Below are 227949 nucleotides of genomic sequence, written 5' to 3' on the forward strand. Positions count from 1 at the left end.
TATCACGCGATCAAGGCCATCTACTATTTCGAGATGGCGCGGACCGTGCGCACGATCATGCAGTCTATCGTTTCGCCGGTCATTTCCACCGTGCTCTACTTCGTCGTCTTCGGCGCGGCCATCGGCTCGCGCATTTCCGAGGTTGATGGCATCTCCTACGGGGCGTTTATCGTGCCGGGGCTGATCATGCTGTCGCTGATGACCCAGAGCCTGTCGAACGCCTCCTTCGGGATCTACTTTCCGCAGTTCACCGGCACGATCTTCGAGATCCTCTCCGCGCCCGTGTCGTTTCTGGAAATCACCATCGCCTTTGTCGGGGCCGCGGCGACGAAAGCGGTCTTGGTCGGTGTCATCATTTTCATCACCGCCTCGTTCTTCGTGCCGTTGGAGGTTCAGCATCCGGTCTGGATGGTGACCTTCTTCCTGCTCACGGCGATCACCTTTGCGCTGCTCGGTTTCATCATCGGGATCTGGGCAGACAATTTCGAGAAGCTGCAATTCGTGCCGCTTCTCGTGGTGACGCCGCTGGCCTTCCTCGGTGGCAGCTTCTACTCCATCAACATGCTGCCGCCCTTTTGGCAGAATGTGACGCTGCTCAATCCGGTCGTCTATCTGATCTCCGGTTTCCGCTGGAGCTTCTACGGTCAGGCGGATGTGAGCCTTGGGCTGTCACTGACGATGACACTGGTGTTCCTAACAGCCTGTCTTGCGATCATCTGGTGGATCTTCAAGACCGGCTACAAGCTGAAAGCGTAAGTCGATGCGCATCACACACCTGGCGCGGGGCGGAGCAGCCTTGCTTGTGGCTGCCTCGCTGGCAGCCTGTCAGACGGCACCATCCACCTCGACCACCCCAAGTGCCGTTGCTTCCCAGCCGGTCCCGACTGTTGCCGCGGTTCCCTATGCGCCGGCGGCAACGGCCGTGGCACGCGGTTATTCCGAGCTGGTGATCGATATGGCGAGCGGGGCCGAGCTGTCCTCGATCAATGCGGATGAGCCGCGCTACCCGGCGTCGCTGACGAAGATGATGACGCTCTATCTGCTGTTCGAGGAAGTCTCTTCGGGGCGCTATTCCCTCTCCACGCCTTTGACTGTCTCTGCCAAGGCGGCGCGTCTGCCACCTGCGAAGCTGGGCCTCAAGGTCGGGTCGACGATTACGGTGGAGCAGGCCGCGCGGGCGCTTGCGGTGAAGTCAGCCAATGACGTGGCCATCGTGATTGCGGAGAATATCTCGGGAAGCGAGAGCGCCTTTGCGGCAAAAATGACCTCGAAGGCCCGGGCGCTGGGGCTTTCGCGTACGCGTTTTGTCAATGCCAGCGGCTTGCCGGATCCCGCGCAAGTCACGACCGCGCGGGACATGGCCAGCCTTGGACGGGCCTTGAAAACCCGGTTCCCCCAATATGGGTCCTACTTTCGTGCGACATCCTTCAGTTTTAATGGCCGCTCCTATCGCGCGACCAACAATCTGCTGGGCAAGGTCGCCGGTGTGGATGGTCTGAAGACCGGCTACATCAGCATGGCGGGCTATAACCTTGTCGCGACGGCGCGGCGTGGTGGTGCCCAGCGATTGGTGGTTGTCATGGGTGGCAAGAGCGAGGGCGCCCGCGACCGTCAGGTCACGAAGCTTTTGGAGCAGAGCTTTTGATCAGAGCCGGTGGCGTGCTGTTCCACTCGTCATCCTCGACGATGGTGAGCGCGTCGGATCTGGTCAAGGAGACGCGGTTGCGTCCTGCATGTTTGCTTTCATAGAGACCATCGTCGGCCAGCTTCAGAAGCTGTTTGTGGTCCATGCCGTCGCCCTTGCCGTGATAGATGCCGGCGGAGAGCGTCAGGCGAACGTCTTCAGGCGCAAAGTGCAAGGGCGTATCAGCAATCGTCGCGCGGATGCGTTCGGCGATCTCAAGGGCTTCGGAGTGTGAAATTTCCGGCATGAGGGCCGCAAATTCCTCGCCTCCGACGCGGGCCAGACAGTCTTCCTCGCGCAGATGCCACTGCATGATGTCGGTGCAGATCTGGAGGGCCTCATCGCCGGCGCCATGACCAAAACGGTCGTTGACGGATTTGAAGTGGTCCAGATCGAATTGCACCACGGCGAAGTTGCCCCGCTCGGGCCGTTGCAGCAACTCCTTCAGCCTCAAGGTGAACTCGCGGCGATTGAAGGTGCCGGTCAGGGGATCTCTATGGGCGGCGTCCTGCTGCTCTGCGGACTTGCGCTCGAAAGCCAGGGACAGGGAGAATGCGCCGATGGTGGTCACGAACACCAGGGCGATCATGAGGTGCACGGACAGCAGAAACTCATCCGTCAGACCGAAAAGCAGGTTGCTTTCTGTACCGATGCCTTGCGCGACGCGCAGCGCAAAGGACGCCGCCATGAGCATGAAGCTGAACGCGAGGCCGTATCTGGATGACAGGCCGTCGGTGCGGCGCGACCAATACTCCGCGGCGGTAGCTGTCGCCAAAAAGGCGAGCATCAGATTGGTGACCGTATAGGTCAGCGCATAATTCTGGCTGATGTGCGCGGGCAGGCTGGTGGCCAGCATGATCCCCATCGGAATCAGAAGACGCAGATAGCAGACCTTTCGGTCATTAAACTGCATTGCGCCCTGATTGTAGCGCGCGAAGGCCGCGATCATCAGGCCATTTGGAACAATGAACGCCAGCATTTCCGGCAGGCCGGTGTCAAAAATGTAGAAAAATAGGGCCGCTGCGAGAAACAGATTCCCAGAGACCCAAGTGCGCCAGAAACGCTCGCGCTTCATGTCGTGGAAGGCCGTCAAAAACGAAACCGAAAATACGGTCAATATCAGACAATTGGCGGCAAGGAGTGAGAACTTGTCCATAACGGAACGCTCTTTCTCGGTAATATTTCTTGGTAAATTCAACAATGCGATTTGCGGGAGACTAGGTAGCGCGGCTTTCCGGCTACTTACTCGTTTCCCTAAAATTTTAGTGATTTTCTAAAATACCGCGTGGGGAGTTGCGGGGCAGTTGCAAAAGCTATTTTGAATCAGAGCAGTGTTGGAAATTATAACAATGCACAGGCGCTTTCTTTTTTTGTGGAGTTCGTTTTTTGCGAGGGTTAGGCGGCTTTGAAGAGGGTCCTGAGCGGGCTGTCTCAGCCCAGCCTGCCTTGAACGCAAAAAGGGCCGGAATTGTTTCCGGCCCTTAAGGTTTCTGCGATCTGATGACCGCTTAGTTCTTTGTCTTGTCGACCAGTGCGCCGGACTTGATCCCCCGCGACCTGCCTTCGGCAGGCGCAAGGTTCTGATGTCTTGGCCAAGTCCGGTGCCCGGGTCTTAGTTTTTGGTTTTATCAACCAGTGCGCCGGACTTGATCCAGGGCATCATGCCGCGGAGCTTTTCGCCGACTTCCTCAATCTGGTGCGCGTCGTTCAGGCGGCGGGTTGCCTTGAACTTGGCAGCGCCAGCGCGGTACTCCTGCATCCAATCGGACGTGAACTTGCCGTTCTGGATGTCGGTGAGAACGCGCTTCATCTCGGCCTTGGTCTCGGACGTCACGATGCGCGGACCAGTGACATACTCGCCCCACTCAGCGGTGTTGGAGATGGAGTAGTTCATGTTGGCGATGCCGCCTTCGTAGATCAGGTCGACGATCAGCTTCACTTCGTGCAGGCACTCGAAGTAGGCCATTTCCGGCGCGTAGCCGGCTTCGACCAGGGTTTCGAAACCAGCGCGGATCAGCTCGACGAGACCGCCACACAGAACAGCCTGTTCGCCGAAGAGGTCGGTTTCGCACTCTTCCTTGAAGGTGGTTTCGATGATGCCCGAACGGCCGCCGCCAACGCCACAAGCGTAGGACAGGCCAAGATCATGGGCGTTGCCGGATGCGTCCTGATGAACAGCGATCAGGCACGGCACGCCGCCACCTTTCTCGAATTCACCGCGTACGGTGTGGCCCGGGCCCTTCGGTGCAACCATGAGAACGTCGATGGTGTCTTTCGGCTCGATCAGGCCGAAATGAACATTGAGGCCATGGGCAAAGGCGATTGCCGCGCCGTCGCGAATGTTGGCTTCGATGTGGTCCTTGTAGATGTCGGCCTGCAGTTCGTCAGGGGTTGCCATCATCATCAGGTCGGCCCACGCAGCGCCTTCAGCCACGGTCATGACCTTGAAGCCATCGGCCTCAGCCTTCAGAGCAGTGGTGGAGCCTTCGCGCAGGGCGATGGCGATGTCCTTCTGGCCGCTGTCCTTGAGGTTCATGGCATGGGCACGGCCCTGTGAACCATAACCGATGACGAGGACTTTCTTGGACTTGATCAGGTTCAGATCGGCATCGCGATCGTAATAAACACGCATGGGTATTCCTTTCTCCCGTTGTGCCCGGGGCCTGCTTTTGTAAGGCCGGTGCCCGGAAATGTGCTGAACTTGTTTTGGCTAGCCGGCGTCAGGCGCCGAACAGCGAATAGAACCGTTGAACCGCGTCCCTGGCCTGTCCTTCCAGGTCGCGTTCTGCTGCGCTGGCGGTTTCGCCCAGCAGCAGGCGGATATGGACGTCGCGCACGGCCAGGCCGTAGAGAACCTGATAGGCCTCCTCCGCGTCGTCAAACTTGAGATAGTTGCGGTGCCGGCCGGCCTCCAGCAGGGCGCGTGCCTTGGCGCTGATCATATGCTTGCCGCGCACCAGCAGCAGCCGGCCAAGCCGGTTGTCGTCGCGGTTGGACTGGCCGATGGACAGGCGATTGAGCGCCACGGAAGTTTCGCCGAAGAGAACCGCAAGAAGCTCTGTCGCAAAGGCGATCAGATGGGTGCGGAAGGTTTCCGCGTCCGCGGTCGCACCGCTCTCGGGCGGGAAGTGCACCTTGCTTGCCTGATAGGCCACGACCGCAGCCAGAAGTCCGTCGCGGTCACCGAACCACTTGTAGAGGCTTTCCTTGGAGCAGTTGGCGGTGCGTGCCAGACCGGCTGTCGTCAGGGCTTTTTCGCCGCCCTCCACCAACAATCCGAGGGCGCACTCCAGCACCGCTTCCTGGCGCGGGGTGAAGAAGATATCTTCGAATTCCGTGTCTATTGCAGGGGCGAGGGGCATGACTTCTGTCTCGGGGTTCTTCGGCGCGTTTCCAATGGTGGCAGGCTGTCCGGACGGGTCCGCGTCTGCCGTTTGTTTTGTCTTTGTACCGTACGGTACGGTTCGTATTCATAGTTCCCTTCGGTGTTTGCCGTCAAGCGGGATTTTGGGCGTCACCGGCAGTTTCTTTTCAAACCGGCTTTGAAAAATGGGGAGAGAGAAACTAAATATGATTTTCATATTCATGTATAGGATACCAAATGGCGCTCCCAAACCGCAGAAAGACCCGCGTTCTTACCGTTAAATCAGCGTCTTATATCACGCCGCATATGGTCCGTGTGACGCTGACGGGTGACGATCTGTCTGACTTTCCCGATCATATGGAAGGCGCGCATTGCAAGTTGGCGTTTCCGCGCGAAGGCGAGGATCTGGCCAGTTTCACCGCTTTTCACCAAGCCATTTTGCCGAAAAAGAAGGTGCATCCGGTCAGAACCTACACGGTTCGCTCGTTCCGCCGTGAGGGGCTTGAGCTGGACATCGACTTCGTTGCGCATGGCGACAGCGGCCCTGCGACCCTTTGGGCCCAGGCTGCGAAGCCCGGCGATTTTCTTGCCTTCATGGGACCTGGTCCGGTGAAAGTGACGGATTTCTATGCCGACTGGTATCTGGTCGCGGCAGACATGTCCGCGCTTCCTGTGGCGGCAGCCACCCTGGAGGCAATGCCGCGCTCGGCAAAAGGCGTGGCCGTGTTTGAAGTGCATTCCCTGGACGATCGTCAGGACATCGATCTGCCCGAAGGGATCGATGTTCACTGGCTGGTGCAGGACGATCCGCACGCATCCTCCACGGCTCAGCTCGACTTCGTTCAGGATCTGGACTGGCCGGGGGGGCGCATTCAGACCTGCATTGCCGGTGAAAGCGGCCTTATTCGTCAACTGCGTCAACTGGTGCAGGTTGATCGCGGCGTAGACCGGAAGGATGCCTATATTTCGGGTTACTGGAAGGTCGGTCTGGTTGAGGACGAACATCAGGAAGCAAAGCGCGCCGGCGCTGCCGGGTAGGGCGGCCTATCAGATGGGTCATTGTAAATATTACTGATGGTTCTGGATGCAGAGGTATAAGCTTTTCTTCGCAGAGTTTAGGAGAGTTTGATCTTCTGCTTTGCGGGGGAAGGAACTGCCTTTGCATTTGATCTGAGAGTTTATCAAAAAATTAGAGCATTTTTCCGAATACTGCCTCTCAAGTCTATTTAGAGGTTAAAAGATGCTCAGAGGCGCCCTGGTCTTTGCTTTGCTCATCCTGTTTGGCGGGTCGATGTTTCGGCTCGCCCAGTCAGGCTTGAATGACACGGTCGATACGGTCATCGAGCAGAACGCAGAACGCAAGGCGCGCAACTGGGCAATGCATCTTGCCACGACGATGCCGGACCTCGAGGGGTTGATCGAAGGTGGCACTCCGACACAAGAGCAGAGAGATGCCATCGACACGGCTGTTCAAGTTGGCGATGTCTTCCGCTTCAAGCTGTTTGACGGCAATGCCAACCTTGTGCTGATTTCCGATGAGCTGGGGGCACCGCTCGAGCCCGGGGCAATGGCGGATCACAATGGTCACGCTCAGATGGTCATCGATAAGGGCTCGGCCGTCATCGATCTGAACGATGGGCGCGCCAAGGCCAATCGGCCGGACCTCTATGTCGAGGCCTATGTGCCCGTGGAAGCCGCTGGCGGTTCCGTCCTTGGGGTCGTCGAGGTCTATGTTGACCAGACCATGGTCGCATCGCTGTTCCGGCGCAATTTCCTGCAGCTGGCGACCACCCTTGGCGCCCTGGTGCTGCTGACGTTCGGTGTGCCTTTCATTGCCTATATTGCCAAAATGCGGCAACAAGTGAAGACCGGCGAGAAGGTGCGCATCCTTTCATCGGTCGACCAGATCACTGGCTTGCACAACCGGGCCACCTTCTTTCAAAAGGTCGAGGACTACCGGAAGTCGGGACGTCTGGACCTTCGCAAGACCGCGGTGATGTTCGTCGACGTGGACAAGTTCAAGACCATCAACGACACCTTCGGCCACAAGGTCGGCGATGCCTTCCTGCGTCACGCCGGCAACGCGATTTCCGGCCAGCTGTCACGGGGCGACCTGGCTGCCCGTTTTGGCGGAGACGAGTTTGTCATTCTTGCCGCCAATCGCTCGCCTGAGCAGCTCGAGCAGATGATCGAAAACCTGCGCGAGGCGGTCAGCGAGCCGGTTTGGGTCGACGGGATGGCGGTCACGGGGCATCTCAGCCTGGGTGTTCATATGGATACGGATCACGAGCTGGACCTGCACGATCGCATGAACAAGGCAGACGTCGCGCTCTACCAGGCCAAGCTGATGGGCCGGAACACCTGTGTCACCTTTACGCCGGATCTGGAAGACAAGGTGGCCCGCCGCAGGCACGTTGAAGAAAGTGTCGTCCTTGGACTGGCGACAGACCGGTTTGAAGTTCATTTCCAGCCTCTGATTGACCCGACGAGCGATCAGGTCGCAGGCTTCGAGGCACTGCTGCGCCTCAAGGATGCAGACGGTTCTTCCATTTCTCCATCGGAGTTCATTCCGATCGCCGAGGAAAACGGCGAGATCATGCGCATCGGCGCCTGGGTGCTCGAGCAATCCATGAGAGCTGCGTCCAACTGGCCGGAACACCTCTTTGTGTCCGTGAACCTGTCTACCCGGCAGTTTGAAGATGGCAAGCTTGTTGCGCAGATCACTCACCTCCTGAAGCAGACGGGGCTGGCTCCGACCCGGCTGGAGCTTGAGGTGACCGAAAGCCTTTTGATCGAACAGGCCGGCAATGTCTCAGGTCAGCTTGATGCGCTGCGTGATCTGGGCGTTCAACTGTCCATGGATGACTTTGGTACGGGCTACTCGAGCCTGGGCTATCTCTGGAAGTACAATTTCAACAAGCTGAAGATCGACCGGTCCTTCGTCATGTCTCTGGGCGAAAGCGACGAGCGCACCCAGCATATTCTCGACACCATCATCATGCTCGGCCACAAGCTGAACATGCAGGTGACTGCGGAGGGGATCGAGACAAAGGAGCAGGCCACCTACCTTCGGTCCCTGTCGTGCGATCATTTTCAGGGCTTCTACTATGGCAAGCCCATGCCGGAGTCCGAGTTGGCGCCTTACCTCATGGACAACACGGTGCTGCCGTTGCTGGAAGGCCAAATGCAGGACAAAAGCCTGGAGAGCGCAAGGCGCCTCAAATACGGCAGTTGAATTGCGCCGGTCAGCATGTGGATCTTCTGCCTCGCGGCAGGAATGTAGTAAGGACCTAATACCCGCTGGCTGACGGCTTTTGATAGCTTCCCGGAGTTGACTGTTGCTCTGGGAGGATAACATGAGCTCCAAGAAAATTCTGATGATCACCGGTGATTTCACTGAGGACTATGAAACCATGGTTCCGTTCCAGACGCTGCTGGCCGTTGGCCACAGTGTCGATGCGGTGTGCCCTGGCAAGAAAGCTGGCGAAACCGTCGCCACCTCGATCCATGACTTCGAGGGTGATCAGACCTATACGGAAAAGCGTGGCCATAATTTCGCGCTGAACGCCACTTTCGCCGACATCAATGTTGCCGATTACGATGCGCTGGTGATCCCGGGTGGCCGTGCGCCGGAATACCTGCGTCTCGACAAGGACGTGATTGCTGCGGTTGAACATTTCTTCGAGACCGGCAAGCCGGTTGCCGCGATCTGCCACGGCGCCCAGCTTCTGGCTGCTGCCCGCGTGATCGAAGGGCGGACCGTTTCTGCCTATCCGGCCTGCCGTCCTGAAGTGGAACTGGCCGGTGGCACCTATGCGGAGATCGCCATCGATGGCGCCGTGACGGATGGAAACCTTGTCACGGCTCCGGCCTGGCCGGCCCATCCGGCATGGTTGTCGCAGTTTATGGCCGTCATGGCCGGAGAAGCTGCCGGGACGCTGGCTGCCTGAGCCGGCTCTGACCAGTCTGACTGCGACTTTCCCAAGACCACGTGTCCGGTTCCCCCGATCCGGACACGTCTAGCCCTGCTTTGAACGCAGTCCCGATTTTGCGCAAGAAGCAGGGCTTTCGGTCCGTATGTCATCGCGGTAGGCTGTTTCCTCTTTACCTGAACAGGCCGTGAGACTTCGCCATGTGCAAACTCTTCATCCAGGCAGATGCCGATCTATGGGCGAGCAGCACCCGTTCGCTGAGGATCGACGGCATGGTGACCAGCGTTCGACTGGAAACCTTCTTCTGGACGACCCTTGAGGAAATCGCCACACGCGATGGCATGACCGTGATCCAGCTGATCACGAAGCTCCATCACGAGAGCATTGATGCCGGGCATGATCTGGGCAACTTCACGTCGTTCCTGCGCGTATGCTGCGGCCGCTATCTGGCCCTGCAGCTCACCGGCGATGTGCCGACCGACAAACGGTTGCCGATCGCCGGTCTCGACGCGGATGATATTCTGGACGCCGAACGGGGCCGGGTGCACTGAGGGAAAGACGCTCTAGCGGCTTGCGGTCGCCAGGGCCGCACCGAAGCCGACAAAGAGCCCTCCGGTGATGCGGCGGGTCATGGACAGCCGCTTCTCGGAGGTGAGAAAGCGCCGGACGTTTTCGCCTGCATAGGCGATGGCCGCGTGATTGGCCCAGCACAGCACCGCATACGTCACCGACAGAATGATGGTCTGATCCAGGTGGAACCCGCTCTTCGACATGAACTGCGGGAAGAGCGCGGTGATGACCAGAATGGCCTTCGGGTTGGTGATCGAAACCAGAAACGCCTGGCCGAAGAGCATGCGATAGCTCTTTCGGCCTTCCAGATCATTTTCCAGGGTGTTGAATGAGCTTTTGTCGCGCCAGACTTTCACGCCGATGTAGATCAGGTAGGCGGCGCCGATCAGCTTGAGCACCGTGAAGGCCACGGCGGAGGTCGCCATCAGGGCGCCGAACCCAAATGCGACCGCAAAGCCAATACAAACGAGGCCGAGCGCATTGCCGGAAGCGGAGGCCAGCGTCGCATTGCGGCCGAAGCGCAGGGTGTTGTGAATGGCCAGCATCACGCCCGGGCCGGGGCTGATGGCCGGCACGAGGGAGACGGCAATGAACAGGAGCCAGCTTTCAATCGACATGCTCAGATCTCACCCATGGCCGTTCTGAAACGCCTGACGCTTTCGGCAAATCCGTAGATCAGGGCGTCGGCCGTGAAGCCGTGGCCGATGGACATTTCGCGGATGAAGGGTGCGCGAGCAATGAGGGCAGGGATGTTCTCGACCGTCAGATCGTGCCCGGCATTGACGCCCAGGTCCAGGCCGTGGGCAGCCTGCGCGGTCTCGACCACCTTGGTGAGTTCGATCTCCGCCTTTGCCGGGTCGTCGTAGCAGGCACCATATGGTCCGGTGTAAATCTCGATCCGCTCGGCCCCGAGGCTTGCAGCGTGTTTCGGGGCGGACGGATCCGGGTCACAAAACAACGACACGGTGACTGCCCAGTCCTTGGCCGAAGCAATGGCATCTGCCAACCGGGAGGTGTCACGGTCGAACTGCCAGCCGTGGTCCGAGGTTGTCTGATCGGGATCGTCAGGCACGAACAACACCTGGTCCGGCCGGGCTTCCTTCACCAGTTTCAGGAAATCGTCCGAGGGATAACCCTCGAGGCAAAGTTCCTTGTTGGGGAAGCGGTCCTCGATCATCTCCGAGAGCTCGAACACATCCGTCTTGCGAATGTGGCGCTCGTCCGGACGGGGGTGGACCGTGATGCCCTTCGCGCCGGCTTCCATGGCGATGGCGGCGAGGCCTGTCACGCTCGGCCAGGGCAGGTCCCGGCGATTGCGGAGCATGGCGATAGCGTTGACATTTACCGATAGGCGCGAAGGTGTCATCGTTTCAACTCAGGGCTGTTAAAGCTTGAAGTCAGGCGCCTCCCAAACAGGATGAAGCGCTTGAGGGCAGGTTGGAGAAACCTGTGCCTTTGTTCCAAAATTGGCGCAAAACCCCTTGGAGTCAAACGGGAAATTGTCCCTAGGGACAAAGAAGGAGAGGCAGACCGAGAGCCTTTTGCCAGCGATACCTGTCAGCGCCAATCGGTGGACTGCGGGAAATCAGGCTTGCGAAGGAAACGGGAAACGAGTTATCAGTAATGTAATAACATTACAAAATGAGGTTTCCAATGACTGACGACCGCCTGCCCGTCACCGTCCTTTCCGGCTTTCTCGGTGCCGGTAAAACGACCCTCTTGAACCGGGTGCTGAACAACAGGGACGGCCTGCGCGTTGCGGTGATCGTCAACGACATGTCCGAGGTCAACATCGACGCGGACCTCGTACGTGCCGGCGGCGCGGAGCTCAGCCATCCAGATGAGACCCTCGTTGAAATGTCGAACGGTTGCATTTGCTGCACCCTGCGCGATGACCTGTTGAACGAAGTGCGGCGCCTGTCCAGCGAGGGCAAGTTTGATTACCTGCTGATTGAATCGACCGGGATCTCCGAACCTTTGCCGGTGGCGACCACATTCGAGTTTCGCGACGAGGAGGGCCAGAGCCTGTCGGACGTGGCGCGCCTCGACACGATGGTTACGGTTGTTGATGCGGTGAACCTTCTCAATGATTTCTCCAGCCATGACTTCCTCAGTGACCGCGGTGAGACCCTGGGAGAAGAGGATGAGCGCACGCTCGTTCATCTCCTGACCGATCAGATCGAGTTTTCCGATGTCGTGGTGCTGAACAAGGTCAGCGCTGCCAGGTCCGAGCAGGTCGATGCTGCGCGCAAGATCATCCGGAGCCTCAATGCGGACGCCCGGATCATCGAGACGGATTACAGCGAGGTCGCGCCATCCGACATTTTGAACACCGGGCTCTTTGATTTCGAAAAGGCACATGAACATCCCCAGTGGGCCAAGGAGCTTTACGGCTTTGCGGATCATGTTCCGGAAACGGAGGAATATGGTGTCCAGTCTTTCGTCTACCGCGCCCGCCGTCCTTTTGATCCTGCGAAGATCCATGCGCTTTTGAATGCGCCGCTGCCCGGTGTCATTCGCGCCAAGGGGCATTTCTGGATCGGCTCGCGGCCGAACTGGGTGCTCGAGTTTTCCCTTGCCGGCGCCCTGTCGAGCGTCAGTCCGCTTGGGAGCTGGTGGGCGTCGATCCCGCAGGAGCGTTGGCCGGACGACGAGAGGGCCCGGAGCTACGCCAGGTCGCTCTGGGTCGAGCCCTTCGGCGATCGGCGTCAGGAGATCGTCTTCATTGGCGCAGGGATCGACTGGCCGCAGTTGACGCAATGGCTGGACGCTTGTGTCCTTGGAGAAGAGGCGGGCAATGACCTCAGGGCCTTTGCAGGTCTTGCCGATCCGTTCCCCGCCTACCAGCGGTCCGAGGCGGCGGCATGAGCGGCGCGCGCGAACTGGCTCTTGACGTTCCTCAGGAGCGCGCAGCTGCAGCGTCATGGAAGCCATTTGTTGCGTGCGATGTGCTCCACAGCCGTCAACAGGAGGTCCTGCATCAGATTGCGGAACCCGGTGTTGCGGCAGCCATCTGGCAACGACCCGTCGATCCGGGTTTTCAAAGCTGGATCGACACTCTGGCCCAGGACGAGCTGCCCACGCTTCGGACGGTTGTTCCGGCGCATCTGGCCAAGGCTGCCCTGCTTCATGCCTGTGAAATGGTCGGGCTCGAACCGTCGCCGGAGAGGGAATTCTTGATCGAGGATGCAGGAAACCTTGCGCTTGCCGTCGGAAAGACCCTGAATGTTCGTTATGTGCGGATCCGCCTGGACGTCACCAGCGGGACGATGTGCCCCAAGTTCCACGTCGATCAGGTGCGGGCGCGGCTGCTGTGCAGTTATCGCGGCGCGGGCACGGAGTATGTCGCTGAAGCTGATGCCGCCGATCCCGCCCGTCACAAGCGGATGGCGACGGGCGAGGTGGGGCTGTTCAGGGGCGCGCTCTGGTCCGATGAGGAGACCTGCGGGCTCTTGCACCGGTCACCGCATCAGGACGCGGGCGATGCCGCGCGCCTGCTTCTGGTCGTCGAGCCTGCGGAATAAGAAGAGAGCCTATGGAATGAAAAAAAGCCCCGGCATCTGCCGGGGCTTTTGACTTTGGTCTCGATGAATGCCGGATCAAACGCGGTTCAGCAGCCGGGCCCGGATGGTGTTGGGCAGGGCGCGGATTTCTTCGAGGATCGCTTCAGGATCTTCCACATGGCTGTCAACGTCTGTCACCACGTAGCCGATATCCTTGAAGGATTGCAGGTACTGGGAGCAGATGTTGAAGTCGTGCCGGGTGAAGAGATCGGTCAGGGTGCGCATGGCGCCCGGGGCGTTGTGGTGCACCTGGATGAAGCGGGTCGCGTCCGTGCCCTTGGGCAGCTGAACTTCGGCGAAGTTGACGGCGCCAACGGTCGAGCCGACATCGGAATATTCCACCAGACGCTTGGAGACTTCCTCACCGATGCGGGCCTGGGCCTCTTCGGTGGAGCCGCCCACGTGAGGGGTCAGGATGACGTTGTCGAGGCCGCGCAGCGGGCTGACGAACTCGTCGTTGTTGGACTTGGGCTCGACCGGGAAAACGTCGATGGCAGCGCCCGCCAGGTGCTTGGCTTTCAAAGCTGCCGCCAATGCGTCGATGTCGACGACCTTGCCGCGGGCGTTGTTGATGAGGAAGGCGCCCTTCTTCATCTTGGCGATTTCGGTGGCCGTGATCATGTTGCGGGTCTCGGCCGTGTCCGGCACGTGCAGGGACACCACGTCCGATTGCGCCAGCAGTTCGTCCAGGCTCTCGGTCGGTGTGACGTTGCCGTGCTGCAGCTTGTCGGTCATGTCGGAGAAGATGACCCGCATGCCCATGGCTTCGCCCAGGTTGGCGAGCTGGGTGCCGATGTTGCCGTAGCCGACGATGCCCAGGGTCTTGCCGCGCACCTCGTGGGAGCCGGTGGCGGTCTTCATCCATTTGCCCTCATGGGCGGCGCTGGACTTGGGGAAGATGCCGCGCATCAGCATGACGATTTCGGCAATCGTCAGTTCTGCGACAGAGCGTGTGTTGGAAAACGGTGCGTTGAAGACCGGAATGCCGCGCCTGACGGTCGCTTCCAGGTCCACCTGGTTGGTGCCGACGGAAAAACAGCCGACGGCGACCAGGGTGTTGGCCGCCTGCAGGATCTCCTCGGTCACCTGGGTGCGCGAGCGAATGCCGAGAATATGAACGCCCTTGATCTTCTCGATCAGGGCGTCCCGGTCGAGCGCGGTGCTCAGAACCTCGAAATTGGTGTAGCCGTTTTTTTCCAGGATCGCGGTGGCGGTGGGCGAAATGCCCTCCAGCAGCAGCCAGCGAATCTGGTTCTTCGGTCGGGAGAGACCGTGGATCATGGCCCTGTGCCTTTTGTCATGTCTAAACGGAGAGCAAAGACGACGTGGGAGCGTCTTTGACGCGCGTGTCGTATACGCGCTGATCCGTGTCGCGTCCAGCGGCAGGTGGCAATTGCGGCAAGACGTCCAGACCAGATGACCGTTTTGGTGATTGAGAGAGGTGAGAAAAGGGAAGGGGGGAGTGTTTTGGAAGCGCTCTCACTCAAGCGGGCGTTCGAACGTGTAAGATCGAAAGTCGCTTTCGGCCCATTCCAGTCATTCGTTTGTACCGCAGCGAACGGCTGAATTCCGCATCTCGGCCATTAAATGTGGTGCAGAAAATAACCGCTTCGGGCTGGGCGCTGATATTCTCGATGCGTCTGCAAATGACACAAAGTATCGCGTTTGAAATCGCCGCTGACTCTGACTTTGCTCATCACAGCCTCCTTCCTCAAAATTAGGAAAGAATGCGTCTACAATTCTAGGGGCTATTCATACCGTAGGTTTCGCGGAGTAATGCTGTCCCTCCTATTTAGCGAAGGAGGTTTCTACAACTCCGAGACAATTCAGGCCATATTGCCATTGCCTGAGATTCTTACCCGCATGTGAGTGTAAGAAAAAATCAGTTGGAGATGACTTCTCCTTGTCTGCTTCCATGAATTCCTTGGTAACAAAAGGCGAGGTCATCGCACGCAGCAATGCGCTGTAATTGGGTTGAAACGCAATCTCGGAACCTACCTTTACTGGGTGTGCGCTTGTGTCCAACATCAAGTGATCGCTGCTCGCCCCCAGAAGTCTAATGCCTTTCGGCGGAGTAAGACCTTCGGGATCGATGTCCTGGCGGCCGATGGCCAGAATTGATTGGCCAATTGTGCCGAGATCCACGTTTTCCAGGGCGTACCCAAAGGCTGTCTGTTCGATTTTCCCCCAAGGTTGTGACGGCTTTACCTTGGACTCAATGACTTCCGCGACCAGTGAGACAGCATCGGTGTGCAAGCCTGCAATTGGTAACCTTTCAAGAGGATCCAACCCAAGCAAAATTGCCTCGCCCAGCCTCAAGTCATTGATGCGAACAGTGTCCGCCCCCGATAATGCCCACTGGAGATTGCTGGAGTTGCCGCCCGACACGATGCTGGTGACCAGACCGCAAGCGTTCTCAAGCACGTCTGCCAGGCGAGATAGCTCGCCCATATTCCTGCTGTCCGGGGACACGCCGCTGAGGCAGGCTAGATTGGTGCCGATGCCTCTAATGTCGATGTTCGGAAGACACAGGGCCTTGCGCGCAACCTCTTCGAGGTTTTCCGGCATGATACCCTCGCGAAGGTCCCCCAGCTCTATCATAAGGACGACACCATGCCGCCGTCCTGCTTGACCTGCGGCATTCGATAGCGCGGTGACGACATCGAGTTCGGTGTTGAAGCTTATGTCTGCGTGCCTGACGACACGGTCGACCTGACTTGGCATTGGCGAGCGCATGAGCGTCATGGGCGCCGTTATGCCGTCGGCGCGCATTGTCTCGATATTCTCAATCCGGGAATCGCCCAGCGTTTTGACGCCTGCTCGGAGCAGCGTCTTGGCGAACCGGGGATCTCCCATACAGGCTTTGGTAACGCCGGTGACCGAGATGCCCTGAGGTCGCAATCGCGACACTAGGGTCGAGGCATTGAAGTGGATCTTGTCAAGATCCACTACCAACCGTGGTGCTGTCACTGGGCAGCCGCAATTTGCTTTCTTTCAAGTTCTGGGAACGATGACAAGACCATGTCCAGCAGATGTTCGGTTGGACGGGTCAGGGCATCCGTCACCGGAATGCCGAGTTTAGCTTGATATGCGGTGATCGCGTTGCTCACGTCCATGTCAGACATGTCTTCATGATTGATCGTAAGACCTATGACCCTTGTGTCGGCAAAAGCCTCTATGAGGTCGATCTCGGATCGGGGGGAGGGCATCTTCATTTTTTCGAAGTCGCATCGATGCGCTCTGCGCGGCGCATGCTGCAAAATGACACCGTCCGGGACGCTGCCCCGCAGGATGAACGCCGAGGTGCAAAACGCAGGGTGGCTTAAGGCTCCTTGCCCTTCGATAATGATCACGTCTGGGTTTTCGCCCTCACAGGCTTCAATGATGGTGGCTTCCAGCTCGCCGCAGCAAAATTGCGAAGGCACTGCGTCGAGTGCGACACCGTAGCGTGAACCCTGGATTTTTCCGGTCTGGCCAGTGGTGACCATCACTGCCTTGATGCCATGCTCGACAAGTGCACGGGTCAGGACGCTCGCTGTGGTGCGCTTGCCAATGGCACAATCAGTGCCGAGCACTGCAATGCGAGGGCAAGTGAGGTCATTGATGCGACCGCTGAACAGGCGTAGGTCGTTTTTGGCCCGCGGCTTACGAATGTCGAGGATCTCTACGTTTGCCGCTTTGCAGGCTGCGGCAAATTCCGGATCGTCATTGAGAAATTCATGCAGCCCGTTGACGATATTCATGCCCCGGCTGATTGCGTCGAGGACGATCGCACGATCAAACTTCGACAGCACGCCTGTTGCCGGGGCCATTCCATAAATGAAATAGTCGGGCATGCGCTCGCTGTGGTCCAGGGCATCGTCCAGATCGCTAAATATCGGGATTGCATTAGGTTTTTCGTCAAGCACAGCGCCAGCATCGAGACCGGCTTTCTTGCTGTCGATGACTGAAAGGATTTGGTATTTTTCGGAGTGCCGCACCAGGCCGTTGGCCGTCTTTCCATCAAGCAAGCCGAAGTTCGCTTCGCAATAGACAATTGCAGTCGCGGCAGCGTCTTCCTTTAGCACAGGAAGCACATTGTTCGGCATTGCTGCAGTCGTCTTGACGACGGGGAGGTGAATGATTTCGCTGGCAACTTCTGGTCCAGTAAATGGAATAGTAGACATTGTAGCTCCTTGGGCGGACAGTTAGAGCGCGCCTCGTGGTCGTTGAACCACGTGACACCCCCTGACATATTGTTTTGACGCTTATTCAAACTGAGAATTCGGCTTCCACTTTCCTGAATGCGCTCTGCTCGAGAAGGCTTTCGATAGTGCAAGATTGCACAAGCCAACCTTCAGCCTTGGCGCCTGCTGCAGGCGTTGCGAAGGTGCGTGCGATATGGATAGGGCTGCTGCTTTGTCTCCCCTTGGCACCGTGTCGAAGCAGCTTTGAGTGCCGCTTCAAAATTGCCTTGGGAGAGTTCTGTAGAGTGTTTGCGTCGAAGTGGACGCCATCTTGAGCCCGAAAAGTTCTCTTCACGGGCATTGTCTTCGTTATTTTCTGGGAAGCGTGGTCGCCGCCCTGTTGGTTGCCTTGTCGACTAATTCAAATCGTTGAGGATCTCAGCGCAGGCTTTTGCGACGCCTGATCCCGACTTTTCGTTACCGGGTAAAATTGCCCAGCCACCCTCTTCGATAAAGTTGACTTGCTTATAAGTGGATTCTTTCTTGAGGCTTTCCAGATTGCTGGCAGCATCATTTGCTGACTGGAACTTGTCTGCGCAGATCGGCGCCAATACCGCAATGACTGCGTTCTTTGCACCATCAGCAGTCTGTTGTGCAGCCGTGCCGCCTAATACCCAACCACCCCAGCTGAAACCAACAGTTATTGCGAGGCCAGCGCCTAAAGCCGCTCCTTGCAGAAGACGGGTTAGAGACTCCCCTTGAAGTGAGGATGGAAATTGCATGAATTATCCTTTCGCTCGACTGTCGCCGAAACGGGAAAACCGGCGCCAAGATTAGCAGTCGGCTGAATCGTTCTAATTTGAAGAATATTTGGATTTATTTTGATTTTCGAAAAATACAATATCCGATAAATTCGACTATGTCTATTTATTTATTTTGGTTATATTTATTAGTGAGGGAGCTTTTTTTAAATAAATTATCTACACAATCTTTATAAATATTATCATATGTCTATTTTTTTTGATAAAATACTTGTTTTTATTCGTTTTAAAAAAATATAAATAAAATTATATTTGGCTGGAAGTTGGCTGGCATGCTTGATCTCGTCACGAGCGGTTAGCGTTCGGAAGATATCAACTGCCCGACCAAGCCAGGGCAAATTATGCATCCCGCATCCGGGCCCGCGCTCATCTATCAACCTGACTTGACCCGCGATGCAATCCAGGTTGCCGTATTTTCTGCCTCAGACCCGTTGTGGTCATTCTTATTGACTGCAGCGAAAGCCCATTCTCCGCTCATTCAGGGCATTCAATCAGTTTGCGACGAACGGCAGGATTGCAGATCAGACCGAGAAGCGATGAGCTTCCTAACCAAGCGCGCATAACTGCCTAGCAGCCCCTACAGGGTGCAAGGCAGCGCAGAACAAGTCACAAAAAGCCCCTCGCACCGACTTCTCTCGGCCCGGACTGCCGAAAGGGGCAAACCCCACCGTCGTCATGCTGGCCGAGTGCAGCGCGAGCCGGGGTCGGTGAGCCCCCGGGGTGTCCTGGGACGTACGGCTTGGGGGATGTTGGCCTCAGGATCCTGCTTGAAGAAGGCTTCGGCTCTCCGATCCCGGATCTTCGCTTTGCTGCGTCCGGGATGACGAGGAGGTGAGGCGGGTGCAAAAAGCCCGCCGCAGTTTCCGGCGACAGGCCCCAGCGTCAGGCACTAAGGGAAACGCTGTCCTTGCCGCCCCGGACCTGATCCGGGGCCTGACTCATGAGGGGGGAAGGTCCCGGTTCGAGCCCGGGACAGCGGCGTTGTTGCGAGCGATCGCCGATGAAAACCCCTCAGCACCACGCTTGCTGGCGACCCGCCCATTCAGGGCTTTAGAACAGCTTGCGGCGAACGGCAGGTTTGCAGATCAGACCGAGACGCGATGAGCTTCCGAACCAAGCGCGCATAACTGCCGAGCGGCTTCTCGGGGTGCAAAGCAGCGCAGATCAAGTCACAAAAGCCCCTCGCGCCGACGTCTCTTGGCTCGGACGGCCGAAAAGGGGTAAACCGCATCATCGTCATCCCGGCCAAGTTCAGCGCGAGCCGGGATCGGTGAGCCCCGGGGTGTCCAAGGACGCGCGTCTCGGGGATGTTGGCCTCAGGATCTTGCTTCACGAAGGCTTCTGCCCTCCGATCCCGGATCTTCGCTTTGCTGCGTCCGGGATGACGAGGAGGTGAGGCGGGTGCAAAAAGCCCGCCGCAGTTTCCGGCGACAGGCCCCAGCGTCAGGCACTAAGGGAAACGCTGTCTTTGCCGCCCCGGACTTGATCCGGGGCCTGACTCATGAGGGGGGAAGGTCCCGGGTCGAGCCCGGGACGGCGGCGTGGTTGTGAGCGTCCGGCGGTTAAACCCCTTAGGACCGCGCTTGCTGGCGACCCGCCCATTCAGGGCTTTCGATCAGCTTGCGATGATCGGCAGGTTTGCAGATCAGACCGAGAAGCGATGAGCTTTCTAACCAAGCGCGCAGAACTGCCGAGCGGCCCCTACGGTGTGCAAGGCAGCGCAGATCAAGTCACACAAAGCCCCTCGCACCGACGTCTCTTGGCTCAGACCGTCGAAAAGGGGCAAACCCCACCGTCGTCATCCCGGCCAAGCGCAGCGCGAGCCGGGACCGGTGAGCCCCCGGCGTGTCCTAGGACGCACGGCTTAGAGGATGTTGACCTCAGCACACCGCTTCACGAGGGCTTCGGCTCTCCGATCCCGGATCTTTGCTTTGCTGCGTCCGGGATGACGAGGAGGTGAGACGGGTGCAAAAAGCCTGCCGCAATGTCCAGCGACAGGGCCCCGCGTCAGGTTCATGCAAAGGCAAACGCTGTCTTTGCCGCCCCGGACCTGATCCGGGGCCTGACTCATGAGGGGGGGGGGCGGTCCCGGGTCGAGCCCGGGACGGCGACGTTGTTGTGAGCGTCCGGCGATGAAAACCCCTCAGCACCGCGCTTGCTGGCGGCCCGCCCATTCAGGGCTTTCGATCAGCGCGTGACGATCGGCAGGTTTGCAGATCAGACCGAGACGCGTTGAGCTTTCTAACCAAGCGCGCAGAACTGCCGAGCGGCTTCTCGGGGTGTAACGCAGCGCAGATCAAGCCACAAGAAGCCCCTCGCACCGACGTCTCTTGGCTCAGACCGCCGAAAAGGAGCAAACCCCACCGTCGTCATCCCGGCCAAGTGCAGCGCGAGCCGGGACCGGTGAGCCCCCGGGGTGTCCAAGGACGCACGGCTTGGGGGATGTTGGCCTCGGCATTCCGCTTCACGAAGGCTTCGGCTCTCCGATCCCGGATCTTCGCTTTGCTGCGTCCGGGATGACGAGGAGGTGAGGCGGGTGCAAAAGCCTGCCGCAATGTCCAGCGACAGGCCCCCGCGTCAGGCTATTGCAAAGGGGGAGGGTGTCTTTGCCGCCCCGGACCTGATCCGGGGCCTGACACATAAGGGGGGAAGGTCCCGGGTCGAGCCCGGGACGGCGGCGACCTGCTCTGCGGCCCAAGTCGGTTCGTGGCTGATCTTCGCACCGGATTGGAGGACCTGGGTGTCCCAGCTTCGAACATACACCTCGAAACCTTCGGACCAACCGGATGAGGTGACCTTCCGTTCGACCAGTGCTCTGCGGTGTACGCCCGAAAAGAGCCAAACCGGGCGCGCGCATTTGGCACATCGTGAAGCGTCGACTTTATCAGCGCAGGACGCTTCCCCCGACCCGATCAGAGCAAAAAATGACCCTGACACCCGATTCATGGGGTGCCAGGCTCATGCTCTCATCATTTACCAGGTAAATAGGCGTCTACTTGATGTAGAGCATTTCCTGGAAGGTCGGAAGCGGCCAGAGGTCGTCGGCAACCATGCTTTCGAGTTCGTCAACGGTAGCGCGAACAGCAAGCATCTGACGCAACACCTCGTCTTTGATGAACAGGGTATGTGCAGCCACATCACCCTGACTGTGTTCGGCTGCCTTTAACGCTTCCAGGTCAGCAATGCCGGACTGCAGATCTGCGATCAGCGCCGTGATTTTCTTGAGCGTTTCGGAATCAGCCTCAATGCCCACAGCCTTGAGGTTGGCCAGGCTCAGGGCCAATTCCCCCTGATAGCGGATGGCTGCAGGGAACACGACCGTTTTGGCGATCTCAACGACGAGATTGGATTCAACGTTGACCGATGCGATGTATTGCTCGGCATACACCTCATAACGTGAGTGCAGCTCGCGCTCCGACAAGATGCCGTATTTGCCGAACAGTTCAGTGTATTTGGGCTCCAGCAGAACCGGCAGTGCGTCGGCGGTCGTTTTGAGGTTCGGCAGGCCGCGGCTTTCAGCCTCTGCGTGCCACTCGTCAGAGTAACCGTCACCGTTGAACACAACAGTTGAGCATTCCGCCCAAACCGTCTTGATGTAACCCTCTACAGCGGTGCCGAGTTTCTCCGGTGAGCTGGTATCCGCCCCTTCCAGATAGGTAGCCGCCTCGGCGAGCGCCTCTGTCATGATCGCGTTCATGGCAACCATTGGGCCGGCGATCGACTGGTATGAGCCGACTGCCCGGAACTCAAAACGGTTGCCGGTGAAGGCCATCGGGCTTGTCCGGTTACGGTCGCCTGAGTGCTTTGGAATGGTTGGAATAACGTCCACACCCAGGTTGAGCGTGGCTTTCTTGGCAGAAACAGAGCCACCGCTGACAATTGCCTCAAACACGTCATTCAGCTCGTCGCCCAGGAAGATGGACAAGATGGCGGGCGGTGCTTCATTGGCACCCAAACGGTGATCGTTGGAGGCCGATGCCACCACGGCGCGAAGCAGTTTGGCGTGCTTGTAAACCGCGCTGATCATGGCGGTGCAGAACACGAGGAACTGCGCATTTTCCGCAGGTGTGTCGCCTGGATCAAACAGGTTGCCGGCCTTGGAGGAGCCCATCGAGAAGTTGACGTGCTTGCCCGAGCCATTGACGCCTGCGAACGGCTTTTCGTGCATCAGGCAGGCCAGGCCGTACTTGTTCGCCACTTTCTTCAAGATCGTCATGATCATCTGCTGATGGTCAGTGGCAATGTTGGCGTATTCATACACCGGCGCAATCTCAAACTGCCCAGGAGCCACTTCGTTGTGGCGGGTCTTGGTCGGAATGCCCAGTTTGAAGCACTCGCGCTCGACTTCAAACATGAAGGACTGAACGCGTTCCGGGATGGCTCCGAAATAGTGGTCATCAAACTCCTGTCCCTTGGGCGGGGGCGCGCCGAACAGGGTGCGACCGCAAGCCAAAAGATCAGGGCGTGCGTAGAAGAAGTTGTTATCGACCAGGAAATACTCCTGCTCGGCACCTGCTGTCGCCGATACGAACGGTCCGTCGGTCCCGAAGAACTTCAGAACACGCTGGGTCTGTTCGTTGAGCGCCTGCATGGACCGCAGAACCGGGGTCTTTTTGTCCAGCGCTTCACCCGTCCACGACACGAAAGCCGTTGGAATGCACAAGGTGGTGCCGTTCGGGTTCTCGATGATGTAGGCCGGGCTGGTGACATCCCAGATCGTGTAGCCGCGAGCTTCGAATGTTTGGCGAATACCACCGTTGGGGAAGGATGAACCGTCTGGCTCACCCTGGATCAATGCCGTCCCGGAGAAAGTGGCTATCGTTCCGCCGTCACCGTCCGGATCAAAGAATGAGTCATGCTTTTCAGCTGTCAGACCGGTCAGGGGATAAAAGACATGCGCGTAGTGCGTAGCACCCTTGGAAAGGGCCCAGGTCTTCATTGCTTCGGCAACCGCGTCGGCGGTCGAGATATCCAAAGGCTCGCCTGAAGTGATTGTGTTCTTCAGCGATTTAAAGATGGCTTTGGGCAGACGCTGCGCCATTTCATTGAGGGAAAATACATTCTCGCCCCAGACACTGCTGGTTGGGCTGCCTGCATAGTCAATGGTTGACTCATAGCCAGGCGCGGTGGCGATGGAATGAATGGCGTTCAATCGTGCTGCGTTTCCGCTCATATGAATATCCTTTTTAACACTTTAGGGCCGGACGAACCAAAGCGCGCCTCGAGCTCTTGAAGCTATGCGTGGCAAAATGGATGCCACATTCACTATGCGGGAGAAGCTTCGGGAAAATTCACGATATGTGGCCGTTTTGTGGACGCTTCGACCCGTAGCGGGACGCTCTATTCGTCGCGGTCGGCTGATCAATTGCGCCATCTAAGGTCATCTGGCGCATTCCTAGGCAATTGGCAGCCGCTATTTGAGCCTGCTGCCGGGTTGAGCGGCCCTTTTGGGGAATGACCAATGAGCGGCTCAGCAAACTCGTCTATTGGAACGATGGTCGCCTTGTCCGCATCTCCGCCATTAGTTCTGAGTGTCGCGAGCGCTTGCTGGCGACCCGCCCGAGCCACGGCCTGGCGATCAGTTCAGGACGGAGACGGCACGCAGGCGTTGCCTGGCGAAATCGATGAAGGTCCGAACCTTTGCGGGCGCGCGTCTGCCTTCGAGATGGACCAGATGGATCGGTAGCGGTTCCGGTTCATGCTCTTCCAGAATAGGTTGGAGCGTTCCGTCCTGAAGATCCGTGCCGATCTGGTAGGACAGGACCCTTGTCAGCCCCCAGCCTTGCCGGGCAACGGAAATGGCAGCCGCGACACTGCTGACCCGCAGGCGGGGCGTGAGCCGTACGGTCTCTGACTGGTCCTTGCCGAAGCGCCAATCGACAAAGGGGCTGACGGGCGCGGCTGCTACAATTTGGTGCTGGACCAGATCAGCAGGGGTCTTTGGCAGGCCGTTGCGTTTGAAATAGTCCGGTGTTGCGCAGACCATCCGGCGAACCTGTCCGACCCGGACCGCCACCAGTCCCGATGAGGGCAAAGGCCCGATCCGGACGGCAATGTCGAAGCCTTCCTCGACCATGTTGACGACCCTGTCGACCATGACGACATCGGCCGAGACATCCGAGTAGGTGTCGAGAAAATCCGTCAGCACGGGCGCGACATAGATCCGTCCGAACTCATTCGGGCAGGTCAGCCGGAGCACGCCAACTGGGTTTGATGCAGCGCCCGCGGCCGCATCGTCGGCGGCCTGGAGCTGGGCAAGGATGTGGCGGGCGTCCTCCAGGTAGGTCTTGCCGACATCGGTCAGGCGCACACGCCTCGTGGTGCGGGTAAACAACCTTGCGCCCAGACGGTCTTCCAGCGCGTTGATCCCCCGTGTGGCTGACGGTGCGCTCAGGCCCACCCGACGGGCACCTGCCGAAAAGCTCTCGGCCTCGGCGACAGCGATAAAGACCTCAAGGCTTTGCAGTCGGTCCATCGGGCAGCTCATTATTATCATCTGGCGAAACAGTATATTTTGAAATGGCTATATTAATTCGATTTTTGAAACAAGTTACTTCTGAGGCAGAGGCAAGTCAGCAGCGTTCGGAGATGTATCCCTCTTCGCGCTCTGACGCCTTAGCAAAGAAGGATCCAGTCAATGACCACTGCCATAAAGCTTTACCGCAATCCAAAGTCCGGCCACTGCCACCGGGTCGAGCTGATGCTCGCCTTCCTGGGCTTGCCCTATGAGACCATCGATCTGGATATGGCAAATGGGGCGCACAAGGCTCCGGAGTTTCTGAAAATCAGTCCTTTCGGCAAGGTGCCCGCGATCGACGATGGCGGCTACACGCTGGCCGATAGCAACGCGATCCTGACCTACCTTGTGAAGACCTACGCCGCGGGCTCGACCTGGTTGCCGGACGAGGCGAAAGCTGCAGCCGAGGTGCAGCGCTGGCTGACGATCGCAGCGGACAACATCTATTCCGGACCTGCTTCTGCCCGGTTGGTGAAGCTCTTCGGGGTGCCCCGTGATCATGCCGCTGCCGTGAAGAGCGCGCATGACCTCTTTCAGGTGATGGAACCGCATCTCGAAGGGCGCCGCTGGTTGGCCACCGAGGAAATCACCATCGCGGATGTCGCCGGCTACAGCTACATCGCACATGCGCCCGAAGGCGGCGTTGATCTTGCCCCGTATCCGGCCATTCGCGCCTGGCTGGCACGTGTCGAGGCACAGCCGAATTTCGTTGCCATGGCGGCGTCTCCAATCCCGGAACTGGCTTGAAGGGAAACAGGCGCCGGGGCCTCTCTGCCCCGGCAGCATTCTCAAGGACAACCGCAATGACGAAGCTGGCAGAGCGAAATCCCTTTCACGCAGGTGAGCGTGCCGCCCAGCGGCGCGCGGGCGTGGGAGATGTGGCGCAATGGGCGGGCGGTTTTGTGCGCGATTATCTGCCCGAGCAACACCGGGACTTCCATGCGTCCTTGCCGTTTCTCGTTGTCGCAAGCGGTGACACTGCAGGGCGTACCTGGGTCAGTGTGGTCGAAGGGGAAGATGGCTTTGTTCGCTCCCCCGACCCGCGTAGGCTGATATTGAAAACCGGTATGGATCCAACTGATCCGCTGGCGGGCCGGTTTGAAGAAGGCGGCGACATCGGCTTGGTCGGCATCGAATTGGCCAGCCGCCGCCGTAACCGCTTCAGCGGACACTTGCATCCGGTGAAAGACGGCTATGGCATCGACATCCGCCAAACCTTCGGCAACTGCCCCCAGTATATCCATGAGCGCAATTGGACGCGGGTTCGCGGCGCAGCGCATCAGGAGCCTGTGCACTCAAACCAGCTGAGCGACCGGCAGATCGCTCGTATTCGCGCGGCGGACACGCTGTTTATCGGCTCTGGACATCACGCTGCGCAGGGGTGTGAGCAGGGAGGCGCGCAGGGGGATGCCGCCAACGGCTATGATGCCTCCCACCGGGGTGGGCCAGCCGGATTTGTCCAGGTGGTGAGCCCGGTGCAGGTTCAAATCCCCGACTACCCGGGCAACAACTTCTTCAACACGATCGGAAACCTTGTGTCCGATCCGCGCGTCGGGCTGCTCTTCATCGACTTCGAAACCGGTGGGCTCCTGCATCTGTCGGGCCGCGCGAGCGTCGACTGGTCGCCAGATGGGTCAGTAAACCCGGACGCCAGGCGGATGATCACCGTCGAGATTGAGGCGGTGGTCGACAGGCCGGGGGCATTGAGCTTGCGGTGGGAGAGGCTTGACGATCTGTCGCGAAAGCTGCGTCTGGTGCGCAAGACGGCCGAGACATCGGGCATCACGTCCTTCTATCTCGGGGCCGCGAATGGGCGTCCGCTCGATCCGTTTCTGGCCGGGCAGCATCTTCCCGTCACCGTGCAGATCCCCGGTCAGACCGGGATGTCGGGACGCAGCTATTCGCTGTCCGGTGCAGCCTCGGACGGCTCGCATTACCGGCTCAGCATCAAACGCGAAGAGCACGGACTGGTCTCTCGTTTCCTGCATGATCATCTTCACGAAGGGGATGTGATCGAGGCACGGGCACCGTCGGGTGCTTTCACCCTACCGGCAGGGGATGGGCCTGTGGTTCTGGTCAGTGCTGGTGTCGGTCTCACACCGATGCTGTCCATGCTTCATGAATTGGCGGCGGGGTGCAGAACCGGCTGGTACGTGCATGTAGCCCGAAACGGGCGGGAGCACGCGTTCCAAGATGAGGTCGACGCCCTTGTGGCCGGCAACCAGAACATTCGGCAGAAGATTTTCTACAGTCAGCCGGGCGGAGGCGATGTTGCAGGCCGCGACTATGACGTCAAAGGGCGAGTGAAGGCTGCGCAGCTGATCGCGTTGAACCAGGGCGCAAATGCCGATTACCTGCTCTGCGGCCCAAGTCGGTTCATGGCTGATCTTCGAGGCGGATTGGAGGAGCTGGGTGTCCCGGCTTCGAACATACACTTCGAAACCTTCGGACCGACCGGATGAGGTGGCCTTCGGTTCGACCAATGTGTTGCGGCGCCACAGCCTGCTTTGAGCCCGAATCTGATTTTTCCGCAGGACTGCGTTAGTGTCCTCCGGTTGCCAGATCGGGGTAAGTGATGAGCAAAGACTACGACATCAGACAGGCACAGGCGGCGGATGAAGCGGCCGTTCGAGCCTGTGCCGAGGACGCCTATGAACAATATGTGGAGGCGATCGGGAAAAAACCGGCGCCCATGGTCGCGGACTTCGCGTCCCTGATCACGGCGGGATGTGTGCATGTCGCGGTTGAAGGCCCGGCCGATGTCATCGGATTTATTATCTTCTTTCGTGAGGGTGACCACGTCTTGCTTGAAAATGTGGCTGTTCGCTCGGACGCGACCGGACGCGGCATTGGAAAGAGCTTGATTGCACTGTGCGAGCGGACGGCAAAGTCATCAGGGGCAGGATCGGTCAAGCTTTACACCAACGAGAAAATGTCCGCGAATTTGACGATCTATCCGCGTCTCGGATACCGGGAGACAGACCGAAAAACCGAAGACGGATTTCATCGTGTCTACTTCGAAAAGCGCATCTGACGAACGGCTGCAAATCCGGCAGAACTGCGGAGCAGCTTCTCCAGAGTGTAAAGCAGGGCACATCAAGCCACCAAAAGCCCGCCGCAATGTCCAGCGACGGGCCCGCGTCAGGCCGATGCAATGGAAGAGGGTGTTTTTGCCGCCCCGGACTTGATCCGGGGCCTGACTCATGAGGGGGGAAGGTCCCGGGTCGAGCCCGGGACGGCGACGTTGTTGTGAGCGTCCGGCCTTAAAGCCCTTCAGGACCGCGTTGAACGGCAGCGACGCCGGTGCGGGAAACCTCGACAAGGCCGAGGGGTTTCATGATCGAGATGAACTGTTCGATCTTGGACGTGCGACCGGTGATCTCGAAGACGAAATGCTCGGTCGTTGCGTCGATCACGGTTGCCCGGAATGCGTCGCCCAGGCGCAAGGCTTCCAGGCGCTTTTCACCGGTGCCTGCCACCTTGACCAGTGCAAGCTCGCGTTCCAGCGGCTTGTCCTGACTGGCAAGCTGCGCTTCCACGGTCAGGTCTGTCACCCGGTGAACGGGAACGAGGCGATCCAGCTGGTGCCGGATCTGCTCGATCACCATGGGTGTGCCGGTGGTGACGATGGTGATGCGCGACAGATGCTTTTCGTGCTCGGTTTCCGACACGGTCAGGCTGTCGATGTTGTAGCCCCGGCCGGAGAACAGGCCGATGACGCGTGCGAGCACGCCCGGTTCGTTGTCGACCAGCACCGAGAGGGTGTGGGTTTCGTTCTTGTCGCTGACCTCGGCCATGAAATAGGCAGAAAGCGCGCTCGGATTGTTTTGTGCGTTCATGTTCGGACCGTCCTTAAACCAGGGCCTTGCCTTCGGAGCTGATGGCATTGGCCACCGCTTCGTCGTTGGCTTCATCGGGCAACAGCATTTCGTTGTGGGCCTTGCCGGAGGGGATCATCGGAAAGCAGTTGGCAAGGTTGGCCACGCGGCAGTCGAACAGGACCGGCTTGTCGATGGAGATCATTTCCTCGATCGCGCCGTCCAGATCACCGGGCTTTTCGACCCGGAAGCCGACACCGCCATAGGCCTCGGCCAGCTTGACGAAATCAGGCAGGCTGTCGGTGTAGGAATGGGACAGACGGTTGCCGTGCAGCAGCTGCTGCCACTGACGGACCATGCCCATGTACTGGTTGTTCAGGATGAAGACCTTGACCGGCAGGCCGAACTGAACGGCCGTCGACATTTCCTGAATGTTCATCAGGATCGAGGCATCCCCGGCAATGTCGACGCACAAGGCGTCGCGGTGCGCGACCTGCGCGCCGATCGCGGCAGGAAGGCCATAGCCCATGGTGCCGAGACCGCCGGAGGTCAGCCAGCGGTTCGGCTCTTCGAAGCCGTAGAACTGCGCCGCCCACATCTGGTGCTGGCCGACTTCGGTGGAGATGTAGGTCTCGCGGTCCTTGGTCAGCTCATACAGCCGCTGGATGGCGTACTGCGGCATGATGATGTCTTCGTTCGGCCGGTAGGCCAGCGAATTGCGGGCACGCCAGACATCGATCTGCTTCCACCAGTCCTTCATGGCTGCCGGATCCGCCTTCAGGGAGGACGAGCGCCAGATGCGTACCAGATCCTCCAGAACATGGCCGACGTCGCCAATGATCGGCAGGTCGACCTTGACGGTCTTGTTGATCGAGGAGGGGTCGATGTCGATGTGGATTTTCGTGGCGTTCGGCGCAAAAGCGTCGATGCGGCCGGTGATGCGGTCGTCGAACCGCGCGCCGACACAGACCATGACATCGCAATCATGCATGACCATGTTGGCTTCATAGGTGCCGTGCATGCCCAGCATGCCGAGCCAGTTGTCGCCGGACGCGGGATAGGCGCCCAGACCCATCAGGGTCGAGGTGATCGGGAAGCCGGTGAGCTGAACCAATTCGCGCAGCAACTGGCAGGCCTGCGGGCCCGAGTTGATCACGCCGCCGCCGGTGTAGAGCACGGGCTTCTTGGCCTTGGACATGAGGTCTGCCGCGATGCGGATTGCCTGGGCATCGCCCTTGACCTGCGGCCGGTAGCTCTTGTGGCTTGCGGACGGGTTGCTCGTCGGGCCCTGATAGGTGCCGGTGGCGAACTGAACGTCCTTGGGAATATCAACGACGACCGGTCCCGGACGGCCCGAGGTCGCGACATAAAAGGCCTCATGGAGGACACGGGCCAGATCGTCGACGTCGCGGACCAGCCAGTTATGCTTGGTGCAGGGGCGCGTGATGCCGACGGTGTCGCATTCCTGAAAGGCGTCATTGCCAATCAGGTGGGTCGGAACCTGGCCGGTCAGACAGACAAGCGGGATGCTGTCGAGCATGGCGTCGGTCAGCGCGGTGACCATGTTGGTCGCGCCGGGCCCGGATGTCACCAGGGCAACGCCCGGCTTTCCGGTCGAGCGGGCATAGCCTTCGGCGGCGTGGCCTGCGCCCTGTTCATGACGCACAAGAATGTGCTCGAGGCCTTCCTGCTGAATGATCTCGTCGTAGATGGGAAGCACTGCGCCACCCGGGTAGCCGAAAACCGTGTCGACGCCCTGGTCCTTCAACGCCTGGATCACCATTTCGGCGCCGGTCATCTCCCGTGTCATTCTTGCTTTCCTCGCATTGGCCCTGAGCTTCAGGGGCTTGGCTCGTCTGTGTTCTTTCTTGGCTCGCATCGAGCAGGGATGGTGGGTTTGCGCCTTTCCAAGGGACCGGTCAACAGAGAGTGAGGTTCGGGACGGGGAGACACAAAAAAAGGCCCCGAGGGACCTTAGATGCGCGCCAACCTGTTCCGAACGGATTACTCCGTTCCGGCGGCGCGCCTTCCTACCACTAGAATGAGAGACGTCATCAGACTGTCTGCCCTCTATCCTTCGAAGATCCGCGACCTGCGCCGATCCTCAGCCCGTTTCGATACATTTTGGAACCTTTAAGCCACTCACAACAGGATTTCGAGCGGGCTTGAAGCTTCCAACAACACAAACGGGACAAGCCCCGTTCGTGATGCGGTGCACCCTAGTCAGCCGCTGCAGCAGGGTCAAGGGCAAAATTTCATTTGTTTCGTTGAGTGCGCCGTTGCTTTCTGAATCTTGCTTTCCGCCAGATCAACGGGCTTCACTCGCTCGCACCCTCGACGTTGGTCTGAGGATCGATGGAAACGGTGAAATTGGGCTCGGCGTAAGTCGCGCCCTCTGTCTTGTTATAGGCGTCGATGATCTGATCGACAGCCCCTGCATAGGGGGCCTTGCGCGCAGGCGTCGACAAGGTGGCCGGGACATAGATCGGCCTTCGCAGGCCTGAGACAAATATTTCACATTTCTGCTTGCGTAGAATATCGCGCATCGATATACACCGCCCATCGACGCGCTGCGGCGCGAACGATCGATCCGTCGATGGCGGATGTGGGTGTATAGCTCAGTTGGTAGAGCAGCTGACTCTTAATCAGCCGGTCCTGGGTTCGAATCCCCGTGCACCCACCATTTCTCTCTTCTCCCAGTTTCTTTGTCGTGTCGTCTTTGAATGCGTTGATGCGCTCAATGTCATAAGTCTGCGAATTTGCGCTAGCATTTGAGTGAGAATACAACCTGAAGAAGAAATAGGTTGCGTAGATTTGATATTCCCTTTTTAATTGTATCTAAGGTTGTGGTGTTGGTAGCCGCTGGGCGCGGCATGCTGTTGCAGCTGTTCTGTCTTGATCAATGAAACGCGACATGTGCCGCACCGGATGGGTCAGCCGGCCAAATCCAAGAATTAATTCACACGCATAATTTCCTAGCGTCTTTGGCTGGAAAGAAATGCAACCTTAAGATGAATTGGAGGGTGAGTTCGTGCCAGATTCCGAAGATGTGAATGACGGGCCCGCCTTGCCCTCTGCGGGGATCTGGATGAGCTGGATCGAGGATGGTCTGGTTTTGCGCAGGCGAGCCCTGAGGTTGACGCGTGGCAATCGCGAGGAAGCGGAAGATCTTCTGTCTTCGACCCTGGTCAAGGCGGTCAGCCACGTGGAGCGACACGATACGGAAGTGCGCGAGCCGCGGGCGTTTTTGCTGTTCGCCATGAAAAACGAATATATCAGCCGTCTGCGCCGTCAGAATTCGGAGCGGCAGGTGCGTGATTTCCAGGCGGATGTCTATCAGGATCACACGCATGGGCTGGCAGACCGGCAGCCGGACCAGGAAAACCAGCTGCGCCATCAGGACGCTCTCCGCAAGGTGCTGAAGGCGGTCGACGGCTTGACGCCCGACTTTCGGGATATTTTCAGGATGCGGTTTTGCGAAGAGTGCAGCTACCGCGAAATCGCCCGTCACCTGTCCATTTCAGAACCGCTTGCGCGCAAGAGGGTTCAGCACTTGCGCGGGCATTTGCGCAGCGTTCTGGATGAGGAAATCGATCCAGAAGACAGGATTTCAGGAAAAGACGTTTCACAAGTGTCCAGCTGATGCGTCTTAACAAACAGGGAATTGCAAGGTGCGGTGCGATTGGCCGATGAACGGTTGATTGGCTTGCGACCCGGGGAAGCTGCGAACCCGAGCCTGATGGGAAACAAACATGGTCGACAGTGTGAATGCCCAAGTAACCGACGCGGTAACGCAAACCAATGTGAAGGTGGTCGCCGAGGCTCCGGCGCAAGCCATCGCGAGCCTCTACCAGGTGGCGAGCCACGCGGCGGGCCTGTCGGTTCAGAATGCGGTTCACAGCCAGCAGGCGATGAACCAGATCACGACGGCGGTGGTGTCCAAGGCGTGTCAGCTGATCATGGATATTGGCGAGCCTTCGATAAAGTAACGATTGGTATCGGCGACTGTAGGGAGTTTGGTTATGTGGCTGGATGGCTGGTTCGGAAAACATGGTCCCGACGACGCAAACGCGCCGCAGGAGGACAACCTGACATTGACCCGTGACAAGGATGGTACACTGCGGCCGGACAACTCGGGGCCCGGAAAAGGCAACAGGGGGGAGGACATGATGTTGGGCAGCAATCCGAACTCAAAACCCGGCGCGCCTCCAAAGCCGCCTTCTTCGAAATCACCTACGCCGGACGTTTCGGCCTTGAACAGTCAGGTCGTCCAGGCTGTTCAGTTCGCGAATACGGAAAACAGCAACTACGCGAGCGAGCTCGTGGCGACGCCGCCGGATATCATGGTCAGCACGACCACTGGCCTCGCCGTTCAGGACGCAAAAAACTACATGAATGCGATCATGCAGATTGCGGTTGCTGCCCAGGCGGTTGCGATCAAGAAGGCAGCCGAGGGACCTGAGCCGGTCGCGGCCTTGAAGGAAATTCCGTTGCTTGCGGAAATCCAGAACATGGTGACGCAGGCTGTTGGGGTCTATGGCTCCGTCAGCACGGCAGCTGGAACATCAGCGAAAACCGTCATCGGGGATTTGAAATCGGGTTAGACCGCAGCGCGAGGCGGCTGGAAGCGGGAAAGGGTATGTCATGGGCGATCTGCTGCATGTTGAAAACAACGGCCTGACAGGGGGGGCAGTCTGGGCCTCAGGTCAGGGCGACCAGGAGGGCGGGGGTGCTGGATCCGGAGGAAGCGACGCTGGCGGCGGTGGTTCAAGTGATGGCTCTGGAGATGGATCAGGTGATGGCTCTGGCAGGGGCAATGATCCCAAGAGCCTGCTCGAGGCGTTCAACACGCTGCGGGATGACGAGCAGGAGGAGATCCTGTCGGCCCTGTCGCAAGTTCTCGGACGCCGCAAAGCTCCTGGTGAAACCTCTCCGGACGGTGCGAAAGACGTTGGTGCGACGAGTGCCCGAGGCAAGCCGGGTGCCGACGATGAGGGGACCTGACGCATGTGCGCAAGATGCGGCCGGGGCGGGACAGGTCGTGGCGAACGGTCGAGCCGCTGCAGGGATGAGATTTTGAAGGAGACCGCCGAAATGGAAAATGAACTCGATCTGATCTGCAAGGACCTCGATACAGTGTTGCAGACCACTCTGGTCACCTGGAGCGAGGCGCTGAATGAGGCGCGCGAGACGGGTGGCGACCCGCAGGCTCTCTATTGCCTGTATCCCAAACTCGTTTCTCATGTGTCCTGGGCGCGGGGGACACTTCAGGGTGCCGAGGCGTCGCTTGCCCAGATTGATCAGCGCCGGAACATCGATCAATCGCATGTCAGGTCGGCAGCAATGCATGCGCTGGCCTCAGGTTGCTGTCCATGCTGTGGCGGCGCGGGCGCAGCTGCTGCCTGCAGCTGTGCAACTGCCGGCCATCCGGACGGCGGCCAAAAGGAAAATCACACGGAAACTCACATCGTCAGGGAAACGACAATCGAGGAGACAAGCGATGGTCGAAGCGAAGAAACCGGGCGGTCCCGGCGCAGGTCCTAGAAAGACACCAGCCAAACCGGCTGAGGTTCTTGAAGCGCTTCTGGAGGGCTACCTCAAGACAGCCAGCCTTCAGACGGACTACCAAGGCCTCTATCAATCTCTTCCCGGTGTTCTGGATCTGGCCGGCGACATCCTGAAGAAAAAGGAAGAAAGCGAACAGGCTTTCGATCAGGGGATCCAGGTGGTGGAGAAGGTGCTGACCGATGCCAGCGAGAAGGCAGACCAGCTCTCCAAGGCCATGTCAGACCAGCATGATGCGTTGAAAGCCATTTTGGCAGACAGGTCGCTTCTGAGCGATATTCTGAAGTCGGGGAAGGAGGCGACCGCGGCGTCATCGCGAAAAGCGGCCCGCGGGGCAGATCCCAGAGCCGGGGTCCTCGGATTGGCCGACGCCCAACTTGCCGGTCAGCTCAATTCGGTCATGAGCAACATCCAGTCGATGATCTCGCGCGAAGTGCAAAGGCAGTCCGAGGTCTTGCGCAGTCAGATGGCCTCAGGCGCTCAGCCCACGGAAAAAACTGGCGGTCGCGGTTGAGGTCACAAGGCCTCAAAACCATACCCATGGATCCATGCCAGGAGCCGGTCATTGAAAAATGGCCGGCTATCTTTTTGATAACACGATAATAATTCGTTCCTGCGGCTGTCACACCTTGCTGGCTTTGGCGTCCTAGAGGGTGTCCGTAGCCGGCGTCGGTGCTGGCCCAGCATAAGGAGTGTGGACAATGGTTGAATTGGTAAATCCGATGATCACGGATGCGGTGACGCAATCCAACGTGAAGGTTGTGGGCGAGTCTCCGGCAATGGCGTTGAGCACGCTTTATCAGTCGATGGCGCATTCGACTGGCGTGTTGTTTGAAAATGCGGTGTCGGCTCAGCAGCAGCAGAACATTCTGGCGCAGGCTGCGGTGAACCAGGGCGTGATGCAGATCTACAGCCTCGACACGACCGCGGCGGCTGGGGCCAGCGAAAAGGTGGCTCAGACTGGTGTGTCCGACAATTTGAGTTCCATGCTGGCCGTTCTTCAGGCCTTCAGCAATCCGCAGCGATAAGCGGCTTTCCTCCATCCTTCAGGTTCCGTTCCAGACTCTGGAACGGAACCTTTTTTGCGTTTTGACTGAGTATTAACAACTTCAGGTAGAGTATCTGTGCTGATACAGTCATGAGGCGCGGCGCAGATCGCGATAAACGGGCTGTTTGGCAGGCAGGCAATCCGATCGTAGCTCGCCGGTGATGAGCACCGGCAAACCTGAAGGATGAATCATGCCTGCTCCCAATCCGGCCACCGATGTGGTCAATGCCGACGTGCTAGCGCTTGGCTTGTCGCCAGCCGTGTCCATGGCTGCTGTCTACCAGTCGATGTACCACTCCCTCGGGATCCTTTACGAAAACGCCGTCGCGAACCAGAAAATCCAAAGCATTGCGGCTGATGCCGTGCTGGTGGAGGGGCTTGTGCAAGGGCTCGCGAACACGGCGATTGATGTCGTGGAAGATGTAGCGGCTGCTGCCGATCCAGTCGCTGAACTCGCAGCTCTGCTGAAGGCCTTGAACAAGGGCCATTGAGCCCACGGATTTTGGGTGTTGAGAGCGCCGGGGCGGGTATCCGAGAAAATGCGGACTTCTCTTTCCCGGCGCAGTGGCGTTATAAGCGGCGCGAAGACCCGCTTTCCACATCAGAACAGCCAGTATGTCAAAGATCCTGATTGCCGCCCTTTACAAGTTTGCGCCGCTCGACGACCACGAGGTCCAGCGGGATCCACTCAAGAGGTTTTGCGAGGACCGCGATGTGCGCGGCAGCATCCTGCTTGCGAGCGAGGGCATCAACGGCACGATCTGCGGGCCGGAAGCTGGCGTTCGTGAAGTTCTCGCCCATTTGCGCAGTGACCCGCGCCTTGCTGAGCTGGAGCACAAGGAGGCCTGGTCGGATCGGCATGTGTTCAAGCGCATGAAGGTGCGGCTGAAGCAGGAAATCGTTCGTCTGGCTGTTGACGGCATCGACCCGAATGAAATCGTCGGCACCTATGTGAAGCCGGAGAACTGGAACGAACTGATCTCCGATCCGGATGTGGTCGTCATCGACACGCGCAATGACTATGAGTTTGCGTTCGGAACATTCGAAAACGCGCTCAACCCTGAAACCCAGTCATTCCGCGAGTTTCCCGACTGGGTGCGCGAAGCGGTCGCGCTGGAAAGCAAGCCCAAGGTCGCAATGTTCTGCACTGGCGGCATTCGCTGTGAAAAGGCAACTTCCCTGCTGAAACGGGAGGGCTTCGATGAGGTGTTCCACCTCGAAGGCGGCATTCTGAACTACCTGGAAACTGTGCCCGAAGAGCAGAGCATGTGGAAGGGCGAGTGCTTCGTCTTTGACGACCGGGTATCCGTCGATCACCAGCTGCAGCCCAAGTGGGGTGAGTGGATCCCCGAAGAAGCGCGCCACATCATCAACGAAGACACGGACTACGATAAGTAGGCCTACGACAAACAGGCGTCTTCGCCGCCGCGCGAACTTCAGTCTTTAACAAATCGTTAATTTTCCCTAAGGTCAGGGCGGAGGCTAGGTCCTCCATCTGACAGGGGGTTGTTACGATGTTTCGAACTGTCGTTTCCAAATATGGAGTTGCGGTGCTTGTTGCGGTGAGTGCCGCAGCTGTTTCCAGCGGCGCAAGTGCCGGTGGCAAGGCGTTGCAATGTTACGAGCAGGCCGTTGTGCCGGCGGCCTATCAGACTGTTCAGGAACGGGTTCTGGTCCGGCGTTCAACGACGCGGGTTGTCGAACATCCTGCCGTCTATGCCTATCAGAGCCGCCGGGTCGTCGTGCAGCCGGAGCGCGTCAGCTATCGCACCGTCGCGCCGATCTATGAACACCGCAGCCGCAGGGTCCAGGTTCAGCCTGCCAGCGTTGGCTGGGAATATCAGATGCGCAAGGGGCGCAAGATCCTGTGCAAGGTCAAACGCCCTGCCATCTATCAGACGGTCAGCGAGCGCGTGCTGGTGAAGCAGGGCGGGCGTGTGGCTGTCACCCAACCTGCCATTTACGGCACGGTGAAGGAAAAGGTCCTGGTGCGTCCCGCCAGCAGGCAAAAAGTCCACGAACCTGCCATCTACAAGACGGTCTCCCGGCAGGTCAAAGTGCGTGACCAGCAAGTCGTCTGGCAGCCGGTTTCACGAAAAGCCTACTGCAAGCGCTAGACAGGGATTCGTCGTTTCTGGGGTCTAGAGGGCGGTTTTGAACCTTGAGCTCAAAACGCCCTTGGAGCTGTGGCCTTCAACAAGCAGGAGCGAGCCGGACAGGCTTTCGGGGCCTTCGCCGCCGGGTTGCAGACTGGTCACGACCAGCTGGTCGAGGTCCGGGCCGCAGAAACATGGCATGGTCGGCTTTGGGACGGGCAGGGCGATCGCATGGGTCAAGCTGCCGTCCGGTGCGAAGCAGTTGAGCAGACCTGCGGAAACGCCCGCACTCCAGTAGTTGCCGTCAGCGTCCACCGTGGCGCCGTCCGGGCGGCCGGTCTCATTGGTCTGCTGGGCGAAAAGCATCTTGGCGCCGAGCGTGCCTGTCGTCGGATCGAAATTATAGGCTTCGATCCAACCGGGGCTTGAGTCCGAGTGATACATCCACAACCCGTCCGGGGACCACGCCAGGCCGTTTGAGACCTGCAGCTCGTTGCGGATCATGTCGACCTCGCCGCTGGCGCTGACGCGGTACAATCCGGCGATCGGCTCGCGTGGGCTGGAGGTGTCCATCGTGCCGACCCAATAGGCGCCATCGGGACCGATTTTACCGTCATTCAGGCGGGTCTGCGGCAGGTCGGTCTCGATCTCCGCAAGGGGCTCGCTGGTGCCCGTCTTGGGGTCGAAGAGAACCACCTTGTCCCAGACGCTGACAATGAGACGTCCGTCATCTGTCAGGCCGAAGGAGCCGACTTCATTGTCAAACCGGTAAGTGGTGATTTCACGGCTTTCCCAGTCCATGGACTGGATGCTGCAGCCCTGAATGTCGGTCCAGAAGAGCCGGCCGTTGATCTCGTCCCAGGTCGGGCATTCGGCAAGCTTGTAGGTCGGCTCGATGAGACGGGAAATCTGGAAGGACACCTTTTTCTCCGGTGACTATTTGCAAGAGGCGGCGACTATAGCTTGCAACATGCCTAGCGTCGACACGCTTGTGGGCCGCAATGCTAAGTCGTCTCGGTCTTCATGGGAAAGGCGGTCTTACGAACGATCGGCCGGATTGCGAAGGAGGATTTCATCCTGAGGACGCCCGGCAGGCGCGCCAGGTGTTCCCGGTGGATCCGCTCAAAATCGGTTGGATCGGCGGCTGTGACGCGCAGGATATAGTCGGCATCCCCGGCCATGAGGAAACACTCCATGATTTCGCTGGAGCGGCCGACTGCCCGCTCGAAATTTTCCAGAACCTCGTTGGATTGCCCGACGAGTGAGATCTCGACGAAGATGTCCATCTTGCGGCCGAGTTTGCGCTGATCAAGCAGCGCGACGTATTTGTCGATGATGCCGGCCTCCTCCAGCGCGCGCATGCGGCGCAGACAGGCTGAAGGCGACAGGCCAACCTGATCGGCGAGATCGGCGTTCGCAATCCGACCGTCCTCCTGCAGGACGGTGAGGATCTTCTGATCGATGCGGTCCAGTTTCAAATTCCAACTCCGTCGCATAAAATTCGAGTACTTATTATTTTAGCGCAATTATCTTGCAAGAAAGTGTTCTTGTGAGCCTAACATGCAATCTCATGTCGTCGTTTTTGCACTATGATTTTCTCATAACAACCGCTTAAACCAGCGAGGGGAAGTCATGCGTATTGGTGTGCCGAAAGAAATCAAGAATCATGAGTATCGGGTTGGTCTGACCCCTGACAGCGTGCGTGAGATGATCGCGCATGGCCATGACGTCTGGGTCGAGACCCAGGCCGGGAGCGGGATCGGTGCGGATGACGCCGCCTATGAGGCGGTCGGCGCAACGATTTTGGCGACTGCGCGCGAGGTCTTCGACGTGGCCCAGATGATCGTCAAGGTGAAAGAGCCGCAGGCAGTGGAACGCGCCATGCTGCGTCCTGACCACATTCTCTTCACCTACCTGCATCTGGCGCCTGATGGAGACCAGACTGCCGACTTGGTGAAGTCCGGCGCGACCTGCATCGCTTACGAAACGGTTCTCGGTGCCCGGGGCGGTCTGCCGCTGCTCGCACCCATGTCGCAGGTTGCCGGCCGGCTCTCCGTGATTGCAGGCGCCAAGGCGCTGGAAAAGGAAGCCGGTGGATCTGGCGTTCTGATCGGCGGCGTTCCTGGCGTTGCTGCAGGCAAAGTGGTCGTGATCGGCGGCGGCGTCGTGGGGGCCCATGCGATCACGATGGCGCTGGGCCTTGGAGCGGATGTGACGGTTCTGGACCGCACCGTGGATGTGCTGGACGATCTGTCCAAGACGTTCGGTTCGTCGCTTCGCACTGTCTATTCCACCAAGGCGGCTCTCGAGCAGTATGTGCTGGAAGCGGATGTCGTCGTTGGCGCGGTTCTGGTGGCAGGCGCAGCAGCGCCGAAGCTGGTGACTGCCGAAATGGTCAAGCGGATGAAGCCGGGATCGGTTCTGGTGGATGTGGCGATCGACCAGGGTGGTTGCTTTGAAACCTCGAAGGCGACGACCCATTCGGATCCGACCTACATTGTTGATGAGGTCGTCCACTATTGCGTCGCCAACATGCCGGGCGCCGTGCCACGGACGTCGACCTATGCACTCAACAACGCAACCTTGCCCTTCGCGCTCGCGCTTGCAGACAAGGGCGCGGAAAAAGCGCTTCTTGAAGATCCTCTCTTCCTGCCAGGGCTGAATGTCCACAAGGGGCAGATCACGTGCGAAGCCGTCGCCGTTGCACTTGGCTATGACTATGTCGAGCCGGCGACCGCGCTGAAGGCAACCAACGCAGCTGCTGCCTAGGCTGCAATCGCGTTTCAAACGAAAAGGGCGAGGCCGGAAACCGGTCTCGCCCTTTTTTGCATTTCGTTTTGAAGCTCTGCGTCAGGGGCATCTAACCTTGTAAGGCGTGCCATCCTGATCCCGGGCAATGCAGTTCCTCGGGGTGGTGACAATGCCTACAAGGCCACCGCCGACGGCACCAAGAGCGGCGCCAGCGAGGGCTGCGCCTGCTGTCGAGCCTGCGACTCCGCCGATCACTGCACCGGTTGCGGCGCCAAGGCCTCCGCCGATGAGCATACGGTCGCGCTGGCTTTCCGTGTTTGTGACACAGCCTGCCAAAGACATGGCAAGCACAGCCGCAATCAAGGTGATCTTCATCCAAGGTCTCCCGTAGATGGGGTTCGAATCAACTGAGTCTACAGCGGATTAGCGCGCTTGTCGGGCTGTAGATTTTACGGGCAGACGACGCGATAGGGGCGACCATACTGGTCGTAGGCCACGCAGTCTTTGGGAGCCGTTGCCGATCCGATGATGGCGCCACCGGCCGCGCCGATTGCCGCGCCTGCCAATGCGGGGCCGACACCGTTGCCAGCGGCTGCGCCGACAATCGCGCCGGTCGCCGCGCCAAGACCGCCGCCGACAAGGGCGCGGTCACGCTGGCTTTCGGACTGACAGCCGGCCAGAACAAGGGCAGACGCCCCGATAAAGAAAAGCTTTTTCAAAACAATACTCCCTCATAAAGCGAGGCTGGAGCCTAATGGGCTCCAGCCTGCGACTTGGCTTATGGGCAAGCTACGCGGTAGGGATTGCCGTTGCGGTCATAGGCAACGCAGTTTTTCGGGGTTGTGGCAGAGCCAACAATCGCACCGCCGGCACCGCCAATGGCAGCACCAACCAGGGCTCCGCCGACACCATTGCCGGTTGCTGCGCCGATAGCTGCACCGGTGGCAGCTCCGAGACCACCGCCCACGAGGGCGCGGTCGCGCTGGCTGTCGGACTGGCATGCTGCGAGCAGCAGGGCCGAGGCGGCGACCACAATCAATTTCTTCATTTCCAAGTCTCCCAAGTGAACATCACTCATATGCAAACGTCTGTTCCGCATCCCTGTCCATGAGATAAATCATCCGGGCCGGGTCATTTTGCATTCGTTCCCAAGCGTAAAGCCCTTGGCAAAGAACGGCAATAAACCATGTGCGATTCCAACACAGATGACAGCATATGGTTGCGAATAACGAACGAATTAAGGCGCAAGACAGATGTCCCGCGCCTGATTTCGTCAAATTGAACAAGGAGACAGCCCTGTCGGTGCCGCCGATTCAGCTCGTCAAGGTCGCCAGGAGGCCACGCGTCGAGCTGTCTTTTGCCTCGGCGCTGGCCTCACCTTTGACCATCGGCAGGAGCGCGGTGGCCAGTTCCTTGCCGAGTTCCACGCCCCACTGGTCGAAAGAATTGATGCCCCAGATGGTGCCCTCGACAAAGACCCTGTGCTCGTAAAGAGCAATCAAACGGCCGAGCGCAAAAGGTGTGAGCTGGTCATGGACGATGGTGACTGAGGGACGGTTTCCCGGAAAGACCTTGTGCGGAGCGAGGCGATCCACCTCGGCATCAGACAGGCCGGACGCCTTCAGGAGCGCCTTGGCTTCCTCGAGCGTTCGTCCCAGCATCAATGCTTCGGATTGGGCGAGGCAATTGGCAACCAGCATCTCGTGGTGATGAGCAAGATCGTCCTCGTGGCCCTTGGCCGCGACAATGAACTCACAGGGGATGACGGTCGTGCCCTGGTGCAGCAACTGGTAAAATGCGTGCTGACCATTGGTGCCTGGCTCGCCCCATACCAGCGGACCCGTTTCCTGATCGACAGGCGCGCCGGAAAGCTTCACGCGTTTGCCGTTGGATTCCATGTCGAGCTGCTGAAGGTACGCGGGCAAACGCGCCAGACGCTGGTCATAGGGCAGGACGGCACGGGCTGAATGGCCGAGGACATCCCGGTTCCAGACGCCGACCAGTCCCATGAGCACCGGAAGATTCTCGCGCAGAGGTGCGTCGGCGAAATGCTGGTCCATCGAATGAGCGCCATCGAGGAACTCGTTGAAGGCATCTGGGCCGATTGCGATCATCAGCGGAAGGCCAATGGCGGACCAGACAGAGTAGCGTCCTCCGACCCAGTCCCAGAAGCCGAAGACACGATCTTCCTGGATCCCGAAGGCCGCAACCTTGTCGAGCGCAGTCGAGACCGCGGCGAAATGATCGCCCACGGCGTCCTCGCCCAGGGTTTCCGCGATCCACCGGCGCGCCGTTTGGGCGTTGGTCATGGTCTCGATCGTGGTGAAGGTCTTGGACGCGACAATGATCAGCGTCGTGGCGGGATCAAGCTCGGCGAGCGTGTCGGCAATGTGTGCGCCGTCGACGTTGGAGACATAGTGGAGCGCGGGGCCATCATGATAGGGCGAGAGCGCAAGCGTGGTCATGACGGGCCCGAGATCGGAGCCGCCGATGCCGATGTTGACCACATCCGTGAAGGCCTGACCATTTGCAGCTGCGATGTCGCCGGAGCGGATGCCATCGCAGAAATCGGCCATGGCGTTCAGAACGGCGAAAACGTCCGGCATGACATCTTGGCCGTCGACCATGACAGGCTCGCCCGACCGGTTGCGCAGGGCTGTGTGCAGCACGGCCCGGTCTTCGGTCTCGTTGATTTTCTCGCCGGCGAACATGGCGTCACGGCGCTGAGGCACATTGCTCGCCTCCGCCAGTTCGATCAGCAGATCAAGTGCGGTGTCGTCCAGCAATGTCTTGGAGAAGTCGATCAGGAGATCGTCTTGCTTGACCGAGAATTTGGCGAAGCGCTCAGGATCCTGAGCAAACAGGGTGCGCAAGGAACGATCTTCAAATGTAGCGGCATGAGCTGCCAGCTTTTCAAAGAGAGAGGACTGAGCCATGGAGCACTCCTGCGTTAAAACGATTTAATGGAGGATTTGGAGCAAATCGACCGTCATGGCAAGGGCATAGCACAGGTTGATCGGTTGGCTGTAGCTGCTGTTCCGATAAATGAAGCGACTCTCGCTATTCGAGCCGCTCATGGCCCCTCTGGTTTGGAGCAGGCGAGGCTTCCAGGTGGTCTCGGGAGCGCGATGGTCAAGGTGGAAAGGGCGCGACGTGCGCACGCCCTTTCGCCTGTTTGCAGTCAGTTGATCGGAGCCAGAAGCTCGGGAGCCGTCACAAGCTGACGAACGCCATGGGAATGATCTTCCTCGAAGACGTTGCCCACAGCGGCCCAGACATTCAGGGAGTTGATATCGAGTTTGGCGCACTGGGGCCGCACGCTCCAGGTCACCTGAAAGGGAGAGCAGGCTTGCTCGGTGTAGCTTGGTCCGGTTGTCGATCCGGCAAAGACGACTGGCTCGCCGGTGCCTGTCGGCAGGGCTTTGGCCTGGTGAAGACTGTTGGACATGTTGCCCTGATAGGAAAAGTCCATGAAATTCAGGGCGTCCGGGTCATTGACGACAAGGAAGACCTGGGTCTCGACACGCAGCTGCGGATTGGCACATGTGTCGCTCAAACAGGAGCCAAGCCCCTTGCCGGGCTCGACGTCACAGGAGCTGTGGACCCAGTGGACTTCGATCGTGTCGCCTGGCTTGACCCCATGATAGGCACCGCCGCCGTGCTCAGGCTCGGCGAGCTCTGCAGCTGTCAGACTGGCGCTTTCATTGCACTTGTAACCGCCATGCTCGCCCGAACCGGCGGAGATCGAGAAGTCCGGGCCTTTGTGTTCTGCGTTGGTGTGGGTGTGGATGTTGCAAAGGTTCAGCTTGGTTGCACTGGGAGCCATGGCGAAAAGACGGGTGTTGCTGCCGAAGGTTTGGGAGATGTCGCGTGGTGTCTGTGGCCCATATCCCGAGCACAGTTCTTGAGCCATGGCGCTCCCGCAAAACAATGGACTGGCAAGCGACAGGCTGACGGCAAAATTTAAAAGTGTATGCATGAGTTCAACTCCCGATCTTGGGCAGCAGCGCTGAAGCCTCAAGGCATTTTCTTTGATGGTTCAACGCCGCGATTACAAAGTGATAGCGTGAGATTAAGACAACTAAAATGATGCACTTGGCAGGATAAGCACTTTTGCCGCGAGAGGTTGATTGATCCTTAAAAGAAAGGCCGATATTACCAGCTTATGCTTACCTTTCTCGCTGCCGTTTTCTTTCTCCTTATAACGCCCGGACCTGGCGTGCTTTCAATCGCAGGTGTGGGCTCGGGCTTTGGCCGTCCGGCCGGGCTGCGGTATCTGATCGGATTGTTCCTGGGGACCAACATGGTTGCCCTGGCTGTGGTCTCCGGATTGGCTGCGGTCGTCTTTTCCATCCCGATTGTGCGTGACGCCTTGATGTGGGCGTCGGGGGCTTATCTTCTGTATCTGGCGTTAAAGATCGCGTTTTCGGGAACACGTATCGCCTTTATTCATTCCGAGCGGCCACCGGGCATTCTGGGCGGATTGGCGCTACAGGCCATCAATCCGAAGGCCTACGCCGTCAACACGGCGCTTTTCACGGGATTTGGCTTCTGGCCGGAAAGCCTGATGACCGAGACGGTGCTCAAGTTCTTGATGATCAATGCGATCTGGATTCCTGTTCACCTTGCCTGGCTTGCGGCCGGGATCTATCTGCACCGCCTGGATCTCAACGAACGCACACACTTTGCAATCAACGTCGGGATGGCTCTTTCGATGCTGATGGTCGTCGTTCTTGCCGTTCTCGCAGAGCTTTAGGCCGCCGCTGGCGATGGATCAGGCGAAAACTTTCAATAAAACGTCATAAAAGCCGCAAAACCACGCCAAGTTTAAACGACTGGAAACCGTGCTCTGGTAAAAACGCCCGAGTTAAGGAGAGCAGTCGATCATGAGCCATGGCTTGGAGCATATGCAGGATAAACCTGATGCCAAGGTTGACGTCCTGGCGATTGACTTTGACAATCTCACCTGTGTCAAAGCGGTCCTGTCCAATGTCAGCCAATGGGGCTGTAGCCTGACCTCTGAAGACGCAAACGACCTGCGAAAGAATATTGGTATCCGGGTCGAGGATAAACCCAAGCTTATTCGCGGCACCGTGACAGCGGTCAAGGGCCATGTCGCTTCAGTTGTTTTTCCAAAACAGGAAAGCGTGGTTCAGGACAAGCGCCGTGAACGACGCAATCAGGTGTCCATTCCGGTCACGATCTCGGATCGCGGTGGCGTCACCGAGATTTCCGGCCTGATCGTTGATGCCGGGCCGAATGGGTGCCGGGTCAGCGCCAAGGGGCTGACCACTCTCCCTGAGGATGTGGTCCTCAACCTGAAGAACTTCGAAAAGCCGGTTCTGGGCGAATTTGCATGGCGCAATGCGAGTTTTGCCGGTCTGCGATTGCTCTGGGATGCCCCGGACTCCATCGGCTAGACCCTGCCGCACTGATCAGATGAAAAGAAAAAGCCCGATCGTTTGACCGGGCTCTTGTCGTTTCGTGCGCTCACCAAGTGCCTTTCTTAGGCACTCAGGGCAGCTGCAGCGCGGGCGCGTTCCTCGATGCCGGCCCAGTCTTCAGCTGCAATGGCCTTGGCATCTGCGATCCAGGACCCGCCAACGCAAAGAACATTTGGCAGGGATAGGTAACCTGGTGCCTTTTCGAGGCTGACGCCGCCGGTGGGGCAGAATTTGGCTGCGGTCAGCGGGGAGGACAGGGACTTCAGGTAAGACGCGCCGCCTGCCTGTTCAGCCGGGAAGAACTTGAGACGTTCATAGCCGCGCTCCAAAAGCGCCATGACCTCGGAGGACGTCGCTGCGCCGGGCAGCAACGGAACATCGCTCTGTTCGGCAATGTCGAGAAGTTTCGTGGTTGCGCCCGGCGAGACGATGAACTGGCTGCCGGCAGCAACGGCCGCTTCGTATTGTGCCTGATCGAGAACCGTGCCGGCGCCTGGAATAGCGCCTTCCACATTGTCCGCGACCAGCTTGATGGCTTCCAGTGCGCGCGGTGTGCGCAGGGTGATCTCGATGGAGGGAAGGCCGCCGCGCACAAGTGCTTCTGCCATTGGAACGGCTTTTGCCGGGTCTTCGATCACAAGGACCGGGATCACCGGAGCTGCAGTCATGACACGTTCGATCAGGGCAATATTTTGCGGCATTTTCGTTCCTCGGTTCCGGTGTTTACCGGTTTCTATCTTTATAGCGGCCATTCGCCAATGCGTCCGGCCCCATCGAACCGGATGATGGCAAGTGGGTCGCGGTGTTTAGGCGTCAAAGACATGGGCCCCGGTGTCGGCGCTTCCCACATTGGCGCGGAACGCTGCGAAGAGATCGCGGCCAACGCCAACATGATGAGCCGACATGTCCTGGGTTGCGGGTGTACGGGCCGCGAGCTCTGCGTCTTCGACCAGCACCGTAAGCTCGCCAGTGACCGCATCAACGCGGATCATGTCTCCGTCGCGAATGAGGGCCACCGGGCCGCCATCGGCCGCTTCCGGGGTCAAGTGAATGGCGGCTGGGATCTTGCCCGAAGCCCCCGACATGCGGCCATCGGTGATCAGGGCCACCTTGTGGCCGCGGTCCTGTAGAATGCCAAGGGCCGGTGTCAGCTTGTGCAGCTCGGGCATGCCGCAGGCCTTGGGGCCCATGAAGCGCACGACGGCTGCCAGATCGCCGGTGAATTCCTTGTTGGAGAATGCGGCGAGGAAGTCCTCCTGGGAATGGAAGACGCGGGCTGGCGCCTCGATGACATGGCGCTCCTTGGCGACCGCGGAGATCTTGATGACGGCTTTGCCGAGATTGCCTGACAGCACCTTGAGTCCGCCGTTGGGTGAAAACGCTTTCGCGAAAGGTGCGACGACGTTTTCATCTCCCGAGATTTCGGGAACAGGGGTGCGGACGACATTGCCGGTGCTGTCCAGGCCTGCCTCGACGGTGTAGCCGGACAGGTCCGTGCCGTTCACGGTCTTCACATCCTGATGCAGATAGCCTTCGCTGAGCAGTTCACGGATCAGGAAGCCAAGTCCGCCGGCGGCCTGGAAGTGGTTCACATCTGCTTTGCCGTTCGGGTAGACGCGTGCCAGAAGCGGAACGACGTCCGAAAGCTCGGAAATATCGTCCCAGGTCAACTTTATGCCAGCGGCATAGGCCATGGCGACAAGGTGCATCGTATGGTTGGTGGAGCCGCCGGTGGCATGAAGGCCAATCACGCCATTGACGACCGCTTTCTCGTCAATGACCTCGCCGACCGGCGTAAATTCATTGCCGAGTGCCGTGATCGCGAGCGCGCGTTTGGCCGCTTCGCGGGTCAGTGCTTCGCGCAGCGGCGTGCCCGGGTTGACGAAAGACGCTCCGGGCATGTGCAGGCCCATGATTTCCATCAGCATCTGATTGGAGTTGGCCGTGCCGTAAAAGGTGCAAGTGCCTGGGCCGTGATACGACTTCGATTCAGATTCGAGCAGTTCGGCGCGGCCGATCTTGCCCTCAGCGTAGAGCTGGCGTGTCTTGGCTTTCTCATCGTTCGAGATGCCCGTGGTCATTGGCCCGGCCGGGATGAAGATTGCCGGCAGATGCCCAAACGACAGGGCGGCAATCAGAAGGCCGGGAACGATCTTGTCGCAGATGCCCATGAAGACGGCTGCATCGAACATCTGGTGCGACAGGCCGACCGCGGCCGACATGGCGATGATGTCGCGCGAGAAGAGCGACAGTTCCATGCCGTCCTGGCCCTGGGTGACGCCGTCGCACATGGCCGGCACCCCGCCAGCGACCTGAGCCACCGCGCCGACCTCGTGGGCGGCCTGGCGGATCAAGTCCGGATAACGTTCATAGGGCTGATGAGCCGACAGCATGTCGTTATAGGCGGTGATGATGCCAAGGTTCGGGGCAACATCTCCAGAGAGCGCTGCCTTGTCGCCGGGCGCGCAAGCTGCAAAGCCGTGGGCCAGGTTGCCGCAGGCGAGGCGCGAGCGCTGCGGCCCCTTGTCTGCCGCCGCGCGAATGCGCTCGAGGTAGATAGAGCGGCTGTCATGACTGCGCCTGGCGATACGTTCGGTCACTTCGCCGATACGTGCTTGGATCGTCATGTCTTCACATCCTTCTTGTCCGCTTTGGGGTGTCGATGATCCTCAGGTGACGAGTTGGTCGACGGCGGAGTTGAACCAAAGAAGGGAGCGGGCTCGGTTCTTTGGCATTTCTTTTCAATCGATTGAAATTCGCATCGCAGTATGACCTTGAAATGTCACAACAATACAAATCTCGACGGACGTCCCATCTTGGGGAAATGCCCGGCCTGACGCATGGCCGGCCGGGCAGCCTGTCAAAGTCCGTCTTCGGCCCATGTGCGGCCGTCACGCTCCACAAGCGCGATGGAGGCCGAGGGTCCCCAGGTGCCGGCGGTGTAGCCGCGTGGCGTTTCCTTGGAGTTGGCCCATGCGGCGAGGATCGGATCGACCCATGCCCATGCGGCGTCCACTTCATCGCGGCGCATGAAGAGCGTCTGGTTGCCACGGATGACATCCATGATCAGGCGTTCGTAAGCGTCCGGATTGCGGACCTTGAAGGCCTCGGCGAAGCTCATGTCGAGCGGGACTTCGCGCAGACGCATGCCGCCGGGACCAGGGTCCTTGATCATCACTTTCATCTGCACGCCTTCGTCAGGCTGCAGGCGGATGATCAGTCTGTTGGCCGAAATGGTGCCGGCTTCCTCGTCGAAGATTGAGTGCGGGATCGGACGGAACTGTACCACGATTTCCGAGACGCGCTGGGCCAGCCTCTTGCCCGTCCGCAAATAGAACGGGACACCGGCCCACCGCCAATTGGCAATCTCGGCTTTCAGCGCGACAAACGTCTCTGTGGTGCTGTCGTCCCGGCCCAGTTCTTCGAGGTAGCCGGGCACAGCGCCGCCGGCGGAGGCGCCGGCCTTATACTGTCCGCGCACGGTCAATTTGTCCGCCGTGGCTTCCGTGATCGGGGCGAGGGCTTTCAGGACCTTGAGCTTTTCATCTCGAACGCTGTCGGCGTTCATCGATTCAGGCGGTTCCATGGCCACAAGGCAAAGCAGCTGAAGGATGTGGTTTTGAACCATGTCTCTCAAGGCGCCAGCCGTATCGTAGTAGCCGGCGCGGCCGCCGGTTCCGAGAGCTTCGGCGACAGTGATCTGCACATGATCGATATGGGCTGCGTTCCAAAGCGGCTCGAAGAGCGCATTGGCGAAGCGCAACGCCATAAGGTTCTGCACCGTTTCCTTGCCCAGGTAGTGGTCGATACGGAAGATCTGGTGCTCATCGAAGACGCCGCCGACGTTGTCGTTCAGCGTCTTGGCAGATGCGCCGTCCTTGCCGATCGGCTTTTCAATCACGACTCGCGTCTTGTCGGTCACAAGGCCAGCGTCACCAATGCTCTTGCAGATGGTGCCGAAGAGATCCGGTCCAACAGCAAGGTAGAAGGCACGGATGACATCCGGGCGTTCGTCCAGGATGGTCCTGAGATCATCCCAGCCTTCTCCGGATCCAATGTCGATGGTGACATAGTGCAGGCGGGCGAGGAAGACTTCGAGGGCGTCCGCGTCGACGTCGCCGACGTGTTCGCTGAGTGCTTCGCGCGCCCAGGCCTTGTAGTCATCATCGGAGTACTTGCGGCGGGAAGAGGCGATGATCCGGGCGTTCTCGGGCAGCTGACCATCGCAGCAACGATGGTAAAGCGCGGGGATCAGCTTGCGGTGGGCAAGGTCTCCCGATGCTCCGAAGACAACCAAGTCGAACTCATCGACTTCTATGACGCGTACTGCCATGCGTGCGGTCCTTGATTTGAATTCTTTCCGGGTTTTTAAATCGGTTTAATCAGCCTGTCAGCAAGCAGATCATGTTTTTTGCAACTTGATCCTGATTTTTTTCGGGATCCGAAGAAAATATAACATGATTGCGTTGGGCGGACACTCCTGCATGCGAAACTTTCCGTCAAGCGGTCTTGCTACGGGCGTGGGGCTGTTGCCACGTATCGTTCTGTCTGTTTGCTCTTGCTTGACGCTTGAGCCGGGTCCTCGCGTGGTGCCGCTCCAGCCGGTCCTCTCAGCACTCCGCCGGTCAAGATCGACGCACGGGGCGAGAAATTGAAGAACATCGGCAGGCTGGCTGCGCCGATCGCGCCTGCGTCCTGACCGAAACTGCCAAACAACAATTCCGGTGTTGATCGGGCTTCTGGAGCCGCTTCGGCCAGTGCTGCTTGAAGGTCGCTCGCCAATCGTTCGCAGAATGCGCCGTTGAGATCTCCATCTATTATGACGAGCGGAACATCCAGTAGAGCCAGAGCCGTGCTGATCGCAGGGGTCAAGGCTGCGACGCAGTCATCCAGCCATTCTGCAGCCAGCGGATCGTCTCGATCGAATGCGGCCTGCAGGTCGAGGCGGCCATTGCTCGGGAAGGTGTCCGGCGCCAGGTGTCGATCAAGTGCAACAAGTGAGGCGCGCGTCAGGAGAAGGTCCCAGGCCTTCTTGGGTTTGGGCGCGGTCGACAACGTGCTTGGGGGAACCGGGATCATCGCCACATCGCCGGCGTTTCCGGCGGCGCCTCGTATGACGTCGCCGCCGATACAGAGCCCGCCACCAATCGCCGGTCCGATGAAAAGATAGAGGAAATCGTCGCGCTGGCGGCCGTGCCCGTAAAAGACTTCCGCCACCGTTGCTGCTGTGCCGTCGTTTTCGCGAAACACCGGAAGGCCCGTGGCATCTTCCATCGCTGCGGCCATATCAAAATCGTCCCAAAGCTTGAAGTTTGCTTCGGGAAGGCCAAGCTCATGGAGCCAGGCGCCAAGATTGAAAGGCTGGGCGAGACCGACACCTGTCACCCTGCGTCGTTCCTGCTCGCTGAGCAGGCTCATCAGGTTTTCAAGATCCTTGCGGATGAGCTCCAGTGCAGCTTCGGGAGCTGGCAAAATAATATCGTGGGTGCTGCGGCCGATGAGCTTGCCCTCAAAATCGACGAGAACCGTTTCAAGGTTGGTGCGGTCGATGCGAACGCCGAATCCAAACGCTCCTCTGGGCGCCAGGCGCAGGAGGGTGGCAGGTTGGCCGCGGCCGCCGCCATGATGCTTGCCGATTTCTTCAATCAGGCCATCTTGTGCCAGGGATTGAATGATCGCGCCGACGGCTGCGTTAGTCAGCTTGGCTGCTCTGGCAAGATCCGCCTTGGAGGCTTTTTGAACACGTCGGAGAATTTGCAGGACAATGCGCTCGTTATAACGGCGGAGCTGCACCGAATTGGAGCCTCGGGCCTTAGGTCGGGTGAGGGCCAAAGAAACAGAACTCCTGCAAAATGATCGTTTTCCGCGCTTCCGGCACGAGCGGGCCGAAAGACGCGGAAAACAAGGTGCCATTGTCGATGGGGGGGACACGGCAAAGTCTTATTAATTATTGTTGATTTAATTATTCTCGAAAAGACTAGTTCTGTCAATTTGAAAGTTATGACGCAGTGCGCATATTGAATTATGCATTGCGGCAAGTAATTGTAATCTATAATATTTTACTTTGGTTGTTTTTATAATTTTTGCTCTAATTGCGCGAAAAATGCGAAGATGGCTGAGCTTTTATTGTCTCCACAATTCGAATTTAAGCTTGAAACAATCCCGTTTCGCCGACTTTTGTGCATGGTACGGGCTCTTGTCCGGACAGGCTTTGCTTTGGTGCCAATCACCGCTTTAGAATGCCGGTCATGTGAAAACAGCGTTGCGCACGCGCACAATCATCGGAGTTGACCATGTCCGAAGGGCAAGCACGGCACGGGGCGGAGTTTCTCGCCAAGGCAATCGCGGCAGGGGCAGGCGAAGTGCCTTGTGATCTCGTCATCAAGAATGCGCGGGTGTTCTCCGTTCTGGATGGATCAATGCTCGAGACGGATATCGGGATCGTCGGCGATCGTATTGTCGGGACACAGGGCGCCTATGAAGGCGACGGGGAGATCGACGCCGAGGGCCGGGTCGTGGTTCCGGGCTTTATCGACACGCACCTTCATGTGGAATCGTCTCTGGTGACGCCCTTCGAGTTCGATCGGTGTGTTCTGCCCCACGGTGTGACGACCGCCATCTGCGACCCTCATGAAATTGCCAACGTGTTGGGCACTGAAGGGATCCGGTATTTTCTCGAAAGTTCGCTCGAGACGCTGATGGATCTTCGTGTGAACCTGTCCTCCTGTGTGCCGGCGACAGCCTTTGAGACCGCGGGAGCCTGTCTCGAGATTGAGGACCTGTTGCCCCTGCGCGATCATCCGAAGGTCATTGGCCTGGCTGAGTTCATGAATTTCCCTGGTGTTCTGGCGCGGGATCCGAAAGTACTCGCCAAGCTTGAGGCCTTTCAGGGTGGGCACATTGATGGTCACGCGCCACTGCTCGGCGGAATGGCGCTCAATGGCTATCTCGCCGCCGGCATTCGCACCGATCATGAAGCGACGACGGCAGAGGAAGCGCTCGAGAAACTCTCGAAAGGCATGACGATCCTGATCCGGGAAGGCTCTGTCTCGAAGGATCTGGATGCATTGGCATCCATCCTTCAGCCGGATGTGTCCGCCTTCGTTGCGCTCTGTACGGATGATCGCAATCCTCTGGACATCGCCGAAGAAGGCCATCTCGACAGTATGATCCGGCGGTTGATCGCCAAGGGCATTCGCCCGCTCGACGCCTATCGCGCCGCGAGCTGGTCCGCCGCGACGGCGTTCGGCCTCAAGGACAGAGGCATGATCGCCCCGGGTTGGCGCGCCGATCTCGTGCTTCTGGATGATTTTGAAGATTGCCGTGTCGGTTCGGTCGTCAGCGGAGGCCGCCCGGTGGAGGCCGTCCAGTTCGACAAGCGGAAAATTGTCGCCCCTGTCGGTCTCGACAGCGTCAAGGCGACGCCTGTTACGGCAGAAGCGTTCTCTGTGGAGGCTAAGGCCGGCGAAGCTGACGTGATTGGTGTCGTTCCGGGCCGCATTATCACCGAACATCTGAAAATGACTTTGCCCGCAGCAGATGGTCTGGCGCAGATCGACCTGGCGCAAGACGCGTTGAAAGTGGCCGTTGTCGAGCGCCACAAGCAGACCGGCAACATAGGATGCGGCTTCGTTTCGGGCTTCGGGTTAAAAGAAGGCGCCATCGCCTCCTCCGTTGGCCACGACAGCCACAACATCTGCGTTGTCGGAGCGAGCGAAGCTGCCATGGCCAAAGCCGTCAATCGGGTGATCGAATTGAAGGGCGGATTTGTCGTTGCTGACGACGAAGGCATCAAGGCGGAAATGGCGTTGCCGTTGGCCGGGCTCATGAGCCTTGAGCCCTTCGAGACGGTCAAGACCCAGTTGGAAACGCTCCGCGTGGCCGCAAAAGACCTGGGGTGCGTTCTTCCAGAGCCTTTCCTTCAGGTCGCCTTCCTGCCGCTTCCAGTCATTCCGCATCTCAAAATCACGGATTTCGGGTTGTTTGACGTCAATGCCTTCAAGTTGATCGACAGGGCCTCATGATCCTGAGCTTTGCCGTTTCGGGATATCGATCCCTTCGCAATCTGGTGCTGCCGCTTGACCGGGTCACGGTGGTCACGGGTGCGAACGGCAGTGGTAAGTCGAGCCTCTACCGCTCGATCCGGTTGCTCGCGGATGTCGCCCAAGGACGAGCGATTTCTTCTCTAGCGCGCGAGGGTGGCCTGACGTCCACGCTGTGGGCGGGGCCGGAGATCATTTCACGAACCATGAAAAGCGGAGAGGTTCCGGTTCAGGGGACCCGAAGGACGTCGGTAGTCAGCCTCAAGCTGGGCTTTTCTGACGAGGACTATGGCTATGCCATTGATCTTGGTCTGCCTGTTGGTGACGGCACGTCCTTTTTCAATTCCGATCCTGAAATCAAGGCGGAAGCGCTCTGGGCGGGCGAGGCGCTGACACGGCACAACGAGATTGCCAGCCGCAACGGACCGAGCGTCCGGGTCTTGAACGGCCAGGGGTATCGCGTTCCGGTCATGCGGAATCTGGTGAGCTTTGACAGCATGATGACCCATGCGGCCGACCCGCGGGATGCGCTCGAGCTTCTGGTGATGCGCGAACGTATGCGGAGCTGGCGGTTTTACGATCATTTGCGCACTGATCTCGACGCCCCGGGCCGTGTGCCGCGCATCGGAACGCGCACGATCGCTCTTTCCGGCGATGGTGCCGATCTGGCGGCCGCCTTGCGTACCATCCAGGAAATCGGCAATCCGCGGCTTCTCGATGAGGCGGTTGAAGATGCCTTTCCAGGATCGCGGATCGAGATACGCGTCACGGATGGCCTGTTTGAGGTGCTGATGTATCAGCATGGGCTGCTTCGACCTTTGCGAACCTCCGAGTTGTCCGATGGCACCATGCGGTATCTGCTCTTGATTGCCGTGTTGCTGACGCCCCGTCCGCCGCCGCTTCTGGTGCTGAACGAGCCGGAGACCAGCCTGCACCCGCGTTTGCTCGAACCGCTCGGCCGTCTTGTGGCGACTGCGGCGGAGAAGACGCAGGTCATTTTGGTGACCCATGCCCATCAGCTGGCGGACCAGCTTGCGATCTGTGACGGGTGCCTGCGCTATGAACTGCGCAAGGAACTGGGCGAAACGGTCATAGATGATGTCGATTCGCCGCGATGGAACTGGCCAAAGCGCTAGACGATCCCCAAATAAGCATTAGAGACGGCCAACTTGCCGAAAATCCGAAGTGATGCCTTTGAATCCAAAAAAACTTGGGGGGGTGTCGTTACGTCGCGAGTTGACGTTTACGGAACCATATGTGCAATTCATGAGGCAGAAGGCCACGAAATGGCCTCGCCTGACAAAAGGCAGTTCCGCGAGGAGGCGGCAACACGGTCATTCCATAGGAAAGACCTTGTGCTGAAGGGGAGCTCTGGTCGTCAGGTGTAAATAAAACGAGCGAGTTGGAGATCGCCATGACGACTGCGGAGGAATGGTGCGAGGCGTTCACGCCGCGCCCGGTGCACGAATATCTCGAAGACACGATCAACAACCTGGGGGACAGTCCGGCAGCCGACTTTTTCGGCAAGGTCTGGACCTATCGTGAGTATGGCGAGATGGTCGAAAAAACGGCTGCTGGCCTGCAGTCGATGGGTGTTAAGCCCGGCGTTCATGTTGGTTTGTGCCTGCCGAACACGCCTTATTATACGGTGTTCTACTTCGCGATCCTGAAGATCGGCGGCACCGTCGTGAACTTCAATCCGCTGTATGTGGAGCGTGAATTGGCGTTTCAGGCGCGTGATGCCGACGTGCGCATCATGGTCACCATGGATCTCTGCCAGATTTACGACAAGGTCGAGGCGATCCGTCAGGAAAACGTTCTGGACAAGATCATCGTTTGCCCGATGACCGCGATCCTGCCGCAACCCAAGAAGCTGCTCTTCAGCCTGTTCAAGCGCAAGGAAGTCGCCTCAATTCCCGATGATGCGGCTCATATCCGCCTTGAGGACCTTCAAGCGGTTCCCGGCAAGGCAACGCCGGTGAAGATCAATCCGGAAACGGATATTGCCGTGCTGCAATACACCGGCGGTACGACCGGTGTTCCCAAGGGAGCGATGCTGACCCATCGCAATCTGGCGGCCAACATCGAACAGATGCGCTGCGTTTTTGAAAAGGCGGAGAAGGGCAAGGAGAAGATGCTCTGTGTCCTGCCGTTCTTTCACGTCTTCGCGATGACAGTGGCGCAGAACCTGGCGGTGGTGCTGGGCGCTGAAATGGTGCTTCAGCCCCGTTTCGAACTCAAATCCCTGCTTGATGCGGCCAAGCGCAAGAACGTGACCTTGTTCCCGGGCGTACCGACGCTGTTTACCGCCATCAACAACTCGCCTTTGACGAAAAAATACGATCTGACGTCGATCAAACTCTGTCTTTCTGGCGGTGCTCCGCTCCCGGTCGAAGTCAAAAGCAACTTTGAGAAACTGACCGGCTGTATTCTGGTTGAGGGATATGGCCTGACTGAATCTTCGCCTGTGGCTGCGGTCAACCCGCTCGACCGCACAAGCGTTGCCGGATCCATCGGCCGTCTCGTTCCTGGCACAGAGGCAAGATTCTGCGATCTGGAAGATCCCAGCAAGGATGCCGTGCCGGGTGAAAAGGGCGAGCTTTGCCTCAAGGGGCCCCAGGTCATGCTAGGCTATTGGAAGCGTCCGGACGAGACCGAGCAGACCATCGAGAACGATTTTCTCCACACGGGGGATGTCGGTTATCAGGATGAGGATGGTTTCATCTATCTTGTCGACCGGATCAAGGATCTCATCATTTGCTCGGGATACAATGTTTATCCTCGGGTGATCGAGGAGGCGGTGTACCAGCATGAAGCGGTCGACGAGTGCATCGTTATCGCGATTCCCGATCCCTATCGCGGCCAGTCCCCCAAGGCCTTCGTCAAGTTGAAGGATGGAGCCGAGGTGAGTGCTCAGGACTTGAAGGAGTTCCTGAAGGATCACCTCTCGACCATCGAACTGCCGCGTGAGGTCGAGTTCCGCAGCGAGCTGCCCAAAACAATGGTCGGCAAACTGTCGAAGAAGGAACTCGTTGAGGAGGAAATGGCGAAACGGTCCGAACTGGCCGCAACCGCCTGACCGGCTTTGCGAAAAGCTGCTGCTTGCCTGTTGACGTCGTTCGGGGTACCGACAAGGTGTCCCGAACCGACCTTCGAAGGCGAGCGAATACATGCTGGAAGACCTGCCACGCTATCTGACGACCCGTGAATTGGCTGATCTGATCCGGGTCAAGGAGCGGAAGGTCTATGATCTGGCGGCGACCGGCGATGTTCCACACAGCCGCGCTACCGGGAAACTCCTGTTCCCTCGTGATGCCGTTTTGGCCTGGATCGACCGGGCAGGTGATACGGCGGAAGATGAGGCCGAGCGCCCGCAAGTCGTACTCGGAAGCCATGATCCGCTCCTGGAATGGGCCTTGCGCGAGTCAGGTTCTGGTCTTGCCAGTCTTTTCGACGGCAGTCTGGATGGGATTGAGCGCTTTGCCGGGAAGGAAGGCATTGCTGCCGGAATGCATGTTCCCGACAGCGAAGGCGACAACTGGAATATCGAACAGGTCGAGCGCCATTTCTCCTTCAAACCTGTTGTGCTGATTGAGTGGGCCAAGCGCCGCCGCGGGCTCATCCTGCCGGCAGGCAACCCTCTTAAGATCCGAAGCCTGACGGATATGGTCGGACGGCGATTGACGCGGCGCCAGGAAGCCGCCGGCAGTCATGTCCTGCTGCAACGGAAACTGAGCGAGATGGGCATCGATCCGAGTTCTGTTGTCCAGGACGGGCCATTGGTTCGCGACGAGCGCGAGGCGGCTCTTGCTGTCTTCTCTGGTGAGGCGGATGCAGCCTTCGGGCTGGAAACGGCGGCACGGCAGAGCCGGCTCGAGTTTCTGCCTGTCTGCGAGGAAAGGTTCGACCTTCTGGTCGGCCGCCGGGACTATTTTGAGGCTCCGTTCCAGAAACTCCTTGCCTTTGCACGTTCCAGCAGCCTTGCCGCCAAGGCCGATCAACTTGGCGGCTATGATGTCACCAAGCTTGGAACCGTTCGCTTCAATGGCTACTAGAGCCTAAATCCCAGACCAGCTCTTGTCAGTTGTTGTAGCCGCGCCCTTCGGCGGCGCGAGCCAGCTGACGTCCGCGCACAGCTTCGCGCCTGACCGTGTACATGGAGGCGGCGATGATGATGCCGGCACCAATCAGCGTTTCGACGCTGGGCCACTGGCTGAAGACCAGCGCACCAATGATGGTGGCATAGAGCAGGCGGGTATAATCCAGAGACGCGATGGCGGTTGCTTCACCGGCACGGAAGGCCTTGATGTTTGACATCTGCGCGGCCCAGGAGACCACGCCGATCATGATGAGCAGGCCCCATTCCTCCAGGCTTGGCGCTTTCCAGGTGTAGATCGCCGGACCCGCCATGATCAGGCCGACGAAGACCGCCTGATAGGTGAGGATGGTCGTCGGACTGTCGGTTTTCGTCAGGATGCGCAGGATGACCATGACCAGTCCCGCGCAGGCCGCCCCGATGATTGCCAGCAGCGCAAACGGGTCGATGAAGCCGTCCCCTTCAGGACGCAGCATCAACAATACGCCCAGAAAACCGACGATGGTGGCGCCCCAGCGGTGGATGCCGACGGTTTCGCCCAGGAAAAAGATGGCGAAGATGGTGAGAAAGAAGGTCTTTGAAAAGCTGAGTGCTGTGACATCGGCGAGAGGCAATTCAATGATGGCGGTGAAGCCGCAGAGCATGGCCGTTGTCGCGAAGATGATACGGGCGATCTGCAGATCAGGGCGCTTGGTGGCCAGCGACGTTGGCAGGCCGCGAATGATCCGAGGCGCGACGATGAGCACCATCACGGCCTGACGCACTGCCAGAATCTGGAACACGCTCAGATCACTGCCCGCCAGCTTGATCAGCGTCGACATGATGGTGAAAAGAAAGGCCGCCTGCAGGATCCAGAGAGCGCCGATGGTGTTGGTGGGCAAGGCGGCGAGCCGCTGACCAAGGCGCGCCGTCCAAGAAACGCCAGCGCGCTCGTCGGCGCCCGTTGGGGAGTTTGGGCCAGCCGAATTGCCATTCTCTGGATCTGGCTTGGAATCTGATGAAGACGGATCAGCGTCCCCGGCTTCAGAGCTAGGGGCCTTGTTCATGGTGCTTCCTTGGCGGTTTCATGCGCATGACCAGCAGCGGGCGCTGTGGCGTTCCGAACGACGGGCGGCAGAAGATGAGACCGACAATACCCCTTTTGCCGAAATTGGAAAGGGCAGCTACTGTCCGCTGCAGGGAGAAGACAGACTGTTTACCTGCTGACAGCTTGCCGGTTCGGGCTTGCACGGTATAGCCAGACAGGAAGAGATTTCGACCAAATCGGGAGAGCGATCATGAGGAAGATCCAGACGCAGGGGGTGCACCACATCACGCTCGTTGGTGCGGACCGGCAGACATCCATCGATTTCTGGGAGGGCATGCTGGGAATGCCTTTCGTTTTTGAACAGCCCAATCTGGACAACGCCGAGGAGAGCCATCTCTACTTTGATCCGGGTGACGGCCGGTTGATCACCATCTTTACCGATGAAACCCGCAAGGCTGATCCGTCGCCTGTTCCCCAGTCGAATGGCTGTGTGCATCATCTGGCGCTGAATGTCTCGCAAGCGAGCTTTCTACAAATCGCCGAGCGTCTTGACGAGAGAGGCGTTCGTCATAGCGGCCCGAAAGACCGTGGTTTCATGGATTCCATCTACTTTCGCGATCCGCTCGGCTTCCTGATCGAGCTTGCCTCCTATCGTTTCGAACCGCCGGAAGGGGTCTCCCACGGGGAGGTGATGCTGGAGGCGCACAAACTCCGCGTAGCGCGCGGGGATTACAACATTCAGGAAGTGCATCTGGCCGATGCGATCGAGGCGTTGGTCCGGGAGGGCCGGCGGAGCCTTTCGGACGACCGGGAACCTAAAAATCCATACGGCTAAGCTTCGCGAGAGCGCTTTCTTGTTTCAAATTCTTGCATTCACGGCAAAGGTGATGTTCCCTAAAGGAAGTCGGATGGTTGAAATTCCGCATCTTTTTGCGGTCCCATTGCCGATGTGGCGGCAACATGCGCTTCCCTCGTCCTGCATGGACTTGCGTTTCAGACCAGTGAGCACATCATTGCTGTCCCAATTATAAAAATCGGGAGGTTAGGCATGTGTGAGATTTTTGCAGGACAGGATCCCGCTGATTATGAACCGGAGACGAGGCGCCTTCGGCTGAATGGGCAGAGCACGAGCATTCGTCTTGAGCGCTCTTTCTGGCAGATCGTCGACGAAATTGCCGCGAGTGAAGGCGTCACGACGCCGGCGTTTGTGTCCAGGCTGCACTCCGAGGTTCTGCAGCTGCGCGGCGAGGCCCGCAATTTTACATCCCTGCTGCGCTGCGCCTGTCTGATCCGCACCCGTCGGACACTCGGGCACGTCGAAACGATCGCGGCGGAATGACGATATTGAAGAAAATTTGAGTGTAGTACTTTAATACTACCAGCAAGTTTAAGAAACGGCGCACTCTTTCCTCATGGTCGCAAAGACGGCCAAATAGGAGGAAGCGTTGGCAAAAGCTATTCATGCGATGTTTCGCGTGCTGGATGAGGCACGGTCTGTTTCCTTTTACAAGGAAGCATTCGATCTAGATGTCGCAGATCGACTTGATTTCGACAGTTTTACACTCGTTTACATGAGAAATGATTCCGCTGACTTTGAAGTGGAATTGACCATCAACAAGGATCGTACCGAGCCGTATGACCTGGGGGATGGCTATGGTCACATGGCCTTTTGTGTCGATGACCTGGACGGCGAACATGCCCGTTTCGAGGCTGCCGGATTTTCACCGAGAAAAATTGTCGAGTTTGAGCGGGATGGCGTCCTGCTGGCCCGGTTTTTCTTTGTTCAGGACCCTGACGGTTATCAGATCGAGGTTCTGCAGAGGCACGGACGCTACACCTGACGCGATTGCCGACGGGAGGAGAGGACATGACAAAGACGATGGAACGACGCGGCATGACGCGTCGGGAATTGCTGACGCGTAGCGCGGCCGTCACAGCGGCTCTCATGATCGGCCCCAACCTGGTCGCCGGTGTCTCGGGCGCCTGGGCGATGGAGGTGAGCCACGTGTCGCCGCAGACGATGGCCACATTGATCCAGATGGCGCGCGACATCTATCCACATGACCATGTTGCCGACGACTACTACGCCGTGGCGGTCAAGAGCTACGACAATGCCGATCAGGCGGCGATGATCGAGGAGGGCATTGCCTCGCTCAACAGCGCTGCGCAGGGGCTTGGGCATGGCAGTTACCTTGATACCGGCTGGGAGCGCGACCGGGTCGATATTCTTCGAGCGATGGAGGCAAGTCCCTTCTTCCAGACCATCCGGGGCGGGCTCGTGACCAGTCTCTACAACCAGAAGGCCGTTTGGCCGCTTTTTGGCTACGAGGGTGAGAGCTACTCCAAGGGTGGCTACATCGACCGCGGCTTTGACGACATCAACTGGATTTAGGGGCGCGGATCATGGCAGCACCATTTGACCTGAATGATGACACGGTAGTGGTTGTCATCGGTACTGGCGCCGGTGGCGGCGTATTGTCCAACGAACTGGCCCAGAAGGGCGTGAGCGTGGTGGCTCTGGAGGCCGGCGGGAGGTACCTGCCGGACGACTATATCAACGACGAGTGGGAAAGCTTTGGCCAGCTGGCGTGGCTGGACAAACGGACAACGTCCGGCGACTGGCGGGTCGCCAAAGACTTTTCCGGTTTGCCGGCCTGGATCGTCAAGGCTGTCGGCGGCACAACAACCCACTGGGCGGGTGCATCGCTCCGTTTCCAGGCGCATGAATTCAAGACGAAGACGACCTATGGCGATGTCCAGGGTGCAAATCTGCTCGACTGGCCCATTGACTTGGCCGAGATGGAGCCCTGGTACGAGAAGGCCGAAACAAAGCTGGGCGTGACGCGTACCGGTGACCGGGCAGGCCTGCCTGGCAACAACAACTACAAGGTCTTCGAAGCCGGAGCGAAAGCTCTGGGATACGAGCAGGTCCATACCGGCCGTATGGCAATCAACAGCGGCGACTACGACGACCGTTTGGCCTGTCAGCAGACCGGGTTCTGTTTTCAGGGTTGCAAATGGGGGGCAAAATGGTCGGCCGCCTATACCGATATTCCACGCGGCGAGGCGACCGGAAATCTGGAAGTGCGCGAACATGCTCATGTCCTGAAGATCGAACATGATGCCTCGGGCAAGGTCACAGGCGTTCTTTATGCCGACAAGGACGGCAACCAACACCTGCAGAAGGCCCGGGTCGTCTGCGTGGCGGGCAATTCGATTGAAAGCCCACGGCTGCTCTTGAACTCCGCGTCCGCCATGTTCCCGGACGGACTTGCAAACTCATCCGGTCAGGTGGGACGCAACTACATGCGGCACATGACCGGTTCGGTCTACGCAGTGTTCGACAAGCCCGTGCGTATGTGGCGCGGCACCACCATGGCCGGGATCGTCCAGGATGAAGCCAAATACGATCCGTCGCGCGGATTTGTCGGGGGCTACGAGTTGGAAACCCTGGCGCTGGGCTTGCCGTTCATGGCGGCTTTCCTGGACCCGGGCGGATGGGGACGCGAGTTCACGACGGCACTGGATTCCTATGAAAACATGGCCGGTCTCTGGATCGTCGGCGAGGACATGCCGCAGGAGACAAACCGGATCACACTGAACCATGACGCCAAGGATCAGTATGGTCTTCCGGCTCCAAACGTCCATTTCGACGACCATCCCAACGACATTGCCATGCGCAAACATGCCTATGAGCGGGGCATGGCCCTTTATGACGCGGTCGGAGCGACGCGGACCTTCCCGACGCCGCCTTATCCGTCGACGCATAATCTGGGAACCAACCGGATGTCGGAAAAGGCGCGTGATGGTGTGGTCAATCGGTGGGGGCAGACCCATGATGTCGCGAACCTCTTCGTTTCCGACGGAAGTCAGTTCACGACGGGGGCGGCTGAGAACCCGACCTTGACCATCGTGGCATTGGCGATCCGGCAGGCGGACCGGATCGCATCGGAATTGAGCAAAGGCAATCTCTAGCAGCCGGCTGCATTGCGTTTGTTTCAATAGGGGCGGCCTCTCGTGAGGCCGCCCCGAACGCACGTCTGAAGACGTAACTGGGAGGAAGTAATGAAGAAGATTTTATTGGCTACAGTGAGCGTGCTCATGGGTTCGGGGGTGGCTTTGGCCCAGGCCCCGGTGCCTGACAATCTGGAAAAGCTGTCCAACTTTCAGTCCACGGGTGTCACCGAGTTCACCTACATCGAGCAAAAGGGCGAGTATGCCGACGGCATCAAGAAGACCCTCGAGCGGATATCCCTGCCGGACGGGTTCAAGATCGGACTTTATGCGATTGTTCCTGACGCCCGGCACATGGCCGTTGGTCCGCAAGGCATTGTCACCTTCGTCGGCACCCGCAAGGACAAGGTCTGGTCGGTCACCGACCGCAACAAGGACCGGGTGGCGGATGAAGTGAAGGACTTCGCGCCTTCACTCAAGTTCGCGATCCCAAATGGACCGTGTTTCTCCAAGGATGGCTTTCTCTATATCGCCGAGCAGAACCGGGTTCTGGTCTATCCGGCCGCCGAGTTTTTCTATGAAAGCCCGGATGTGGCCGCCTTCAACGTGGTCAAGCAGGGGGATCTGATCCCGCAGTCGGAGGAGAGCTACAACCACACGGCCCGCGTCTGCAAAATCGGGCCGGATGGCAAGATCTATATTTCGCTCGGACAGCCCTTCAACGTCTCGCCGCCCGAAAAGCTGGACCTCTACAAAGAAACCGGCATCGGCGGGATGATCCGGCTGAACACCGATGGCACCAACCGTGAAGTCTATACCTACGGTATCCGCAACTCGGTCGGACATGACTTCCATCCTGAAACCGGAGAACTCTGGTTCACCGACAATCAGGTGGATGGCATGGGAGATGACATCCCTCCTGGCGAAATCAACCGCCAGACCGCCATGGGCCAGCACTTTGGCTTCCCGTGGTATGGCGGCGGTGACACCCGCACCAACGAATACAAGAACGAAGAAGTGCCGGTGGATGTGGTCATGCCTGCTGCCGAGCAGGTCGCTCACGCCGCCGATCTTGGTATGAGCTTCTACAGTGGCAAGATGTTCCCCGCGAAATACAAGAACGCCATCTTCTCAGCCCAGCACGGATCCTGGAACCGGACGACACCGGTCGGGGCCCGCGTGATGGTCACCTTCGTTGATGACGAAGGCAATGCCACCACGGAAAGCTTCGCCGAGGGATGGATCGACGAAAACGATGAGTATCTCGGCCGCCCGGTGGATGTCGTGCAGTTGCGTGACGGGTCCATTCTGGTGTCCGATGACCTTGCCGGAGCGATCTACCGCATTTGGTATGAGGGCAACTGATGCTGTTTCGACGTGCATGTGTTCTGGGCGGGGTTTTCCTCGCCCAGGCGTTCGCGAGCCACGCGCTGGCTGATGAGGCGATTGTCGGTGATCCGGCAGCCGGGCGAAAGGCAGCGGGCATGTGCCGGACCTGCCATGGCGTGGACGGCTATGCCCGCATTCCGATCGCGCCTCATATTGGCGGCGAGCCTGCGCCCTACCTCGTTCATCAGCTGACGGCTTTTCGGGATGGAACGCGTACTCATGAAATGATGAGTGTCGTGGCCAAATCCCTGACGGATCAACAAATTGCGGATTTGGCAGCATGGTACGCCAGTCAGATAGCGCTTGCGTCGCTGCCACAAGGTGTTTCCGAAGACGCAGCGCCGGAAGCCTGCGTTGCGTGTCACGGTGCGGCGGGGCTGTCGGAGCTCGAAGATGCTCCAAATCTCGCCGGCGAGACGGTGATGTATATCGATACGCAGCTGAAGGCCTTCAGAACCGGAAAGCGTAGCCATGAGATCATGTCGGCAATCGCGGCCGACCTCAGCAATGAGGACATTCGCAGCCTGGCAGAATGGTATGCGGACATCGACCTGACGATCGAGCCCGCAAAGTAGTGAGCTTTCAACACACGGGGCGTCGATCATTCAGGGGCATTTGGCGTTTCACAGCTCCCGTCGAGGAGCTTCTCTTAAAGCCTCGCAAGGCACCAGGTGACTGCGATCACCGAATTCCCAATGAAAAGCTGCTTCATTCGACCGGGCTGACGCACCGCTTGCGATGCCATGCGGGCTGTCTTCCTGCGTGCCGCCCCGGTGCTCGACGATTGTTATCTGTAATTCCATCCAGATGTCTGGTGGGAACTGATTTTCCTCACATTTTCACATAAAAATTTTACATAGACAAAATAATTTTATCTATGTAGATAAAATCTCATGAGTGAGTCAGCGGAATTTATCGAGCAAACAGTTGCCAAGCTTGTCGCGCTTTACGATCAGCCTTTTGGCGGAACGGGGAAGAAGGGCGGGCGATATCGCATTCCGGCAAAGCTTGTGCGTGATATCGCGGGTAGACGTCGGCTGTATGAGGACGACGTGAAAGAGCTGACCCGCGCGATGCTCGAGAAGGGATATGTGCTGATCGACATGGATAGCTTCTTCGTTGTCACGAGCGCGAACACCTTCGTGAACTATCGTCGAGCCAATGAGGATTGCCTTGAATGAGAGAGGGCAAAGTCGGGCGATCAAGAAGAGAGCCGGACGTCATCGGCTGGCGTGAAATCGTTGCTCTGCCAGAGCTTGGGGTCACGGGCATGCGAGCAAAGATCGACACAGGCGCAAGAACCTCTGCGATTCATGCGGACCAGCAGGAGGTCTTTGAGCGCGAGACACGAAGATGGGTTCGTTTTCGCGTGCCTGGTTCGAGATATCACCGGGACATGCGGATCGAAGCCCCCATCTTCGACGAGCGCTTGATCAAGAATACCAGCGGCATTCCCGAGCAGCGCCTTGTGATCGAGACACTTCTGGTTCTCGGCAGGCACCGCTGGCATGTCGAAGTCTCGCTGGCGAACAGGGAAAACATGGGGCTCGACATGATCCTAGGGCGGACTGCAATCCGCAATCGGCGGGTGCTCGTCAACCCGGGTAAATCATTCCTTGCAGGCAAACCTGTTGAGCTAAAGCAGCCATCTGATCGACTGCGTAGCGCTGTGTTGGTGCCAGTAGAATAAGTCGCGACACCCGACGGAAGACTTTCTGAAGGAGAAAGCCTGTGAAAATTGCAATGATGGCACGTAACCCTGACCTATATTCGCACCGTCGCTTGAAAGAAGCAGCCGAAGAGCGTGGTCATGAGCTGGACATCATCAACACGCTGCGGTGTTACATGAACATTGCATCGCGCCGTCCAGAGATCTTTTACAATGGTGAGAAGTTGATCGGTTATGATGCCGTGATTCCGCGTATTGGTGCCTCTGTCACTTTCTACGGTCTGGCAGTGCTTCGCCAGTTCGAGATGATGGGCGTCTATCCCCTCAACGAGTCCGTCGCCATTGGCCGTTCGCGCGACAAGCTGCGCTCCATGCAGCTGCTTGCTCGCGACGGAATTGGCCTGCCTGTGACGACCTTTGCCCATGACCCGAAGATGACCGAAGAGGTTCTGAAAACGGCTGGTGGCGCACCTGTGGTGATCAAGCTGCTGGAAGGTACCCAGGGGATCGGTGTGGTTCTTGCCGATACTGAGCGTTCTGCAAAGTCCGTGATCGAGGCTTTCCGCGGTGCCAACGTGAATATCCTGGTTCAGGAGTTCATCAAGGAGTCCGGCGGTACCGACATTCGTGCACTGGTCGTCGGCGGCAAGGTGATCGCGGCCATGAAGCGTACTGGCGCGGAAGGTGAATTCCGTTCCAACCTGCACCGGGGCGGCAGCGCCCAGGCGATTAAGATTTCACCGGAAGAGCGGTCAACTGCGGTTCGTGCTGCGAAATCCATGGGGCTCAATGTCTGCGGCGTAGACATGTTGCGCGCGAACCACGGGCCGGTGGTCATGGAAGTGAACTCTTCTCCGGGCCTGGAAGGCGTGGAAAAGGCCACTGGTATTGATGTCGCGGGCAAGATCATCGAGTTTATCATGAAGCATGCCGAGGCCGGGAAAACCAAAACCCGCGGCAAAGGATGACAAAGGCCCGCGAGCCGTTTGAGATCGGCACACATCGAATTGCGCCTGTTACCCGGGTGACGATCGATCTTCCGGTAAGTGTGCTTTCAGATCATACGCCGGTGACCATGTCTGTGCATGTGGTGCACGGCCGGCGGCCTGGTCCCGTTGTCTTCGTCAGCGCTGCGGTGCACGGCGACGAGGTGATTGGAGTCGAGATCGCGCGCAGGATCCTGCGCGCACCCAATCTTGACAACCTTAAAGGCACACTGCTGGTGATCCCGATTGTGAATTCATTTGGATTCTTGAACCATTCCAGGTACTTGCCAGATCGGCGCGATCTCAATCGCAGCTTTCCAGGAAGCGTTCGGGGTTCACTTGCAGGTCGCCTCGCGAACCTGTTCATGACTGAAATCGTCAGCAGGTGTGATTGCGGCATCGATCTTCACTCAGCTGCCATTCACCGGACCAATCTACCACAGATACGTGTCTCACCATCACGGCCGGACACGATGCTGCTCGCCGAGGCTTTTGGCGCGCCGGTGATCCTGACTTCCAAACTGCGTGAGGGATCCTTGCGTCAGGCGTCTCAGGAGAAGGGGGTCGACATTCTGCTTTACGAAGCTGGAGAGGGCCTGCGCTTCGATGAAATGGCCATCCGTGCAGGTGTTTCGGGAATACTGCGCGTTTTGCGCAAGCTGGAAATGGTGTCTGGAAAAGGTATTGCCCGGCCAAAGGTTCCTTCGATCCAGACCTCGGCCAGTTCCTGGGTGAGAGCACCTGCAGGCGGTCTCTTGCGTACATTCAAATCCATCGGCGAGGTTGTTTATGCTGGTGATCTGCTTGGGATTGTCTCCGATCCTTTCGGCGAAGTCGAAAAGGAAATCGAGGCGCCTGAGGATGGCTTGATCATTGGCCGGACCAATTTGCCCGTCCTTAATGAAGGGGACGGCCTGTTTCATATTGCCGAAGTCCGGCGCAAGGATGATCCGGAGCGCACGCTCGATAGCCTGAACTCGCAGCTGGAAGCGGACCCGCTATTCGACGAGGATGAGATTATCTGACTGTGCACTGCGGGAAAACGCATCGAGCCTCTGGCTTGAAGCCTTTGCAACGACTATGTTTTGACTAGTCAAAACTTGGCCGGTGCATGTTTCGAACCTTAGAGGCGCCGGCGCTTTTCAGTCAGAACAGCAGGATGCCATCTTCATGGACCAGATGATCCCGGCCAAATTCGGTATTGGCGCGCCCGTGCGCCGGAAGGAAGATGCCAAGCTGATTACCGGCCATGGTATCTATACGGATGACTATGCGCCGGCTGGTGCGCTTCACGCCCACGTTCTGCGGTCCGCCATGGCCCATGCGAAAATCTCGCTGAGCGGCCTGGAAGAGGCACGCGCGGTTCCTGGTGTCGCGATGGTGCTGACGGCAGAGGATGTATCGGACCTGAAACCGATGCCGACCAAGGCGGTGATGAAACAGGTCGACGGTACGTCTCACGCCTGTCCGCCACAGCCTGTCTTGTGTTCCGACACGGTTCGATATGTTGGCGATGCGATCGCCTTCATTGTCGCTGACAGCGTGAACACCGCGAAGTCTGCGTCCGAATTGATCGAGGTGGACTACGAGCCGCTTGATGTTGCCGTCGGAATTGAGACCTCACTTCAGGGCGATGCGCCGCTGGTCTGGCCTGAATACGGGTCAAACAAGGCGTTTGTTCTTGGCCATGGCGATGAAGACAAATGTGCCGCGGCATTCGAGGCTGCCGACCGTGTGGTCTCCATCAAGCTGATCAACAACCGTCTGGTCGCCAATTACATGGAGCCACGCGGATGTGTTGCCGAATTTGATCCAGAGCAGGAGCGTTTCACTCTGACGGCTGGAACCCAGGGCGGTCATGGCATGCGCAGTGTGATCTGCAACGACATCCTCGGCATTGACGAGGACAAGCTGCGGATCGTTACCCCTGAAGTGGGCGGCGGCTTTGGCACCAAGATGTTTACCTACCGGGAATATCCGCTCTGTCTGACGGCTGCGCAGCGTCTTGGCAAACCCGTCAAGTGGACGGGCGAGCGGATGGATCATTTCGTCACCGACGCCCACGGTCGTGACAACGTCACATATGCCGAACTGGCGCTTGACAAGGACGCGAAGATTGTTGGCCTGAAAATCGACGTTCTGGCCTCCATGGGGGCTTACCTCCACCAGTACGCGCCCTTCATTCCCTTCGTCGGCACCTCCATGTCGACCGGCCTTTACGACGTGCCTGCGCTTTGGGTGACGGCGACCGGCGTCTATGAGAACACCGTGCCGACGGATGCCTACCGTGGAGCAGGGCGGCCTGAAGCGGCCTATCTGATCGAGCGGCTGATCGAGAAGGCCGGGGCGGAGACAGGACTGGGGTCAGCGGAAATACGCCGCCGGAATTTTGTTGCCGCCGAGAACCTGCCCTACACCACACAGACGGGCCGGCTCTATGACACGGGTGATTTTGCCGGCCACATGGACAAGGCCATGGAGGTGGCGGACTGGTCCAGGTTCGAGGCGCGGCAAAAAGCGAGTGCAGACAACGGCAAATTCCGCGGCATCGGCATGTGTTCCTACATCGAGGCCTGCGCTTTCCCCGGTGGTGAGGAAGCGACTGTGGAACTCAACGGCAATGGAACCGTGACGCTTTTGATCGGAACCCAGACCAACGGCCAGGGACACGCCACGTCCTATGGTCAGATCATTGCGGAACAGCTCGGACTGGATCTTGAAAAGATCGAGGTCATCCAGGGCGATACGGACCGCGTGCGCAAGGGCGGCGGGACCGGTGGTTCGCGGTCCATTCCGCTTGGCCTTCCTTCCGTGAATGAAGCGTCCAAGACGCTGGTGAAGAAGATCAAGGACCAGGCGGCAGAACAACTCGAGGTGGGGCCCGAGGATCTGGAGCTGGTCGGCGGCGATGTCCGGGTTGTGGGAACGGACCGCCAGGTCACCCTGGCCGAGGTTGCAGCCAATGCGCCCCAGAAACTGTTTGGCCAGGAAGAGGTCAAGCAGGTTGAGGCGACCTATCCCAATGGAACGCACATTGCTGAGGTTGAGATCGACCCGGAGACGGGCAACGTTTCGGTTGAGAACTATGTGATTGTCGATGACTTCGGCGTCACGGTGAATCCGATCCTCCTGGAAGGCCAGGTTCAGGGCGGAACGGCACAGGCGATCAGTCAGGCCTTGTGCGAGCGCACGGTCTACGACGAGGAAGGTCAGCTGCTGACAGCGTCACTGCTGGACTATCAACTGATCCGGGCCGGAGACCTGCCAGACTTCAACTTCCAGACCCGTAACATTCCGTCGACCACCAACGCGATGGGCATCAAGGGGGCCGGGGAGGCTGGCACCATCGGTGGATGCGCGTCCATCATGAATGCAGTCCAGAAGGCGCTGCGCGATGGGGCAGGTGTGGACCACATCGATATGCCGGCAACCCCGTCACGCGTGTGGGAAGCGATCCAGGCGCAGAAGTCCTAGGATTTTGCCTTGCGATATTTTCGAGGCGAGAGGGGCCTAACTTTCGCCTCGATATACGTAATTCTCCATAGTCTGGATACGAAGTCTTAGTAAACTGAGTATACCGTCGCGTGTAGTGAGGTGCCGGCGATCAAGGGAGGGAGGCCGCTCACTTCTCTCGTTTCGACAGGGCGCTCTCCTTATGTTTTTAGTACTTTCTTGCATTGCGGTTGCGCATGAAGCTCGGTTTACGTTGCTTGCCGCGCTTGTTTGTATTTTGGGTGCATTTCTCACCGTAAATCTTTATTCGCGGCTCCGGTCGAGCCGGGGAAGCAAACGCTACCTATGGCTGTTTCTCGTCGCGCTAGTTGGCGGAGCAACGATCTGGACGACACATTTCTCTGCGATGCTGGGCTATATCGTTCCGCTCGGCAGAACCTTTGAGCCGACTCTCACCCTCATCTCGCTTGGCTGCGCAATCTTGACCAGCGGCTTGGCCTTTCTGCTGGCCTCCCAAGGCAGGTCGATCGGTTTTCCGTTGATAGGAGGGGCCGTGTTTGGGATGGGCATCGCGGTGATGCACTACCTTGGGATGGAAGCCTATCTGGTCACGGGCATCCTCAAGTGGGACGTGTCCTTTGTCGCCTGGTCGGTGGTGCTTGGGGGAGGGTTGGGGGCCGCGGCCCTCGTTCTCGCGCATACGGGCAAGGGTGTATCTGGCATTGTCCAGGCTGCTTCGGTCATGATCCTGGCGATCGTGCTGATGCATTTCATCGGTATGACGGCCATCACCGTGGTGCCGCTTTCCGGGGTCTCGATCCCGGCGCAGGCGTTGTCGGATGACGTCATGCTGGCTGCGGTCGTTGGTGTGACCTTGGTGATCATCGCCACGGTTGGCAGTGCGTTCGTGATCGACACGCGGAATATGGCCGAGGCAACCGCGACCTATCAGCATCTGGCGATGCATGATCCTCTGACCCAATTGCCGAACCGCACCTATCTCCGGCATCAGCTGGAAGAGGAACTCTTGAACGTCCGGGACAGCAGCATGCTCGCGGTCCTGGCGATCGATCTTGATCGCTTCAAGGATGTGAACGACCTGCATGGGCATGGTGCTGGAGACGCTCTTCTGGCCGATCTCGGCCGGCGGCTGAAGCTGCTGCTTGGCGACGGGGAGTTTGTCGCACGGATCGGGGGCGATGAATTTGTCGCCTATAAGTCTGGCGTTGCCGATGAAGCGGAAATTCTGCCCTTTGCAAACAGGTTGCGCAGTGAGATTGCGCGCCCGTTTGATTGGCAAAATCAGGTGGTAAAGATCGGTGGGAGTGTTGGCATTTCCCGGGCGCCCCGCGATGGTTTGGCGGCCGATGAATTGCTGACGAGGGCCGATTTGGCTGCCTATAGCGCGAAGACTGATGGCGGCGACAGACTGGCGTTCTATTGCGAGGGAATGGAAGAACGAAGCCGTTCGCGTGCCTCGATCGCGCTTGACCTCAAGTCGGCCATCCAGAACGGCGAGCTTGAGCTTTATTACCAACCACAGAATGACACGCGAACCCGTAGCCTGAAGGGCTTCGAGGCGCTGGTGCGTTGGAAACATCCCGAGCGCGGATTGGTGTCGCCGACCGAATTTATTCCGATTGCCGAAGAGACAGGCCTTATTCTCGACATTGGAGCCTGGGTTCTGGAAGAGGCCTGCACCGCGGCGGCTGCCTGGCCGGAGCAATACTCTGTGGCTGTGAATGTCTCGGCGCTTCAGATCGCTCAATCGACGCTATCCCAGCAGGTTGCGGCTGTCCTGGCACGGACCAGTCTGGCGCCAGCCCGGCTCGAGATTGAACTGACGGAGAGCGGATTGATCGCCGATCAGGCTCATGCGCTCAAGGTCGTTCTCGATCTCAAGAAGCTCGGCGTCAGTGTCGCGATGGATGATTTCGGCACCGGTTATTCGTCGCTGTCGACCTTGCAGAATTTCCCGTTCGACAAGATCAAGATCGATCGCGGGTTCATAATGAGCTTGACTGCGAACAAACAGTCCGCCGCAATCGTCAAATCGACAATACTGCTCGGAACCAGCTTGAAGATCCCGGTCCTGGCGGAAGGTGTCGAAACAGAGGATCAATTGTCCTTCCTGCTCCAGGAAGGCTGCCAATCCGTGCAGGGCTATCTTTTTGGAAAGCCGCTGCGTCTCGATGAATGTATCGCGCTTATGGATTCCGAGCGCGGCGAAAAAGAATCCGTCCTGCCGAGCGTGGATCTGGTCGCCACACCGACATAGATTTGGCAGGCGCTATTCTGCTGCCATTTCAACCGGCTCGCCGCCGTTCTTTTCGAATTCCCAGATATGGCCTTCAAATGCGCGCAGGCGTTTGTAGACCGATATCAATTCGACGATGGTGGTCCAGGCGTTGACGAGATACTGGAACGAGCTTTCCACGCGGCCAAACGCGCGAACAATCTGCTGCATTACGCCAAGCGTGATGGCGCCGCTGATGATCGTGGGGCCGAGTGCGATATAGGGGACGAGAACCGTCGCCTGCAGGTAAGACCAGCGCGCAACATCGAAATAGAGATAGTGGAAGTAGAGGCGAAAGTAGTTCTTCCGCACATTGCCGAACAGTTCGGCGACCGAGGGTGGATCCGCACGTTCCTCATTGTCCTCGCCATAGACGAGTTCCTTGCGATAGGCCGCTTCGACCTTCTGGTTCTGGAATTCAAGGCCGGGCAGTTTGAAACCGACTGCCGCCAGCAGCACGGTGCCCGAAGCCGCTGACAGAATGGCGACATAGACCAGCGAGTGCGAAACAGCTCCGATCCAGGGCAACTCGGTGACATTTTCTGACAAGGTCCAGAGCAATGGCAAAAACGCGATCAGGGTCATGATCGAACGCATGAAGGAAACGCCAAGCCCTTCCATGATGCGCGCAAAGCGCATGGTGTCTTCCTGAACGCGTTGGGATGCGCCTTCTATGTGCCGCACCACCTGCCAGTGGCTCATGTAGTAGTTGTTCATCGCCGTGCGCCAACGGAAAATGAAGTGCTTGATGAAGAAATCCAGGATCACCGCAATGACGATGTAGATCCCTGCGATGCGGAAGAAAGTCATCATTTCCGCCATATATTCGGGAAATGTGATGCTGCCCGGTTCGCTGAGGGATTTCTGGACAATATCGTAGAAGCTGCCGAACCATTCATTGATCTGAACGTCGAGCTGCACCTTGTACCAGGTCACTCCGAGGATCAGCACAGAGCCGATGTATGCCCACAAGAACCACTTTGGATTCTGGAAGAAGGAACGAAACATGCGGGCTCATCCTTTCGATTCGTCATTCGCACTTGCAAAGCCTGCGTAAATATAGGCGCAAGGACCATGGCCCCAAGTCGGCAAAACTTCACTTTTTCGCGGAAAGCTGTGTAGAACCGGGAAGATTTCAAAGTTCGGTGATGATCGCGGCGCACATTGCACCGCGCGCAGGGCTTGGCTATCCTGATTGTGATCTGGTGTGCAGACAACTGCTTGCCGATTTCCCTCCGGATTTTCTCTGGTGGTTTGCTGCGGCAGTCTGCCCAGAATTCAGGTTCCATCCTCGCTGACAGTTGATTGCCAGCTCGGCCATCAGATTTGAAAGACAGAGTGGCTCTACGGGCCCGACGCCCCGCTCTGACTCATTGATCTCGCGTCGGACCCTTTTGGATGTGACTTATGGCGCTCTCCAGCGCAGCCTCGAAGTCTTCGGACGCTCCTGCATCGGCGGGCCTTACACGTGTTGCCCCCCTCCTTGGAATTTCCCTGAAGTTGGCATCCACCCTGGTCTTTTCGATCATGGTGGTGGCGCTCAAGGTCGCCTCTGAGACCATCCCGATCGGCGAGATTGTATTTGCACGCAATTTCTTCGGAATGTGGCCTGTTCTGATCATGGTCGCGTTCAGAGGCGAGCTCGTGATCGCCTTTCGAACGAGCCGCCCGCTCAGTCACATGGGGCGCTCTGCCGTTGGCATTGCGGCCATGATCTTTGCCTTCACGTCGTTTTCCCTGTTGCCGCTGCCCGATGCCACGGCGATCGGCTTTGCGACGCCGCTCATCGTGGTTGTTCTCGCCTGGGCGGTGTTGGGCGAACAGGTCCGCGTCTACCGCTGGTCTGCTGTCGGGGTCGGCTTGCTTGGCATCTTGATCATTCTGTCTCCGCACCTTGGTGAAGGCGAGTTTGGCGACAGTCAGACAATCGGCGCCATGTGCGGGGCCATGGCTGCGCTGTTTGCGGCCATGGCAATGATTTTCGTTCGCAAGCTTTGCGAGAGCGAGCGCACGTCAACGATCGTAACCTGGTTCTCGGGGTCGGCGACTGTGTTGTCGTTCGTAACGATCCCGCTCGGCTGGCTCATTCCATCTCAGGCCTGGGTGATGCCTGACCTTGAGACCTTCGGGTTGTTGCTGCTCGTCGGTCTGTCGGGAGGTGTTGGACAGATCCTGCTGACCCAGAGCTACCGCTTTGCGGACGCCTCGACCATCGCGCCCTTCGACTATGCAAACATGATCTGGGCCGTTGCTTTGGGCTATTTCCTTTTTGCGGAAATCCCCGTGCCGGAGGTGCTGGCAGGAGCTGCAATCGTGATCGCCGCAGGCGTGTTTGTCATCTACCGCGAACACAGGCTCGGACTGGACCGGACCAAGAACCGGCGCGCCTCTACGCCTTCGAGGTCTTAGGGCGGATGCTGTGCTGAGGGTTTTAAACGGCCAGCTTGTCAAAATCGCTCTTGCGCAGGAGCATGACAAGGTCCTGCGCAGGGGAGAGCTGGAAAGGCCTGCGGCACGCTTCAATCGCAAAGGGCAAGATGCCCTCTATCTGAGTCCTGACGAACTCAGCGCAAGAGTGGCCATCGGTCAATATGTGACGCCGGAGACGTCAGAGCGCGTGCTGCTGACCTTCGATCTTTCCGATTGCCGGTTGTGTGACCTCCGTCATCCAGATGCAGCGGAACTATATGAACTGGCGCGTCAGCCTTGGATTGCGCCACTTGAGGCCGGTGCGACGCCTCCTTCATGGAGTGCTGCCGACGAGATCAGGAAGGCTGGTTTTGACGGGCTTATCGACCCGTCGCGCCGCAGGCCGGGGCTTTGGCACGTTACACTGTTCCGATGGAACGAAGGTGATGGGCCAAAGGTTCGTTCCATCGGTAGTCCGAAGCCAATCCGACTCACGTGCGACTTCAGCTGACCTCAAAACGCCTTGAAGGTGATGACTGTCTTGGTGTCATGGATGCCGGCTACCGGATGGACCTTTTCGTTGACGAAGTGGCCGATGTCGGCGCCATCTTCGACGTAGAATTTGACGAGAAGATCGTAGTCGCCGCTCGTGGAATAGATTTCCGAAGCGATCTCTGCATCCGCGATGGCATTGGCCACCTTGTAGGTTTCGCCGAGTTTGCATTTGATCATTACGAAGAAGGGCGTCATGGCGAGCTCCAGAATGTGTCTGTTGCCCTCGGCATGACCGATTTGGCCGTGGCAGTCAATTCCGGCTGCATACCTGGTGCTCGGTGCGAGGGCTTGCATTCGATCTGACGACTTGCTAGCTGTCTCAACATCTCATGGGGGTGCCCGGCGTTACGGATCGGGCTGAGAGGCAAACGGCCAACTCCTTGAACCTGATCCGGCTCATACCGGCGGAGGGATTTGAGATGAGTATGCTCAAGGCTTCGGCCCTATCAATTTCGTCTGGTGTCATGACCTATCCCCTTAACGTTTTACGGGGAGGGGTTCTTTGATCGCTATGACCTCCTCCCTTACGAGTGACCGTATCGCCGAAGCCCTCGGGGCTTTACGACGTGCGACACCGCGCATCCACTGCATCACAAATGCAGTCGCGCAATCCTTCACGGCAAATGTCCTGCTGGCCTTAGGCGCAGTACCATCGATGACGATTGCTCCGGAGGAAGTCGCCGGCTTCGCCTCAAGCGCGGATGCCCTGCTGATCAATCTGGGAACGCTAGACGAGACCAGGCGGCTTGCTATCCCCATTGCTCTTCGTGCCGCGCAGGAAGCGAAGCGCCCGATCGTTCTCGACCCGGTTTTTGTCAACCGCTCTGAAATTCGCTGCACTTTCGCCCGGGATCTCCTGCAGGAACGGCCCACGCTCTTGCGGGCCAACAGGGATGAAATGGCGGCGTTGTTTCCCTCTCGTGAACCGTTCGATGCGCTTGCAGAGTCTGGTGCCATCCTTGCGATGACTGGTGCGGAAGACGTGGTGGGGGAACGTGGCCGTACACTCCGGCTTGGCAACGGACATCCGCTTCTTGCCCGGGTGACGGCGACCGGATGTGCGGGCGGCGCGGTGATGGCTGCGTTTCTTGCGGTCGAGACAGATCCGGTCATCGCCGCCGCCATGGGCGTTTCGGTTTTCAATATTGCCGGCGAAATCGCAGCCGAACAGGCAGCTGGCCCCGGCTCCCTGGTGCCAGCGCTTCTGGATGCGCTTTACCTGCTCGACGGGCAAGAGATCTCCAAACGACTGAATATCATCGAACAAAGAGAAGGGAGGCATGCATGACTGCGATTGCCGTCACGATCGCGGGTTCGGATTCTGGTGGTGGTGCCGGGATTCAGGCCGATCTGAAGAGCTTTTCCGCAAATGGTGTTTATGGCGCGAGTGTCCTGACAGCCCTTACTGCCCAAAATACCCTCGGCGTGACCGGCATCCAGGATGTTCCGCCCGACTTTATTCGCGCGCAGATGGATGCAGTATTTTCCGATCTTGCCGTCAACGCCACCAAGATCGGTATGTTGTCGCGACCGGAAGTGATCCAGACAGTCGTTGATGGCCTCGCCGCGCATCAAACCGGACCTGTCGTCGTCGACCCGGTGATGGTGGCGGCCTCAGGCGATCCTCTGCTCGCCGATGAAGCGGTTGAGGTGTTGATAGAGCGTCTGGTTCCAGTCGCTGATCTCATCACGCCGAACCTTCACGAGGCTGCGCGGATGCTTGGATCCGATATGGCCGAGACCGAAGCAGACATGGCGAGCCAGGCCGAACGTCTTCTGGCGGCGGGCGCGAAGGCCGTGCTTGTCAAAGGAGGGCATGGCACGGGTTCCGAGAGCGCTGACCTTCTGATGAGTGAAGACGTCACGCACTGGTTCCGCGCACCGCGAATAGAGACGTCGAATACCCACGGTACGGGCTGCACGCTTTCGTCGGCCATTGCGGCCGGCTTTGCAAAAGGTCTCGGGCTCGTCGACGCGGTCTCTCAAGCGAAGGCCTACGTCAGCGCGGCGATCTCGTCCGCCGACCAGTTGAACATCGGCGCAGGCCACGGCCCCGTCCATCACTTCCATGCATTCTGGAGATCGTAACATGAGCGGCAAGTCTCACACCTCACACCTTTCGCGCAGAACGGCGCTTGGGCTGGCCGTCGGGGCCGCTGGTGGTGCATTGGCGTCCCCTGCGCTGGCAGATGAGGGGGGCGCAACCATCGAATGGAAGATGGTGACGTCCTGGCCGAAGAACCTTCCAGGTCCGGGCGTGACTGCCCAGCGGATTTGCGACCGGATCGGTTTGATGTCCGGCGGCCGCATGCGTGTGCGTCTCTATGCTGCGGGCGAGCTGGTGCCAGCGCTCGGGGTTTTCGATGCGGTGTCGTCGGCGACTGCACACATGGGCCACACGGCCTCTTTCTTTTGGCAGGGAAAAGCACCCGCTGCCGTCTTCTTTACGGCAATCCCCTTTGGTCTCCTGCCTCAGGAACACATCACCTGGATCGAACAGGGCGGCGGCCAGGCGCTTTGGGATGAGCTCTATGCGCCGTTCAACATCAAGCCCGTTATGGCCGGAAACACCGGGGTGCAGATGGGCGGCTGGTACAAGCGCGAAATCAATGGCCTTGCGGATCTGAAGGGTTTGAAGATCCGTATGCCCGGCCTTGGCGGTGAAGTCATGCGCAGGCTCGGTGCGACACCGGTTAACCTGGCGCCGGGCGAACTTTATCAGGCCCTGCAGACCGGGGTGTTGGACGCAACAGAATTCCTCGGCCCCTGGAGCGACCGGGCCATGGGGTTCCAGAAAGTGACCAAGTCCTATTATGCGCCGGGTTTCCATGAACCCAACGGCACCGGCGAGGCACTCTTCAACAAGACGGCGCTGGAGGGCTTGCCGGAAGATCTCAGGGCCATCGTGCTTGAAGCCTGCCGGGCCGAGAACGGCAGAGCACTTGCCGAAAGCGAGTGGGAGAATGCCGCGAGCCTTCAGGCTCTACAGGAAAACGATGGCGTCGAGATCAAGTTTTACCCGGATGAGGTTCTCGATGCCCTGCGGTCGACCTCGGTCGAGGTGCTGGAAGAGTTTGCTGCGAAGGATCCGTTGAGTGGCAGGATCTATGCCAGCTTCCTAGCGGCCAAAGCTCGGCTGTCGCCCTGGAGTGAGGTTGCCGTGCGCCGGTTTCTCACAGCGCGCGATGGTGAGGCCTGATCCTCCATGTCTTGCCGCCGGAAAACCTCCGGCGGCTTGTCAGCAATTTTCTGGCTGACTTTGCCTCTCCCAGCTGCCGCAATCCAAGGGCTGACGCGGCTTTTAGGGCAAAGGATCCCGTGTCATTTCCGAGCCCCGAGTGTGTCCAGCGCGAGAAACTCTCTGCAATATTGTGGCCTTTCTGCAACTTTTCCGTGGAAAGTGAGCTCGGTAAATTACAAAGAAAATTTGCCTATTAATTATGCAATTGTTATGAGTTGCGTCAACCTAATGGTAAATACCGACGGTTTTAAGCGTAAGTAGAAATAGATATCGCCATAAGTATCGGTAGGCTCCTTCATCGATCCTTCATATTGCATCGCAGCGTAAAAAGGTGTGTCGTTACGTAAACGTCATATGCCTGTTGATCTGAGCCCTGAACCCCCGCAAGACTTGAGACATGTTTGGAAATCCTCCGTGGGAGGGGGAGTTTGGGAGCAACAAAAATGTCGTGGGCAACGAACAAAATAACTCTCTTTACGTCGACAGCTATCGCGGCGTCTCTGGTCGCCGGCTCTGCTTTTGCAGGTGGCTTCGCTCTGCGTGAGCAGAGCTCGTACTATCAGGGCACATCCTTTGCCGGTAACGGCACAACCGGTCCTTCGATCTCATCCGTTTTCTGGAACCCGGCGACAATTACCGGCGCCAAGGACGGTCTCACCTTCGAGGCGCATAACAGCTTTATTGTGCCGCAGGCGGATATCGATGGAACGAATACGGTTCTTGGCACGCCTGTCGGTGTCGCCACGGGAGATATCGGCTCAGATGCATGGATCGGGGCGACCTACACGGCCTACAAGCTCAGTGACACAACGTTCATTGGCCTTGGTATCAACGCTCCATACGGGCTTTCGACGAAGCCGAAAGACGGCGATTGGTCCGGCGCTGGCTATAACCGGTCCTCGAAGGTTTTCTCAATCAACGCGAACCCGATCGTCGGCTTTAAGTTGAATGAAATGGTTTCGGTCGCCGTCGGTGCGCAGGTTCAGTACATCGATGTGCGTCTCACCAATTCGGCTGCTGCTCCTAACTTGTCTCCGGGGACAACCGCACTTCAGGGCACCAGCATGGGTGTCGGGTTTACAGCTGGTGTGACGGTGAAGCCGCTGGCTGGAACGGAAATCGGCTTGGGCTTCCGGTCTTCTGTTGCTCATGACCTTGGTGGAACGGTTTCCTTGCCAGTCGCAAGCGGCGGTCTTCCTGCAGGCACATATGGCATCAAGACCAAGCTGATCACGCCCGAGATGGTTACCCTGTCAGCGAAGCAGCGGATCACCGACAATTTCCGTCTCTTGGGAACGTTCGAATGGACGAACTGGAGCCGTCTCGAAGCGCCTAAGGTGCTTTTGTCAGATCTCGGCGATGCCCAGCTGACGACGCTGCCGTTCAACTATGACGATGGGTATTTCCTCTCGATCGGCGGTGAATACGATTTCAACGACAAGATCACGCTCCGCGCCGGTGCTGCCTACGAGTGGTCGCCGATTTCAACAGAGATCCGTTCGGCACGGCTGCCGGACAACGATCGCATCTGGGTCAGTGCGGGTGGATCCTACAACTACAACGACCATCTTTCCCTGGATATCGGTTACACGCATATCTTCGGCACAGACACGGACATCGAAATCGTTCCGGGTCATCAGGACTACTCGGCCACCAAGGGTAGCCTGGTCGGTTCGGTCGATTCCTCTGTAGACATTTTTTCTGCTTCGTTGCGCTACACGTTCTAAGCTGAGCGAGACACTGAAAGCTAAAAAGCCCGGCGCGCTTGGCGCGCCGGGCTTTTTGTCGTCGGTATGCGTGTCTTCAGAAGGCGCCGGGATAGAGACCGCCGTCAAGGAGGACGTTCTGTCCGGTGATGTAGCCGGCGTGAATGGAGCAGAGGAAAGCGCAGGTCTGGCCGAACTCCTCGGGATTGCCAAAGCGTTTGGCGGGGATCTCGGCTGCTTGTGCCGCTCGGACTTCGTCCATGGTCTTGCCGCTCTGCTCGACCGCACGTTCAAAGCCGCCGCGTAGACGGTCGGTATCCATCTTGCCGGGCAGGATGTTGTTGATGGTGACGCCCTTGCCGGCGACCTGACGGCTGACGCCGGCGAGGAACGCTGTCAGGCCGGCGCGAGCGCCAGAAGAAAGGTCGAGACCTTCAATCGGCATGCGCACCGACATGGAGGTGATGTTGACGATCCGTCCGAAGCCCTGGTCGCACATGTTGTCGATGACTGCCTGCACCAGTTCGATTGGTGTGACCATGTTCTGAATGACGCCTGAAACCATCGCGCCGCGATCGAGCGTGCTGTAATCCTTGCGCGGCGGGCCTCCGTTGTTGTTGACCAGAATGTCCGGGTTTGGACACGCTGCCAGGAGTTCTTTTTGCCCTTCTGCGGTGGAGACATCCGCCGCCACGGCGGTTACGGTCACGTCGAATTTTGCGCGGATTTCCTCAGCTGTCGCATTCAGCGCGGCTTCGCTGCGTCCGTTGAGAACGACATCGCAGCCGGCTTCCGCGAGCGCCATGGCGCAGCCCTTGCCGAGCCCCCGGCTTGATGCGCAGATGATGGCCTTCCGGCCTGATATGCCAAGATCCATTGGATCAGCCTCCCTGAAAATGGAAAGAAAGCACCTGTTTGGTGCTTCGTTCGCCCTTCTCATACGTCTGGCGCAGCAGGACATGCAAGTGCATCGACCTGGGTATAGGCCCCGTGAACGAGCTGGATATCAGGTTTTATTATCGCTCTTCCCTAAGGGAAATTTGGTGGATTGGCGCACTGTCATAATTGTGCAACCTGAATCGCGTCTAAAGCGCCCCAATTAAATGATTGGAGTGAAGCCAATGGCGCAGCCATCGGAGTCGCGGCACTACCGGGCCCTGTTCATATCAGACATTCATCTTGGCACACGAGGGTGCCAGGCGGACATGTTGCTTGACTTCTTGAAGTCCAATGATGCCGAGACTGTTTATCTCGTCGGCGATATTGTGGATGGATGGCGCCTGAGGCGGGCTTGGTACTGGCCCCAGGCACATAATGACGTGGTGCAGAAGATCCTCCGCAAAGGCCGGAAGGGCGCGCGCGTCATCTATATCCCGGGCAATCACGATGAATTCCTGAGAGGCTTTCTCGGGACGCATTTTGGCGGTGTTGAAGTCACTGACAGCATTGTTCACGAAAGCGCGGACGGCCGCCGGTATCTTGTGATCCACGGCGATCAGTTTGACGTCGTCATCCGCCACGCCAAGTGGCTCGCCTTCTTTGGCGACAAGGCCTACACGACCGCCCTTGGTCTCAATACCTGGGTTAATGTCCTGCGCCGCCGGCTCGGCCTGACGTATTGGTCCCTGTCTGCCTGGGCCAAGCTGAAGGTGAAAAACGCCGTCAGCTTCATCGGCCGTTTCGAAGAGACATTGTCCGACGAAGCGCGGCGCCAGGGTGTTGACGGCGTGATCTGTGGCCACATCCACCATGCTGCTGATCAGGAAATGAACGGTATTCACTACATCAATACTGGCGACTGGGTGGAAAGCTGTACTGCGGTTGCTGAACATCACGATGGTACATTCGAGGTGATCCGATGGGTCAAGCCGACAACGGCAGGAGAGGTGGTGCCGGTGAAGGAACAGTCGGTCGCCGCATGAGTTCTATCTTGATCGTCACGGATGCATGGCATCCTCAAATCAACGGCGTCGTGCGTTCACTCGAACGCACTGCGGGTGAGCTCGAAAAAATCGGCGTGCGTGTGGAATTTCTCACGCCTGCTGATTTCCGCACGCTGCCGTGTCCGACCTATCCTGAAATTCGGCTGTCGCTCGCTCACAAGGGCATGGTGCGCCGCCGGATTGATGCCCATGGCTGTGACCACCTTCACATCGCCACGGAAGGTCCACTCGGCCTGATGGCAGCGTCCATCGCGCGCAAGCGGAATGAACCGTTTACGACCAGCTATCACACGCGTTTCCCGGAGTATGTCTCCGCTCGCCTGCCGGTCCCGCTGTCCTGGTCCTATGGCTGGCTGCGCCGCTTCCACAATTCCGGTCAGGGCTGCATGGTGGCCACCCGGTCACTGGAGGATGATCTTCACGCCAGGGGGTTCACAAACCTCCAGCGCTGGTCACGTGGTGTCGATGAGAACCTTTTTCATCCAGTTGAAGGGTCTGTTTTGCCGGCCGATCTTCCCCGCCCCATTTTCATGAATGTTGGCCGGGTTGCTGTTGAGAAGAACATCGAGGCCTTCCTCGAGCTGGACCTGCCTGGCAGCAAGGTTGTCGTTGGTGACGGCCCGCAGCTCGAAAGTCTCAAGCGCAAGTACCCTGATGCACATTTCACTGGGTCAAAGGTCGGCGAAGACCTTGCCGCGCATTACGCGTCCGCTGATGTGTTCGTTTTTCCATCCCTGACCGACACATTCGGCAATGTGCTGCTGGAAGCTCTGGCTTGCGGAGTGCCGGTCGCGGCATTCCCTGTGATGGGGCCGCTCGACGTGATCGGAGAAACAGGTGCCGGCGTCTTGTCAGAAAATCTGGAGGAAGCGGCGCTGGCAGCGCTTGATATTCCCGCAGATCATTGCCGACAGGTTGCGCTGAATTACACCTGGGCCGCGAGCGCGCGGCAGTTTCTTGAAAACGCAGAAGCTGCCCATTCCGTGAAACCGCCTGCGAAAGCCGCCTGAAAGCCGCACGATTGAAAATCGGCTTTCGGCACTTAACCTGATGCAATGTTCGGTCTAAGGTCAGGCTTGGGCTCGGCGGCACGTGCCGCCGGGTTTCCCCTTCCTGACTGAAATCTGACATTGATGAAAGGTCGCAATGGCCATGATGGTTACACGCGAGGACATCGACGCTGCTCGGGGCCGGCTGCAGCAGTATGCTGTCGAGACGCCGTTGCTGCGCTCTCCTGCACTTGATGAGGCCGTTGGCGGCACTGTCCTGATCAAACCCGAGTGCCTGCAGCGCACGGGGTCGTTCAAGTTTCGTGGCGCATTCAACCGCCTCAGCCTGATTGCGCCTGAAGACCGGGCAAGGGGTGTGGTGGCGTGTTCATCGGGAAACCATGCCCAGGGGGTGGCTGAGGCTGCCCGGATCCTCGGCATGAGTGCCACGATCGTCATGCCTGCTGATGCGCCTGAAATCAAACTGCAGCGCACGCGCGCCTTCGGTGCAGAGGTCGTGACCTTCGACAGGGGCAAGGAAGACCGCGACGCAATTGCCGCCGAGATCTGTGCGCGGACCGGCGCGACCTTTGTTCATCCCTACAATGACCCGGGTGTAATCGCGGGCCAGGCGACCGTGGGGCTGGAAATTGCGAAGCAGGCAAAAGCGATGGGCCAGGTGCCCGAGGCTGCCCTGGCTTGCACCGGCGGTGGGGGCCTGGCTAGTGGTATCGCCCTTGCGCTGCACTACGATTTGCCGGATTGCGATTTTTACACCGCAGAGCCCGCCGGCTTTGATGACTACGCCCGCTCCCTGGCTTCGGGGAATATCGAGACAAATAGTCAGCTCAGTGGATCTGTTTGCGACGCGATCCTGACACCGTCGCCCGGCGAGGTTACCTTTCCGATCCTCAAGGAGTTGGCGCGTGACGGCCTTGTCGTCAGCGACGACGAGGCCTTGCAGGCCGTCGCATTTGCCTTTCGCGAGCTCAAGATTGTGGTCGAGCCTGGCGGCGCAGTCGCGTTGGCGGCAGTCTTGTCGGGGAAACTCGATGTCAAAGACCGGACTGTCGCAGTGGTGCTGACCGGCGGGAATATCGATCCTGCAATGCTGCAGAGCGCGCTCGCGCTTTAGTGCAGGTTCACTGCCCCCTCAAAAAAAGAAAAGGCGCCAGAGTTGGCGCCTTTTTTGAACGTATCTTTGATGTGACTTAGTTGAAGAGAGCCTGGCGCTCGGCTTCACTCAGCTGGGTGAGGGGGTCGTTTGCCTCATTGAGCTCTGTCTCGGCTTCGGTCTGCTCCCAGGCGTCATCCGCTACAGCTTCCGTCATCTCGGCATCAAAGAGCTGGTCGACTGCCGCCTCGTCGAGTTCCTCGCCTGCGTCTTCTGCGACCGGCGGGATGTCCTCAGCTTCGGCGATGGCTTCAGCAACATCGGCTTCGCCGCTGTCTTCCGTCTCAGGCTGATCGAACATCGCGTCGATGGCATCGGAGTCCATGGGCTCGCCCGCGTCTTCACCGGCAGCTGCCATGATCGCATCGACATCGGCTTCACTGGCTTCTGCGCTTTCGGCTGCCACGTCTTCCGCGTCGGTTTCGATCTTGTCAAAGCTCATCGTATCAGCGGTTTCCGCTGTCTCATCGCCTTCCGAAGCGCTGTCGTTGCCGGAAAACATGTCGTCGACGTTGTTCTGTGAGACGCCTTTACCCTCTTCCTGAGGGCCATTGAGCAAATGAGAATCTGGGCGGGAATCGACAGGACCCGCATTCGGGTCGCCTTCCATTTCCTCGATGCCCCAGATGTTGATCATCAGGTTGATACGGCTTTCCAGATAGCGCAGAACCTGAACCACTTTCGTCGTTCTCTGGCCTGTCAGATCCTGGAAGGAGCAAGCCATGAAAATCTCGGTGGCTTTCGCGTCGATCTCATCGCAGGTTTCGTCGCTGGCGCCGGCTTCGCGCAGTTTCCAGGCCTCTTCCTGAATCTGCTCGGCAGCCTCAAGGATGGTCTGGGTCGCGCCTTCGGTCTGGCTGACGATCAGGTCGAGTTCATGCGATGCATCGACGAAGCGGTTGGAGTCCGCGCCTTCCGTCTTGATGTTCGCGATCTCGTTCTTGGTCCGCTCGATCGCATCATGCATTTCGCCGATATCAAGGCGGATCTGATCGAAGTTCGGAACCTTCTTCTGACGCGTCATCGTCGTTTCGAGACGCTGGATCGCCGTCAGGATTTCCTTGGTCTCGGGGGTTTTCTTCCGCCTCAGAAACTCGGCAAGAAACCTCCGTCCGCGATCGGATTCCAGAAGGGTCTGTTCTAGCGTCTCATATTCGGCTTCCCCGATCGGGGCTGGCTCGTCAAGTTCTTCTGCTGTTTGCATATGTTGACTATCTCGGCTTGCCATTTGATCACGAATTGCCGTAACTCAGACGACTTTCCAAAAAAGCCTAGGGGGCAAATCGTTAACATCCCTTTAGGTCAGCTAAGTCCGGATCAGAAAAATGTCTTTACCCGCAGCGAGCCTTTCGGCACGCGTCGGCGGCCTATTTGCCAGCCATTTCCTTGGGTTTGGCTTGTTTCTGCCGTTTTTCCCGCTTGTGCTGGAGGATCGCGGACTGACAGTGGCTGAAATCGGCTACATCCTTAGTGCAGGAACAATTGTGCGTATCGCCGCCAATCCTGTCATGACAGGCCTGTCAGATCACAGTGGGCGGCGGCGCTTGTCGATCTTTGCCTACTCTATGGCGGGTGCGGCGTTCCTCGGATTTTTCATAGCCAGCAGCGGCATGGTCACCGCCCTGATCGCGGTGATGGGGCTCATGATCTTCTGGTCGCCGATCGTTCCGCTCAGTGACGCCTATGCCCTCGATGTCGTGCGTAATCATGGCGCGGACTATGGGCGCATGCGGCTATGGGGATCGGTTGGCTTCGTGGTGGCCAATGTCTTTGGCGGATGGCTTGCGGGCATGGGCAACTCGCAGCTTATCGTTATGGGCACCGTTCTCGGCGTGATCTCCACCGGCTTCGTTGCGATCTCACTGCCGCGTCAGGGACGAGATGAGGACACTGATGAACCTCAGCAAAACCAGCGCCCGAAGCTTTTTTGGTCGCCCTGGTTCCTGGGCATCCTAGGTGTGATCGGATTGCTCCAAGGCAGTCACGCCGCCTTTTATGGCTTTGGGACGCTGTTCTGGCTTCAGGCCGGCATCTCGGAGTTTGCCATCGGCCTGTTGTGGTCCATCGGCGTGCTTGCCGAAATCGCGCTCTTCTTTGTTGCCGGGCGTCTCGGCTTGAGTTTCGGGCCCTTGACCTTCTTGCTGGTCGGGGCTGCGGGCGGAATTCTCAGGTGGCTGTTGTTCCCGCTGGCGGACAGTTTCGTCACCATGGCGACGCTTCAGCTGATGCATGGACTGAGTTTCGGCGCGGCGCACCTTGGCTCAGTTGCCTTTCTGTCGCGGCTGGTTCCGCCGAAATGGGGGGCAACCGGTCAGGGAGTCCTGGCCGCGTCAAACGGTATCCTGACGGCGCTTGGCCTGGCGATCTGTGGTCCGCTTTTTGAGCAGAACCCGGCATACCCGTTTTGGGCGATGGCGGGCGTCTCGATGGTTGCGACGCTCGGTCTTGCCCTGCTGCACCCGTTTATGTCGAGAAAGCTGGCCGCAGGCGAGGCTTCGCCCGCGGTCTGACTTGTCCTTAAAGTTCAGCCCCAAAGCTCTGCATTTGGCGGATGCATGGTGCTGCCCTCGAAGTGCAGGCCCGGTTTCCGGTCCTTGGCCAGAAGAAGCGGGCCGTCGAGATCGACAAAGTCGGCTGTTTGGGCCACAAGCGTGGCCGGGGCCATTGCGAGCGACGTGCCGACCATGCAGCCGATCATGACCTTGAAGCCGAGTGCTCTTGCCTTCTCTTCCATCAGCAGCGCTTCGGTGACACCGCCGGCCTTGTCGAGTTTGATGTTCACGGCGTCATAGCGGTTGCGGAGGCCTTCGAGATCCTTGCTCGTGTGAAGGCTTTCATCAGCGCAGATTGTGACCGGTCGCTCGATTTCGGCCAGCATGTCATCCTTGCCCGCTGGCAGCGGCTGCTCGATCAGAGCAACGCCTGCAGCCTGACAGGCTGCCATGTTTACCTCGAAACAGCTTTCGTCCCAGGCTTCGTTGGCATCGACTATGAGGGTCGAGTCGGGAGAGTTGGTGCGCACGGCAGCGATCCGCTCATCGTCACCAATGCCCTTGAGCTTGACCTTCAAAAGTGGTCGATGTGCTGCCTTTGCGGCTGCCTCGGCCATTTTCTCCGGTGTCTCCACGCTCAAGGTGTATGCGGTGGTCACTGGCTTCAGTGGCGGCAGACCGGCAATTTCGGCTGCCGATTTTCCAGAACTTTTGGCCTCGAGGTCCCACAGGGCGCAGTCGACGGCATTGCGCGCAGCGCCTGCTGGCATGGCGGACTGGAGCGCCATACGGCCGATGCCGGCTTCCAGCTGAGCCTTTACGGCGAGGATTTGCTCGCTGACGCTTTCAAGGCTTTCGCCGTAACGCGCATAGGGAACGCACTCGCCATGTGCGGTTATCCCGCCGTCGCGCAGGGTGACCACCAGCACCTCGGCATGGGTGCGGCGGCCACGTGAGATGGCAAAGCCGCCTCCTGCCATTTCAAAGCTTTCTGTTCGAATGTCGAGTGACCGGGTCATGGCGCACCAAATTCGGACGCCACGCGGTCGACAACATTCTCCATGCCAAAGCGGACCGGGTCGGTTGCAGGCAGACCGTTGTGGTCTTCAGAAACCTTGGCGAGATAGGCTTTGGCTTCTTCTTCGCCGAGGGCAGATGTGTTGACCGCGATGCCGATGCAGCGGATGTCCGGGTTGGTCAGCTGCCCGCACTGGATCGTCAGGTCGATGACCTGCTGGACAGTTGGGAGGGGTGTTGGCACGCCGCGCATCGTCGTGCGGGTGGGTTCATGACAGACGATGAAGCCATCTGGCTGAGAACCGTGCAGCAAGCCAAGTGTGACGCCTGCAAAGGAGGGATGGAAGAGCGAGCCCTGGCCTTCAATGATCTGCCACTGGTCTTCGCCGGTTGCAGGAGAGATCCATTCAGCGGCACCAGAAATGAAGTCGGCAATTACGGCATCGAGTGCAACACCGCGGCCTGAGATCAAGACACCTGTCTGACCTGTTGCGCAGAAACTGCTCTTATAGCCGCGATCGTTCATGGCCTTGTCCATGGCAAGGGCAGTGTATTTCTTGCCCACGGAGCAGTCGGTGCCAACGGCGAGAATGCGCTTGCCGGAACGCTTGGTTCCCTTGCCGGTCGCGAAGGTCTCGGTGTTCTGACGGACATCGAAAAGGTTGCAGCCGTTTCGATCGGCCGCTTCCTTGATCTCGGGAATGCTGCCAAGACGCACGTGCAGGCCGCTTGCCACGTCTAGGCCGGCGTCGAGTGCTTCGACGATTGAGGCCACCCAATGATCGGGCAGGCGGCCGCCAGCGTTTACGGCACCGACGACCATCGTCTTGGTGCCCTTCTCCTTGGCTTCGGCGATCGAAATGTCCGGAAGTCCCGTATCGGCAGCGCAGCCCGGCAGGCGCAGCTGTCCGGTGCACCAGTCCTTGCGCCAGTCGACCACACCAGTCGCTGTCTTGGCCGCGAGTGCGTCGGGCACATCACCGAGGAACATGAGGTAGGGATGTTCGATTTTCATGAATTGGGCTCCAGGTGAGATCCGGCCGGGGAGGCGGCTGGACGATGAACTCCTTCGCAAGGTATACGAGGGAGTGGAAGCGAGCGGCAAGGGGTTGGATCGTCCGGAATGGCATTCTTGGAGAAAAATACTCCTCCTGGCGGTAAAGTCGTTACGGATGAAGGGGTTCAAAGGATTGAGCTGAGCGGCGACTGGGCAATCAACACCCTATCGGCGGCTGAAGCGATTCTGACGAGCCTGCAGTTTTCTAAGGAAAAGCTCACCTGTATCGATGCTGGCGGTATCGATAATATCGACACCTCCGGCGCGTGGCTTGTGCATCGGCTTCGTGGATCTCTTGAGTTCGGCGGCCGCCGAGTGGAGATTTCGGGTCTGGATGAGAAGCGCAAATCGCTTTTCAATGAGCTGGACCAACATCACCCGCCGCGCTGGACGCCGGAAAAGCGGAAGTTTTCGATCTTCGGTTTTTTGGAGAACACCGGCCGCCAGATGGAAGGCATCTGGCTGGATGCGCTCGCCATGCTGCACATCCTGGGTTCGCTCGGGATGGTCATCGCGACGGTGGTCTTCCAGCCGAAGCGGCTTCGCGGCATTTCGGTTGCGGTGCAGTTCGACAAGTCCTGTATCGGTGCCGTTCCGATCGTCGCCTTGATGAGCTTCCTGATTGGCGCGATCGTGTCGCAGCAGGGCGGCTTTTACCTGCGGCAGTTTGGTGCTGACCTTTATGTGGTTGATCTTGCAGGTATTCTCGTGCTGCGCGAAATCGGCGTGATCCTGACAGCGATCATGGTCGCCGGACGGTCCGGTTCAGCCTTCACCGCCGAAATTGGCTCCATGCGGATGCGCGAGGAAATCGATGCTTTGCATGTGATCGGCCTGAGCGTCACCGAGGTATTGGTTCTGCCGCGCATTCTTGCGTTGATGCTGGCCTTGCCGGTCCTGACCTTTGTCTCCGATCTTGCGTCGCTGTTTGGCTCCGGCCTTGTGTCCTGGGCCTATCTGGACATTCCGCCGGCGGCGTTCCTGGCACGGTTGCACGAGGCGATCACGATGGAAACGCTCATGGTGGGGCTCGTGAAGGCGCCGTTCATGGCGCTTATCGTCGGGCTGATCGCGTGTGTGGAAGGCCTCAAGGTTGCCGGCTCGTCGGATTCTCTCGGGCGCCATACGACCATGTCGGTTGTGAAGGCGATTTTTCTGGTTATCGTGGTTGATGGTCTTTTTGCCATCTTCTTTGCCTCCATCGGGATCTGACGCGTCAAATGAGTGAACAGTTTGCCGAAGATCAGAAGGTCCACGGTGTGCCCTCAATCGAGCATGATGGAGACATTCTCCTGTCCGCGCGTGGCGTGACGGTCGGTTTCGGCCCGAAGATCATTCTCCAGGATTTGGATCTCGATGTTCGAAAAGGCGAAATCCTTGGATTCGTCGGCGGTTCGGGCACAGGCAAATCCGTTCTCATGCGCGCGATCCTGGGGCTGACGCCGAAGCGCACAGGCACGATCAAGGTGTTTGGCTACGACCTTGCCAAGGCCAGTGAGCAGGAGCGGAAGACCGTTGAACGCCGCTGGGGCGTGCTGTTCCAGCAAGGCGCGCTGTTTTCGTCGCTGACCGTCAAACAGAACATTCAGGTGCCCATGCGGGAGCATCTGAATCTGTCGCCGCGTTTGATGGACGAACTGGCCGGTTTGAAACTTGAACTTGTCGGTCTGCCCCAGGATGCGGCAGACAAATTTCCGTCGGAATTGTCGGGCGGTATGGTAAAACGTGCCAGCCTGGCGCGTGCCCTTGCACTCGATCCTGATTTGGTGTTTCTGGATGAGCCGACGTCGGGTCTTGATCCGATTGGAGCGGCGGCCTTTGACAAATTGATTGCCAACTTGAGCGAAACGCTCGGACTGACGGTTTACATGGTGACCCATGATCTCGACAGTCTTCATTCGATCTGTGACAGGATCGCAGTGCTGGGTGAGAAGAGGGTTTTGGTCATCGGCACCATTGATGAAATGATGAAGAATGAGCACCCTTGGGTGATGTCCTATTTCCGGGGTGAACGTGCCCTGCGCCGCTTTTAAAGGCTGACGAATGGAAACGCGCGCGAACTACATAATCATCGGCGCCTTCATGATGGCGACGCTGGTGAGTGCGTTCGGCTTCGTCTATTGGCTGGCCGCAACGGCGGAATCCCGCGAAAACGTCTTTCTCAAGATTGTCTTTCCAGCTCCGGTGACCGGTCTTCCGGTTGGCGGACAGGTGCTCTTCAACGGGATCAAGGTCGGGGATGTCAGCTCCCTGGATTTCGACCCGGACAATCCCAAGGTTGTTATCGCGACTGTCCGGGTGAAGCCGACGACGCCACTTCGCGACGACACGGTTGCGACTTTGAACTTTACCGGTTTGACCGGCGTCGCCTACGTGGATCTCAACGGTGGCAGCCTCGATGCGCCGCTGTTGCTTCATCCCGGTTCTGATGAGGTGCCGACCATCAAGGCCGAGCGGTCGCTGTTCGACGACATCGTCGGCGGTGCCCGGGATGTGTTGACAAAAGCCGAATCGACCATGTCGACGATCGATGAGCTTTTGCAAGAGAACGGCCCTGCGATCGGGAAAACGGTCCAGAACATCGAGACGTTTTCGGGTGCGCTCGCCTCCAATTCCGATGGCATTTCCGACTTCATGGCCAGCATGGCGAGTGTGAGCGACGCGGTTTCGAAGCTGTCCACGCGTATGGAAGGGCTTGTTGTCGAGGGTGAGCGGATCCTCGCGGCAGTGCCCTCCGACAAGGTCACGGCGATCGTCACTGACCTCGAGAAATTCAGCGCGAGCCTGGGTCAGGCTGGCGACGGCATCGATTCCATCATGAACGATGCGCAGTCGGCCATGAGCGAGGTACAGACATTTACCGCAGGTCTGAATTCAGGCCTGTCGGATGTCCAGAAACTGGTCCAGGCCATCGACCCGGCGGATGTCGACAAGGTCGCAAAGGGGGCGGCTGCGCTTGGCGAAATGCTTGAAAAGCGCACGCCTCAGCTGGATGCAGTCATTGTCGCTTCGACGACGACGATGGAGAACCTGGCGCAGGTGTCCGACACCATCCGCGAACATGATGCCGATATCGGCAGCGTTCTGACCAGCAGCCGCGACGTCATGGGCAAGGTCGTCACGCTCATGGCCCGTGGTGTCGAGATCGCTGCTGCGGTTGATCCTGCGACGGTGGCCAGCGTGGTTGCTTCGGTGGACACGCTCACGCGAGATCTGAACACCTCATTGGCCAAGGTCGATGCGATCGTGGCGAAGGTTGATCCCGAAAAGGTCGGCAGCGCTGTCGACAATGCGTCGAGCATTGTTGCCAACATCAAGGCGCAGGAAAACCAGATCAACGAGATCATTGCGGCGACGAACTCGACCATTCAGAACTTCGAACAGGTTTCTGCCACCGTACGAGACGAAGACGACCGGATCATCGCTCTTGTCGACGATGTTCGGGTCGCGGCGGAACAGTTCACGCAGACGCTCAAGGGAGCTGACGGCATCTTGAGGGCTGTCGATCCTCAGAAAGTCTCCAGCATTGTCGGATCGGTCGAAACTGTCACCGGAGGACTGTCCGGTCAGAAGGAAAGCATCGACCAGATGATCGTGTCCGCGCGTACGGCTGCCCAGAACGTCGAGAAGATGACGGCTGACCTGCAGAAGCGGACACCTGATGTGGATCAGATCATTTCCGACGCCAAGGAGATGACCGCGACGCTCAATGCCACATCTGTGCGTGTTCAGAGCATCGTCGATCAGGTTGGTACCATGGTCGAAGGCGATGGAGAGGGCCTGATCGTGGAAGCGACCAAGGCGGCGACCTCCATTCGCAAAGTGGCGAGTGCGTTCGAAAGTAGGGCGGATTCGATTGCAGGTGGCTTGTCCAAGTTTGCCAATCAGGGGTCTTCGGATTTTGCGGCAGCGATGTCGCAGATCAATCGCACACTGGTTTCTATCCAGCGTGCGGTCGAAAACTTTGATCGCAGTCCGAACCGGATCATCTTCGGCGGCGACGAGGTGCCGACCTATACAGGTGGACGGCGGCGCTGATTGATGACGGTATTGAAGCTGGGGCAAGCAAGAGTGCCGAGAGTAGGGGCGGGGCGAAAATGGTAAAGCGTAGTGATGCACCTGGTAGGCGCCAGGTTCTGGCGCTTCTGGGCGGCGGCGTCCTGCTTGCAGGATGCGCCGGCAACGCACCTTCTGCTCTTTATGGTTTGAGCGCAGCGACCTTGCCCGAAGCCTCAGGCCGTGCGCGTGGCTCACAGATTCTCGTGCCTCGTCCGCGTGCGCTGAAGGCGCTCGACAGCAATTATATCGCTGTCGTCAACGACGGACCGGTCTACAGCTACTATCCGCAAGCGGCCTGGGCAGATGCGCTGCCGAATGTGGTTCAGTCCAAGATTGTTGAAACCTTGCAGGGCACAGGACGTCTACGCGGTGTCGGTTTCCCTGGTGATGGCCTGCTGATTGACTATCAGCTGCAGACCGAAATCCGTTCCTTTGAGCTGAAAGTCGATGGCGCAAATCGCGGCGTGGTGGAGATTGCCGCCAAGCTGGTCAATGACCGCAACGGCCGTGCGGTGGCCACGCAGGTGTTTCGGGCAGAAACCCTGTCAGGCGGTTCAAGCGTCGATCAGGCCGTCAAGGCGCTGAACTCGGCCGCCGACGAGGTGTTTTCCGACATGGCTAGCTGGATCCTGCAAAAAGTCTGACAGGCACATTCCTGCCCTTCCTGCTGTTTGACCGTCGCTCGCCGGCCTATTTTCTTGGCGGGTTCGGGGCAACGGCAAAGCGTGTCGCAAAGGCCCGCAGCACCGGACTTCTGACCGAAACGTTCGACCTGCTCTCACGCCAGACCACGAAAATACCCGATCCGATAATCACGGCTGAGCCGACGCCGACGTAAAAATCCGGGCTCTCTTGAAAGAAGAAAAAGCCGAAGACAGTCGCCCACAGGATCTGGCTGTACTGCATGGGCGCGATGACTGCGGCGGGTGCTGCCCGGTAGCCGGCAATGATGCAGAGCTGGGCCAGGACGGAGAGAAATCCGAGACCTGCCATCAGCATGAGATCAGTCAGTTCCATGGGCCGGTAGACGCCAGGGAGGGTCGCCCCCATGACCAGCATGGACAGCAGCATCGGATAGAGGATCAGGACGGCAGACCGCTCTGCACTACCGATCTTGCGCACCACCACCGACGCCAGTGCACTGGCACACGCGGAGGTAACGGCAGCAGCGTGGCCGAGGGTGAGATCCGTTGTGCCGGGCCGCAGGACGATCAGCACCCCGACAAGGCCTACGACAACGGCTGCCCACCTTTGCAGCCGAACGACTTCGCCAAGGATCGGAATCGAGAAGACCGTGATCAGCAGGGGCGCTGCAAAGAGCAGGGAATAGACCTCAGCAAGCGGCAGCACGGTGAAGGCATAAAATCCGCAGGAAAGCGCGACGATGCTCAAGGCCGAGCGTGAAAGCACCAGAAAAGGGTGCGCCGGGCGGAAATTGTCTGTCTTGCGATCTGCGAGCATCATGATGGACATGGGCACAAATGCAAAAAGCATCGCGAAAAAGATGATCTGAAAGACTGAATACTCGGCGCCCAGATGCTTGGTGATGGCGTCATGGGATGCGTAGAAGGCAAAGCCGAGAAAGGCGATGCCCAGGCCGACGGCTGGCGAAGAGGTCTGCGTGGTCATGGGCTTCGTTAGGCTTGCTGAATCGATTGAATTGATCTTCAGGATTTGCCGGATGCCTGCCTTGGTCAAGGGAGATCTCGAAATGAGGCCGGTTGTGAACGGAAACCACTCGAAACAACCCGGGAACCCATGTCTTTATTGGGTTTGTTGATCGTCCATTTTGCCAAAATCGATCGCGGCCGCGAGAGGCTCGTCTCTTAGCAGCCGATAGCTTAGCGGGCTGTCAGTCATACGGCAAACTGAGGGCTTCCCACCGCCAGCGCGGAATTTCCTCGCCAACGGCGTAGGCGAAGGATTGAACTTCCCAGCCTTCAAGTATGACCCGGCAATTGTAGTGCAACTCGTACCAGCGCCCGGCTCTTCTGATTGCAGCGCCGGGCGCCTCTACGTCCAGGCCATTCAGCGAGATCTCCTCGCGCGCATAGGCGATGACCTTGTCCGGAACCTGGCCCGCATTTGAGGCCGCAAGCTGTTCCATTGCTTCGCTGTTGCAAACCTGGACCATTTGTTCGTCGGATGTGCTTTGGCGCAGCACCGATCTGGCCTGTTCGCCTCGAGGCGAGGTCAAAAGCGCTTGGGCATAAAATTGTGTTGCATGGGTCAGGCCATCTGGAGGGAATTCTAATGAAGGAGGATCCCGGCGCCGCGCCGGAGGGGAGGGTGCCGGGAGAGCCAGCTCACCTCTTGGCATCACATCTTCAGGCGCAGCTTCTGAGGGGAGAGCGGTCGCGGCAGGTGCATCGGTCGGGAGTGAGCTGCGGTCAATGAGTTCAACCTCCATGGACGCAACGGGCGGTGGCGGCTTCTGTGAGTGGCGTTCGAAGATCAGAAGAAGCACGGCGGCGAGCAGGTGCAAAAGCACTGCGAGAAGGATGCCAGTGATCGGCGCTTCCAGTTGCTCGCGATCAAGAAAATCTCGAGACACATCCATCGCGATGGTTCCCGTCAGGAGGCTTCCAGATTGTCCTAAGCAGGTATGAGGGCACAAAAAAGGCGGGCACATGGCCCGCCTTTTTCAATCTGGTCTGGTCGTCCCGATTAATCGAGACGCCCGCTTGCGTGGGCCAGCATGGTGTAGACCTTGCCGGTGTCGGAACTCAGATAGGTCTGTCCAAGCATGTTATCTCGATCGTTGCGCGAGACCTGCGACAGGAGTTGCTCGAAGTCGGCAACATAGCGTTCGACTGCTGAGCGGAACTCAGGGTCGCGTGCGTACTTCTGGCGGATCTCGTCGAAGGTCTGCTGACCCTGCAACGTGTAGAGACGACGGGTGAACACATGGCGTTCACCGCGCTTGTAGCGGTCCCACAGGTCCACAAAGGTCTCGTGATCGATCGCCCGTGCAATGTCGACTGAGAGCGAGTTCAGGCTTTCGACCGTGTGAAGGGGGGAGCGTGAGGGATCACTGGCGCCCTGATCTTCATCGCGGGAGGCGCGGCGCAAAAGGTCGGAGACCCAGCCCTTGCTTCCGGCATCCGGTGTTTCTGCCGCTGGTGCCTGACGACGCGTCTGCACCGGAGCCCGCTGCGCGGGTGCCGGGCGCGGATCAGCTGCTCGCTGAGGCGCAGGTGTGGCGGCGGGTGCAGGAGCGCTGTAGCTCGGCGCAGCTGCCGCAGATGCCTGTGCTGGTGCAGCACGTTCCTGGGGGCGTGAGATGTCCAGTGCATTCGACTGCTTGGCAACGATGTCGGACAGCTCGGTCAGCGCCCGGATCTGTTCATTGACAACCTTGCGCAGTGCCGACGTCGATTCCTCGGCTTCTTCCGGAAGGTTGAGTACGCCTTGCTTCAACTCGTTGCGTGTTGCTTCCAGCTCGCGGTGAACATCGCGGGCAACGTCACGCATGCGGGTTGCCGCTTCGTTGAACCGATCGGAAGCGTCGGACACGGTCCGGGACATTTCCGACATGATGTCGTCCTGGGCAGAGCGAATTGCGTCGCGTGCCTTCTGGCCTTCCATGCCCGCTGTCAGGCGCATGGATTCGAACTGCTCAGTAACCTGGTTGGTGGCTGCCTCTGCGGCTGCGCTGAGCATGCGGGCTGCATCGCGGGCCTTGTCGTCAGCGGTCTCCAGCGTTTCCGACAGGGTGTTGGTGAAGGCACGCATGAGGCTGTCGACAGCTTCTGTCTTGGCCAGCAGCGTATCTGCCACATCCTCGATAGCGGTCTTGCGGTCTGCAACGCGGCCTTCGACCGAGCGGTTGGTATCCTCAAGATGCCGGGCCGCTGCAGAAAGTTCGCCTGCCTGATCGCCAAAGCGTGCGGTCAGGGACTGGATATCCGCAAGCGTGGTCTCCGTGACTGTACGCAGGGCATCAACCTGATCGCCGATAACATTGGTGGAAACCGTCGTCTCGGCAACCGCACGATCTACAGCCGAGCGGAACTCGCCAGCACGGCGACCCAGGTTGATTTCAACCTCATTGAGGTTGGCTCCGGCAGTCGTGACGACATCCTGAAGCGTCGTGTTGGACTCGTTCAGCTTGTCGAGAATGGTTGTGACGTCAGCCTCGAGCCGGCGCTTGGTATCAACCAGAATGTTGGTGGCATGTTCGCTCCGTTCGTTCAGGCTTGCGATGATGCGATCACCAGCCTCAACGAGGGAGCGGGTGGCTTCCAGACCGTTCTGGGCGAAATTGTCGCTGACTTCACGACCCTTGACCGTGATGGCCTCGAGGATTGCCTTGTGAACCTCGGAAACGCGACCCGTCAGGTCGGTTGCGCGGTGTTCAATGGCGGCGATCAGTTCATTGCCATCGGTGCCGATCAACTTGGCCAGCTCGCCAGACTGCGCGCCGAAGGCTTCGTTCAAGGTTGTGGCCTTTTCAAGAAGCTCGTTGGCGACCGCGTTGCCGCGGGTGGCAAGGAGTTCGGCAGCTTCGTTGACTGCGTTGTGAACCCGTGCGCGTACCACGTCGGCTTCGCCCGACATCTGGCCACGGATTTCCTCGAGCGTCTTGCCGAGGGTGAGGCGAGCCTGTTCGCTCTCGGCGGACAGGTTGCCGGAGATCTCTGCGATCGTCCGGGAGAGATCTGTGCGAACCTTCTCACTTTCGCCTGTGAGCGAACCGGAGAATTCAGCAAGCGTGCCAACGTAGAGTGCGCGTGCGTTCTCGCTTTCGGCTGCCATCGAACGGGCTGCGTCGGCGACGGCGGAGAGCACAAGTTCGCGGATCTTCGAGCTTTCGCCGGAGATGGAGCCAGAGGCCTGTTCCATCGCGGCTGTGATCGCGTCGGCTGCCTTCTGGCTTTCGCCGACAAGGACGCCTCGGGCTTCGCCAACAGAGCCAAGAACGATCTGGCGCATGCGCTCACCTTCGCCCGAAAGCTTGGCGGTCGCATCGCTGACCGATACGGAAACGAGATCAACGGTCCGTGTGCGTTCTTCGGCAAGGGTGTTGACGGCTTGTTCGACCGCTTCCTTGACCATGTCCCGCATGCGGGTGCTTTCCGACGACAGGGTGCCGCCAGCTTCGGCAATCACGCCTGTGAGTATGTCGCGTGCCTTTTCGCTTTCGCCGCTCAGCGTGCCGGAGATGCTTTCCAGGCGATCGTTGAGAACGGTTTCCAGCTGGCTGGCACGTGTGTCGAGGGTTTCGGCGACTTCGAAGACCTTCGCGCCCAGCGAGACATTGATCTCGGCGATGCGCTCGGACAGGGAGTCGGTCAGCTGTTCGCTCTGGCGCGCCAGCACCGTGCCAGCCTCAGCCAGACGGTTGTCCAGGGCGGAGGTCATCTCATCCTGGCCCTCGACGAAGGCATTGGCGATTTCGCGTGTGCGGCTGATCAGGGTTTCACTGATCTGGCGCGCGCGATTGTCCAGGGTCTCGTCGATCCGGTCGGTGCCTGCCGTCATGGTTGTTGCCAGATGCTCTGCCTTGTCGGCCATGGAGCTGGCAGCAACATCAACCCGTTCGCTGAGGTTCTTGCCGATTTCTTCGGCACGATCAGCAAGGGTGGTGCCGGCTGCCTCAACCCGTTCACCGAGCTGAACAGTGATGGCGTCGGAGCGATCCGCGAGGATTTCGGAGATGTTCCGGGTTTTTTCCTCGAGCGCTTCGGTGATGCCCGATGTGCGCTGTTCGATGGCATCGGACAGCAGCGTTGTGCGGGTTTCGAGAGCTGCCTCGAAGGTCGCGGTGCGCTGATCGAGGGTCAGATCAAGGGTGTTGATCCGGCTGCCAAGGGAGGCGTCCATGTTGTCGATGCGCGCGGCAAAGGTGTTGTCCAGAGTGGAGATGCGGGAGTCCAGTGACTCCGACAGCAGCAACGTCTTGGTGTCGAAGGATTCGACCAGCTGGCCACCACGGTCGGTGACGATGCTGTCGAGTTCGTTGAGGCGTGCTGCAAGTCCTTCCTGAAGAACCTGGCCGCGGACCTCGAGGGTTTCGGAGAACAGGTTGCCGGCAGCGCTGATGTCCTGAGTCACCCGCTCACCACGCGTGCCGATCAGTTCCGCCAGCGATGTTCCGGTGTCTGCCAGTTTCTGGGTCAGTTCCGAAGTCTGGTAGCCGAGGGTTGCCGTAATCTCGGAGGAAACGCTCTCGAGCGACTCACGGAAGCCGAGGGTCTGCTGTTCCATGATCGCGGCCATTTCGTTGCCACGTGCAGCCAGACGTTCGTCCAGCTCGGAGCCGTTGACTGAGATGGCCGTGTAAATGCGATCGGAGATGGTATCGAGCTTCTCTGCCAGTTCGCCGCCGCGGACCGTGATGGTTTCGGTTAGCGATCCAGCCGTCTCGTCGAGCTTGGAGGCGATTTCGCCGCCGCGCAGGGACAGGTCGACAACGATGGATTCGCCGGTTCCACGAAGGATTTCGGCAACTTCCGTGCTGCGCTCGGACAGGGTCTCGACAATCTCCGCGCCCTTGACGGAAATCGTGTTGGTGACGTCCTGTCCGCGCTCGGAAATGCTTTCGACGACGCGATTGCCGGTGGCGGCAAGGGATTCATCGAGGCTGGTGACGCGGGTATCGACCGTGCCGATCAGCTCCTCGGTGCGTGCGGTTACCGTGTCGATCAAGCGGCCGCTGGTCAGCGACAGGTTCGCGTTGATCTCTTCGCCACGCTGGTTGATCGTGTCGCCAACGCTTGCGCCAGTGGTTTCCAGAGAGGTGCGGAACTCTTCGGCCTTCTGGTTGAGCGTATCAACAACCGTATTCGAGGAGTTAGAAAGGGTCTCGTTGATCTCGGTGCCGCGAGCTGACAGCGTTTCGACGAAGGAGTTGGCCGTTGCCTCGAAGCGTTCATTCACTTCGTTGCCCCGTGCATACAGGGTCTCCCACATGTCCGTGCCGCTCTTCGACAGATTGTCGACAAGCTCATTGCCAGTAGTCGTGAGACGAACGACATAATCATCAGCGCGAACGGTCAGGGCTTCGACGAGCTCATTGCCGGAAGACGACAGGCTGCTGCTGAGCGTCTCGATGCGGCTGTCGACGGTGGAGGTCAGTTCGCTGACGCGAGAATTGACCGCTTCAACCATGCGTTCGGTCGCGGAATCGACAGATGTGCCGAATTCGCTGGATGTGGTGGTTAGCTGCGCTGCGAAGCTCTCGTGCGCGCCGGAGATGGTCTCGCGAACGCGGTCGGCGTTCATCACGATGGACTCACGCTGGCTGACGAGCTCTTCGATAAGGGAGCGGATCTTCAGCTCATTGTCGTTGTAAGACCGCTCAAGGGAAGAGACCTCGTTGTGGACGAGGACTTCAAGCTCGCTGGCACGTGCTATGGCGCGTTCGATGCCATCGCCCATTGCCGAGACTTCGCGGCGAATGGCCTGTCCAACGGAGAGAATGGATTCCTTGGCCATGTCCTCAGGCTCTGCAAGACGCAGGGCGACCTCGGTCATGCCGCGGGCGACGATGCGCATTTCCTGCGCACGCCAGATCATCATGGCCATGACCCAGAAGAAGGCGATGGGCACGAGAATGGCGACAGCGGCGAGGATCAGGGCCGGCGAATTGGTCAGTGTGCCGAGATCGGTGATGCCGGAAAGCTGATCGCCGAAAGAGGAAAGGGTGAGGCTTGTGCCAACGAGACCCCAAACCACGGACAGAACGAGCGCGCCCCAAAAGGGAGCGGAGGAGGGGCGGCGCTGGAGGGAAAAGATCAAGCTGCCGATGTTGCGCCGGTCATCGTTGGCTGCCGGTGGTCTGCCACCGCGGCCGCGCCGGCGGTTCGGAGTGCTTTCCTCGCGAGAAGGCTTGGCCTCAGCCTTTTGCGAGGGCGCAGGACGTGTCGACGTCGCGCGGTCACTTGCCGAGGCTCTCGGCGCGCTGTCAGCAGTCTCGCTGCTCGCATCGGGACCACCGAAGTCAAGCTTGAGGGCCTCTTCGACAGCGGACAGTGCCGCTTCCGCAGGATCTTTCACCTTTGGGGGATTCGCCATGATTGGATCGCCTCAGTTCCGTACTCGTTACTATCCGACAAGCAACCGTATAGGGGTCGCCCTTCGAATGCACTGGCTTTGAGAAGCGCCGCACGCAAATTGGGTTCGATGCTTCTCGTGGCCTGGCTCGGAAGGGGGCCGCCGCTGACCAGCTCCCAGCGATATCGCTAAAGAGCCTTTTCCCCACCTTGCCGCATCTCATTACCTAATGGCACACTCTCTCCTAACGAACAACAAACAGCAATCGTTTTAAGGACGTACAGGAGGCTGATAATGGCAAATGCGAAGGCGAGGCCCCCTGCATCGGGTGGTCAAAAGACAGGTTCAGGCGGATCCCAAAAGAAGGCTGTGCCGTCCGCTGCACAAAAGCGTTGGTTGCAAAAAGGCCTCGATCAGGCGGGCGGGAAATTGCCTCTCTTTGACGATGAAGGACGGCAAATTCCGGCACGGACGATCAGGAGCTGTGTCGCTGCGGGATGGGCAGAGCCTTGGTTTTCCAATCCAATCAAGCCTGACTGGCTGGTCTGCAAGCTGACCGCTGCCGGTGCAAAAGTTGCCGGTGCGTCCTCACCCGCGAAGGGTTCTTAACCAAATTTCCCACAGGACTAGCGCGTGTTTTTGCCGATCCTCCGCCAACCATTTTTGTGAGGTGGCATCCAAACGTTAAAATGCAGCTATCTGCATTAACCATTAATTCATTTTATTGGGGACATCGCGCATTCGAAGGCGCAGCATTGTCAGGGAGTTTGCCGTCTTAACGGCTCGTTTGTCCTTAAGGCGCACACTTCTATCTTCAGCGTCGGTTCGCTGGGGGAGGCGGACCGCTCCTTTTCGCAGCTCATGCGGGGAATAGAAGAGATGGCAATTGCATCTTTGGCGCGGCCGGAAAGCCGCCCGGACACGACACCTCCAATCGATCTGGTCGCTCTGGCCGGAAACACACTCGGCAACCGGGACCTGGAACGGGAAGTTCTGCGCATGTTCAAGGCGCAGTCACGTTCGATGATGTCGCGGATCAGCAGTGAGATGACCCCTGCAGTGCGCAGTGACCTCATTCACACGTTGAAAGGATCTGCGCGGGCGGTTGGAGCCCTTCAGGTCGCTCTCGTCTGCGAGGGGATCGAGGCGGAGCTGGCAGCGGACCACGATCCGACCCTGATCAGCCTCAAGCAGGCAGTCGCGGACGCCAACAGCTACATTGAAGATCTTTTGGATGGCTAAATAGCTCTCGCTCAAGATCTTTGGTCAGCCTGATGCGTTCTTGTGCGCGCATCTGAAATGAGCAGCCCTGCGGCTATTGTGCTCACTGTCTGCCCTTGACCTTTTACCGGTAACCGTTATGTCGAAAGGAAGCCATTCCCTTCCATCTGATCAGACGCGGATCATGCCAAAAATAACCTTTGTTTCAGCCGACGGCACTCGGGCCGACGTGGATGCGCCAAGCGGCTCCACTGTCATGGAAAATGCCATCAAGAACATGATCCCCGGGATCGAGGCAGAATGCGGCGGGGCATGTGCCTGCGCGACCTGCCATGTCTATGTCGATGAAGCCTGGGCCGATAAGGTCGGCCAGCCAGAGGCGATGGAAGAGGACATGCTGGACTTCGCCTATGATGTGAAGCCAACGTCCCGTCTGTCATGTCAGGTCAAGATCAGCGACGATTTGGACGGTCTGGTTGTCCATGTGCCGGAACGGCAGGCCTGATCTAATACGTTCGATCTGACGTTCAGCCGATGCGGGAGAGGCATTGGCGATTGTCTGTCGGTTTCGGACGATGAGTTAAAAAGCCCGCAGCGAACATCGCGCGGGCTTTTCTCGTTTGTGCCTGGCCGTTACTCGGCGGCTTGCGGCAACGGGCGTCGATACCAGAAGTCGACTTCACGCCCTGCATCCGGATTGGATGGTATCAGGCTTGAGAGGATCAGACTGATCACCGCCATGCCGGCACCGGCGAGGAACACGGCAGCCGGCGAAATCAGCCAGATGAGGCCGAAGATGACCGGAATGGCGACCGCTGCGATGTGGTTGATGGTGAAGGCCACACCTGCGGTGGGTGCGATATCTGCCGGATCTGCGATCTTCTGGAAGTAGGTCTTGATCGCAATGGCAATGGCGAAAAACGCATGGTCGATCACGTAAAGACTGGCCGCCACCGTCGCATTGGTCACGAAGGCATAGCTGACGAAGACAAGGATCAGGCCAACATACTCGACCATCAGGGCCTTACGTTCGCCGAAACGGACAATGAGGCTGCCGATCTTGGGGGCCAGGATCATGTTGAAGGCGCCATTGAGCAGGAACAGTCCGGCGACCTCGTGAACGTGATAGTCGAACCGCTCCACCATCAGGAAACCCGCAAAGACCGTGAAGATCTGACGCCTGGCGCCTGCCATGAAGGTCAGCGCGTAATAGAGCCAGTAGCGCTTTCTCAAAATGAGTTTCTTGTGCTGGGGGACGCCCTCCCTGAAGCTCGGGAAGGCGATGATCACGAAAGCCAGAACGGCGATGGTCAGGCTGCCGGCAATCAGGAAGACGGTCGTGAACGAAAGGTCGAAGGTCTTCCAGCCTGCGAAAATAAGTCCGTAGGCGATAAGCTGGGCAAAGGCGCCGACCGAGATGATCTTGCCCATGGAGGCCGCGGCTGTGGCCTTCGGCAGCCATTGCAAGGACAGCGACTGGTTCATGGTCTCGTAGTAGTGGAAGCCGACCGACATGACGAAGGTCGTGATGTAAAAGCCCATGGCCGTGGGGAAATAGCCTGTGACGGCGACGCCGATTCCGAGCAGTGCCAGAGACACATAGGCGAGTGTCTGCTCACGCATGACCAGCAGGAAATAGATCGCTGCAAAGCTCAGGAACCCCGGAATTTCGCGGATTGATTGCTGAATGCCGATTTCCTTGCCGGTGAAGGAAAGTTCCTGCACCGCGAAATTGTTCATCAGGTTCCACCAGGCCGCAAAGGAGAGCTGCATGGCGCCAGCCATGATCATCAGCAGCACCGCAGGCGAGCGCCAGCCGGTCTGGGTCGCTGGATTGGCGCTGAGAGTGAAATAACTCATCAGGTGTGATGCTCCTGGGAGGTTTTTGCGGCCCGATGGTGGTCTCAGAAACTGAGCGGTCACGAAGCCATAAGAAAGACTGGCTCCTTCTAGCGCACTCGCTTTCTTGCGTGTTAGCGTTGTTTTGTCAGGAATTGTCTTTCACACGCCAATTTTAGGGCTGCTGTCATGGTTATTCATCCGGATTTGTTTGAGGTGCCTGGCAGGACACTCGGCCAGGTCATGACCGGTTTTGCGCGTACTCAGGTTCGCGGCACGGAAAATCGCTGGCATTCCCATGAAGAGGGACAGTTGTTCCACGTCATCCACGGGGCGGCTGCTGTGGACACGGAGATCGGGACTTTTCATGCGCCGCCTGAGCGGGCGCTGTGGATCCCGCCCAAGGTCGCCCACCACGCCCGTTACCTGTCGGAGACGGAAATCCGGTTCCTCTATGTTTCGCCCGAGGCCGCCAGTGCCCTGCCGGACAGGCCGCAGGTCATTCAGGTGACCCAGTTGCTGCGCGAGCTGATCCTGGAGTTCATGTCCTTTGGACGCGGCGAGACGCAAGAGGGCCCGGCTGCCCGGATCGCCGCGGTCATTCTGGATCAGCTGAAAGTTCTGCCGGCGGCACCGCTTCAATTGCCGATGCCAAAGGAAAAGCGTCTCCGTACTGTCTGTGAGCGGATTGTTCGTTGTCCGGCTGACATTCCGCCGTTGACGGCGGCCGCCGAGGCCTGTGCCACATCTGTCAGATCTTTCGAACGGCGGATGAAATCCGAGACCGGGCTCAGCTATCGCACCTGGTGTAGGCAGGTGAAGTTGTTTCGCGCCCTTGAGATGCTGGCGGAAGGATCAGGTGTCTCGGAGGTGTCGCACCGGCTTGGCTACGAGGGGCCAAGTGCCTTTGTTGCGACCTTCAAAAAGGCCTTCGGGGTGACGCCGGGACGATATTTCACCTGAGCGCCAGGCAATTGATTTGGCTCATGGCAAGTCCTTTCCCTTGAGGCCAGCATCGGCGGCGAAACGAACAAGGAGGGACACATGTTCAAGAAAATACTGGTGCCGATCGATCCTGCTGAGCCTGCTTTTGCCGATCCGGCCGTCGAAAAGGCTGTTCGGTTTGCCAAGGATTATGGCGCTAAAATTCATCTCGTGGCCGTCTGCCCTGAAGTGCAGACCTTTGTCGCAAGCCAGCTGCCGGAAGGTTTTCAGGACCGCGAATTCACGGAAACCCGGAACAACCTGGATGCCATCGCTGCCAAGTTGGAACTCGCTGGTGATATGATCGACAGTCAGGTCCGCGTCGGCTCGGTCTACCATGAAGTCTTGGAAGAGGCTGAAAGCTCAGGCTGCGACCTGATCCTGATGACAAGCCACAAGCCGGGGCTGTCGACCTATTTCATTGGTTCGAACGCGGCCCACATCGTGCGCCATGCACCTTGTGCCGTCATGGTGCTGCGTTGATCTGGCAGTTGTTTTATTGATCGATGAAAGAACCCCGGTCTGAGCCTCAGGCCGGGTTTGTGTTTGCGTCGACGGCCGCTAGCGGGCCAGCTCCTTCATGGCCTGGCTCAAACCTTCCACGGTCAGAGGAAACATGCGCTCTTCCATGAGCTCGTTCATCATCTTGATCGAGTGGGTGTAGCCCCAGTGCTCCGGTCGGACTGGATTGAGCCAGACGGCGCTCTTGTAGAGGCTTGTGACGCGTTCAATCCAGGCGGAGCCCGGTTCCTCATTCCAATGCTCGACGGACCCGCCGGCATAGGCGATTTCGTAGGGGCTCATCGAGGCGTCGCCGACGAAGATGACCTTGTAGTCGGCGGGGTATTTATGCAGCACGTCCATGGTGTCGATGCGCTCGGCATGGCGGCGGCCGTTTTCCTTCCAGACATATTCGTAAAGGCAGTTGTGGAAATAGAAGTGCTCCATGACCTTGAATTCGGTGCGAGCCGCTGAGAACAGCTCTTCGCAAACCCGGATGTGGTCGTCCATGGAGCCGCCGATGTCGAAGAACAGCAGGACCTTGACCGCGTTGCGTCGTTCGGGCCGCATCTTCACATCGAGCATGCCCTTGTGCGCCGTTGCGCGGATGGTGTCATCCAGGTCCAATTCTTCGGCAGCACCGGTGCGAGCGAAATTGCGCAGGCGCTTTAGGGCGACCTGAATGTTGCGCGTGCCGAGCGCCAGGGTGTCGTCGAGGTCCTTGAACTCGCGCTTGTCCCAGACCTTTACCGCCCGCCGGTGCCGGCTCTCCTTCTGGCCGATGCGTATGCCTTCGGGATTGTAACCATAGGCACCGAAGGGCGAGGTGCCCGCCGTTCCGATCCACTTGTTGCCGCCCTGGTGGCGCTTTTCCTGTTCCTTCAGACGTTCGCGCAGGGTTTCCATCAGCTTTTCGAAACCGCCCATGGCTTCAATCTGCGCCTTTTCCTCATCGCTCAGGTGTTTTTCGGCGAGCTTGCGAAGCCAGTCTTCCGGGATGTCACCAGCGGGTGCCTCACTGAGAAGATCGAGGCCTTTGAAAACATGGCCGAAGACCCGGTCAAACCGATCCAGATTGCTCTCGTCTTTCACCAGGACTGTGCGGGCGAGATAATAAAAGTCTTCTACCCGTCGCTCAGCCAGGTCCTGTTCCAGTGCTTCCATCAGCGCCAGATACTCGCGCAGGGAGACGGGAATGCCGGCAGATTTCAGCTCGGTGAAGAATGTGATGAACATGGATGGGAAGGTAGCGAGACGAAGATGGAGTGTCGAGAGGACAGTTTTCGCTCTGCCTACTTGGCCATGTCCTCTTTTTCCGCCCGCTGAACCAGTTCACCCATGAAGTCAGTCACGCTCGGTCCCTTGGTTGCGACAAAGGGAGCTGGACGGCAGACGGCGATGGCAGCGATGCCGATGCGCGCCGTGAGAAGGCCGTTGATGACACCTTCGCCAAGGCGGGCCGACAGACGTGCTGCCAAGCCGTGGCCCAGCACCTGGGATGTCAGGCTGTCTCCGGCTGCCATCCCGCCGGTCAGAGCAAGATGGGTGACAACCTGGCGGGTGAGTCGAAAGAAGCCGAGAGTGCCCGGACGACCGCCATAAAGAGCCGACAGGCGGCGTATGGTGCGGATGTTTTCGAAGAGCACCGCGAGAAGATCGACGAGCGCCCGGGGGCTAACCGCGGTGACCACGGATACGCGCTTGGCGCTGTTCATGACAATGCGGCGTGCTTCCAGATCGAGGGGCGCGAGCAGATCGCGCTCGGCCAGGATCACCAGATCCCGGCCATCGATCACTTCGCGCATATGACCGGCGAGTGCCCTGCGGCCACGGGCGGTTTCAGGCCGGCCTTCGTAAAGGGTGATCAGATCCTTGAGACCAGCTTGGGCAGCCTTGGCATCATCTGCCTCTGCCGCATCTGTCAGAGCGTCGCGCAAGTGATCGATCTTGCCGACCCGCAAGATGCCAAGAAATTCTCTCAGGGCGAGACCAAGGAGCCCGAGGACGGCGACGGCGGCGAGGCCGGTCGCGGTCCAGCCGAGCCAGTCGGTGCGGGCGAACAGGTCGCGGATCAGATTGTCTATGGCCAGGCCGATTGAAAGGCTGACAAGGCCACCCAATCCGATTGCAATCCACTTGCCGAACGAGAAGCTCTTGGAGGGTTTGCTGGCCTCAGCAGGCAGGCGCGGAATGGTCTCGTCATCGGCTGCCATGGAGATCAGAGCTTCTGCGCTCAGAACCTCATCGGGATCTTCGTCAGCGTAGCGAACACGCTCGTCATCCAGAGAAAAGGCAGCTGGCTTCCTTGCCGGGCGGGACGGGGAGTTGGAGGCCCGCCGGTCGTTGGGATGGTCGGTCATCGCAGACGATCTCCGATCAGAAATTCGATGGCCCGGTCGAGGCGGATGTGGGGCAGCGAGAGTTTCATGCCTTCGGCCGTGCGGTCCAGACGTGGTGGGCGAAACCTGAGGAATTGAAGTGAAGAATCAACTTCAACTGAGTTTGGAGATATTGATTCAACTGTCTGAAAGACTGATTCAGGATCTTCGGGCAAGTCCCCGGGAAACATGGCGATTTCCGACTTTCCGTCATATCGCTCACCGTCCACGCCTTCGCCTGGAAGCGGCGTTCCCAGGATCGCGGGCAGCTCCTGGCCGCCATGCTTGACCGTTGCTTCGCGGGTGGCACGCACGGCGGCCAGGGCAAGAACATCCACTTCGGCGCCCTTGAATTGTGCGTGTTCCATACCCGTTGCAACGAGCTTTCGCAGGATGGCCTGAAGCCGATCATGGTCTTCCCTGTGAAGATGATCGGCCTTGGTCGCGGCAAAGAGGATTCTGTCGATCCGGCGATTTACAATGGACGCCAGCCAGGACTTTCGCCCCGGGCGAAAGGAGGTCATGACCTCGCCCAATGCGACTTGAAGATCGGTCAAGGCATCGGGGCCGGCGTTCAGCGCATGAAGGACATCGACCAGGACGATCTGGCGATCAAGCCGCGCAAAATGATCCCGGAAGAAGGGGCGAATGACATGGGTTTTATAGGCCTCATATCGTCGCTCCATCATGGCTCTGAAGGTGCCTGTCCGGGCGGGGGCAGCATCGAATGGAATGTCGAGTGGGGCAAATGTCAGGGCAGGAGAGCCGTCCAGATCGCCGGGCATGAGGAACCGGCCGGGCGGCAACATCGATAGTGCATGGCTATCCTGCCGGCAGGCGGCGAGGTAGGCCTTGAAGGTCTCAGAGAGCGTTTGGGCAGTTGTTTCGATTTCCGGTCCGTCCGGATCAATACCGGACAGCTCGGCCAGAAATGGCGCTGCGATTTCACTGCGGTTGGCCGCGCGGGCGCGCTTGAGAGCCTCTGCTGAGAACTCTGCATAGGAGCGTTTCAACAACGGCAGATCAAGCAGCCATTCGCCGGGGTAGTCGATGAGATCGACGTTGAGTTTTCCGGGCCCGAGCTTGCGGGCCAGATAGGATGCGCTTTCGTATTCAATGGTCAGTCGAAGTTCCGAGACCTGACGGGTCGACCGGGGCCAGAGGCGATCCTCGAGCAGTGCGGCAACATGAGCTTCATAGTCGAACCGTGGAACGGCATCGTCTGGTTGGGGCTGAAGAAACGCGCGTGTAAGCCTGCCCCCGGCGGCCGCATTGAACACGGGCAGGCGTCCGCCATGGATGAGATTGTGGACCAGTGCCGTGATGAACACGGTTTTGCCGGCACGCGCCAGGCCCGTAACGCCAAGGCGAAGGTTGGGAACCGCCAGATCGCTGGCCGTGTCGGCGAGGTTGGCAAATGTCAGCCGGGCTTCGTCGGCAATATTGAGCAGTCTGTTCAAACTTTGATCTCCTGACGCTCATGTAGGGGGTGCCCCCGGTATTCGCAATCAGGAGGTTTCTGCCTGCAGGCTGCGCGGTTTGATGAACTGTTCCAGCTGAGCCGTTCCAGCCTCCAATGACGACCAGTCGGTGATCGGGCAACTGTAGATCGCCAGCGCTCCGGAGGGGTACTTCAATTCCATATCCGCCTTGAGGACCCTGTCGCCTTCGGCGAACAACGCATGGGCGGTCTGTTCCGTTGCCGGGTTGTGGCCAATGACCATCAAGCTTCCAGCGTTCCCGCCCCTGGCCCGGATGATCGGAAGATAGCTGTCCTCGCATTCGTCGTAGAGAGAGTTCAGGAGGCGGATCTCAGTCTGACGACGAAGATGGGGCAGAAGCTTGGCGAGTGTTTCGCGGGTTCTTTGGGAGGAGGAACAAAGGATCAGGTTCGGTTGAAGCTGGTTCTTCTCCAAATAGGCGCCCATGGTGCGCGCGGCGGTCCGGCCGCGGCTGTTCAGGGGGCGGTCGAAATCCTTGAGCTCAGGGTTTCTCCAATCGGATTTGGCATGGCGGAGCAGGAAAAGTTGCAGCACGGGGATCCTCCGGTCATCTTTTCAAGGACCCTAAAACAAAACCCTATACGTTGAACCGAGCCAGATCAAAAAAGATGGATATTTTCAGGTCGAGTGTTTGGACGCGTCAGTTTTGTCGATTGAGGATTTCTGTAAAGGCGTCAATTGCCGGGCCGACGTCGCCCTCCTGTGTTGGCAGCGCGTAGGCCATCCAAAGGGTGAAATCAGCATTTCTGCCGGAAAACCGCCAAAGGGTTTCGCATAGGGTCGTTGGTGTCCAGTCACGGGTCTTGAAGGAAATGCCGCCAGCAGCGACGCCCGACAGAGAGACCTGAGTAAAACCCGATGCTTTATAGGCTGTTAGGAAATCGGCGGCAGAACCGGCACCGGTGCCGGACAGATGCTGGCGTAAAATTGCCCGGAATCCGTCTCTGCCCGAATAGACGCAGCCTGCCATTCTATCTGCATCTGCGGCCAGAACTTTGGTGCGAAAAAGGCTGCCGACCATGTCCGGGCAGCGCAAGCCATTGAAATGGCGCATGCCCAGGACATCGCTGACCCAACCCACTTGTTGTTGGGTGTCCGGGGTTTGGGCCTTCGCAGGAACGACAGCGAACAGGCAGAACAGGCACAAAGAGAGACTGCGCCAAGGGAGGCTGTCGAAGGAACTACCTTTGCTCATCTGCCGATCTCCGATCTCAGAATCGAACGTTATTGTCGTTCACGGCGTGTCATGAAGGCAAGCCTCTCAAACAGATGGACGTCCTGTTCGTTTTTCAACAACGCGCCATGCAGAGGTGGGATCAGATTCTTCTTGTCGTCCATGCGCAGTGTCTGGGCATCCACATCCTCGTTCACGAGCAGCTTGATCCAGTCGATCAGTTCCGACGTCGAAGGCTTTTTCTTGAGGCCTGGAACATCGCGTACATCATAGAAGAGGTTCAGGGCTTCCGACAGCAGGCGCTGTTTGAGCCCGGGAAAGTGAACCTCCACGATCTCGGCCATCGTTTCCTTGTCGGGAAATTTGATGAAGTGAAAGAAACAGCGGCGCAGGAATGCGTCCGGCAGGTCCTTTTCGTTGTTTGAGGTGATGATCACGACCGGACGCCTGATCGCCTTGACGGTTTCACCTGTTTCGTAAACGTGGAACTGCATCCGATCGAGTTCCAGCAACAGGTCGTTGGGGAATTCAATGTCGGCCTTGTCGATTTCGTCGATCAGCAGGACCGGGCGCTCCGGTGCCGTGAAGGCTTCCCAGAGTTTGCCTTTGCGAATGTAATTGTTGATGTCCTTGACCCGCTCATCGCCAAGCTGGCTGTCGCGCAGGCGGGAAACCGCATCATATTCATAAAGGCCCTGTTGCGCCTTGGTTGTGGATTTCACGTGCCACTCGATCAGCGGGGCTTTCAATGCTGCGGCAATCTGCTCAGCGAGGATGGTCTTGCCGGTTCCCGGTTCGCCCTTGACCAAGAGAGGCCGCTCGAGAGCGACGGCCGCATTGACCGCGATCCTGAGATCTTCGGTGGCAATATAGTCCTCGGTGCCTTCAAAGCGCATGTGAGCATCCATTCCTTCTTCTTTGCGTGGACCTTAGGGGCGGGCGTTCTGCGGTGCAAGAAGGTCGCGTCAGCGAAGGAGCAGAGGTCGCTGATTTGACGCCAAAGGGGATCGGATTTGCCTGATGGGGCAGGAATCTTTTGCCTGCTGGTCTCTTTCTGCCGTGTTTATTCTTCTGCTTGTTTCGCTGGAAAAAATTTAAATCATTGAAAAGTAACAGGAAAAAATATCGCCTGGCAGTTGGCATGTCCCTTGCGATCCCTCCAGCAAACGAATTGTGGGCGTCTGCCTAGACCTGAAGAGGAAGTAACATGGGTATTTACGGGGCTATTAACTCGGCGGTTTCCGGCCTGGCGGCTCAGGCAACCGCGCTTGAGAATATTTCCGGTAACGTCGCAAACTCGCAGACGACCGGTTACAAGCGGTTGGATACGACCTTCTCTGATCTGGTGTCTGGCGGTGGCTCTGTGCAGGCGGATCAGGTCTCTGGAACCACCTATTCAACCTCGCGTGCAACAAACACCGTGCAGGGTGATATTTCTGCGAATGATGTTGATACTTATATGGCGATCAATGGTGAGGGCTACTTTGTTGTCACCTCCGCCGGCGATGTCGTCGATGGTCAGACCACGTTTGCCGATACGAATTATTACACTCGTGCCGGCGATTTTGAGATCGATGAAGACGGCTACATGGTCAATAGTTCAGGCTATTACCTGATGGGCTACGAGCTTGATCCGGACACTGGTAACGCGGTTGGCGATGCGACCGGCGTGATTCAGATTGATGACCAGCCGATTGCTGCTGAAGCGACTTCTGAGATTGAATACCAAGCGAACCTGCCGACAGTTCCGCAGACGGAAGACTATGACGGCTCCGATCCAACGACCGCGCTGCTCAATACAGCGACCGTTGGGACAGATGATGTTGCGGATGCCAATGATCAGGCATTTCTGGACAGCTCTATTTCCGGCGGGTCGGTCACGATCTACAACGATAATGGTACCGCGCTAAACGTTGAGGTTCGCTGGGGTAAAACCGCGAACGCCCCGCCGGCGGCTAACAACACCTGGAGCATGTTTCTAAGCAGCGGAGGAAACGATCCGGCTTGGCTGGAAGTTGGCAATGTCAATTTCGACACCGCTGGTGATATGGGCACGCTTACAGCTGGCGATGGTAGTCTTACAAGTGTTCCCAATGGCACTTCTGACGGTTTTGAGATTACGGGTGGTCTAACAATTGGCGATGTAACCATTGATAGTGTGAACATCTCCTTCAGCAACGGTTCTCTTACGCAGTACTCGGACCCTAACGGTGTCGCGACCTCTGTTACGCTGGATCAGGATGGTTACGCTGCAGGTGAGATCGTCGGCGTTTCGATCGATGAATCTGGCCGGATCGTTGCAAGCTATTCCAACAGTCAAACGCGCAGCCTGTATGAGATTCCACTCGCGACATTCGATGCTGAGCAAGCGCTCGAGCGTGTTAATGGTGCGGCTTTTGCCGCGACCCCAACGTCGGGTGAACCTGACCTCACTCGTGGCGGGTCGATTATCTCAAACGCGCTTGAGCTGTCCAATGCCGATATCGCATCTGAATTCTCCAAGCTGATCGTGACGCAGCAGGCCTATTCGGCGAACTCCAAGATCGTGACTTCCGCGGATGAGATGCTCGACAGCGCTCTGAATATGGTTCGGTAGCCCATTTCAAATCGGCGGAGCCAGCCGCTCCGCCGAACTTCCTTGATGTTCTGAAAGTGTAGGAGGCAAAGCCATGGGACTGACATCCGCTCTGAACACGGCTCTTTTCGGCATTTCCTACAATCAGAAGCAGATCGACGTCACCGCGTCGAACATTGCCAATGCTGATACGGTTGGTTACTCAACCAAGTCTGTCGAGGCCAATGTCTTCTTCGATGGGCAGGGCAATGTATCGGGGATTCTGTCGAGCGAAGTGAAGCGTTCGGTCGATGAGAGCATCCAGTCCTCCTACTTTGCCTCACTTTCCGAGACCAACTATGCGTCTCAGATCTCGACGTTCACCACGCGCCTGGATGATCTGTTCGGCACAATCGACGACGGCTCCGGCCTTAACGCGTTGATGACCGATTTCTCGACTGGGTTGTCCTCGCTGGTAAATGATCCGAGCAGTTATGCTGCTCAGCAGGAAGTTGTTGCCGCAGCGGACAATCTCGCGCGCCAGCTCAACAGTTCCTACGAGTCGATCAACGAGCTTAGAGAGAACGCTGACACCCTGCTCATCGGCCAGACCGAGGATGTGAACCAACTCCTTCAGAGCATTCAGGATATCGACGAGAAGATCCAGGAGGCGCGGGTTGCCAACAACTCGGTTGCAGACCTTTTGGACCAGCGCGACCGCTACGTCGAACAGCTTTCCGGTTATCTCGATGTTGAGGTGACCGAAGAAAGCAATGGTATGCTGCAGATCAAGTCCCACACCGGACAGCAGCTTTTGGCGAACAATCAGGCTTCAGTCCTGTCATTCTCGCCGACGAACTACTTTCAGCCAGGCGAGCCAGGCAACTCCGTTCTGGTCACCACGCCCGGCGGCACCACGTTCGATCTTATCTCTGGTTCGGAATCAGGGTCACTGGTCGCGCTTGCCGAGGTTCGGGACGAGGTGTTGGTTCAGGCGCAAAGCCAGCTGGACACCATTGCAGCTGAACTGTCTCTCGCCATGTCGAACGTTCCTGTTGAAGGCGTTGAGACTACCGTGGGTGCCGATGAAGGGTTCGTGCTGGATGTCTCTGCTCTTCAGGCGGGAAATACGGTCTCTCTGACCTACACGGACTCTGCCGGGGATACTCAGAACGTTACATTTGTGGCGGTAAGCGACGCGACGCTTCTGCCGTTGGATGACAGCGCGACAGCGCGGGCCGATGACACGGTTTATGGCATCGACATCTCGAGTGGGACACCTGCAACCTATGTGACGCAGATGATTGCGGCTTTGGCCGCCACAGATCTTCAAGTCACGGACGATGGCTCAGGAAATCTGCAGGTTCTGGGCGATGTCGGGGCTCCGGCTTCGGTCTCAAGCTTGACGGCGAGTGTGACGCCGACTGCAGACACGGATCAGGGGCTGGGGCTTTCGATCTTTGTCGACCAAAGAGATGGCAAGGAACTCTTTACCGATGCCCTGGAAGACGGTGGGCAACGTGTTGGTTTCGCTCAATCCATCGCGGTGAACTCGGCCCTTACGGCGGACAGTTCGCTCTTGGTCTACTATGAGACGACGCCGGAAACGAATTCGCCCAACGATTCCTCGCGGGCAGAGTATCTGCTTGAGCAACTGTCTCAAGCGGGAACGACATTTGATCCGGATGCTGGCATTGGCAATGCAGCGACGCCTTATGAAGGTACGCTGATGACCTACGTTAACCAGGTGGTCGCCTACCAGGGCAATCAGGCGAGCGATGCGGCGACTTATGCTCAGGCCAAGGAAACCCTGACGACAAATCTCGCGGTTCGCTACGAGGAAAGCTACTCGGTCAACGTCGATGCCGAGATGGCGTTTCTGATCGAGTTGGAAAATGCTTATGCGGCCAATGCAAGAGTTATGCAGGCCGTGAATGAGCTGTTCGACGTCCTTCTGAATACAGTGTAGGTGCAATATGGCCGTTGATACGATTGCCACATCCAGGTCCTATATGACCAAACAGGTCACGAGCCTGAGCAAAACGCTGACGGAAAAGACCACGCAGCTTGCGACTGGCAAGGCTTCGACAACGTTTGGGGGTATCGGCAACAACCGTCTGCTCGATCTGGAACTTACGCAGAAGGTTGGGCAGATCGACTCTTACAAAGAGACAATTGTCAGCGCGAGCCTTCATATCGAGACATTGAACCTGACGCTCGAACGTCTGGAAGAGATACGCCGGGATGCGAAATCGGCTCTCGATCCCAATGAATTCGTGCTGCAGTCCGATGGGCAGACGCAATCCCAGGCCACTGCCGAGGTGCTGCTTTATGAAGTTGCCAATCTGTTGAACACGGAAGTGGCAGGTCATTACCTGTACGGCGGCAGTGATGCCTACTCCAATCCGGTGGCGGCCATTCAGGTCATTCTGGAAGGCGCGGATGGACTGGATGGCCTCAAGACGGTGATGGATGAATTTGCTCAGGCCAATCTCGGGGTCAATGAAAACGGCCGCCTCGATATTTCGTCATTGACGACCAACTACACACTTGGTGTTCCCACGGACTCCACCTTCACGATCACGGAAGACGGCGCGCACGACTTCGGTTTTGACATCTCGACGGTCACATCAAGCTTGAGCAACGTTGCGATCACGGGTCCAAGCGGCGGGGATCCAGACACCTTTGACGTCCAGTTCACCGGGCAACCGACGTTGGGCGAAACGATTGCCGTCGAGTTCACCCTGCCGCCAGATCACACAGAGACCTTCACGATCGAACTCGAAGCGACATCCGGCGGTGGTGAGGGAGCCTTCGCGGTCGGCGCCGATCTTGAGGAAACGGCGGAAAACCTTCGGATAGCGATTTCCGAGGCTTTGGAAGAAGAGGCACAGACCAATCTGAAAGCCTTGTCGGACGATTGGGCGGCGGACAATTTCTTCGATACCTTTGGCGGCGTGGAGCCAATGCGGATCGATGGTCCGCCCTATGACACGGCTACAGCCCTAACGACAGGTGGCGCCACGACTGTGGCCTGGTACACCGGCGACAATTCCGCAACGACGAATGCGCGGGAAGACAAGAGTGCCGTGGTCGATACCAATCTCACGGTCAACTACGGCGCGCGCGCAAATGAGCAGGGATTGACCGACTTGATGAAGTCGCTTGCGACCTTTGTCAGTGCAGATTTTTCCGCTGGAACGGATAACGACAAGCTCTACCACGCCGCCCTTGCAACAGAGCTGCGCGCGGTTTTGGAGCCAGACACTGCAGATCAGTCTGGCATCGTTGATATTTCAACGGAAATAGCCATCGCCCACCGGGCTGTCGAGAGCGCGGATGATCGGCATGATCAGATGAGGTCCAGCTATCTGACGACAATCGGCGAAATTGAAGGTGTCGACAACGAGCTTCTGGCAGCGGAAATCCTTCAGCTTCAGACCAACATCGAGGCCTCCTACAGAGCATCTTCGATCGTTTATAACCTTAGCATCGTCGACTACCTCTAAGGTCTTCGCAGCAAGGCTTTAGTCGAGATTGCAAACGAAAAAGACCGGCAGCTTCTGAGAAGATGCCGGTCTTTTGTTTTGATCTAAGCTCTGCGTTCTTACTCGGCTTGCGCCCGAAGACCTTCCGCAATGTTGCGGTTTATGGAAATCAGTGTCGCCAGTTTTTCCGGAACGGGGTCAATCATGATCGCCATTGTGTGTTTGAAGACAAACACGCCAAGAGACGCCAAATTGTTCTTGATGTCTTGGGGAAGCTGGCTTTCGGCACTCGTGGCTGAAGTTGCCAGGATCGTCCATAGCTTCCGGTTATACGCAAGCGCCTCGTCCTTTTCGGCGAAGGAGCTTTCTTCCCATTCATCCTTGATCAACTGAAGTCGCGCTGCCGCCTTCATCAGAAGGGTTGCTTCCAGTTCCCTCGGTGACACCGCCACCTGACTCGTCTTCTGGTAAGCCTGCGCTGCCTGTTTGTACATGGCCGATCAGCGTCCTCTCGTACTCGATAAGCTTACGTGCTTCTTTCAGGGCTTTATAAAAGGCACCGGTTATTATCGAGTTACTAATCCGTGTGACATATGGGATTGTACTCGGCGCGGCCTTTACGATATCATTTACAAGAGTGAAGTAATTATCCTGAATTCTGTCTACTTCACTTGAAAGATACATCAGTTGAACGGCCAGGTAGACGCGTTTGGCAGGTGTATCCGCGGTGGCCGGCGTGAGAATGTCTTTCTCTCGCAGGATTGGCGCCTGGCCTTCTATAAACAGTCGGGTTCTTTGATTGTCATTGGTGATGATTGAATCACCGATGATTATCCGCTCACCCGGTTTAAGCTCGACCTTGAGCGCCATTCCTTGACCTCCACCTGCAAAGTATCCGGCAGCAATATTGCGCAACAGTTAACGCGCAAACCAGAAACCTTAACGTATTTTCTGCTGTTTTTAACCGAAGAGGCTAAGCACGCTCTGCTCGGCCTGGTTGGCGAGAGACAGGGCGGTCGAAGACAGCTGTTGACGTGTCTGAAGAGCAAGCATGTTCGCGCCTTCCTCGTTCATGTCAGCAATTGTCAGTGCGCCAGCGCCGACCTCAAGCGTGTTGATAAGCTCTTCGGTGAAACTCGTTCTGATCTCGACGGTCGACAGGCTCGTACCTAGTTCGCCAGCCGCAGAGCGTAATTCATCTAGTGCCGAGTTGATCGCCTGAAGAACACGCTCGATATCGGTGTCGTCTTTGAAGCCGGAGTCGGTGGCTGTCAGGTTTACGGTGCCGTCCGTCGTCGCGAAGTCATCAATGTTGAAGTCATCGTTGCTGCTGGTAATTGCCCAGGAAACATCGCCGACCATGGAAATGCTGCCAGATGCAAAATTCGCATCGAGACCCTTGATCGATTTGATCAGGCTGACAAGATCGCTGACGGTCGTGTCGTCATCGATCTCGATCGAGGCGGCTTCGAAGCCATTGCCGTCGGTGATGTAGAGGACGTCATCAACTTCAAATCCGCCGGAAGAGGTCAAGGTTGCGGCAGCTGTCATGACCGAGGTCGCGAGCGTGGTTGATCCCGCGCCGATGCCACCGTTTGTCGCTGTGCCGCCGCCTGAAGTGTCTTTCGATATCGAAAGTGTATAGGCCGGATTGAGGCCGGAAGTTATCGTAATTTCGTCGTCTGTTTCGTCAAAAGAGGCCTTGATGCCTTGCACGTCATTGAGAGCATTGACGTAATCTTGGACTGTCTCAATCTGGCCGGCGCCGGTTCCAACTGTGAATGTTGTGGGCGGGTTTACACCGTCTGAAACAGTTACAATATCGCCGTTTTCCCAGTCCGGGAGATCGGAGAGATTGGAAGAAGCCTGCAGTGTAGATAGATCAAGGGTAGTTGACCCACTTGCAACCGTAAACGACGAAGTTGCGCCAGCACCGTTTTCAAGATCTGAAAGCGCAAGGCCCGTCGAAAGCGTGGTGTCGGTGAAATCTACCGGATCAACCGTGAGGTTCGAGGTGCTGTCTTCGTTGAAGATCACCTGGAGTTCATTGCCAAGACCAGCGAGAAGGTTCTTGCCCTTATAGTCGGAATCCCGTGCGAGATCCTCGATTTGCTCGAGAATGTCATTGTATTGCTCGGTGTAGGTCTTGCGCTGGTATTCGCTTTGGGTCTGAAGCGCCTGGTTGGCGATGGCCTTTGCAGACTCGACCAGCCGGGTGATGCCGGTGAGGCCGTCGTCTGCGGCGCGGATCGTCTGAACCGCCTGTCCCATGTTGTCGAGCAAGTTTGCCAGATCGCTTGCGCGATCATTCAGGCCAGCTGCCGTAAAAAATGAATTCGGATTGTCCAGGGCCGAGTTGACCTTGAGGCCGGTTGCCAGCCGGTTTTGGGTCGTCGACTGAAGCTTGGCCGTGCTTTTCAAGGAGAGCAAGTTTTCCCGAACGGCACTAGAAAGGACAATATCGCTCATCTGGGGTCACCACATCATTTACAGGCGCCTTAATCGAAAGGCTTACGTTTCCAATACCTTCGGCTGAAGGTGATTGGAGCGAAGTGTAAATGGAAAGTTAACCGCCAGTGCACCTGTTAATGGTTTGGTAGGAAGAGTTACCAAAAACTTTCTTTTAACTATCTGGAAATAAAGGGAAAAATTTGAAGGTAATTTGGGCGTTGGAGCGAAAAACGCCGAAAACGGCGAGGCAAAGCCCCGCCGTTCCTGAGTGTCAGCCGGTGAGTCGTGCGTTCGACTGATTCTTCTTAGAAGAGGGATAGTACCGTCTGATCCGCCTGAGAAGCGAAGGAGAGGGACGTTGATGCGAGCTGCTGGCGTGTCTGAAGAGCCAGAAGGTTCGCGCCTTCTTCGTTGGTATCAGCCAGAGTCAGCAATCCTGCACCTTCAACGAGCGTGTTGACCATCGACTTGGTATAATCCTGCCGAATTTCCACGGTCGAGAGATTGGTACCAAACTCGGATGCCTGAGCCCGCAGGTTTTCGAGAGCATTGTTCAACTTGTCGACGACGCGATTGATGTCGTTGTCAGTTGCGAACCCGCTATCAGTTAGAGCTGCTATCGTGACCCCATCGGCATCTGCAGTAAACGCCGATGCATTGAAGTCGGCATTGTCACTGGTGAGATACAAGTCGGTCTCGCTCTCCAGAGCCAGTTTACCTGTGGTCGTGTTGAAGGAGGCGCTTACACCAGCGAAATCATCGATGAAAGTTGTCAGATCATCGATGGTTGTGTCTTCTTCAACTTCAAGAGAGCCCAGTTCGAAGTTGTTGCCGTCAGTCAGGGTGATGGTGTCACCAACCTTATAGGAGCCTGAATCCGACAAGTTAGTCGTCAATGCCGTAAATTTGGTTGCAGCGAGCGTTGATAGGGTTGCTGTACCGGAGCCGGTGCCGGCGCCGTCATTACGCAAGCTCAGGTCGTCGTTTGAGACGATTGTCAAGGTGCCGGTTGCTTCATCAAATTCGGCGCTCACGCCGGCGGTATCCTCAATTTGGTTTATGAGGTCCTGAACCGTCGTATCCGAGGCTACGGTTACCGTAGATCCTGCAATTTGCGCTGATGCCGTCGTTCCATCGTGGAGGCTTATGTTGTTGCCGACATTGAAGGCTGTAGAGTCGCTCAGAAGAGAGCTTGAGTTAAGGGTTGTTGTGCCGTCAGTCAGAACAAATGTGGCTTCACCACCTTCGAGTTGGAAGGATGTTGCGCCGCCTTGACCTTCGACAAGGTCAGACAGGTTGAGCCCGGTTGACAAGGCTGCGTCTGTGTAATCAACAGCGCCGATCTTCAATTTGGAAGTGGCATCTTCGTTGAAGATTGTTGTGAGATCGTTTCCGTCGCCAGCAAGAAGGTTCTTGCCCTTATAGGAAGAATCCTTGGCAACGTCTTCAATCTGCTCGAGCAGATTGTTGTACTGCGCTGCAAACTTTGCGCGTTCGTACTGGCTCTGTGTCTGGAGCGCCTGATTGGCCTTCGCCTTTGCAGACTCGACCAGATCGGTGATGGTCTGAATACCTTCATCGGCTGCTTTGATCGTCTGCAGCGACTGACCCATGTCTTCCAGAAGATTGTTGAGGTCACTCGCACGGGAATCAAGTCCAGATGCCGTGAAGAAGGAATTCGGATTGTCGAGCGCTGAGTTCACCTTCAGACCGGTCGCCAGTTTGTTCTGGACGCCGGACATCATATCCGCGGTTGACTGAAGTGTGAGGAGGTTCTGCCGCACTCCGGCGGAGAGGGTGATGCTATCCACTTGTGTTCCCTTTCCTGGGTCCCAAAATTTGATCCGCTCGTCCTGAGCAGCTTGATTAGGATCATCTTCTGTTAACCCTAATCAATGGTTAATCAGTCGCACTTTTAGGGTTAATGACTGGTTAACGCATTGAATAAGATGACTTTTGTGGGGGAAGGGGAGGGATGCTGTCGCCATGGCACAAAAAAACGGCAGGCCGCTGGGGCCCGCCGTTCATGGTGTCGGTATCTGCGTTTCTTAGAAGAGACGCAGAACGTTCTGATCCGCCTGGGATGCCAGAGAAAGCGAGGTTGAGGCCAGAGACTGCTGGGTCTGCAGAGCCAGCAGGTTCGCGCCTTCCTCATTGGTGTCAGCGAGCGTCAGCATGCCGGCACCTTCTTCCAACGTGTTGATGATGTCGTTGGTGAAGCTCTGACGGCTTTCCACGATGGACAGGTTGGTACCGAATGTGGAGGCCTGCGCACGAAGTGTGTCTTGTGCGCTCTTCAAGCTGGACAACGCTGCATCGATATCGCTGTCGCTGGCGAAGCCTGAATCGTCGCCGTCTGTGTCGGCGACGGTCAAGCTACCGCTCGAATCCGAGCTCAGCACGAAGTCGGAAGTGACTGTGATAACTCCGGCGGCGTAGGCCGTGCTTACACCATCGATACCATCATAGAGGTCTTCCAGATCACCAATGGTCGTGTCAGCTTCAACTGTGATGGATCCGACTTCTGTACCGTTGACGTCGGTCAACGAGATGACGTCACCTTCTGCAATGGATGCAGAATCTGTCAATAGAGAGGTCGTGGTTGCACCAGCAGAACCGACTGTAGCAGTCGTCGTGCCTTCAGTGGCTTCAGTCAAGTCTGACAGAGCAAGACCAGTGGATGACGACGAGTCGGTGTAGTCGACCGCTGAAATTGACAGACTGGAAGAACCGTCTTCGTTGAAGGTCACCGAGAGGTCGTTACCCGTGCCACCCAGGAGGTTCTTGCCCTTGTAGCCGCTGTCCTTTGCGATGTCCTCAATCTGCGTAAGGAGTTCGTTGTACTCTTCTGCGTATTGAGCGCGTTCGGATTGGCTGGACGTCTGGGAAGCCTGGTTGGCTTTTGCCTTGGCCGCATCGACGAGGTCTGAGATTGCCTCAATTCCCTTGTCAGCCGCCTGCAGGGTCTGAACCGACTGGCCCATGTCATCCAGCAGGGAAGACAGATCGCTTGCGCGGTTTTCCAAACCCTTTGCGGTGAAGAAAGAGTTCGGATTGTCGAGGGCGGAGTTTACGCTCTTGCCTGTCGACAATTTTTCCTGAACGCCGCTCATCAGTTGAGAGGTCGCCTGCAGTGCGTTCAGATTGGAACGCACGGCGCTGGAAAGTGTAATGTCAGCCATTTCTAGATCCTTTCTAGGATTACTCAAAACAGGACCCTTCCTGGGTCCGACAGGCTGACAATGGCGTTCGGGTGGTAACGGTTTGTAAAGAAGTATGGTTAGTGGAAGTTAACCTTAATAGATTGTTTCTTTTAAGAAAAACGGCGCGCCGCAAGAGCGCACCGTTTAAGTTGTTGAGGTTTGCGTATCTTAGAAGAGGCGCAGTACGTTTTGGTCAGCCTGAGCCGCCAGCGAGAGCGAGGTAGAAGCCAGAGACTGCTGTGTCTGCAGAGCCAGCAGGTTCGCGCCTTCCTCGTTGGTGTCTGCCAGCGTCAGTTTGCCGGCGCCTTCTTCCAATGTGTTGATGATCGCATTGGTGAAGTCCTGGCGACCTTCCACGATCGACAGGTTTGTACCGAAGGTGGATGCCTGCGAGCGAAGCGTGTCTTGTGCGCTCTTCAAGCTGGACAGCGCTGCATCGATATCGCTGTCGCTGGCGAAGCCTGAATCGTCGCCGTCTGTGTCGGCCACGGTCAGGGACCCTGACGAATCCGAGCTCAGCACGAAATCGGAAGTGACTGTGACCACTCCGGCGGCGTAGGCCGTGCTTACACCATCGATACCATCATAGAGGTCTTCCAGATCACCAATGGTCGTGTCTGCCTCGACGGTGAGCGAGCCGACTTCCGCACCATTGACGTCAGTCAGCGTGATGACGTCGCCTTCTGCGATGGATGCAGAATCTGTCAATAGAGAGGTCGTGGTTGCACCAGCAGAACCGACTGTAGCAGTCGTCGTGCCTTCAGTTGCAACAGTCAAGTCGGAGAGGTTCAGACCTGTCGAGGAAGACGTGTCTGTATAGTCGACCGAGGAAATGCTCAGGCTAGAAGAGCCGTCTTCGTTGAAGGTCACCGAGAGGTCGTTACCGGTGCCGCCAAGGAGGTTCTTGCCACCGTAGCCACTGTCCTTCGCGATGTCCTCAATCTGGGTCATCAGCTCATTGTACTCTTCTGCGTACTGAGCACGTTCGGACTGGCTGGAAGTTTGCTGGGCCTGGTTTGCCTTCGCTTTTGCGGAGTCAACCAGATCAGAGATTGCCTCAATCCCCTTGTCCGCTGCTTTAAGCGTCTGAACCGACTGCCCCATGTCGTCGAGCAGGGTGGACAGATCGCTTGCCCGGTTTTCCAGGCCCTTTGCAGTGAAGAAAGAGTTCGGGTTGTCGAGGGCCGAATTGACCTTCTTGCCTGTCGACAGTTTTTCCTGGACGCCGCTCATCAGCTGCGAGGTCGCCTGAAGAGAGTTCAAGTTGTTGCGCACTGCGCTTGAAAGAGTAATGCCACCCATTACAGAGTTCCTTCTGTTTTCCCTAGTCATTCTTCCTGAACGACAAGCGAACTCTGCCTATGAAAATTGTATCGAATCCTAATTAACAAGGTTACTGGATTTTAAGTTTAAATATATCTGAAGTTTTAGAGTTAATAAGTGTGGTTAATTATTTTTGTGATCTATATATATTTTTTTAATATATTTTTTTACTTTTGTTTACCATGGGTGCTGGCTGAGTTGAAGCGCGAAAAACCGCTCACGCAAAGCGTGGCGGTTGTGTCGTGCCGGCAGTCATATGTTGGATGGCCCTCAGCGCCGTTTGTGGGGTGAGGGCGCGCAAATAGCTTTAAGCTGAATGCTCAGGCCGTCTTGACGATGTTCTCCGATCGAGCCTCGTTGGCTTGGTCGGAAATCGTCTTTGCATAGGCGCGAAGGCGGCGCAGAGTTTCGCTGGGGACCTGCTGGACCACTTCGCCCGTATCGCTATCGGTCGCGATGTAGATCAGGCTATCGCTCTCAGGATCTCGAAAATTTCGTCGATCGATCTGCTGGTTTTGAGCAAGAGGTTCTTGCGAGCGCTGATTGTCAGACGCGCGACGTCCCTGATCTGCTTCCGCAGATGGGTTCACTGTGCTGCCTGCGGGCAGTTCAGTCTTTGCTGCAGGTTCAATGCGCTCTGGAGCGCGTGCTTCCGGCGTGATCGCCGTATAAGACGGCAAGGGTGGCCGGACGAGTGCCGATTCCATCGTCTTTCCCTCCGGGTTACGAAAAACAATACCCGATGAAAAATGAGGATAACGTAAGGGAATGAATCCGACGTTAACGGAACAGTTATAATTTTATCGAAGTGCGAATCTGGTTGATTCGTTTTTTAGATCAACGGCATGCGCAAGAAGCTAATCTCGCAAATGGTACTTCAAAAATGCCCTTGCGGCAACTTTGGCGAAAATCCGCAGCTTGACGCCACGGTTTCGAAGCCATCGCTGTAAGCTTTGGCTTAGATGCGATTGAGAGGGGACTTTCGCCCCCTGAGCCTCAAAGCGACTGGTTGACCGCGATGCCGCTTGCTGCCCTTGGTCCGGAGGCAGACCCGCCGCCAGGTCCATAGGTCGTGCTTCTCTGCTGCGCGCCGACGGCCTTTGCCACGCTCGAGACAACGCTGCTCGCGACCTCGCGCGCAGTCGACAGGACGGCAAGGTTTATTCTGAGCACTGGCTGGAATTCCGCGTGTTGCCGCTTGAGGTTCTGCGCCGCGGCCGGAGCCATGTTGCCAAGCGCAACGGCGTGTTCCTTGGCGCACATCATGCCGCGCGTGTATTCGTGGATCAGTCGGGCTTTTTCAGGCTGCAACGTGCCTGCTTCCTTCAGCTTCCCGCCTCTGACCAGATCGGTCTCGTTTTCAATCAGAGCCAGCAGCGTTTCCATGGTGCTGCTCAACGTGGAGCAAAAATGGTTCGCTTCTGCTGGGCTGGTCGGACGCTCAAGCGAGAACGGCATATTCTGGGTTTCCGTATGAACGGTCATTGCGAGTTCTCCTGGAGTTCCAACAGTTGCCGTTCGATGGTGTCGGCAAGGCCAATGCCGCCGGCGTCCGAGACGGATTTTGCGTATTCGTCGATCATCATTCCGCGCCAAGCTTCGGCGCCGTTGCCGCTTCCCCAGGTCCCGCCTTCTTCAAGGCCGGTGAACATGGCTTCAAGCATGTTCTTCAGGAAGACGGATTCATATTTCTCGGAGGCGTCGCGGACGGCGGTCTTGTTCGACCTGTCCACGCCGGCGAGCGCATCAATCGGATTGGACTGTGCAGAGACGGATTGAGCGGGGTTGAACATTATCAAAGCACCTCGATTTCGGCCTGCAGGGCACCAGATGCCTTGATTGCCTGAAGGATTGAGATCATGTCGCGCGGGCCGATACCAAGAGCATTCAAGCCGTCGACAAGTTGCTTAAGCGTTACCGCTTCGGGGACGATCGCGAGTTTGGCGTCGGGATCGTCGTTGACGAAGATTTCTGAGCGGGGAACGATCGTGGTCTGGCCGTTGGCGAAGGGCAAAGGCTGCGAGACTTCAGGTGTCTCGGCGATTGTGACCGTGAGATTGCCCTGAGCGACAGCGACCATGGAGACTTTGACGTCCTGGCCCATGACGATGATGCCAGAGTTTTCATCAATCACGACCCGCGCTGCGAGATCTGGTTCCACGATGAGCTGCTCGATGTCGGTCAGCAGATCAACGATATTGCCATCATATTCCCGGGGCAGGTCGATGCGCACCGTGCCCGGATCGAGAGGTTCGGCCGTCGGCATGCCGATCAATTCGTTGATCGAAAGCGCGATGCGGCGAGACGTCGTGAGGTCCGGATTCCGCAGGGCCAGGCGCAGTGTCGTCAAAGATGCAAGTTTGAATTCGACTTCACGCTCGACGAGGCCGCCGTTGGAGATGCGTCCGGCGGTGGGAACGCCGCGGACCACGGAGGCTGCATCGGCCTGAGCGGAAAACCCGCCGATGGCAACTGAGCCCTGGGCGATTGCATAGACTTCACCGTCTGCGCCCACGAGCGGCGTAACCAACAAGGTTCCACCCTGCAGCGAAGCGGCGTTGCCGAGTGCGCTGACAGAAACGTCAATGCGTGTTCCCTGAGTTGAGAAGGGCGGCAGATTTGCCGTCACCATCACAGCGGCAACAGTATTGGTGTTCAGATCCACGTCACGGGTGTTGACGCCGAGCCGCTCCAACATTGCCTGCAGACTTTGTTTGGTGAAGGGAGCGTTTCTGAGCCCGTCACCGGTTCCGTTCAAGCCAACAACGAGGCCGTATCCGATCAACTGGTTTTCACGAATTCCCTCGAAGTCTGCAATGTCCTTGATGCGTGACGCGGACAGGGCAGCAGTCGTCAGGAGCGTCATGCAGAGCACGACAGCGAAGAACCTGAAGAAAATGCCATTGGTCATGCGATCTACCTATGTCCAGGGCGTTTGCGGAGCCGGCAACATGCTGCCGATGTTTTCTGGCTCTCATAATGCGAGAGATGTGCCAAACTCGGTCAGGCAGTCGAAATGAGGGAAATCTTCAGCGTTTTTGCGATTTTCCCGCTTTCTGCCCGAGTTGAGGAAAATGAACGGTGCGAAGTGAGCGGCAAATATTGCCGACTGCACTCGGATTCATTTACCCTTCAGGGAAGATTCTGACACTCGGCGGTGGGCACTCGGCAATGAGGCCGGTGCTAACGGAGCGGACACACCATGCGAATTACCGGACAAAAACCTGTCTCTGGCGTGCAGGGGCGCGGGGCGAAAAAGCGCAGCGGGGCCGCTGGCGATGCTTTCACGCCAGAGATGGGTGATGAAAGCAGCCCGACCGCGGCGACGACCAGCGCGATGGGGGTTCAGGGCATGGATGCGCTTCTGGCGCTTCAGGAGGTTGGGGAAGATCCTGAACGCCGGCGCAAGGCTGCCCGTCATGGTCATTCGCTTCTGGATGGCCTTGAGTCCATAAGGGCCGATCTGCTTGGCGGTCTGGTTTCGGAAGATCGGCTGGAAGCCCTGGCTCATGAAGTTGGCAACCAGGTTGATAGCGGCGACGAGGAAGTGGATTCGGTGCTTCGCGAGATCGAATTGCGTGTCAAAGTCGAGCTCGCGAAACTCGGTCGATTCACGGACTAGCAAGTGCTCTTGCAGCAGCGGCAGGGCTCCCGAAATCCGCCTGAAAACACAAGCATTTGAATTAACTATGTTTTTTGTAACATCATTTTTAACAAAACGACCGTTGTCGGTTCGAGGTCGCGGAGATATATTGCCCGCGGCCTAACGGGAATCCGGAGCTATCGATGACGGTTGAACTTGAGTCTGAATATCGACCCACCGAAGACGAGCCGTTTATGAATGACAGGCAGCGTGAGTACTTCAAGAACAAGCTGCTTGCCTGGAAAGACGACATTCTGAGGGAGAGCAAGGAGACCCTTGTGATCCTGCAGGAAGAGAGTCAGAATCATCCTGACTTCGCCGACCGTGCTTCCTCAGAGACGGATCGGTCAATCGAGCTGCGCGCGCGTGACCGGCAGCGCAAGCTGATTTCCAAGATTGATTCCGCGCTAGAGCGGATCTCGGACGGTAGCTATGGCTACTGCGAAGAGACTGGAGAGCCTATTGCTCTTCGGCGTCTTGAAGCGCGCCCGATTGCGACGCTGTCGATTGAAGCTCAGGAAGCGCATGAGCGCCGCGAGAAAGTCTATCGCGACGACTGAGCCTGGCGGCACGGCTTTGACTTGAAAAAAGGCCCTCCCGAATTTCGGGAGGGCTTTTTTGTGTCTGTGGCATAGGCGGCTTCTGCAGCCACCCTTGGGTCGTGCTCTGAAAATGAAAACGGGCACGGCACTCGGGGAGCGAGATACCGTGCCCGTTGTCAGCGATCGAACGAGGCTTCTAGAACGCCTTGATCGATCGCCGGGGGAGCTTGACTGATTGCGCTTCTTAACCGCGCATCAGAAGGGGAGCATGATGTCGAGAACCTGGCTGCCGTAACGTGGTTGCTGGACATCGGTGATCTGGCCACGTCCGCCATAGCCAATGCGTGCCTCGGCAATCTTCTCGCTGACGATCGTGTTCTCTGAGCTGATGTCTTCTGGACGGACGATGCCGGCGACGACCAGTTCGCGAACCTCGAAGTTGACACGCACTTCCTGGCGCCCTTCGATCACGAGATTGCCGTTGGGAAGGACCTGCAGAACAACGGCAGCAACGCTTGTCTCCAGGGTTTCTTCCCTGTCGACGCTGCCTTCACCGGAGAAGTTTGAGCTGCTGTCGACGGACGCGATGTCACTGGCGGCAACGCCGGAAGGCATGAAGATTGTATCGATCGCGGTGCCCAACGCGCCGCCGACACCGTTGGAGCTGCTGTCCGATCGGGATCTTTCGGTGGTGTTGTCGAATTCCGCCTTGTCGGAGATGGTTACGACAACGGTTAGAATGTCACCGATCTGCTTGGCACGCTGGTCCTCAAAGAAGGCCCTGTTGCCCGACCGCCAGAGCGAGTTGGCGTTGTAATGCGCCTTCTGCGGTTCGGGCATCGGCATCTGAACGGGGCGGTAGCCTGCAGTTGTTGTCGGATCCTGGATGGCATTCAAGGCTGGTTGCTGTCCGACCTGGGCCAGGCGGTCAGGTGCGCCACAGCCAGCGGCGAGACTTGCCACGGCCACGCCGAGAAGAAGAAACTTTGCGGACTTCAGAGTGCTCATTGATTGCCCCCATTGAGGCTGGCGACGACCGGATTGGACCGAGCGATGCGCACGTGTCCGCGAGAGGTGACGATGGCCGGGATAATCCGCCGGGAGTCCAGGTTCATGATGTCGATCACGTCACCCTTGGCGCCGCTGTCGATTGCCTGGCCGCGGGTTGTCAGCTTCATGCCCGGGATTTCGAAGTTGACGGTGACCTTTTCGCCTCTGGCGATGATAACCGGCCGTTCAAAGTCGTTCCGGGTCAACGGGCTGTTAGCGCGCAGGTTGCTGCGAGCAGCGAGGCCCGCAATGTCTTCGCTCGAGACCAACGCGTTTGAGGGTACCTGCAGGCGTGGAAGGCGAACTGTGGTGAGATCACCGGCTTTCAGAATGCCGCCACGGTTCAGGGGGCGTGCAAGAGCAACAACGTCCATCATCTCGCGGGCAAAGCCGGTCAGCTGAACACTGGACCTTCCCCTTGCGCCATCGACGCTGAGATAGAGCGTGAACCGTCCGTCGGTGCGGGACCAGAGAACGCGGTCAACCACAACAGGTTCCTGCGAGGAAGGGTTTGCATGTATCTGGGAGGGCGCGCGGTAGAAGGTGATCTCAAGATCTCGGGGCGCAAGGCTCGCATCCCGCCCGGCAAGTGTTTTGCTCGCCAGATCCTTGAGGCGTTCGAGGTCATAGACGTCAGCACGTCGGTGAACCACGACTTCATTCAAACCGTCAGTGCCAGCGGTGATCAGGCCAGCAGCACGTGCGCGGCGCGCAACGGTTTCTGCCGGGACATTGCCTGATGTTCCAAGATCCGGAGACCTGAACAGGGGAACCTGTGCGAACTCGCCGGCAGAGGTGTAGAAGTCGCCAACGGTGACAATCTGATCGAGTGTTGAGATCTCGGACCGGAGGACCGGTCGAAGCTCGCTCTGGGCAAAGGCAGGCGTTGCCAATGCGGCAATTGCAAGTCCGACAAGGACTAGAAGGCGTTTCATGACGCTGTCTCCTTACCGGATGTTGGTTGTGGTGGAGTACATTTCGTCAGCGGCCTGGATGATCCTTGAGTTCATCTCGTAGGCGCGCTGGGCGGAAATCAGGTCGGCAATCTCGGTAACAGCGTCCACATTCGCCATTTCCAGGTAGCTCTGCTGAAGGTCGCCATAACCGTCCGTGCCGGGACTGTCGATCTGGGGCGCACCACTGGCGTCCGTCTCGAGATAAAGGTTGTCACCGATGGCTTCGAGGCCCGATTTGTTGACGAAGCGGGCAAGCTGGATCTGGCCGAGATTGTTGGTCGCGCCGTTGCCGTCGATCACCTGAACCGTTCCGTCAGACGAGATGGTGATGTCTCGTGAGTCTTCCGGAATGTCGATGCCGGGATCCACGGTGTAGCCATCAATGGTCACGATGGTGCCGTTGGCGTCGCGCTCGAACGACCCGTCACGGGTGTAGCCGGTGTTGCCGTCGGGGAGCTGGATCTGGAAGAAGCCTTCGCCACGGATTGCGACATCAAGCTCCTTGCCAGTCGCCTCCAGCGTGCCCTGGGTCATGATCCGCGCAGTTGCGGCGGTCTTTACGCCAGAGCCGATCTGGACACCGGTCGGGACGATGGTACCCGTGGTTGAGGTCTCAGCGCCCATGCGGCGCAGGTTTTGATAGAGAAGATCCTGGAAGTCGGCGCGCTGCTTCTTGTAGCCGGTCGTGCGCATGTTGGCGACGTTGTTCGAGATGACCTCGACATTCAGCTCCTGGGCTTTCATGCCGGTCGCAGCGATATGGAGTGCTTTCATTTATCGTGTCCTTCGGTGCGATCAGGCTTCAAGTCGGCCAAGTGTCTGGATGGCCTGTTTGCGCAGGTCATCCGTGTCTGCCATCAGTTTGGAAACGGTCTCATAGGCGCGGGTGATGCGAACCATGTGGGCGATCTCGATCACGCCGCGCACGTTCGATTGCTCAAGCGCGCCCTGAAGAACCCTCGGGTTTTCTGCCGGGAGCGGTTCCTCATGCGTGTAGAGGTTTTCGCCGAGTGCCTTGAGGTCTTCCGGGTTATCGAAGTCGACAACCCGAAGATTGCCGCGAATTCCCAGTTCGGAGACGATCGTGCCGTCTTCGGCAATATCGACCTTGCCGTCTTCAGTGGTGAAGCTGATTGGGCCGCCGTCTGTCAGCACCGGTCTGCCGTCCGCGGTCGTCATCTGGCCGGTCGGTGCGATATGAAATGCACCGTTGCGCGTGTAGGCTTCGGTGCCATCTTCATTTTGCACCGCGAACCAGCCATCGCCGTCGATCGCTACGTCGAAATCGTTTCCAGTCAGCCGGACACTTCCCTGAAGAAGATTGAGGCCTGCACCGTAGTCCTGCACATAGGACAGATTCTTGTCGCCCTGCATGAACTCGGTCGCCTCTGCCAGGGGCATCAAGACTTCCTCAAAGACCATGCGCTGGGTCTTATAGCCCGTTGTCGTCAGGTTCGCCATGTTGTTGGCGACGAGGTCCATCTGATTCCTCAGGGACATCTGACGCGACAAGGTTATGAGCTGTGCATTCTCCATATTAACAAATCCCTTTGCTCCCCGATGAGCCGACAATCTCCCCAGACCGCTGGCTCGGGACCCTAATTGCACATGCCGTGCCAGAAAATAAATCATTGAAAAAACTGGGTAAAAGGGAAATTTGCCAAGTGCATCCGGCAAGAGTTTCCGGCAGATATTAACCACTTGGTAATTTCTGCCGGGTTAGGCTTGTTAACGATTTGGTAACCATTCGTTAACCATTAAGGGCTTTAGAAACAATAAGCGCGCGTGAAGCGTTGCAGGCAAATCGGAGTGCTTGATGGCGGACGAAGATGCTGGTGCTGCCGACGACGAAACAGACGGCGAAGCCGAAGGTGGGGGCGGCAAGAAGAAGCTGATCCTCTTTGGAGGCATCGGCGCCGTTGTTCTCATAGGGGCCGGTGCTGGCGCCTATTTCTTTCTCGCGGGCGGCGACGCTCCGGCTCCGACCGTGGATGGCGAACAGCCTGTCGTGGAAGAGCAGAAGCCGGTGGTGTTTTACGATCTGCCGGAAATGACCGTGAATTTGGCGACCGACGGACGCACCACCTACCTGAAGGTGCGCATCGCGCTCGAGGTTCAGGATCGGGGGATGGTCGATCAGATCTCACCCTACCTGCCGCGTATTCTTGATGCTTTCCAGATCTATCTGCGAGAGCTTCGCCCCGCGGACCTAGAAGGGTCTGCTGGTCTGTTTCGTCTGAAGGAAGAATTGCTCAGACGCATCAATCTTTCTGTCTACCCAGCACGGGTCGAGGGTGTCCTGTTCAAGGAAATTCTCGTTCAGTAAGTGCAGGCTCCTGATGGTGCGAAATGGCTGACGACGACGATCTAACCGAAGAAGATATGGCCGATGCCTGGGGCGCTGCCCTGGCAGAGCAAGGTGCGGGCGACGACGAGGGTGATGACCTTGCGGCGGCGTGGGGTGCTGCGCTTGAAGAGCAGGGCGCCGGTACTTCGGATGACATGGCGGCCCAATGGGCTGCGATGATCGATGACAGCGAGCCTGATCTTGAAAACGCCACCCGGGGCGCCGACCGTGTTCTGAACCAGGAGGAAATCGATAACCTCCTCGGCTTCAACATCGACGACACGATTGCAGGCGACCAGAGCGGAATTCGCGCACTTATCAACTCGGCAATGGTGTCCTACGAACGCCTGCCGATGCTGGAAATCGTCTTCGACAGGCTCGTTCGTCTGACGACCACATCCTTGCGCAATTTCACCTCCGACAACGTTGAAGTTTCGCTGGATTCCATCAGTTCGGTCCGGTTTGGTGACTACCTCAACTCCATTCCTCTGCCTGCCATTCTGGGTGTCTTCAAGGCGGAAGAATGGGATGGATTTGGCCTGATCACAGTTGAATCGAGCCTAATCTACTCGATCATCGACGTGCTTTTGGGTGGTGGGCGTGGAACCACGGCTGTGCGTGTCGAGGGCCGGCCCTATACGACGATTGAAACCGGGTTGGTGCAGCAGATGGTGTCGCTGATCCTGCAGGATGCGGAGCAGGCCTTCGCACCTTTGAGCCCGGTGCATTTCAATCTGGAGCGACTGGAAACGAACCCGCGTTTCGCGGCTATTTCTCGTCCGGCAAACGCGGCCATTCTCGTAGAGCTGCGGATCGATATGGAAGATCGCGGCGGCACCGTCGAGATCATGATGCCCTATGCAACACTGGAGCCGATTCGCGATCTGCTGCTCCAGATGTTCATGGGCGAGAAGTTCGGCCGTGATGCGACCTGGGAAGGTCACCTGGCGTCGGAAATTCACGCTGCGGAAGTGGAGGTGGATGCGGTGCTTTACGAAACTCACCTGCCACTTGGGCGGGTTTTGAGTCTGGATGTTGGGCAAACATTGATATTCGACGTCGACCCGTCGGATCCGGTCTTGATAAAATGTGGCAACATCCCGTTGACCGAAGGCACACTCGGCAAGGTCGAGGATTCGATCGCAATTCGTGTCGCCAAGAACCTGCGAAAACCGAAAATGACCCTAGCTGCGTTTGAGCGGGCCATGCAAAACGAAATGGATGCACAATGAGCCCTTTGCCCGTCGGAATGATTATCGAAGGTCTGGTCGCCGTTCTTCTGCTGGTCACGATCGGATATTGCTTCACCTTGAACCGCCGCCTGCAGCGCTTGCGAGCCGATGAGGAAACTCTTCGTGCGACGATCTCCGAGCTGATGACCGCAACAGAGATTGCCGAGCGGGCGATCCTTGGCCTCAAGGCGACGGCATCGGAAGCAGACAAGACCCTGGGGAGCCGCCTGGTTGCGGCGGAGCAGATGTCAGCTGCACTGGTTGGTCAGGTCGCCGAAGGGGAGAAGATCTTCACGCGGATCAGCCAGATCGCCGAGGCTGCGCGGGCTGCCACTGCCGAGCGAGACGCTTATCAGGCCCCGCATGCAGGCTATGGGCATCCGGACCCCGCTCCGTATCCCCAAGGCGGCTATGTTCCGCAGCAGCCTCAGCAGGCCTACGCGCCGGCGCCGCCTCAATATGGGGTGCACCCGCCAGCAGCTCCGGCCGCGCAGTCTGGCGCAGGCGGTTCCCAGCGCCGGTCGGGCCGTACGGATGACATCAGAAGCGCGGCGGCCGAGGCAACGGCCAGGCTGGAGCAGTTCCGCAAGCGGTCTGGAGGCGCAGCTGCATGAACCTTCGCCTGCTGCCATTGTTAGCCATTTCAGCCAGCGCCCTTTTGGCGCTGAAGCTGCTTGGGCTTGTGATGGACAGCGGTGTTGGTGTCGCCCCGATCAAATCTGCTGTGGCGCAGGAAACGCCCGCAGAGACAGCTGGCGAAGGCATGCCGCCGGCAGCCGAGGGCGAGATTGAGCCCGCGGAAGAAGAAAGCCCGGCAACGGACGGACCGCCGCCACTGCCTGACTCCCTGGAAATCGGTGGCTCTGCTGCCGAAAGAGCCGTCCTCGAAAGCCTCGGCAAACGCCGGCAAACGCTCGAGAAGCAGGAGGGGCAGCTTGACCTGAGGGAGAAGCTCCTGCAGGCGACTGAAGAACGCATCCAGAAACGTGTCGATGAGCTCAAGCAGCTTGAGCAGCGGATCGAGGGTGTTGTTGAGGAGAAGCGCAAGCAGGAAGATAGCGAGATCGCAGGCCTTGTCACCATGTATGAAAACATGAAGCCCAAGGACGCCGCTCGGATCTTTGACCGCCTTTCCCTGCCGATCCTGCTCAAGGTGGTGCGGCAGATGAAACCCCGGAAGATGGCCGATGTCCTGAGCAAGATGTCGCCTGAGGCGGCAGAGAAGCTGACCGTTGCCATTGCAAGCGGTGCTTCCAATCCTCAGCCGACTCAGCAGGAGGCTGCCGGTGATCTGCCGAAAATCCGCTCAAACTGACCGATATGCCTGCATTTAACCAGGCAGTGTAAGGACGCGTTAAGACCGCATAACTAAAGGTAAAGTGTTAGGCGGCATCCAAAGGACGAAATTGTGCTGAAGCACTTTGGGCAACAGGAAATGAAAGGCGAGGCCTTTCTGCTTGCCGCCGTGCACAAGTTGCTGCGCGGCGCGTTTGCCCTCCTGTGTCTGATCGCCTGTCCTTCCTTTGTTGCGCCAGCCTTCTCTCAGGCGCTTGAGCCCGTTCAGTTCAAGGTCCTTCCATCGCCCGGTTACGGCCGCATGGTGCTGACATTTTCCGACCGGACGCTGCTTCCCCACTATGACGCCGTTGTCACCGGCGGCGTTCTGCGCATTTCCTTCGAAGAGCCGATCGATATCGACGTCGATGATGTGCCACTGGATCTTGGCGACTACATCACGATCGCCCGTCGCGATCCGGATGGCAGCGCCATACGGTTTGCTCTGAAAGGGCAGTTCAAGATCAACACGCTTGAGGCCGGTGAGAAACTCTTCGTCGACATTCTGCCGGCCAACTGGCAGGGGCTGCCGCCCGGCCTGCCGGACGATGTGGTGCGCGAGCTGGCCAAGCGGGCCGAAGAGGCCATGCGCAAGGTGCGGGCTCTGGAGCAGGCGCGGCTGAAGGCGAAAGAAGGTCCGTCCGTGGATCTGCACATCGGCGAGCACCCGACCTTCACGCGGCTCGTCTTTGACTGGTCGATCCGGTTCGACACGGCATTTGTGCGTGAAGACGATATCATCAAGCTGACGTTCAATCATCCGGCTCAGCTGGATATCTCGGAATTGCGGGCCCATCTGCCGCAAGGCGTGGTGGACGCCACGTCGTTCCTGGACAAGGGCAAGCTGAAGTTCCTGATGCGGATCGAGCCATCGGTCGACATCCGGGCGTTTCGCGAAAACCAGACCTATGTCATCGACATCACGCCCGAGAACAAGGAACCGGTCGACCCGGCCAACCAGCTGATCAATGAAGAGCTGAACACGACCCAGGGCGGCTCGCGTAAAAACATGATCACGGCGCCGGGGGTTCGTAACACCGAGCCGGAAGCGGCTGCCGCGCCAAGCGCTGCTGCACCTCAGCCCGTCAACGTGACCGCTCCGGCCCCTGAACCAGACGTGCCGCAGATGTCCGACGAGGCGGCTGCGTTCGGCATGATCCCCTTCGACGGCAGCGCACCTGCAGCTCACGAGCCTGCCCCGACACAGCCTCAGCCTGCGGTCGAGAGACAGCCGGAACCTGAAGCCGCTGCTCCGGCAGAGCAGGAGGTCAAGGCCGAGCCAGAGGTTGCCGAAGCGCAATCCGTAGACGTGGCCGAGGCTGCCGAGGAACCTGCGGAAACAGAAGTTGCCTCGAACGTCCCGAGACCGAAGCCGGTGCCGGCAGACGCGCAAGATGCTCCTGGAGCCGCGATTGACCTGGCATCTGCGGCTTCGGAGCCGGTGGAGGAACCTGACGCGGTCGATCCTGCTGAAGCTCAAGTTACGGAGACTGAAGCACGCGAAGTGCTGGAAGAGATTGAGAACGCTGTCGCCGAGGCCGCTGAAAACATGGCGCCTTCGGAAGTGGTTGCGGCAGTGCCCGCGCCGGAATTGTCCGCAGAGCGAATACCAGTTGCCGCCGCGGACGGACTGGAGCTGACCTCGACCATTTCCCCGACAGAGGTGCCCGGGGATGTCGGGGGAGCCGCGATGCCGCTCGTCGGTTCGATGGAAGAGGCGCAGCCGGTGACCCGGACGATGCAGCCCGCGTCTGAAGTGCCCATGCCCGCCCCGGCGCCTGCGTTGGAGCCCGTTGAGGCCGAGCCGGTTGAAGTGCAGCAGGTCTTGCCAGCGTCTGGTGCGGCTTTGCCGCCCGCGATGGTTCTGGAGAACGCTGGCGGCGGTGAGGAAGCCTGGCGTGCCCAGGGCGGAGCCGAGCTTAGCCAGATCCAGAATTCGCCGGAACAGCCGCCAGCCGACTTTGCCGAAGAGATCCGGAACTTCGTGTCGGCTGAGGCGCGCCGGATCGGCAACACGGTGCGGATCGTCTTCCCGTTCCTTGAGCCGGTTTCCAGTGCTGTCTTCCGACGCAATGACAGCATCTGGATGGTGTTCGACACCGGTGCCACGATTGATACGCGTGGAATGGTGTCCGCTCTTGCCGAAACGGCTGAGAACATCCAGGTCGAAGAGCATGACGGCTATCAGGTGCTGCGTCTCGACCTCAATGATCCGGTTCTTGCGACTGTCGGACTCGATGGCAACTCCTGGAGCCTGGTGATTGGGGACATGATCCTGGAACCGTCGATTCCGCTGCGGCTTGAACGCAATGTGCGCGGAGATGGTGGCTCGGTCCTGCGCGTGCTTTACAAGGATCCGCAGAACATTCGTGAGATCACCGATCCCTTCGTTGGTGACAAGATCGCGCTGGTAACCGGTTTCGGCCCCCCACGCGGTCTGTTGAAACAGCAAAGGTTCGTTGATCTCGACGCCCTGAGTTCTGCGCAGGGCATTGCGATGGCGCTGAAGTCTGATGGCGTCACCATGGAGCTCCTCGGTGATGACGTCATCATCGAGAAGGTTGGCGGGTTGTCCCTTTCCAGCCGGCATTTGCGCGGTGGCACGGGTGCTTTCAATTCAATCGTCGATCCGAACGAGCCTGGCTATGTCGAGTTCGTGTCTCTGGCGACCAACGGACCATCGACTTACCGCGAACGACTGAACAAACTTCAGACGGACCTGACCAACGCTCCCAAGGGCAAGCGCCGCAAGCAGCTCATGGATCTGGCGCGCTTTTACCTTGCGCATCAGTTTGCGCAGGAATCGCTGGGTCTGATGCAGCTGGCGGTCGAAGAAGAGCCGGCGCTGGCCGAGGACAGTTCCTACAATCTGATGATGGGCGCGGCCTATACGCTCGCAGATCGGCCGGATGAGGCCTATGATCACCTGAACCGGCCTGAACTCAAGAACAGCCCGGATGGCGCCGTCTGGCAGACCATTGTTGATGTTGCGCTTGGCAACTGGACAGCCGCACGCATCGCGATGCCGCGCGGGCGCGCCGTGATTGGCAATTATCCAAAGGCAATCCAGGCGGAATTCAACCTTGCTGCCGCCCATGCCATGGTCGAGGCGAATGACTTTGGCGTGGCCAACAGCATTCTGGCCGAGATTGAACCGAGTGAGGTCTCCAAGTCCCAGGCGGCGCGCTACGATATTCTGCGCGGCCGTGTTGCCGACGCCTCCGGCCGGTCTCAGGAAGCATTGACCGCCTTCGACCTGGTGGCGAAATCCGATGACCGTCCCCGCGCCGCGGAGGCGGAGTATCGCGCCTTGCGCATTCGCTATCGCGACGGCGAGATGAACATCGAGGAGGCGATCGATCAATTGGCCGCGCTGGCAACCACCTGGCGCGGTGACGAAATCGAACTCCGCACGCTGCGCTTCCTGTCTCAGCTTCACGCGGAGACCGGAAACTACCGCGAAGCTTTTGAGTCCATGAAATCGGCTGTGCAGGCCGATCCGGAAGCCGATACGACGCGTTTGCTCCAAGAAGAGATGAACGGTCTTTTTGCGTCGCTCTTCCTTGACGGCAAAGCCGACGAGATGCCGACAGTAAAAGCACTGTCGCTCTACTATGATTTCCGCGAGATGACACCCATCGGCCGCCTTGGCGATGAGATGGTCCGGGGATTGGCCAAGAAACTGGTCGAGGTGGATCTTCTGGACCAGGCTGCCGAACTGCTGCGCCACCAGGTGGACAACCGCCTGAAAGGTGCTGCGCGTGCGCAGATCGCGGCGGACCTTGGGGCCATCTATCTGATCGACCGCAAGCCTGAGCAGGCGCTCAGGGTGTTGAACCAGACGCGTCAGGCGAGCCTGCCGTCAACGCTTGAGCGTCAGCGCAACATTGTCGAGGCGCGCGCCTTGACGGCCAGCGGGCGGCCGGATCTCGCTCTTGAGCTTGTCCGCAACATGCGCGGAAGTGACGTGGACCGCCTGCGCGCGGATACCTTCTGGGCCGCGCAAAGCTGGCGTGATGCTGGTGAGCAGCTCGAGGCCATGCACGGGTCGCGGTGGTCAGACAACATTCCGCTCGACCCGCTTGAGCGCCGCGATATCCTGCGCGCAGGGATCGCCTATTCCCTTGCCGGTGACCAGCTCAGCCTGAACCGTCTGCAGAACAAATATATGGCGAAGATGACGGACAGCCCTGAGGCGCTCGCCTTTGAGGTCGTGACGCGTCCGATTGAAGCGCAGGGCGTCGAGTTCCTTGAGGTGGCCAACCGGCTGGCCGGCACCGATGAACTCGAGACATTCATGGAAGAGTATCGGCGCCAATACATGACACCGGACCGCTCGCCTGATCAGGCAGCAACGGAAGGCGTCGACACGACAGACGCCGGCTAGCCTCGCCTGCCGAGTTGGCCCTGCCGGATGTCGCTATGAGATCCGCCCGCGCCAGAGCGTTTAAAGGGTGAATTCTCTTCCCTTCGGCCTTTCGTGACTTTTCAAACAGCCACGAGCGCAATCAGACGTAGCGGATCAGATCGCGATCTTTTGGCCAAAGTCCTGCATGTTGAGATGCATTGAGGCCTCGGCCCTGTAGCGCTGAACCAGCTCGTGAATGTTTCTCGTGCTGCGCCCCAGCCAGGTGCCTCGGGCTTTCAGAAGATCTCGATAGGTCGTGTCACTGACACCGGTTCGCAGCATCAGCATCATGACGGCAGCGTCGGAGTCCGACCTGAACGTATCCATGATGACGTTGCATTCCAGATTGACGTTGCGGCTGATGAGCCACGCAGCCGCGTCGACGCGTCCTTGCTGAAACAGCGTCAAAAGGATTGCGTCGAAGGAAAGTTCACCGCTGGCGATATTGATGTTCGCCTCGTGGCGGGACAAAACCTGACCGTCGATCTCAATTTCCTCGTTCTGATCCAGGTCGGCGACGCTTTTGGCCAAGGGTTCGAGCGCGTTCCTTTCCATGGCCTGTTTCAGGGGCTCTGGCACCAATGGGCAACCGTTCTCGATGACCTGGGAAAGGGTCTCATGGAACCCCTCATCAACCATGGCGCGGCGGGCGAGTCCTGCCAGAACGCGCGCCTCGGTATTTGCGAAGATCAGCAGAGCCAGCGTTGCTTTGATGGACAGGGTTGCGGTTGTATTGGCCACAAGAGCATTGGTGACGGGGCGCGGTGCGCGGGCAATGAGCTTGTCGGCAACGTCTTCGCTCAGATTGCGCCGGCGCGCCAGAGAGAGGCGGTGCTGGTTGGAGCCATGCATCGCCAGCTTCATAAGGGCTTTCTGGCTGACGACCGGGGAGGATTCGATGACCGGCTCCGACAGCTCATAGTTTTCCTCTGCCAGGCGATCCGCAAGCTCGGACGTAATGCGATTGGTCTTGGCAAGGCGAACAACCAGCTCGTAGCGAGCTTCCAGGTCGAGCTGATCGAAAACGGAGAGGACAATCTTGCAGAAAAGCTCCCGTTCCACTGCGCTCGGCTCGTGATCCTCGGACTTGGCATATTCCGCGACGAGGGCGCGGATCAGGCGTGAACGCGCCTCGGGCTCACGCGTTTTTGCAAGTTGCTCAAGGTTGTCACGAAGCACGGTGATTTCAACTCTGTTTGTGTAGAAAACCATCCACGATGGCTGGAACCACCATCCAAACAGGAATCGATTAATTTTTCACAAGCTTCCCCTAAGTTGTATTAAATAATGCGTACACTATTTCTGCTTCAAGGTGGCGTGGCTAAACAGCGCCGAAACTCTTGACCAGACTGCCGGCCACCATGTTCCAACCGTCTACAAGCACAAAGAAAATCAGCTTGAACGGCAGTGAGATGACGACGGGCGGCAGCATCATCATACCCATGGACATCAGCACCGAGGCGATCACGAGATCGATGATCAAAAACGGCAGGTAGAGCAGGAAGCCGATCTCGAAGGCACGCCGGAGCTCGCTGATCATGAAAGCGGGCACAAGCGTGCTCATGGCCAGATCTTCAGGGCTCTCAGGTGCATCACTGCCCGACAGCTCCTGAAACAGCGCGAGGTCTTTCTCCCTGACCTGGGACAGCATGAAGGTGCGGAAGGGATCGGCGGCGCGTTCATAAGCCTGTTCGAACTCGATCGTTCCGTCAACCAACGGTACGACGGCCTCGTTGTAAGCGGTCTGAAGCGTCGGGGCCATGATGAAGGCGCTGAGAAACAGCGCAAGCGAGACCATGACCATATTGGGCGGGGCGGTCTGCAAGCCAATCGCCGAGCGCAGGAGTGAGAGAACAACCACGATCCTTGTGAAGCTCGTCACCATGACCAGGATCGATGGCGCCAGGCTCAGGATGGTCAGGAGCGCGACAAGCTGGACGGCGCGCTCGGTGAGGCTCGCGTCCTCACCAAAGCCGACGGTTATCTCCTGGGCGAAAGCCGGGCCGGCCAGGAGGAACAGAAAGGTCCCTAGGCCGGCTGCCGCACAAAGGTTCAGCCGCGAAGCTTGGCGGCCGAGAGTTGGGGTCATTGTTTTTGTGGTCCGTGAATTTCGTCGAGAAGCTTGGCCATCTCGTCCTCGATGGGGTTGGATGCTTGTGATGCCGGTGCCTTGTTCTCTTCCTCGGGTGTTGAGGTGTCGGCACTCGCTTTTGTTTCCGGCTCGGACGGTTTTTCGATGTCCTGAGCGTTGTTTTGCGGATCTATGTTCGCTTTCGGCTGCTCTGCAGGCGTGTCGGCTTGCGGCTCCACCTTGATTGGTGGGGCTACGTCAGCCGTGGCTGGCGGCGTCGGGATTGTGGGCGCTTGCTTTGCCTCGTTCGTGGGCTCGGCGGGAGCGCTTTCGACAGCTGGTGGGGTTTCCACAGGCGGAACTGCTGGAGCGGCAGGAGGTATGATTGCAGTCTTGGCGCGGGCTGCGGGTCCAGAGGACGGCGGCGATACAGGCCGGCCGGGCGCAAGCGCTGCTCTGAGGGCAGGGGTGCCGAGGCCGTTTGTCGCCTGCTGACCTGCTGGCGCGCTTTCTGAACTGGAACCGCTTCTGCCAGCCAGCGGTTGAGTCCGCTGCGGGGCAGGGCGGGCAGCCGGAAGAGGTGCTGGCGCAGGCCGCGGCGGCATGACCGGGGCCGTGCGTTGTGACGGCTCGCCTTCCGGTGCTGGTTTCTTCTCACCAAAGCCTGCAGTCAGCTTCCCTGCAGCTGCCGCCTTCAAAAGCGACCTGGCCGGATTAACAGGGGCGTCGCCACGGACATTTTGCGGCGCCTTGTCATCCGCCGTTGCTTTCGGAGCGGCCTGCGCCCTTGGGTTTTGGGGACGGGTCATGCCGACCGGAGGCGTGGGGGCGGCTGGCGCAGCCTTGGTTGTCTGTGCTGGAGCGGCAGCGCGTTCGGGATGGCTTGCGCGCAACGCTGCATGAGCCACATCGACAGGAGCGGCAGAATGTGCCGGATCGGCTAGCGGGGAATCGCTGCTGGTTGCTGCCGTGGTGTATCCGGCGGCTGTCGGCGCAATGACCTGACCCGAGGCCTGGGGCCGTGGGCCGCCTGCCGTGAGTGGTGCGGTCTTGATGATGTTCTGCTCAACCACGACGTCGGTTGGGCCGCCCACCAGAATCAGATGTTCAACGTTGTCGCGGCGGATCAGGAGAAGGCGTCTGCGCGTGTCAATGTTGGTGGCGTCCATGACCGCGATGCGCGGCTGGCGGTTGCGGCCATTGGCAATTCGTGTGCCCGTAAGCCGTTTCAAGATCATGACGAAAAGAGCGATAAGAATCAGAACGATGCCTAGAGAAATGGCGAAGGCGAGGCCTCTGGCCAAACCGTCCGAGACGCCAAATGTCTCTGCAATCCAAGTGTACATGCCTACCTCGTTTAGTGCCCGCACATGTGTTCGCGGTCCGGACATGTCGACCTGCAGCAGCAGGACGTCGCCTTCTTGTTCCGCTCGTCGCGCCGCCAGTCGAACGCCTTGATGAAGTAGCGTCTCGTCAACGTTGCTTCTGGTTCGTTACACTCCGTAAGGTCAATTCCCTGTGGAGCGGTTGGCGCGAATCCTTCATTCTGGCAAAGTTAACAGAAGTGGGAAAAAACTGCCTGCCAACGAGCTGGTAAACTTTACGAATTGCAAAATGCGAAGAGCTCATCCACCGATTTCTGCTGGCGTTTCCTTGGGTGCCCCATATCGCGTTAACCATTCGTTAACCTTTAGATCGGCAATGTTTGCCTAGATTGTTAACGAATGGTGAATCGCATGGCTCTGACAGACCTGCCTGTGTTCCAGGCCTTGAAGTCCAAAATGCAGTGGCATCAGACGCGTCAGGGGGTTCTCGCCGAGAACATTGCCAATGCAGATACGCCGAAGTATCGCGCCAAGGAACTGAAATCCTACGCTTTCTCGGACCATATCGGCGCAAGCAGTTTCGGCATTCAGGCTGAGGTGACCAAGTCCGGGCACATCAGCGGCACGATTTCTGCAAGCTCCAACGGCAAGGTGGACAAGCAAGCCATGTTCGAGGTCACCCCGAGTGGCAACAACGTGGTGCTCGAGGAGCAGATGATGAAGGTCACCGAAAACCAGATGGACTTCCAGGCGGCCTCAACCCTCTATTCCAAGAGCCTTGGCCTGATCAGAACCGCCCTTTCAAAGTCCGCATGACCACCGGCTCGCGGCTAACTGCTTGAGCTGTCAGGAGAACTAAAATGGATCTCATCAAGTCGCTGTTTGTCTCGGCATCGGGTCTGAAGGCCCAAAACGGCCGCATGCGGATCATCGCGGAAAACGTTGCCAATGCGGACAGTACGGGGCGGACGCCGGGCGAGGATCCCTACCGGCGCAAGATCGCGACCTTCAAGAGCCACTTCGATAAGGAAGTTGGCGGCGAGATGGTCCAGCTTGGCAAGCTTTCAGAAGACACGACGCCGTTTGAAGTGCGCTATGAGCCAGGCCATCCAGCTGCCGATGAAAAGGGCTACGTGAAGGCGCCGAACGTCAACACGCTGGTCGAGACCGTCGACATGCGCGAGGCGCAGCGGTCCTACGAGGCGAACTTGAACGTCATCGAGGCAACGCGCCGCATGGTGCAGAAAACGATCGACATCCTGAGGGCCTGATAGCCATTCGGCTGGCGGGCCCAAGAGGTCCGGTCCGACGTAAAACTCCAACAAAGGCGAGGGCATCATGTCTACTCCATCGGTTGCAAACAATGCCTATCAGATGGCGGCGAAACTCGCGCAGCAGGCTGCATCTCCGGGCGACATGCCTGCGGGACCGGAGAGCGTCGACTTCGGCCAGATGGTTCAGGAAGCCGTCGAGAGCGTTGTCGACAAGGGCCGTGACATGGATTCCAAGTCGATCGGTCTCATCGAGGGCCGCACGGACGTTGTCGATGTGGTGACTGCGGTTGCTGAAACCGAAATGGCCTTGGAAACCATGGTCTCGGTTCGCGATCGGGTGATCTCTGCCTATGAAGAGATCATGCGGATGCCGATCTGACCCTGACCGCGAAAGGCTGCGCATGACTGGCGGCGAGGTACTTGATATCGCTCGAGAGGGCGTCTGGACGATGATCCTCGTGGCAGGCCCGACCATGATTGTCGGGCTTGTGGTTGGTGTTGTGATTGCGCTGTTTCAGGCGCTGACGCAGATCCAGGAAATGACCCTGGTCTTTGTCCCTAAGATCCTGGCAATTTTCGTGACGCTTTTGATCACGATGCCCTTCATGGGCCAACTCCTGGCGAGCTTCACGGCAAGGATCGGCGAGCTGATCCTTCAAACCCCGGCGTGACCGGGAAGCTCATGACTTGCGCCAACCGCAGGCCAATGACAGGGAAGGGGGCGGCATGACACTGCAGCTTGACTTCCTGCCTGAAATTGGCGCGATCTTCATGCTCATGTTTGCGCGCATCGGCACCATGCTGATGCTCATGCCGGCGTTGGGCGAAACATCGGTGCCCATGCGGGTACGCTTGGTTCTTGCCCTGATGCTGACGCTGGCGCTCTACCCGATCGGTTCCACGACCTATCCCGCTAACCTGATGGATGATTTTCCGCGTCTGCTGTTGCTGATGGGCAGCGAGTTGCTGCTCGGTTTCGTGATCGGCCTGTGCGCGAAGATGATTACCTTTGCATTGCAGACCGCCGGCGTGATCATCGCCAGCCAGTCGAGCCTCGCAATGGCCCTTGGTACGGATGTGACCAACTCGGGTCAGCAGGGTGCGTTGGTGTCCAACTATCTGTCGATCCTCGGCATCACGCTGATTTTCGTGACGGACACCCACTACCTGATCATCGCGGCCATGCACGACAGCTTCGTCATGTTTCCGCCCGGCGGTGCGCTGCCGATTTCTGATCTCGCGGCAATGGTGACGCAAACCGTTGCCGATGTGTTTTCCATCGCGGTGCGCATGAGCGCGCCATTCATTGTGGTCGGCATCGTTTTCTATTTCGGCCTCGGCTTGCTCAACAAGCTGATGCCGCAGATGCAGATCTTCTTCATTGCCATGCCCGTGAACATTGCGATCGGGTTGGGGCTCTTGCTTGTGCTGCTTACGACGATGATGACTTTCTACATGAGTCACTTCGAGCAGGCCGTCGGCAAGCTGACGCTGGGCTAGGAGAGCGCCATGGCAGAAGGTTCCGATGACTCGGAGAAAACCGAGGACCCCACGCAAAAGCGCTTGAAAGATGCGCATGACAAGGGGGACGTACCGAAATCTCAGGAAGTCAGCACCTGGTTCACATTGGCCGGGAGCGCGATGGTGATCGCCATCTTCTCACCGACCGTGGCCGCATCGCTTTCGGGGCTGCTGCGCGGCTATCTGGAACACGCCCATCAGATCCCGATGGACGGGTATGCGCTGCGGGCCTTGTGGCGGGACACGGGGCAGTCGCTCGCGCTGATCGTGGGGCGTCCGCTGCTTGCCCTGGTGGCCATGGCCGTGGCGGGCAATATGGTTCAGCACCAGATGGTCTTCACGGCTGAGACGATCAAGCCGAAACTGTCGAAGATCTCGCCTCTGTCCGGCTTCAAGCGCTTGTTCTCCTCCGAGAGCCTGGTCAACTTTGCCAAGGGCGTGGCGAAGATCGCGACGGTGGGAACCATCATGGTTCTGGTGCTTTGGCCGCACAGGGACGAGGCCGACACCATCATTTTTGCAGAAACGGTGATCCTGCTTGAGGAAGCGCGGGTGCTGGTGCTCCAGCTTCTTGCAGCGATCCTTGCCGTGATGACCCTTGTTGCGGGCGCGGATTTTCTCTACCAGCGCCACAAGTGGTTCGAAAAGCAGAAGATGTCCCTTCAGGAAGTGAAGGAAGAATACAAGCAGACCGAGGGTGATCCGCACGTCAAGGGCAAGATCCGGCAGTTGCGCATGGAGCGCAGCCGCAAGCGCATGATGGCAGCGGTGCCGCAGGCGACGGTGGTGGTCACCAACCCGACGCACTATGCAGTGGCCTTGAAATATGAAGATGGAATGGGCGCGCCGACCTGTCTCGCCAAGGGCATCGACGCGGTTGCCTTGAAGATCAGGGAAGTGGCCAAGGGACATGAAATTCCGGTGATCGAGAATCCTCCGCTCGCGCGTGCGCTTTATGCCAGTGTCGAAATTGATCAGGAAGTGCCCGAAGAACACTTCAAGGCGGTCGCGGAAGTGATCGGCTTTGTCTTTAAAATGCGGAAACGCTCTGGATGGCGCTCGAAATAGGCGTGGATTGGTTGAATTTCCGGGCATTGCACAGAATGCTGGGACGAGGCTCGGCGATCTGATTCGAGCCAGGGAGTTTTGGGAATGAATGATCTGGACGGCGCACCGAGCGAGCCGATGATCGACCGGCCTGAACGGGGCGGCAATATCGGGCTGCTGATCGCCTTGGCCGTTGCTCTGGTCGCGGCGGCGGCGGGGTTTGCCATTGTCGGCAAAACCCAGTCTCAGCCTTTCGTTCTGGCGCTGCTCGGCATTCTTGCCGTCGTCGGTGTGTTTTGTCTGTTCGCAGGGGCTATCGGCTTTTTGCGTTTCGGCACCGGCCGGTCTGGCAACCCGATTGCCTCGGCCTTTCTGAATTCTCTTGATGACGGAGCGCTGATCACCGATTCCGAAGGGCGCCTCGTCTATGCCAACCAGGCCTATGCGGATCTGACCGGCGCGGAAACCGCAGCCGACATCCGGGTCATGGAACGTGTGTTTTCGAGCGATCCCGACGCGGCCGACGCGATCTTTCGCTTGTCTCAGGCCATGCGTGACGGGCTGCGGGCTCAGGAAGAAATTCGCATGCCGATGCCGCTTGGTCGCAGCGAAGGCAGCCCGCATTGGTATCGTGTCTCAATCCGGCCGCTCTTGCTGCCGCGCAAGGAGGGGGGCACAGGCCGCCGTCTTGCCGTGTGGCAATTGGCCGACATCACCCGCGACCGGGCAGAACAGGAAAACTCCTTCCAGGAGCTGCAGCGGGTCATCAACTTCCTCGATCATGCCCCTGCCGGTTTCTTCTCCTGCGACGGGGAAGGGCGCATTGTCTATCTCAACGCGACGCTGGCCGACTGGCTGGGCTACGACCTTGCCCAATTCATGGCGGGCGAACTCGATCTCGGCGAGATCGTGCGTGGTGACGGCACCGAGTTGATCCGTTCGGTCAAGGGCCAGGCGGGCGAAGTCAAGAGCGAGACCTTCGACCTTGATTTCGTGGCGCGCAACGGCCGCAGTTTCCCCGTGCGCCTGCTGCACAGGGTTCCCTTTGGCGACAATGGCCAGGCGGGCGACAGCCGCACGCTGGTTCTCAACCGCTCACGCGGCGAGGAAGCATCGGAAGCCCTGCGGGCCGCAGAGGTTCGCTTCGCGCGCTTCTTCAACAACACGCCTATCGCGATTGCCTCGCTCGATACGGAAGGCAGGGTGCTGCGCACCAATGCGCCGTTCCTGAGACTGTTCGGTGCGGTCGACCTGAGCGGTGAGCCGCCGAAGCTGGAAAACTATGTTGCGGAGAGCGGGCGTGAGGATCTTGGCAAGGCGCTGACGGCCGCTGGCCATGGCATTGGCGAGATCGCGCCCATCGACATTCCGCTGAATGACGGCAATGATCCGCGCTCGGCCACCTTCTATGTGTCTGCCGTGCAGGAAGGCGAAGGTGATGGCGAGGCGGCCATCGTCTATGCGCTGGAAACGACCCAGCAGCGGGCGCTCGAGGCTCAGTTCGCCCAGAGCCAGAAGATGCAGGCCATCGGCCAGCTGGCCGGCGGTGTGGCGCATGACTTCAACAACGTCTTGACCGCGATCATCGGTTTCTCCGACCTGCTGCTCGCCAGCCATCGTCCGACCGATCCGTCCTTCCAGGACATAATGAACATCAAGCAGAACGCCAACCGTGCCGCCGGCCTTGTCCGGCAGCTGCTTGCGTTCTCGCGCCGTCAGACCCTGCGGCCACAACAGCTTGAACTGAATGATGTTTTGGCCGACCTGTCTATTCTGCTCGACCGCCTGCTCGGCGAAAAGGTCGAGCTGAAGGTGATCCATGGCCGGGATTTGTGGCCGGTGATGGCCGATCTCAATCAGCTCGAGCAGGTCATCGTCAATCTGGCAGTGAATGCGGGCGATGCCATGGCCGATGGCGGCAAGCTGACCATCCGCACATCGAATGTGACCGAGGCGGCCTCGACGCAATTCGAAAACACGCGCGGCATGCCGCCGGGCGAATACACGCTGGTCGAAGTGACGGACACCGGTCACGGCATGCCGCCCGAGATCATGGAAAAGATCTTTGATCCGTTCTTCTCGACCAAGGAAGTCGGCAAGGGAACAGGCCTGGGCTTGTCCACGGTTTACGGCATCGTCAAACAGACTGGCGGATTCATCTTCTGCACCAGCGAGATTGATGCCGGCACGACATTCCGCCTGTTCCTCCCGCGTCACATCCCGGCCTTCGTCGAAGAGCCTGTTGTCGAGGCCAAGCCGGAGCAGGAGAAGGTCGCGGATCTGACTGGCTCTGCCTCGATTCTCCTGGTCGAGGATGAGGAAGCAGTACGTGCCTTTGGAGCGCGTGCGCTAGCCTCGCGCGGCTACACCGTCTTTGAGGCGGGCACGGGCACGGAAGCGCTCGAGGTGATGGAAGAAGTCGACGGCAAGATTGATCTTGTGGTCTCCGACGTGGTGATGCCGGAAATGGACGGGCCGACGCTTCTCGTCGAATTGCGCAAGACCCAGCCGGATCTCAAGATCATCTTTGTCTCGGGCTATGCTGAAGACGCGTTTGAGGAAAATCTGCCGGAAAACGAGAAGTTCTTCTTCCTGCCCAAGCCCTTCACGCTCAAGCAGCTCGCGACCACGGTCAAGGAAGTGCTGAACAGCTAGGGATTTGCGGGTCGGAAGGACGTTTCAAGAAGCATCTTAATATATGAGTTTAATATTCATATATTTCTTGGCTTATCCGTAGGCATGGAGTAGGACGCTAGGGCAGACAATCCAATTGGAGACCGTTATGTCCCTAGCGACGAGAATTAGCGGCTTCCTTGGCGCACTTGCAGCCAGCGCGACCCTGATCGTGTCAGCCACCAATGCTCAAGCGGAAGCTTTGACTTTCACCGACATCGCGGGCCGCGAAGTCACCCTTCAGGAAATGCCCGACAAGATCATCCTCGGCGAAGGCCGGATGATGTACGGCATTACGCCGTTGATCGAGGGCAATCCCTTCGAGAAAATCGTTGGCTGGAACAACGACCTGATCCTTTATGATCCTGATGGCTTTCGCCAGTTTGAGAGCGTCTATCCCGACGACACCGCCCGACTGATCAACTTCGGCAACCCCTATGCCGGTGACTTCAGCATTGAGGCCGTTCTCGAATCGGAAGCTGATCTTGTGCTGCTGGAATCGGGCAGCCTGTTCAAGGCCGAAGAGACCGGTCTGATGGAAAAGCTCGGGGCTGCTGGCGTTCAGGTTGCCTTTGTCGATTTCCGACGGAATGCGACCGAGAATGTCGTGCCGTCGCTGCTGATGCTTGGCCGTATCTTCGGTGAAGAAAAGCGCGCGGCGGAATTTATCGACTTCTACATTTCCCAGATGCGGAAAGTCACCAACATCATCGACACGATCCCGGCTGAGGAACGTCCGCTGGTGGTGGTCGAGAACGCGGCCGGTTGGCAGGTCGACTTCTGTTGCTGGTCGTTCGGTCCCTACAACTATGGCCGTTTCGTCGAGCTTGCTGGTGGCACCAACTATGCGTCGTCTTTGGCCAACGCCTATTCGGTCACGCTGAGCCTGGAAGGCATCATCGAAGCCAACCCGGCCCACATCGTTGCGACCGGTGCCAACTGGTCGGAATCGCGTCCTGAGGTGACCTCTGTCCTGCTGGGCTATGATGCGGAAACGGAACCCAATGTGGCGCGCATCGATGCGCTTGCGAGCCGGGCCGGTTTCGCGGATCTGGAGGCGGTGAAGGCTGGCAACTACCACGCCATCTTCCACCAGTTCTACAATTCGCCTTACCACTTCGTGGCCATCCAGCAGCTGGCGAAATGGTTCCATCCTGATGATTTCGAGGATCTGGACCCCTGGGCGACCTTCGTCGAACTGCACGAACGCTTCCTGCCGTTTGACGCCAAGGGCACCTTCTGGATGTCCGCACAGGCGGCTGACTAGCCAGACAATGGTCCGTGGCCTGCGGGCTGCGGACCTTTCATTTCCGGATTTTGAACATGTCTGACCTAACCCAGGGCCCGAATGCCGGTGCTCTTGTACAGGCTTATCGGCTTCGATCGGGCCGTCGGCTTCTTCTCGTTCTGGGCGCGATTGCGTGCCTGGCAGCCCTGGTGATCTTCGATATCATCACGGGCCCTGCGAACCTGAGCTTCGGCCGCGCCCTTCAGGTGATCCTGGACCCGTCCATTGCGACGCCCAAGGAGGACGTCATCATCTGGAAGCTGCGCCTGCCGGTGGCTCTGATGGCGGTTCTGGTTGGCGCGATGCTCGGCGTGGCGGGTGCCGAGATGCAGACGATCCTCAACAATCCGCTCGCCGATCCCTTCACGCTAGGGCTTTCGTCGGCTGCAAGCTTTGGAGCTGCGCTTGCAATCGTGCTGGGCTGGTCGGTCGTTCCAGGTGTCGGCGGTTTGTTCGTGACCATGAACGCTTTCGTCTTTGCGCTGGGCACCTCCTGCGCGCTGTTTCTCTTCACGCGTTTGCGCGGTGTATCGCCTGAAGCGATGATCCTGGTCGGCATCGCCATGCTGTTCACCTTCAACGCGCTGCTTGCGTTTCTGCAATATGGCGCCTCCGAGATGCAACTGGCGCAGTTGATTTTCTGGCAGCTCGGGTCGCTCTCTCGCGCCACCTGGGAAAAGGTTGCTATCTGCGCCGGGGTGCTCGGCGTCATCCTGCCCTGGTTCCTGCATCAGTCCTGGGCGTTGACTGCCCTGCGCATGGGCGAAGACAAGGCGGCGGCACTTGGCGTGAACGTCGGCCTTCTGCGGCTGACCGTGCTCGGGGGGGTCTCACTGCTTGCGGCCGTTGCCGTATCATTTGTCGGCGCAATCGCCTTTGTCGGATTGGTCGGGCCTCACATTGCCCGTATGATTGTCGGCGAAGATCAGCGCGGATTTCTGCCGCTTTCAGCCCTGTGTGGCGCGCTGATCCTGTCGGGAACGTCCATCGCTTCAAAGGCGATTACCCCCGGGATCGTCTATCCGATCGGCATGATCACGTCCCTCATCGGCATTCCGTTTTTCATCCTGCTTATCCTTGGACAGCGCAAGAGGCACTGGCAATGACCGGCTTGAGCGCACAGGGTCTCTGCTTTTCCTACGGTCGGCGTCAGGTCCTGTCGGACGTGAGTTTTGACCCGCTCGAACGCGGCAAGCTCACGGTCCTGATCGGACCGAATGCGGCGGGCAAGTCGACGTTGTTCCGTCTGATCGCGGGCTTGCTCGCACCTTCTGCCGGCAAGGTTCATATCGCCGATACCGACCTGGCACGTCTATCGACCCGTGAGCGGCTGAAGAAGGTTTGCTTCATGCCGCAATTCTTCACGGCCAATGCGGCTTTGACGGTCTTCGACGTGATGATGATGGCGCACAAGCAGCTCAAGGGCTGGCGTGTGTCCGAAGATGACATGTTCGCCGTCGGCCAGGCGCTGGAAGACGCGGGCATTGGCCATTTGGCAGAGGCCTATGTCAGCGAATTGTCCGGAGGGCAATCGCAGATGGTCTCGGTCGCCCAGGCCCTCATCCGCAAGTCAGACGTCTATCTGTTCGATGAACCGACGTCTGCCCTCGATCTGCGCCATCAGCTCGATGTTCTGACCCAGATCAAGACTGCGGTTGCCGGACGGCAGGCTGTTGGCATGGTCGCTCTCCATGATCTGAACCTGGCGGCCCGCTACGCCGATAATCTGATCCTTCTGGGGGAAGGGCGCATCCTTGCCCAAGGGAGCCCGGAAGAGGTTTTGCGCTCGCCCGCCATTTCCAACACCTATGGCGTGGAGATCGAGATCACCACCGGTCCACGGGAGAACCTTCTTGTCCATGCTTACACGTCGTAACTTCATTCTCTCCATGGGCGTTCTGGCTGGGAGCTCGGCGGCCGCTGCTTGCCCGCTTCCTGCAATGGACGGCGGTGAGCACGCGGTATTGATGCTGAATGCCAATTGCGGGGACAGCCAGACACCGAATGTGTTCGAGCCCGCAATCCTGCACGTCAACGTCGGTGACAGCGTGACCTTTGTTCCAACGGACGAGGGGCACAATTCCGCGTCCAAGCGCGGCATGATCCCCGACGGCGCCAGTCCCTAGAACGGTGCGCTCGATGAACGGCTGCGGGTTACATTCGACGTGCCGGGGATCTACGGTCACATCTGCCTTCCCCACTATGAGTGGGGCATGGTTGGTCTGATCGTTGTGGGCAACGACCTGTCCAACCTGAAGGCCGTCAAGAAGATCCGACACCCGGGGTCCGCCCGAAAGACCTTCAGGGCGCTGCTGAAAGAACTTGAAGCCGCATAAGGTTTGGTGTGCCCTACATACATCTGCGCCTGCGCTCTGCCCGATGGCGGCCAATGAATGATTGGTCCTGGAAATGATGTAGTCTGGCTGTCCGTCGACGCACAACTGGAGCGCAGGGTGTCCCGATTTCTGAAAATTCTGTTTCACATCTGTTTTGTGTTGATCGTGTTGGGGGGCGTGGCCTGGACTGTTACGGCTCTGCGGTTTCACCTTGAAGGGGTGGCCCTATGGGCGGCACTCGCAGCGCTGGCGGTCGCAGTCCTTGGAACCGTTTGGCTGAGGTTCCGCTCCCGTCGTCTGTCCTGGCTGGCGTTCGTTGCGTCAGGCCTCATCGTTGCAGGCTGGTATCAAACCATTACGCCTCAACAGGACCGGGACTGGGCCATGGATGTCTCGCGCGGCGTAAAGGCCCGGGTGGCAGGAGATCAGGTGACGCTCTCCGATATCAGGGATTTCAACTGGATCTCCGCGCAGGATGCGGATCCACGCTGGACCACTCAAAGCTTCGATCTGTCGAAGCTCGAAACCGTCGACATGATCACGTCAGTCTGGGACAGCCCGGATATCGCCCATCTCCTTGTCAGCTTCGGCTTTTCAGGCGGCGACCACATCGTGTTTTCCGCTGAGATCCGCCGTGAGGCCAATGAGAGCTTCAACGAGATTGGCGGTTTTTTTCGTCAATTCGAACTGGTGCTGATCGGTGCGACGGAACGGGATATCGTCAAACTGCGAACCAATTATCGCGGGGAGGACGTCAGCGTCTACCCGGTCGAGCTTTCACCTGAACAACGCCGGACGATGTTCCTGTCCTTTGTCGATCTGGCCCAGGATCTCGAAGAGCGCCCCAAATTCTACAACACGGTGACTGCCAACTGTACGACAGTCGTCTATCAGTTGGCCAAGACCCTGCAGCCGGACCTGCCGCTGGACTGGCGTGTGGTCATGTCGGGGCATCTGCCCGAGTACATGGACAGCCTTGGCGTTCTGGGCGGAGACGGGCCAGTGGAAACGCGCAGGTCGTCGGCGCAAATCTCGAAAGTCGCGCAGCAATTGCCAGATGGAGTGGATTACTCCGATTGGATTCGGCAGCGTTGAGCTTAAAAGGCACATCACGGGCTGTCCGGCGGCTTAAGAATCCGCCGATCGCACTTTAAATGCGGTTGTCGATGGCGCTAGCCGATCACACCGGCGGGCAGGTGCTGCCCTGTTCGGCACGGGATTTCAGGCCCTGAAGGCTTTGCATCGTGTTCGGATTTCCCGGCAGGACGAAGCTCTGTTCAAGAGCGGTTCGCGCATTGTTGAGAACGGCAAGGTCCTGAACGGCGAGTGTCTGGCAAGGGGCTCCTGTGAAACGGACGCGGATCCGCACGACCCTGATGCCATTGTCGGAAGGGCCGAACTCGGCGTCGAGTGCCGGATTCGCGCCGGCCATCGTCCGCTCCATGACCACCATGTTGGTCTCATCCTGGATGACGGTTGTGCCTTTTTCGGTTGCGCTGGAGACAAGCGCTGCACGCACCGCGGCGGGGGAGGCTGCGATCGTGACACTCTGCGCACCTGCCGGCACATCCAGGGTCGGCTGCTCAGGCGCAGCTGAACGCCGGGGCGAGCTCTGGCAGGCCGCCAGGGCCAACAGAAGGGCTAGGGTCGTGAGCTTGCGCATGGCGCTATCCTTCGACTTGGCTTTGACGGTCATGGTGTTTGATAGGATACAACCTAGTCAACAACATGATTAAGAAAAGGTTGCATCGGCCGCGGCGTTATCTGCTCAATTGGCTGTGAAAGCCGGCATGAACGGCAAATCGGTGACGCCGATATCGTGTCCCATCTGGGAGAGCAGGGTGCCGATCTGGCCGCGGTGATGGGTCTGATGATTGAACATGTGAGTGACGAGCACCCAGCTTGGACGTGTGGTCGTACGTGTGCCGTCGCTGCTGGTCCAGGTCAGATCGAGTGCGAGCCAGTCGGGAGAAAGGTCTCTGGCCCAGGCTTCAATATCTCCGGCCATCTCCAGATGGGCGGCGCGGAGGTCCTCGAAGCTTGAGTAGATGTCGACGCCCATGCCCTTGTGTTCATAGACTTGGCTCGAAAAGCGGGTCATCCAGGCGCGATCGGCAAAAAGGATGTGGTTCAGCGTCGAGTGGATCGACTTGAAAAACGCTCCCTTGTCCGCCTTGCGTTCCACATCGCTGATCTGAGCGCAGGTGGCATAGAGCTTGTCGGTCATCCAGCCGTTGTAGACGGCCATGGTCTGGTAGAGTTTCGGATCAATCATGTCAAAGGGCCTCAGAAGGTGTCGCCGGTCTTGAAACCGCCGCCGCCAAAGCTGCCGCCGGAGCTGAAGCCGCCACCTGATGATCCACCGCCCGAAGAGCTGCCGCCGCCAAAACCGCCGCCGCTGAAGCCGCCGCCGAGCCCGCCACCCATGGAGCGGGGCAGGCCGGAGCCTTTCGGAAAGCCGACCCGTCCACCGCGCGGCTTGCGGCGCTTGTGAGATTTTTTTGCGCGTGCCCAATAGTTAGCACCGGTGATGGCGCCCTTGACCAGTTCGCCCAACAGAACCGTCGTCAGGTTGTTGTCGGAGAAGGTGGAATCCCAAGTGTCATAACCGCTGCGGCGAAATTTCTGGGTCACCTGTGACAGCTCGGTGCGCCGACGGGCAATGTCGCGCAGAAGCTGGCGATCCTGACGGATCTCGCGCTGGAGTGTTTCGGTCCGCTCCCGCTGGTCTTCGATGCGGCGAATGATCTTTTCATCTTCCGGAGAAGGGGTGTTCAGCGCCTCCCGCCACAGATCGCGTAGGTCGTCGGCCTTCAGCGACTGGGACAGTTGACCTTCGGCCTTGTTGAAGCCGTTATCCTCGCCATCGGCAAAGGCTTGCAGGGCCTCGTTCAGGGTCTCGATGGAGCGTTCCTGTGCATCGAGTTCACCGTCAAGCTCTTCGATCTCCTTGCCGAGACTGTCGATCTTCGCTGCCAGATCCTCGCCTGCGGTGCGGGTCAGTGCGGCTCTGCTCAGCTCGGCCAGCTTTTCCTCTTCCTGGACCGCCAGTTCCTCACAGCGTTCCGCGTGACGGGCCATGCGCTCGGGGATGCTGGTCAGCATGGCGTAGTTGGCGCGCGCGTCCTGATAGCGGATCAGGCCCGCGACCCAGCGATCGAGGGCGCGCACAATGCCGCGCTTGTCATACTCCGGTGTGCCGAAGCCACGCTCCCAAAGATACATGAAGAGCCGGTCGTCCTCGTAGGCCTTGCCCTTGTCTTCCCGGTCCTGAAGCGAGGTCTGGGCCTTGGCAGCGGCGGCCTGCGCGGTCTTTGCCGACTGTTCCGCCCGCTCGCGCTGGGCGAGAAATGCCGTGTCCTGTTCCAGAAGGCTGTCGACTTCCTCGAGAAGCTCATCCATGCGGCTGGCGGCCGCTTCAGCTTCGTCGGCGAGGGCGTCGCGGCGTTTTACGCTCTGGGTATGCGCGGTTTCCTTTTCGCGCAGCTGATCGGCAAGAACGTTGTAGTCTTGGGTGCGCTTTTCCATCAGGCGGCGTGCTTCGCGTGCGGCGGCATCCCGGCGTTCGTCAAAGGTTTCCGCTGCATGGTTGTCGAGCCGAAAACGCGCCAGTTCCTTGTAGGCGTCGCTCTGCTGGGTCTGCAGATCTGTCAAGGAGCGTGTCGCACGCTCGATCCGGCTGCTGAGGTCGGTTTCCTCGCGGCGCAGATCAGCTGTTGCCTGTTCGATGCTTGAAAGCGTCTGGCGTCCGGTCAGCATGATGTCTCGCCCTCCCGGTGCCGCTTTGATGCCCGTCCTACCATTCGGTAATCGCCCCTTCCTGGACACCGCTTGCCCAGTCGATCTCGCGCTCGCCGCGGCGTTTCTCGCCGATCAGAGTTTTCTGGACGATGCCATCGTTCTCCTTGTCGCGGCGTACGGCGTCAAAGGCGGCCTTGCTGACGCGCTGGGCCCAGATCGTCACACTGCTGGTCTTGCCGTCCTCTTCGGAGACAATGGGTCTTGCAATGGCCTTGCCGTTCGGATTGATGGCCTCGACCACCAGATAGTAGTTGTTGACGTTGCGATTGACGTCCGGGATGCGGGTGACGCCGGTCGGTGTGCCGGGCCGCGAAACGATGCGCACCTCGAAGACAGCCGCCAGATCAGTCGCAAGCCTGTCCAGATCGCTGGCGGCCTTGCGCGCGGCCTCGACCTTGCCGTCGCCGGCTGCCGTGATGCCGTCTGTTTTCAACCGGTCGGCATCGGCGAGCAGGTCGGAATTGTCCGTGAGGCCCGCAACGCGCTCGACCAGGACTGACAGACGGTTCGGCAGTTCTTCGGCAAGCTCCACCTGAAGCGCTTCTGCGGCCCGCTCCCTTGGCGCGACCACCAGGAACTGCCAGCCGGCTCCGGCAATGACCAGAACCACAAGCACAATGGCCAGCCATTTTGACCAGGTCAGGCGCCTGACATAGGCAAGAGCCAGGAAACGCGAGAAGCCGGACGCTGGCGGATTGTAGACGAAACGGTCTTCTTTCAGACCCTGGACGCCAGCCTCGAGAATGTGATCTGGAACCTCAATGCCCTGCGCGGCGTAGATTTCCCGCAGGCGCTCGATCATGCCGGCGTCGCGGTCTTCTGCGCCGAGCTCTTTCATCACGACAGCATCGTCGTGGCGGAGCGTGTCCACCACATCCATCGCCATCATCAGATCATCGAGCGGGGCGTCTGCCTTTTCCGCCATCAAGCGTCGTCTCCGCTAGAGCACTTACATTCAATCAGAACATTCGACATTTCCCGGAAGCTTGCGTGAAATCGGCCTCACACGCGTTCGGGAACAAGTGGACCGCCCAGCTGTTACCGGGCGGTCGACATCGTCAGCTCATAAGGGCATTGCCTTCAGCGGCAAGCTTGGCGAGGCGGCGCTTGCCGTCTTCGACCGCGGTCCGGATTTCCTCGGAGTTCTTGGTCGACATGTCGCGCATCTCGTTGATGATCTCGCGTGAGTGAACCTGGAAGTTCACGACGGAGTCCACGAGTTTCTTGACGGAGGCCGCCTGAACTGTCGGTCCGTAACCTGCCTTGAGAGCCTCGGTCTGAACAGCGTCGCCGATTTCGGCAAGCGTTTCGAGACTCTTGTTGACGCCTTCTTTCATGGCGTTCAGCGTCTCGGTGGATTCGTGCAATCCCTGAAGGCCGGTGAAGGACGCGTTGAGCGCCGTCAGAACCGATTCATTGGTCGAGAAGAAGCTGACGGACTGGGCATAGACCCGTTCCTTGGCATTGGTCGTCTGCATCAGGCGCGCCATGATGATTTCAGACGTGTTGTAGCCGATGGTCAGGTTGTCGGAGAGATCCTTGGAGATCTGATAGCGCTTTTCCTCGTCCTGCATTTCGCGCAGGCGCTCGTCGCGCGCCAGTTCGAGCCGCGCCTTGGCAGCCGGATCATCGCCCGCATAAGCGGCAACTTCGTTGGACGAGGCTTCAAGCGCCGCCTTGGATGCATCGAGCTTGCTCGTCGCGATGTTGAGAATTTCGAGAGCCTGAACCTCTGCCTGCTTCAGGGCGCCACGGAAGTCGCGGTAGGAGTCGAGGATCGTCTGTTCGCGCTCGATCTGGTCCTTCGTGGCCCTGGCGACTTCCTTGTAGGTTCCGCGAATGTCGTCGAAACGGTCGGAAATCGTGCCGCGGCGAATGTCGCGCCATTTGTTGGCGAGGCCTTCGGTGAAGGAGATCTTGCCGTCGGCAAGCTGATCGACCAGCGCCTTGGCATCGTCGCGGATCGAATTGAACGCGTCCGTGATCTCTTCATAGCGCTCGCCGATGTCCATCTGCTGGACCTGGGCGCGTACGACTTCGTTGAAATGGGAGGCCTGGCCGAGGGTGCGGGTGATGATCAGGACCTTGTCGGGCGACAGGTCGGAGATCTGCTCCAGAAGCGCATTGATCGGCGCGTCGGTTTCCGTGTCGGCTGAAATGCCCAGGTCACGCAGCTTTCCAAGCGCACGATCAAGGTATTGCAAGGGGCTGATGCTCGTTGCCGGTGCCGCCACTACGGCGCCGGTGGTGTCCTGTTCTGTCGCTTCCGCCATCGACATGTCTCCCGCTTTTGGTCTGCGTGGCTCTCTGACAGACGGGCCGTGCCCGTCCATTTATTCCGCAGCGCGTCATCTAGGGCAGGGTGACGCCATGGAGTCAACGGGTTGCGAAACCTTAACTGTCAATCCCGCAAACCTGTTACCCCATTGTGACACTCGCCTTGGCAATGCCTTCGATGCTTCGGCATTTTCGACAGGGTTGCAAGCCCAATCGCGTATCTACCCGCTCGAAGTTGCCGGTCAGTCTTTCGCGGCGGCCACGGCGATCTTCGCTGCAAGTCTTGCGTTGTTGCGCACCAGGGCAATGTTGGTGACGAGCGAGCGTCCGCCGGTCAGATCCAGAATGGCTCCAAGCACATAGGGCGTCACATCCTTGCCCTTGATGTTGTCCCGGTTGGCCTGGTCGATGGCGGTTGCAATGTGACCTGCCATCTCGTCCTGGGGGATTTCGCTTTCTTCAGGCACCGGGTTGGCGATGAGAACGCCGCCGTGTCCGCCAAATCCGGCCCGGACCTTGAGCAGGCGCGCAATCTCCTCCGCCGTGTCGAGGCGATATGGAGCGCTCAGGCCGCTTCCCCGGGACCAGAAGGCCGGCAACTCGTCCGTGCCATAGGCAATCACCGGCACACCGCGGGTTTCAAGGACCTCAAGGGTCTTGGGAATGTCGAGAAGGGCCTTTGCGCCGGCGCAGACCACAAGAACGGGCGTTCTGCCAAGTTCATCGAGATCGGCTGAAACGTCGAAGGTTTCTTCTGCGCCCTTGTGGACACCGCCGATGCCACCTGTGGCGAAGACAGCGATCCCTGCCGCCTCTGCCGCCATCATGGTGGCGGCGACCGTGGTCGAGCCGGGACGGCCGCTGGCCACGGCGAAGGAAAGATCGGCGCGGGAGCATTTCATCACGTCGTCGGCCTTGGCCAGCCGGTCTAGATCATCGTCATCAAGGCCGATACGGATCTTGCCGTCCAGCACGGCGATGGTCGCGGGGATGGCGCCTTCCGCGCGAATGTCCGCTTCCACCTGGCGGGCGGTTTCGACGTTGTCGGGAAATGGCATGCCATGGGTGATGATGGTGGATTCCAGCGCAACAACAGGCTTGCCGTCGGCGAGGGCCTGGCGCACTTCCGCGGTCGGGGCGATGAGGTGGTTCGCGGTCACGGGCAATCTTTCTGAAAATGGAGGGCGTGTGTCTGGCCGTCTTATAGGATCTGGATGAGGGCCGGGGAAGGGGTCAGTCGGGGTGGATCGCGGACCAGGACAAAGTGTCTGCGACCGCGCCGGAGGCTTGAAGGGTTTCGAGGGCCGCCTTTTGGCCGATCTGGAGGCTCACGTCGAGCTCGAACCCGCGGGCAAGGCCCGCAAGAGTTCCGGCAATCAGGGCATCACCGGCACCCGTGACATCGACAATGGAAGCGGGGGGCGGCGCGTGATCGAGGCTCTGGCCAGAGTTGCGCATGTGCAGCGGCTCGTGTCCGGAGGTGATGACGACTGCGCCGACGCCCCGGCTCAGGAGCTCTTCAGAAAGATTCTCTGCGGGCGTGTCTGCGGACGCATCAAGCAGCGCGGTGGCTTCGGCGCGGTTGAGCAGCAGCAGTTCCAGTTTCGGAAGAAGGCTTTTCAGGCGCGGCGCCTTTGCAACGGAAACCGCGTCGGCAACAAGTGCGGCCTTTGGGGCAACCTCTGCAAGCGCGTCCAAGATCGCGACCGGCAGGTTGGCGTCGACAAACCACAGGGCATCGACTGGCATCTGCCGGGCCGTCTCGATGAAGAAATCGGCGGGTGCGCTGGTGAGCACCTTGTCGTCGATGCAGGCTGCAGCGAGACCGCCGTCCGGATCATGTAGCGCCAGATATTGTCCGGTCGCCTGACCGGACCGCTCAAGAAGATGAGGTTCAACTCCGTCGCGCTCAAGCTGCGCGCGGATCGAGGCGGCCGCCGGGTCGGCGCCAGTAACACCGATGAGCGTTGTCGGCACGCCGAGCCTTGCCAGCACGCGCGCAACATTGGTGGCCACGCCGCCGGGCTTCTGGTCGAGGTCTGCCGGCGTTGACGTGTCGCGGAGGATTGGCCGATCGGCATGGGCGATGATGTCCCAATGGACAGCGCCGAAGCAGGCAATCGGGCGCGGAGGCGAAGCTTGAGGGCGGGCTGTAGGCATGGTTTGTCTTTTTGGCGCAAAGCACCGGCTGGCGGGGCGTTTTCGTTTATGGGTCTGTCAAAGGGCCTAGCAGCGCCATGGCGGCAGCACAAGATTGCCGCTCGAGCCGGGGTGATTCTGGGTATAACTTTTCAGCGCGCGAATATTACCTTACGTAAGTTTTGCGTTTGCAAAATGAGAACATTTGACGAACTTATTGAAAAATAACCATAAAAAACAACGTTCCTGCCGGACTTGTCAAATGAGAACAAAAAAGGTACAAAAGCTCAGTTTGAAACGGCGGTTCCATCGTGGAATAAGGAGCGAGAGCCATGTCGCAAAGTACACTTCGTCTCGTAGAAAGCAGCCAGATGGATAAGAGCAAGGCGCTGGACGCAGCGCTATCGCAAATTGAACGGGCCTTCGGTAAGGGCTCCATCATGAAGATGGGGGCCGGGCAGGTCGTTGAGATCCAGTCCGTGTCGACCGGGTCGCTTGGTCTGGATATCGCCCTTGGCATCGGCGGCTTGCCGCGCGGCCGGATCGTTGAGGTCTACGGGCCGGAGTCCTCGGGCAAGACGACATTGGCGCTGCACACGGTGGCAGAAGCCCAGAAGGTGGGCGGCATCTGTGCCTTCATCGACGCCGAACACGCACTTGATCCGATCTATGCGCGCAAGCTGGGCGTCAACATCGATGACCTTCTGATTTCCCAGCCCGATGCGGGTGAGCAGGCGCTGGAAATTGCCGATACACTGGTGCGCTCTGGTGCCATCGACGTTCTGGTGATCGATTCAGTCGCGGCGCTGACGCCAAAGGCCGAGCTTGAAGGCGAGATGGGCGACAGCCTTCCGGGCCTGCAGGCCCGTCTCATGAGCCAGGCGCTGCGCAAGCTGACCGCGTCGATTTCCAAATCGAAGTGCATGGTCATCTTCATCAACCAGATCCGCATGAAGATCGGTGTGATGTTCGGGTCTCCCGAAACAACGACCGGCGGCAACGCCCTGAAGTTCTATGCCTCTGTCCGTCTTGATATCCGCCGCATCGGCGCCATCAAGGACAAGGATGAGGTCGTGGGCAACCAGACCCGGGTCAAAGTGGTCAAGAACAAGCTGGCACCTCCCTTCCGTCAGGTTGAGTTCGACATCATCTACGGTGAAGGCGTTTCCAAGATGGGCGAGCTGATCGATCTTGGCGTCAAGGGCAACATCGTCGAGAAGTCCGGAGCCTGGTTCTCCTACAACAGCCAGCGGCTGGGGCAGGGGCGTGAGAACTCCAAGCAGTTCCTGCGCGACAATCCGGAAGTGGCCGATGAAATCGAACTGGCGATCCGCCAGAATGCGGGTCTGATCGCCGAGGCGATTATTGATCCGGAAGGTGGCAAGGACGACGACGAAGATTGAGGCCGGCGGCTTCTGTTCTTGCCCTGATTTCGACTGTCAGAATTCACCCCTTCGCGCGCTCGGCGCGGAGGGGTTTTTGCTTTTGGCGCTCGCCTGTCCGCTGTCTTCGTTTCACTGGAGCAACAGCTTGCAGAAACCGGACGCTTGCCGAACTCGGTGTTCTGGACAGCCACGGAGCGGAAAGCTAAAAGGCTGGTTCGACCGGGGGACGCTTTAGAGACCCGGCCCAAGAGATATTGGCCTGATCAAACGGACAGGCAGGACCGAGGCGAGACACCGCATGACCGGCGTGAATGAAATCAGATCCGCGTTTCTGGACTATTTTGGCAAGAACGATCACCAGATTGTCGAATCTGGCCCGCTCGTCCCGCGCAATGATCCGACCCTGATGTTCGCCAACGCGGGCATGAACCAGTTCAAGAACGTCTTCACCGGCCTTGAAACACGTGACTATGCGCGCGCGGCCACCGCCCAGAAGGTTGTGCGGGCCGGCGGCAAGCACAATGATTTGGACAATGTCGGCTACACCGCCCGTCACCACACGTTCTTTGAAATGCTCGGCAATTTCTCTTTTGGCGATTACTTCAAGGAACGGGCCATCGAGCACGCCTGGACGCTGATCACCCGGGAATACGGCCTGCCGGCGGAAAAGCTCTTGGTCACCGTCTACTCCGAAGATGAAGACGCCGCCGTCCTGTGGAAGAAGATCGCTGGTCTCACGGACGACCGCATCATCCGAATTCCGACCAGCGACAACTTCTGGACCATGGGTGACACAGGTCCTTGCGGCCCCTGTTCGGAGATCTTCTACGATCATGGCGATCACGTCGCCGGCGGACCTCCGGGCAGCCCGGATGAGGACGGGGACCGATTTATCGAGATCTGGAACCTGGTCTTCATGCAGTATGAGCAGACGGCGGACGCGCGCCTCGATCTGCCGCGGCCGTCCATCGATACAGGCATGGGATTGGAGCGCCTGGCGGCGATCCTTCAGGGCGTTCACAACAACTACGACATCGATCTATTCAAGGCCATCATCGGTGCATCGGTCAACGTCACCGGCGTTGAGGCAGAGGGCGACGCGCTGGCCAGCCACCGGGTGATCGCCGATCACCTGCGCTCGACCGCCTTCCTGATCGCCGATGGCGTTCTGCCGTCCAACGAGGGCCGTGGTTATGTGCTGCGCCGGATCATGCGCCGTGGCATGCGCCATGCCCATCTGCTGGGCGCCAAGGATCCGGTGCTCTTTAAATTGATCCCGACCTTGATCCGCGAGATGGGTCAGGCCTATCCGGAGCTTGGGCGCGCCGAAGCGCTGATCACGGAAACACTGACGCTCGAGGAAAAACGCTTCGGCAAGACCCTCGATCGCGGCATGGGCCTGCTTGAGTCAGCGACATCCGACCTGGGCGAGGGCGGCCAGCTGGACGGGGAGACAGCCTTCAAGCTCTATGACACCTATGGTTTCCCACTGGATCTGACCCAGGATGCCCTGCGTCCGCGCGGCATTCAGGTTGACACCGACGCGTTTGACGCGGCCATGGCGCGCCAGAAGGCCGAAGCACGGGCCAACTGGTCCGGCTCGGGCGGCACGGCAACCGATACGATCTGGTTCGGCCTGAAGGAAAAATTCGGCGCGACCGAATTCCTCGGCTATGAAACCGAAAAGGCTGAAGGTGTGGTTCTCGGCCTTGTTGCCGATGGTGAAGAGGTCAAGACGCTTGCGACGGGTGCCAGCGGTTTTGTCATCCTGAACCAGACACCTTTCTACGGCGAGTCCGGCGGTCAGATCGGCGACACGGGCGCGATGTCGGCCTCTGGCATCAAGGTCAGCGTCACGGATGTTCAGAAGAAGGCCGATGGCCTCTTCGTGCACGCGGTCACGGTTGACGAAGGCACACTGACGCTGGATCAACCCTTGGAGCTGAGTGTTGATCATGCCCGCCGGGGCGCGGTGCGCTCGAACCATTCGGCTACCCACCTTGTGCACGAGGCGCTTCGCGAGGTTCTCGGCACTCATGTGGCGCAGAAAGGGTCGCTGGTCACATCCGAACGGCTGCGGTTCGACTTCTCTCATCCCAAGCCCATGAGCGATGATGAGCTGGCGGTGGTCGAGGGCTTTGCCAATGAGATTGTCCTGCAGAACGCGCCGGTCGAGACCCGCCTGATGGCCGTGGACGATGCGATCGAAAGCGGCGCCATGGCGCTCTTCGGCGAGAAGTATGGCGATGAAGTACGTGTCGTGACCATGGGCACAGCGCTCCATGGCGACAAGGCGGGCAAGGCCTATTCGGTCGAACTGTGCGGCGGCACCCATGTGCGGCGCACCGGCGACATCGGCCTGGTCACGCTGGTGGCCGAGGGCGCCGTTGCCGCTGGTGTGCGTCGGATCGAGGCGCTGACCGGCGCGGCAGCCCGGGCCTACCTCGATGAGCAGGACAAGCGCATGCGCGCGCTGGCAGGGCTCTTGAAGGTCGGTGCGGCTGATGTGCCGAACCGGGTGGCTCAACTGGTCGAGGAGCGCAAGCGCCTCGAAAAGGAACTGGCGGACGCCAAAAAGAAGCTGGCTATGGGCGGCGGCGGTGAGGGCGGCGAAACGCCGGTCAAGACGGCCGGAGCCTTCCAGCTCATGGCCCGGGTCGTGGACGGCATCAATCCCAAGGACCTGAAAGGCCTGGCGGATGATGCCAAGACCAAGCTTGGCTCCGGCGTGGTCGTTCTGATCAGCGTCGCCGATGATGGCAAGGCTGCCATCGTGACGGCGGTCACCAAGGATCTGACCGAAAAGGTCAACGCGGTTGATCTGGTGCGGATTGGCTCGGAGGCTCTTGGCGGCCGCGGCGGTGGCGGCCGGCCGGACATGGCCCAGGCAGGTGGTCCCGACGGCGCAAAGGCTGATGCAGCGATCGCGGCGATCGAAGTCCATCTCGCCGGGCTTTGAACCAACGACATTTCGACAGCAAGGCGGGGCAGTGCTCCGCCTTTTTCGTCTCTGCTTTCTGCTGCTGAACAACGGTCTGCTTTGCAGGGGTCGGAGGTTCTTGTAAGGATGGCGGTCGACGCGAAGCGAAAAGGTGCAGCTGGGTGACGGCAAAAAAGACGCTGAAGACGACCCTCTATGACCTTCTGGAGGACACGGGGCAGGCCCGCGGTGCTGCCCGCGCGATCCGTCATTTCCTTGTCGGGCTGATCGTCGTCAATGTAACGCTTGCGGTGATCGAGACCCTGCCTGCGGTTCGAGCCGGTTATGGCGGTATCCTGACCCACATCCAGATGGCATCAGGCGCACTTTTCATTCTGGAGTATTGCGCGCGCCTCTATGTCGCCGACCTCCATCCGCCGCTGCGGCGCTATGGGCCGTTTGGTGCGCGGCTGAGATACGCCCTGCACATGGATGCGATTGTCGATCTGATCGCCGCCTTGCCCCTGATCCTCGTGTTCATGCTGCCACATCATGCCTTCACGGTGGTGGTGATCTTGCGCCTGCTTCGCTTCCTCAAGCTCGCCCGCTATTCGCCTGCGATCCGGTCTCTTCTTCAGGCGATCGCCAGTGAACGCTGGGCTCTGATGGGGGCGACGCTGATCGTCTCGGGAGTCATTTTGTTTGCCGCGACGGTGATGTATCTGATCGAAAAGGATGCGCAGCCGGACAAGTTCCAGAGCATACCCCATGCGATCTGGTGGGCGATCGCGACAGTCACCACGGTGGGCTATGGCGACGTTGTGCCGATCACGGGGCTCGGCAAGACCATCGGCGGTTTTTTCATGCTGCTTGGCTACGGCCTTATTGCTCTGCCAGTCGGCATCATCGCCTCTGCCTTCGCGCGAGAGATCCACAGCCGGGACTTCGTTGTCAGCTGGTCGATGGTGGCGCGCGTGCCGCTGTTCGAGGATCTGAAGGCTGCGGAGATTGCTGAAGTGGCCCGCTTGCTCCAGGCGCAGAAGGTGCGCGCCGGCCATGTTATTGCGGAAAAGGGGGACGTCGCGGACAGGATGTTCTTCATCTCCGAGGGGACGGCGGAAATCGCGCTCAAGGACAAGAGCATATATCTGGATACGGGGGACTTCTTCGGCGAGCTGGCGCTGATCCACCAGCGGCCACGCACGGCAACTATCAGGGCCTTTCATGATTGTGAGCTGCTGGTGCTGGAAGCTCACGCGCTGCAGCAGATGATGGAGAAGAACCCGGCGCTGGCCACCAAAATCCTGCAGGAGGCAGAGCGGCGCGGCGAGGAGGCTGTCCAGTCCCTCGGCGATCTGGTCAGCGAGGAGCTGGCCATGGCCGATGTGGTCGCCGACGGCGGTGATGGCGACACTGAGGAGCCCGACCTTTTCGTTGAGGAAGAAGCGACAGCGGGCGAAGAGCCTTCACCGGACGAACCAAAAAGCTGAATTCGCTAACGGTTGCGGCAGCGCCTTTCAGGTTCAACGCAGGTAGCCGAGGTCGACCATGGTCGGGGCAAGGGCACGGCTCAGCCTTGAGACCTCTTGCAGCGGCAGTTCCTCGGTATGACTGCCGACACGGCCGGAGCGCATGTGGCGGATCCTGTCCGCGTTGCCGGCCTCGAAGTAGCGGGCGCGGGCCTTGTCGAAACTCTGATTTTCGACCGCTTTGACCAGCCTTTCCGAATCGAAATCGAGACCTGCGTCTGTCAGCAGGCGAGCGAGTGAGGCTTCCGTGTCGGCGAGAAGATCCTCATAGCGGATGAGCGGAATGCCGGCGGCCAGAAAATCCTCCACATAGCCGGCCCAACTGCGCCGGTTCCAGTAATGGCCGTGGCGCTCCGTGGTCATCAGGGAGACCATGTCGGCAGCCGCGCCGGGCTGGTTGTGGAAGTGATAATGCGCGCCGGAGGCGGCGACATCGCGCGGGTCACGGACAATACTGATCATCTTGACGCGTGGGTGCCGGACCCGGTCCCAAGTCGCGCGCACATGATGGGACTTGAGCAGGAAACGGTTGGAAGCACGGTCATCGCCCTCGACGGCGATATCATGGTTGCAGGGGATTCCGGCATAGCCCTTGGAGGGGCAATTGAGGGTGTCGGCAATCAGGCGCGTCAGCCAGGTGTTGCCGGATTTCGGATAGCCCACCACCACGATGGGTTCCTCAAAGCCGTCTTTCTCGAGCTGGCTTATGTGGTCCGCGATGAAACGGGTCTTCTTCCTGATTTTCCGGAAGGTCCGGGCAGCGAAATAGATGTTCTTCATGGTCGGCAGCAACTTGTTTGAACTGCCGACCGGGATGATCTTCAAATTTGATCAAATAAAGAAGCTTTGATTTCCGAAATTTGGAGATTCAATTCCGCTGAAGTCTCATTGTTTCAAGGACCTTCAGATTGTCTCTGACATGGTATGTTGGCGCTTTTGCAGCACTCCAAGCCGTCAGCTGGAGGTGTCCAGGCGGCCTTCCTGAGCCTTGTAAAAGAACTGGCTCGCGACCAGCCAGCCTTTCAGGGGGCGCAGCGGCGGGATGCATGTGAGCAGGATCAGCGGCAAGGTCGTCACCAGATGCACCCAGTAGGGGGCGGTATGTGCGACCTCCAGCCAGATCGCAAAGGCGACCGCGGGAATGCAGCCGAAGCAGATGATGAAGAAGGCTGGTCCATCGGCGGGGTCTGCAAAGCTGTAGTCCAGATCGCAGACTTCGCATTTGGGCTTCAGGGTCAGGAAACCGTCGAAGAGGTGGCCTTCACCGCACCGCGGGCAGCGGCCGCGCAGGCCGGTCTGGACCGGAGAAAGAGGCTTCCAGGTGCGCTGAGTTTCCATGTATGTCCCGCCTTCGTGCGATAGCCAGGATCCTGGGCTGTTGCCCATCTGGCTGCGTTCAAGTCCGCGTCGCCCTGTTCTGAGCGACCGGCAGAAGATAGGCGGCATGGCGGTCAGCGCAATCACGCGTGCCGCGGCATTTTGGCGTTGGGCGGCCGGTTTCTGGCGCTGCGTCCGTCCCGGTGGTGCTTGCAATTGCTGTAAAATGCAAGAAAGGCGGCCGTTCGGCCGCCTTTTTGACTGGATCGACTGTCGGTCACCGCGGCCTTATGCCGCCATGGCCTTTTGGAGGTTCTCGTCGATCTTGTCGAGGAACTGCGTTGTCGTCAGCCAGCCCTGTTCCGGGCTCATCAGGCCGAGCGAGCCAAAGCCCTGGCCGGCGATGTCGGACTGGACGTCACCATCATAGTTCTTGCATGCAAACGCCTATACGACTGCTGAAACTGTCATCGACCTAGTCGATACACAGCTTGCGCCATCCCTTGCTTTTCGGATGCGGGTTTTTGCGTAGATAGGCAAGATCCGATGTGCAGGATTCCATCACGCGATCTTGAAAATCCTCGACATTCTTTACCCGCAAAACTTTGACGTAGGGCTTATAGCCGCGGCACTGCGGATATTTGGTCTGCACTTTGGCGCGATAGTCTAGAAGCCTTTTCTTGAACTCGGCCTGAAGCTTGCCATCGAGCTTCTTATGGATGTCTCCGTCCGCGTCCAGGCGATTGCCTTCGAGATGAAAGATCATGGTCTCGTCATCGATTTTCTGGCCGCAGCCGGGAAACGAGATTGTCGATGTGTAGTTAAAGACCTGGACCGACTTGGGTGGTTCCAGGCCGACTATTTGATGGCCATACCAGTTCGGGCACCGCTGTGAAAGCACGAGAGCACACGTATCCCCTGACGCGACGGCCTGCGGCGCACCGCTGACGTTTTCCGCCTCAAAGACGACGGTGAGGTCTCTGGTAGAACGGGTGTTGCAGATCCAGCCCTTGCCGCCGCCGCAAGAATTGCCGCCGTTGCGGGTGCGGCATTCCTGTGCGGCCCGGGACTGGGCCGCGGCCTGGTCGCGGTTGACGCCCCAGCCGTAGGGCGAGCCGCCCTGTTCATAGGCGTAACCGGCGCAGCCCCGGCCTTCCAGGATGAGTTTCGGTGCGCAATTGGCGCCATTGCGCTCGCGACATTCGGCAAGGGCACGCTGCCGGGCGGCTTCCTTGCTGTCCTGGTCGTAGGACCAACCGAAGGCGGCATCATCGACGGAAACAGCAAGGCCAGCATAGACCGGCCTGTCCTCGAGGGCGGCGATCACTTTTGCCTGCGCCTGACGCTCTATGGCGAGGTCTTTTTCATAGGTCTTGATGTCCTTCTCGGCAACATCTTCCTGTGTTGCTACCTGGATCAGCGTTTCGGCCCGGTCGAGATCCTGCTCGAGGAATTCTCCCCTGGTGTATTCGCGCGCCAGATAACCGGCCGCACGGCCATAGCCTCCACGAGCTGCCTGCTCCATCAGCCTTACGCCGGCTTTCGAATCCCTTTCGAAGCCGTCTGACCCCTTGAGACGGGCGACGCCAAGATTGGACTGGGCGATCGGGTATCCGAGCTCGGCGGACTCCATCAGGAGCTTGCGGGTGTAGTCGCTTTCCCCATCTCCATAGCCGCATTTCTTGACGTAGTGGGTGATCCGGAGCGAATTCATCGCCGCCGGTGAGCGGTCGACTTCCGCCGCTTTCTTCAGCTTGTTGTAGGCGGCCTGATCGCCGCCGCAGGCGGCCTTGTAAAGCGCCTGATAGCGCTCGCGCTCCACTTGCCACATGGCGGGCAGCGGGTCGGCAAGGGCGGGTAAAACAAGCGCTGGAAGAAGGGCGATGGCGGCGAGAAAACGATAAAAAAGCTGATGTAGATTCATGACAAACCTGAATGTATGCTTTTACTTTTTGGAAGATGGCTATGTGTTGCGGCCAGAATGATGTGACTGTTGAACCGGACCATCGCAAAGCCTACAGCTGTTATTCGACGCAGAGCTGTTTAAATTCGCCCTTGCGGTTGCTGCGTACGGCTTCGAGGCTCGTCGTGCATTTGGACTTCCTTACACGCTCGTGGTTTTCTTTTTTCTCCGGCGTGAAAATGAGCAGACGAGTGCCTCGGTCGCCGCACTCCGGATACTTTGCCTGAACCTTTTCCCTGTGAGCAAAGAGCATTTTTTTGACCATGCTCTTTTGCTCCTCGTTCAGGTGGTTCTGACCGCGGCTTGAATCCCACTTGCCTTTGTACCAGCCAATGACATGAGCATAAGTGCTGTCTTTGTTCACGCCGCAATTTTCATAGGAAACGGTCTTGCTGAAGTCTGAGATAATCATTTTTCCCATGACTGTCCCACTCACCCTGCCCCCGAACCAGTTTTCGCAGAACTGCATGATTTCGACAGGACAGACGCTGCCGGATGCGACGGACTGCGGCGCACCGCTGACGTTTTCCGCCTCAAAGACGACGGTGAGGTCTCTGGTAGAACGGGTGTTGCAGATCCAGCCCTTGCCGCCGCCGCAAGAATTGCCGCCGTTGCGGGTGCGGCATTCCTGTGCGGCCCGGGACTGGGCCGCGGCCTGGTCGCGGTTGACGCCCCAGCCGTAGGGCGAGCCGCCCTGTTCATAGGCGTAACCGGCGCAGCCCCGGCCTTCCAGGATGAGTTTCGGTGCGCAATTGGCGCCATTGCGCTCGCGACATTCGGCAAGGGCACGCTGCCGGGCGGCTTCCTTGCTGTCCTGGTCGTAGGACCAACCGAAGGCGGCATCATCGACGGAAACAGCAAGGCCAGCATAGACCGGCCTGTCCTCGAGGGCGGCGATCACTTTTGCCTGCGCCTGACGCTCTATGGCGAGGTCTTTTTCATAGGTCTTGATGTCCTTCTCGGCAACATCTTCCTGTGTTGCTACCTGGATCAGCGTTTCGGCCCGGTCGAGATCCTGCTCGAGGAATTCTCCCCTGGTGTATTCGCGCGCCAGATAACCGGCCGCACGGCCATAGCCTCCACGAGCTGCCTGCTCCATCAGCCTTACGCCGGCTTTCGAATCCCTTTCGAAGCCGTCTGACCCCTTGAGACGGGCGACGCCAAGATTGGACTGGGCGATCGGGTATCCGAGCTCGGCGGACTCCATCAGGAGCTTGCGGGTGTAGTCGCTTTCCCCATCTCCATAGCCGCATTTCTTGACGTAGTGGGTGATCCGGAGCGAATTCATCGCCGCCGGTGAGCGGTCGACTTCCGCCGCTTTCTTCAGCTTGTTGTAGGCGGCGCGGTCACCCCCGCAGGCGGCCTTGTAAAGCGCCTGATAGCGCTCGCGCTCCACTTGCCACATGGCGGGCAGCGGGTCGGCAAGGGCGGGTAAAACAAGAACAGGCAATAGGTAGGCAAGCGCAGCAGGAACAGCACGGAACATATGGCTAAAACTCTTAAAGTTTCAAAAAATGCTTATTTATCAAGGGATCACGTATCTGAACATCCTGTCAAGTTGCGATGGCGCCCCACGCAATGAAAAGGCGGCCGTTCGGCCGCCTTTTTGACTGGATCGACTGTCGGTCACCGCGGCCTTATGCCGCCATCGCCTTCTGGAGGTTCTCGTCGATCTTGTCGAGGAACTGCGTGGTCGTCAGCCAGCCCTGGTCCGGACCGACGAGCAGGGCCAGATCCTTGGTCATGAAGCCGCTTTCGACCGTGTCGATGCAGACCTTTTCCAGCGTCTCGGCGAAGGCTGCCAGCTCCGTGTTGTCATCCAGCTTGGCCCGGTGAGCGAGGCCCCGCGTCCAGGCGAAGATCGACGCGATGGAATTGGTCGAGGTACTTTCGCCCTTCTCGTGCTGGCGATAGTGGCGGGTCACCGTGCCGTGGGCCGCTTCCGCTTCCACAGTCTTGCCGTCTGGTGACATCAGAACTGAGGTCATCAGGCCGAGCGAGCCGAAGCCTTGCGCCACGATGTCGGACTGGACGTCACCATCATAGTTCTTGCAGGCCCAGACATAACCGCCGGACCATTTGAGCGCACTGGCGACCATGTCGTCGATCAGGCGATGTTCGTACCAGATCTCCTTCTCGGCATAGGCGTCCTTGAATTCGGCGTCGAAGATCTCCTGGAACAGGTCCTTGAAGCGGCCGTCATAGGCTTTCAGGATGGTGTTCTTGGTCGACAGGTAGCAGGGCACGCCGCGCTGCAGGGCATAGTTCAGGGAGGCCCGGGCGAAATCGCGGATCGAGTCGTCCAGATTGTACATGGCCATGGCAACGCCGGAGGAGGGGGCATCGAAGACATCGCGCTCGATGGTCTCGCCGTCTTCACCGACGAACTTGATCGACAGCTTGCCCTTGCCGGGGAAGAGGAAGTCGGTGGCGCGGTATTGATCCCCAAATGCGTGACGTCCGACGATAATCGGTTGGGTCCAGCCAGGGACCAGGCGCGGGACGTTTTGCATGATGATCGGCTCGCGGAAGATCACGCCGCCCAGAATGTTGCGGATCGTGCCATTGGGCGAGCGGTACATGCGCTTGAGGCCAAATTCCTCGACCCGGGCTTCGTCCGGCGTGATCGTGGCGCATTTGACGCCAACGCCATGCTTCTTGATCGCCTCGGCGGCATCCACGGTGATCTGGTCGTCGGTTTCGTCGCGCTTCTGGATCGACAGATCATAATACTCAAGGTCGATGTCCAGATAGGGGTGGATCAGCTTGTCCTTGATGAACTGCCAGATGATGCGCGTCATCTCGTCGCCGTCGAGCTCAACGACCGGGTTCGCTACCTTGATCTTCGCCATGGCTTGGGCCTCTTTCCGGGTGTGGATAAAATTGTGTGCGTTCGTATACAATCATCTGTGCTGCGGCGCAACGGTCGCCGGCGAGCTTTAGCAGAATCGCGGGGAAATGGGGAGGGCAAGGCGGGGGGGGAATGTGGCTGTCGAGGCATTTCGACAATATCTGGTTTGTACGCCTTGACATGCTTTCCTGCGTCACCATCGGCGGGCAGCCTTGCCGATCGCTCCTGGCCTTCCCGAACGAAGATCCGGCATGCCGGGACCTCGAGGATCATGCAGCACCGGCTGCGTTTTCTGCACCCCGGACTGCGCCGGGAAGGCAGAGGGGGAGGGCGGATTGGGAAGGCGGCATTGCCAGCTCTGTTCGCCCGGCCTTGGTCTGGCAAATGAGACGGGTCAAGTGATAGGGTCTGTCATCCAACCAGAGAGTGAGAATTCAAGTCGTGACCACACCCGAAGACAGACTGGCAGCGCTTGGTCTGAAATTACCACAGCCGACGAAAGCGCCTGACGGCGTTCAACTGCCGTTCGTATTTGTCAATGTCAGGGGCCAACGGGCCTTGTTTTCCGGTCACGCAAAAAGCGCAGAGGATGGCCGTATTGTGGGGCCATACGGAGTTGTCGGGGCCGATTTCACAACAGACCAAGGCTACGAGGAAGCCCGCGGAGTGGCGCTGTCCGTGCTTGCAAATCTCAAAGCGGAAATCGGTGAATTGTCGCGCATAACGGGATGGGTGCGGGTTTTCGGGATGGTGACATCCGCGCCCGGCTATAGCGAACAACACCTCGTGGTGAACGGGTTCAGTGATCTGATCAATTCCGTTTTTGGGCCGGACGTGGGGCGCCATTCGCGTTCTGCGCTCGGGGTGTCCGGATTGCCGTTTGGATTTGCCATGGAAATTGAAGGCGAGGTCCTGATCAGCGAATGAGCAGCCAGAGATGGCCTGGGGCCGCCTGGCACTGGGGCACCACAGGAGCTCGGGAAAACGCCATACGCGTGTGCTGTCTCGAAGGTGGGACCCGCATTGGGCTGCCCTGAGGATGAGGCGCTCTAGGCGGGCTTGTCCCTGAACCACCGGCGGTCATCCCGGCCTTGTGTGGGGACCCAATCCATCCTGCTGCCAGCCGGGGCGTTTGTGAGCAAGCTGGAAGTCGCCGCGCATCTGCTGATTTGACCTTTATGCTTCGGGAGCCAATGGATCTCCGCACGAGGCGGGGATGACGGCAGAAGATGTCGTGAGGCTCTCGCCCATGCCGCGAAAACAAACCTCTCCGTCGTCGTTGTCGGGCTTGTCCCGGCAATCCAAATAGCCTTAGCCAGAAGACTGGAGGAGTGGATCCTCGGGACAAGCCCGAGGATGACGAAAGCGGGTGTGGTTCGGCATTTCCACTATCTCCCTGCTTTCCCGAACGAAGATCCGGGACCCAGTACGCCGGGATCTCTCGGGTCAAACCGCGCCGCCTGCGGCTACTGGATCCCTGCCTGCGCAGGGAAAGCAAAGAGGAGCTGCGCGGCGCGACGGGCCGTCTGCTGCAGCGCTCTTGACAGAAGATATATACCTGACTTAAGTCAGATAATATGCTGACCGATATTTCCCGCTTTCGCCGTTTCAGCCGTGCCGTGACCTCAGAGGTTGGCGCGCTCGACACGTCTTTTCTCGGGCTTGGCCGACCGCTTGGCTCTGCCCGGGTGCTCAATGCCATTGGCCAGGGGCGCAGTGATGTTGCTGAGGTGCGCAGCTATCTCGGCCTTGATTCCGGATTGATGAGCCGCCTGCTTCGGTCCCTGGAAGAGGAGGGGCTGATTGAGGTGTCCTCAGACAAACAGGACGGCCGAAGGCGGCAGGCGAAGCTGACCGAGGCGGGCAAGGCTGCGTTTGCCGACTATGAGCGCCTGTCAAATGAACGGGCGGCAGATCTCCTTTCAGGTCACTCGAAGCCCAAGGCGCTGCTGGAGGCCATGGACCTGATCGCTTCTGCCCTTGGCCGGCAAAGGTGGCAGTTTGAGGAACGCGATCCACGTGACCCTGAATGCGTCTACTGCCTTGAGGAATATTATGCGGAGCTAAACCGTCGGTTCGACATTGGATTTGACGTTGCACTGTCTGCCGATCCTGAAGCCGAAGATATGCTGGCACCCCGGGGCTGCTTTATTCTGTGCCTGTCAGATGGGCTGCCGATTGGCTGTGTCGGTTTGAAAGGCACGGACAAGGGCTATGCGGAAATCAAGCGGCTTTGGGTGTCGCCGGCCGCGCGTGGGCTCGGCATGGCGAAGCGGCTGATGGTGGAAGTCGAGGCGCGGGCGCGCGAGCTTGGCATCACGCTTTTGCGCCTGGATACGAACTCAAAGCTGCCTGAGGCCGTGAAACTCTACCAGACGTCCGGCTGGACCGAGATCGACCGCTTCAACGAGGATCCTTATCCGGACTTTTTCTTTGAAAAGGCACTGTAAACGCAATCGGAGCTCGGGGAAGCCTTCACCTTAAAGCTCAAACAAAAAGGGCGGTCCGGAGACCGCCCTTTTCAGATTTCTGCGTCAACAAGGCCTTAGCCGATGATGCCGTTCAGCGTCGCGCTCGGGCGCATGACGGCCGCGACCTTGTCGGCCGGGGCGTGGTAGTAGCCGCCGGTGTCAGCCGGGCTGCCCTGGACGGCATTGAGTTCGCCGACGATCTTGTCTTCGTTGGCGGTCAGGGCTTCGGCGATCGGTGTGAAATGCGCCTTCAGCTCTGCGTCCTTGTCCTGGGCCGCCAGTCCCTGCGCCCAGTAAAGCGCGATGTAGAAATGGCTGCCGCGGTTGTCGAGACCGCCGACGCGGCGACTCGGGGACTTGCCTTCATCCAGCAGCTTTTCCGTTGCCAGATCCAGCGTTTCGGCCAGGATGGCCGCCTTGGCGTTGTCACGGGCCTGGCTGAGGTGTTCCAGAGACGCGCCCAGCGCGCAGAACTCGCCAAGGGAATCCCAGCGCAGGTAGTTTTCTTCCTGAAGCTGCTGAACATGCTTGGGTGCAGAGCCGCCGGCGCCGGTTTCAAACAGGCCACCGCCGTTCATCAGCGGCACGATCGAGAGCATCTTCGCCGAGGTGCCGACCTCCAGGATCGGGTAGAGATCGGTGAGGTAATCGCGCAGCACGTTGCCGGTGATGGAGATCGTGTCTTCGCCGCGGGCGATACGCTCGGTGGTGTAGCGGGCCGCTTCCGTCGGAGCCATGATCTTCAGGTCGAGACCGGAGGTGTCATGCTCCGGCAGATAGGTGTTGACCTTTTTGATCAGCTCCGCGTCATGGGCGCGCTTTTCGTTGAGCCAGAAGACGCCGGGCATGCCGGAGAGGCGTGCGCGTGTGACGCCGAGCTTGACCCAGTCACGGATCGGGGCGTCCTTGGTGCGGCAGGCGCGCCAGATGTCGCCGCCTTCGACTTCATGCTCGATCAAGGTCGTGCCGGCCGCATCCACGAGGCGCATGGTGCCATCGGCTGGCGCCTTGAAGGTCTGCGGATGAGAGCCGTATTCCTCGGCCTTCTGGGCCATCAGGCCAACGTTAGGCACGGTGCCCATCTTGGCTGGATCGAGCGCGCCGTTCTTTTTGCAGAACTCGATGACCGCATCATAGACGCCGGCATAGGAGCTGTCCGGAATGACGCATTTGGTGTCGGCTTCCTTGCCGTCCGGGCCCCAGCCCTTGCCGCCTGCGCGGATGAGCGCTGGCATGGAGGCATCAATGATCACGTCGGAAGAAACGTGGAGGTTGGTCAGGCCCTTGTCCGAGTTGACCATGTACATGGCCGGACCGTTGTCCAGGGCCGCCTTGAGATCGGCTTCGATCTCGCCAGCTTTTTCGGCCGGCAGGGTGGCGATTTTCGCTTCCAGATCGGCAATGCCGAGATCCGGGTTGACGCCGATCGCTTCCAGGGCATTGCCGTGTTTGGCAAAGAAATCTTTGAGGAAGACTGAAACGACCTGACCGAAGATGATCGGGTCGGAGACCTTCATCATCGTGGCCTTGAGGTGGACGGAGAAAAGCACGCCCTTGGCCTTGGCGTCAGCAATCTCGGCTTCCAGGAAGGTGCGCAGGGCCTTCATGCTCATGAAGGTGGCGTCTACCACATCGCCTTCGTCCAGCGGAAAATCGTTCTTGAGAACGGTGACCGCGCCATCCTTGCCGACGAACTCGATCTTGGCGGTGCCGGCGGAGGCCGCTGTGATCGTCACCGACTTCTCGTTTGAGGCGAAGTCGTTCTGGCCCATGGTGGAGACATGGGTCTTGGAAGAAGGCAGCCATTCGCCCATCGAATGCGGGTTCTTCTTGGCGTATTCCTTGACGGCCTTGGGCGCGCGGCGGTCGGAGTTGCCTTCGCGCAGAACCGGGTTCACGGCAGAGCCCTTGATGGCGTCGTAGCTCGCCTTGATCGCCTTTTCCTCATCGCTTGCCGGGCTTTCCGGGTAGGACGGGATCTTGTAGCCCTGGGCCTGCAATTCCTTGATGGCCGCATTCAGCTGCGGCTGCGAGGCGGAAATGTTCGGTAGCTTGATGACATTGGCTTGCGGCTCTTTCACCAGCTGGCCAAGTTCGGCCAGGTCGTCGGACTGCTTCTGGCTGTCGGTCAGATACTGGGAGAAATTCGCCAGAATGCGGCCGGCCAGAGAGATGTCCTTCGTGCCGATGGAAATGCCGGCTTCCTTGGTGAAGGCGCGGATGATCGGCAGGAACGAGGCGCTTGCGAGTTCCGGCGCTTCGTCGACCTTGGTGTAGATGATGTCGGCCATGTCTTTGAGCTTCCTAAGGCTTGATCAATCGTCGGAAGGGCGCTCAGACGTTGCGGCAGGCAATGCGCGCAAGCGTTCGACCGTCCTCCACGGTTCGGGCTTCCGGCGGTGTATACAATTGTACGCAATCAATTTCCAGCCCCTTGATTGCGGGGTAACCGGTGAATGCTGGCGGACCCTATCAAAGCTGGCTGCAATCGCCAACAGAAGGAGCGAGGTCTGGGCCCGCCAGCATTGATTTTCGCGTCTGGGTGGAAGAGCCCAGACGCTGCCGTTGTCCCGCCTAGCGCGAGAGAACCCGAATGCGGCTGTCGAATTCGCCGCGGTCCACGTAGCAGCCACGCAGGTGGCGGAAGCCTGTGGATGGATCGAAAGCGGCACGGCCATGAAGGGCCCTGCGGTTGTCGAAGATCACCATCTCGCCGCCCTCCAGCCGGGTTGTCATGACGTAGTCATCGGAGCGGGTCATCTGCATCAGCTTGCGATAGGCGGCATAATAGGCCGCCATGACGTCTGCCTCGAGATCCAGGGTCGCGGCGATATGCGCATTGAATCTGAGCTCGCGGACCTGGCCGAGATGATTTGTCTCGATGGTCAGGTGACGGCTGCGCAGGTCATAGTCCTGATCCTGGAACCGGAAAGGGATCGGGATGGTGTTCAGAAGTCTGAAGGCTTCCGGGTCGCTGGCCTTGAGATCTTCGGCAATGGCAAAGCCGTCACAGAAGGTCGATCCGCCGCCTTCGGCCTCATTGGCAAGGCAGTGGAGGAACTGGAAGCCCGGCGCCAGTTCCTGGTTTGGAAGGTCTGTGTGCAGCGGCAAGGCGTGTGACGTATAGGCCAGGTTGTTGGGGTTCGGCTTGGACTGAACCTCGAAGGTCACGCCAAAGTTGGTCTCGCGCAGGAAGCCGATCCGGCGGGCAACGGTCATGCCGGCATCGACGTCGTCGGCCATGCCATCGACGATGGCGAGGCCCGTGCGCTTGGTCGCGACGAGAAAGTCCAGAAGTGCGGCATCATCCGACAGAAGATCCGACGCGCTGGCGCGTGGGAGCTCGGCCTTGGTCAGGTCGCCGCGCCACAGGGTGGGCGTGACATCGGCCGGATCAGACAAGGGCATGCCTGGCTTGTTGGCGGCGAGCCAGTTGGCGTCAAAGCGGCTGGTGTGATCCTCGGACTTCCAGCGCAGGACGAGATTGCCGTCGTCGACGCTGGCATCGCCGATTTCGATGTCGAGGGGAACGCTGGTCAGGTCGAATTGCCGCTCGAGGGTTTGCGGGTGGAAACCGCTCGGGCAGCTGTCGCGCAGGAAGATGGCAGGGAAGGTCGTTGCGCTGCCGTCCGGCCACGCAATGTCGATCGCACGGGCGTCGCCGTGCAAGGTTGCAGTCATCATCAGGAATATCCAGTTTCATGTCATGGGGATCCGGCCCGCAGGCCGGGCGGTTACATGAAACGGGGAGGCGGCCACCACCATTGGGCCTTGGCATGGGGCAATCCGTGATTGCGACCAACAACGGATGTCATGACGGCAAGGCCTCTTGGAACGCTCCAGCGAGCGCTAACGGTGAAACATCAGAGCGTGATGATACACAAAATGTCTGCCCGCAGACAGCCTCATCTGCGGGCAGGAAAGCGGCGGTCTGCCTAATTCGATTTCATCGACTTGGCGGCCAGAGCAACGGCGATGTAGCTCCAGCCGTTGAAGATCACCGAAATGCCGGCAACAAGCCCGAGCGCCCAGGCCGCGGAAGAGGGCAGTTCCAGCCAGATCATGAGGCCGGCGAGAAGCGACATCAGGCCCGCAAACCCAATCCAGCCCCACCCCTGGTTCGGGCGCAGGCGGTAGGCGAAGAGCAGCTGGCTGATGCCTTGCGCAATGAAGACGGCGGCGATCACGAGGGTCAGTGCAAAGGTGCCGGCCAGCGGGTTCGCGTAGATGACGATGCCGCCGATCACGGCGATGATGCCGGTGATCAGGCTCCAGAGGTAGCGGTTGCCATCCTTGCTCTTGAAGGCCTGGTAGATCTGCAGCGCGCCGCCGACAACGAGCACCGCCGCGATCAACAGCGTCACTGCGACGGATGAAGCGTGAGGTGCTGCAATCAGGATCATCCCGCCGATCAGGAGGGCGATCCCGAGCGCCAGGAACCAAATCCAGTTGTCTTCGATCTTGTCCAGGACGGACTGGGCCGTCTGCTGTGTGTCGCCTGCCATGTTGGCCTCCCCAATGTCTGTGTCAGGTGTCACGATAACGTGGTTGCGACTTATGCGATAGCACCTGATCGATGGCATTTGAACGACCGCGCATGTTGACTTTCGTGTATCTACACATCTATCAGGAGACATGACGGATGATTTTACGCTTTGCATGTTGATGAACGCGCGCCGGGCCGCGCGGGCCGTATCGCGTCGGTATGACCGGCTGGCACGGCCTTATGGCCTGACCGCTGTCCAGTTTTCGGTCATGGGCGCAGTGATCAATGGCGCCGGCAAGACAACAAGCGAACTTGCCGATGGGCTCGGCATGGAGCGAACAACGCTCGTGCGCAATCTGGCGCTTTTGGAAAAGCAGGGGCTGATCAAGGGCGAGCGGCTTGAAAAAGGCAATGGCCGGTGCCACGTGCTGACCGAGCGCGGCGATGCGCTGGTGGACACTTGCCTGCCGATCTGGCGTAAGGCCCAGGCAGAGTTGGCGCAGGAGCTGGGGCAGGCCGAATTCCTGGAGACGGTGCGCGTGCTGCAGCGTCTGGCAGAGGTCGATCAACCTGAGGCCTGAACGTGAGTGAAGACGCAAAAAGCGGGCAGGAAGCAGATCTTTCTGTCTAATATCGTGTATATACACAAGGAGTTTTCCGGTGAACAAGATTGTCGTGACGGGAATGGGCGTGGTGTCGCCTTTGGGCGTTGGCGTGGAGACGTTCTGGGAGCGTCTGAGCGTGGGGCAAAACGGAATTCGCGCGATCACCCAGTTCGATACGGAGCAGCTTGCCTGCAAGGTGGCGGGCGAAGTGCCGGACAAGAGCGAGGATCCGGCGGGTTTCGATCCGGACCTTTATATCGAGCCGCGCGAGCAGAAGCGCATGGACCGCTTCATCCACTTTGCGATCGCGGCAGCCGCGGAAGCGCTGGCGCAGGCCGGTTGGGCGCCTGAGAGCGATCACGACAAGATCCGCTCGGGCACCATCATCGGCACGGGCGTTGGCGGTTTTCCGGCCATGACGGCGGCGGCGCGGCATGTGGCCGAGCGCGGTCCGCGCCGGGTGTCGCCGTTCCTGGTGCCGTCTTTCCTCGCCAATCTGGCAGGCGGGCAGGTCTCGATCCGCCACGGACTGCGCGGTCCTCTTGGCGCGCCGGTGACGGCCTGCGCTGCCAGCCTTCAGGCAATCGGCGATGCGGTGCGGATCCTGCGCAATGGCGAGGCGGATGTGATGGTCGCCGGTGGCACTGAAGCCTGTCTCGACCCTGTGTCGCTCGCAGGCTTTTCCGCCGCGCGCGCCATGTCCACCAAGTTCAACGACGATCCGGCGAGCGCGTCGCGGCCGTTCGACCAGGCGCGCGACGGTTTCGTGATGGGCGAGGGCGCAGGCATCCTTGTGCTGGAAACCGAGGCACATGCCAAGGCGCGCGGCGTGCGGATCCTGGCGGAGGTCTCCGGCTATGGCACGTCGGCGGATGCCTACCACGTGACCTCCTCTTCGCCGGACGGGGAGGGTGGGCTCAGGGCCATGAAATTGGCGCTGGCCATGGCCGGACTGACACCCGACGACATCGGTTACGTCAACGCTCATTCCACCTCGACGCCCGTGGGCGATGCAGCCGAAATCGCGGCGCTGACCACGCTGTTTGAGGGTCGCGGCAAGGATCTCGGTGTTTCGTCCAGCAAGTCCATGTTCGGGCATCTTCTGGGCGCGGCTGGCGCTGTCGAGGCGATCGCCTGCATCAAGGCGCTGGAGACAGGTCTGCTGCCGCCTTCGCGCAACCTGGAACAACCGGATGAAGCGATCGAGCGGTTTGACCTGATCCCCGGAAAGGCCATTCAACGGTCGGTGGATCATATCCTGAGCAATGGCTTCGGTTTTGGCGGGGTCAATGCCAGTGCGGTCTTCTCCAGGGTCTAGAGCGCGAGGCGGATCCAGCCTTGGAAGAAGATTCAGAGTGGTTTTGGCTTGCATGTGTCTCTTAAATGGGATTAATTCCCAAATATGAGAAGTGAGCAAACAGAACCGAACACCCTCGACATGCGGCTTGCCGCGCGGCTGACCGGATTGCGGCAGCAGCGCGGCTGGTCACTGGACGAAATGGCAGAACAGTCCGGCGTCAGCCGGGCCAGCCTTTCGCGGATCGAGCGGGGCGAAACCAGCCCGACCGCCGCGGTTCTGGGCCGTCTGTGCAAGGCGTTTCAGCTGCCCATGGCGGTCCTCTTTGCCCAGGCCGAAGACCGGGGTGCGGATTTTGTCGTCCATGATGACCAGACGCTCTGGACCGATCCGCAAACAGGCTTCCATCGGCGCAGCCTGTCGCCGGCACGTCCCGGATACCGGGGCGCAATGATCTTCGGCGACCTTCCTGCCGGGGCAACGGTCTCTTATGCGGACACGCCGATTCCGGATCTGGAACATCATCTCTGGCTTCAAAGCGGCACCCTTGAGGTGACACTTGCCGGCAGTGCGGAAGGGGCAGATGGCAATGTGACCCATCGCCTGTCAGCCGGTGACTGCCTGCGTTTCAAGCTGAACAGTGCCAACAGTTATCATGCGCCCGGGCCCGATCCTGCGCGCTATCTCCTTTGCGTGGTGACACCATGACGTCTTTTGCTCCCGAAGCTCCCCTGGCGCTTTTGATGGCCCCGGAAGCCAAATCAGAATTGCCGGATCTTGGCGCGGTCCTGCACGCCTGCGTCGCCGATGGCGCCGGGGTCGGCTTTGTCCTGCCGTTCTCGCAAGAGGCGGCCGAAGCCTTCTGGGCCTCACGGCTCGTGGGCATCGAAAGCGGAGAGCGGTTCCTGCTGGTGGCGCGGCTGGAAGGCCGCATTGTCGGCACGGTGATGCTGGAGCTGGCGGCGCAAGACAATGGCCGCCACCGGGCGGAGGTCGCCAAGCTCCTGGTGCATCCGGATGCCCGCCGCAAGGGCCTGGCGAAACAGCTGCTCACTGCTCTCGATGGCTTGGCGATCTCTCTGGATCGAACGCTTCTGGTTCTGGACACGGTCACCGGCGATGTCGCCGAAGGGCTTTACCCCAAATGCGGCTACACCCGCGTCGGCACCATTCCCGCCTATGCATCCTCGCCCCACGGCGACCTCGATGCGACGACCGTGTTCTACAAGCAGCTTTAGCAACAGGCTGTCGATCCCGCCTGTCCTCCGCCACGCCCCACATACACCGCCGTCATCCCCGACTGGATCGGGAACCCATGCCGGAACGGCGCTCCTCGTGAGGCCTGCGCGTGATGTGAGGAAACGGCATGGATCCTATGGTCGGGCCATGGGATGACGGCGGAGGGCGTGGTGGCGTTGGGAGACTTTGGGCGAGGTGGCACTGATTCCTCCTCACACTCCTTTTGATGATCCCGGACAGTTCTCCTCCACCTCAGCGTCATTGCCGGACTTGATTCGGCAATCCATGCCGTGACGGATCTCCTCGGGAGGCCTGTGAGTGGGGTGAGGGAGCGGTATGGATCCCATGGTCAAGCCATGGGATGACGACGGAGAGCGTGGCGGGGCAGAGATTTTCCACCGGGACAAGCACCACTTATCGTTGCAATTTCAAATCGCTCCGGCCAGTCTGCCTTCGGATCAAGGGGCGTTATGGCGGACTTAAAATTCAATCGTGACGAACTTGAAGCGTGGCTAAAGACTCAGCCGCGTGAGGTGTCAGTTGTGATTGCAGCGCGGGCAGCGTTGAGGACCTTGCCGCTTTCGTCGCGGGGTTTGAAACAGGATGCGGGCGTGGATTTTGACCTCCTACTCCCTGTTTTTCGCGCTCTGGCTCTGCCCAGGGCCGCGAGCATCGGACCGACCCAGGGCAGACTGCTTTTGGGTTCAAAAGCCGCCTATGCGGCCTGCACCTATGCCGAAACGACAGTCGTTGCGTCAGCCGCCGCCGCCGCCGCCACCGTTGCTGCCGGCCAGACCGCATTGACGGCGGCCGCTGCCGCCGTCAATGCTACCCGCTTCGCCGCCACCGCCTTCGCCGCCACTGCCGCCGCCAACTCCGCAGACGCCAACGCCCTCCTTTCCGACCGAGAGCATATTGAAACCGGGAGAAGTGTCGCCTCCCTTGCTGCCAAGCCTCTTTGGCATAGCGAACCAATACCCGAAGAGCTTGGCATCTTGTGGAAACGTCTGCGGACCCAATTGCTCGCTCGCAATGAAGGCTGGGACGTCTGGACCGATTGGTACGAGGCCCGGCTTCAAGGCAGCCCGGCCAATCCGGATCTGGAAGTGGCGCGGGTGACCCTGCCGGAAGACCTTTGGGAACAGGGACCGGTGGCTGTCAATGCGCGGATCAGGGAGCTGATTGAGGAGTATGAGCCGGCGATTACTGCGGCAAAGGCAGAGGATCTCGAGCAACGGCCTGCTCCTTATGGGTTCAGCTGGAGAAATGGGCGGATCGAAGCCGAGCCGATGCGCGAGGCGCCTCTTGATCTTTCAATCGCGGAAGACATTCTTGACGAGCTTCGCCAAAAAGGAGCGGCAGCACTCGCGGGACTGACAGGCAATCACGCTGATCCCCGGCTGATCGAAACGGTTTCCTCCTTTCTCGAATGCATTCAGGGCAAAGCCAGCGAGATTCGCGAAGGTCGGCTGTTGATGCGATTTCGGGTGCTTGAGGCTGATGCCGGCGCGTTCGTTGACCCGTCATCCGATCGAGAACGTGACATTCGCTCGATTGTTTCGGATTTCGCGGCAAGCGCAGAGGATCTGATCAGTCTCTATCCGGCCCTGCGAACAATGGAAGCCAACCGGTTGGCGTTGCGTTTCAAGTCTGATGAAACCACCCAGAAAACGTTCCAGCAGACGGTCGAAGAACTGACCGAGATTGCCGAGGCATCGACGCTCGTCGGTGCAAGCGCAATTGAGGCATTGAAAGAAGGCACAGTCGAGCAAGCGTCCCTGACTGAGATCATTGATGGCACTGGCGATGAGAGATCGCGCGCAGAAGCCCTGGAAAAACGGGACATGATCTCTGGTCTGCAGGCGCTGGATGTTCGGAACTTTGTTTCGTCCGGGCTGAAAAAGTGCGGAGATGAACTCGGACCAGTCGTGAGTGAGAGTTGGAATGAGGCCAAGGGAGCTATTCCAAGAGGTGTTGGAAAAGGTGTCGAAGGCGCTGTTTCCGGATCGGTCAAAGTAGGTGTTGCAGCCCTTGTTGCCAGTTTCGCAGGGCCTGTCGCAGGTCTCGGTGTGCTAATTGCCAGCTTCGCTCCCCTGGGCAAACGCGCCGAAAAAGTCAAAGAGGCGGTCGAGGATCAAAAAGATGATCCCGCTGATGATGACGAGCTCGTTGATACCTAAGTGCTGATCATTCAGGACCATCGGGGGCCATATTATTCCGCACCTGGCCATGCCGCCGAGCCTGCAAACGGACTGCAACGCAGCAGCTCGCCCTTTTTATCTTCATTCGCCATACCTTCTGCCGTCATCCCCGACTGGATCGGGGATCCATGCCGTGACGGATCTCCTCGGAAGGCCTGCGCGTGAGGCGAGGGAACGGCATGGATCCCATGGTCAGGCCATGGGATGACGACGGAGAAAGTGGCGGGGCGCGGAGATTTTTATCGGTCAGTTAGCATTCGACCATTCCTCAAACACCTTTTGATCATGCTGGAGCTCTAATCATGTGGCAGGTGGGGGCTTTGGGGTCTGCCTCTTTCCAAAAATCGGTTGATCGGCTAAATCGCTGGCCATGACTAGAAATGCAAATATTCGCGATGAAGCGCGCAGGGTGGATGTGTGCCCGCCGGCTGTCATTTTGTGTGAGCCGCAGCTGGGCGAGAACATCGGCACCGCTGCGCGGGCGATGGCCAACTTCGGCCTGACGGATCTTCGGATCGTCAACCCGCGCGACGGCTGGCCGAGTGACAAGGCGCGGGCAGCGGCGAGCCGCGCCGATCACGTCATCGACAAGGTGCAGGTGTTCGACAGTGTCGAGGCCGCGATTGCGGATCTGAGCTTTGTCTATGCGACCACGGCGCGCTCGCGCGAAGTGCCCAAGCCCGTGCGCGGGCCGGATGAGGCGGCGGTGAAGCTGACGGAGCTTGGCGCCGGGGGGCTTGGCACCGGCTATCTCTTTGGCCGCGAGCGCTGGGGGCTGAACAATGACGAGGTGGCGCTGGCCGACGAGATCGTCACCCTGCCGGTGGACCCGGAATTTGCCTCGCTCAACATCGCCCAGGCGGTGCTGGTCTGCGCTTATGAGTGGCGCAAGACGGCGACGCAGGGCGCACTGCCGTTCCGCCTGAGCGAAGAGGAAAATCCGCCAGCTTCCAAGGAAGATGTGGTGCGTTTCTTCGAGCATATCGAAAGCGCGCTGGACCATGTCACCTTCTTCCGCCCGCCCGAACGGCGGCCGCATATGGTCCGGACCTTGCGCAACATTTTTCAAAAGGCGCAGATGACGGACCAGGAAGTGCGGGCCATGCGCGGCGTTGTGGCGGCGCTGGAAAAGCGGCGCACCCGGCCTCGGCCAGACGAGGGCCGCGATGAAGAATCCGCCGGGGACGACAGCTGAGATGCGCGACCACCGCCCGATCCTGATCCTGGACTCCGGCGTGGGCGGCCTGACGGTGTTGCGCGAAGTCCGCTTCAAGCTGCCGTTCGAAAGACTGGTCTATGTTGTTGATGATGCGGGCTTTCCCTATGGCGCGTGGGGCGAGGAGCCGCTGACTGCGCGGTTGATCGGTCTGGTCGGCGCCTTGATCGAGGCTCATGATCCCAAGGCCATTTTGATTGCCTGCAACACGGCGTTCACGCTGGCGGGCGAGGCGCTGAGAGACGCGTTCCCGGCACGGGTTTTCGTCGGCACGGTTCCGGCGATCAAACCGGCGGCACGGCGCACGCGATCCGGTCTGATTTCCGTGCTGGCGACGCCAGGTACCGTGCGCAGGGCCTATACCCGCGACCTCATCGATACCCATGCGCGGGAGTGCCATGTGCGTCTGGTGGGCTCCGACCGGTTGGCGGCGATGTCCGAAGATCATCTGCGCGGTGAGGATGTTGGTGACGCGGCTCTGCTTGCGGAAATTCAGGACTGTTTCCTGGAAGACGGTGCAAGGCGTACGGACATCGTGGTGCTCGCCTGCACGCATTATCCCTTTCTGGTCAATCGCTTTCGGGAGGTTTCGCCCTGGCCGGTCGACTGGATCGATCCGGCTGAAGCGATTGCCCGGCAATTGGCCCGGGTGGTGGCCGAAGTGGCCGATGCAAGGGACCGGGAGGCGCCGGACACAGCCATCTTCACGTCCGGCACATGCAATGCAGCCAGCCGGCAGCTGATGGCGGGCTTTGGTCTTCTGGTCTGATTGGGAAATCCTGCGGCTGAGAGACCTGCCGGCCGGATGAGACTATGAGTTCAGGCCGCCAGGGTCTTGACGACAAAGCCATCGTCGGAGCGTTTGGCAGCGCGTTTGAGACTGGCAATTTCCGTGTTGATCCGGTCGACCGGCAGGCCCGTCTCTGGTTCCACGGTGATCATGGAAATCGAGCAATCCAGCAGTGCGAAGGTACGGGCCGCGCCGTAGCGGTCTGAGGCCTGAATATAGCCCTGCTTGCGGTGCTCTGGCGCATAGAAGCTTTCGACATCCGACTTGAACGCGCGCTTCAGGGTCAGCAGCCGTTCGGCGATCTCGTCCTGTTCGCCCATCATGAACCCGGCGAAGAAGTCATCGCCGCCGATGTGGCCGCAAAATGTGCCGATGCCGCAAATGTGGCGCTGCATCAGCTCGCTGAACAAGGTGATCACCCGGTCCCCCTGGGGATAGCCGTAGGTGTCGTTGAAGGGTTTGAAATTGTCGAAGTCGAAATAGCAGAAATGGCGCGCCGTGGAGCGGGCGTGGGCGGCCTTGTCAATGTAACGTCGGATGGCGCCATTTCCCGGCAGGCCTGTCAGCGGGTTCTGATCCTGCGCCTCTTCCAGCCGCTTGTCCTGCAGGATCTTCAAGAGAGAGGTCGCCGACAGGAAGCCAGCATAGCGGAAATCCTCGGTAATGATGATGCCGTCCGAACTGAGCGAGGAGGCGAAGGTCACCAGCAGCGTGTCGATGTCCGAGTTGATGTCGGCGATCGGGCAGGAGCGGATGAAATTGTGCAGCGGCAGGTCCAGGGCGAGCTTGTGGCCTTCATCGGCGAAACCGGCGGCGTAGAGATAGGCCTTCAGGTCGCGTTCGTGGATCAGGCCGCGTGGCTCGCTGTTGGTGTCGAGCACTGGCAGAAGGCTGAGGTTCTGGTCTGCAATGAAGAGATCCACGAGTTCGCTGATGGAGGCGCTTGAAGAGACCGAAGGCAGCGTCTGGATGCCTTCCTTGATCTTGCGCTCTTCCTCGGTCTTCTTGTTCTGCGCCAAATCAGTGCGGATATGATCGTAGAACAGCCTGGCATGGGATTTGTCGGTGAAGGGTCGGGCGACATAATAACCCTGAACAAGGTCGCAGCCCGCATCCCGGCAGGCCTTGAACTCGCCCTCGGTCTCCACACCGCCAGCGATGACGCGGGCGCCAAGGACATGGGCGAGATTTGCGACGGTGGTCACGAAGAGCTTCTGCCTCGGATCCTTGTCGATGTCCTTCAGGAAAAAATGGTCGATCTTAATGTATTGCGGTCCAAGATCATGGATCAGGCGCAGTTCGGAAAACCCCTGGCCGAAGTGGTCGAGCGCCAGCATGAAACCGTCGCGTCGCAGGTTCTTCAAAATGTGATCCGAAAGACCTGATTGGTTGTCCTGATGGTTTTCGGACAGTTCGAGGCAAATCTGGCTGGGATCATGGCCGTTGGCCCTGACGATGGCTGTTAGGTCCATACGCGGATCGTCAGCGAGCCCCAGACCACGTCCATCGACATTGAAAAAGAGCTTCGAGCCGCAAGCCTTCTGGAATTTCCGGTGGTACTCCAGCGCCATCATCAACAGCTGCGGCTCAAGGTCTGCCAGGTAATTGTGCTGCGCCGCGTGGTTAAGCATGTCCGCAGGGCTCGAAAAGCCCAATTGATCGACATTCCTAATTAATGCCTCGTGACCGTAGACCACGCCGGTGTCGAAGTCGACGATGGGCTGAAAGGCATACCGAACGGCGTCGAGAGTCCGCGCAACATATTCGCTATCGCCGGCGAGATAAAATTCACCGACCTCATCTATCTGCTGATGAGTTGTTTCCATTGACGATCTCCGGATCGAATCCAGGCGCGGGCAGTCTAAAAAGAAAGTGTTATGCGGTCCCAGAAATTACCTAGCGTGAACTTACGAAGCCATAGTGAAAAATTACAATTAAATTTTCCCTAATAAATGCATTGATTCACGCATTAAGTCCTTTTGGTTGTATTTGCGATCTCTTTGAACAATTCTAAAAACTGCAGAATTGCGCAAAAAAGTCTCATTCTTTCGAGATGAAGAATGGAGATGCAAGTTATAAGTGCTTTTTTGTAAGTTGCTCTTTTGTGTGTCTGCCGCTCATTCTCTGCTGGCAATTGACATTCGGGCCGGTGTTCGGTAGTACCGCGCGATCTGTAGAAGGAGACTTTTGCAGGTATCACGCACCCGTGGGTTTTCAGCCGGCGCCGTCTAGCTGAAACCCTGTCGATCCACCGGCTTGCCGGAAGATAAAGGAGGGCGCGTTTCCTTGAAGAAAAACAACGCGTTATACAAAGGAAACCGCGATGTCAAAGCGCCACAGCGTAAAGCATAAACTCGACCGTCGTATGGGCGAGAACATTTGGGGCCGTGCCAAGAGCCCGGTCAACAAGCGTGAATATGGTCCTGGCCAGCACGGTCAGCGCCGCAAGGGCAAAATGTCCGACTTTGGTGTGCAGCTGCGCGCCAAGCAGAAGCTCAAGGGCTACTACGGCGACATTTCCGAAAAGCAGTTCCGCAAGGTTTACGATGAAGCGTCCCGTCTGCGCGGCGATACTTCCGAGAACCTGATCGGTCTTCTGGAGCGCCGCCTCGACGCGATCATCTATCGCGCGAAGTTCGTTCCGACTGTTTTTGCTGCTCGTCAGTTCTGTAACCACGGCCACGTCAAGGTCAACGGCAAGCGGGTCAACATCCCGTCCTACCGTGTTCGTCCGGGCGACGTTGTCGAAATCCGCGAAAAGTCCAGGCAGCTTGCTCTGGTTCTGGAAGCTGTTCAGTCTCCTGAACGCGACGTTCCTGACTACCTGGACGTCGATCACAGCAAGATGACCGCGTCCTTCTCCCGCGTTCCGGCTTTCGCCGATGTGCCGTACCCGGTGCAGATGGAACCGAACCTGGTCGTCGAATTCTATTCGCGTTAATCCATTTCCCGTTGGGGATCTGGAAAGGCCGCGCCTCTGGCGCGGCCTTTTTTTATTGTGATCCCACGCTTATTGCTTTTTCTCTTTCGAACACCCGGTTTTCCTTACATCTGGCCTCACCGCGAAGACTGGCCTGAGAACATCTTGCAACATTAATCGAATTGCAGGCTCTCAGCGTACATCATCAGGTGTCTGTCTAACTCTTGAAAGGCAGAGGCGGATATCGCCGCACTCAAAGACGCTTGGTGAGCAGATGAAGATCAGCACTTTAACAAATTGGGCTTACGCGATCACCGTTGGCCTGACGTTCTTCTCAGGGCTCGCCTTCATCCTGTCCATCTATAAGGCGGAAGAGGAGAGGGCGGTTGTTGAGGTGCATTTGGCGCTTTCCAATCTCGGAACGCAGTTGGAACTCGATGCGGAACTGAGAGCCGATGAAGCCCGCCTCTTTGTGATGCGTGGTGATCTCAGTCACCTTGCCGCCTTTGAAACCATCAATGAGGAAGAACACCGTCTGGAGGAGCAGGCGCGCCATGTCGAAGACTACGGCGGGACGCCAGAAGAGCTCGCATTATTGAACGAAATCAATGCGCTCATCGATGATCTGGAAGTGCTTGAGAAACAAGCGATTGAAACATACCAGTCAGGGGACGCTGCGGGTGCGCGCGATATATTGTTTGGCGATACGCATTACAAACAGCACCTTCGTTTGATTGAGCAGATCAAGGGCTTCTCTCAAGCGGTCAATGCACGCACCGAGCTGGCGTTGCAAAAGGCAACATTCCAAAGTGACCTTTACAACATTGTTGCGCGGGTTCTTTTGGGCCTTACAGCGTTGTTGTTTCTAGGTGTTCTCTATTTCATCTTGCGGCGCAGAGTGGCTTTGCCGCTGACGCATATGTCTTCGATTGTACGTCGCCTGGCCAAGCAGGACTTTGCGGTTGAAGTTCCCGATGATAGCCGCAGAGATGAAATTGGTGATCTGAGCGATGCGATCCGGGTCTTTCGGGAAAACGGCTTGGAACGCGAGCGTTTGGATGCCGAACGCAAACGCGATCTGAAGATGAAAAGCTTGATCCTCGAAATGATGCGCCGGATGCAGGCGTGTCAGGAAATTGAGGAAATCGCCGATGTCGTTGGGCGTTTCGGGCCGCAAATTTTTGCCGATCTCGGCGGAGGTTTTTACCTGTTCAACGAAACCAAGACGGAACTCTGGTGCGCTTCTCAGTGGCAAATGCCGGAAGGTCTGCCTGAGCGTTTTGAACCGGATGCGTGTTGGAGCCTCAGACGTGGTCGGGCACATCTAAGTCTACCGGGTCAAAAAGACGTCGACTGCCAGCATTTTGCGACCTCCCACACGACTGATTTGTGTATCCCGCTTATGGCGCATGGAGATGCGCTCGGTCTGTTGATGTTCACATCGCTATTTGATGATCGAACCTCGATGGACGACTACACCGCATATCTGGGGATGATCGCGGAAAATGTTGGGCTCGCCCTGGCCAATTTGCAATTGCGCGAACGGCTCAGGAAGATGGCTATCTGTGATCCTTTGACCGGCTTGTTGAACCGACGGTCTCTAGACAAGGCGCTCGCGACTTTCAGCAGAGAGAAAGGCGATACGCCACTCACCTGTCTGATGATCGACATTGATCACTTCAAGCGGTTTAACGATGAATTTGGGCATGATGCTGGTGACGTGGTTATCGAGACCTTCGCCGAAATACTGAGCGATACCGTCGGCGACCGTGGACTGTGCTATCGATACGGCGGTGAGGAATTCTCAGTGCTGTTGACAGGCGTTTGTCCCGAAGAAGCATATGAAATTGCGGAACATATTCGCACCCGCACTGCCACGACATCACTCTCCCATTCCGGGCGGATTCTCGGCACGATCTCGGTATCGATCGGATTGGCAGATACGCGAGACAGCGGGACTTTCTCCACCGTCAGGACACGTGCGGATGTTGCCCTTCTAAGAGCCAAAGAGCTGGGACGGAACCGTACGGTATCTGATGCGGATTTCGCAGTCGATCAACGGGCAAGCTGAAGCGAGCCTGGCTAAGGCGGCGCCTGCATCGTTCTTGGTTGCTTCATGCATTATATAAACCCTTGATAGAAAGTGCTTCCCTTCCTGTTTTCCCTAAGGCAAGCTTGACCTGTTGGCTGAGTGAAGACTGAGCCGACTGGGAGGAAAAGGGGAGGAAAACATGAGAAGACTGTATTTAACAGGTCTGGCTGCGATGCATGTCGTCCTTTGGGGAGGGGCTTCGCACGCCGATGACGTGCAATGCGAGGCGTTGAACGAGGTGGTTCTGAGCAGCGGTTTCGTGACCAGCGCCAGAACCGTTGCGGCCTCGGACGGTCTGCCATCCTATTGCGAAGTGCGTGCGCGGGCGTTGCCGGCAATTTCCATTGAAGCGCGATTGCCCCTGGAAGGCTGGAACGGCAAATACTATCAGGCAGGCTGCGGAGGCTTTTGCGGCATTCTCGGCCGTGCGGATAGTGGCAAAGGCTGGATCAATGCCATGCGTCCGGGCCTGGAACGGGGCTATGCCACGGCAACATCTGACAGCGGACATCACGGACTTTCGGTCGTTGATGCAGGGTGGGCAGACAACAATCCGCATGCAGAACGGGACTGGGGCTGGCGGTCCATCGGTGAAACCAACCGGATCGCACGTGCTCTTATTTCGGCGTTCTATGGCCGGGAGGCAGAGCAGGCGGTGTTTCAAGGGTGTTCCACCGGCGGTCGTATGGCCCATGTTGCAGCCCAGCGTTACCCGGACATGTTCCAGGGGATCATCTCGGGCGCCCCAGCGATGGATTACTCCGGGCTTGTGGGGACCAAGATGAGCTGGCTGATGCAGGCCAACACGGGAGAGGAAGGCGAGCAGATCCTGAAACCGGGCAAGGAAAAGCTGATCGGAGATGCGGTCATGCGGTCCTGTGACGGCCTTGACGGGGTGGAGGACGGTCTGATTTCCGATCCGCGCCTATGCAAGGCGGATCTGTCCGAACTCTTGTGTGAAGGGGCTTCGTCGGATCAGTGCCTGACCAAGGCCGAGCTGGGTGTGATAGCGAAATGGCGCCAGCCACCCGTGAATGCGGCAGGCGAGGAGCTGTATCCGGGCGGTATTCCCGCCGGGTCTGAGCCTTTCTGGGGATTGTGGCTGACAGGCTTCGAGAAGGGCGGCGGAAAGCTCGTGAATGCTTTTGCCAGCAATTTCGGCGCCTACATGGCCTTTCCTGAGGATCCGGGAACTGGCTGGTCACCGCAGGGCTTCGATTTTGAGACCGACCCTGAGCGAATGAAAACGGCGGCAAGTCTCTACAATGGCGACAACCCGGACCTGTCTGCCTTTATCGAAGCCGGCGGGAAGATGATCGTCTGGCACGGCTGGTCGGATGCGATCGTGACGCCGTTCAAGACGGTGGATTGGTATGCCAAGGCGTCAGAGGCAGCTGGCGGGGAAGATGTCCTCAAGCAGAATGTCGCCCTGTTTATGGTGCCAGGTGTTGATCATTGCGGCATTCAGAGCGGACCTGCAGGCGTCACGCAGATGGATCTGGATCCAATGACGCCGCTTGAAGCATGGCTTGAGACCGGTGATCAACCGCAGACGATCATGGCGGGGAAGTAGCACGTATCCGTGTCCTGGCATGGACCGCCGGCAAGGGTCGGCGGTCCAGCTTTGGCCCGGCTGCAACCAGTCGGGGCACTTGGATCACTCCTAGTGCGCGTGCATCTCCTCAACGATCTGCTGACCAGTCAATGAGGCCGCGTTTCCGGTTGGCCTGATCCTGTCGATCCGCTATGTCAGGGCAAAGCCGAAAAGACACAACGCCAAGGCACCCGAGATGAATGATATCGCCGCCACAGCCGACGTAGATGTTCCGATGCTGCTGCGCAATGCGCCCAAAAGCGTCGAGTTCAAGAAGCTGCGCAAGCGGTTGTTGCGTCAGGCGCGCCAGGCGATGGACGACTTCGCGATGGTTCCCGAGGCGTCCAGCAAGTCCCCGCCCAAGTGGCTTGTCTGCCTGTCGGGGGGCAAAGACAGTTATGCGCTTCTGGCTGTTCTGGTCGAACTCAAGTGGCGCGGCCTTCTGCCGGTCGAGCTGATTGCCTGCAACCTGGACCAGGCCCAGCCGGGTTTCCCGGCCCATGTGCTGCCGGAGTTCTTTGAAAAGAACGACATCGAACACCTGATCATCCGCGAGGACACCTATTCGATCGTAACCGACAAGATCCCGGCGCATCGCACCTATTGCTCGCTTTGTTCGCGCCTTCGCCGCGGAATTCTCTATCGGGTTGCGCGCGAGCAGGGCTGTGAGGCGATTGTGCTTGGCCACCATCGGGAGGACATTCTCGAGACGTTTTTCATGAACCTCTTCCACGGCGGGCGCCTGGCCTCGATGCCGCCAAAGCTCGTCAATGACGAGGGCGATCTACTCGTGCTGAGACCGCTTGCCTATTCAGCTGAAAGCGACATTGCCCGCTTTGCCGCGGGAATGGAGTTTCCCATCATTCCCTGCAATCTGTGCGGCTCTCAGGACGGTCTTCAGCGCGATGAGGTCAAACGCATGCTGCAGGGCTGGGAAAAAACGAACCCTGGCCGCCTGGGTGTCATGGCGCGGGCACTGGCCCATACACGGCCTTCCCATCTGCTGGATCGCTCGCTCTATGATTTCGTCGGTCTGCGGCCGGGGGAGGTCACGAAAGAAGGTGAGGGCGAGGCTGAAGAACCCTGCGGGGCGGGGCTTGCCATGACGGCGGGCTTGTTTGCCGCCGAGTGAGCCGTCTTCAGCTTGCGGCGTAGGACCGATCAGCGAACGGAATTTTGACCTGAAAAACCGCCCATCGGCTGGTTGCGCACCAGAATGACCAGACCTTCGTCGCTGGGCTGGGCGTCTTTTTCGGCGACGCCGCCGTAGTTGCGGCAAAGATCTTCCGCAGCTTTCCCGTTGCTTGGTGCGAAAACGGCAATCTCGACACAATCAACCCGAGTGAGCTTTGCATCCTGCGGATCTTCGAAGGAATTGAAGATCAGCGCGGTAAAGGCGCAGCACAGCGTTGCAACAGCGATTGTTTTCATAGTCCCCGTTCCCATTCCCCGGCCTTTTCTGGCCGTTAAGTCTGGACGGAGAATGGCGGTACGCGACTGTACTAACCCTGAATCCGGCATTCACCTGTTGTTCAGGTTAGATGATTCGGCAAAATTTTCCGAGTGATCGAGGCCAGATGATGAAGGCGAGCTTGGATAACTTTCAATTTTGCGCTGAAATCCGCCAAACGCTTGGCGCAATACCAGTGCGGTCATGCGCGTGTCTGATCGCAAAAACAGGAAAGGGCGAGTCCAAGGACCCGCCCCGTCTTTTGTCTCTTGTGCGAGCTGCCGAAATCAGGCGCTCTGCTTGACCTCAATGCCCTTCTCGGCGAAAGCGGACTGGAGTTCCTGGTTCTGGAACATTTCGCGGATAATGTCGCAGCCACCAACGAATTCGCCCTTGATGTAGAGCTGCGGGATGGTCGGCCAGCTGGCGAAGTCCTTGATGCCCTGACGCAGGTCGTCGTCTTCCAGAACGTTGATGCCCTTGTAGGGAACGCCGACGTAGTCGAGGATCTGAACGACCTGACCGGAGAAGCCGCACTGCGGGAAGTTCGGTGTGCCCTTCATAAAGACCACCACGTCATTGGTCTCGACTTCGTTCTTGATCCAGTCCTGGATGCTCATGATGTCCTGTCCTTGTGTTTCACCGGGACAAACTGCCGGTATGTTTTCGTTGTGAGCCTGGTGGCTGCCCGCAGGATCCGCACATCCATGTCCAGCAGAGCGCCGATGGAAATTGCGAGGATGATCCAGAGCATAACGCCTCCTGAAAGCTCTAGTCTGGTGCCTTGGTCTGAAGGGCGAGGGCGTGCAATTCACCGCCCATGTTGCCCTTCAGCGCCTTGTAGACAAGCTGGTGTTGTTGAACCCGGCTGATGCCCCGGAACGATTCAGACACGACATTGGCAGCGTAGTGGTCACCGTCGCCGGCCAGATCCCGGATCTCGACCTTTGCATCGGGCAGTTCTGCCTTGATCAGGGCCTCGATCTCATTGGCGTCCATTGGCATCTTGGTTCTGTCCTCTTCCCTCTTGTCACTGAGCTCCCGGCAGGGGCCTGTTTCAGGCGCCAGCCATATAGTTCGGGAACCAATTCTCGTGCGCTTCCTTCAGCTTTGCAACGGATATGGTGAGGATACCCTCAACAGTCAAATCCGTGCCGCCGGTGTTGCCGATATGGTGAGCCTCGATACCTGCATCAATGAGGTCTTCCAGAATGAGGTCGAGTTCGCCTGACGCAACGCTGATGACGTAGCGTCCCTGGTCTTCTCCAAAGAGCGCTGCATGGGCGGGACCGTCGAGCTTGACGCTGGCGCCGATGCCGCTGGCCATGGCCATCTCGGCCAAGGCAACGCCAAGGCCGCCTGCGGAAATATCATGTACGCTGGAGACGCGGCCCGCGCCGATGAACTGGCGCACGAGGTTGCCGCGGCGTTTTTCTGCATCGAGATCAACAGGAGGAGGAGCGCCTTCCTCGCGGCCGAGAATGTCGGCGAGATACTGGGAACAGCCCAGATGGGTGCCCTTGCCGCCGATGACCACGATGGCTTCACCGCTCGCCTTGAAGGCGGCAGATGCGCGCACGGTGACATCGGGCAGAAGGCCAACGCCGCCGATTGCCGGGGTCGGAAGGATGCCCGTGCCGTGGGTCTCGTTGTAAAGGGAGACATTGCCCGAGACGATCGGGAACTCGAGCTCGCGGCAGGCTTCACCGATGCCCTTGATGCAGCCGACCAGCTGACCCATGATTTCAGGCTTTTCCGGATTGCCGAAGTTCAGGTTGTCGGTGGCAGCCAGAGGTTCCGAGCCGACAGCGGTCAGATTGCGCCAGACTTCGGCAACCGCCTGCTTGCCGCCTTCGAAGGGATCTGCCTCACAGTAGCGCGGGGTGACGTCCACGGTGAAGGACAGGCCCTTGCGGCTGCCCTCGACGCGGATGACACCGGCGTCGCCGCCGGGCGAGGCTGCAGTGTTGCCCTGGATCAGCGTGTCATACTGCTCATAGACCCAGCGTCGTGACGCGCCGTTTGCATTTCCTACCAGCGTCAGCAGTGCTTCAGCGTAGTCAGCAGGCTCCGCGACATCGTCGGCATCCAGGAGTGGCCGCTTCTGGCTTTCGACCCATGGACGGTCGTATTCAGGCGCTTCGTCGCCCAGTTCCTTGATCGGCAGATCCGCCACGGTCTCGCCGTCGTGCTTGACGACGAAGCGCAGGGTGTCGGTGGTGACGCCGACGATGGCGAAGTCCAGACCCCATTTCTTGAAGATGGCCTCTGCCTCTGCTTCCTTTTCGGGACGCAGAACCATGAGCATGCGCTCCTGGCTTTCCGACAGCATCATCTCGTATGGGCTCATGCGCTCTTCGCGCACGGGAACCTTGTTGAGGTCGAGTTCGATGCCGAGGTCGCCGCTGGCGCCCATCTCGACCGCCGAACAGGTCAGGCCGGCAGCTCCCATGTCCTGAATCGCGATGACCGCGCCGGTCTTCATCAGTTCAAGGCAAGCTTCGAGCAGACATTTTTCGGTGAACGGATCGCCAACCTGAACAGTGGGGCGCTTTTCCTCGATGGTGTCATCGAATTCGGCCGATGCCATGGTCGCACCGCCGACACCGTCACGGCCGGTTTTTGCACCAAGATAGACAACGGGCAGGCCGACGCCTTCAGCCTTGGCCAGGAAGATCTTGTCGGAATCGGCAAGACCGGCAGCAAACGCATTGACCAGGCAGTTGCCGTTGTAGCTGGAGTGGAACTCGACCTCGCCGCCGACTGTCGGAACGCCGAAGGAATTGCCATAGCCGCCGACGCCGGAAACCACGCCGGAGACGAGATGCCGGGTCCGGGGATGCTCAGGCTCGCCGAAGCGCAGGGCGTTCATGGCCGCAACAGGTCGTGCGCCCATGGTGAAGACGTCGCGCAGGATGCCACCAACGCCGGTGGCTGCACCCTGATAGGGCTCGATGTAGGACGGGTGGTTGTGGCTTTCCATCTTGAAGACAACGGCCTGACCATCGCCGATATCCACGACGCCGGCATTCTCGCCCGGGCCGACCAGAACCCGTGGGCCGGTCGTCGGAAGGGTCTTCAGCCACTTCTTGGAGGATTTGTAAGAGCAGTGCTCGTTCCACATGGCCGAGAAGATGCCGAGTTCGGTGAAGGTCGGCTCGCGGCCGATCAACTCCAGGATCCGGTCATATTCGTCAGGCTTGAGGCCGTGGGAGGCAATTAGGTCGGGCGTGATCTTGATGTCGTTGGGGATCATGTCGGTCCGGATCTCTGCGGCGCTCAGCGCCTGAGGCTGATTTGTCGCCGGTTTAACAGATCGGAACCGCGATGGGGAGGGGGCAAAAGCAGCTCATGCCTGCGGAAATGACAGTTTTGCGTGGCCAATGAGCTTGTTCGCCGCCTTCAGTGATCACTCAAAGCTGTCATAGGCGGCAATGCCGTCATCGAGCAGGTTTTTCAAGGTGGCAAAGGACGCGGCAACTTCCGCACGGGTGAGCGGGTTTGTGAAGCCCATGCGCACGCGGTGGTGGGTTCTGTCCGGACGGCCGGTCTTGAACTCATCCTCGTCATCAATGAGCACCTTGGCCGACGCAGCGGCCGCCTTGAAGGTGCCGGGCAGCCATGGCTCGGGCAATTTCAGCCAGAGGAAGGGCGAATCCTTGGCCGATTCGAAGTCGAGGCCCTGGAATTCCTTGAGCATGATGTCATGCCGCGCGTCGATTTCTGCCAGGATTCGCAGGCGCAGATCATCCGCAGCGCCACTGAGAACCAGTCGGGCGGAGAGTTCGGCCAGCAGAAACGAGATGCCGCCTGTCATCATCTTGTGGGCGTTCGCGATGCGCTGGGCGTGTGACAAGGGACTTGAGACCCAGCCGCCGCGCAGACCCGCAGCGACGGTTTTGGACAGAGAGCCTACGTGGAACGTGCGTTCGGGCGCGAGGGCGATGAGCGGCGTCAGCTCCGTGTCGCGCAGAGAGCCGTAGACCTCGTCCTCGATGATCCAGAGATTGTGCTCACGGGCGACGGCGATAATCTCCCGGCGCCGGTCTTCCGGCATGGTCGTCAGGGTCGGATTGTGCATGGTCGGCATCATGAAGATGACCTTCGGATGCTTCTGCGCGCAGATTTTCGCCAGCTCGTCAGGCAGGGGGCCGCGCTCGTCGCGGGCGACCGCAACGGGCTGCCGGCCCATGAGCACCGCGCCGCGTGCAATTGAGCTGTAGGTCAGCTCTTCGAAGACGATCCGGTCGCCTGGAGATGTGGTGGCGCTGATGACGGACATGATCGCCGCCTGAGCGCCGAAAGCAGGGACAATGGAACCCGGGTCGGGGGTCCAGCCACCGCGCGCCAGCCACCGTTGGCCGGCCTGGCGCCAACTGTCCGGAATGATGCGTGTGTAACTGGCGATCTCATAGGGAGAATCGCTGGTGATCTGCTGCATCAGGTTTCGGACGATCTCCGACTGCCCGATTTCCGGGGCTGACGTGCTGTCTAGACGGGCGAGCTCGGGATGAGGAACAGCCGTCCGGGTGCTGCCGAAATCAACGTCACCGGCGAGCACTGGGGCGGGGATCAGTTGAATGGCCGGCGCTGTCCTGCTGTGATCGGTCACAATCTCCGGCACAGGCGCAATCGTTCCAAGAACATAGGTGCCGCGTCCGACTTCTCCGCTGACTAGACCTTTTTCCCGCACCAGCGCATAGGCCCTGCCCACGGTGCCGACCGTGATCCCAAGGTCATAGGCGAGCTCGCGTTGCGGCGGCAGCTTTGCGCCCGCCGGGAGCGTGCCGGCGACAATGTCTTCTGCGATCTGGTTTGCCAGGCGCAGATACATGGGTCCCTTGCCGGCGGGGATGTTCGGAATCCAATTTGTCATGGTGACAATTTTCTATCTTGCATCGAATAATGAGTCAATTCATATGAATGAACCGAGACAATCGTGCTTTGAACTCGAAATTGTATCGAAAAGAGGTTCAATATGACTGTGATTGACGCAGATCTTCAGCTGAGAGGCGACCATGGGTCGCTGAGATCGGCATTCGTGGCGTATGTGTATCGCAAACTGGTGTTGTGGCAGCACATGAGACGCTCGAGAGCACAGCTCTCACAGCTCTCCGATGAGGCGCTGGCCGACATCGGCGTGAGCCGTGAAGTGGCAAATGGCGAGGCCTACCGTCCCTTCTGGGCGACCTCCAAGCGCCCTTACTGAGATAGCCGCCACGCTGTTCTGATGCGGTCCGGCTCCGTAAACTGCTCAAGCTTTCCTCGCAGCCTTTGGGAAGTTTCGGCAGGATTGATATCCCTCATTCAGCCGTCATGGGTTTGCGCATAGCTTTCGAAACGGGAAGAATGCGCCAACCGATGGGAGGCTTGAAATGCAGGGTATCAAATGGGGCCGGTCCGCGACTTTCGCTCTTATGCTTGTCGTCGCTTCGACGCTGTTTACGGGCAAGGCAGCCGCGCAAGGCCAGCTTCTGGAGGTCTATTCGGCCTATCTGGGATCAGCGGACCATTTCAATTCCAAGGGCGCACGCCTGACACAGCCCTGGCAGATCATCCGCCAGGACCGTGCCAATTTTCACAAGTTCGGTCTCCGCGACCCGGGAGACGAGAGCGATCGCTATTTTGCATCCGCTGCCAACCGAGGCCGGATGGAGCGGATGATCCTCAATGGCACCATCGAACGGTCGGCGGCCAGACGCATCGTGAACAGCAATGTCTGGATCACGGTCGAGATCTACAGCGACTTCGTCAATGTGACCGTCCAGTAGCTTCCAACGCTGGGATGCCGGCTTGGCATTGCGGGTTCACTGCAGTGCCAATTTGCCGAGATACAGTCCGTAGAGACCGAGCAGGGCAGCGCCCTCCAGGCGGCAAATGCGATGGCCGGTGCGCGCGAAAATCATCAAGAGCGCTGTTGCTGCCAGCATCACCCAGATGTCGAAACTCAGGATTTGCTCGGGCATTTCGATCGGTTTCACCATGGCCGTCACGCCGAGAATGCCGAAGATATTGTAGATGTTGGAGCCGAGGATGTTGCCGAAGGCAATGTCTGTCTGACGACGTAAAGCGGCGACCACCGACGTCACGAGTTCGGGGAGCGACGTGCCAAGGGCAACGACGGTCAGGCCGATCACGGCTTCATCGATGCCCATGCGTGTTGCCAGGACGACCGAGCTGTCGACCAGGAATTTCGCGCCGAGCATGGTCATGATCAGACCACCTATGGTCAAAGCAGCCAATACCGGTGCGGATTGCGTCCAGGGACGTGCGGTCACAGCCTCGCCCTCGGCGCGGTGCATATCGGCGGACGGTGTCTGTTGGCCGCTTTCTGCGCGGTAGGTGAAGACAAGATACGCTGTGAGCGCGAGAACAAGCAGACCGCCCGACAACCGGCTGACATTCCCCAGGTAGGCCAGGGCAAGGCAGGCGAGTGCAGCTGCCGAGACCACCAGACCGTCACGCATCAACGCCTTCGTATCGGCCTTCATCGGGAAGATGATCGCCGCAGTGCCAAGGATGAGCAGGATGTTGGCGGTGTTCGAGCCAATGACATTTCCGACGGCAATGCCTGGCGAGCCATTCAAGGCGGCCAGAAGGCTGGTCATCAGTTCGGGCGTCGATGTGCCGAAGCCGACGAGAACGATGCCGATCAGCAGTGGCGATATTTTCATGCGCTCGGCAAGACCGACAGACCCGCGCACCAGTAGATCGCCGCCGAGGACCAGAAGGGCCAGACCGGCGACAAGCTCAAGAATGAGCATTTCGCAAACTCCAATGTGAGAGACGCGAATGTGGTGCGGGCCGAGCGTTTCAACAAGGGGAGATCTGCGAGAAGCTCCGGCGGGCAGGTTGACCTGTCCGCCGGAGTGAGTGTTCAGGCTTGAAAAATTAGACGGCGCCGGTGTATTCGCCGCGGCCCGGGTAGTCGTTTGCCTTCACGAAGTCGAGGGCTCCAACCATTTCCTGGAAATGCGGGCGAACGAAAGGCATCGTCTGAACGGATGCGAAATAGAGTTCGCCATTGGAGCGCACCAGGAAAACGCCAGGCTCGGAAAAGAGAGCAGGTTCTTCGATGCCGATCGACGTGGTGCCGCGGCTCGTGGAGATGTAAAGACCCCAGTCCTTGGCAACGGTCAGCGGCACGGAGTGGCCAAAGCGCAGGTTGTCGGCACCGACCTTTTCGGCCATCTGTGTCGCACGATCCGCATCATCCGAGGACAGGGCCACAGTCTTGACGCCACGCTTTTCGAACTCAGGTGTCAGGCGCTCGAGTTCCTTCAGATAGGTCGCGCAGATCGGGCAATGCAGGCCACGGTAGAACACGACAAGGGTGCCCCACTCGGCGCCGTCGTTGGCCAAATCAAAAGTGCCATGGGAAATTGTCTCGGCAGTAAGGCCCGGGACAGGCTGTCTTGGAATAAGCATCTAGGTCTCCATTCGATTTGTGCTTTTGCAAAATCTCAGATTAGATTATAGAACTTTGGGCAATTATTCGTTCGAGATATATGATCTGGAGTTCGGCTCATGAACGTTCACGCCACTAATATCTTCGGCGGACGCCTCGACAGGCTGTCGTCTCTCATCGAACGTTTCAGGGTTCAGGCAGACCTTGTCGCTCCTGATGAGGCTGAAGCGCGGGGCGCGAATTTTGTCGTTCTTCGGGGCGCTGATGATGCGTTGCGGCTCGTGTTTGTGCCGAATGGCTCCGGCGACTGTGCGGCCTGCGATCACTTCTCTGTCGAGGAGAGTGAAGCGCTGTTGGTTGCGGCGAAGATCGAGATTGCCGGTGCAGGGCATCACCTCGTTTTGGCGCTGCCCAGATGCATCTCGGTGGCCCTCGTTGATGCGCCAGATCTGAGGACGGTTGTGTCCCCGTTGGTCGAAGAGGTGGTCCAGCCCCGTTGTGGCGGGCAGGCCGTGTTCCACCGGCTGGCCGAAGTCGTGGTGATCCGCTTGTTGCGCCATGCGCTGGAGAGTGACGCCGCCGATGTGGGGCTGCTTGCCGGTCTTTCTCATCCCAGGTTGGCGGCCGCGCTGGTGGCTATGCATGAACGCCCGGGTGTGGCTTGGAACCTGGAAAGCCTGGCAGCGGAAGCGGGCATGTCGCGCACGCAATTTGCGGTGACTTTCAAGGAAGTGCTTGGAATGACACCAGGGGCCTATATGTCCAACTGGCGTCTGGACATCGCGCGGGCAGAGCTCGAATCAGGAGTTCAGGTCAGAGCGGTCGCGCGCATGTGCGGGTTTACCTCGGCGGCGGCGTTTTCCAGAGCCTTTGCGCGCCGCTATGGTCATGCGCCAAAACTGGAGCGCCGAAAGGCAGTCTAGGTCTCTAAGGAGAGCTTGCGTCTACCGGTCGACCGGATGGACGCGTTCCATGGCATAGAGCTCGTCGGCCATATCGTCTGCCCGGCGTGCGAAGAGGGCAGAGGCGTCGCGCAGGCCCTTGTTGTAGAAAACCGTGCCAAGAGGTCCGATCAGACGGTCGAGCAGGAACCCTGCTTCCATGTTGCCGATGTCCTGATCCAGTTCGTCCCGCGCATAGTCCTGCACCAGACGGGTCAGCCGTTCGCGGTCTTCCTTGGACACTTCCAGCTCGGCCATTGGCGTCTCCCGATCGACGTCTGGGAAATTAGCTTGTCGTCAGGCAGCTTTTGCGAGCAGGCTTTCAAACAACAGCCGCCCTTCGGTTCCGCCGTTGAGATCTTCAATCAGGTTTTCCGGATGTGGCATCATGCCCAGAACATTGCCCTTGGCGTTCATCACGCCGGCAATGTCGTTGATGGAGCCGTTCGGGTTGGTGCCTTCACCGTAGCGGAAAACGACCTGGCCGTTGTCCTCAATCGCCTTCAAGGTGTCGGCGTCGGCGAAGTAGTTGCCGTCGTGGTGAGCGACCGGGCAGCGCCAGACCTGGCCCTTTTGGAAGCTTGAGGAGAAGCGGGTCGCGTCGTTGACGGTCTCGAGCTTCACTTCCTTGCAGACAAAGTTGAGGCCCGCGTTGCGCATCAGGGCGCCGGGCAGGAGACCTGCCTCTGTCAGAATCTGGAAGCCATTGCACACGCCCAGAACGGTGACGCCCGAATCTGCCTTCTTCACCAGATCCTTGAGGATCGGGGAGCGCGCCGCAATGGCGCCGGCGCGCAGATAGTCGCCGTAGGAAAAGCCGCCGGGCACGATGACAAGGTCGGCATCGGGAAGTTCGGATTCGGTGTGCCAGACACTTGCGGGCCGGGTGCCGGTGATGAACTCCAGCGCGTGGAACATGTCGCGGTCGCGGTTGGAACCCGGAAAGACAATTACAGCGGTTTTCATGGAGCGATCTCCAGCTTTGGTCAGAGCATGACCAGGACGGTTACGACAGCGACGAGGGCAGGGAACACGATGAATATGGCGGCCTTGAGGGCCATGAAGCGGAGTGCTTTCTTCGCGTCGCTATCCATCAACGGGGTCCTTGCCCGGTCGTCGTCAGTCGATTTCGATGGCGTAATTCTCGATGACCGTGTTTGCCAGAAGCTTTTCGCACATCTGCGCGATTTCCGCTTCGGCGGCGGCCTTGTCGGTTGCTCTCAGGTCTAGGTCGAAGACCTTGCCCTGGCGGACCGAGTCGATGTCGCCAAAGCCGAGGCCGCCGAGCGCGCCTTCAATGGCCTTTCCCTGAGGATCGAGAACACCGTTCTTCAAGGTGACGATGACACGTGCCTTCATGGTCTGTCTTCTCCGCTGAAACGCCCGACCGGTCAGGCCAGCGTTTCAAATTGATCTAAAGAGCCTGTTTGGCTGCTGCTTACACCAGCTTGCCGGCAATTGGAACGGGGCTGAAAGCAATTGGAGGCTATGAGTTGCGGACATCTGTGTTTTAGGCGCTAATGCGCCTGTTCTCGACCTTGGGCGATGATTTGCGTCTCGCAGTTTCTACTTTTTGGGAATATGCGATTTGTGTTTAAATGAATATACCAATTTGGTATTGAAAATTTGGCTCAGTTGCCTTATTTTCTGATCATAGATACTCATGATCGACTGAAAGAGTATCCCCGCTGCTTTAGGTAGTCCAACCGCAAGGGTAGATAGGCGTAAGCTTAAGAGGTTGTCGAGTTAGCCAAGGGGTCCTCAAGGACCCCTTCGGTGTTTTTAGCGTTTATATTTGACCATTTTCCCTTCTCGGGCTTTGCCAATCACTGCCCGCAAGCTGGTTTTCATGCCTTGTTCTTGCTGAGAGCGGAGATAAGCACTTTCGACAAAGAGCTGAAATTGATGCCGAATTCCGTCAAATCGGCCCTTACTTCTACGAATAGTGAAGTAGGCAGTATAAAAACGGCCGCTCTCATCACTTCGTGTCGCGTTGTAGCACCCATAATTTCGGTCGCTGCGCGTTACGTAGATACGATTCTGCGCAAGATCCGCCATTAGTGCTGTCAATTGAAAAGAGGCTTCATATCTTGTCGCATCAAAGGCTCGTGGCCTTTTGTTGTCCATAATACGCGTTTGCGAATTATGGATTGGTTTCTCCCATTTACATGTCCAGCAATGGCAAGAATAGCGTATAAGAATTTTGACTTCTGAGGTGCCGTCGAGCCGAAAGGTTTCGACGTGCGGAGGGAGATGTTTTGCAACTATTTGAGTGGCATCAATCTCTTCTTTTGCAAAGGGCTCATTCCCCTCACTTAGTATAAGTCCCGACTTTGAAATGTAATAGTGAGCCATAACAGCGAACTACCATCGACGCCTTCACCGAATGGCCGGTGAAGGCGTTACTTGTTTTAGGAAGTGAAATTTACTCCTAACAGATCGGCTGAAGTCTAACTTACTGAACCAGCGTCGGGCCGGAGCCTGCCGGACGGTCATTCTCGTTGAGAATTCCCAGGCGCTTGGCGACTTCCTGATAGGCTTCCAGCATCCCGCCCATTTCACGGCGGAAACGGTCCTTGTCCATCTTCTCGTTGGTCTTGATGTCCCAAAGGCGGCAGCTGTCCGGGGAGATCTCGTCAGCAACCACGATGCGCATCATGTCGCCTTCGAACAGACGGCCGCACTCGATCTTGAAGTCGACAAGACGGATGCCGACGCCGAGGAACAAGCCAGAGAGGAAGTCGTTGACGCGGATGGCCAGTGCCATGATGTCATCGAGTTCCTGAGGCGTTGCCCAGCCGAAAGCCGTTACGTGTTCTTCAGCCACGATCGGGTCGTCCAGCTCGTCGTTCTTGTAGTAGAACTCGATGATGGACCGAGGCAGCTGGGTGCCTTCTTCAATGCCAAGGCGCTTGGCGATGGAGCCGGCGGCCACATTGCGCACCACCACTTCCAGCGGAATGATCTCGACTTCGCGGATCAGCTGCTCGCGCATGTTCATGCGGCGGATGAAGTGGGTCGGAATGCCAATGGCGTTCAGGTTGTTGAAGACGTACTCGGAGATCCGGTTGTTCAACACGCCTTTGCCGTCGACAATCTCGTGTTTCTTGTTGTTGAAGGCAGTTGCATCGTCCTTGAAATGCTGAATCAGCGTTCCAGGCTCCGGGCCTTCATAGAGGATCTTGGCTTTGCCTTCATAGATGCGACGGCGGCGATTCATTGGCACGTACCGTGAATGTTTGAGAAAATCCATCGAACGGGGTTCTTCCAGTTGGTCGTTCTTCCCCCCGTTCGCCTTCTGCCGGGCGCCGTCGACAATTTCCCGTATTGGGGGTGAGTCTTTGGCATGCGCCCTGCATCAGCGGCGCGGAACTTACCTGAATGCCTGGAAAAGTACAATCGGCTGAACTGTGCCAAATCGCGCAATGCTCATGCTTTTGGGGCATATGGGCTTTCCCGCGTTGATTTGGCGGCGGTTGGGGGATATGGAAGAGGCAAGATCGTTCCTATATCCGGGGCGTAGAGGCTATCCGCAGTTCAGGAGACACCAGGATGAGCACATTCGACAAGCGCGAAGATGGATTTGAAGGCAAGTTCGCGCATGACGAGGAGCTAAGGTTCAAGGCGACCGCACGGCGCAACAAGCTTCTCGGCTTGTGGGCTGCGGAGAAGCTTGGCCTGGAAGGCGAAGCCGCTGAAGGCTACGCTAAGGAAGTTGTTCGCTCTGATTTTGAAGAGCCGGGCGATGAAGACGTCTTCCGCAAGATTCGCGGCGACTTCGACGCCAAGAACATCGAACAGTCCGACCATCAGATCCGTCGCACCATGGACGAACTGATGCATACGGCGGTTGATCAGATCCAGAACGATTGATCACAGCCGATCAGCTTGAAAGCGTTTTTAAAGGCCTTCGTGACAGCGGAGGCCTTTTTCTTTGTCTGGTGCGGAAAAGCTTTAGCCGAGACGCTTCATGAAATGGGCGAAGGACATCATGCCTTCCGGCCAGGGACCGTGGCCGCTGGCCATGTTGATATGGCCGGCTTCGCCTGCGTCCTGGATGGTTGTTCCCCACGCCTTGGCGAAGGTTTCGGCGCGCTTATAGGTACAGTTTTCATCCGAGCGGCTGGCAACCACATGGGCATGGAAGGGCAGCGGAGACTGGGGCAGGGGCACAAAGGTCCCCACATCGAACTTCGGCTTGGGTTTCTTGCGCTCCAGGTCGGTCGGTGCCACCAGAAACGCGCCGCGCACCTTGTCTTTCGGCAGGTCGTGGACCGCGTGGGCGATGAGCGTACAGCCGAGGGAATGCCCCACCAGAACGACGGGTTTCGTTGTCTTTTCCAGCCGTGCAAGAAGGGTGTCCTGCCAGATTTTCCGGTCGGGTTTGAACCAGTTCTTCTGCTCGACCACCCAGGCGTTGGCCATTTTCGCCTGCCATCGCTTCATCCAGTGCCCATCCGGCGTGTCGCCATACCCTGGCACGAGAAGAATATCGGCTTCGGAGATTTTCATGGGTGAGAACTTCTGGTCTGAACGAGAGTTGGGAGCTGATCCGTCTCTTGGGACGCGGGGGCTCTTTTGTCAAATCCTGTTCGTCATGGTTTCAGGGCCAGACGTTTGGAGCCCGTCCTGAAACCTGCCATGTCTTGTAATCGAACGATCAGCGACCCGCGAAGGGAGACACGCACTGACGGCGCGGGCCATTGTAGGGTTGGAAGGTGTTGTCGCTGGTCCGGTAGGAGCGATATTTGCGGGCGCACCAAGTGTAGTGCTCGGGCGTAAACCGGCTTGAAGCTCGGCTCGGAGCGCGCGCTTTTGAAGGCGTTGGCTTTGCCGTCAGGCCCTGACCCAGGACTGCGCCAGCTGCAAAGGCCGCCAAGGGAAACCACCAGCCATTGTATTGCTTGTAGCCAGGACGCGCGTTCTTGTAGCCCTGCTGGCCGTTGTAATAGGTCTTGCCTTTGTGGGTGTAAAAGCCGTTCCGGTTCTGAACCTTCAGCAGCATCCCATCCGTGATCTGTGCCGCGTTGGACAAGCTCGCGCTGCCGGGCAAGGCAGATGAGGGCGCGACGGCGGCCAAGGTGATCGCTGATGCTGCCAGGGTTGCTATGGCTGTTCGTTTCAGGGTCATGCTCGTCCTCATTCCTTTAAAACTGAACGCCTTTTCAGCCCTGCCGCTTGCGGGCTGAGAAGAGGCGTTTCCGCGGTGAGATTCAACGTGGGAGGAATAGGTGTCCACAGCGCCTAAAATGAGGCGATGTTGTTTCTGGACTTATCTCAAGGCAATGATCTAACAGACGTTTTTTGCATCTCTGACCGCCTGTGCGGCGTAGCTGTCCGGGCTGACCTTGGCTCTTTGCAAAAGAAAAGGCCAGCGCAGGGCCGGCCTCTCCAATATTGAAAATCTCGGCTTTCGTCAGCCCCAGAAGGGGGACCTGCAAGGCCGGCGACGTCCCTGATAGGGCTGGAAGGTGTTGTCGGCAGGACGATAGGACCGATACTTGCGCACACACCAATCGTAATGGGCCCGGGGCAGACCGCGTACAGCCGGTGGACGATAATATCCCGGAGGTGGCGGCGGGCGGCGATAACGGGGTGGCGGCGGTGGGCGATAATAACCTGGAGGGGGCGGGCGGCGATAGCCTCCTGGAGGCGGTGGCGGGCGACGGTATTGGGCGAGCAGCAGGGCCCGTTCGAATTGAGATGATACGCCTGGCGCCGTTGCGGCGAGAGCCGAGGTGGCAGGAGCTGCAGAAACACTGGCGCTAAACGCCATTGTCATGCCGGCTAGGGTGAAAAGCGCCAATATGGCGCGCTTGAAAGACATTGCGCTGTCCTGGGCTAAGTTGAAAAGGAATTCATTGATAAATTAACTGCAATACGTCTCGACCGATGGGATTTCCGGCGAGGAAATTTCGCAGGATATCAATCGTTTACGTCAGGTCACACTCGAAAACATTGGTGTCTAAAATATGTCGAATATATTTCCTGATATTTCTGAGGTGATGATTTTGTTTCCTGGATTTCTCAGGCATGTTTTTGGAGCGCTGACAGTCGCTTGATCTCGAACCATTGTCAGCGGGGATAAAAGCCCGTCGACAAGGCGTGTGCCCAGCCCTCCCGGCCGTTGCGCCGCGCCTGTTTTGAGGCCGCTGCCCAGTCGTAGTCGACGGCCTTATGCCGGTAGGTCCAGAGCTGACCGGTCTTTTCCAACAGGCCGTATCGGGCATGGGGGCTGCCGGCCTCCATCACGTGGTGGTTCGGCGTTTCATCGCTGTAGGCAGGACAGCCGACGCTGCCCGGATTGAAGATGGTCTGCCCGGTCGGAAGGGTGATCAACCTGGGAATGTGGGTGTGGCCGCACAAGAATAGCGCTGATGTCGCGTTGTCTCCCAGACGCCCAAGGATTTCAGCAGCAGAGGAAAGCAACGCGTCCTCGCCGGTCACGGTTTCCGTCAGATAGAGATCGTCTTGGTGTGGGGTCGCGTGAAAGATCGAGACACCTTGGTCAAGGTGACAGCTGAACGGCAGTGCCGCCAGCCAGTCGATGACGGTCGAAGAAAGGGCTGACTGGGTGAAGTGATCGGTTTGATTGTCTGGATGAACAGGTGGCCCGACGGCGATCCGGTCATGATTGCCGCGCACCGTCAGCCAGGCCTTTTCCATGAGCAGGTGGCCGGTCTCGTCGGGCCAGAGCGGACCGGAGACGCAATCACCCAGGTTCACGACCATGTCCGGGCTTTCCCTGGCCATATCGGCGATGACCGCTTCAAGCGCAGGGAGGTTGCCATGAATGTCGGCGACGACGGCGATTTTCATGAGGGCGGGTCCTGGTCGCTGGTGCCGCGGAACGTCAGATGCAGGACACAAGCCTAGACATGACAACGCCCCGCCTCAAGCACTGCGCGGTGGCAGGTTGGGGCGGGGCGTCGAACGGTCGGGAAAGCTCTTGTTCCGATTGGATCGGAATCTGTTTTCGCCAGATATCAGAGCGAGCCCCTAAAGCTTTTCAGCATTTGCCCGAGTCGCTGGAGCAATCAATTTCGGTGACGTACCTCGGGCGGCGAATGAGGTAGTCACTCAGAGTGAATTCGCCACTGAGCTCGCCGACAATTGCCGGGGTGTATTCTGTTGTAAGAGACGAGATGATCGCCGTATCGCCTTCCTGCATCGAAGGCAGCGTCATTGCATCTATGTCGTCTTGGGTCAAAACGGCTGAACTGTCGTTGCTGATGCTCCAGCGAAGATCGATGTCCGGGTTTTCCTCCGAGTCCCAAGTGTTGCGAACACTCGTCAGGACGAGGGTGAAACCATTGTCGACATATTTTCCGGCAAGTGCCTCGGCGATCGCGATCAGTTCGTCGAGATCATCATCATCGATGGCGCCCTGTTCGCGGGTCAAAAGGTCCAGAACGACCGTGTTTGTGCGCGAAACCACTCTATCGCCGCGAAATCCATCAAAGAACGACACCGCGTTGATGAGCACGACAACGAGGAAGGGAGCCACAATGGCGAATTCTACAGCCGCGGCTGCGCTGCTATCCCGCCAGAACCCGGACTGCTGAAAGATTGTTTTTATCGACATCTCAGTATGGTTCATTCCGGAAGGCCGTTGAGGAAATCAGCTCGAAGCGATCGGTTGATGTCTTGGTCAGGGCGAGTCCAAGGCCGAGTCCCGGCGTCAAGAGATCTACCGTGATGCAAACGCGCATGAAAACATTTGATCCCGACCCTCCGGGGTCGAAGGTTACGGCCGGGTTGAACTCCAAATCCATGGAGTCGATGCACTCGACATCTGAGGTCGGCAAACTGTCGAGAGACGTGACTTCGGTCAACTCGACCGTGATGTCTTCGTCACAGCTTGGCATGACGACGTAGACCTCTTCGCAGACCATCTTCTCAACATCGTCCTGAGAGATCGTGCCGTCATCAATCCCGTCTGCGAGAGCGCCGATGTAAATTGACTTGGAGAGGATGCTGACGGCGTTGTCCAGCATCGCAAGTCGGGTAAAGAGGAGGCCTGCTTCAAAGGTCGAGAACAGGATCATGAAAAAGACAGGGGCGATGATGGCGAACTCAATCGCAGTCACGCCGCGCTTGTCCGTTACGATGCGCGTCCCGGCCTCGGGAAGGCCTTTCTGCGCTTTTGGGCCCGGTCGGGAACTGCCTGCCGACATCATCCTGATATCCTCAGGCTGTTGATTGAGGCCGCTATGGAGTTGAAGGCGTCGTCCAGATCCAGACCTTCTACGAAGTAATAGTTTCCTGATGATGACGCGCAGTACTCGAGCAGGGTGTCGGCGGTTGATCCAGATGTAATTTTAAAGCCGATTGTGTATATCTGAATGCCATTGTCATCCATATCCTCACAAATCCTCTTGAAGTAGGCTATGGCGTTGTTTGACGAGCTGCTGCTGGAGCTTGTGTTGCCTTTGTTCACGACAGTTTGACGCTTGCTGCTGTTTTGAGCGTCCATCGCGTCCGCGTCATCTTCGGGCTCTTTGGGTCTGAACTGGGCGGTGATATCGCCGTCAGACATGATGACAGCGATCTTGATGGTCTCAGGATCATCGAAGTCGGCTGGGCGATCGGAAAAATCGCCACCGAGATCTCCTCGGAGCGACGGCGATAGAGCCTTCGCGCCCCATAAGACACCGATGTCCATGCCTGTCCCATCCGACAATTCGAATGCGTTGATATGGTCTGTCAGACTGTCAGCGTCATTGGTGTTGAGGACAACTTCTGACTCTTCTGGTGGGCACCAGTCGTTCTTCGCGCTGTAGCGCGTGAAATGCGGCACCTGAGCGCGGCTATTTGCGGCGATGTCGTCGAGGTCGAAGTCCTGATCCTGATATTCGATACAGTAGCCGGCGTTCGGGAACAGATAGTTATTGTAGGGAACTGACGTTCCTACGTTGTATTGAGATTTGCTGGGGTAGGTTATCGCGCTCGAGGACGCGTTGACGTAACTCTCGTAAATCGACTTGCCAAGATTTACGGTTCCACCAAAGGGGACCAGGTTGATGGAGGTGTAATCCTCGTCCTCGTCATCGAGCATTATTTCAACAAATTCACTGGCAGCGCTTTTTAGGCTGGTGAGCTTTGTCCCGCTCATTGACGAAGAGATGTCCAGCACCATTGAAATTTCGATGTTGCTTGCGGACTCAACAGCTGTGGAGTCTGCTGTGACGGTTGAGGTGTCAATTCCGATTAATGACAGGAACGGGGTCTTGACGGTGACGGTTGCGGAAACCTGCACCTCTTTCGCGTTCAGACTGCTCGTGAGTATTGACGATTCATAGGTAAGTGTGTCCCACGGCGCTTCGTCAGGTTGATTGGCACCCATGTATTCGTCGATGGCAAGTTCCATATCGGCGCTGTTAGACAGGGATGCCGCTGCCAGCGTCGCCGAGTCCGCCATGGCCTGAAGCCGTTGTTTCGCGCTCGTCATGCGGACAACGTCAACGCTGCCGCAGGCCAGGACAATAAGAGGCGTGGCGCAGAGTGCTGTCATGATGCCGAAGTTGCCTGATGCGTTGTGCCAGAACGCAGCGCAGCTTGAGAAAAATCGAGCCAATGGTTTCATTTTGTCCCAGGGGAGAAATATTCAATGAAGTAAATATATTATTCTCGAAGCAATTGTCCTGTCTAGAATTTAAATATGTGTTAATTTCGAGAAGTAATAACGTAAATATATGGTTTATTTCTATTTTGTTTTCTGTTTACTTTAGTTGTGTTTCTGATTGTTTCTAAATATTCTAATTTGTCCGATTGTCTCTTTAGGGCAGAGGCGATCGCGGTCTCGCGACTGCAAGCATTTTCGCCCTGACACGGTGGCCGTTTGACACGCTGCTTGGGAGCGCTGCTTTCCAGACATGACAACGCCCCGCCTCAAGCACTGCGCGGTGGCAGGTTGGGGCGGGGCGCCGAATAGTCGTAAAAGCTTACGTTGTGGCGGTATCAGCTTGTCCCGAAGACACGCTTGAAGATCGTGTCCACGTGCTTGGTGTGATAGCCCATGTCGAACTTTTCCTTGATGGCGTCTTCACCAAGGGCCGCGACCACTTCCTTGTCGGCGAGCAGCAGCTCCTGGAAGTCGAGACGCTCTTCCCAGACCTTCAAGGCGTTGCGCTGGACCATGGAGTAGGCATCTTCGCGCGACACGCCGGCCTGGGTCAGAGCCAAGAGGACCCGTTGTGACATCACCAGGCCCGGGAACTTGTTCATGTTCTCCAGCATGTTGTCCGGGAAAATCAGCATCTTGTCGATCACGCCGGTCAGGCGGTTGAGCGCAAAATCCAGTGTCACTGTCGCGTCCGGACCAATGCTGCGCTCGACGGAGGAATGGGAAATGTCGCGTTCATGCCAGAGCGCTACATTTTCCATGGCCGGGACGACCGCCATGCGAACGAGGCGGGCGAGGCCGGTCAGGTTTTCCGTCAGAACCGGGTTCTTCTTGTGCGGCATCGCCGAGGAGCCCTTCTGGCCCATGGAGAAGAACTCGGCGCCTTCCAGAACCTCGGTGCGCTGCATGTGGCGGATCTCGATGGCGACATTCTCGATCGAGGACGCGATGACGCCTAGGACGGCGAAGAACATGGCGTGACGGTCGCGCGGGATCACTTGGGTCGAGATCGGCTCTGGCCGAAGCCCGAGTTTTTCGCAGACATGTTCTTCGACCCTGGGGTCGATATTGGCGAAGGTGCCGACGGCGCCGGAGATGGCGCCTGTCGCGATTTCTTCGCGAGCCTGAACAAGGCGGGCCTTGTTGCGATCCATTTCAGCATAGAAGCGCGCGAAGGTCAGACCCATGGTGGTGGGCTCAGCGTGGATACCATGGCTGCGGCCGACGCGGACTGTGTTCTTGTGCTCCATCGCGCGCTTTTTCAGCGCGGCAAGCAGGTTGTCCATGTCCTTCAGCAGGATGTCTGCCGCGCGCACGAGCTGAACGTTCAGACACGTGTCCAACACATCCGAAGAGGTCATGCCCTGATGAACAAAGCGGGCCTCGTCGCTGCCAACGTGTTCGGCCAGATGGGTCAGAAAGGCGATAACGTCATGCTTGGTGACAGCTTCGATCTCGTCGATCCGGGCGACGTCAAACTCCACGTCCTTGGCTTTCCAGACCGCGTCTGCGTTCTCACGCGGAATGACACCGAGATCGGCCATGGCGTCGCAGGCATGGGCCTCGATCTCGTACCAGATGCGGAACTTGGTTTCCGGCGACCAGATGGCGACCATATCGGGGCGGGAATAACGCGGGATCATCGCGGGTCCTCATTTTGGGGAGCTGTTGTGCGCGGTCTAGCAGGAAGTCGCGCCGTTCTCAATGGAGGAGGCAGGTGTTTCCAGATCCAGAGTAAGAACCGTTCGGCGCTGTTTTCCCGTGCTGGCGGTGCTAGGCTGAGGGCAATGGCCTCTGCGACCTGCTTCCCACCCATTTCTTTTGTTTTGACCAAGGCGATCATGATGACAAGTTGGCGACCTGCCCAGAAAATTGTGGTGAAGGCGCTTGCCCTGATCCGACGTGGAGACGCGGTTCTGGCAGTCGAAATCACCAATGACGATGGAACCGTGAAGGGTGTGCGTCCACTTGGCGGCGGTGTCGAGTTTGGCGAGCGGTGGCAAGATGCGCTGTCACGAGAGTTCATGGAGGAGCTGGGCGCAGAGATCCATGTTTCCGGCGACCCTGTGGTTCTTGAGAATATCTATGCTCATCACGGTGACCGAGGGCACGAAATTGTTTTTCTCTCAGAGGCCAGGTTTGCAGATGAGGCGCTTTACGATCAGGCGGTGTTCGAATTCCTTGAAAGCGATGAGACATTCGCCACGGCGAGATGGTTCAACCTGGCCGATCTCGATGCTGCGGGGCTCGACCTCTATCCGACAGGTTTGAAAGAGCATCTGGAACGCGAGGAAGGTTCCCGGTCGCTCAAGTAGTCCGGCTAGACCGAGCGTAATCCCAGGCTGCGGCGAAGAGCAGGGCGAGCCCCCAGGGCAGCAGAAGCTGCATGCCCTGAACGGTGAAGATATAGGCCGAGCTGGCGCCGGTCATGATGATCTCGACAAGCCTGTGCAAACTGCCGAATTCGCCATGCCATTGCGCGTAATAGGCGGAAAAGTGAAGGTAGTGGATGAATGCCGTCAGGCCGGCCGTTCCAACTGAAAGGCCGATGAAAAGGCTCGCGAAACGTGCGCTGGGCGTCTTGCGCCAACGGCAAATCAGACCGGCGAAACAGCGGGCGAAGATTGCGCCCAAAAAGCTCCCTGCGAGGAACATGAGCGCAACGGCAAGAGTGCGTCCGCTCAGCGCCTCGCCCTTTAGGAAGAGTTGAAGCCCGGCAAGTCCGCTGATCATCAAGCTCCAGGTGAGGGCAAACCCAAGAACAGATCCGGCAGGCGCAGTTCGTGCGCTTCGGCTTGTCTTTGACTTTGCCACGTACCCGCGTTTGCTCTGCCCATGCGTGACTGGCTCCGACGTGACTTCGGACGTCGTGGAGGAAGGCTCATGGGTCTGGACAGGGGCCGCTGCGATCATGAGCTGAACGCTAAAGCCAAAAGATTGAAAAACCTTTGGCAGGGCTGCTGGAGTGGAAAGGGCATTTGGCTGCCAATTCGAAGAGTTGCATTTACCAAGTCTTCAGCGGAGGTGTGCTGAAACTTTCTCCGCGTGATCTGTCATTGTTTTCAAGAAGAAAGCATTGTTCTGATGTCTTAACTCAGCAGAATGCAGATCGTGGATTGAGAAAGCGAACAGGAAGATAAATGACGATTAAATCTATTGCTGCCGGTCTTTGCCTTTTTGCTCTGGCCGCATCGGGAAGCGCCCGGGCTGATGACGTGGATTTTGCCCGCTTCATGAAATATCCGGCTGGTGCCTCCGGCATTGCTGCGGCCATCGGCGGCCTCGGCAACTGCGATACGCCGCTGTGGTGGGGCTATGCCTATGACGAAGCCAAGGGCGAGGAAAACAAGGATCATCTCTTTTTCGCCTGCCAGTTTTATGACCGGGTCGAAGAGGACATGTTCGACAAGAGCGTCGTCGCAAAGTTCGTTTTCTGGGACGACAAGCTGGTGCAGCTGGAAAGCCTGACCTACCTGCCGTAAGCGGCCTCGTCACCTGGCGATATAGCGGTCCCGGCGATGATTGAAGGCGATGATGCCGTTCAGAATGATCGAACCGGCGACCGACCAGGCAACCACTTGCCAGGGGAAGAAGAACAGCGCTGCGGCAAAGATCAGCGCATCCGTGATCTGTTGGACGTAGCCGGCCCGAAAACCGGTTGCGTCCTGGACCATCAGGGACACTGCGCCGAGCCCGCCAAGGCTCCCCTGATGCCGGATGATCGCCAGAATGCCGAAGCCTGCCAGCGTGCCAAAAGCCAGGACGCCGAGAAGCGGATCGAGATGGTCAAACTGAACCGCTGGCTTGATCAGCTCGACGACGACGGACAGTGCAGTGACGCAGAGCACCGACTTGATCGTGAACTCCAGACCCAGACGCTTGTAGGCAAACCAGTAAAACGGCAGGTTCACCGCGAAAAAAGCGACCCCGAAGCTGATGTCCAGCGTATAGGAAAGCAGCAGGGCAAGGCCGGCTGTCTGACCCGTCAGAAACCCGAGATGGGCCAGAAACACCACGCCGAGAGCGCAGGCAAAGACGCCAATGGAAAGGCCCTGAGCGTCTTCCCAAACAGAGTGGCGCATTGTCTTGTCATCTCGTTCGGCACTGGCGGACATCTGTTCTCACTTGCGAAATCAACCGGCGTGGCATTTGCCTAACGCCATATTCCGCAAGAGCTTAGGAGATGCTGCGCCGCAACGCCAGAGGCGCTATGCCTCTTGAGCCGCCTTACGGATTGCCGCAATGTTCGCGCCGTAGCTGTCGATCGTGCCGCCTTTGAAGACCGCCGAGCCTGCAACCAGCACATTTGCGCCAGCCGCTGCAACGAGGGGAGCTGTTTCGGGGGTGACGCCACCGTCAATCTCGATATCGATCGGGCGGTCACCGATCATGTCCTTGACCTTGCGAGTCTTCTCGACCATGGCGTGGATGAATTTCTGGCCGCCGAAGCCGGGGTTGACCGTCATGATCAGGACCAGGTCGAGCCGATCGAGCACATACTCCAGAACGCTTTCTGGTGTGTGCGGATTGAGCGAGACACCGGCTTTCTTTCCAAGGTTCCTGATGGCCTGCAGCGAGCGGTCCAGGTGTTTGGTCGCTTCCGCATGAACCGTGATGATGTCTGAGCCGGCCTTGGCGAAGGCTTCCAGATAGGGATCGCAAGGTTCGATCATCAGATGGGTGTCGAAGATCTTGTCGCTGTGCGGGCGCAGTGACTTGATGACATCTGGACCAAAGGTGATGTTCGGCACGAAGTGCCCGTCCATGACATCCAGGTGAATCCAGTCTGCCCCGGCTTCAGCCACGTCTCTTACTTCCTGTCCAAGCTTGGAGAAGTCAGAGGCAAGGATCGAAGAGGCAATCAGGATGTCGCGGCTCATAGTCGGCTCCAGGTTGAATTGGTCCGCCGGGCGCTATCACGGGCCGGGAAGGTGAGCAAGTCTGAGGCAGCGCTTGAATCGGTTTAACCGTCAAAACTGGCCGGTTATGGCGAGATAACGTCCGTCTGGACCTTCAAAACCGTGGGTTTCCATGAGCACAAGCACGGCGAAGACCGGCGGGCGGGCCGCGGGGTAGTAGGTGATCGCCCGCTCGATGCGGTAGCGCAGGGGGCAGCCACGGCTTGAGGGCAGGGATGTGTCGTCGTTCAACACGCGCTCCGAACCCTCAAAGCTCAAGGTAAGTCGGAAGCCGCGCGTATCAGCGCCATAGCTTGCGCAGTCTCCGGAGGGCAGGGGATATTCTTCAAGGGAGAACTGCATGGGGTTGTCGGCGGGCGGTACGATCAGCCGCGGATTGACGGTGAGCTGGTGTGGATCGCTGCCGATCTCGGTGACCGGATTGTGGCCAACGGTTCGGCCCCTTCCGGAAATACGGCTGTTGGCGAGTGTCTCCACCGCGCGGCTCAGGTTTTTCTCGCGGGTGGCGTCAAGCTTTTCATCGGGCACCTCATAGGCGACGTCGATTTCCTCCTTGAGCCGAAAGGGCGAGGGCTTGAACCAGCTGTCGGTTGGCACGTCGATGACGAAAATGTCCGAATAGGGAACGCCCGAGCCTGCCTGAACGCCATATTGTTCAAAGGCAAAACGAAAGCCTTCATCGGAAAATCCGAGGATTTCCACATCGGCGTAGTCGCCGGCAACTGCGACCGGTGTGGCTGCCAGCAGCAAGACGGCCTGGCACGCCAGACCGCGAAGATGGGTGAGAAAAGCCATTCCTGAAACTCCACCGAAGTTGCGCCAGACCGAATGATCCCAGGCCAGATAACCTCGGGGTATTTAAGCCTATTGCGGCGCTGACGTCAGGAGTTTTCGAGCTGTTTTTTTTCCGGCTTGGCGATCAGCCGACGGACAAGAGGCTTCAGGATCATCGGAAGCATGTAGATCGGCAATTGTCCGAGGGCGAACCAGAGCCAGGTGAGTTCCGGCAGAGAGCCGCCGAGTGCGGCAACCATCAGGCCCATGTTCCTATTGCCGGCCGAATGGGCGATGGCAAAGGCGTCTGCCCTGTCGACCCTGTAGAAGACCAGCATGGCGATGCCAATCTGAAAGAAGGCGACGACGAAGGTCAGCGCTGCGATGGCAAATGTCAGGCCGGGACGCGTAGCAAAACTTGCGGCCACGCCATCCATGGCCGCGACGGCAAAAAACAGCAGTACCAGCACATTCAAGCCATCGATATTGGACTTGCCGGCGACGATGCGAGCCGAACCGACGACCTTGCGGATCACAGTTGCCACAAGGAGAGAACCGCCGAGCAGAGTGCCCAGGCTGAGGGCAAGGCCGAGGCTGTCGAGATCTAGCGCGTCCCCGATCATCAGCTCTGCCATGAAGGGAGCCGTCAGAGGGGTGAGAACCGTGGAGGCGATCAGTATGGTCAGGCTCAGGGCGCCGTTCAGCCCCATGAGATAGATGAAGGCCGGCGCGGACATGACTGGCGGCGCTGCGCTGACGATGAAGATCGTCAGGATCACCTGTGGATCGAGTGTTTCGCCGCCGAAAAGCGCAAGCGCCGCCGCTGCGAACAGGGGAACGGCAATCATGATCCAGCAGCTTGCCAGAATGAAGATGACCGGGCGCTTTGATCTCTGCCGGACAGCGTCGGGGTCGACCCTGAGAAACGCCAACACCAGCAAGGCGAAAACCGCCTCGGTGATGAAGGGCCGCGCATAGGCCGACAGGAACGGCAATGTCATGCCGATCAGAATGCTGGCCGTGAGGGCAAGCGTGCCGCGCTGACCGATCCAGCCGAGGGCCGACATCGCAGATCTGATCATAACCGGTGTGCTCCCGAAAGCAGGGCAGGCGAGGAAGGTCTGATTTGGCGGCCGAACCGCTTTTATCAGATTGTTGATTTAAGCCATTGTAGGGTAAGAGCAAAGAGGGGTCTTTTCCAAGGGGCAGATTTGCAGCAGGTCGACGTCATTGTTCTGGGTGCCGGAATTGTCGGTGTTTCGACCGCTGTCCATCTTCGCCAGCGAGGGCTGCAGGTTGCGCTGATCGACCGGCGCCATCCAGGCGAGGAGACATCGCATGGCAACGCCGGCCTGATTGCAAGGAACGGCTTTTGCCCGGCCCGTTTTTCGAACCGGGCCGCCGATCTGGCCGATATTGCGATCAAGCAGTCGACCGCAGTCCACTATGATCTGGGCGCAGTCTTTCGAATGATCCCCTGGTTTCGGCGTTTCGCGCAGCACAGCGGCGCCCAAGGGATGCAGCGTTACGCCCGCACCATGGCACCGCTGCGCGAACTGGCGGTGAAAGAGCACCGGGCTCTGTCCATGGTGTCCAATGGCGAACGGTTTTACCGCAAAAGCGGCTGGCTGCAGGTCTATCGGTCAGAAGCCAGCTTCCGTGCGGACGAGCGTGAAAGGCACTATGCCCGCATTTTCGGCGTCGATTATCGGGAACTGTCTGGCGGTGATGTGAATACGGTCGAACCAGGCCTGAAGGCGGACGCGCTTTTGGGTGTGTTCTGGCCGGAAAGCGAATCGGTCACAAATCCGTCCGGTGTGGTCGAGGCCTTGTGGCGCTATTTCATTCAGGAAGGCGGGCTTTATTTCACCGGCGAGGCAGCGGCGCTTGAACAGCGGCGGTCTGGATGGCGGATCTCAACGCCGCGCAAGGAATTGACGGCAAAGCAGGTGGTCGTTGCGCTCGGTCCCTGGTCCGCCGACTTTGCCTCTAAACTCGGCGACCGATTTCCCCTTGCTGTGACGCGGGGCTATCTTCAGCACTATCGCCCCAGGTCAGGGGCTTCGCTTTCCCGTCCGGTGATGGATGTGGACCACGGCTATGTGTTGACGCCGATGGAGCAGGGCATTCGTTTGACGACGGGCATGGAGATTGCCGAGCGCGATGCACCCGCCAATCCCGTGCAGCTTCTGCGCGCGGGCAAACGGGCCGAAGATATCTTCCCGCTCGGCCAGCCGGTTCCCGGAGGGCTGTGGATGGGAAGTCGGCCGCACCTGCCCGACTCCCTGCCGGTGATCGGCTCTTCGCTCTCCCGGCCAGGCCTTTGGTACAATTTCGGCCATGGGGCTTCGGGGTTCGGTCTTGGCCCTCTCAGTGGCCGTCTGCTTGCCGATTTGATCACGGAGCGTGATCCGGGCCTCGACATGTTGCCGCTTTCACCGCTTCGTTTTCTGGCCTAAGCGTCCTGCCGTTTCGGCGCGGCGCTTCCTTTAGCTTTCGCGCAGGGGCAGGGCGACGGTATCCTTGACCGTGTTTACGACGATGCGCGACTGAACATCTGAGACCAGCGTGTTGTCGAGCAGCTTCAGGCGCAGGAAATTGTCATAGGTCTTGATGTCATCGGTCACCACCTTGATCAGATAGTCGACCGCGCCGGTGATTCTTTCGCAGGTCACAACCTCCGGCCAATGGTGGACCAGCTTGTCAAAGGTCTCCATATTTTCGCGGCTCGGAACCGCCAATTTCACGAAGGAATAGGCCACGAAACCAAGGCCGACCGATTCGCGGTCGATTATCGCTGTGATTTGGCGAATAATACCTTGTTCCTTGAGCTTCTTGATTCGACGCCAGCAGGGTGTTTGGCTCATGCCCGCTTCCTTGGCGATTTCGGCAATGGAGAGCGAAGCGTCCCTCTGCAGGACGCGCAAAACCCGAATATCGGATGGATCGAGAATATTTTTTTCGGCCATTGGTCCAACTGGAAATAAAACTGCGTTATTTTGGTTCTAAGTGGTGACGATAGCACAGAAATCGCGACGTAGAAGGATGATATTGATCGAGAGGTAGAGGGCTGTTTCGCGGCTCGCTGTTTTTGAGTGGAGAGGAGGAACGTCGAATGAATGTCCATGTGCCCAATGTCACGCTGGATGACAAATATGTCGCGACACAGGGGCAGGTCTATCTGACCGGCATTCAGGCTCTGGTGCGCCTGGGCTTCGATCGGGCACGGCTCGACCGGGACGCTGGCTTGAAAACGGGCGGCTTCATCTCCGGGTATCGCGGCTCCCCACTCGGTGGGTATGACACCGAACTGACGCGCGCGAAGCGCTTCATGAGCGCGAACGACATTCATTTTCAGCCAGGCGTCAACGAGGAACTCGGCGCCACCGCGGTCTGGGGCTCGCAAAAGCTGAAGGGCCACGGCAAGGGCAGCGACTACGACGGTGTATTCGGCATCTGGTATGGCAAGGCTCCGGGTGTCGACCGTGCGGGCGACGCGCTGAAGCAGGCCAATGCCTCCGGCACCGATCGCAATGGCGGCGTTCTGGCGTTAGCCGGTGACGATCATCTTGCCAAGTCCTCGGTTCTGCCAGGGCAAAGCGAATTTTTCTTTCAGCACGCAGAAATGCCTGTGCTCAACCCTTCTGATATTCAGGATGTGCTCGACTTCGGCCTGCATGGTCTGGAAATGTCACGCTTTGCCGGACTGTGGAGCGCATTGATCTGCGTGGCCGACACGATGGACGCGTCGGCGACGATCAACATTGATGACGCACGGCTCAATTTCATTCGCCCGCCCATGGGAGATCCGCGCAAGGATTTCTCCATCAATCGGGATCTTCTGCTCGGCAACCGTCTCGAGACGGAACGCCTATTGCGTGATCTGCGTCTTCCTGCAGCGCAGGCCTATGTTCGGGCCAACGGCATCGACCGGGTCGGCTTCGGCGCGGACCGGCGCGTGCGGCTCGCCCTGGTCGCGACGGGCAAGGCTTACCGCGATCTGATGCAGGCGCTGGATCTGCTTGGGATCGATGAGACGCGGGCCAAGGCACTTGGACTTGCGGTCTACAAGGTCGGCATGGCCTGGCCGCTGGATCCTGAAGGGATCATCGATTTCGGTCGCGGTGCGGAACGCATGCTGGTGGTTGAACACAAGCGGGCGTTTCTCGAGCCGCAGATCAAGGAAGCTTTCTACCATGTTCCCGAGGCGAGCCGCCCGGAGATCTGGGGCAAGAAACGGCCGAACGGTGCGCCTTTCATCTCGGACGTTCTCGAACTTTCGATTGCCGAGATTGTGCAAGGCCTGCTCGGTTGGCTTCCCGAGGAATCGGTCACTGACGACATGCGCGCTGTTGCGGAGCGCATGAACAAGCAGGTCATGTGGGCCCAGGGCCACGCAGAACGGGCCGCTCGTATTCCCTATTTTTGCTCCGGTTGTCCTCATTCGACCTCGACGCTTGTCCCCGAGGGCGCGCGTTCCATGCCAGGCATCGGCTGCCACGCCATGACCGAACTGGCGGGGCGAAGCACGGATGGTCAGATCCAGATGGGCGGCGAGGGCGTGCTCTGGGTGGGGCAGAAGCCATTCTCCAAGGACGAACATGTCTTTGCCAACCTGGGCGATGGCACCTACTTCCATTCGGGTATTCTTGCCATCCGCCAAGCAGTCGCTGCGAAGGTGCCGATCACCTACAAGATCCTCTTCAATGACGCCGTGGCCATGACAGGTGGTCAGCCCGTTGATGGACAGCTGACCGTGCCGCAGATCACCCGGCAGCTGGAAGCGGAAGGCGTTGAACGGATCGAGGTCCTCAGCGAAACGCCAGACCTTTATGGCGCGTGGAGCGACATGGCTTCGGGCGCGCGGATCAGCCACCGGGACGAATTGATGACCGTCCAGAAGGAGTTGCAGGACTTCGCTGGTGTTTCGGTCATCGTTTACGATCAGACCTGTGCGACCGAGAAGCGCCGCCGGCGCAAGCGCGGCCTGATGGCCGATCCGGACAAGCGGCTTTTCATCAATGACCGGGTCTGTGAGGGCTGCGGAGATTGTTCGGTGCAGTCGAACTGCCTGTCCGTCGAGCCGTTGGCAACGCCTTTCGGCGAAAAGCGCCAGATCAATCAGTCGAGCTGCAACAAGGACTTTTCCTGCGTGAAGGGGTTCTGCCCCTCTTTCGTCGAGATCGAGGGCGCAGCGCTCCGCAAGGCCGACAGGGCCGAGGTCGACATCGATGCGCTGGTGGCGGCGATCCCCGAGCCGCAACTCCCCGATCTGGAGCGCACGCGAAACATGCTCGTTGCGGGCATTGGCGGCATGGGCGTGACCACGCTCAGCGCGATCCTCGCCATGGCCGCTCATATCGATGGCAATCAGGCATCGACGCTCGACATGACCGGTCTGGCGCAAAAGGGTGGTCCGGTGACCTCTCATGTGCGCTTTGCCGCCGGCAATCGAACCATCGAAGGGCCCAAAGTGCCTACCGCAAGTCTTGATGTGCTGCTGGCGAGCGACATGATCGTAGCGACCAATGCGGAACAGCTTGCACTGGCCAGCCGCATAGCAACGAATACCTTTGCCAACACGCGCGTCGCACCTACGGCCGAATTCGTGATGAAGCAGACGCTTTCCTTCGATGAGATCCGGATGGATGCTGCGTTGAGGGAAGGCTCCAAGGCCTATCTTGCGATGGATGCCGCCGGGATCGCCGAGAAACTCTTGGGCGATGCGATCTTTGCAAACATGACACTGGTCGGCATGGCCTATCAGTCCGGAGCCTTGCCGGTTTCAGGTGAGGCGATCGAGGCCGCAATCAAGCTGAACGGCACGGCGGCTGCCGCGAATGTACAGGCCTTCCGGGCCGGCCGCGTACTGGCAGCTGATCCTGAGGCTATTCTGTCCCATCTGCCGAAGCCGGCATCCACTGCGAAGAAGCCGCTCGACGCCCAGATTGAGGACTTCTTCAGCGAACTCAGTGGTTATCAAAGCGCGGCCTATGCCCAGAGCTACCGCGATCTGGTCTCGCGGGTGAAAGCTGCGGATGAGGCACATGGTCCGGGAACGCTGCGTCTGACCGAAACCGTCGCCCAGCAGCTTTACAAGGTGATGGCCTACAAGGACGAATATGAAGTCGCGCGGCTTTATTCCGATCCCGCGTTCAAGGCCAAGCTTCTCGAGCGGTTCGCCGATCCGAAGAAGTTGAAAGTGCATCTCGCGCCGCCCTTGATTGCACGCAACAAGGATCCGAAGACCGGACGACCGGAGAAGATTGCCTTCGGACCCTGGATCTTCACCGCGTTCAAGGTGCTTGCAGGCTTGAAAGGCCTTCGTGGCAAATGGTTCGATCCTTTCGGCCAGACAGACGAGCGAAAGGCGGAACGCAAGCTCATCGAGACCTACCGGTCGGATCTGGAGGAAGTGCTCCGACGTATCGACGGCGGTAACTACGGTCTGCTGGTCGAGCTGGCGAGGGTTCCAGATCTGGTGCGAGGCTTTGGCCCGGTCAAGGAGGCCAATCTTGCAAAAGCGGCTGAAAAACGCTCGGAACTTCTGGAGCAGCTGATCCGCCGGTCTGGCAATGATGATGATGGCCGCGAGAAGGACTATCTCGAAGCTGCGGAATAATTGAGCCAGGTATTTTGGTGTTTGAGGGCAGCTTCGGCTGCCCTTATTCGTTTGGTGCCGCCGCTATCGGCCGAATGTGTCGCGCCAGGTCGGAACCGGGTCGCCGTCAGCCGCCTCGGCGTAATAGATGCCGCGGGCAATGGCGCGCGCAAGGCAGGAGGCAGCAGCTGCGCCGATCTGGACCATATCTTCAAGGGCCTGTTCCATTGGCTGCCGTCCCGTCGACATGGCGAAGACCAGGTCACCGTCGAGCGGTGTATGCGCCGGCCAGAGGGCACGTGCCAATCCATCATGTGCCATGACCGCAAGGCGCTTTGCCTCGGACTTGGTCAGGACTGCGTCAGTTGCGACCGCGGCAATGGTCGTGTTGGCGCCCGCCTTGAGCCCGTCGAGCTTGGTTTTGACGTCGACCGCGTTTGCCGGCAGGGGGGAGGGAAGTCCAAGGCCGCCGAACTCGAGCCCCTGTTCGAATGGAGCCGCCCAGAAGTGGCCCGTCTCTCCGATCGTTGCCCGGCCGAGTGCATTGACCGCAACGAGTGCTCCGACCGTTATGCCATTGTCCAGAACGATGGAGGCAGACCCAAGGCCGCCCTTCAGATTGGCTGTTGTCGCACCTGTGCCGGCGCCGATGGTGCCAAGGGCGAAATCATGTCCGGCATTGTCGAGCGCCGCGCGGCCAAGGTCCCTGTAGGGTGCTGCCGAGCCCCAGCCCTTGTCGCCGCCGTTCAGGAGATCGAACAAAATGGCCGTCGGGACGATGGGCACGCGCACTGGCCCGACCGCGAAGCCGTAGCCGAGCTCGGCAAGGCGTCCCTGAACACCTGCGCCAGCATCCAAACCGAAGGCAGAGCCACCGGCGAGGACGACGGCATCGACGGCATTGACCGTCTGTTCCGGCTCCAGAAGTGCAATCTCGCGTGTGCCGGGTGCACCGCCGTGGATGGCGACGGATGTTACCGCCGGCTCGTCGGGAAACAGCACCGTTGCGCCCGATTTAAGCTCAGGATTGCACGCGTGGCCGACTTTCAGGCCCGGAACATCGGTGATCAAATTGCGTGGACCTGGCATGGCGTACCCGCTTGGACCTTTTGCGCAAAACCGTCTGGCGCGCTTCGCCCAAGCCTAGACCGAATTGTCGGTGCGGGTCGAGGCGCTTGGAAGAAATTGCGCGGCTTCGGTTATCCGTGAAGGGCGTGATAGCCGCGGCGAACGTAAAGGAGAGAGCCTCCGGGCTCGTTCATGCGCAGATCCGCCACGGTCCCGATGATGACTGAATGGCTGCCCATTTCGGTGATGGAGTGGACGTCGCAGTCGACGCTGAGCAGGGCATCTTCGAGTGCTGGACAGCCGGTCGCAAGCGGCGTCCAGGCTGTACGTTGAAACCGTTCGTCCATGCCCAGGTTGCCGCGGCCGGCAAACACATCGGAGATGTCCTCATGGGCGGTGGCGAGCGTGTTGATGCAAAAGACCTTGTTTTCAAGGATTGCAGCGTGGACGCGGCTGGACCGGTTGACGCAGACTAGAACGCTTGCAGGGTCGTCGGAAACAGAACAAACCGCAGAGACGGTCGCGCCCATGCGTCCAGCTGGACCATCTGTGGTCACCACATGAACAGCGGCCGCGATCCGGCTCATGGCTTCGCGAAACGTGGCCTGATCGAGCGGATGGGCTTCCGTCTGCTCGCCAGCCGAAGTGTCGGCGCGATTGCTGTTCAAAGGTTCCGATCCTTGTGTTCACCGGCCATTCCGCCTTGCATCCACCCTCATATAGGCGAGGTTTTCAGCGTGGCGACCTGTTCAAGCCTAACAAACCGCGCTTAAGGAACTCTTGTTGGAAATGTCATGTGTTCCAGGGCCAAGCAGGTAACAAGGGACCGCTCGCCGAAAGCCAAGGCGTGCTTGCAGCCGAGCTGGAAAGACCGATAGGGTGGCGCCAGAATGCACGTGCTCACAGTCGGGACAGTTGAATGATCAGGACCTCTCTTCGCCTTGGTGCAAGAACTCTCGCGGCAGCGGCGGTCTTTGGAGCTGCGACTGGTCCGTCCTTGGCTGACATTGTGATCGGAGCAGCCGGGCCGATGAGTGGCCAATATGCGACCTTTGGGGCGCAACTGCGCTCCGGGGCCGAGCAGGCGATTGCCGATATTAATGCTGCCGGCGGGATCAATGGCGAGATGCTGGTTCTCGAGGTGGGTGATGACAGCTGCAAGCCCGAGCAAGCCGTCGCGATTGCAAATCAGATGGTCGGCAAGGGCGTGGTCTTCGTGGCCGGGCATTTTTGTGCGGGCTCATCAATTGCTGCCAGCACCGTCTATGCGGAAGCCGGCATTGTTCAGATTTCGCCAGCGACCACCGATCCGACGTTCACCGACGAGCGGCCGGGGCCGGGCATTTACCGGATCGGCCGTCGGGATGATCAGCAGGCCGAGATCGCCGGGGCCTATCTGGCAGAAGCCTTTGAAGGCCAGGACGTCGCGATTCTCCACGACAAGACCGCCTACGGCAAAGGTCTGGCTGATGCGGCCAAAGCGGTGATGAATGATGCGGGCAAGACCGAGACG

General features: G+C 58.7%; 213 protein-coding genes, 1 tRNA gene and 1 riboswitch (2 of these 215 cut by a window edge). Of the genes, 108 read left to right on the forward strand and 106 right to left on the reverse strand.

The features are described from left to right. Together IG617_RS08540 and IG617_RS08545 are read left to right on the forward strand one after the other, a co-directional pair. On the forward strand, window positions 1-756 hold the 3' portion of the coding sequence (locus IG617_RS08540; RefSeq protein ID WP_192108801.1) for an ABC transporter permease. Its footprint begins 6 nt before the window's first position; 756 of the gene's 762 nt are visible here — the last part of the coding sequence; its start codon lies beyond the left edge, outside the window; the stop codon is at window positions 754-756. A gap of 4 nt (window positions 757-760) precedes the next feature. Continuing rightward, complete coding sequence (locus tag IG617_RS08545; protein WP_192108802.1) at window positions 761-1645, forward strand: D-alanyl-D-alanine carboxypeptidase family protein; 885 nt, start codon at window positions 761-763, stop codon at window positions 1643-1645. Here the strand turns inward: IG617_RS08545 and IG617_RS08550 are convergent. The 3 genes from IG617_RS08550 to IG617_RS08560 all read right to left on the reverse strand — a co-directional run bounded on the left by IG617_RS08550 (window position 1617) and on the right by IG617_RS08560 (window position 5046). Further along, on the reverse strand, window positions 1617-2840 hold the full coding sequence (locus IG617_RS08550; protein ID WP_192108803.1) for a GGDEF domain-containing protein: 1224 nt from the start codon (window positions 2838-2840) through the stop codon (window positions 1617-1619). The genes IG617_RS08545 and IG617_RS08550 overlap by 29 nt on opposite strands. Window positions 2841-3296: 456 nt before the next feature. Continuing rightward, on the reverse strand, window positions 3297-4316 hold the full coding sequence (gene ilvC / locus IG617_RS08555) for a ketol-acid reductoisomerase (protein WP_192108804.1): 1020 nt from the start codon (window positions 4314-4316) through the stop codon (window positions 3297-3299). 88 nt (window positions 4317-4404) lie between these two features. Beyond that, on the reverse strand, window positions 4405-5046 hold the full coding sequence (locus IG617_RS08560) for a TetR/AcrR family transcriptional regulator (RefSeq protein WP_192108805.1): 642 nt from the start codon (window positions 5044-5046) through the stop codon (window positions 4405-4407). Window positions 5047-5285: 239 nt separating this feature from the next. Here IG617_RS08560 and IG617_RS08565 point away from each other — a divergent pair, with 239 nt between their 5' ends. The 4 genes from IG617_RS08565 (at window position 5286) to IG617_RS08580 (ending at window position 9531) form a co-directional block, all read left to right on the forward strand. Then, the gene (locus IG617_RS08565; RefSeq protein WP_192108806.1) at window positions 5286-6086 is read left to right on the forward strand and encodes a siderophore-interacting protein; all 801 of its coding nucleotides are present in this window, start codon (window positions 5286-5288) and stop codon (window positions 6084-6086) included. Window positions 6087-6288: 202 nt separating this feature from the next. Beyond that, window positions 6289-8283, forward strand: a complete 1995-nt coding sequence (locus IG617_RS08570) for a putative bifunctional diguanylate cyclase/phosphodiesterase (RefSeq protein ID WP_192108807.1) — start codon at window positions 6289-6291, stop codon at window positions 8281-8283. A gap of 121 nt (window positions 8284-8404) precedes the next feature. Beyond that, window positions 8405-8998 (forward strand): DJ-1/PfpI family protein, encoded by a 594-nt coding sequence (locus IG617_RS08575; RefSeq protein ID WP_192108808.1) that lies wholly within the window; start codon window positions 8405-8407, stop codon window positions 8996-8998. A 182-nt stretch (window positions 8999-9180) separates the two neighbouring features. Continuing rightward, the gene (locus IG617_RS08580) at window positions 9181-9531 is read left to right on the forward strand and encodes a ribbon-helix-helix domain-containing protein (protein ID WP_192108809.1); all 351 of its coding nucleotides are present in this window, start codon (window positions 9181-9183) and stop codon (window positions 9529-9531) included. Between the two features lie 12 nt (window positions 9532-9543). Here the strand turns inward: IG617_RS08580 and IG617_RS08585 are convergent, their stop codons facing one another. Then, complete coding sequence (locus IG617_RS08585) at window positions 9544-10167, reverse strand: LysE family translocator (RefSeq protein ID WP_192108810.1); 624 nt, start codon at window positions 10165-10167, stop codon at window positions 9544-9546. 2 nt (window positions 10168-10169) lie between these two features. After that, on the reverse strand, window positions 10170-10916 hold the full coding sequence (locus IG617_RS08590; protein ID WP_192108811.1) for a pyridoxine 5'-phosphate synthase: 747 nt from the start codon (window positions 10914-10916) through the stop codon (window positions 10170-10172). 287 nt (window positions 10917-11203) lie between these two features. Here IG617_RS08590 and IG617_RS08595 point away from each other — a divergent pair, with 287 nt between their 5' ends. Next, window positions 11204-12418 carry a GTP-binding protein gene (locus IG617_RS08595; RefSeq protein ID WP_192108812.1) on the forward strand — a complete coding sequence of 405 codons (1215 nt, stop codon included), beginning with the start codon at window positions 11204-11206 and terminating at the stop codon, window positions 12416-12418. Beyond that, the gene (locus IG617_RS08600) at window positions 12415-13074 is read left to right on the forward strand and encodes a DUF1826 domain-containing protein (RefSeq protein ID WP_192108813.1); all 660 of its coding nucleotides are present in this window, start codon (window positions 12415-12417) and stop codon (window positions 13072-13074) included. The genes IG617_RS08595 and IG617_RS08600 overlap by 4 nt, the downstream gene beginning before the upstream one ends. 75 nt (window positions 13075-13149) lie before the next feature. Here IG617_RS08600 and serA read toward each other — a convergent pair whose 3' ends face one another. From serA to IG617_RS08630, 6 genes are all read right to left on the reverse strand, one after another. Next, entirely contained in the window at window positions 13150-14394 is a 1245-nt protein-coding gene (gene serA, locus IG617_RS08605; protein WP_192108814.1) for a phosphoglycerate dehydrogenase, read from the reverse strand. A 507-nt stretch (window positions 14395-14901) separates the two neighbouring features. Then, complete coding sequence (locus tag IG617_RS08610; protein WP_209008361.1) at window positions 14902-16062, reverse strand: alanine/ornithine racemase family PLP-dependent enzyme; 1161 nt, start codon at window positions 16060-16062, stop codon at window positions 14902-14904. Between the two features lie 17 nt (window positions 16063-16079). Next, window positions 16080-17201: an N-acetyltransferase DgcN family protein gene (locus IG617_RS08615; protein WP_209008362.1), complete on the reverse strand. Its 1122-nt coding sequence runs from the start codon at window positions 17199-17201 to the stop codon at window positions 16080-16082. Window positions 17202-17695: 494 nt separating this feature from the next. After that, on the reverse strand, window positions 17696-18061 hold the full coding sequence (locus IG617_RS08620) for a hypothetical protein (protein WP_192108817.1): 366 nt from the start codon (window positions 18059-18061) through the stop codon (window positions 17696-17698). A gap of 3031 nt (window positions 18062-21092) precedes the next feature. Next, entirely contained in the window at window positions 21093-23273 is a 2181-nt protein-coding gene (locus tag IG617_RS08625; protein ID WP_192108818.1) for a glutamine synthetase III family protein, read from the reverse strand. A gap of 405 nt (window positions 23274-23678) precedes the next feature. Beyond that, window positions 23679-24575, reverse strand: coding sequence for a LysR family transcriptional regulator (locus IG617_RS08630; RefSeq protein WP_192108819.1), 897 nt, complete (start codon window positions 24573-24575; stop codon window positions 23679-23681). A 174-nt stretch (window positions 24576-24749) separates the two neighbouring features. On the opposite strand from IG617_RS08630, the gene IG617_RS08635 reads away from it, so the two are divergent. The 3 genes from IG617_RS08635 (at window position 24750) to IG617_RS08645 (ending at window position 27651) form a co-directional block, all read left to right on the forward strand. Beyond that, on the forward strand, window positions 24750-25364 hold the full coding sequence (locus tag IG617_RS08635) for a glutathione S-transferase family protein (RefSeq protein ID WP_338109962.1): 615 nt from the start codon (window positions 24750-24752) through the stop codon (window positions 25362-25364). A 56-nt stretch (window positions 25365-25420) separates the two neighbouring features. Next, window positions 25421-27079: an FAD-binding oxidoreductase gene (locus IG617_RS08640; RefSeq protein ID WP_192108821.1), complete on the forward strand. Its 1659-nt coding sequence runs from the start codon at window positions 25421-25423 to the stop codon at window positions 27077-27079. Between the two features lie 113 nt (window positions 27080-27192). Continuing rightward, on the forward strand, window positions 27193-27651 hold the full coding sequence (locus tag IG617_RS08645) for a GNAT family N-acetyltransferase (RefSeq protein WP_192108822.1): 459 nt from the start codon (window positions 27193-27195) through the stop codon (window positions 27649-27651). A gap of 229 nt (window positions 27652-27880) precedes the next feature. Here IG617_RS08645 and ilvN read toward each other — a convergent pair whose 3' ends face one another. The 3 genes from ilvN to IG617_RS08660 form a co-directional block, all read right to left on the reverse strand. Beyond that, window positions 27881-28456: an acetolactate synthase small subunit gene (gene ilvN, locus IG617_RS08650; protein ID WP_192108823.1), complete on the reverse strand. Its 576-nt coding sequence runs from the start codon at window positions 28454-28456 to the stop codon at window positions 27881-27883. A 13-nt stretch (window positions 28457-28469) separates the two neighbouring features. Next, the gene (locus tag IG617_RS08655; protein WP_192108824.1) at window positions 28470-30245 is read right to left on the reverse strand and encodes an acetolactate synthase 3 large subunit; all 1776 of its coding nucleotides are present in this window, start codon (window positions 30243-30245) and stop codon (window positions 28470-28472) included. Between the two features lie 508 nt (window positions 30246-30753). Then, a complete protein-coding gene (locus IG617_RS08660) occupies window positions 30754-30981 on the reverse strand; it encodes a hypothetical protein (protein WP_192108825.1) in 228 nt (75 codons plus the stop codon). 61 nt (window positions 30982-31042) lie between these two features. Here IG617_RS08660 and IG617_RS08665 point away from each other — a divergent pair. From IG617_RS08665 to IG617_RS08715, 11 genes are all read left to right on the forward strand, one after another. Next, window positions 31043-31118 (forward strand) — tRNA-Lys (locus IG617_RS08665). Between the two features lie 348 nt (window positions 31119-31466). Continuing rightward, complete coding sequence (locus tag IG617_RS08670) at window positions 31467-32078, forward strand: RNA polymerase sigma factor (protein ID WP_209008363.1); 612 nt, start codon at window positions 31467-31469, stop codon at window positions 32076-32078. Between the two features lie 109 nt (window positions 32079-32187). Next, the gene (locus tag IG617_RS08675; protein WP_192108826.1) at window positions 32188-32424 is read left to right on the forward strand and encodes a RebB family R body protein; all 237 of its coding nucleotides are present in this window, start codon (window positions 32188-32190) and stop codon (window positions 32422-32424) included. A 33-nt stretch (window positions 32425-32457) separates the two neighbouring features. Then, entirely contained in the window at window positions 32458-33039 is a 582-nt protein-coding gene (locus tag IG617_RS08680) for a hypothetical protein (RefSeq protein WP_192108827.1), read from the forward strand. 40 nt (window positions 33040-33079) lie between these two features. Then, entirely contained in the window at window positions 33080-33439 is a 360-nt protein-coding gene (locus tag IG617_RS08685; RefSeq protein WP_192108828.1) for a hypothetical protein, read from the forward strand. Window positions 33440-33529: 90 nt separating this feature from the next. Further along, window positions 33530-33979 (forward strand): hypothetical protein, encoded by a 450-nt coding sequence (locus IG617_RS08690; protein WP_192108829.1) that lies wholly within the window; start codon window positions 33530-33532, stop codon window positions 33977-33979. Beyond that, window positions 33936-34514, forward strand: a complete 579-nt coding sequence (locus IG617_RS08695; RefSeq protein WP_192108830.1) for a hypothetical protein — start codon at window positions 33936-33938, stop codon at window positions 34512-34514. Before IG617_RS08690 ends, IG617_RS08695 begins: the two co-directional genes overlap by 44 nt. Before the next feature lie 187 nt (window positions 34515-34701). After that, window positions 34702-35028 carry a RebB family R body protein gene (locus tag IG617_RS08700; RefSeq protein ID WP_209003592.1) on the forward strand — a complete coding sequence of 109 codons (327 nt, stop codon included), beginning with the start codon at window positions 34702-34704 and terminating at the stop codon, window positions 35026-35028. A gap of 211 nt (window positions 35029-35239) precedes the next feature. Further along, window positions 35240-35539 (forward strand): RebB family R body protein, encoded by a 300-nt coding sequence (locus tag IG617_RS08705; protein WP_192108831.1) that lies wholly within the window; start codon window positions 35240-35242, stop codon window positions 35537-35539. Window positions 35540-35663: 124 nt separating this feature from the next. Then, on the forward strand, window positions 35664-36446 hold the full coding sequence (gene trhO, locus IG617_RS08710) for an oxygen-dependent tRNA uridine(34) hydroxylase TrhO (RefSeq protein ID WP_192108832.1): 783 nt from the start codon (window positions 35664-35666) through the stop codon (window positions 36444-36446). 116 nt (window positions 36447-36562) lie between these two features. After that, on the forward strand, window positions 36563-37165 hold the full coding sequence (locus IG617_RS08715; RefSeq protein ID WP_192108833.1) for a hypothetical protein: 603 nt from the start codon (window positions 36563-36565) through the stop codon (window positions 37163-37165). A 24-nt stretch (window positions 37166-37189) separates the two neighbouring features. On the opposite strand, the gene IG617_RS08720 is transcribed toward IG617_RS08715, so the two are convergent. Beyond that, the gene (locus IG617_RS08720) at window positions 37190-38065 is read right to left on the reverse strand and encodes an SMP-30/gluconolactonase/LRE family protein (protein WP_192108834.1); all 876 of its coding nucleotides are present in this window, start codon (window positions 38063-38065) and stop codon (window positions 37190-37192) included. A gap of 83 nt (window positions 38066-38148) precedes the next feature. Further along, complete coding sequence (locus tag IG617_RS08725; protein WP_153768338.1) at window positions 38149-38622, reverse strand: Lrp/AsnC family transcriptional regulator; 474 nt, start codon at window positions 38620-38622, stop codon at window positions 38149-38151. Between the two features lie 154 nt (window positions 38623-38776). Here IG617_RS08725 and ald point away from each other — a divergent pair, with 154 nt between their 5' ends. Next, the gene (gene ald, locus IG617_RS08730) at window positions 38777-39913 is read left to right on the forward strand and encodes an alanine dehydrogenase (protein WP_192108835.1); all 1137 of its coding nucleotides are present in this window, start codon (window positions 38777-38779) and stop codon (window positions 39911-39913) included. 81 nt (window positions 39914-39994) lie between these two features. Here ald and IG617_RS08735 read toward each other — a convergent pair whose 3' ends face one another. The 5 genes from IG617_RS08735 to IG617_RS08755 form a co-directional block, all read right to left on the reverse strand. After that, window positions 39995-40270, reverse strand: coding sequence for a hypothetical protein (locus IG617_RS08735; RefSeq protein ID WP_192108836.1), 276 nt, complete (start codon window positions 40268-40270; stop codon window positions 39995-39997). 74 nt (window positions 40271-40344) lie between these two features. Continuing rightward, the gene (locus tag IG617_RS08740) at window positions 40345-40614 is read right to left on the reverse strand and encodes a glycine zipper domain-containing protein (RefSeq protein ID WP_192108837.1); all 270 of its coding nucleotides are present in this window, start codon (window positions 40612-40614) and stop codon (window positions 40345-40347) included. 59 nt (window positions 40615-40673) lie between these two features. Then, the gene (locus tag IG617_RS08745) at window positions 40674-40943 is read right to left on the reverse strand and encodes a glycine zipper domain-containing protein (RefSeq protein ID WP_153768342.1); all 270 of its coding nucleotides are present in this window, start codon (window positions 40941-40943) and stop codon (window positions 40674-40676) included. Window positions 40944-41208: 265 nt separating this feature from the next. Next, a complete protein-coding gene (gene pgi / locus IG617_RS08750) occupies window positions 41209-42831 on the reverse strand; it encodes a glucose-6-phosphate isomerase (protein WP_192108838.1) in 1623 nt (540 codons plus the stop codon). Window positions 42832-43076: 245 nt separating this feature from the next. Next, the gene (locus IG617_RS08755; RefSeq protein WP_192108839.1) at window positions 43077-43874 is read right to left on the reverse strand and encodes a delta-class carbonic anhydrase; all 798 of its coding nucleotides are present in this window, start codon (window positions 43872-43874) and stop codon (window positions 43077-43079) included. 186 nt (window positions 43875-44060) lie between these two features. Between IG617_RS08755 and IG617_RS08760 the strand changes: the two genes are divergently transcribed. Together IG617_RS08760 and IG617_RS08765 are read left to right on the forward strand one after the other, a co-directional pair. Continuing rightward, window positions 44061-44651: a LysE family translocator gene (locus IG617_RS08760; RefSeq protein ID WP_192108840.1), complete on the forward strand. Its 591-nt coding sequence runs from the start codon at window positions 44061-44063 to the stop codon at window positions 44649-44651. A gap of 130 nt (window positions 44652-44781) precedes the next feature. Beyond that, window positions 44782-45315 (forward strand): PilZ domain-containing protein, encoded by a 534-nt coding sequence (locus IG617_RS08765; RefSeq protein WP_192108841.1) that lies wholly within the window; start codon window positions 44782-44784, stop codon window positions 45313-45315. An 86-nt stretch (window positions 45316-45401) separates the two neighbouring features. On the opposite strand, the gene eda is transcribed toward IG617_RS08765, so the two are convergent. The 4 genes from eda to IG617_RS08785 form a co-directional block, all read right to left on the reverse strand. Then, window positions 45402-46040 carry a bifunctional 4-hydroxy-2-oxoglutarate aldolase/2-dehydro-3-deoxy-phosphogluconate aldolase gene (eda, locus tag IG617_RS08770; protein WP_192108842.1) on the reverse strand — a complete coding sequence of 213 codons (639 nt, stop codon included), beginning with the start codon at window positions 46038-46040 and terminating at the stop codon, window positions 45402-45404. Between the two features lie 105 nt (window positions 46041-46145). Beyond that, window positions 46146-47966 (reverse strand): phosphogluconate dehydratase, encoded by a 1821-nt coding sequence (edd, locus tag IG617_RS08775; protein ID WP_192108843.1) that lies wholly within the window; start codon window positions 47964-47966, stop codon window positions 46146-46148. A 233-nt stretch (window positions 47967-48199) separates the two neighbouring features. Then, complete coding sequence (gene zwf, locus IG617_RS08780; protein ID WP_192108844.1) at window positions 48200-49672, reverse strand: glucose-6-phosphate dehydrogenase; 1473 nt, start codon at window positions 49670-49672, stop codon at window positions 48200-48202. 179 nt (window positions 49673-49851) lie between these two features. Then, complete coding sequence (locus tag IG617_RS08785) at window positions 49852-51171, reverse strand: ROK family transcriptional regulator (RefSeq protein WP_254170486.1); 1320 nt, start codon at window positions 51169-51171, stop codon at window positions 49852-49854. A gap of 461 nt (window positions 51172-51632) precedes the next feature. Between IG617_RS08785 and ade the strand changes: the two genes are divergently transcribed. The 4 genes from ade (at window position 51633) to IG617_RS08805 (ending at window position 57436) form a co-directional block, all read left to right on the forward strand. Beyond that, window positions 51633-53363, forward strand: coding sequence for an adenine deaminase (gene ade / locus IG617_RS08790; protein ID WP_192108845.1), 1731 nt, complete (start codon window positions 51633-51635; stop codon window positions 53361-53363). Beyond that, window positions 53360-54517: an AAA family ATPase gene (locus IG617_RS08795; RefSeq protein ID WP_192108846.1), complete on the forward strand. Its 1158-nt coding sequence runs from the start codon at window positions 53360-53362 to the stop codon at window positions 54515-54517. The genes ade and IG617_RS08795 overlap by 4 nt, the downstream gene beginning before the upstream one ends. Before the next feature lie 278 nt (window positions 54518-54795). Further along, complete coding sequence (locus tag IG617_RS08800) at window positions 54796-56460, forward strand: long-chain-fatty-acid--CoA ligase (protein ID WP_192108847.1); 1665 nt, start codon at window positions 54796-54798, stop codon at window positions 56458-56460. Window positions 56461-56551: 91 nt separating this feature from the next. Next, window positions 56552-57436 (forward strand): helix-turn-helix transcriptional regulator, encoded by an 885-nt coding sequence (locus IG617_RS08805; protein WP_192108848.1) that lies wholly within the window; start codon window positions 56552-56554, stop codon window positions 57434-57436. Window positions 57437-57461: 25 nt separating this feature from the next. Here the strand turns inward: IG617_RS08805 and IG617_RS08810 are convergent, their stop codons facing one another. Beyond that, the gene (locus IG617_RS08810; RefSeq protein ID WP_192108849.1) at window positions 57462-58523 is read right to left on the reverse strand and encodes a DMT family transporter; all 1062 of its coding nucleotides are present in this window, start codon (window positions 58521-58523) and stop codon (window positions 57462-57464) included. 231 nt (window positions 58524-58754) lie between these two features. On the opposite strand from IG617_RS08810, the gene IG617_RS08815 reads away from it, so the two are divergent. The 7 genes from IG617_RS08815 to IG617_RS08845 all read left to right on the forward strand — a co-directional run bounded on the left by IG617_RS08815 (window position 58755) and on the right by IG617_RS08845 (window position 64422). Further along, complete coding sequence (locus IG617_RS08815; protein WP_192108850.1) at window positions 58755-59339, forward strand: VOC family protein; 585 nt, start codon at window positions 58755-58757, stop codon at window positions 59337-59339. A 213-nt stretch (window positions 59340-59552) separates the two neighbouring features. Continuing rightward, the gene (locus IG617_RS08820) at window positions 59553-59843 is read left to right on the forward strand and encodes a ribbon-helix-helix domain-containing protein (protein WP_153768359.1); all 291 of its coding nucleotides are present in this window, start codon (window positions 59553-59555) and stop codon (window positions 59841-59843) included. Window positions 59844-59949: 106 nt separating this feature from the next. Next, a complete protein-coding gene (locus tag IG617_RS08825; protein WP_192108851.1) occupies window positions 59950-60345 on the forward strand; it encodes a VOC family protein in 396 nt (131 codons plus the stop codon). Between the two features lie 26 nt (window positions 60346-60371). Then, on the forward strand, window positions 60372-60896 hold the full coding sequence (locus IG617_RS08830; protein WP_192108852.1) for a twin-arginine translocation signal domain-containing protein: 525 nt from the start codon (window positions 60372-60374) through the stop codon (window positions 60894-60896). An 11-nt stretch (window positions 60897-60907) separates the two neighbouring features. Beyond that, window positions 60908-62479, forward strand: coding sequence for a GMC family oxidoreductase (locus IG617_RS08835; RefSeq protein WP_192108853.1), 1572 nt, complete (start codon window positions 60908-60910; stop codon window positions 62477-62479). Window positions 62480-62569: 90 nt separating this feature from the next. Continuing rightward, window positions 62570-63823 carry a PQQ-dependent sugar dehydrogenase gene (locus tag IG617_RS08840; protein ID WP_192108854.1) on the forward strand — a complete coding sequence of 418 codons (1254 nt, stop codon included), beginning with the start codon at window positions 62570-62572 and terminating at the stop codon, window positions 63821-63823. After that, the gene (locus IG617_RS08845; RefSeq protein ID WP_192108855.1) at window positions 63823-64422 is read left to right on the forward strand and encodes a c-type cytochrome; all 600 of its coding nucleotides are present in this window, start codon (window positions 63823-63825) and stop codon (window positions 64420-64422) included. Before IG617_RS08840 ends, IG617_RS08845 begins: the two co-directional genes overlap by 1 nt. Before the next feature lie 48 nt (window positions 64423-64470). On the opposite strand, the gene IG617_RS08850 is transcribed toward IG617_RS08845, so the two are convergent. Then, complete coding sequence (locus IG617_RS08850) at window positions 64471-64650, reverse strand: hypothetical protein (protein ID WP_192108856.1); 180 nt, start codon at window positions 64648-64650, stop codon at window positions 64471-64473. A 90-nt stretch (window positions 64651-64740) separates the two neighbouring features. Here IG617_RS08850 and IG617_RS08855 point away from each other — a divergent pair, with 90 nt between their 5' ends. The 6 genes from IG617_RS08855 to IG617_RS08880 all read left to right on the forward strand — a co-directional run bounded on the left by IG617_RS08855 (window position 64741) and on the right by IG617_RS08880 (window position 72233). Further along, window positions 64741-65028, forward strand: coding sequence for a hypothetical protein (locus tag IG617_RS08855; protein ID WP_192108857.1), 288 nt, complete (start codon window positions 64741-64743; stop codon window positions 65026-65028). After that, on the forward strand, window positions 65025-65537 hold the full coding sequence (locus IG617_RS08860; RefSeq protein ID WP_192108858.1) for an ATP-dependent zinc protease family protein: 513 nt from the start codon (window positions 65025-65027) through the stop codon (window positions 65535-65537). The genes IG617_RS08855 and IG617_RS08860 overlap by 4 nt, the downstream gene beginning before the upstream one ends. 41 nt (window positions 65538-65578) lie before the next feature. Further along, window positions 65579-66484, forward strand: coding sequence for a 30S ribosomal protein S6--L-glutamate ligase (gene rimK / locus IG617_RS08865; protein WP_192108859.1), 906 nt, complete (start codon window positions 65579-65581; stop codon window positions 66482-66484). Next, window positions 66481-67527: a succinylglutamate desuccinylase/aspartoacylase family protein gene (locus IG617_RS08870; RefSeq protein WP_192108860.1), complete on the forward strand. Its 1047-nt coding sequence runs from the start codon at window positions 66481-66483 to the stop codon at window positions 67525-67527. Before rimK ends, IG617_RS08870 begins: the two co-directional genes overlap by 4 nt. 145 nt (window positions 67528-67672) lie before the next feature. Next, window positions 67673-69976 (forward strand): xanthine dehydrogenase family protein molybdopterin-binding subunit, encoded by a 2304-nt coding sequence (locus tag IG617_RS08875; protein WP_192108861.1) that lies wholly within the window; start codon window positions 67673-67675, stop codon window positions 69974-69976. A 181-nt stretch (window positions 69977-70157) separates the two neighbouring features. Then, window positions 70158-72233 (forward strand): putative bifunctional diguanylate cyclase/phosphodiesterase, encoded by a 2076-nt coding sequence (locus IG617_RS08880; RefSeq protein ID WP_192108862.1) that lies wholly within the window; start codon window positions 70158-70160, stop codon window positions 72231-72233. A 12-nt stretch (window positions 72234-72245) separates the two neighbouring features. Here IG617_RS08880 and sbmA read toward each other — a convergent pair whose 3' ends face one another. Continuing rightward, window positions 72246-73259: a peptide antibiotic transporter SbmA gene (gene sbmA / locus IG617_RS08885; protein ID WP_192108863.1), complete on the reverse strand. Its 1014-nt coding sequence runs from the start codon at window positions 73257-73259 to the stop codon at window positions 72246-72248. A 399-nt stretch (window positions 73260-73658) separates the two neighbouring features. Here sbmA and IG617_RS08890 point away from each other — a divergent pair, with 399 nt between their 5' ends. Together IG617_RS08890 and IG617_RS08895 are read left to right on the forward strand one after the other, a co-directional pair. Next, on the forward strand, window positions 73659-74660 hold the full coding sequence (locus IG617_RS08890) for a DMT family transporter (RefSeq protein WP_192108864.1): 1002 nt from the start codon (window positions 73659-73661) through the stop codon (window positions 74658-74660). Window positions 74661-74670: 10 nt separating this feature from the next. Next, window positions 74671-75171 carry an RES domain-containing protein gene (locus tag IG617_RS08895; protein ID WP_192108865.1) on the forward strand — a complete coding sequence of 167 codons (501 nt, stop codon included), beginning with the start codon at window positions 74671-74673 and terminating at the stop codon, window positions 75169-75171. A gap of 2 nt (window positions 75172-75173) precedes the next feature. On the opposite strand, the gene IG617_RS08900 is transcribed toward IG617_RS08895, so the two are convergent. Further along, window positions 75174-75410, reverse strand: coding sequence for an Lrp/AsnC ligand binding domain-containing protein (locus IG617_RS08900; RefSeq protein ID WP_192108866.1), 237 nt, complete (start codon window positions 75408-75410; stop codon window positions 75174-75176). A 126-nt stretch (window positions 75411-75536) separates the two neighbouring features. Beyond that, window positions 75537-75646, forward strand: a riboswitch (TPP riboswitch). 80 nt (window positions 75647-75726) lie between these two features. Here IG617_RS08900 and thiM point away from each other — a divergent pair. The 4 genes from thiM to IG617_RS08920 all read left to right on the forward strand — a co-directional run bounded on the left by thiM (window position 75727) and on the right by IG617_RS08920 (window position 80183). Beyond that, window positions 75727-76503 (forward strand): hydroxyethylthiazole kinase, encoded by a 777-nt coding sequence (thiM, locus tag IG617_RS08905; protein WP_192108867.1) that lies wholly within the window; start codon window positions 75727-75729, stop codon window positions 76501-76503. Then, the gene (gene thiD / locus IG617_RS08910) at window positions 76500-77303 is read left to right on the forward strand and encodes a bifunctional hydroxymethylpyrimidine kinase/phosphomethylpyrimidine kinase (RefSeq protein WP_192108868.1); all 804 of its coding nucleotides are present in this window, start codon (window positions 76500-76502) and stop codon (window positions 77301-77303) included. Before thiM ends, thiD begins: the two co-directional genes overlap by 4 nt. Before the next feature lies 1 nt (window position 77304). Then, a complete protein-coding gene (locus tag IG617_RS08915; RefSeq protein ID WP_192108869.1) occupies window positions 77305-78414 on the forward strand; it encodes a TRAP transporter substrate-binding protein in 1110 nt (369 codons plus the stop codon). A gap of 485 nt (window positions 78415-78899) precedes the next feature. Further along, window positions 78900-80183 carry an OmpP1/FadL family transporter gene (locus tag IG617_RS08920; protein WP_192108870.1) on the forward strand — a complete coding sequence of 428 codons (1284 nt, stop codon included), beginning with the start codon at window positions 78900-78902 and terminating at the stop codon, window positions 80181-80183. A gap of 76 nt (window positions 80184-80259) precedes the next feature. On the opposite strand, the gene IG617_RS08925 is transcribed toward IG617_RS08920, so the two are convergent. Further along, entirely contained in the window at window positions 80260-81039 is a 780-nt protein-coding gene (locus IG617_RS08925) for an SDR family oxidoreductase (protein ID WP_192108871.1), read from the reverse strand. Window positions 81040-81283: 244 nt separating this feature from the next. Between IG617_RS08925 and IG617_RS08930 the strand changes: the two genes are divergently transcribed. The 3 genes from IG617_RS08930 to IG617_RS08940 all read left to right on the forward strand — a co-directional run bounded on the left by IG617_RS08930 (window position 81284) and on the right by IG617_RS08940 (window position 84229). Then, the gene (locus tag IG617_RS08930) at window positions 81284-82084 is read left to right on the forward strand and encodes a UDP-2,3-diacylglucosamine diphosphatase (RefSeq protein ID WP_192108872.1); all 801 of its coding nucleotides are present in this window, start codon (window positions 81284-81286) and stop codon (window positions 82082-82084) included. Continuing rightward, window positions 82081-83115 (forward strand): glycosyltransferase family 4 protein, encoded by a 1035-nt coding sequence (locus IG617_RS08935; RefSeq protein ID WP_192108873.1) that lies wholly within the window; start codon window positions 82081-82083, stop codon window positions 83113-83115. Before IG617_RS08930 ends, IG617_RS08935 begins: the two co-directional genes overlap by 4 nt. 142 nt (window positions 83116-83257) lie before the next feature. Further along, window positions 83258-84229, forward strand: coding sequence for a threonine ammonia-lyase (locus tag IG617_RS08940; RefSeq protein ID WP_420826146.1), 972 nt, complete (start codon window positions 83258-83260; stop codon window positions 84227-84229). Between the two features lie 76 nt (window positions 84230-84305). On the opposite strand, the gene IG617_RS08945 is transcribed toward IG617_RS08940, so the two are convergent. Further along, the gene (locus tag IG617_RS08945) at window positions 84306-85472 is read right to left on the reverse strand and encodes a protein phosphatase CheZ (RefSeq protein ID WP_192108875.1); all 1167 of its coding nucleotides are present in this window, start codon (window positions 85470-85472) and stop codon (window positions 84306-84308) included. Between the two features lie 121 nt (window positions 85473-85593). Here IG617_RS08945 and IG617_RS08950 point away from each other — a divergent pair, with 121 nt between their 5' ends. Next, window positions 85594-86778 (forward strand): MFS transporter, encoded by a 1185-nt coding sequence (locus tag IG617_RS08950; RefSeq protein WP_192108876.1) that lies wholly within the window; start codon window positions 85594-85596, stop codon window positions 86776-86778. 14 nt (window positions 86779-86792) lie between these two features. Here IG617_RS08950 and dgcA read toward each other — a convergent pair whose 3' ends face one another. Both dgcA and dgcN read right to left on the reverse strand, forming a co-directional pair. Beyond that, on the reverse strand, window positions 86793-87779 hold the full coding sequence (gene dgcA, locus IG617_RS08955) for an N-acetyl-D-Glu racemase DgcA (protein WP_192108877.1): 987 nt from the start codon (window positions 87777-87779) through the stop codon (window positions 86793-86795). Continuing rightward, the gene (gene dgcN / locus IG617_RS08960) at window positions 87776-88792 is read right to left on the reverse strand and encodes an N-acetyltransferase DgcN (RefSeq protein WP_192108878.1); all 1017 of its coding nucleotides are present in this window, start codon (window positions 88790-88792) and stop codon (window positions 87776-87778) included. The genes dgcA and dgcN overlap by 4 nt, the downstream gene beginning before the upstream one ends. Before the next feature lie 108 nt (window positions 88793-88900). On the opposite strand from dgcN, the gene IG617_RS08965 reads away from it, so the two are divergent. From IG617_RS08965 to IG617_RS08980, 4 genes are read left to right on the forward strand one after another with little or no spacing between them, the layout of a single operon-like run. Continuing rightward, window positions 88901-90046, forward strand: a complete 1146-nt coding sequence (locus IG617_RS08965; RefSeq protein WP_192108879.1) for an ABC transporter permease — start codon at window positions 88901-88903, stop codon at window positions 90044-90046. An 8-nt stretch (window positions 90047-90054) separates the two neighbouring features. Continuing rightward, window positions 90055-90867 carry an ABC transporter ATP-binding protein gene (locus IG617_RS08970; RefSeq protein WP_192108880.1) on the forward strand — a complete coding sequence of 271 codons (813 nt, stop codon included), beginning with the start codon at window positions 90055-90057 and terminating at the stop codon, window positions 90865-90867. Window positions 90868-90877: 10 nt separating this feature from the next. After that, window positions 90878-92872 carry an MlaD family protein gene (locus tag IG617_RS08975; RefSeq protein WP_192108881.1) on the forward strand — a complete coding sequence of 665 codons (1995 nt, stop codon included), beginning with the start codon at window positions 90878-90880 and terminating at the stop codon, window positions 92870-92872. Window positions 92873-92931: 59 nt separating this feature from the next. Next, a complete protein-coding gene (locus IG617_RS08980) occupies window positions 92932-93537 on the forward strand; it encodes an ABC-type transport auxiliary lipoprotein family protein (RefSeq protein ID WP_192108882.1) in 606 nt (201 codons plus the stop codon). Window positions 93538-93583: 46 nt separating this feature from the next. Here IG617_RS08980 and IG617_RS08985 read toward each other — a convergent pair whose 3' ends face one another. The 3 genes from IG617_RS08985 to IG617_RS08995 form a co-directional block, all read right to left on the reverse strand. After that, window positions 93584-94591, reverse strand: a complete 1008-nt coding sequence (locus IG617_RS08985) for a DMT family transporter (RefSeq protein WP_209008364.1) — start codon at window positions 94589-94591, stop codon at window positions 93584-93586. A gap of 154 nt (window positions 94592-94745) precedes the next feature. Further along, window positions 94746-95453, reverse strand: a complete 708-nt coding sequence (locus IG617_RS08990) for a DUF930 domain-containing protein (RefSeq protein WP_192108884.1) — start codon at window positions 95451-95453, stop codon at window positions 94746-94748. Between the two features lie 107 nt (window positions 95454-95560). Continuing rightward, complete coding sequence (locus IG617_RS08995) at window positions 95561-100912, reverse strand: apolipoprotein A-IV repeat region-like domain-containing protein (protein ID WP_192108885.1); 5352 nt, start codon at window positions 100910-100912, stop codon at window positions 95561-95563. 858 nt (window positions 100913-101770) lie between these two features. On the opposite strand from IG617_RS08995, the gene IG617_RS09000 reads away from it, so the two are divergent. Together IG617_RS09000 and IG617_RS09005 are read left to right on the forward strand one after the other, a co-directional pair. Beyond that, window positions 101771-102133: an Hpt domain-containing protein gene (locus tag IG617_RS09000; RefSeq protein ID WP_192108886.1), complete on the forward strand. Its 363-nt coding sequence runs from the start codon at window positions 101771-101773 to the stop codon at window positions 102131-102133. 163 nt (window positions 102134-102296) lie between these two features. Continuing rightward, window positions 102297-102617 carry a 2Fe-2S iron-sulfur cluster-binding protein gene (locus IG617_RS09005; protein WP_192108887.1) on the forward strand — a complete coding sequence of 107 codons (321 nt, stop codon included), beginning with the start codon at window positions 102297-102299 and terminating at the stop codon, window positions 102615-102617. 128 nt (window positions 102618-102745) lie between these two features. Here the strand turns inward: IG617_RS09005 and IG617_RS09010 are convergent, their stop codons facing one another. Then, window positions 102746-103972, reverse strand: a complete 1227-nt coding sequence (locus IG617_RS09010; RefSeq protein ID WP_192108888.1) for an MFS transporter — start codon at window positions 103970-103972, stop codon at window positions 102746-102748. A gap of 168 nt (window positions 103973-104140) precedes the next feature. Here IG617_RS09010 and IG617_RS09015 point away from each other — a divergent pair, with 168 nt between their 5' ends. Together IG617_RS09015 and IG617_RS09020 are read left to right on the forward strand one after the other, a co-directional pair. Next, window positions 104141-104914: an AraC family transcriptional regulator gene (locus IG617_RS09015; protein WP_192108889.1), complete on the forward strand. Its 774-nt coding sequence runs from the start codon at window positions 104141-104143 to the stop codon at window positions 104912-104914. Window positions 104915-104995: 81 nt separating this feature from the next. Beyond that, entirely contained in the window at window positions 104996-105418 is a 423-nt protein-coding gene (locus IG617_RS09020; protein WP_192108890.1) for a universal stress protein, read from the forward strand. A gap of 78 nt (window positions 105419-105496) precedes the next feature. Here IG617_RS09020 and IG617_RS09025 read toward each other — a convergent pair whose 3' ends face one another. The 6 genes from IG617_RS09025 to IG617_RS09050 all read right to left on the reverse strand — a co-directional run bounded on the left by IG617_RS09025 (window position 105497) and on the right by IG617_RS09050 (window position 111386). Then, a complete protein-coding gene (locus IG617_RS09025; protein ID WP_192108891.1) occupies window positions 105497-106672 on the reverse strand; it encodes a vWA domain-containing protein in 1176 nt (391 codons plus the stop codon). Between the two features lie 56 nt (window positions 106673-106728). Beyond that, window positions 106729-107796 (reverse strand): YcjF family protein, encoded by a 1068-nt coding sequence (locus IG617_RS09030; RefSeq protein ID WP_192108892.1) that lies wholly within the window; start codon window positions 107794-107796, stop codon window positions 106729-106731. Beyond that, window positions 107793-109274 carry a YcjX family GTP-binding protein gene (locus IG617_RS09035; RefSeq protein WP_192108893.1) on the reverse strand — a complete coding sequence of 494 codons (1482 nt, stop codon included), beginning with the start codon at window positions 109272-109274 and terminating at the stop codon, window positions 107793-107795. Before IG617_RS09035 ends, IG617_RS09030 begins: the two co-directional genes overlap by 4 nt. Before the next feature lie 48 nt (window positions 109275-109322). Continuing rightward, complete coding sequence (locus IG617_RS09040; protein WP_209008365.1) at window positions 109323-109850, reverse strand: SixA phosphatase family protein; 528 nt, start codon at window positions 109848-109850, stop codon at window positions 109323-109325. A 106-nt stretch (window positions 109851-109956) separates the two neighbouring features. Then, entirely contained in the window at window positions 109957-110511 is a 555-nt protein-coding gene (locus IG617_RS09045) for a hypothetical protein (protein WP_209008366.1), read from the reverse strand. A gap of 29 nt (window positions 110512-110540) precedes the next feature. Further along, window positions 110541-111386, reverse strand: coding sequence for an AAA family ATPase (locus IG617_RS09050; protein WP_192109143.1), 846 nt, complete (start codon window positions 111384-111386; stop codon window positions 110541-110543). Between the two features lie 311 nt (window positions 111387-111697). Between IG617_RS09050 and IG617_RS09055 the strand changes: the two genes are divergently transcribed. The 3 genes from IG617_RS09055 to IG617_RS09065 all read left to right on the forward strand — a co-directional run bounded on the left by IG617_RS09055 (window position 111698) and on the right by IG617_RS09065 (window position 116553). After that, entirely contained in the window at window positions 111698-113086 is a 1389-nt protein-coding gene (locus IG617_RS09055) for a flagellar hook protein FlgE (RefSeq protein WP_192108894.1), read from the forward strand. A gap of 73 nt (window positions 113087-113159) precedes the next feature. Next, window positions 113160-115013 carry a flagellar hook-associated protein FlgK gene (flgK, locus tag IG617_RS09060; protein WP_192108895.1) on the forward strand — a complete coding sequence of 618 codons (1854 nt, stop codon included), beginning with the start codon at window positions 113160-113162 and terminating at the stop codon, window positions 115011-115013. Window positions 115014-115020: 7 nt separating this feature from the next. Then, entirely contained in the window at window positions 115021-116553 is a 1533-nt protein-coding gene (locus IG617_RS09065; RefSeq protein WP_192108896.1) for a flagellar protein, read from the forward strand. A 98-nt stretch (window positions 116554-116651) separates the two neighbouring features. Here the strand turns inward: IG617_RS09065 and flaF are convergent, their stop codons facing one another. The 10 genes from flaF to IG617_RS09115 all read right to left on the reverse strand — a co-directional run bounded on the left by flaF (window position 116652) and on the right by IG617_RS09115 (window position 126375). Next, entirely contained in the window at window positions 116652-117026 is a 375-nt protein-coding gene (flaF, locus tag IG617_RS09070) for a flagellar biosynthesis regulator FlaF (protein ID WP_192108897.1), read from the reverse strand. Then, window positions 116908-117402 carry a flagellar biosynthesis repressor FlbT gene (gene flbT, locus IG617_RS09075; protein ID WP_192108898.1) on the reverse strand — a complete coding sequence of 165 codons (495 nt, stop codon included), beginning with the start codon at window positions 117400-117402 and terminating at the stop codon, window positions 116908-116910. Before flbT ends, flaF begins: the two co-directional genes overlap by 119 nt. Window positions 117403-117492: 90 nt before the next feature. Continuing rightward, complete coding sequence (locus IG617_RS09080; RefSeq protein WP_192108899.1) at window positions 117493-119001, reverse strand: flagellin N-terminal helical domain-containing protein; 1509 nt, start codon at window positions 118999-119001, stop codon at window positions 117493-117495. A gap of 287 nt (window positions 119002-119288) precedes the next feature. Then, window positions 119289-120794, reverse strand: coding sequence for a flagellin N-terminal helical domain-containing protein (locus tag IG617_RS09085; protein WP_192108900.1), 1506 nt, complete (start codon window positions 120792-120794; stop codon window positions 119289-119291). 237 nt (window positions 120795-121031) lie between these two features. Further along, the gene (locus IG617_RS09090; protein WP_192108901.1) at window positions 121032-122165 is read right to left on the reverse strand and encodes a flagellin; all 1134 of its coding nucleotides are present in this window, start codon (window positions 122163-122165) and stop codon (window positions 121032-121034) included. Between the two features lie 189 nt (window positions 122166-122354). Next, complete coding sequence (locus IG617_RS09095; RefSeq protein WP_192108902.1) at window positions 122355-123488, reverse strand: flagellin; 1134 nt, start codon at window positions 123486-123488, stop codon at window positions 122355-122357. A 341-nt stretch (window positions 123489-123829) separates the two neighbouring features. Beyond that, window positions 123830-124216 carry a hypothetical protein gene (locus IG617_RS09100; protein WP_192108903.1) on the reverse strand — a complete coding sequence of 129 codons (387 nt, stop codon included), beginning with the start codon at window positions 124214-124216 and terminating at the stop codon, window positions 123830-123832. Between the two features lie 289 nt (window positions 124217-124505). Continuing rightward, window positions 124506-124994, reverse strand: a complete 489-nt coding sequence (locus tag IG617_RS09105; RefSeq protein WP_209008367.1) for a hypothetical protein — start codon at window positions 124992-124994, stop codon at window positions 124506-124508. Further along, window positions 124991-125302, reverse strand: coding sequence for a rod-binding protein (locus IG617_RS09110; RefSeq protein ID WP_192108904.1), 312 nt, complete (start codon window positions 125300-125302; stop codon window positions 124991-124993). The genes IG617_RS09105 and IG617_RS09110 overlap by 4 nt, the downstream gene beginning before the upstream one ends. Before the next feature lie 2 nt (window positions 125303-125304). Next, entirely contained in the window at window positions 125305-126375 is a 1071-nt protein-coding gene (locus IG617_RS09115; protein WP_246541998.1) for a flagellar basal body P-ring protein FlgI, read from the reverse strand. Between the two features lie 336 nt (window positions 126376-126711). Between IG617_RS09115 and IG617_RS09120 the strand changes: the two genes are divergently transcribed. Together IG617_RS09120 and dksA are read left to right on the forward strand one after the other, a co-directional pair. Next, window positions 126712-127131, forward strand: a complete 420-nt coding sequence (locus IG617_RS09120; protein ID WP_192108906.1) for a flagellar assembly protein FliX — start codon at window positions 126712-126714, stop codon at window positions 127129-127131. Between the two features lie 164 nt (window positions 127132-127295). Further along, a complete protein-coding gene (gene dksA, locus IG617_RS09125) occupies window positions 127296-127712 on the forward strand; it encodes an RNA polymerase-binding protein DksA (RefSeq protein ID WP_192108907.1) in 417 nt (138 codons plus the stop codon). Window positions 127713-127949: 237 nt separating this feature from the next. On the opposite strand, the gene flgH is transcribed toward dksA, so the two are convergent. Genes flgH through flgF form a run of 4 tightly spaced genes read right to left on the reverse strand, consistent with a single transcriptional unit; the run spans window position 127950 to window position 131236 of the window. Further along, window positions 127950-128702 (reverse strand): flagellar basal body L-ring protein FlgH, encoded by a 753-nt coding sequence (gene flgH / locus IG617_RS09130; protein ID WP_192108908.1) that lies wholly within the window; start codon window positions 128700-128702, stop codon window positions 127950-127952. Next, window positions 128699-129679 (reverse strand): flagellar basal body P-ring formation chaperone FlgA, encoded by a 981-nt coding sequence (flgA, locus tag IG617_RS09135; protein WP_192108909.1) that lies wholly within the window; start codon window positions 129677-129679, stop codon window positions 128699-128701. The genes flgH and flgA overlap by 4 nt, the downstream gene beginning before the upstream one ends. Window positions 129680-129691: 12 nt before the next feature. Then, on the reverse strand, window positions 129692-130474 hold the full coding sequence (flgG, locus tag IG617_RS09140; RefSeq protein ID WP_192108910.1) for a flagellar basal-body rod protein FlgG: 783 nt from the start codon (window positions 130472-130474) through the stop codon (window positions 129692-129694). A 21-nt stretch (window positions 130475-130495) separates the two neighbouring features. Beyond that, window positions 130496-131236 carry a flagellar basal-body rod protein FlgF gene (gene flgF, locus IG617_RS09145; RefSeq protein ID WP_192108911.1) on the reverse strand — a complete coding sequence of 247 codons (741 nt, stop codon included), beginning with the start codon at window positions 131234-131236 and terminating at the stop codon, window positions 130496-130498. Between the two features lie 280 nt (window positions 131237-131516). Between flgF and IG617_RS09150 the strand changes: the two genes are divergently transcribed. The 5 genes from IG617_RS09150 (at window position 131517) to IG617_RS09170 (ending at window position 139001) form a co-directional block, all read left to right on the forward strand. Further along, window positions 131517-132026, forward strand: coding sequence for a flagellar basal body-associated FliL family protein (locus IG617_RS09150; protein ID WP_192108912.1), 510 nt, complete (start codon window positions 131517-131519; stop codon window positions 132024-132026). A 23-nt stretch (window positions 132027-132049) separates the two neighbouring features. Next, window positions 132050-133279 (forward strand): flagellar motor switch protein FliM, encoded by a 1230-nt coding sequence (gene fliM, locus IG617_RS09155; protein WP_153768415.1) that lies wholly within the window; start codon window positions 132050-132052, stop codon window positions 133277-133279. Next, window positions 133276-133893: a DUF6468 domain-containing protein gene (locus IG617_RS09160; RefSeq protein ID WP_192108913.1), complete on the forward strand. Its 618-nt coding sequence runs from the start codon at window positions 133276-133278 to the stop codon at window positions 133891-133893. Before fliM ends, IG617_RS09160 begins: the two co-directional genes overlap by 4 nt. Beyond that, window positions 133890-134594 carry a MotE family protein gene (locus IG617_RS09165; RefSeq protein WP_192108914.1) on the forward strand — a complete coding sequence of 235 codons (705 nt, stop codon included), beginning with the start codon at window positions 133890-133892 and terminating at the stop codon, window positions 134592-134594. Before IG617_RS09160 ends, IG617_RS09165 begins: the two co-directional genes overlap by 4 nt. A gap of 120 nt (window positions 134595-134714) precedes the next feature. Next, on the forward strand, window positions 134715-139001 hold the full coding sequence (locus IG617_RS09170; protein WP_192109145.1) for a hypothetical protein: 4287 nt from the start codon (window positions 134715-134717) through the stop codon (window positions 138999-139001). Window positions 139002-139136: 135 nt separating this feature from the next. Here the strand turns inward: IG617_RS09170 and IG617_RS09175 are convergent, their stop codons facing one another. The 3 genes from IG617_RS09175 to IG617_RS09185 all read right to left on the reverse strand — a co-directional run bounded on the left by IG617_RS09175 (window position 139137) and on the right by IG617_RS09185 (window position 142439). Next, the gene (locus tag IG617_RS09175; protein ID WP_192108915.1) at window positions 139137-140201 is read right to left on the reverse strand and encodes a DUF2336 domain-containing protein; all 1065 of its coding nucleotides are present in this window, start codon (window positions 140199-140201) and stop codon (window positions 139137-139139) included. Window positions 140202-140343: 142 nt separating this feature from the next. Beyond that, window positions 140344-141111 carry a flagellar type III secretion system pore protein FliP gene (gene fliP / locus IG617_RS09180; protein ID WP_192108916.1) on the reverse strand — a complete coding sequence of 256 codons (768 nt, stop codon included), beginning with the start codon at window positions 141109-141111 and terminating at the stop codon, window positions 140344-140346. Further along, window positions 141108-142439, reverse strand: coding sequence for a flagellar biosynthetic protein FliO (locus IG617_RS09185; RefSeq protein WP_192108917.1), 1332 nt, complete (start codon window positions 142437-142439; stop codon window positions 141108-141110). Before IG617_RS09185 ends, fliP begins: the two co-directional genes overlap by 4 nt. Window positions 142440-142829: 390 nt before the next feature. Between IG617_RS09185 and flgB the strand changes: the two genes are divergently transcribed. The 13 genes from flgB (at window position 142830) to IG617_RS09245 (ending at window position 153652) form a co-directional block, all read left to right on the forward strand. Continuing rightward, a complete protein-coding gene (flgB, locus tag IG617_RS09190) occupies window positions 142830-143234 on the forward strand; it encodes a flagellar basal body rod protein FlgB (RefSeq protein ID WP_192108918.1) in 405 nt (134 codons plus the stop codon). A gap of 44 nt (window positions 143235-143278) precedes the next feature. Next, window positions 143279-143689 (forward strand): flagellar basal body rod protein FlgC, encoded by a 411-nt coding sequence (flgC, locus tag IG617_RS09195; protein ID WP_192108919.1) that lies wholly within the window; start codon window positions 143279-143281, stop codon window positions 143687-143689. A 67-nt stretch (window positions 143690-143756) separates the two neighbouring features. Continuing rightward, on the forward strand, window positions 143757-144071 hold the full coding sequence (gene fliE / locus IG617_RS09200) for a flagellar hook-basal body complex protein FliE (RefSeq protein ID WP_192108920.1): 315 nt from the start codon (window positions 143757-143759) through the stop codon (window positions 144069-144071). A 22-nt stretch (window positions 144072-144093) separates the two neighbouring features. After that, window positions 144094-144363 (forward strand): flagellar biosynthesis protein FliQ, encoded by a 270-nt coding sequence (gene fliQ, locus IG617_RS09205; RefSeq protein WP_192108921.1) that lies wholly within the window; start codon window positions 144094-144096, stop codon window positions 144361-144363. Between the two features lie 55 nt (window positions 144364-144418). Continuing rightward, entirely contained in the window at window positions 144419-145192 is a 774-nt protein-coding gene (gene fliR / locus IG617_RS09210) for a flagellar biosynthetic protein FliR (RefSeq protein ID WP_192108922.1), read from the forward strand. A 9-nt stretch (window positions 145193-145201) separates the two neighbouring features. Then, window positions 145202-146281 carry a flagellar biosynthesis protein FlhB gene (gene flhB, locus IG617_RS09215; RefSeq protein ID WP_192108923.1) on the forward strand — a complete coding sequence of 360 codons (1080 nt, stop codon included), beginning with the start codon at window positions 145202-145204 and terminating at the stop codon, window positions 146279-146281. Window positions 146282-146365: 84 nt separating this feature from the next. Continuing rightward, window positions 146366-148915: a cell cycle histidine kinase CckA gene (gene cckA / locus IG617_RS09220; protein WP_192108924.1), complete on the forward strand. Its 2550-nt coding sequence runs from the start codon at window positions 146366-146368 to the stop codon at window positions 148913-148915. A gap of 127 nt (window positions 148916-149042) precedes the next feature. Next, window positions 149043-150200, forward strand: coding sequence for an ABC transporter substrate-binding protein (locus tag IG617_RS09225; RefSeq protein ID WP_192108925.1), 1158 nt, complete (start codon window positions 149043-149045; stop codon window positions 150198-150200). 56 nt (window positions 150201-150256) lie between these two features. After that, window positions 150257-151327 (forward strand): FecCD family ABC transporter permease, encoded by a 1071-nt coding sequence (locus IG617_RS09230; protein WP_192108926.1) that lies wholly within the window; start codon window positions 150257-150259, stop codon window positions 151325-151327. Then, window positions 151324-152097 (forward strand): ABC transporter ATP-binding protein, encoded by a 774-nt coding sequence (locus tag IG617_RS09235; protein WP_192108927.1) that lies wholly within the window; start codon window positions 151324-151326, stop codon window positions 152095-152097. The genes IG617_RS09230 and IG617_RS09235 overlap by 4 nt, the downstream gene beginning before the upstream one ends. Next, the gene (locus tag IG617_RS21445) at window positions 152075-152347 is read left to right on the forward strand and encodes a cupredoxin domain-containing protein (protein ID WP_209008369.1); all 273 of its coding nucleotides are present in this window, start codon (window positions 152075-152077) and stop codon (window positions 152345-152347) included. Before IG617_RS09235 ends, IG617_RS21445 begins: the two co-directional genes overlap by 23 nt. 21 nt (window positions 152348-152368) lie before the next feature. After that, window positions 152369-152557: a plastocyanin/azurin family copper-binding protein gene (locus tag IG617_RS21450; protein WP_254170506.1), complete on the forward strand. Its 189-nt coding sequence runs from the start codon at window positions 152369-152371 to the stop codon at window positions 152555-152557. 57 nt (window positions 152558-152614) lie between these two features. After that, entirely contained in the window at window positions 152615-153652 is a 1038-nt protein-coding gene (locus IG617_RS09245; protein WP_209008371.1) for an Lnb N-terminal periplasmic domain-containing protein, read from the forward strand. A gap of 85 nt (window positions 153653-153737) precedes the next feature. Here the strand turns inward: IG617_RS09245 and IG617_RS09250 are convergent, their stop codons facing one another. The 7 genes from IG617_RS09250 to IG617_RS09280 form a co-directional block, all read right to left on the reverse strand. Beyond that, the gene (locus IG617_RS09250; RefSeq protein WP_192108928.1) at window positions 153738-154220 is read right to left on the reverse strand and encodes a hypothetical protein; all 483 of its coding nucleotides are present in this window, start codon (window positions 154218-154220) and stop codon (window positions 153738-153740) included. Window positions 154221-154325: 105 nt separating this feature from the next. Next, entirely contained in the window at window positions 154326-154832 is a 507-nt protein-coding gene (locus IG617_RS09255; protein WP_192108929.1) for a DinB family protein, read from the reverse strand. 11 nt (window positions 154833-154843) lie between these two features. Continuing rightward, the gene (locus IG617_RS09260) at window positions 154844-156316 is read right to left on the reverse strand and encodes a coiled-coil domain-containing protein (protein ID WP_192108930.1); all 1473 of its coding nucleotides are present in this window, start codon (window positions 156314-156316) and stop codon (window positions 154844-154846) included. 37 nt (window positions 156317-156353) lie between these two features. Further along, the gene (locus tag IG617_RS09265) at window positions 156354-157283 is read right to left on the reverse strand and encodes a DUF6384 family protein (RefSeq protein WP_192108931.1); all 930 of its coding nucleotides are present in this window, start codon (window positions 157281-157283) and stop codon (window positions 156354-156356) included. Between the two features lie 133 nt (window positions 157284-157416). Beyond that, window positions 157417-158631: a cell surface protein gene (locus IG617_RS09270; RefSeq protein ID WP_192108932.1), complete on the reverse strand. Its 1215-nt coding sequence runs from the start codon at window positions 158629-158631 to the stop codon at window positions 157417-157419. A 246-nt stretch (window positions 158632-158877) separates the two neighbouring features. After that, window positions 158878-159795, reverse strand: coding sequence for a pseudouridine-5'-phosphate glycosidase (locus IG617_RS09275; RefSeq protein WP_192108933.1), 918 nt, complete (start codon window positions 159793-159795; stop codon window positions 158878-158880). Window positions 159796-159868: 73 nt separating this feature from the next. Continuing rightward, the gene (locus IG617_RS09280; RefSeq protein WP_192108934.1) at window positions 159869-160795 is read right to left on the reverse strand and encodes a PfkB family carbohydrate kinase; all 927 of its coding nucleotides are present in this window, start codon (window positions 160793-160795) and stop codon (window positions 159869-159871) included. Between the two features lie 311 nt (window positions 160796-161106). On the opposite strand from IG617_RS09280, the gene recA reads away from it, so the two are divergent. The 3 genes from recA (at window position 161107) to IG617_RS09295 (ending at window position 166569) form a co-directional block, all read left to right on the forward strand. Further along, on the forward strand, window positions 161107-162177 hold the full coding sequence (recA, locus tag IG617_RS09285) for a recombinase RecA (protein WP_192108935.1): 1071 nt from the start codon (window positions 161107-161109) through the stop codon (window positions 162175-162177). A 280-nt stretch (window positions 162178-162457) separates the two neighbouring features. Beyond that, window positions 162458-165118, forward strand: a complete 2661-nt coding sequence (gene alaS, locus IG617_RS09290) for an alanine--tRNA ligase (RefSeq protein WP_192108936.1) — start codon at window positions 162458-162460, stop codon at window positions 165116-165118. A 143-nt stretch (window positions 165119-165261) separates the two neighbouring features. Beyond that, window positions 165262-166569: a cyclic nucleotide-gated ion channel gene (locus IG617_RS09295; protein WP_209008373.1), complete on the forward strand. Its 1308-nt coding sequence runs from the start codon at window positions 165262-165264 to the stop codon at window positions 166567-166569. A gap of 33 nt (window positions 166570-166602) precedes the next feature. On the opposite strand, the gene IG617_RS09300 is transcribed toward IG617_RS09295, so the two are convergent. The 5 genes from IG617_RS09300 to IG617_RS09325 all read right to left on the reverse strand — a co-directional run bounded on the left by IG617_RS09300 (window position 166603) and on the right by IG617_RS09325 (window position 172740). Beyond that, window positions 166603-167433, reverse strand: coding sequence for a sulfotransferase domain-containing protein (locus tag IG617_RS09300; protein ID WP_192108937.1), 831 nt, complete (start codon window positions 167431-167433; stop codon window positions 166603-166605). A gap of 129 nt (window positions 167434-167562) precedes the next feature. After that, entirely contained in the window at window positions 167563-167946 is a 384-nt protein-coding gene (locus tag IG617_RS09305) for a DUF983 domain-containing protein (RefSeq protein ID WP_192108938.1), read from the reverse strand. Between the two features lie 454 nt (window positions 167947-168400). After that, window positions 168401-169849, reverse strand: a complete 1449-nt coding sequence (locus tag IG617_RS09315; protein ID WP_192108939.1) for a DUF4189 domain-containing protein — start codon at window positions 169847-169849, stop codon at window positions 168401-168403. A 100-nt stretch (window positions 169850-169949) separates the two neighbouring features. Next, window positions 169950-171374 carry a DUF4189 domain-containing protein gene (locus IG617_RS09320; protein WP_192108940.1) on the reverse strand — a complete coding sequence of 475 codons (1425 nt, stop codon included), beginning with the start codon at window positions 171372-171374 and terminating at the stop codon, window positions 169950-169952. A gap of 151 nt (window positions 171375-171525) precedes the next feature. Beyond that, entirely contained in the window at window positions 171526-172740 is a 1215-nt protein-coding gene (locus tag IG617_RS09325; RefSeq protein WP_192108941.1) for an NADP-dependent isocitrate dehydrogenase, read from the reverse strand. A 440-nt stretch (window positions 172741-173180) separates the two neighbouring features. Between IG617_RS09325 and IG617_RS09330 the strand changes: the two genes are divergently transcribed. Further along, window positions 173181-173666: an Atu1372/SO_1960 family protein gene (locus tag IG617_RS09330; protein ID WP_192108942.1), complete on the forward strand. Its 486-nt coding sequence runs from the start codon at window positions 173181-173183 to the stop codon at window positions 173664-173666. 650 nt (window positions 173667-174316) lie between these two features. Then, window positions 174317-175189, forward strand: a complete 873-nt coding sequence (locus tag IG617_RS09335) for a bifunctional helix-turn-helix transcriptional regulator/GNAT family N-acetyltransferase (RefSeq protein ID WP_192108943.1) — start codon at window positions 174317-174319, stop codon at window positions 175187-175189. 95 nt (window positions 175190-175284) lie between these two features. Here IG617_RS09335 and IG617_RS09340 read toward each other — a convergent pair whose 3' ends face one another. The 3 genes from IG617_RS09340 to IG617_RS09350 form a co-directional block, all read right to left on the reverse strand. Then, the gene (locus IG617_RS09340; RefSeq protein WP_192108944.1) at window positions 175285-177501 is read right to left on the reverse strand and encodes an NADP-dependent isocitrate dehydrogenase; all 2217 of its coding nucleotides are present in this window, start codon (window positions 177499-177501) and stop codon (window positions 175285-175287) included. A 283-nt stretch (window positions 177502-177784) separates the two neighbouring features. Continuing rightward, window positions 177785-178894, reverse strand: a complete 1110-nt coding sequence (locus tag IG617_RS09345) for a TauD/TfdA family dioxygenase (protein WP_192108945.1) — start codon at window positions 178892-178894, stop codon at window positions 177785-177787. Between the two features lie 251 nt (window positions 178895-179145). Beyond that, window positions 179146-179715, reverse strand: coding sequence for an HdeD family acid-resistance protein (locus IG617_RS09350; RefSeq protein WP_192108946.1), 570 nt, complete (start codon window positions 179713-179715; stop codon window positions 179146-179148). A gap of 130 nt (window positions 179716-179845) precedes the next feature. Here IG617_RS09350 and IG617_RS09355 point away from each other — a divergent pair, with 130 nt between their 5' ends. From IG617_RS09355 to murI, 7 genes are all read left to right on the forward strand, one after another. Next, window positions 179846-180277 (forward strand): MarR family winged helix-turn-helix transcriptional regulator, encoded by a 432-nt coding sequence (locus tag IG617_RS09355; protein ID WP_192108947.1) that lies wholly within the window; start codon window positions 179846-179848, stop codon window positions 180275-180277. A 79-nt stretch (window positions 180278-180356) separates the two neighbouring features. Beyond that, entirely contained in the window at window positions 180357-181619 is a 1263-nt protein-coding gene (fabF, locus tag IG617_RS09360; RefSeq protein ID WP_192108948.1) for a beta-ketoacyl-ACP synthase II, read from the forward strand. A gap of 84 nt (window positions 181620-181703) precedes the next feature. Next, complete coding sequence (locus tag IG617_RS21795) at window positions 181704-182306, forward strand: helix-turn-helix domain-containing protein (protein ID WP_192108949.1); 603 nt, start codon at window positions 181704-181706, stop codon at window positions 182304-182306. After that, a complete protein-coding gene (locus IG617_RS09370) occupies window positions 182303-182836 on the forward strand; it encodes a GNAT family N-acetyltransferase (RefSeq protein WP_192108950.1) in 534 nt (177 codons plus the stop codon). The genes IG617_RS21795 and IG617_RS09370 overlap by 4 nt, the downstream gene beginning before the upstream one ends. A 612-nt stretch (window positions 182837-183448) precedes the next feature. Then, window positions 183449-185017: a hypothetical protein gene (locus tag IG617_RS09375; RefSeq protein ID WP_192108951.1), complete on the forward strand. Its 1569-nt coding sequence runs from the start codon at window positions 183449-183451 to the stop codon at window positions 185015-185017. Between the two features lie 391 nt (window positions 185018-185408). Then, window positions 185409-186233, forward strand: a complete 825-nt coding sequence (locus IG617_RS09380; protein WP_192108952.1) for an RNA methyltransferase — start codon at window positions 185409-185411, stop codon at window positions 186231-186233. Continuing rightward, on the forward strand, window positions 186205-187023 hold the full coding sequence (gene murI, locus IG617_RS09385; RefSeq protein WP_209008374.1) for a glutamate racemase: 819 nt from the start codon (window positions 186205-186207) through the stop codon (window positions 187021-187023). Before IG617_RS09380 ends, murI begins: the two co-directional genes overlap by 29 nt. A gap of 50 nt (window positions 187024-187073) precedes the next feature. Here the strand turns inward: murI and IG617_RS09390 are convergent, their stop codons facing one another. Beyond that, window positions 187074-188870, reverse strand: coding sequence for a GGDEF domain-containing protein (locus IG617_RS09390; protein ID WP_192108953.1), 1797 nt, complete (start codon window positions 188868-188870; stop codon window positions 187074-187076). Window positions 188871-189367: 497 nt separating this feature from the next. Between IG617_RS09390 and rpsD the strand changes: the two genes are divergently transcribed. From rpsD to ttcA, 4 genes are all read left to right on the forward strand, one after another. Then, on the forward strand, window positions 189368-189985 hold the full coding sequence (gene rpsD, locus IG617_RS09395) for a 30S ribosomal protein S4 (RefSeq protein ID WP_153768462.1): 618 nt from the start codon (window positions 189368-189370) through the stop codon (window positions 189983-189985). A 253-nt stretch (window positions 189986-190238) separates the two neighbouring features. Beyond that, on the forward strand, window positions 190239-192035 hold the full coding sequence (locus IG617_RS09400) for a diguanylate cyclase (protein WP_192108954.1): 1797 nt from the start codon (window positions 190239-190241) through the stop codon (window positions 192033-192035). A gap of 160 nt (window positions 192036-192195) precedes the next feature. Further along, the gene (locus IG617_RS09405; protein ID WP_209008375.1) at window positions 192196-193629 is read left to right on the forward strand and encodes a tannase/feruloyl esterase family alpha/beta hydrolase; all 1434 of its coding nucleotides are present in this window, start codon (window positions 192196-192198) and stop codon (window positions 193627-193629) included. A 217-nt stretch (window positions 193630-193846) separates the two neighbouring features. After that, complete coding sequence (gene ttcA / locus IG617_RS09410; protein ID WP_192108955.1) at window positions 193847-194782, forward strand: tRNA 2-thiocytidine(32) synthetase TtcA; 936 nt, start codon at window positions 193847-193849, stop codon at window positions 194780-194782. Between the two features lie 29 nt (window positions 194783-194811). Here the strand turns inward: ttcA and IG617_RS09415 are convergent, their stop codons facing one another. The 7 genes from IG617_RS09415 to IG617_RS09440 all read right to left on the reverse strand — a co-directional run bounded on the left by IG617_RS09415 (window position 194812) and on the right by IG617_RS09440 (window position 199976). Next, window positions 194812-195081 (reverse strand): hypothetical protein, encoded by a 270-nt coding sequence (locus IG617_RS09415; RefSeq protein ID WP_209008376.1) that lies wholly within the window; start codon window positions 195079-195081, stop codon window positions 194812-194814. Between the two features lie 90 nt (window positions 195082-195171). Next, window positions 195172-195306, reverse strand: coding sequence for a hypothetical protein (locus IG617_RS21800; protein ID WP_276529814.1), 135 nt, complete (start codon window positions 195304-195306; stop codon window positions 195172-195174). A gap of 81 nt (window positions 195307-195387) precedes the next feature. Next, window positions 195388-195720 carry a Grx4 family monothiol glutaredoxin gene (grxD, locus tag IG617_RS09420; protein WP_192108956.1) on the reverse strand — a complete coding sequence of 111 codons (333 nt, stop codon included), beginning with the start codon at window positions 195718-195720 and terminating at the stop codon, window positions 195388-195390. Next, on the reverse strand, window positions 195717-195854 hold the full coding sequence (locus IG617_RS09425; protein WP_192108957.1) for a hypothetical protein: 138 nt from the start codon (window positions 195852-195854) through the stop codon (window positions 195717-195719). Before IG617_RS09425 ends, grxD begins: the two co-directional genes overlap by 4 nt. A 17-nt stretch (window positions 195855-195871) precedes the next feature. Beyond that, window positions 195872-196105, reverse strand: coding sequence for a BolA family protein (locus tag IG617_RS09430; protein WP_153768467.1), 234 nt, complete (start codon window positions 196103-196105; stop codon window positions 195872-195874). A 52-nt stretch (window positions 196106-196157) separates the two neighbouring features. Further along, window positions 196158-198356, reverse strand: a complete 2199-nt coding sequence (gene purL, locus IG617_RS09435) for a phosphoribosylformylglycinamidine synthase subunit PurL (RefSeq protein ID WP_192108958.1) — start codon at window positions 198354-198356, stop codon at window positions 196158-196160. A 153-nt stretch (window positions 198357-198509) separates the two neighbouring features. Beyond that, window positions 198510-199976 (reverse strand): aminotransferase-like domain-containing protein, encoded by a 1467-nt coding sequence (locus IG617_RS09440; protein WP_192108959.1) that lies wholly within the window; start codon window positions 199974-199976, stop codon window positions 198510-198512. Window positions 199977-200078: 102 nt separating this feature from the next. Between IG617_RS09440 and IG617_RS09445 the strand changes: the two genes are divergently transcribed. Continuing rightward, window positions 200079-200309, forward strand: a complete 231-nt coding sequence (locus IG617_RS09445; protein ID WP_192108960.1) for a DUF1127 domain-containing protein — start codon at window positions 200079-200081, stop codon at window positions 200307-200309. A gap of 166 nt (window positions 200310-200475) precedes the next feature. Next, window positions 200476-200871, forward strand: coding sequence for a hypothetical protein (locus IG617_RS09450; protein ID WP_192108961.1), 396 nt, complete (start codon window positions 200476-200478; stop codon window positions 200869-200871). Between the two features lie 36 nt (window positions 200872-200907). Here IG617_RS09450 and IG617_RS09455 read toward each other — a convergent pair whose 3' ends face one another. After that, window positions 200908-201864 carry a calcium/sodium antiporter gene (locus IG617_RS09455; RefSeq protein ID WP_192108962.1) on the reverse strand — a complete coding sequence of 319 codons (957 nt, stop codon included), beginning with the start codon at window positions 201862-201864 and terminating at the stop codon, window positions 200908-200910. 127 nt (window positions 201865-201991) lie between these two features. Then, window positions 201992-202528 (reverse strand): peroxiredoxin-like family protein, encoded by a 537-nt coding sequence (locus IG617_RS09460; RefSeq protein ID WP_192108963.1) that lies wholly within the window; start codon window positions 202526-202528, stop codon window positions 201992-201994. A gap of 99 nt (window positions 202529-202627) precedes the next feature. Between IG617_RS09460 and IG617_RS09465 the strand changes: the two genes are divergently transcribed. Continuing rightward, window positions 202628-203431 carry a helix-turn-helix transcriptional regulator gene (locus IG617_RS09465; RefSeq protein WP_192108964.1) on the forward strand — a complete coding sequence of 268 codons (804 nt, stop codon included), beginning with the start codon at window positions 202628-202630 and terminating at the stop codon, window positions 203429-203431. Window positions 203432-203452: 21 nt separating this feature from the next. Here the strand turns inward: IG617_RS09465 and IG617_RS09470 are convergent, their stop codons facing one another. The 5 genes from IG617_RS09470 to purC all read right to left on the reverse strand — a co-directional run bounded on the left by IG617_RS09470 (window position 203453) and on the right by purC (window position 206702). Beyond that, window positions 203453-203707: a DUF2164 domain-containing protein gene (locus tag IG617_RS09470; RefSeq protein ID WP_192108965.1), complete on the reverse strand. Its 255-nt coding sequence runs from the start codon at window positions 203705-203707 to the stop codon at window positions 203453-203455. A gap of 39 nt (window positions 203708-203746) precedes the next feature. Then, window positions 203747-204415, reverse strand: a complete 669-nt coding sequence (gene purQ, locus IG617_RS09475; protein WP_192108966.1) for a phosphoribosylformylglycinamidine synthase subunit PurQ — start codon at window positions 204413-204415, stop codon at window positions 203747-203749. Between the two features lie 20 nt (window positions 204416-204435). Beyond that, window positions 204436-204543: a phosphoribosylformylglycinamidine synthase-associated small membrane protein gene (locus IG617_RS21535; RefSeq protein WP_192108967.1), complete on the reverse strand. Its 108-nt coding sequence runs from the start codon at window positions 204541-204543 to the stop codon at window positions 204436-204438. A gap of 25 nt (window positions 204544-204568) precedes the next feature. Further along, a complete protein-coding gene (gene purS, locus IG617_RS09485; RefSeq protein ID WP_192108968.1) occupies window positions 204569-204808 on the reverse strand; it encodes a phosphoribosylformylglycinamidine synthase subunit PurS in 240 nt (79 codons plus the stop codon). A gap of 1096 nt (window positions 204809-205904) precedes the next feature. Further along, entirely contained in the window at window positions 205905-206702 is a 798-nt protein-coding gene (purC, locus tag IG617_RS09490; RefSeq protein WP_192108969.1) for a phosphoribosylaminoimidazolesuccinocarboxamide synthase, read from the reverse strand. A gap of 299 nt (window positions 206703-207001) precedes the next feature. Between purC and IG617_RS09495 the strand changes: the two genes are divergently transcribed. Then, window positions 207002-207322 (forward strand): DUF1476 domain-containing protein, encoded by a 321-nt coding sequence (locus IG617_RS09495; protein WP_192108970.1) that lies wholly within the window; start codon window positions 207002-207004, stop codon window positions 207320-207322. 81 nt (window positions 207323-207403) lie between these two features. Here IG617_RS09495 and IG617_RS09500 read toward each other — a convergent pair whose 3' ends face one another. The 8 genes from IG617_RS09500 to purB form a co-directional block, all read right to left on the reverse strand. Then, the gene (locus IG617_RS09500; protein WP_192108971.1) at window positions 207404-207961 is read right to left on the reverse strand and encodes an RBBP9/YdeN family alpha/beta hydrolase; all 558 of its coding nucleotides are present in this window, start codon (window positions 207959-207961) and stop codon (window positions 207404-207406) included. 148 nt (window positions 207962-208109) lie between these two features. Continuing rightward, on the reverse strand, window positions 208110-208580 hold the full coding sequence (locus IG617_RS09505) for a BA14K family protein (protein ID WP_192108972.1): 471 nt from the start codon (window positions 208578-208580) through the stop codon (window positions 208110-208112). A 285-nt stretch (window positions 208581-208865) separates the two neighbouring features. Further along, window positions 208866-209276, reverse strand: a complete 411-nt coding sequence (locus tag IG617_RS09510; protein ID WP_192108973.1) for a BA14K family protein — start codon at window positions 209274-209276, stop codon at window positions 208866-208868. A gap of 248 nt (window positions 209277-209524) precedes the next feature. After that, a complete protein-coding gene (locus IG617_RS09515) occupies window positions 209525-210268 on the reverse strand; it encodes a metallophosphoesterase family protein (RefSeq protein ID WP_192108974.1) in 744 nt (247 codons plus the stop codon). 190 nt (window positions 210269-210458) lie between these two features. Continuing rightward, entirely contained in the window at window positions 210459-211034 is a 576-nt protein-coding gene (locus IG617_RS09520; protein WP_192108975.1) for a TadE/TadG family type IV pilus assembly protein, read from the reverse strand. 1 nt (window position 211035) lies between these two features. Next, window positions 211036-211626, reverse strand: a complete 591-nt coding sequence (locus IG617_RS09525) for a TadE/TadG family type IV pilus assembly protein (RefSeq protein ID WP_192108976.1) — start codon at window positions 211624-211626, stop codon at window positions 211036-211038. Further along, window positions 211626-213035: a TadE/TadG family type IV pilus assembly protein gene (locus tag IG617_RS09530; RefSeq protein ID WP_192108977.1), complete on the reverse strand. Its 1410-nt coding sequence runs from the start codon at window positions 213033-213035 to the stop codon at window positions 211626-211628. Before IG617_RS09530 ends, IG617_RS09525 begins: the two co-directional genes overlap by 1 nt. A gap of 374 nt (window positions 213036-213409) precedes the next feature. Then, window positions 213410-214717 (reverse strand): adenylosuccinate lyase, encoded by a 1308-nt coding sequence (gene purB, locus IG617_RS09535; protein WP_192108978.1) that lies wholly within the window; start codon window positions 214715-214717, stop codon window positions 213410-213412. A 201-nt stretch (window positions 214718-214918) separates the two neighbouring features. On the opposite strand from purB, the gene IG617_RS09540 reads away from it, so the two are divergent. Then, window positions 214919-215389, forward strand: a complete 471-nt coding sequence (locus IG617_RS09540) for an NUDIX hydrolase (RefSeq protein WP_192108979.1) — start codon at window positions 214919-214921, stop codon at window positions 215387-215389. On the opposite strand, the gene IG617_RS09545 is transcribed toward IG617_RS09540, so the two are convergent. Continuing rightward, window positions 215382-215987 (reverse strand): hypothetical protein, encoded by a 606-nt coding sequence (locus IG617_RS09545; protein WP_192108980.1) that lies wholly within the window; start codon window positions 215985-215987, stop codon window positions 215382-215384. The two genes, IG617_RS09540 and IG617_RS09545, sit on opposite strands and share 8 nt — an antisense overlap. Window positions 215988-216214: 227 nt before the next feature. Here IG617_RS09545 and IG617_RS09550 point away from each other — a divergent pair, with 227 nt between their 5' ends. Beyond that, window positions 216215-216556 (forward strand): hypothetical protein, encoded by a 342-nt coding sequence (locus IG617_RS09550; protein ID WP_192108981.1) that lies wholly within the window; start codon window positions 216215-216217, stop codon window positions 216554-216556. A gap of 9 nt (window positions 216557-216565) precedes the next feature. Here IG617_RS09550 and IG617_RS09555 read toward each other — a convergent pair whose 3' ends face one another. From IG617_RS09555 to IG617_RS09570, 4 genes are all read right to left on the reverse strand, one after another. After that, window positions 216566-217189 (reverse strand): YitT family protein, encoded by a 624-nt coding sequence (locus IG617_RS09555; RefSeq protein ID WP_192108982.1) that lies wholly within the window; start codon window positions 217187-217189, stop codon window positions 216566-216568. A gap of 93 nt (window positions 217190-217282) precedes the next feature. Next, window positions 217283-217954, reverse strand: a complete 672-nt coding sequence (gene rpe / locus IG617_RS09560) for a ribulose-phosphate 3-epimerase (protein ID WP_192108983.1) — start codon at window positions 217952-217954, stop codon at window positions 217283-217285. Window positions 217955-218044: 90 nt separating this feature from the next. Beyond that, window positions 218045-218788: a DUF2259 domain-containing protein gene (locus tag IG617_RS09565; protein WP_192108984.1), complete on the reverse strand. Its 744-nt coding sequence runs from the start codon at window positions 218786-218788 to the stop codon at window positions 218045-218047. Between the two features lie 86 nt (window positions 218789-218874). Next, window positions 218875-219849 (reverse strand): sodium:proton symporter, encoded by a 975-nt coding sequence (locus IG617_RS09570; RefSeq protein ID WP_192108985.1) that lies wholly within the window; start codon window positions 219847-219849, stop codon window positions 218875-218877. A 129-nt stretch (window positions 219850-219978) separates the two neighbouring features. On the opposite strand from IG617_RS09570, the gene IG617_RS09575 reads away from it, so the two are divergent. Continuing rightward, the gene (locus tag IG617_RS09575; protein ID WP_192108986.1) at window positions 219979-221226 is read left to right on the forward strand and encodes an NAD(P)/FAD-dependent oxidoreductase; all 1248 of its coding nucleotides are present in this window, start codon (window positions 219979-219981) and stop codon (window positions 221224-221226) included. A gap of 30 nt (window positions 221227-221256) precedes the next feature. Here IG617_RS09575 and IG617_RS09580 read toward each other — a convergent pair whose 3' ends face one another. Then, window positions 221257-221736, reverse strand: coding sequence for an Lrp/AsnC family transcriptional regulator (locus IG617_RS09580; protein ID WP_192108987.1), 480 nt, complete (start codon window positions 221734-221736; stop codon window positions 221257-221259). 146 nt (window positions 221737-221882) lie between these two features. Between IG617_RS09580 and IG617_RS09585 the strand changes: the two genes are divergently transcribed. After that, the gene (locus IG617_RS09585; RefSeq protein WP_192108988.1) at window positions 221883-225389 is read left to right on the forward strand and encodes an indolepyruvate ferredoxin oxidoreductase family protein; all 3507 of its coding nucleotides are present in this window, start codon (window positions 221883-221885) and stop codon (window positions 225387-225389) included. A 63-nt stretch (window positions 225390-225452) separates the two neighbouring features. Here IG617_RS09585 and IG617_RS09590 read toward each other — a convergent pair whose 3' ends face one another. Further along, window positions 225453-226457, reverse strand: coding sequence for a P1 family peptidase (locus tag IG617_RS09590; RefSeq protein WP_192108989.1), 1005 nt, complete (start codon window positions 226455-226457; stop codon window positions 225453-225455). A 110-nt stretch (window positions 226458-226567) separates the two neighbouring features. Further along, on the reverse strand, window positions 226568-227104 hold the full coding sequence (locus IG617_RS09595) for a flavin reductase family protein (RefSeq protein ID WP_254170487.1): 537 nt from the start codon (window positions 227102-227104) through the stop codon (window positions 226568-226570). A 251-nt stretch (window positions 227105-227355) separates the two neighbouring features. Here IG617_RS09595 and IG617_RS09600 point away from each other — a divergent pair, with 251 nt between their 5' ends. Beyond that, on the forward strand, window positions 227356-227949 hold the 5' portion of the coding sequence (locus IG617_RS09600; RefSeq protein WP_192108990.1) for a branched-chain amino acid ABC transporter substrate-binding protein. The gene runs 522 nt beyond the window's last position; the window shows 594 of its 1116 coding nt (coding positions 1-594); it begins with the start codon at window positions 227356-227358; the stop codon falls past the right edge of the window.

Source organism: Roseibium polysiphoniae (assembly GCF_014842925.1).
In the GTDB taxonomy this organism is placed as follows: Bacteria; Pseudomonadota; Alphaproteobacteria; order Rhizobiales; family Stappiaceae; genus Roseibium; species Roseibium polysiphoniae.

Excerpts from the sequence above, each read along its gene's own strand:
- IG617_RS08545 (WP_192108802.1), top strand. The coding sequence starts at position 761 with ATGCGCATCACACACCTGGCGCGGGGCGGAGCAGCCTTGCTTGTGGCT.
- IG617_RS08550 (WP_192108803.1), bottom strand. The coding sequence starts at position 2,840 with ATGGACAAGTTCTCACTCCTTGCCGCCAATTGTCTGATATTGACCGTA.
- ilvC (WP_192108804.1), bottom strand. The coding sequence starts at position 4,316 with ATGCGTGTTTATTACGATCGCGATGCCGATCTGAACCTGATCAAGTCC.
- IG617_RS08560 (WP_192108805.1), bottom strand. The coding sequence starts at position 5,046 with ATGCCCCTCGCCCCTGCAATAGACACGGAATTCGAAGATATCTTCTTC.
- IG617_RS08565 (WP_192108806.1), top strand. The coding sequence starts at position 5,286 with ATGGCGCTCCCAAACCGCAGAAAGACCCGCGTTCTTACCGTTAAATCA.
- IG617_RS08570 (WP_192108807.1), top strand. The coding sequence starts at position 6,289 with ATGCTCAGAGGCGCCCTGGTCTTTGCTTTGCTCATCCTGTTTGGCGGG.
- IG617_RS08575 (WP_192108808.1), top strand. The coding sequence starts at position 8,405 with ATGAGCTCCAAGAAAATTCTGATGATCACCGGTGATTTCACTGAGGAC.
- IG617_RS08580 (WP_192108809.1), top strand. The coding sequence starts at position 9,181 with ATGTGCAAACTCTTCATCCAGGCAGATGCCGATCTATGGGCGAGCAGC.
- IG617_RS08585 (WP_192108810.1), bottom strand. The coding sequence starts at position 10,167 with ATGTCGATTGAAAGCTGGCTCCTGTTCATTGCCGTCTCCCTCGTGCCG.
- IG617_RS08590 (WP_192108811.1), bottom strand. The coding sequence starts at position 10,916 with ATGACACCTTCGCGCCTATCGGTAAATGTCAACGCTATCGCCATGCTC.
- IG617_RS08595 (WP_192108812.1), top strand. The coding sequence starts at position 11,204 with ATGACTGACGACCGCCTGCCCGTCACCGTCCTTTCCGGCTTTCTCGGT.
- IG617_RS08600 (WP_192108813.1), top strand. The coding sequence starts at position 12,415 with ATGAGCGGCGCGCGCGAACTGGCTCTTGACGTTCCTCAGGAGCGCGCA.
- serA (WP_192108814.1), bottom strand. The coding sequence starts at position 14,394 with ATGATCCACGGTCTCTCCCGACCGAAGAACCAGATTCGCTGGCTGCTG.
- IG617_RS08615 (WP_209008362.1), bottom strand. The coding sequence starts at position 17,201 with ATGCCGAACAATGTGCTTCCTGTGCTAAAGGAAGACGCTGCCGCGACT.
- IG617_RS08620 (WP_192108817.1), bottom strand. The coding sequence starts at position 18,061 with ATGCAATTTCCATCCTCACTTCAAGGGGAGTCTCTAACCCGTCTTCTG.
- IG617_RS08625 (WP_192108818.1), bottom strand. The coding sequence starts at position 23,273 with ATGAGCGGAAACGCAGCACGATTGAACGCCATTCATTCCATCGCCACC.
- IG617_RS08630 (WP_192108819.1), bottom strand. The coding sequence starts at position 24,575 with ATGGACCGACTGCAAAGCCTTGAGGTCTTTATCGCTGTCGCCGAGGCC.
- IG617_RS08640 (WP_192108821.1), top strand. The coding sequence starts at position 25,421 with ATGACGAAGCTGGCAGAGCGAAATCCCTTTCACGCAGGTGAGCGTGCC.
- IG617_RS08645 (WP_192108822.1), top strand. The coding sequence starts at position 27,193 with ATGAGCAAAGACTACGACATCAGACAGGCACAGGCGGCGGATGAAGCG.
- ilvN (WP_192108823.1), bottom strand. The coding sequence starts at position 28,456 with ATGAACGCACAAAACAATCCGAGCGCGCTTTCTGCCTATTTCATGGCC.
- IG617_RS08655 (WP_192108824.1), bottom strand. The coding sequence starts at position 30,245 with ATGACACGGGAGATGACCGGCGCCGAAATGGTGATCCAGGCGTTGAAG.
- IG617_RS08660 (WP_192108825.1), bottom strand. The coding sequence starts at position 30,981 with ATGCGCGATATTCTACGCAAGCAGAAATGTGAAATATTTGTCTCAGGC.
- IG617_RS08675 (WP_192108826.1), top strand. The coding sequence starts at position 32,188 with ATGGTCGACAGTGTGAATGCCCAAGTAACCGACGCGGTAACGCAAACC.
- IG617_RS08680 (WP_192108827.1), top strand. The coding sequence starts at position 32,458 with ATGTGGCTGGATGGCTGGTTCGGAAAACATGGTCCCGACGACGCAAAC.
- IG617_RS08685 (WP_192108828.1), top strand. The coding sequence starts at position 33,080 with ATGGGCGATCTGCTGCATGTTGAAAACAACGGCCTGACAGGGGGGGCA.
- IG617_RS08690 (WP_192108829.1), top strand. The coding sequence starts at position 33,530 with ATGGAAAATGAACTCGATCTGATCTGCAAGGACCTCGATACAGTGTTG.
- IG617_RS08695 (WP_192108830.1), top strand. The coding sequence starts at position 33,936 with ATGGTCGAAGCGAAGAAACCGGGCGGTCCCGGCGCAGGTCCTAGAAAG.
- IG617_RS08700 (WP_209003592.1), top strand. The coding sequence starts at position 34,702 with ATGGTTGAATTGGTAAATCCGATGATCACGGATGCGGTGACGCAATCC.
- IG617_RS08705 (WP_192108831.1), top strand. The coding sequence starts at position 35,240 with ATGCCTGCTCCCAATCCGGCCACCGATGTGGTCAATGCCGACGTGCTA.
- trhO (WP_192108832.1), top strand. The coding sequence starts at position 35,664 with ATGTCAAAGATCCTGATTGCCGCCCTTTACAAGTTTGCGCCGCTCGAC.
- IG617_RS08715 (WP_192108833.1), top strand. The coding sequence starts at position 36,563 with ATGTTTCGAACTGTCGTTTCCAAATATGGAGTTGCGGTGCTTGTTGCG.
- ald (WP_192108835.1), top strand. The coding sequence starts at position 38,777 with ATGCGTATTGGTGTGCCGAAAGAAATCAAGAATCATGAGTATCGGGTT.
- IG617_RS08735 (WP_192108836.1), bottom strand. The coding sequence starts at position 40,270 with ATGAAGATCACCTTGATTGCGGCTGTGCTTGCCATGTCTTTGGCAGGC.
- IG617_RS08745 (WP_153768342.1), bottom strand. The coding sequence starts at position 40,943 with ATGAAGAAATTGATTGTGGTCGCCGCCTCGGCCCTGCTGCTCGCAGCA.
- pgi (WP_192108838.1), bottom strand. The coding sequence starts at position 42,831 with ATGGCTCAGTCCTCTCTCTTTGAAAAGCTGGCAGCTCATGCCGCTACA.
- IG617_RS08755 (WP_192108839.1), bottom strand. The coding sequence starts at position 43,874 with ATGCATACACTTTTAAATTTTGCCGTCAGCCTGTCGCTTGCCAGTCCA.
- IG617_RS08760 (WP_192108840.1), top strand. The coding sequence starts at position 44,061 with ATGCTTACCTTTCTCGCTGCCGTTTTCTTTCTCCTTATAACGCCCGGA.
- IG617_RS08765 (WP_192108841.1), top strand. The coding sequence starts at position 44,782 with ATGAGCCATGGCTTGGAGCATATGCAGGATAAACCTGATGCCAAGGTT.
- eda (WP_192108842.1), bottom strand. The coding sequence starts at position 46,040 with ATGCCGCAAAATATTGCCCTGATCGAACGTGTCATGACTGCAGCTCCG.
- edd (WP_192108843.1), bottom strand. The coding sequence starts at position 47,966 with ATGACGATCCAAGCACGTATCGGCGAAGTGACCGAACGTATCGCCAGG.
- zwf (WP_192108844.1), bottom strand. The coding sequence starts at position 49,672 with ATGGCAGTACGCGTCATAGAAGTCGATGAGTTCGACTTGGTTGTCTTC.
- ade (WP_192108845.1), top strand. The coding sequence starts at position 51,633 with ATGTCCGAAGGGCAAGCACGGCACGGGGCGGAGTTTCTCGCCAAGGCA.
- IG617_RS08795 (WP_192108846.1), top strand. The coding sequence starts at position 53,360 with ATGATCCTGAGCTTTGCCGTTTCGGGATATCGATCCCTTCGCAATCTG.
- IG617_RS08800 (WP_192108847.1), top strand. The coding sequence starts at position 54,796 with ATGACGACTGCGGAGGAATGGTGCGAGGCGTTCACGCCGCGCCCGGTG.
- IG617_RS08805 (WP_192108848.1), top strand. The coding sequence starts at position 56,552 with ATGCTGGAAGACCTGCCACGCTATCTGACGACCCGTGAATTGGCTGAT.
- IG617_RS08810 (WP_192108849.1), bottom strand. The coding sequence starts at position 58,523 with ATGAACAAGGCCCCTAGCTCTGAAGCCGGGGACGCTGATCCGTCTTCA.
- IG617_RS08815 (WP_192108850.1), top strand. The coding sequence starts at position 58,755 with ATGAGGAAGATCCAGACGCAGGGGGTGCACCACATCACGCTCGTTGGT.
- IG617_RS08820 (WP_153768359.1), top strand. The coding sequence starts at position 59,553 with ATGTGTGAGATTTTTGCAGGACAGGATCCCGCTGATTATGAACCGGAG.
- IG617_RS08830 (WP_192108852.1), top strand. The coding sequence starts at position 60,372 with ATGACAAAGACGATGGAACGACGCGGCATGACGCGTCGGGAATTGCTG.
- IG617_RS08835 (WP_192108853.1), top strand. The coding sequence starts at position 60,908 with ATGGCAGCACCATTTGACCTGAATGATGACACGGTAGTGGTTGTCATC.
- IG617_RS08840 (WP_192108854.1), top strand. The coding sequence starts at position 62,570 with ATGAAGAAGATTTTATTGGCTACAGTGAGCGTGCTCATGGGTTCGGGG.
- IG617_RS08845 (WP_192108855.1), top strand. The coding sequence starts at position 63,823 with ATGCTGTTTCGACGTGCATGTGTTCTGGGCGGGGTTTTCCTCGCCCAG.
- IG617_RS08850 (WP_192108856.1), bottom strand. The coding sequence starts at position 64,650 with ATGGAATTACAGATAACAATCGTCGAGCACCGGGGCGGCACGCAGGAA.
- IG617_RS08855 (WP_192108857.1), top strand. The coding sequence starts at position 64,741 with ATGAGTGAGTCAGCGGAATTTATCGAGCAAACAGTTGCCAAGCTTGTC.
- IG617_RS08860 (WP_192108858.1), top strand. The coding sequence starts at position 65,025 with ATGAGAGAGGGCAAAGTCGGGCGATCAAGAAGAGAGCCGGACGTCATC.
- IG617_RS08870 (WP_192108860.1), top strand. The coding sequence starts at position 66,481 with ATGACAAAGGCCCGCGAGCCGTTTGAGATCGGCACACATCGAATTGCG.
- IG617_RS08875 (WP_192108861.1), top strand. The coding sequence starts at position 67,673 with ATGGACCAGATGATCCCGGCCAAATTCGGTATTGGCGCGCCCGTGCGC.
- IG617_RS08880 (WP_192108862.1), top strand. The coding sequence starts at position 70,158 with ATGTTTTTAGTACTTTCTTGCATTGCGGTTGCGCATGAAGCTCGGTTT.
- sbmA (WP_192108863.1), bottom strand. The coding sequence starts at position 73,259 with ATGTTTCGTTCCTTCTTCCAGAATCCAAAGTGGTTCTTGTGGGCATAC.
- IG617_RS08890 (WP_192108864.1), top strand. The coding sequence starts at position 73,659 with ATGGCGCTCTCCAGCGCAGCCTCGAAGTCTTCGGACGCTCCTGCATCG.
- IG617_RS08900 (WP_192108866.1), bottom strand. The coding sequence starts at position 75,410 with ATGACGCCCTTCTTCGTAATGATCAAATGCAAACTCGGCGAAACCTAC.
- thiM (WP_192108867.1), top strand. The coding sequence starts at position 75,727 with ATGACCTCCTCCCTTACGAGTGACCGTATCGCCGAAGCCCTCGGGGCT.
- thiD (WP_192108868.1), top strand. The coding sequence starts at position 76,500 with ATGACTGCGATTGCCGTCACGATCGCGGGTTCGGATTCTGGTGGTGGT.
- IG617_RS08915 (WP_192108869.1), top strand. The coding sequence starts at position 77,305 with ATGAGCGGCAAGTCTCACACCTCACACCTTTCGCGCAGAACGGCGCTT.
- IG617_RS08920 (WP_192108870.1), top strand. The coding sequence starts at position 78,900 with ATGTCGTGGGCAACGAACAAAATAACTCTCTTTACGTCGACAGCTATC.
- IG617_RS08925 (WP_192108871.1), bottom strand. The coding sequence starts at position 81,039 with ATGGATCTTGGCATATCAGGCCGGAAGGCCATCATCTGCGCATCAAGC.
- IG617_RS08930 (WP_192108872.1), top strand. The coding sequence starts at position 81,284 with ATGGCGCAGCCATCGGAGTCGCGGCACTACCGGGCCCTGTTCATATCA.
- IG617_RS08935 (WP_192108873.1), top strand. The coding sequence starts at position 82,081 with ATGAGTTCTATCTTGATCGTCACGGATGCATGGCATCCTCAAATCAAC.
- IG617_RS08940 (WP_420826146.1), top strand. The coding sequence starts at position 83,258 with ATGATGGTTACACGCGAGGACATCGACGCTGCTCGGGGCCGGCTGCAG.
- IG617_RS08945 (WP_192108875.1), bottom strand. The coding sequence starts at position 85,472 with ATGCAAACAGCAGAAGAACTTGACGAGCCAGCCCCGATCGGGGAAGCC.
- IG617_RS08950 (WP_192108876.1), top strand. The coding sequence starts at position 85,594 with ATGTCTTTACCCGCAGCGAGCCTTTCGGCACGCGTCGGCGGCCTATTT.
- dgcA (WP_192108877.1), bottom strand. The coding sequence starts at position 87,779 with ATGACCCGGTCACTCGACATTCGAACAGAAAGCTTTGAAATGGCAGGA.
- dgcN (WP_192108878.1), bottom strand. The coding sequence starts at position 88,792 with ATGAAAATCGAACATCCCTACCTCATGTTCCTCGGTGATGTGCCCGAC.
- IG617_RS08965 (WP_192108879.1), top strand. The coding sequence starts at position 88,901 with ATGGCATTCTTGGAGAAAAATACTCCTCCTGGCGGTAAAGTCGTTACG.
- IG617_RS08970 (WP_192108880.1), top strand. The coding sequence starts at position 90,055 with ATGAGTGAACAGTTTGCCGAAGATCAGAAGGTCCACGGTGTGCCCTCA.
- IG617_RS08975 (WP_192108881.1), top strand. The coding sequence starts at position 90,878 with ATGGAAACGCGCGCGAACTACATAATCATCGGCGCCTTCATGATGGCG.
- IG617_RS08980 (WP_192108882.1), top strand. The coding sequence starts at position 92,932 with ATGGTAAAGCGTAGTGATGCACCTGGTAGGCGCCAGGTTCTGGCGCTT.
- IG617_RS08990 (WP_192108884.1), bottom strand. The coding sequence starts at position 95,453 with ATGGATGTGTCTCGAGATTTTCTTGATCGCGAGCAACTGGAAGCGCCG.
- IG617_RS08995 (WP_192108885.1), bottom strand. The coding sequence starts at position 100,912 with ATGGCGAATCCCCCAAAGGTGAAAGATCCTGCGGAAGCGGCACTGTCC.
- IG617_RS09000 (WP_192108886.1), top strand. The coding sequence starts at position 101,771 with ATGGCAATTGCATCTTTGGCGCGGCCGGAAAGCCGCCCGGACACGACA.
- IG617_RS09005 (WP_192108887.1), top strand. The coding sequence starts at position 102,297 with ATGCCAAAAATAACCTTTGTTTCAGCCGACGGCACTCGGGCCGACGTG.
- IG617_RS09010 (WP_192108888.1), bottom strand. The coding sequence starts at position 103,972 with ATGAGTTATTTCACTCTCAGCGCCAATCCAGCGACCCAGACCGGCTGG.
- IG617_RS09015 (WP_192108889.1), top strand. The coding sequence starts at position 104,141 with ATGGTTATTCATCCGGATTTGTTTGAGGTGCCTGGCAGGACACTCGGC.
- IG617_RS09020 (WP_192108890.1), top strand. The coding sequence starts at position 104,996 with ATGTTCAAGAAAATACTGGTGCCGATCGATCCTGCTGAGCCTGCTTTT.
- IG617_RS09025 (WP_192108891.1), bottom strand. The coding sequence starts at position 106,672 with ATGTTCATCACATTCTTCACCGAGCTGAAATCTGCCGGCATTCCCGTC.
- IG617_RS09030 (WP_192108892.1), bottom strand. The coding sequence starts at position 107,796 with ATGACCGACCATCCCAACGACCGGCGGGCCTCCAACTCCCCGTCCCGC.
- IG617_RS09045 (WP_209008366.1), bottom strand. The coding sequence starts at position 110,511 with ATGAGCAAAGGTAGTTCCTTCGACAGCCTCCCTTGGCGCAGTCTCTCT.
- IG617_RS09050 (WP_192109143.1), bottom strand. The coding sequence starts at position 111,386 with ATGCGCTTTGAAGGCACCGAGGACTATATTGCCACCGAAGATCTCAGG.
- IG617_RS09055 (WP_192108894.1), top strand. The coding sequence starts at position 111,698 with ATGGGTATTTACGGGGCTATTAACTCGGCGGTTTCCGGCCTGGCGGCT.
- flgK (WP_192108895.1), top strand. The coding sequence starts at position 113,160 with ATGGGACTGACATCCGCTCTGAACACGGCTCTTTTCGGCATTTCCTAC.
- IG617_RS09065 (WP_192108896.1), top strand. The coding sequence starts at position 115,021 with ATGGCCGTTGATACGATTGCCACATCCAGGTCCTATATGACCAAACAG.
- flaF (WP_192108897.1), bottom strand. The coding sequence starts at position 117,026 with ATGTACAAACAGGCAGCGCAGGCTTACCAGAAGACGAGTCAGGTGGCG.
- flbT (WP_192108898.1), bottom strand. The coding sequence starts at position 117,402 with ATGGCGCTCAAGGTCGAGCTTAAACCGGGTGAGCGGATAATCATCGGT.
- IG617_RS09080 (WP_192108899.1), bottom strand. The coding sequence starts at position 119,001 with ATGAGCGATATTGTCCTTTCTAGTGCCGTTCGGGAAAACTTGCTCTCC.
- IG617_RS09090 (WP_192108901.1), bottom strand. The coding sequence starts at position 122,165 with ATGGCTGACATTACACTTTCCAGCGCCGTGCGTTCCAATCTGAACGCA.
- IG617_RS09095 (WP_192108902.1), bottom strand. The coding sequence starts at position 123,488 with ATGGGTGGCATTACTCTTTCAAGCGCAGTGCGCAACAACTTGAACTCT.
- IG617_RS09100 (WP_192108903.1), bottom strand. The coding sequence starts at position 124,216 with ATGGAATCGGCACTCGTCCGGCCACCCTTGCCGTCTTATACGGCGATC.
- IG617_RS09105 (WP_209008367.1), bottom strand. The coding sequence starts at position 124,994 with ATGACCGTTCATACGGAAACCCAGAATATGCCGTTCTCGCTTGAGCGT.
- IG617_RS09110 (WP_192108904.1), bottom strand. The coding sequence starts at position 125,302 with ATGTTCAACCCCGCTCAATCCGTCTCTGCACAGTCCAATCCGATTGAT.
- IG617_RS09115 (WP_246541998.1), bottom strand. The coding sequence starts at position 126,375 with ATGACGCTCCTGACGACTGCTGCCCTGTCCGCGTCACGCATCAAGGAC.
- IG617_RS09120 (WP_192108906.1), top strand. The coding sequence starts at position 126,712 with ATGCGAATTACCGGACAAAAACCTGTCTCTGGCGTGCAGGGGCGCGGG.
- dksA (WP_192108907.1), top strand. The coding sequence starts at position 127,296 with ATGACGGTTGAACTTGAGTCTGAATATCGACCCACCGAAGACGAGCCG.
- flgH (WP_192108908.1), bottom strand. The coding sequence starts at position 128,702 with ATGAGCACTCTGAAGTCCGCAAAGTTTCTTCTTCTCGGCGTGGCCGTG.
- flgA (WP_192108909.1), bottom strand. The coding sequence starts at position 129,679 with ATGAAACGCCTTCTAGTCCTTGTCGGACTTGCAATTGCCGCATTGGCA.
- flgG (WP_192108910.1), bottom strand. The coding sequence starts at position 130,474 with ATGAAAGCACTCCATATCGCTGCGACCGGCATGAAAGCCCAGGAGCTG.
- flgF (WP_192108911.1), bottom strand. The coding sequence starts at position 131,236 with ATGGAGAATGCACAGCTCATAACCTTGTCGCGTCAGATGTCCCTGAGG.
- IG617_RS09150 (WP_192108912.1), top strand. The coding sequence starts at position 131,517 with ATGGCGGACGAAGATGCTGGTGCTGCCGACGACGAAACAGACGGCGAA.
- fliM (WP_153768415.1), top strand. The coding sequence starts at position 132,050 with ATGGCTGACGACGACGATCTAACCGAAGAAGATATGGCCGATGCCTGG.
- IG617_RS09160 (WP_192108913.1), top strand. The coding sequence starts at position 133,276 with ATGAGCCCTTTGCCCGTCGGAATGATTATCGAAGGTCTGGTCGCCGTT.
- IG617_RS09165 (WP_192108914.1), top strand. The coding sequence starts at position 133,890 with ATGAACCTTCGCCTGCTGCCATTGTTAGCCATTTCAGCCAGCGCCCTT.
- IG617_RS09170 (WP_192109145.1), top strand. The coding sequence starts at position 134,715 with ATGAAAGGCGAGGCCTTTCTGCTTGCCGCCGTGCACAAGTTGCTGCGC.
- fliP (WP_192108916.1), bottom strand. The coding sequence starts at position 141,111 with ATGACCCCAACTCTCGGCCGCCAAGCTTCGCGGCTGAACCTTTGTGCG.
- IG617_RS09185 (WP_192108917.1), bottom strand. The coding sequence starts at position 142,439 with ATGTACACTTGGATTGCAGAGACATTTGGCGTCTCGGACGGTTTGGCC.
- flgB (WP_192108918.1), top strand. The coding sequence starts at position 142,830 with ATGGCTCTGACAGACCTGCCTGTGTTCCAGGCCTTGAAGTCCAAAATG.
- flgC (WP_192108919.1), top strand. The coding sequence starts at position 143,279 with ATGGATCTCATCAAGTCGCTGTTTGTCTCGGCATCGGGTCTGAAGGCC.
- fliE (WP_192108920.1), top strand. The coding sequence starts at position 143,757 with ATGTCTACTCCATCGGTTGCAAACAATGCCTATCAGATGGCGGCGAAA.
- fliQ (WP_192108921.1), top strand. The coding sequence starts at position 144,094 with ATGACTGGCGGCGAGGTACTTGATATCGCTCGAGAGGGCGTCTGGACG.
- fliR (WP_192108922.1), top strand. The coding sequence starts at position 144,419 with ATGACACTGCAGCTTGACTTCCTGCCTGAAATTGGCGCGATCTTCATG.
- flhB (WP_192108923.1), top strand. The coding sequence starts at position 145,202 with ATGGCAGAAGGTTCCGATGACTCGGAGAAAACCGAGGACCCCACGCAA.
- cckA (WP_192108924.1), top strand. The coding sequence starts at position 146,366 with ATGAATGATCTGGACGGCGCACCGAGCGAGCCGATGATCGACCGGCCT.
- IG617_RS09225 (WP_192108925.1), top strand. The coding sequence starts at position 149,043 with ATGTCCCTAGCGACGAGAATTAGCGGCTTCCTTGGCGCACTTGCAGCC.
- IG617_RS09230 (WP_192108926.1), top strand. The coding sequence starts at position 150,257 with ATGTCTGACCTAACCCAGGGCCCGAATGCCGGTGCTCTTGTACAGGCT.
- IG617_RS09235 (WP_192108927.1), top strand. The coding sequence starts at position 151,324 with ATGACCGGCTTGAGCGCACAGGGTCTCTGCTTTTCCTACGGTCGGCGT.
- IG617_RS09245 (WP_209008371.1), top strand. The coding sequence starts at position 152,615 with ATGATTGGTCCTGGAAATGATGTAGTCTGGCTGTCCGTCGACGCACAA.
- IG617_RS09250 (WP_192108928.1), bottom strand. The coding sequence starts at position 154,220 with ATGCGCAAGCTCACGACCCTAGCCCTTCTGTTGGCCCTGGCGGCCTGC.
- IG617_RS09255 (WP_192108929.1), bottom strand. The coding sequence starts at position 154,832 with ATGATTGATCCGAAACTCTACCAGACCATGGCCGTCTACAACGGCTGG.
- IG617_RS09260 (WP_192108930.1), bottom strand. The coding sequence starts at position 156,316 with ATGCTGACCGGACGCCAGACGCTTTCAAGCATCGAACAGGCAACAGCT.
- IG617_RS09265 (WP_192108931.1), bottom strand. The coding sequence starts at position 157,283 with ATGGCGGAAAAGGCAGACGCCCCGCTCGATGATCTGATGATGGCGATG.
- IG617_RS09270 (WP_192108932.1), bottom strand. The coding sequence starts at position 158,631 with ATGGCGGAAGCGACAGAACAGGACACCACCGGCGCCGTAGTGGCGGCA.
- IG617_RS09280 (WP_192108934.1), bottom strand. The coding sequence starts at position 160,795 with ATGCCTACAGCCCGCCCTCAAGCTTCGCCTCCGCGCCCGATTGCCTGC.
- recA (WP_192108935.1), top strand. The coding sequence starts at position 161,107 with ATGTCGCAAAGTACACTTCGTCTCGTAGAAAGCAGCCAGATGGATAAG.
- alaS (WP_192108936.1), top strand. The coding sequence starts at position 162,458 with ATGACCGGCGTGAATGAAATCAGATCCGCGTTTCTGGACTATTTTGGC.
- IG617_RS09305 (WP_192108938.1), bottom strand. The coding sequence starts at position 167,946 with ATGGAAACTCAGCGCACCTGGAAGCCTCTTTCTCCGGTCCAGACCGGC.
- IG617_RS09315 (WP_192108939.1), bottom strand. The coding sequence starts at position 169,849 with ATGAATCTACATCAGCTTTTTTATCGTTTTCTCGCCGCCATCGCCCTT.
- IG617_RS09320 (WP_192108940.1), bottom strand. The coding sequence starts at position 171,374 with ATGTTCCGTGCTGTTCCTGCTGCGCTTGCCTACCTATTGCCTGTTCTT.
- IG617_RS09325 (WP_192108941.1), bottom strand. The coding sequence starts at position 172,740 with ATGGCGAAGATCAAGGTAGCGAACCCGGTCGTTGAGCTCGACGGCGAC.
- IG617_RS09335 (WP_192108943.1), top strand. The coding sequence starts at position 174,317 with ATGCTGACCGATATTTCCCGCTTTCGCCGTTTCAGCCGTGCCGTGACC.
- IG617_RS09340 (WP_192108944.1), bottom strand. The coding sequence starts at position 177,501 with ATGGCCGACATCATCTACACCAAGGTCGACGAAGCGCCGGAACTCGCA.
- IG617_RS09345 (WP_192108945.1), bottom strand. The coding sequence starts at position 178,894 with ATGATGACTGCAACCTTGCACGGCGACGCCCGTGCGATCGACATTGCG.
- IG617_RS09350 (WP_192108946.1), bottom strand. The coding sequence starts at position 179,715 with ATGGCAGGCGACACACAGCAGACGGCCCAGTCCGTCCTGGACAAGATC.
- IG617_RS09355 (WP_192108947.1), top strand. The coding sequence starts at position 179,846 with ATGACGGATGATTTTACGCTTTGCATGTTGATGAACGCGCGCCGGGCC.
- IG617_RS21795 (WP_192108949.1), top strand. The coding sequence starts at position 181,704 with ATGAGAAGTGAGCAAACAGAACCGAACACCCTCGACATGCGGCTTGCC.
- IG617_RS09370 (WP_192108950.1), top strand. The coding sequence starts at position 182,303 with ATGACGTCTTTTGCTCCCGAAGCTCCCCTGGCGCTTTTGATGGCCCCG.
- IG617_RS09380 (WP_192108952.1), top strand. The coding sequence starts at position 185,409 with ATGACTAGAAATGCAAATATTCGCGATGAAGCGCGCAGGGTGGATGTG.
- murI (WP_209008374.1), top strand. The coding sequence starts at position 186,205 with ATGAAGAATCCGCCGGGGACGACAGCTGAGATGCGCGACCACCGCCCG.
- IG617_RS09390 (WP_192108953.1), bottom strand. The coding sequence starts at position 188,870 with ATGGAAACAACTCATCAGCAGATAGATGAGGTCGGTGAATTTTATCTC.
- rpsD (WP_153768462.1), top strand. The coding sequence starts at position 189,368 with ATGTCAAAGCGCCACAGCGTAAAGCATAAACTCGACCGTCGTATGGGC.
- IG617_RS09400 (WP_192108954.1), top strand. The coding sequence starts at position 190,239 with ATGAAGATCAGCACTTTAACAAATTGGGCTTACGCGATCACCGTTGGC.
- IG617_RS09405 (WP_209008375.1), top strand. The coding sequence starts at position 192,196 with ATGAGAAGACTGTATTTAACAGGTCTGGCTGCGATGCATGTCGTCCTT.
- ttcA (WP_192108955.1), top strand. The coding sequence starts at position 193,847 with ATGAATGATATCGCCGCCACAGCCGACGTAGATGTTCCGATGCTGCTG.
- IG617_RS09415 (WP_209008376.1), bottom strand. The coding sequence starts at position 195,081 with ATGAAAACAATCGCTGTTGCAACGCTGTGCTGCGCCTTTACCGCGCTG.
- IG617_RS21800 (WP_276529814.1), bottom strand. The coding sequence starts at position 195,306 with ATGACCGCACTGGTATTGCGCCAAGCGTTTGGCGGATTTCAGCGCAAA.
- grxD (WP_192108956.1), bottom strand. The coding sequence starts at position 195,720 with ATGAGCATCCAGGACTGGATCAAGAACGAAGTCGAGACCAATGACGTG.
- IG617_RS09425 (WP_192108957.1), bottom strand. The coding sequence starts at position 195,854 with ATGCTCTGGATCATCCTCGCAATTTCCATCGGCGCTCTGCTGGACATG.
- IG617_RS09430 (WP_153768467.1), bottom strand. The coding sequence starts at position 196,105 with ATGCCAATGGACGCCAATGAGATCGAGGCCCTGATCAAGGCAGAACTG.
- purL (WP_192108958.1), bottom strand. The coding sequence starts at position 198,356 with ATGATCCCCAACGACATCAAGATCACGCCCGACCTAATTGCCTCCCAC.
- IG617_RS09440 (WP_192108959.1), bottom strand. The coding sequence starts at position 199,976 with ATGACAAATTGGATTCCGAACATCCCCGCCGGCAAGGGACCCATGTAT.
- IG617_RS09445 (WP_192108960.1), top strand. The coding sequence starts at position 200,079 with ATGACTGTGATTGACGCAGATCTTCAGCTGAGAGGCGACCATGGGTCG.
- IG617_RS09450 (WP_192108961.1), top strand. The coding sequence starts at position 200,476 with ATGCAGGGTATCAAATGGGGCCGGTCCGCGACTTTCGCTCTTATGCTT.
- IG617_RS09455 (WP_192108962.1), bottom strand. The coding sequence starts at position 201,864 with ATGCTCATTCTTGAGCTTGTCGCCGGTCTGGCCCTTCTGGTCCTCGGC.
- IG617_RS09460 (WP_192108963.1), bottom strand. The coding sequence starts at position 202,528 with ATGCTTATTCCAAGACAGCCTGTCCCGGGCCTTACTGCCGAGACAATT.
- IG617_RS09465 (WP_192108964.1), top strand. The coding sequence starts at position 202,628 with ATGAACGTTCACGCCACTAATATCTTCGGCGGACGCCTCGACAGGCTG.
- IG617_RS09470 (WP_192108965.1), bottom strand. The coding sequence starts at position 203,707 with ATGGCCGAGCTGGAAGTGTCCAAGGAAGACCGCGAACGGCTGACCCGT.
- purQ (WP_192108966.1), bottom strand. The coding sequence starts at position 204,415 with ATGAAAACCGCTGTAATTGTCTTTCCGGGTTCCAACCGCGACCGCGAC.
- IG617_RS21535 (WP_192108967.1), bottom strand. The coding sequence starts at position 204,543 with ATGGATAGCGACGCGAAGAAAGCACTCCGCTTCATGGCCCTCAAGGCC.
- purS (WP_192108968.1), bottom strand. The coding sequence starts at position 204,808 with ATGAAGGCACGTGTCATCGTCACCTTGAAGAACGGTGTTCTCGATCCT.
- purC (WP_192108969.1), bottom strand. The coding sequence starts at position 206,702 with ATGGATTTTCTCAAACATTCACGGTACGTGCCAATGAATCGCCGCCGT.
- IG617_RS09495 (WP_192108970.1), top strand. The coding sequence starts at position 207,002 with ATGAGCACATTCGACAAGCGCGAAGATGGATTTGAAGGCAAGTTCGCG.
- IG617_RS09500 (WP_192108971.1), bottom strand. The coding sequence starts at position 207,961 with ATGAAAATCTCCGAAGCCGATATTCTTCTCGTGCCAGGGTATGGCGAC.
- IG617_RS09505 (WP_192108972.1), bottom strand. The coding sequence starts at position 208,580 with ATGACCCTGAAACGAACAGCCATAGCAACCCTGGCAGCATCAGCGATC.
- IG617_RS09510 (WP_192108973.1), bottom strand. The coding sequence starts at position 209,276 with ATGTCTTTCAAGCGCGCCATATTGGCGCTTTTCACCCTAGCCGGCATG.
- IG617_RS09515 (WP_192108974.1), bottom strand. The coding sequence starts at position 210,268 with ATGAAAATCGCCGTCGTCGCCGACATTCATGGCAACCTCCCTGCGCTT.
- IG617_RS09520 (WP_192108975.1), bottom strand. The coding sequence starts at position 211,034 with ATGTCGATAAAAACAATCTTTCAGCAGTCCGGGTTCTGGCGGGATAGC.
- IG617_RS09525 (WP_192108976.1), bottom strand. The coding sequence starts at position 211,626 with ATGTCGGCAGGCAGTTCCCGACCGGGCCCAAAAGCGCAGAAAGGCCTT.
- IG617_RS09530 (WP_192108977.1), bottom strand. The coding sequence starts at position 213,035 with ATGAAACCATTGGCTCGATTTTTCTCAAGCTGCGCTGCGTTCTGGCAC.
- purB (WP_192108978.1), bottom strand. The coding sequence starts at position 214,717 with ATGATCCCGCGTTATTCCCGCCCCGATATGGTCGCCATCTGGTCGCCG.
- IG617_RS09540 (WP_192108979.1), top strand. The coding sequence starts at position 214,919 with ATGACAAGTTGGCGACCTGCCCAGAAAATTGTGGTGAAGGCGCTTGCC.
- IG617_RS09545 (WP_192108980.1), bottom strand. The coding sequence starts at position 215,987 with ATGATCGCAGCGGCCCCTGTCCAGACCCATGAGCCTTCCTCCACGACG.
- IG617_RS09550 (WP_192108981.1), top strand. The coding sequence starts at position 216,215 with ATGACGATTAAATCTATTGCTGCCGGTCTTTGCCTTTTTGCTCTGGCC.
- IG617_RS09555 (WP_192108982.1), bottom strand. The coding sequence starts at position 217,189 with ATGTCCGCCAGTGCCGAACGAGATGACAAGACAATGCGCCACTCTGTT.
- rpe (WP_192108983.1), bottom strand. The coding sequence starts at position 217,954 with ATGAGCCGCGACATCCTGATTGCCTCTTCGATCCTTGCCTCTGACTTC.
- IG617_RS09565 (WP_192108984.1), bottom strand. The coding sequence starts at position 218,788 with ATGGCTTTTCTCACCCATCTTCGCGGTCTGGCGTGCCAGGCCGTCTTG.
- IG617_RS09570 (WP_192108985.1), bottom strand. The coding sequence starts at position 219,849 with ATGATCAGATCTGCGATGTCGGCCCTCGGCTGGATCGGTCAGCGCGGC.
- IG617_RS09580 (WP_192108987.1), bottom strand. The coding sequence starts at position 221,736 with ATGGCCGAAAAAAATATTCTCGATCCATCCGATATTCGGGTTTTGCGC.
- IG617_RS09585 (WP_192108988.1), top strand. The coding sequence starts at position 221,883 with ATGAATGTCCATGTGCCCAATGTCACGCTGGATGACAAATATGTCGCG.
- IG617_RS09590 (WP_192108989.1), bottom strand. The coding sequence starts at position 226,457 with ATGCCAGGTCCACGCAATTTGATCACCGATGTTCCGGGCCTGAAAGTC.